Consider the following 230686-nt stretch of genomic DNA (forward strand, 5'->3'; position numbering starts at 1 on the left):
AAATATTTTTATCGGCAAGGAGCCGCGCAAGGCGTTTCGTTTCTTCCTGGACGATAAGGAAATGAATAGGCAAACGGCTTTAATGCTGAAGCAGATGAAGCTTGACATCGAGCCGACGACGCTGATCTCGGAGCTGACGGTTGCCAAGCAGCAAATGGTGGAGATCATTAAAGCGATTTCGTACGAATCACAGGTGCTGATTATGGATGAGCCAACGGCGGCGCTGAGCGATTCCGAGATCGAGGAGCTGTTCCGAATGATCGAGCAGCTTAAGGAAAAAGGAGTCGGCATCGTGTATATTTCCCACCGGATGGCGGAGTTGAAGCGAATCACCGACCGCATTACGGTTATGCGGGACGGTACCTACATCGATACGGTGCAGGCGGCTGATGTAAGCGTTGACCGGATTATCGCAATGATGGTAGGACGGGAAATTTATCAACCCACCAAACCCGACCGCAAGTCGGCGGAGGCGCAGGAAACGGTGCTGGAGGTGCGCGGCATATCGCGAAGAAACGTATTGCGCGATGTAAGCTTCTCGCTGCGCAAAGGGGAAATACTCGGCGTTGCCGGACTCGTCGGCGCGGGCAGAACGGAAACGGCGCGGGCGATTTTCGGAGCTGACCCGATCGACGCCGGGGAGATTTACATTCATGGCCGCAAGGTGAACATCAATGGACCGCATGAGGCGGTTAAGCACGGCATCGGATATTTGTCCGAGGACCGGAAGCATTTTGGCTGCCTGCTGGACATGGACGTCAAGACGAACGTGGCGATGGCATCGCTTGGCGGCTTTACGCAGGCCGGCTTCATGAGCGACAAACGGATGGCTGACGTAGCGACCAAGGCTGTCGAGGACCTGCGCGTCAAGACGCCGAGCATTCATCAAAGGCTTAAATTTCTGTCCGGAGGAAACCAGCAGAAGGTCATCATCGGCAAATGGCTGACGAGAGACTGCGACATTTTAATCTTCGACGAGCCAACGCGGGGCATTGACGTCGGGGCCAAGAGCGAGATATACAAGCTGCTCGAAAGCCTTGCCGCGGATGGGAAGTCGATTATTATGATCAGTTCGGAGCTGCCGGAAATATTGCGGCTAAGTCATAGAATAATCGTGATGTGCGAAGGCAGAATTACGGGAGAGCTCGTCAACGATCAAGATGCTTCGCAAGAACGAATTATGACGTATGCGACAGATCGAATCGGCTAGGTTCGGAACAGGAGGAGAATTTTAAAATGAAGGAATCGACCACAATCGTCGCCATGAAGCCAAAGTTCGCGGTTAAGGCGGGATTACAGCAGTTTTTGGCATTTGGCAGTTTGATTTTGCTAATTATCTTTTTCTCCCTTGCGTCAAGCAACTTTTTCCACTTCTCCAATCTGGTCGGGATTTTGCTCTCGACCGCAGTAATCGGAGTGTTGGCGCTAGGTTCAACGTTCGTTATCGTCACAGGGGGCATCGACCTCTCGGTAGGCACGGTGATGACGCTTAGCTCGGTCATGACAGGTGTATTCATTACGATGTGGGGACTGCCGGTAGGAGTTGGGATTATCGGCGGGCTGCTCACAGGAGCAGTATGCGGATTAATATCGGGTCTAGCCATTGCGCGGCTCGGCATACCTCCTTTCATTGCGACGCTGGCCATGATGATGATCGCCAAGGGCTTGGCGCTGGTCATCTCGGGCACAAAGCCGGTTTATTTTACAGATACGCCAGTATTTATGGAAATTTCGCAGGGCTCGCTCCTAGGAGACTTGATTCCCGGCTTTGAAATTCCGAACGCGGTGCTTATCTTTTTTCTCGCCGCGGTTGTCGGAAGCATCCTGCTTGCCCGTACGATTGTCGGCCGCTATAACTTCGCGATCGGCAGCAACGAAGAAGCTACACGTCTTTCCGGCGTCAACGTCCGCAACTGGAAGGTCGCGATATACACGATTACCGGCCTGTTCACAGGGATTGCCGGCATTCTGATGGCATCGCGCCTCAACTCGGCCCAGCCTTCGCTTGGCATGGGCTACGAGCTGGAAGCGATTGCGGCCGTCGTAATCGGCGGCACTTCGCTTAGCGGAGGCAAGGGCACGATCGTCGGCACTGTCATCGGCGCGCTTATTATGAGCGTACTGACCAATGGCCTGCGTATCTTGTCGGTGCCGCAGGAATGGCAGACGGTTGTTGTAGGCTTCGTCATTTTGCTCGCCGTTTATGCGGATATACTGCGCCGGCGCAAAGCTTAATGCACGGCAAGGCTGCTGCGAAATTGCAAGACAACGGCATTCATTTTTTACAACTCGAAAAAAAGGGGCAGTGAACATGAAAAAGGGATTATTCGTAATGATGGCATCGTTGGCGCTTATCGTCAGCGCATGTGGATCTAACAGCGGCAGTAACAACGGAGGCAACAAGAACGTTCCGGCGGCGACAACGGAAGCGGCAAACGCAGGCGGGGACGTCTCTGCGGAAAAAATGTACGTACCTATTGTCTCCAAAGGCTTCCAGCACCAATTCTGGCAAGCGGTTAAGATCGGCGCAGAGAAAGCGGCTGCTGAATTTAACGTGGAAATTACGTTTGAAGGCCCGGAAACGGAATCGCAAGTGGATAAGCAGCTCGAAATGCTGCAAGTAGCGCTTGATAAGAAACCTAGCGCAATCGGCTTCGCCGCTCTGGACAGCCAAGCGTCGATTCCTTTGCTGCAAAGAGCCAAAGACGAAGGCATTCCGGTTATCGCATTCGACTCCGGCGTAGACAGCGACATCCCGTCGAGCCTTGTAACGACGGACAACGTTGCCGCAGCTGGCATGGCTGCCGACAAAATGGCTGAGCTGATCGGCGGAGAAGGCGAAGTTGCCGTAATCGTTCACGACCAAACGAGCCGCACAGGTATCGACCGTCGGGATGGATTCGTTAATCGTATAAAAGAGCAATACCCTAACATCAAAATCGTTGACATTCAATACGGCGGCGGCGACCACCTGAAATCGACTGACCTTGCAAAAGCGATTATGCAGGCATATCCGAACCTTAAAGGCTTCTTCGGAGCTAACGAGGGTTCCGCAATCGGTATCCTTAATGCAGTAACAGAAACAAAAGCCGTAGGCAAAATTACGGTAATCGGCTATGACTCTGGCAAAGCGCAAATCGACGCGGTAAAAAGCGGTTTGATGGCGGGCGCGATTTCCCAAAACCCAGTCGGCATCGGCTACGAAACCGTCAAAGCGGCAGTGGCTGCGGCTAAAGGCGAAACGGTTGAACCGAAAATCGACAGCGGGTTCGTATGGTACGACAAAAGCAATATCGACAGCGAAGAAGTTAAAGCCGTTATTTACGAGTAATAAGCGGCAAGGCGCTGCAAACAGAGCGAGCGGGGGAGAGCCCCCGCTCGCTTTGTTTTTATATGAGGATGATGCGTTTTTTCTAGTTCGTCAGCTCTAGCTTAAACAGCTTGAAATCAAACATTCATTGGTGCTATAATGCTATGTCGCTGCTTCGGCAAGGACTATGTATCATCTAATTCACTGGAGGCTTCTATGACATCGCAGAGTATTCAAACGCAGCAGGTAAAGATTGTGAACGCAGATCCGAGCGCAATCGGCTTATTCGGATTGGCTATGGTGACGCTTGTGGCTTCATCGCAAAAGCTGGGCATTACGGAGGGCTACAGCTTGATTATTCCTTGGGCTATTTTCTTGGGCGCTTTCGCCCAATTGTTCGCTTGCATTCAAGATTCGAAACGCAACAATACTTTCGGTACGACAGCTTTCGGAGCGTATGCCTTTTTCTGGCTGGCGGTTGCCTGCAGCTGGATGGTCAAGCTTGGCGTATTTGGCCCGATCTTGCAGGGGGATGCGGACGGCAAGCAGCTGGGTTTTGCCTTTCTGGGTTATTTGATTTTCACCCTCTTCATGACGCTTGGCGCTATGGAAACGAATAAAGTATTGTTTATTATATTCGTGCTGATTGACTTCCTATTTCTAGGATTAACTTTAGACGCATTTGGCGTCGCACCGGACATATTTCATGCGATGGCGGCTTATGCCGAGCTCGGAATCGCAATCGTATCCTTTTACGGTAGCGGCGCTTCCGTACTCAATGCTCATTTCGGACGGGCTTTTTTGCCGGTAGGCGCGCCATTCGGCATTTTCAAAAAATAAACGGATATACAGGATCAGAGCTTAACTTGGCCGGGTATGAAAAAGGGTTTCCCAAAAAGGGAAACCAGAGACAGACAATCCTATCATATGCACAAAAGCACCTTCAACACCACTATAAAAAGTGGAGCGGAAGGTGCATTTTTACTTTGTAGGGCTTAATAAGCGTAAAGTAAAAGTTTCAAAGCAGCATCACGCTAACCATATGAATGGTAAGGGGGCAAACCCGCGGTTATCCCGGATGTTCTTGGGATAGCCTATCCATTTCAGGCCTGTTCCTTTACGCCAAAGAAAATAACGGCAGCATCCGCTTTTTTGAACCTAGCTTCAATAATAGCTCTGCTCTGCGCGTCGAAGGACACCTGCACATTCGGGGGGAATGAGACATTTTTGTCCACGGGCCGGGTCGTTACGTAGCGGTATGCAACCGGCCGCGGCTGAACCCAAGGTTTGCCGAAAGCATTGGCGAACAGCGTGACGACACCGCGTCCGGACTCCTTATTCAGCTTCTCGTATATTTCCGGATTTTGGCCAACGCTGCCAAACTGCTTTATGGAGCTCTCGGTTAAATCGTCTCGAATTTGCTTATATTGGCTTAGTAAACCCGACAAATGATTCATTCCTATTTCGGAGATGGCGGGAAGGTCTCCCCATATGCCGTTATGCCCGAGCATAAGAGAGGCTGCAGAAATATTCTGATTCTCAATGGGATCATCAGGCAAGTAATGGACAAGGAATAACACGGATGGAATCCATTTATCATAGCCAAGCGGCGTTCTGCATACCGAAGAGCGCGCCGCGCCGGGATGAAAGAACACATTGGAGTTGTAGAACTCGCCGTCGCTTTCCGCGCGCGGTACATCGAAGTTCGGATAATAAGGCCCGTTATTAATTAGAAAATATTTGCCTGCCTCAAGGAACCCAAGGCCGAAGCAGCGATAGCCTTCGGTTACGTCGAAATCTACGATCGCATCGGGAACCGCAGCCGTCACTTTCCGTACGATGTCTGCCATGCGCAGGCTGAGCTGGAAGTCGAAATTAGAGGCGCATTCCGCGGCGCTATTCTCGGCTGTGCCATGCTGATGAAAAGGGTCTTCACAGCCATACTGGCCGATGCCGTCCCATTTGAAGTAGCGAACGCCAACGGTACGGGCAAGCTCAATCAAGGCATCCGCGAAGTCATCGGCGTAGGAGCTGACGAGGCAAAGCCGGACGCTTTCCTCGGTTTCCCAGATCGGATGGGGCTTGGACTTTTCGCCTTCCCATGAGCATATGTTTACTTGGTTTCTTGCCAGCATCCGGCTCGTAATCGCAGCCGCTCCCGGATCGAACCAGAGTCCGAGCATCATGCCATACTCATCCAGCTTCGCCTTGACCTGAGCGAGCCCATCCGGGAACCTTTCAAGGTTCACTTTCCAATCCCCCGTTTTCTCGAACCAACCCGTGTCAATGACATATACCTCAATGCCTAGCCGATGCGCTGCTTCGATTTCTTCCAGGATGCGTGCCAGATTCATCGAATCCAAATATTTTTTGCGGTTCCAGTGACGGTTGCGTTCCTGATAGTTCCATGTATTGTAAAAGAGATAAGGCTTGCGGGATTGCGCATTTTCGCTGAAATGCTTGAGTACGAAGGTCCGGTAGGCCTCGGCCATCGCATCCCGGTTGCCTTGAACGGCGGCAACCTGCAGCCAGAGAGTGCGATAGCCTGTCTGAAGATCATGGCCGCTGCAATAATTCCCTTTAACGGCTCCCATCGTAATGCCTCGATTCTCCTGAAGCCGGAAGCTCAAATACAGGTCAGGTGCTTGTGATCCATGCTCGTATGCCAGCAGCAGCGTGCGGCCGGCTGATTCCGAGGTTAGAAGCGGACCCATAACCTGCTGGTTATTATCGAATTGTTCCCTTCCGATCAGACGCTCGGCCAAGCAATAAGTATGCGCCATCTCATTATAGTCGGACAGCAAAATTTCGGTAACCTCAGCCTCCTCCTCTACCGTAAATGAGGCATAGGAGATATTGTCATTCCCGAAGGCTTTGGTCAGCTTTTTGGGAGCCGTGCTGTACAGCTCATATGCGAAGCGGACAACGGGATTATGCTCGGGAATTCGGAAATAGATCCGAAGCGTCAGATCAGGATCCTGCGCTGCGGTTCCTTCCCAGATATATTCCGTGGAGCCATTGGCTAGCAGACGAGGATCGGCTGCCTCGCGCATGTTGCTCAAAGCAAGCGTAACGGCTTTGCCGTCTACCTCGAATATGGGAGCAGCGATGCTTATGGCGGATTCATCCTTGCTTGGTTGGTATAACCAGAAATCGGTAGCACCGCCTTCCAATGTCAAGGTGATCAAACTGTTTGCAAACGTTCTTTTCATGAAGTTTCCCCCTCGTGCTATCGTTTTAAATTATGCTATCATGGAGCTATATTCCTTACAATCTCAATAAATTAAGGGAAGGATAGTCATATATTATGAATGAGCAGGTTTTCTCCTTTCGCGACAAAGCACAGGCAGGTCCACTGATGATGCTTGATTATTTAGGATTTTCGCGAGTGGATTCCGTAGCTTATCGGTGGGACGGGCTTCAACGTACCGAATCGGCAGCGATGTTTCAATATACGATATCGGGCAATGGCAGGCTAAGAATAGGCGAAAGCTATTACCAAATTCAAGAAGGCATGGGCTTCTGGCTTACTTTTCCTAGTGATCACTGCTATTCGTTCGAGTATAATGGCGGTCAGCCCTGGGAGTTTCTGTGGGTGCAGGCCGTCGGCAAAGATGCGTTCATGCATTGGGAGCGGCTGATTGGGAGGTTTGGGCATGTGGCGGAAATAACTGAGCATGCTGCACCGATTGCCAAGCTTTTTCGCATGTATGCTGATCTGGAAGCAGGCGTACTGCTCGATCCTTTTGAGGCCTCCGTTCGGCTGTATGATTGGGTCGTTTCCTTGTTGGCGTGGCAAATGAAACCAAAATCGAATAACGTGCCGCGTCATGAGGGAGTCGAAGCTGCAAAACGGATGATTGCAAGCCGTTATGAGACTCCGCTTACATTGGAGGAAATGGCTGCGGAGGCAGGAATGGCCCGAACGTATTTCTGTTCCTTGTTTACCCGCATGGAGGGGATGTCGCCGGGGGCCTACCTTCAGCATCGACGGATAGAGGAAGCGTCGCATATGCTGCGCGGGACAAGTTTAGCCATTCAGGAGATTGCCGCGGCATGCGGATTCATTAATTCCACGTATTTCGGAAAAGTATTTCGCAAACATTTGGGCATTACCCCGAGCATGTACAGAGAGACGTGCTTGCAAGAAATTCCTGATATTATCTATATTGGCGCTGCCGAGAGCGAGTAAAGGCTAACCGGTATGGTTATTCATGCATACGGTCTTGTAGGAAGAATCTGGTGGTTCATCCAGCTTTTTTATTTTGGGAAAAATGCTGGGACGTGTAGCGGACAATTCCATTGGAATACTTCCACATAACGTTATATCTGTTCACTATATCGACTATAAAAGGAATAACAGAAGGAATATACTAGGAGCGAGATAATATGAAAGCGATTACAAATAGGAATCTAGCAAAACAATTCAAACCGGAGGTAAACCGTAAATGGTGCAGCTAAACGAGCGGGTATGGACCGCCCCGGCCACATATCGAGAGGCTGAGTGGGACAAAGGGGAAATAAAGGCGATTTATTACGAGGGTTTGCCGTATTTCGATGAAAAAACGAATGTGTTTGCTTATATCGGTTATCCTCTCCATGCGGATGAAAGGAGCCCGTTTCCTGCTGTCGTATTGGTGCACGGTGGAGACGGCACGGCCTTCGCGGATTGGGTGGCGGAGTGGAACGGCAGAGGTTATGCCGCGATTGCCATCGATCTGGAAGGGAATAGGCCGACAAAGCCGGGAGGCGACGAAAGAGAGCCCCACGGGAATGGCCTTCCTAGGCCCGGCTTCCTGGAAGATACGGATGAGGCAATCGAGAACCAGTGGATGTACCATGCGATTTCCAATGTCATGCTGGCCCATTCGCTGCTCAGATCGGATCCATGCGTGGATGCTTCGCGAATCGGGCTCACCGGTATTTCATGGGGAGGCATCGTATCCAGCATAGTTATGGGGCTGGACAACCGATTCGCCTTTGCCGTTCCTGTCTATGGCTCCGGGTACATGCCAGGGCAGCACAGCTGCTTGAGCCTGGCGTTCCATAGCAATCCCGGCGCGTTATTCTGGGAGCCGTCGCATTGGCTTGGCAATGCCGGGATGCCCGTGTTATGGCTGAATTCGGACAGTGACCGTTTCTTTGCCGCGGAGTCAACCTCGCTTTCTTATTTGCATACCGCCCGCGCCAGCATAGCGTTAATCAATGGCTTTGCGCATGGTCATCGGGAAGGGTGGTCTCGCGAGGAAATTTACGCTTTTGCAAACAGCATTACGAATGGCGATCAACCTCTGATTTCCATTGCTCGGCAGCCGGATCCAACGGTACATGCATTGACCCTTTCGATTCCGCACGGAATCACCGTAGCCGAAGCTACGCTCTTTTACTCGCTGCATGGCGATATTTATTCTGCGGACGGCAATGAATGTTTGGCGGACTGGCTGCGAGAGCAAGCAATTATTGAAGGAGAGGAAGTTCGGTTCCGAGTTCCGGCGCAGACGAAATCATTTTATGTCGCCATGCGTGATTCCAGGGGATTAATCATATCCTCACGGATCGTGAACTTATAAAGGAGGTGATGTCCATATTTGAAAGAGCGATCGATTGTGCCGCGGAGGGTTCCGCGCGTTTGGACGTACGACCAAAGTATTTCATGATTTGAGGGAGGTTTATTTGATGAGAAGAAAAAAAAGAGCGTTTGCAATGATGATGTCCATGATCTTAATCGTAACTTGCGCAATGGTTGTTCCACCTATGAAATCTGCATATGCTTCTGAAAGCACGCCTCTAAAAATCCAAGCGGAAGATTATGACGCGCAAGGGGTTACCAATCCGTTTGCCGTTCCCGTGTCCTTATGGGGCAGCAATGAAATATTTGTTTCCGGCGGTTACACGTGGGTGGCCTACGAGGATGTGAATCTCGCAAGCGGCTACGACACCATCACTCTAGCTTACAAAACGAACTATACGGGGACTGTGGAAATCAGAAGCGGCAGCGAAACCGGAACGCTGCTTGGAACGGTTAATATCGCGGGATCCGACTGGGGAGCGGCTCAAGTAGCGACGGCAACCCTCACCGGAGCTAGCGGTGTGCAGGATATCTATCTTTGCTTTACGAACGGAGCGATCCTGGATTGGATCGAATTCGAATCGGCTCCTCCGCTGAAGATCGAAGCAGAAGATTATGACCATGACGGCATTACGCTTACAGGAGCCGTTCCCGTGTCTTCATGGAGCAGCAGCGAGATATTGGTTTCGGGCGGCCATGCTTGGATCGCCTTTGATGACGTAAATCTGGGCAGCGGCTACAATCGGTTCAAAATATCGTTCAAGTCCGTCTATACGGGCACGGTTGAAATCAGAAGCGGAAGCGAGACCGGCACGCTGCTCGGTACGGCTGAGATATCGGGCTCGAGCTGGAGCGCGGTAAAAACGGCTGGGGCTTCCTTAAGCGGAGCAAGCGGCGTTCAAGATATTTATCTTTATTTCACGAACGGAGCCATCGTAGATTGGATTCAATTCGAGAACGTGGCTGAAAGCAATGACAATCCGGTCATATTCAAAGTATCCGACGCCATCTCCAAAGGCGAAACCTTCACCATTAACGGACATGCGATGAATGCCGACGAGGTTGAGATTGCCATTGAGAAGGATACGACAGGCGCTTCCCCGTCTGCTCCGTCTTCAGGAGCGCTGCTGCCGGCTATCGTTCAAACCGATGCGGAGCATGGGATTTACGTAACGGCCCAGATGCCTTCCGACCTCGTTGCCGGGGTGTACAACCTTTGGGTCAAGAATGACCATGGCTGGAGCGCTCCGGTCAAGCTTAACGCAGCGCGTCCGTTGTTTATTTCGGAATACGAGGCGTTCAGCGGGCTTCATATCGAGCTCGTGGGACGGAATTTCGAGGGCAGCGAGTTCGGCGCCGCGACGGCAACCAAAGTTAGGCTAAAAGGAACGGGCGGCACTTACGAGCAGGATATCGTTAGCTTGAATCCGTACCATGCCGAGTTCGAAATCGGCGATGCCCTGCCACTTGGCAGCTATGACATAGAAATAACCAATGACAATGGTTTGAACTGGATGGCGCTGGATAACGGTCAAAAGCTGGAAATAGTGGCGCCCGGAGACGATCCGCTCGCGCTAGGCGTAGCTTGGGCCAAAGATTTCGACTGGTCGAACCGCATTAATGTCGTTACCGCGCATGGGGCAAACGGTTCTGATACTGCCGACGATACGATAGCGGTTCAGGCGGCAGTTGACGCTGCGGAAGACGATGGCGGCGGCGTTGTCTATTTTCCAAACGGGAATTATTATATCGATACGATTGATGTGGGTACGGGCGTCGTACTCGAAGGGCAAAGCCAGAACGGCACGAAGCTGTATTATACAGGAAGCGGAGAAAATTTCATAAACTCGAAGGACACGGATTCAGAAGGCGGTGTTGCCGAGCTGCAGGGAGTCGCGAAGCTAAGCCTGCTGCTGGCCGATGAGCAAACGAGGCCGGATATGTTCATGTCGCTCGGCCAGCAATGGGGCGATGGACAGCCTTTCTCGAACAAAGCGCTGCGAACCTCGAACCGGCTGTTCGTCAAAAACGTGACGATCGACTACACATGGGAAAATGCGGGAACGATAGGAAGAGGAATCGGCTTGTTTTTCGTCGCAAAAGAAAGAGTGCTGCTGCAAAACAACCACTTTAGCGGCTGGTGGGCCACCAATACGGTTACGGCGTTGAATGAATATTTGACGATGACGGACAACTATCATGAATATTCGGAAGGCTACGTGCACAGCTTGGCATCGTATGCCTTTTATAAGAACAACCATATTGTCATCCATAATGAATATAACCGTGATTCCCATGGCATTTTTGCCAGATCTGATGCTTATGTAGAGAATAACCGGGTCGAAGGACCGGGCGATGCAGGGAACGTGCATAACGACGGTGAAGCGATTGCTTCCGAGAATCCTGACGGAAACTTTAATTTCGGCGATGTGTTGACGGCGGATGAAGATTCGGTCACCGTTGCAGCAATATCGACGCTTGTTAATCCAGTGATAAGCTTCGGGGAGCTTACGCTGCGTATCACGAATGGACGCGGTGTCGGCCAGCAACGCAAGGTATCAAGCATTAATCCGACAACCAATACGATTACGGTAGAAAATGCTTTTGACGTAGTGCCGGATAGCAGCAGCAGATTCAGTCTGCTGAGCGGACTCAATCATTTCACCGTCTACAACAATGACGTGGAGGATTCCGCAAACGGCATCGTGCTATTCGGAAACCAGCATGATGCGGTCGTGGCGAACAACAGCCTAGTGGATTCGCGGGGCATATGGACATGGGGCGTTATTAACAGCTCGACCAATGCGCTCGTTACCGACTATTTCGTTCGAGTAACGCGCAATACGCTAACTGGCGTATCACGCAGAGGCAATACGGTTGGAATCGGCGTGGATACGGGCCGTTTCATAGCCGGAGGCCAGTTCTCCGATAGGATGTCGCTAGGCTTAGAAATTCGCGGCAATTCGATTACTGGCGACAATACGCTGGAAATGGGCACGGATCCGATCAAAATGACCTCACCGCTTAGCGGCATTTGGCTCATGGCTTACGGTCACTCGACCTTATCGGACGGTTCGGGAACGGGCGACGTAACGAATACGATTATTGAAGGCAACCGGCTCTCGAATCTGAAAGTAGGCGTTACGTTGACGAAGAGCACGTACGGAGAAGTGATCAGCAATAACGTATACGATAGCTCGGTGCTTCAATTCATGGACGATCGCGGCAGCGATAACGTTCTGGCCGTGAACAACACATTAGTAGGGTCCATTGCGGCAAGCAATAAAGCTGCGCTTTCCGGCAGCCTAACCACCGCTAAAGGACTGCTAGCAAGCAAAACGATTGGAACGGCTGCTGGAAACGTTTCGCAAACGGCGCATCACGCATTCGAGGAAGCGATCAAAAAAGCGTCAGCCGTAAGAAACGATCCGACGGTCGCTCAGACTGCCGTGGATAATCAGGTAACGGCGCTTGCTGCTGCGACTTCAGCCTTTAATGCGGCGGTCATTTAACCTTGAACTAGAAACGTGCAAGCCCGCGGTTCGGGCTTGGCGTAGACAGCCGCTGTCCAAGGCGTGAGCTGCATATTGGACTAATGGGCACAAAACTGGTATGTTTGCCTGAGAAGCTTTTGTTTCATGAATAGTATTGCCCCAATAGCTGATGCCGAATCTAATTCGGTGTCAGCTTTGTGCATTCAGAGCCAACATTCATTTGAAATACACATGACGTACACAGGTGATCGCTATACTAAGGCTTAAGGAAGCGGCCGGTAATGACCGACAACCTTCCTTTAGTCGCGGACGTCATTGGAGAATAGACTGATCTGTCGTCTGGATACGGAGGAATTACAAGGATGAATCGAAGGATATTGCTCGTCGAGGATGATATGCTGCTGCGTGAGTTAATAACGGACTACTTCGCGAAGGAGCAATGGGAGGTGCATGAGGCCGAAAACGGGAGGCTTGCGCTTGAGATTTTTGAACAGCATGCGTTTGACTTGATCGTTCTCGATATTATGATGCCGGAAATGGATGGATGGTCGGTATGCAGGCGCATCCGGAAGAAATCAGATATCCCGATCATTATGATTACGGCAAGGGCTGAGGATGATGACCAAATGATGGGGTTCGAGCTTGGCGCAGACGAATACGTGACTAAGCCGTTAAGCCCCCGGGTTCTCGTTGCCCGGGCCAACGCCTTGATGAAAAGAAAGGAAGGGACGGTTGGTCGGGAAGGGGCCGTGCTTGCCTATGGGGAATTATCGGTCAACCGCCAATCACACGCGGTAACGGTTGCGGGAAGCGTGATTAACCTCTCGCCGAAAGAATATGAATTGCTGCTCTTTCTGATGAAGCATTGCGGCAAGGTGCTGGACCGCGATTTTATTCTGAACGGGGTGTGGGGCTACGATTATATGGGCGATTTGCGCACGGTGGACACCCATATTAAGAAATTAAGAGCCAAGCTCGGGGACGAGGGACGGTTGATTAGCACCGTTATCCGCGCAGGCTATAAATTCGGGATAGAAGCATGAGAAGACGCGGCGTTGCTTTTAAGCTGTTCGTCGTAACGTCTCTTCTCATCATCGTCGTATTCAGTCTGCTGGTGATTACGGCAGGGTTGTTTTTCGAGCATTTCTATCGCTCATCCAAAATTCATGTCCTGGAACGCAATATGAAGCAATTCGCCGAGCAGCTTGAGCCGGAGGGAAGCGGAAGCAGGCAGGTTTCCAAGCTGCTCGGCGCATTCATGAACGATAACGACGCAAGCACCTCCATCTTGAGCAGCCGCTTCAGACGAATAACGATAGAGCCTTATTACTTCCAGCTTCAAGCCGGAAACAAAACCGTTACGGTCCGAATTCCAACGGATGGAACGACAACGGAGGATCTCCCTAAGGATTTGCTTATCGGGGGAAAGGTTGCAGTCGATGGCATCTTTATGGATGAGAAGGATACGGTCCTTCATCCGTTGGATATTGAGCCAGCTGGCCAAACGCCCGAAGCCGGGCTTGTGAGAGTGGAAGGCGTCATAACGGATCTCCTGCTTCCGGTGGACAGGTCGAACAATCCCTTTTACCAGGACAGCCTGATTGATGCCGCGCTCAGTGACTGGATAACGATGGACGGCAAGCTGGAGATGCATGTAAGCGAGGGATATTCCCAGCAGACGGAATGGAGCGACAAATGGAGCGGTGTCGAATATGCGGTTCTCATTCAACCGCTGCCCGGGGACGGCAATGAGGAACGGTATTTGTTCGCTATGACCTCGCTGCAGCCTGTTGGCGAAGCGGTCGGCATCCTGAAGCGGTATGTGGTCTATATGGTACCTATTATCGTGTTGCTGGCAGTCATTCTCTCGCTGGTTTATTCCAGAATCGTCTCCCGTCCATTGGTTGCGCTCAGCCGGACTGCTGAGCGGCTTGCCGAGCTGGACTTTAGCGAGGCGAAGGAAATAAGCGCAAAGGATGAATTCGGGGATTTGTCGCGCTATATGACGGCATTGTCGCGCAATCTGGATGCTACCTTGAGCGAATTGACGCAAGCGAATCGTCAAATGCAAGAGGATATAGCGGAGAAACAGCGCTTGGAGCAGCTTCGCAAAGAGCTGGTCGCGAATATTTCCCACGAGCTGAAAACCCCGCTAGCGATCGTGAAAGGTTTCGCGGAGGGGCTGCAGGATGGGGTTGCGAGCGAGAAGAGAGAACGTTATCTCTCGCTAATCGTGAAAGAAACGGATCGAATGAATGCGTTAATCATGGATATGCTGGAGCTCTCCAAATTCGAGGTCAGAGCAGTCCGGCTCCAGCTCGAACGCTTTTCCATACATGAGCTTGCCCTAAAGGCGCTGGATTCGTTCACGCAGCAGCTTCAGGCTAAGCATCTGCAATTTCGGCTGGAGAGAGCAGGAGAGGGAGCTGGGCAAGTCATGGCGGACCCAAGGCGGGTCGAGCAAGTCCTGCTTAATTTACTCAGCAACGCGATCCGTCATGCCAATGAGAACAGTGTGATCACGATTAGGATACGCCAATCTTTAGACGGAAAAGTAACGACGGCAATCGAGAACGTTGGCCCGCCAATCGCCGAGGAGGATCTTGGCCGGATTTGGGACCAATTCTACCGGGCGGAGCGTTCACGCGACCGCAAATCCGGAGGAACCGGGCTCGGCCTTGCGATCGTCAAACATATTTTGGAGCTTCACGGAAGCGAGTTTAATGCGGCCAATACGGAGGAAGGCGTCGTCTTTACTTTTACCTTATATGAAAACGGAGGAATTTCCCATGAATAAAATGAAATTAATATATGTATGTGCAAGCATGCTCGTGCTGCTCCTTGCCAGCGCTTGCGGCGTGAAATCAAATGACGGCTATGCCGATAACGCGAACGTACAGCCGGCCGATCCCGCGAAGGACACGAATGCTGTCAATGCTGGCGGCCCGGCCGAAAATGAAGATGATATCCTTATTATTGTTGACCAGACGCCTAAGCCAAGCGAAGGAAACAGCTTTGATTTCGTCGTGAAAAAGCTTCCCGAAGGCTATGCTTTAGCCGAAATGCAATGGAGCTCAGACAAGAGCAAAGTGATCAATACGGTCCAGGAAGCCATAGCGCATGGCGGGAATGGCGAGGATGGCTTTTACATTAGCGGCAATGGGCAATTCTCAGGGTTCTTCTATCCCGACTCCATGAAAGGCGAGGAAGGCAAGGTAACGTTCACATTCCGCAATGAGCAAGGCAAGGAACGAACGTGGCAGAAGTCGATTACGTTGAAATAACCGAAGTGCCTTTGTAACTTTCTTGCAAATTCCGCATGCGGTATTCATAATGGGGGGAAACCTATACAACCGCAAAATGGGGAACTTACATGAAAATGACGATTTACGATGTGGCTAGAGAGGCGGGCGTATCCATTGCTGCGGTATCGCAAGTCATTAACGGAAAAGGCAAAATCAGCGAGCAGCGCAGGCAAGAAATCATGCAGGTCATGGAGCGGCTAAATTACCAGCCGAGTGTCATTGCATCGGCATTAACGGGAAAAAAAACATTTACGCTGGGACTCCTCGTACCGGATATTTCGAATCCGTTTTTTGCCGAGATCGCGCGTGCCGTTGAGGATCAAAGCCATCATCTGGGCTATAGCCTGTTTATATGCAGTACGGACAATAAGAAGGAGCGGGCGGAACGATATTTATCGTTAATGCAGCAGAAGCGCGTGGACGGCATGATTATCGGAACGGGCATTGCCAACAAGAGCACGCTGGCAAGCCTGATGAAGGGCAAAGCGCCTGTTGTCGTCATAGCCCGCGAAGCGAAGCTTGCGGCCAAAACCGTTATTATCGATGATTACTGCGGAGGGGGCCTTGCAGCGAGCCACCTGCTGGAGCAAAACCATGTGCAGGTTGGGTTATTGTCGGAGAATGAGGAGGTTAGCAGCAGCAGGGAACGGATTAGAGGATTTGTAGCCGCATGGAATGAGGCAGGATTGAACATTGGAGCGGACATGATTCGAATTTGCGGCGATGAATTGGTTCAGGACGGCAAATCGCAAGCGGGGGAGCTACTGCGCGGGCCAAACCCGCCAACGGCACTGTTCTGCTGCAATGACCTGCTCGCGATCGGTGCGCTCAAAGCGGCGAAGGAGCTTGGCTTGCGGATACCGGAGGACGTATCGATCATTGGTTTCGATAACACGATATTGGCAGAGCTGACGGATCCTCCGCTTACGACGGTTGCCCAGCCTACGAAGCAGATGGGGCAGCTGGCAGTCGATTCGCTGATAGAAATGCTGGAAACGGGTGTAAAGAATGACGGGCGGATCGTGCTTCAGCCTGAGCTTGTCATTCGCCAATCCACGGCTATTAAACGCTAGAATATGAGGCTTGGTTCATATGAGGATCGGATTGCGGGGAAGCTCCCGCTGTCCGATCCTTTTTATAATGATAAGACTTTATATGTTTTCACGTATAAACGAGTTTATATATCTCCGCGAAACGACTGCTTATGCCATAGAGGACGGCGAAAGCCGTTTACGCTTGATGATCATCAAATAAAAAGATTGCCGGAGTCATCATTTTGGTGTATATTAAGGTCAATTAAGCGCTTAACCTTGTTAAGTTAAGCGCTATACCTGCTATTGGAGGCTGCTATATATGAATAAAATCCGGTTGACGATGGCCCAAGCATTGCTGCGTTTTCTAGATAACCAATATGTGTCCGTAGATGGAACGGAATCGAAATTCGTAAAAGGCGTTATGGGCATCTTCGGCCACGGCAACGTGACCGGGCTCGGCGAAGCGCTTGAGCGCAGCCCTGGAGAACTAAGCTTCATTCAAGGGAAAAACGAGCAAGGCATGGTTCATGCTGCAACCGCTTTCGCCAAGCAAAAAAATAGGCTTCAAATTTACGCATGCACGTCCTCGATTGGCCCAGGAGCCTTGAACATGGTAACGGCAGCTGCCACTGCGACAGTCAACCGTATCCCGGTGCTGCTGCTGCCTGGCGATAATTTCGCGTCCAGACAGCCCGATCCCGTGCTTCAGCAGCTTGAAGTCCAATCGGACTATACGATTTCCGCGGTCGATGCTTTTAAGCCCGTAAGCAAATATTGGGATCGCATCGTGCGTCCTGAGCAGCTGATGCAAGCCGCCATCCAAGCGATGCGCGTTTTGACGGACCCGGCGGAGACCGGAGCAGTCACATTGGCTTTGCCGCAGGACGTGCAGGCGGAAGCGTTCGATTATCCGGAAGCCTTTTTCGATAAAAAGGTTCATTACCTGGATCGTCGCCATCCTGCGCCGGAAGCCCTTCAGCGGGCGGCCCGTTTGATCGCGAAGAAGAAAAGGCCGCTTATCATTGCAGGCGGTGGCGTGCTGTATTCAGGCGCCATGAAGGAGCTGGCAGCATTCGCCGAAGCGTTCGGCATTCCGGTAGCGGAGACGCAGGCGGGAAAAAGCTCGCTGCCATGGAACCATCCGATGAATGCGGGAGCTGTCGGCGTTACGGGCACGCTTGCTGCCAATCGCCTTGCCGCCGAAGCGGACCTCATCATTGGCGTCGGCACGCGGTATTCCGATTTCACGACCTCGTCCAAATCGGCATTCCGCAGCGAAGAGGTTAAATTCGTCAACTTGAACGTCAGCGCCTTTGACTCGCATAAGCTGGGCGGCGTATCGCTTGCCTGCGATGCGCAAGTTGGTTTGAAAGGCCTTCGGAACGCGTTGGCTGAGCTGGACTATCATGCAAGCTACGAGTCATCCGAGGTTGCGGCGCTAAAACAGCAATGGGATACGGAGGTTGACCGGCTGTATGCTGCGGAGCACGAAGACGGGCTTGCGCAGACGAGAGCGATAGGCGTGATCAACGAGAGCTTAGACGATTCCGCCATTATCGTCTGCGCGGCAGGCAGCCTGCCGGGTGACCTTCACCGCGTATGGCGTTCGGTCCTGCCGAAAACCTACCATATGGAATACGGTTTTTCCTGCATGGGCTACGAGGTTAGCGGAGCGTTCGGCGCCGCGCTGGCAGAGCCGGATAAGGACGTCTATGCCATTCTAGGCGACGGCAGCTATTTGATGCTTCATTCGGAGCTCCTCACGAGCATCCAGGAGGGACGGAAAATTACGGTGCTGCTGCTCGACAACCACGGCTACCAATGCATACACAACCTGCAAAGAGGCCATGGCAGCGACGGCTTCGGCAATGAGTTCCGTTACCGTACGGGACAATCCGGCGGCTTAACGGGCAGCTATATGCCGGTCGATTTCTCGGCGCATGCGCGCAGCATGGGGGCTGCTGCCTATAAAGCAACGACGGCGGAAGAACTGAAAGACGCCTTATTGCAAGCCAAGAACGAGCAAGGGACGACATTAATTGAAATTTCGGTCGTACCGGGCACGAACACCGGAGGCTACGAATCATGGTGGAATGTGGGCGTGCCCGAAGTATCCGTTAGCGATAAAGTGACGCAAGCCCATAAGGAAATGAAAGATACGATCGATTCGGTCAAACTCATCTAAACGGGAGCAAAGGAGAAATCACGAATGGGCAATTATCCTTTCAAGCTAGGCATTCACCCGATCAACTGGGTAGGCGAGGATGTCAAGGAGCACGGAGAGCATACGACTTTCGAGCAGATCGTAGATGAAATTCAGCTGCTTGGGTTAACGGGGACGGAGATGGGATGCAGGTTTCCGACTGACCCGGACGTATTGAAGGAGGAGCTCTCGAAGCGCGGCATCCGCTTAACCTCGCAGTGGAAAACGGTTTTGTTCTCAGATCCGATCTACCGCGAGTCGGAGCTGGCCGCTTACCGCGAGCATGCGAAATATTTGCAAGGCATGGGCAGCACGGTGATCAGCACTTGCGAAGGTGGAGGCTCGCTGCATTTCGATGCGCGGCGGACGCCGAATGAGAAGGAAGTACTTCGCCTCGACGAAGCAGGCTGGCAGCATCTAGCCGAAGGACTAAATGCGGCCGGCGCGATCGCGCAGGAATACGGCTTGAAGCTAACCTACCATCATCACGGCGGAACGGTTGTTGAGAGCCCGGATGAAATCGACAGGCTGATGGAGCTGACTGATCCGTCGCTCGTCTATCTGCTGTTCGACACCGGCCACGCCTATTACGGCGGAGCTGACCCGCTGGATGTGCTGCGCAAGCATTATGACCGAATCGCGTATGTCCATCTGAAGGATATTCGGCAGAATGTGCTGGATCGCTCGCGCGCCGAGCAAGCGGACTTCGTAACCTGCATCCGCAACGGAGTGTTCACCGTACCTGGCGACGGTTGCATTGACTTTGAACCGATCATCGGCGAATTAGTAGCCCGCGGCTATGACGGCTGGGCGATGCTGGAAGGCGAGCAGGACCCTGCCGAGCATCCGGCATATGAATATGCGAAGCAAGCATTAAACTACTTGAAGTCGCTTAAAATCACATAAGGAGGATGAGGCATGCAGCATGTGACTTTCGAAGCCGGTAGGACGCTTGACTTTGCGGCCATTGGACGGCTGTGCATAGATTTGAACGCGAATGAAATTAACCGCCCGATGGAAGAGACGATGACCTTTACGAAATACGTTGGAGGCTCGCCCGCGAACATCGCGATTGGAATGTCGAGGCTCGGTCAGAAAACGGCTTTTATCGGCAAAATCGCCAATGATCAAATGGGCCGGTTTATTGCCGGCTACTTGCAGCGCGAAGGCATCGATACGTCAAGCGTATCGGTGGACGACACGGGCGCGGTGACGGGGCTTGCTTTTACCGAAATCAAAAGCCCGTCCGAATGCAGCATTCTTATGTACCGCGACAACGTCGCTGATTTGCTGCTGAAGCCGGAGGAGGTAAGCGAAGAGCTGATCTCGCAAGCCAAGCTGCTGCTGATCTCGGGCACGGCTTTGGCGCAAAGCCCCTCGCGGGAGGCGGTGTTCCAAGCGCTTGAATATGCGAAGAAGCATGGAACGGTTATTGCGTTTGATCTGGATTACCGCCCTTATACATGGAAATCCGCGGAGGAGACGGCCGTTTATTACAATCTGGCGGCGGAGAAATGCGATATTCTCATCGGAACGCGCGAAGAATTCGACCAGATGGAGATGTTCGAATCCAATCCCGAGCATGATGACCGGGTGACGGCTACGAAGTGGTTCAGCCATTCCGCCAAGATTGCGATAATCAAGCATGGCAAGGAAGGCTCGATCGCGTACACGAAGGATGGTTCGGAGCATCGTGCCAAGAGCTATCCAGCGAAGGTTATCAAAACCTTCGGAGCGGGAGATTCGTACGCGGCTGGATTTCTATACGGCGTGATGCAGGGCTGGACGCTGGAAAAAAGCATGGAATACGGCAGCGCGGCGGCTTGCATCGTTATATCGAGCCATAGCTGTTCGGATGCGATGCCAACAACAGACCAGGTAGAAGACTATATCAAGCGCTGCGAGCGCGGTGAAATTACAGCTTCATAAGCCGAGAGGAGAGCGACAAAATGGTGAAAACATTAAAAAACTGGATCGGCGGGGAATGGGTGGAGGCTTCGACCTCCGCAGCGGAGGCGGTTGTTAATCCGGCGACGGAGGAAACGATTGCGAATGTGCCTCTGTCTACGAAAGAAGATGTCGACAAAGCGGTTGCTGCGGCAAAGTCCGCTTTCCAAAGCTGGAGCAAAACACCTGTGCCGAAGCGCGCACGCGTGCTGTTCAAATATCAGCAGCTGCTCGTTGACCATTGGGAGGAGCTGGCTCAGCTCATCACAAGAGAAAACGGGAAAAGCTACAACGAAGCTTATGGCGAGGTGCTGCGCGGCATCGAATGCGTAGAATTCGCCGCGGGTGCTCCGAACCTGATGATGGGCAAGCAGCTGCCGGATATTGCTTCGCATATCGAATCGGGCATGTACCGCTATCCGATCGGCGTGATCGGAGGGATCACCCCGTTCAACTTTCCGATGATGGTGCCTTGCTGGATGTTCCCGCTCGCCATTGCATGCGGCAATACCTTCGTGCTGAAGCCGTCGGAGCGCACGCCGCTGCTTGCGGAACGTCTTGCAGAGCTGTTCGATGAAGCGGGCCTGCCTGCCGGCGTGCTGAATATCGTGCATGGGGCCCGTGATGTCGTGAATGGCATTCTGGAGCATAAGGATGTTGCCGGCGTATCATTCGTTGGCTCGCAGCCGGTCGCGGAGTATGTGTACAAAACCGGAACGGCGAACGGCAAGCGCGTGCAGGCATTGGCTGGCGCGAAAAACCACTCCATCGTGCTCCCTGACGCTGATCTTGAGCTTGCCGTCAAAGAAATCGTCAGCGCCGCTTTCGGCTCGGCGGGCGAACGCTGCATGGCCTGCGCGGTCGTCGTGGCGGTCGGAGAAGTGGGCGACCAGCTTGTAAGCAAGCTGACAGATGCCGCCAACCGCATTACGATCGGCAACGGCATGACAGAAAATGTGTTTCTCGGTCCGGTTATTCGCGGCGCCCATAAAGAAAGAACGCTTCATTATATTGAAACCGGCGAACAGGAAGGTGCTTTGCTCGTTCGCGATGGGCGGAAGGATTCGGCTGCCGATGGGGCGGGCTACTTTGTCGGGCCTACGATTTTTGATAACGTCGCTTGCGGCATGAAAATTTGGCAGGACGAGATATTTGCTCCCGTGCTGGCCGTCGTTCGCGCAGCTACGCTGGAAGAGGCGATTGCGATTGCGAATGAGTCCGATTTCGCCAACGGCGCCTGCTTGTTCACGACAAACGGCAGCAGCGTAAGGCAATTCCGCGAGACCATCGATGCAGGCATGCTCGGCATTAACTTAGGCGTACCGGCGCCAATGGCGTTCTTCCCGTTCTCAGGCTGGAAAAAATCATTCTATGGCGATCTCCACGCGAACGGCACCGATGGCGTTGAATTCTACACGCGCAAAAAAATGGTGACGGCACGTTGGTAGGCTGTCCACTTATACATTCATGCAGGCATAGCGAAGCGGGAGGAATAGCGAGATGACGAAGAAAGTAACGATCGGCATTATCGGAGCAGGGCGCATCGGCAAAATTCATGCCGACAACCTGCTCCGGCTGCCACAAGTACAGATTACAGCGGTAAGCGATCTGTTCGCAGGTCCAGAGCTTATAGAATGGGCGAGCGAACGGGGTATTGCCAAGGTAACGAAGGACAGCTCCGATATTATCAATGACCCGTCGATCGACGCGATATTCATTTGCTCCTCGACGGACACGCATGTTCCATTGATTAAAGAGGCGGCGAAAGCAGGCAAGCATGTGTTCTGCGAGAAGCCGCTCAGCATGGACATTGGCCGGACCCAAGAAGCCGTTCAAGCGGCGGAAGAAGCGGGAATCAAGCTGCAGATCGGTTTTAATCGGAGATTCGATCACAATTTCAAACGGGTGCGCGAGCATGTGCTCCTTGGCTCGGTCGGCACGCCTCATATCGTGAAAATCACCTCGCGCGACCCGAATCCACCGCATGAGGACTATATCCGAGTGTCCGGCGGCATATTTATGGACATGATGATCCATGATTTCGACATGGCGCGGTATCTCACGGGCAGCGAGGTAACGGAGGTATACGCGCAAGGCGGCGTTCTTATCAACCCGGTATTCGGCAAATACGGCGACGTTGATACGGCAATCGTTACGCTTCGCTTCGAGAACGGAGCGCTTGGCGTCATCGACAACAGCCGTCAAGCTGCTTATGGCTACGATCAGCGCGTCGAAGTGTTCGGCTCCAAAGGCAGCGTCGCTGCGGGCAATGACCATCCGAACACGACGGAGGTTAGTTCGGCGGAGGGCGTTACGCGGGACAAACCGCTTCATTTCTTTCTCGAGCGCTATAATGAAGCGTATATCGATGAAACGAGGCAGTTCATAGCGTGCTTGGCAGACGGGCAGCCGCTTCCCGTTACGGGCGAGGATGGCGTTAAAGCGGAGATGATCGCATTGGCTGCCAAGCTGTCGCATCAGCTCGGGCGTCCGGTCAAACTTAGCGAGGCGGCGCAGCTGAAACGGGAAGCGGAAGGGATGGAGAGCCATGTCTAGGTTAATCGTTAGGCCGAATGCACCGGACAGTGACGGCATCGTCCTTGCTGTTTCACCGGAATCCGCAGGCTGGGAATACGTCGGGTTTGAGGTAGCAAAGCTTGAAACAGGCCAGTCGCTGCTGCGCGATACCGGCAGCCTTGAATATTGCCTCGTGTTTTTGTCCGGCATCGCGAATGTAACCACGCAGGAGCAGAGCTGGGATCACGTCGGAGAGCGGATGAGCGTATTCGAGAACAAACCGCCTTACTCGGTATACGTTCCGAATGGAGACAGCTTCGAGGTGACGGCTGAGACTGCGGTGGAGCTTGCGATCTGCAGCGCTCCCGGCAAAGGCAGCTTTAAGGCGCGGCTTATCGAGCCATCGGCTTCCGCTCAAGAAAAGCGGGGCTATGGGAATTTGGAGCGGCAGATTTATAATATTTTGCCAGAGAGCGAGCCTGCAGACAGCCTGCTCGTTGTGGAGGTGATTACGCCGGAGGGACACTGGTCCAGCTACCCGCCCCACAAGCATGACCGTGACGCCATGCCGGAAGAGTCGCTGCTGGAAGAAACGTATTATTACAAAATCCAGCCGGAACAGGGATTTGCCGTGCAGCGGGTCTACACCGATAACCGTTCACTGGACGAGACGTTGATCGTAAAGAACGGTGAAACGGTGCTCGTGCCGGAAGGCTACCATCCCGTATCCGCCCCTCCGGGCTATGAAGTGTATTATTTGAACGTAATGGCGGGGCCTACGCGTGCTTGGAAATTCACTAATGATTCGGAGCATGCTTGGATCATGACGAAGCCGGAAGACCGCAAATAAGGACTGGGAGCAACAGTAGTTCGTACTCATTATTTAGATGCAAGTCGGAGCTGAACGCAATAAAACGGAGGGTCAGCAAGCGATCATCGCTTGCTGACCCTCCGTTTTTCGCGTCTACTGCTTAATCCAATAGTGTAATTGTAGGCTGGAAGCGCGAACGGGCTCCCCTTTCGTGCTGCAATCATGCACCGATGAACGCTTCCTTACCATGCATGCGGAGATGGCCTATCCGGGTAGGCGTTATTCCACTCAGCGACCGCGTCGCGCAGCGCGTCCCTGCCTCTTGGTATAAGCCATGAGGTAGGTGCGATAATATTCCCGGCATCGGAGCCGGCGCTTTTCTTCACATGGAGGTAGTTCGCCGATGTAGGCACCGGATGGTAATGGATTTCGATATTGTATACATTAATCCGCGGCACTCCAGGCGTGGAGTTATCCGGAATTTTTACGGTAGCGTAAATGTATACGGTGTCCTGGCTTACGTGTATTCCGCCTTCCGTAATGGTTGCCGAAGCAGGCTTTGAGGCAATCCAATTTTGGAGGATCGGATTTGTCGCTGCGGTTGTATATTCTACTGCCTGTTGAACGGTTTTTGTCCCGCCGGTGAACAGCAGTGCCGCTAGATTCTCCTTTGGCTCTTTTTTCTTTTTCTCTTTCTTTGGCGCTGGTACGGCCATCTCTTTCGATTCTTCCTTTGCTTTAGGGGCTGGCGGCGGAGCGGCTGCCGCTGCCGCTTCAGAAGCAAGCTTGGCCGTTTTGGCGGTTTCTGCCTTTGCGGCAACCGCTGTGATCCTTGCTTCCAAATCGTCGAGACTGGAAGCTGCTTTAAAGAGGTCGTCAAAAGTCAAATCATTGAATAGATAGAGCTCGGACATGATGCCTAGCTTTTTGCCGAAAAGCTCCCTTAGTTTTTTCAGTTTTGTTTTATCGCTTCTTGACGCTATATCTTCCTCCTCCAAACGCTGAATCGGCATAGAAGAGGATTTGGCTGCCATCAGCTGCCTTGCTGCGCCGTTGCCTGCCGTTCGCTGGAGCTGCATGAGCTGGGAAGAGGAGATCGCTCCGGATGGAGAAGTCATCAGCTGCATGGGCTGGGCGGAGTTGGGAGTACGGGACTGCTGCGATGATGCCGCCGTCTTTGTTGCAGGCTGCTGCGTAACTGAGCTTTTCAAAGGGATGCCTCCTAGTATGCGAAAATATAAGGCTTTATAGGTTTCACGCGATAAAGGGGATTCTTCTATTTCTACGAGAAACGGATCCCCTCCTCTTGCAGAGGACGGCAAAGCCGTTTCTTCTTGATACCGCATGCTTATCATAGATTCACAGTAGCATATATTGGAAAATCGCTCAATGTGGCTCCGGGAGCATTTCGAGCAAAGGCAATTCGTGAAGGTTTTGTTATTTATCTGTTATAATGAATAATCTCAATCAACGAATGAATGGAATTCGGATGCTAGGCGCAGCGGATTCCATGAACAGCGAGGAGCCTTCATTGTATGCCAGCTTTAAGATTGCTGCGAAGCTTTAATTTTCTTTATTTTGCTTTGCTTTCCATGTTTATTACGTTTCTACCCGTCTATTTGGACGAGCAGGGCCTTACGCCGGCCCAAATCGGATTCATCATCGGCACGGGAGGATTTGTCACCATCATCACACAGCCCCTATGGGGAATCATAAGCGACAGAACGAAGACGATCCGTAAAATATTGCTGCTGCTGCTCGTGATCTCCAGCATTACGGGGTATATGCTCTACAGCTCAAGCAGCTTCGTTTTGCTTATCCTGTTTGCGATGCTGCTTTACTTTTTCCTCATGCCGATTGACCCGTTGACGGAAAGCCTTAACTTCTCGATATCCGAAGCAGCAGGCGTCAGCTACGGCTCGATACGTACTTATGGCGCGTTAGGCTACGCGGTAACGTCGCTGCTCACGGGCTACGTGATGTCTTATTTCGGGGCGAACAGTCTCGCTTTGCTGTTCGTTGCGATTGGCGTTATCAGCTTTGCCACCAGCTGGCTGATGCCGGACGTTCCGGTGACAGGCAAGCCTGTCACGTTAAGCAGCCTAAAGCAATTTATTAGCAACAAAGAAACGCTGATGTTCCTTTTGCTCATCTTTATTTGCGCCGTTCCGGCACGGATGAACGATACGTTCCTTGGCATATACATCCGGGAGCTCGGAGGAGCGCCAGAGCTTGTTGGGTTAGCCTTCTTCTTGGCGGCGGGAAGCGAGATTCTCGTGTTTGCATTAAGCTTTTGGTGGCTGCGCAAGGGCAAGGAGATGCTGTTGATCGCCATTTCGGCTGCCTTTTTCTTCATTCGGTTTTTTATCTCGGCATGGATTACCGATCCGCATATGTTGGCGTATTTGCAAATTCTTCAGCTGCTCACGTTCCCGGTCTTCTATTCCGCAGCGATCCAGTATTTGTACCGGATCGTGCCAGTGGAGTGGCGGGCTACCGGCCAGACCGTGCTGGCGCTGCTTTTCTTCGGCGTATCGGGCATAATAGCCTCTTATTTGGGAGGCTCGCTCTACGACCTATTCGGTGCGAAAACGTTATACTTAACGATCGCTGCCATGTCATTTGCCGGCATGCTGTTCGGGTTCGTTCTGTACCGGGTTTATGAAAAGAAGGGGAAATCGGCAGCGGCATAGAGAATGCCGACCGCCTCGATAATGAGGCAATCGAAATATGCAAAAACAACCAACGCGCCGCAATGGCATGTTGGTTGTTTGCTTTAGCTTCTTTATTTCGTTAATCGGAAGGACAATGGCGTCGTCTCTCTGCTATTAGGACCGACAAAGACGGTGAAATCGCCGTTGTCGCTTGAATGGCTAAGGTCGGAGTGGTAGTAACGGAGCTGAGTCTCCGACAGCGTAAATACCATGTCTTGCGACTCGCCTGGCTCTAGCGCCACTTTACGGAAATCTTTCAGCTCCTTAACCGGCCGTACAACCTCGCCCGCCAAGTCACGCACATATAGCTGTACCGTTTCAACGCCTGCGACGCTGCCGATGTTGGTTACTTTCACGCGTACCTCAAGAGGCTGATCAATAACCATCTGCTCCGAGGAGATTCTCACGTCGCTGTATTCAAACGCCGTGTAGCTAAGGCCGAAGCCGAAAGGCAGCAGCGGCTCGTTCGGAATATCGAGGTATTGCGATACGTAGCGCACCTGGGCATCGGCCGCGCCTTGCGGGCGTCCGGTGTTGTAAGCATTGTAATAGACGGGCACCTGACCGACGCTGAATGGGAAGGACATGGTCAAGCGGCCTGACGGGTTAGCATCGCCGAATAGCAAATCCGCAACCGCATTGCCGCCTTCGCTGCCGGGGAACCAAGCTTCCAGAACAGCATCTGCTTCATGATAAACACCATGCAGGTCAAGCGGCCGTCCGTTGAAGAGCACGACGACGATTGGTTTATTAAGCGCACGGAGCTTGCGAATTAATTCGAGCTGAACCGCTGGCAGCTGGATGTTCGCGCGACAGCCCGCTTCACCGCTCATATCCGAATGCTCGCCGAGCGCAAGGACGATGACATCGGAGGCTTCAGCCGCCGCGCGCGCTTCTTCCCACTGCGCATCGGTTGCGGTCTCGATCCCGCAGCCGTCAGCGACGAGAAGCTCGCTTTCCGAGCGTAGCTTGCTTTTCATGCTGTCTGCCAAACGAACGACAGCGTCATGGGAGCCGGTCCATGACCAAGGACCAAGCAGATCGCCGCTGCGTGCGAAGGGACCGATTACCGCAATCCGCTGGCTCGCCTGAAGCGGTAGCGCGCCTTCGTTTTTGAGCAGGACACAGGATTTAACGGCTAGCGCAAGCGATGCTTCCCGGTGAGCGTCGCAGAATACGATTTCTTTCTCGCGCTCAGGATCAGCCGCGCGGTAAGGATTCTCGAACAAACCGAGCTTCTGCTTCAGCGTCAGAATACGCATAACCGCTTCGTCGATTAATGCTTCTTCGATTTCCTTGTTCTCTACCAGCTCGGAGAGATGCTTCGCGTAGCAGGATGTCATCATCTCAATGTCGACTCCGGCTTTCAATGCTTTGGCCGCAGCCTCGGATTCATCGGCTGCGATGCCGTGCGCGATCAGCTCTTTAACGGCTCCCCAGTCGGAGATGAGTATGCCGTCGAAGCCCCATTCCTCGCGGAGCAGCTTGCGCATCAGCTTGGCATTGCCTGTCGCGGCGATGCCATCGACCGTATTGAACGAGGTCATGACCATCTCGCAGCCTTCGTCCAGCGCAGCTTTGTAGCCTGGCAGATAAAACTCGTGAAGCTGGCGTTCCGAGAGGTCGACGGTGTTGTAGTCGCGGCCGCCCTCGGCTGCGCCATAAGCGGCAAAATGCTTGACGCATGCCGCCACTCTGTCCATGTCGCCCGCAAGGTCGGAGCCTTGGAAACCGCGGACGAAAGCCCGCGCGAACTCGGCGTTCAGATAGGGGTCTTCTCCCGTTGATTCCATCACGCGCCCCCAGCGAGGGTCGCGCACAAGGTCAACCATTGGCGCATACGTCACGTGAACGCCGGATACGGCTGCTTCCTTTGCGGCAATCTCGGCGCTAAGCTCTGCAAGCTCCAAATCCCAAGAGCAGCCAATCGCAAGCGGCACGGGGAAGATCGTTTTGAAGCCGTGCACGATATCTGCCATCATAAGCAGCGGAATGCCAAGGCGGTTGTTCTGCAAATGAATGCGCTGGACGTTGATGGTGTCCGCTGCACCGGCCATACCAAGCACGGAGCCGCTATTGCGGACCGTATCCTCCGTAATGCCGAGCGATTCCATAGGACCCGTAATGAGGCCGGCGTCTACTGCCCCTTCGTAGAAAGGGACGGCCAATTGAATCAGCTGGGCAATTTTCTCGTCCAGCGTCATTTGTGCCAGCAAATCAGGCAAAGAAACGGTTGAGCCCGTTTGCCGCTTGATTGGTTGTTTGGCTTGCTGCTCCGTTTGTTTCGTCATGTTGTTCGCAACCTCTCTTGATTATATAAGTGATTTCATTACGTTTGATGGCAGGCTGATGCTATTCCTTCACCGCGCCGATGACGATGCCTTTGACAAAATAACGCTGAAGGATCGGATACACGAGCAGAATAGGCAGCGCGCCGATGAAAATTTGCGAGGCCCGAAGCGTACGCTGCGATTTGTTGGCAACGATTGACGGATCGAACTTGCTCATATCCGCCTGTACGATAACCGTCTGCAGGAAGCTGGCAAGCGGCAGGTCCATCGATTCCTTGATATAGATCAAGCCATCGAAATAAGCATTCCAGTGCATGACCATCGTGAACAGGGAAATGGTGGCAATCGCTGGCATGGAGATCGGCAAATAGATGGATACGAAGCTTCTCAAGTGGCTGGCTCCGTCAATGAAGGCTGCTTCTTCCAGCTCTTTCGGCACGGTGCGGAAGAAGTTGAGCAGCAGGATGACGTTATACACGGATACCGTTACTGGAAGAATAAGGGCCATGAGCGTGTTCATAAGACCCAGCTTGAGTATGAGAATATAGCCTGGGATGAGTCCGCCGCTGAAGAGCATCGTTACCACGAAATACCATAGATAGATGTTTCTTGCCCGGAAGACACGGGTGTCCTTCGATAAGGCATAAGCCGCTACGGCATTGATGATCATGGCGAATGCCGTTCCGAGCACGGTCCGCTGCACCGATACCCAGAGGGAGGACAGGAAGTTCGCGTTCTCGAACGTTTTGGCATACGCCTCAAAGGTGAAGCCGACTGGCCAGAAAGTGACAAGCCCGGCATTCGCCGGAGCGGACGAGCTTAACGACACCATCAGCAAATGGTAGAGCGGCAGCAAACAGACGATCGAGATGACGGTGAGCAGCACATTATTGAAGATGCTGAATAGGCGGTAGGATACGGTTTTGTGGTACATGAGCGTTCACCCTTTCTAGAAGATCCTGTAGCCGGCGAATTTATAGGCTAAACGGTATGAGATTACGATTAGAATTAAACTAATGAATGATTTGAAGAAGCCAACGGCCGTTGCGAAGCTGAATTGTCCGCTTAGCAAGCCCTCGCGGTATACGAAGGTGTCGATAATATCGCCTTGCTGATAGATGAGCGGGCTGTAAAGGTTGAATACTTGGTCGAAATTGGCGTTGAGCACGTTGCCAAGCGCAAGCGTTGCGACAACGATAAGAATCGGGATAAGCGCCGGAATCGTAATATGCATCGTCTGCTTGATCCGGTTTGCCCCATCGACCTCGGCTGCTTCGTACAGAGCCGGATTGATGCCGGCAAGCGCCGCGAGGATGATGATCGTATTGAAGCCGAATTCCTTCCACACATCGCTGAATATAATCGTGAACCGGAACCAGAAGCCGTCTCCGAGGAAGAATATCGGCTTAATGCCGAATACGCCCGATAGAAATTGATTGACTAGGCCGGTCTGGGCAAGCACGTCGATCAGAATGCCGGAGAGCGTAACCCATGAAAGAAAGTGGGGCAAATATACGAGCGTTTGGATGGAGCGTTTGAGTCCCATATTCCGCACCTCGTTAAGCAGCAAGGCAAAGATAAACGGAATGGCCAAATTCATAATGATTTTGGAGCAGGCAAAAAATAGCGTATTCCATGTAATTTGCAGAAAATATTCGTTCTCAAGCATATAGCGGAAATGCTTCAGCCCAACCCAAGGCGAGCCGGATATGCCGAGCCCGGCTTTATAATCCTGAAAGGCCATAAGAAGTCCGGACATGGGAAGATAAGAAAAAACGAAGACCAGCAGAACGGCTGGAAGCACCATTAGATGAAGCATCCAGGGCTGTTTGTAGCCGCTGTCCTTTTTCGATTTCCGAGCAGCTTTAGGGTTTGGTTGCAATAGGGTATTAGAGTCCATAGTTCTCCCTTTCCGTAAAATCATATTTGTGTAACACTTGAAACCCTGATATAAATAGTAACAAAGTGCATCCGCACGAAACTATAAGACAATGTTAGGATTCATAGGTTTTTGTTAGGCAGAATCAGCCGGGGAGGATCGGAATATGGTACTACGCCAAAGCGCAGCGTACGTGAAGAAGAAGATGGGGCCGAGGTACAGCCTTTTCGTGAAAATGAATATTTTGATTCTGGTCCTATTCATTCCGATCATCATCTTGTTCACGTATTCCAATGAGATCGCAACGAATACGATCAGCAAGGAGCTTCGGGGCTCCAACATGAAGCAGCTCTCCTTTCTATCGAGCCAGATCGACTCGCGGATCAATCAAACGATCGATTTCGTCATTACGTTCTCCAAGGACCCGAATGTCGAGAAATTCAACGGCTTAAATATATGGGATGATCTTTACGACCGGATGCAGACGAGGTACGTCGTGCAGGAGAAGATGATGCTGCAGTCGGGGATTACGAACATTTGGCCCGTCACGTATACGGTTTATTCGCAGCAAAACAAAGAAGCGATATCCAACAGCAAGGATACGATCAAATACGACGAGGCGTACCTGAACGACAATATGACGGGAGCATGGACATACGGAGACGGCAGGGATAGCGTCCCGGACGATCAGCAATCATTCCATTGGTTTTATACGGATTCCTTTGGCCATCAAGGCGCGCTTAAAGGCAGCAATCTCGTCGTACAGGCGAGCTTTGGCCATGAGAATATCGAGAATATGCTGGATACGTACAAAGCGGGCGGGCAAGGCGACCCGATCTTTTACCGCCAAGGCGAGGCGCCGATCCTGAATCGGAGCGCTTCGAAGGAGCTGGCAAGCGAGCTGGTCGCCTTTCTGGACGGCAAGCAGCTGGAGGGAACCGAGCAAGAGGTCGTCCGTTTGGGGGATAAGAACTATTTGGTGAGCGCCGTGAAGTCGCCGCAGCTTGGTTGGTATTTGGTTGATAGCGTTCCGCTGGACCAAATGCTCGGACCGATGTCGTTCAGCCGGAACTTATTTTATTTGTCGATGGCCTTGCTGTTCGCCGTTGGCATATCCGCCTCGGTGCTGCTTTACCGCAACGTGCAGCGTCCGATTATTAAGCTGATTCGCGGTTTGCAGAGCGTACAGCGCGGCGATTTCTCCGTGCAGATAAAAGAAAAGGCAAGCAACGAGTTTTCCTTCCTCTTTTACCGGTTCAACGAAATGTCGCGGCAAATCCAGGACCTGGTCGAGAAGGTGCTTGGCGAGAAACTGCGGGCAAGGGAAGCGACGCTGAAGCAGCTGCAGGCGCAGATTAATCCTCATTTTCTCTATAACTGCCTAGGTTATATTATTAACATGGCCCAGATGAAGGAGCAGGAGGCCGTTGTATCGATGGCCTACAACCTGAGCGCATATTACCGCTATACGACGCGGATGGAGCGGCAAACGGGCTCCGTGGAGGAAGAGATTAAGCTCATCGTCAACTACTTGGATATTCAGAAGCTGCGCAACGAGCGGATTTACTACACCATCGATATTCAAGACGAGATGCTGAAGCAGCAGGTGCCGCGCTTGCTGATTCAGCCCGTTGTGGAGAATGCCGTCATTCATGGGGTTGCCAAAACCTATTCGTCGGGCGAGATTCGTATTAAGGGCGAAGTGTCGGAAGGCTTTTGCAAAATTTACATCGATGACGACGGTCCCGGCATGACGCCGGAGCAGCAGGAGGCGCTTAACCGCAAAATGAAAGAGCCGCTGCAGGAGGAAATGGGCTGCGGGCTATGGAATACGAACCAGCGCATCATGCATCAGTTTGGAGACGGCTCCTGCCTGCATTTCACCAAATCGCCGCTGGGAGGCTTCCGGACCGAGATCATCTGGCAGATGCCCGTTCCGGAAGAGCCGCGCCATCCACTTCACATAAAAGGGGAAACACAACATGCAGATGATCATCGTTGATGACGAAGCCCATTGGGTAGACAATTTGTCGATGCACAAGCCTTGGCATACGCTCGGCATTGAGCAGGTTCACAAAGCGTATTCCGCGCGGGAAGCGCTGCAGATTATCGAGACGCAGCCGATTGATATCGTCATTTCGGATATATTAATGCCGGAGATGACCGGGATCGAGCTGATCGAGAAAATTCGGGAAAGCGACAAGCGAATCAAATGCATTATTTTATCCGGCCATTCCGATTTCGAATATGCCAAGGAGGCATTGCGCCACAAGGCGGTAGAATATTTGCTGAAGCCGCCGACAGACGAGGAATTGTTCGGAGCGGTCAAGTCTGCCATCGAGCAATTGAAGGCGGAATGGGAGAGCATCAGCTCTCAGGAGCGTACGGAATATGCGCTGCGGGAAAATTTGCCGCTGCTGCGGGGGCAGCTGCTGCTGGATGCGCTGCGGGGAGCAAAGCTGCCTGCCGATGAATGGAGCCGGAAGCTGGAAAATTATCATTTGCCGATCCGATTCGGGGATTGTGCCTTGCTTCTCGTCCGGCTTGAGGAGGAGTTCGGCCAATACCGGAACAACGGCCAGCAGCTGATGGAATATGCGATTATTAACATTGCGGAAGAAATATTCGGCGAATTCACGGAAGTATGGGGCGTCAGGGAGGAGCACGGATATTTGGCCTTCCTGCTGCAGTTCAAGGACGAGTCGCAGGACATGAAGAAGGAGCAGCTGCTCGAGAAGCTGGCCGTGCAGCTGCAGGCCAAAGTGAAGCAATATTTGAGAGGCTCGCTTTCTATTGTCATTACGGAGCCATTCCGGTTTCCCGAACAGCTTGCCGACATTTACCGGAAAGCCGCATCCTCCTTTCGCCAGATCGTCGGCGATGAACGGGAATTCGTCATGCGGGCCAGCGAATTGGGGCAGCATGTGTCTGAAGGGGCTTTGGATGCGATCCATAGTCCGCCCACGATCAGCAATCTGCTCGAAGCCGGGCGGTGGGATGCGCTTGAGGAGAAGCTTGCGCATGTATTCGAGGAGCTGGACCTCAAATGGCCGGATTCATGGGAGCACTGCATGGAGGCGGGCTTCTTGATTGCTTCATCCTTTACCCATTATGCCCATCGCAACGGCCATAAGCTCGAGCAATTGTTAGGCGAGGACATGGAGCTGCTTCAGAGCGGGGAAGCTTTCGCTACGATCGGCAAGCTGCGCAATTGGTCGATGTCTGGGCTAGGCAAGCTGAAGGTAGGAACCGCGAATGAGGTTAACGATATCCGTTCCCATTACGTGAAGAAGGTGCAGGCTTTTACGGAAAAAAACCTGCATCTGGACGTATCGCTGCGCGCGCTTGCCGATCACGTTAACCTGCATACGACGCATTTGTCCAAAATTTACAAGATCGAAACCGGCGAAGGAATAAGCGATTACGTGTCGCGGCTTCGCATGGAACGCGCATGCCATCTGCTCAAAACGACGGATAAAAAGGTCTATGAGATCAGCACGGAAATCGGATATTTGGAGCCGGCATACTTTATAAAAGTGTTCAAACGCCAGTTCGGCGTGACGCCGCAGGATTACCGGATCGGTTCCTAACAACATGACAGAGTTCTATGGAAACTAACAAAGTCATATAGATGGCATCCCCTGCTGCTTGGTAAAGTAGCTTATGTGATCATCTTACTTCAAAGGGGACTGAAACATGAACAAACTTAGAAAATCATTAGTACTGCTCGTAGCAATGGCTTTCGTCGTCAGCGCATGCAGCGGGAATGCCGGCAAGGATGAGAATAAAGGCTCGGAAAATACCGGCTCGAATACAGGGACCTCGTCGGAAGCCGATGCAGCGTTCGCGAAAGGCAAATATGATCCTCCGATTGACATCAGCACGGTCATCATGCCGCGGAAATACACGAACGGCGACAGCAAGGAAAACAATGTCCACGACCGCTGGATGCTGGAGCAATTCGGCATGAAGCATAAGGATACTTGGTATCCGGCAGGCAACGACCAATACAAGCAAAAGCTTCAGCTTGCAATCGCTTCAGGCGAGAAGCTGCCTGATTTCGTATTCGTGCCGACGGATTCGATCTTAACGAACCAGCTCATCGATTCCGGACAATTCCTGCCGATTGACGAGCTGTTCGACAAGTATGCGAACCAAACGTGGAAAGACCACGCCGAGCAGCATCCCGAGCTTTGGTATCCCTTCACGAAGGACGGCAAGAAATGGAATGTGCCGATTCTTGAATATACGGACAACGATGACACGTTATTGTGGCTGCGCGAGGATTGGATGGAGAAGCTGAACCTTGAGGCGCCTAAGACGATTGCGGACCTCGATAACATTTTGGACAAATTCAAAAACGAGAATCCGGACGGATTAGCTGCTAAGGACGTATATCCGCTTGCGATCTCTTTGAAAAACAACACGAATACGTGGATGGGCTCGCTTGACTGGCTCTTCGGCGCATACGGTGCAGTGGAAGAGCAATGGAACAAGGATGCTGACGGCAACCTGGAGTACGGCTCCGTTAACCCAGGCGCGAAGCAAGCGCTTGCCAAGCTGAAGGAATGGATGGAGAAAGGCTATATTCACCCGGATGCGGCTTTGTGGGATGAAGGCAAGACAGCTGAAATTTGGACAAACGGCAAAGCTGGCGTCCTGCCGGGCGCGAACTGGGTACCGGACTGGCCGGCACCGGATCTGCTTAAGAACGTAGCAGGCTCCAAATACAAAGCGTATCCGATCCCGGCAGGTCCGGATGGCGCAATCGGAACGAAATGGCAAAATTCAGGCGTGAACAGCAGCTTTATGATTAACAAGGATGCCAAGCACCCGGAAGCATTTTTCATCTATTACAACTATTTGCTGGACAACTTGGCTAACCCTAAGGCTGGCGGGGCATACGAGTTCGGCTTCGCGAAAGGCTATGACTGGGATGAGGTAGACGGACAGCCAACGAACAACAAAGACAAAATTAAAGACTACAATAACGAATTTGCGTTTATTACGGGCCCGGCACGCATTCCTGATCTTTATATGAAAACGCTGGTTAAGCTTGCTGACGGCGCAGCGCCAGAAACGCCTTACGAGAAGCAGACTGCCGAATTCCGCAAGCCGGAAAACTGGTATTCCGCGAAAGTCGTGATGTCGCAAATCGATATTCGCAAGCAGAACTACTTTACGGGAGCGGCAACGCCTACCATGATTACCAAGTGGAGCCTTCTTCGCCAGTCGGAGCTGGAAACGTTCAACAAAATCATTTACGGCAAACTGCCGATCGACGCCTTTGATACTTTCGTAACGAATTGGAAAGCAAACGGCGGCGATCAAATTACGACGGAAGTGAACGACTGGTTTAAGTCGGTTTCGAAGTAATAAAGCGATCGTGAAGTGAATGGCCAAGTGCCGGCAAGACCGCAGGAGTGGTCTTGCCGGTTTTCTTATGCAAGCCGGCTTCACATATTCTTCATACTACACGAATATTGCGATAACAATTCACCGTTATAGTCATCCTAACAGCATATTTAGGGTAGAGACCACGAGAAAACCCAAACACGACGTTCTGTCAAAGACAGAACTCCGTGTTTGGGTTTTTTGTTATGCCATTCAACACGCTTGCAGATTATTAATATGGGCGTGACATCTCGCGAACAAAAGAGGTTTACAGTGATAAGCATTAAGGTTGAGGAGGAGAAAACATGGCTGAACATACGATGAACCAGCTTCCTATTATTGCATCAATCACGAAATCCGAACAAATCGGTGCGGTATTGAAAAGCCGTGTGCAGCGAGTAAATCTGATGACTGGCGATATCCTTAAGCTCTCTGGAATCGTTCGCGACCTGCATCAAGCAGGGAAAAAAGTGTACGTGCACATTGAAATGGTTAATGGCATTGGCAGGGATAATTCTGCCGTTCAATATTTGGCTGACACGTTTTCCATTGACGGCATTATTTCAACCAAAACCAATGCGATTGCCGCGGCAAGAAAAGCGGGAATCCGCTCCATCCAACGGATTTTTGCGATCGATACGGCCGCCGTTGAATCTGCGATCAAGATGGTTGGGCAATCGCATCCTGATGAAGTGGAGATTATGCCAGGCTTAATGCCGCGCGTGATTAGAGAGGTGAAGGAGAGGATTCATCACCCATTAATCGTAGGCGGATTGATTCGCAGCGAGGAAGAGATAAGGGAGATGCTCGCCAGCGGAGCTGATTACGTATCCATCGGAGACGCAAGGTTTTGGTAAGAACAGATCATTCCAGAGATGAGAGGTAAATGACCCATGCTCACACAAAAGTTAGGACGTTTTAGCGGATTCTTAAAACCATATGTATATCTAGCGCCTACCGTAGGCTTGCTGCTGCTATTTGTTTATTATCCGTTCCTTAAAACCGTATTGCTCAGCTTCAGCTTAACCTCACCGGCGGGTCAGCTCGTGAAATGGGTGGGATTGGACAACTATTATTCTATTTTCACAGCTCCTCCGTTCTATTCGATGCTTCTGGTCACGTTTAAGTTTTCTGCGGCAGTGATGTTCGCCTCGCTTATTGCCGGATTATTGCTTGCCCTGCTTGCTCAATCGGATGTCAGAGGGGGCTCGATCTTCAAAACCATATACACATTGCCGATGGCTGTTTCCTCCGCAGCCGTTGCCATTGTATTCAACTTCATTCTGCATCCGATGAACGGAATATTGAATCAGCTGCTCGGAACCGATACGAATTGGCTTAATTCCTCTGGCTGGTCTATGGCAGCGGTCATCGTGATTACCGTGTGGCAGAATGCCTCGTTGAACTACATTATTATTTTGGCAGCGATTAAAGGGGTAGACAACAGCCTGTATGAGGCAGCGAACGTCGATGGAGCGGGTTATTGGAAGAAACAGCTCATTGTGACATTGCCAAGCATATCTCCGACTTTGTTTTTTCTCATTATCATCAATGCGATCGTCTCCTTCCAGGCGTTTGCGCAAATTCACGTTTTAACGGCTGGCGGCCCTTATAACAGTACAACAATATTGAGCTACAGCATTTATATGGATGGTTTAAGGAAAAGCCAATACGGGCTCGCTTACGCGCAATCCGTTTTCTTATTCCTCGTTATTATGGTAATCACGCGCGTTCAATTTTATTTTGAGAAGAAGGTCACGTATTGATATGAGAAAGCAACTTCGTTCCTCCATGTGGATTTTGATTCATATCGCTGTCTGTCTCATTGTAGCCTTTCCGATTATTTATGCTTTTTTAATCAGTCTCATGTCACCGGCACAAATGTACGAGGAAGGCATTCAATTGTTCGCTAATCCGATTCATCTGGCAAATTATGCGGATGCTTTCTCTATGGTGCCGCTGCTCCGGTTTTTCTCGAACTCAGTGTTTGTATCGTTGGTGATAACCCTGTTGCAGCTCGCTGTCGGGATATTGGCAGCATTCGCATTTACGTTCTTTGACTTCAAAGGAAAAAGTGTTTTGTTTTACCTGGTTCTATCTACGATGATGATCCCGGCACAATCAATCGTACTTTCGAACTTCACGATCATCAGCCAATTGAATCTGATGGACACGTATACGGCACTCATTATTCCTTCGGCCGCGTCGGCCTTCACTGTTTTTAATTTAAGGCAAAGCTTTATGCGCCAGCCTTCTGAGCTGAGAGAAGCTGCTCAAATGGACGGCTGCTCTGACTTTAGGTTCATGTGCCAGATCGTTGTTCCGATCAATCGCCCGATGATCAGCTCTTGCGCCATTATTGACTTCATCTTTTCATGGAATGATTATTTATGGCCGCTGCTCGTTACGAACGACATTAGTAAACGCACGGTTCAAATTGGAATATCGATGATGAGTGACACGTTCTCGACAACCTACGGTCCGATTATGGCAGCAGTGTCGATCACGTTCCTACCGATGGTCGTTACGGTTTATTTAGGCCAGAAACAGCTCATATCCGGTCTTTCATCGGGTGCCGTTAAAGCATAGAAATTGGGGTTGGTTAGCTGAGGAAAGGAGGTGATGCGCGAGGGCAGAGTGATGAATAATGGGATTTCCGCTTTATTTTATAGATGAAAGGAATGACGAGAGAGGAGATGGACCAGATGACAGCCATTAAAAATATTGCCACGATGGGCTTCAGCGCCGCATATCCTGAGAATACGATGCTTGCCCTTGTACAAGCGCTCAAAGCAGGTGCAGACACATTGGAAGTCGATGTCCAGCTAACCAAAGATGGCGTTGTTGTGGTAAGCCATGATCATCAAGTCGATCGGATGACAGACGGCGCAGGCGCGATCAGCGATTACACATACGAGCAGCTAAGGCGCTTTAATGCAGCCTCGCGCTTTATGGGCCGCAGTGAGTTCCAATCTAGTGGCTATCGCTCCAAAGGCTTCGAGCATTTATCCTTTACTCCAGCCGTAGATGCGAGGATGCTGACGAACATAACGTTTCAACCGATACCTAGGCTAGTGGATGTACTCGCGCTTCTGCAAACGGGCAAAGCCTCTTTGATTATCGAAATAAAAAGCCATGAAGGTGCGAATGCCGGAATCGGCGAGCAGGTTTGCGAGCTCATTAAGCAGCATGGATTAGAGAAACGATGCTATATCTCCTCATTTAATCATGCTTATATTCACGAGCTGAGCGTCAAGGAGCCTAGCATTTCCTATTCCATTATGTTCGTGGGGCAGCTGTTCGAAGCTGGGAAATATGCGAAGGAGCTTGGAGCAGCAGCCCTGCAAAATTGTTTGATTAGCGCAGAGGATACCGCCGTAACCGCTAAGTCCTGCAGAGCAAATGGCATTGAGCTATTTGTGTGGTCGATGGGGCGAACGGATACGCGGGTCTATAATGAGCAGCTTGTGGATTACGGCGTTCATGGCATTATTACGCACAATCCTGAATTGTTAAGCGCGGTACTCAAGAATCAAGCACGCATTTAGAAGTTAATGAGGCAATAAACAACTAATCATTCCTATTTATAATCCCCTATATGAGACAGGAGCATAAAAGATATGAAAAAAGGAATTGCATTATTAATAGCGCTAGGTTTGTTGCTTATGGTTGCTGCTTGCTCGGGTAACAGCGCGAAGGTAGCGAACGAGTCGAATTTAGGCACGGATGCAGGAACGAATTCAGGCACCAATGCGGCTGTACCGGAGAGCAATGGAAAACCGACTGAAATTGTTTTTTGGAATTCGTTCACCGGGGAAATTTATAAGTCGCTTGAAGAAATTATTGCGGACTATAATAATTCGCAAGACAAAGTTCATGTGACAAGCCAGTTCCAAGGGACATACGATGAAACGCTGACGAAGTTCAAATCTTCCATGGCAAGCGGATCGGGTCCCGATGTGCTGCATATGTATGAAGCGGGAACCCGCTATATGATTGACAGCGGCTACGCTTTGCCGGTTGAGGATTTTGCCAAAGAATCAAACTTCGACCTGAATCAACTAAACGACATGGCTAGATCCTATTATACGATTGATAGCAAATTATGGTCCATGCCGTTCAATTACGGACAAGCGTTATTGTTCTACAACAAAACGGCGTTTGAAGAGGCTGGCCTTGATCCAAATGCGCCTCCCCGCACTTACAAAGAGTTTGAGGAATATGCAGATAAATTAATGATTAAAGACGGCAGCAAGGTTACCCGCTATGGCGCAACGATTGCGGTATACGGCTGGTTTATGGAGCAGCTAATTGCTGGACAAGGCAAATTCTACGTAAATAGCGACAATGGTCGTTCTGGTAGGGCAACGGGGCTTGATGCAGATGCGAATGAGGCATTGCTGAACGTGTTCACGAACTGGAAAGCATTCACGGACAAAGAAAGCGTCGTTGACTTTGGGAAAAACTTATCTTCAGGCTATCAATCCTTTACAGCGGGCAAGATTGCAATGCTTCCCTTTGTTTCCGGCTATTACAATTATGCAAAGCAAGCCATTAACGGTGCGTTCGAGCTGGGCGTAGGCTATTTCCCTATGCTGGAGAAAACCGAAAAGGGCGGTTCTTTGCTAGCAGGCGCATCATTCTGGTTAATTGATCATGCGGATGAGGCTAAGAAAAAAGCTTCATGGGACTTTATGCAGTACATGGCTTCGCCAGAGGTACAGGCAAAATGGACGTTAAAAACAGGCGATATTGCGATTAACAAAAAATCGTACGAGCTGGCGGTGGTGAAAGCGTATCTGGAAGGCAATCCGGCCATTCAAGTTGCGTTGGAGCAGGAGTCTGCTTATCCGAACAATTCTTACACGCAGGGTGCCGTATTTGGGGTAATGCCTGAGGCGCGTCTCAGCTTCGAGGAAAATATGGATGCAGTCATTGCTGGCGTTCAGACGCCGCAGCAAGCGGTAGATAAATTCTCGGCTCAGGTTGGCAAATCACTGAAAGATTATAATACGAGCATGGGCAAATAAGAGAAAGGGAGGCACACAATGTTTCGAACTAAAAATATTGCAGCGATGGGCTATAGCGGAATCTATCCAGAAAACACGATGCTGGCTTATCGGAAAGCACTTGGGGCAGGTGCAGACGGCATTGAGGTCGATGCCCATCTTACGAAGGATAATGTCGTTGTCCTCTGTCATGATGAGCAGATCGACCGTACAACGGACGGTACAGGCAAGATAAGGGACTTCACGTATGAAGAACTAAGCCATTACAATGCTTCCCATTCGTATATGAATCCTGAGACTGCTGCCGTAGCACAGCTATTTGTATCCCAGCCAAGGCAGACGGAAAAGGCGGATGAAATAGGCTTTCAGTCGATTCCCAAGCTGGAAGAGCTGCTGGAATTGGCGAAGGAAACAGGTCGCTCTCTTATCGTGGAGATGAAGGGAACGGCGGCATTATATCCGGGCATGGGAGAAGCGATTGCTGAATTGATCATGGAGCATGGATTGGAGCAGCAATGCAGCATCTCAAGCTTCAGCCATCATTATATCTACGAGCTTAGCCAGCAATATCCGAGTGTTTCGTTCGCTGCTGTAACGACAGTCGACCAGCTATACAGACCAGCGGAGTATTTGAAGAAGCTTCAGGCCAAACAAATTCATCCGTATTCAACTGCTGTTACCGAAGAGCTGGTCGAAGCCTGTCATAGGGATGGAATTGAAGTCATTGCTTGGTCCGTAGGTGAGACGGATGAAGAAGCAGGCATTCAGAAGCTAATCGAGCTTGGCGTCGATGGCATTATGACTCATTATCCGCCGCGTATGCATAAAATAGGTCAGGCATGAATCAAAAAACGATCATTATCGCGCATCGTGGCGCATCTGGAGAAGCGCCGGAAAACACGATGGCCGCCTTTCTATTAGCCGAGGAGCAAGGTGCCGAAGGGATGGAGCTCGACATTCACCTGTCAGCCGATGGAGAAATTATCGTGTGCCATGATGCGGCTGTGGATCGAACGACCAACGGATCAGGACGAATTGAAGGCCTGACCGTACCCGAATTGAAAGAACTGGACGCTGGCAGCTGGTTTCATTCTAAATTTCAAGCCGAACAGCTTCCGTTGCTAGAAGAAGTGTTCTCTGTCCTGAAGCCTGAGACGTTCCTTAATATTGAAGTGAAATGTTCGTACAGCGAGCTTCTGGAGAAGCGTTTAATGGAGCTTGTGCGGCAATACCGCCGGCTGGAGCATGTTGTGGTCTCTTCCTTTGAGCACAAAACATTGGTTAAGCTCAAGAAGCAGACCCCCGAGCTGCGAATCGGTTTATTGTACTCTGCAAACTTCCAAAGTCATTCGCTTATGGCTGCATCATCAGGAGTGGCGGTATATTCCTTGCATCCGAATTATGAGTGGTTAGACGCTGAGGATATTGTTGAAGCGATGCAGCAGGGACTTAAGGTTTATCCTTATACCATCAATAGTGAAGCGGACGGAAAGGCTTTATTCGAAGCGAAGGCATCGGGCGTCATCACGGATTATCCTGCGAGGATAAAAGTAGTTCGGGATTCGTTATATTGAATGGATATGAAGATGTTTATTTCAACAGCAGAAGCAGCCTTCCTTGGTTTTAGGGAGGGCTGCTTTGTTGTGTAATCTTGCCTTACTAAAGTAGAAGGAAGGCATATTTTCAAAGTTATTCTAAGCAGCAGCTGAATTGTGTTTTGCATTTATTGTTGCATGTGAAGCTTGCTGGCTTTATCTTGTTCCATCTGTTTGGATGAGACCGCGTATACAGCCTCGACTGCCCCTTTTTTAAAACAAAATTTCCATTCGTGAAATCAGTAAGCTGCTTACGGAGCTTACTGATTTTTACACAGTATACCTACAATTCGGATGATCAGTTAACATCACGGCTTGTGCTGCAAACGGGTGAGAAAGAGGAGTTTCTATATAGCAAAAACGGTCAATTATTTGCAGAAATAAATGATAAGGTTATCGATCGCTACAGCTATACGAATAATGGATACTTGTCTAATCAAACTCGAAATGGCAAACCGTATACGTCCTATCAATATGATCTTGATGGAAATATTACTGCTATTACGGATGCTTACCAATCTACAACTGGCTATGCTTACGATGCTTATGGACGATTATCTAAAGTCAAAGATAATGGAATCGATGTCGCAAGCTATGAATATAACCCGAATGAATCCATTGCTAAGATTAAGCATACGAATGGTATTCAATTGTCTCTGCAATATGATCATGATGGGCAAATTACGGGGGTCATTGGTAAGAATGGCCAAGGGAATATTCTAGAGCAGCATTCATACTCCTATGATAAGAACGGGAATGTATTGACTGATAATGAGAATGGAGAGATTACGTCTTATTCCTATGACAAGCTGCAGCAGCTAGTAAAGGTTCAGAATCCTGATAACAATATTGAGTCCTACCAACATGATCCTGCAGGAAATCGGACAGTTCAAACCTCCAATGGTGTGTCAACATCATATACCTATGACGTTAATAACCGCTTAACGGGTTTTGTGTCAGGAGAGGGGTCAACTAGCTTTTCGTATGATGGAAACGGCAATATGCTACAAGAAATAGGCGTGCAAAGTACGAATCAGTATACGTACAATGGGTTTAATCAGCTCGTTACGTCCGACATGGGTAACGGTGATTGGATGAGTTACACCTATGATCCTGCCGGAGCCAGAATGAGTATTTCCGAAAGTGGCATTCAAATGGATTTTGTCTATGATAACAGTGAAGTGAAACAAGTTATCGCCGAAACGAGCGGTAATGGGAATAAGTTGGCTAGTTATATAAGAGGATATGATCTGGTAGCGACTAAAGATCCGCAAAATCGTTGGTACAGCTACATGAACAATGTTCATGGCGATATTACTAAACTTGTGGATGCTGCAGGATATGTCGTTAATCAATATTCTTATGACGCATTTGGTAATACAACTCAGGATAAGACGCAAGTTCGTAACCGATTTATGTACGCAGGCGAGCAATATGATTCTACTACTGAGGACTATTATTTGCGTGCTAGATACTATTCTCTGGAAATCGGCCGCTTTACGCAAGAAGACACCTATCGCGGTGATGGCTTGAATTTGTATGCTTATGTACAAAACAACCCAGTTAATTTCGTTGATCCAACGGGCTATATGAAATGGTGCCAATTCGATGACCTAGCCGCTGGAATTGCAAAATCGGTAGGGAATAGCATTAAAGATATGTTTGACTTTAATACTTACCTGGGCATGGGTCAATTAGCACTATCGGTTATTAATGGTAAAATAACGATAGGGCAGCTTGCATCTGGAGTAGCGCAGTCCGCATTAGAGCCATACAAGTATGTGTTCAATAATATTAAGTATATTTTCACAAAAAAACCAACAGATGCTGAAGTTAAGAAGTTTGGTGTGAAGCTCGGAGACATTTTGCAATCTGTTGCAGTACCAGGACCGGGCGGGGCATTAGCGACGGTATTGAAATTTGCTCCTAAGTTAAAAAAACTGATGAAGAAATTGGAGAAAGTATCTTGTAATTGCTTTACAGCGGGTACTAAGGTTATGACAGACGAAGGGGGAAAACCTATCGAGGATATCGAGGTAGGGGACAAGGTTCTCGCTAAGTCTGACGAAACCGGAGAAGTGGCATATAAAGAGGTCGTGGGGCTGTTCCAAAAACAAGCTGACGAAATCTATAAGGTTCACGTCGGTGATGAAGTTATAGAAGCTACTGCTGAACATCCATTTTGGCTTGATAGCAAAGGATGGACGTTCGTCAAAGACCTGAAAGTTGGCGATTTGCTTGTTTCAAGTGACGGTACTAAACTGGCAATAGATAAGATTGAAAAAGAGCCACGTGAAGCAACTGTTTATAATTTTGAGGTTGCGGATTTCCATTCTTATTTTGTGTCCAATCTTGGTGTTTGGGTGCATAATTGTGCTGTTAAGGGTGCGGGTAATTCCGTGTGGCAACCAACAGCGAAGAATGCTGATTTATGGAATAAGGGAAAATTAAAAGCACATTTTGACAAACATGGTAGTACGGAGTTTGGAGCAAAATCATCTAAAGAATACTCTGATATGGCTTATGAATTTGGTACTAGAAATTCTGATAGTATTGTACAGACGACTACGAATGGATATGTATATAGATATGAGCCATCCACTCAATCTATATTTGTTGGAACAGAGAAAGGAGGTAAAATTAAATCATTTTATAAATGGGATGGTCGTCCTGATGATATGGTGATTCAGACATTAAAAGAACAGGGGCTAATAAGATGAATAATATAACTAGAGAAAATGCGTTTAAAATAATTGAATCAGTACGTAACATAATAGGAAAAGAGATAGATTTATCCGAGTATTTGGAAGAAGAAACGTCAATCATTAATAAGGAACAAAATGAGGTAGAAATCGATTTTCAAGGTGTTAGTAATGGTTTTTTAGCAGAAATAGTTCATGCTATTTCTGGATATCAAGTAGAAGTCATTGGTGAGGTAGAAGAGTTATATTCTTGTCCTTGTTGTGGGTTTAAAACTTTAACCGAACTTTATGGTGCGTTTGAAGGAGCAGGTTATGATATTTGCCCATATTGCAAGTGGGAAGATGATGGAACTTCGGACATAAATTCTTATAGGTCTATTAATAAAGGGAGCATAGTAGACTATCGCAATGAACTTCGCATAAACTCCAATAAGTACTATACAAACAAATGGCTAGATGGGAAAGTTTAATGTTTATCTAGCAGATGCTTCAAAGTAACCTTTTGCATGTGGAAATACAACTATTAGTTAAATTATTATTGGTGGAGGCTAACCAGTGTCGAATGAACCTATCATTCAACCAATAACACATATAATCCATGTAGTACCCGTATGAAGATTTCTCCATTTCGATTGTACGCACATTAATTACTTTAATTTTATAACCTAAATATCACTATTCCGTTACGTAAAACAGGTTGATTATGGTCAGATACCACCATAATTGACCTGTTTTTTGTTATCTTCTTTTTCTCACGTTTTTTCAATATGTCTCGCAACTGTAGAATAAAAGGGTGAGAAGGTCAGAAGTCGCATCTTCTTATATGGATAGCACGACAATTAATAGTAGGGGCGGCAAACTTGAAGCATTTTGATTCTGACCGCAACTGAACCGGCCTTTACAGCGATTGTTACATTGTAAGAAAGAAATCTGCTGACGAGTAGTTGACAAATACAGGTAAGGATGCGTTTCAGGCTAGCCGCCTTCCTGACTTCATAGCCGCCGTGTGGCAGTGTAATCAAATACGCAGAAGGCAGGGATTTATATGACAACAAGGACTACTGATTTCGTTTTGATTCAAAACCGCCATGCGGCTAACGAGTACATGGACAAGGTAAGTCAAGAAAGCGAGTTCACGTCTCTTCACAAGGGATTTACCAAAGTACCACATAAAATCCATCGTTGTTACGGCTTAAGCCAGTACGAGAAGTTGATACTGGTTGACCTTATCGCTTATATGAGCGACAAGGCTCAGTGTTACCCGACCCATGAGATGATTGCCCGAAATGTCGGGAGTAGTTCCAAGACGATAGAACGCCACATCAAGGAGTTGGCTGATAAGAAGCTGATTCTTGTCAGTCAGGGAAAGAACAAAACCTACTACTTGCCGAACTATCTTCACTGCCATCCGTTATTGGTGATAAGCGAGAAAACGCATGAGTTTATTGGCAGTGTTCGAAAGCAGGTTAATGAAAGGAAAATGACTTTGTGGGTTCAGGAAGTCATCAAGAGTGAGGAGTACAAGGCATTTATCGCTCAACTTCAAAAACTCAATGTACGACGACTGCCATTTGAGAAGTTTGCCGAAAAGGAAATACTGGACAGCTATGTTCAATTCCTGAGAATCGAGTTTGGCAAGCGATTTCCGCCCGATGAGAACGGACAATAATGACGAGTCTGTTCTCTCATCAGACTCTCTGTCCTGACAACCGCCATACAGTCTGTTGATGGCTAGAAAACAGTGGCTGTAGACAAAGTGTCCACGGATTTGACGCAGAGTCGGTTATGCAAGACTGAGAGTCTGAAAGGCAGACATAAAGTCTGTTGCCAACCGTCAGAGAGTCTCACTAATAATAATCATTAACAATACTCAATAAAGAAGAATCAAGCTAAGAATCACATGAAAAAGAAACAGCAGACACGCCGTTGGCGGTCTGCGATTTCGGGGGATTCTTGTTTCTTAGAGGGGATTGGTGAGATGGCGAATAACTCTTTACATGAATGCAGAGATTCTAATGTCGCCGTGGGCGGTATGCTTGCTCAATCAATTTCTATCAGTTCTTCAATTCTGACGTTGGGTGTTTTACAAACGAGTTCCAATGTCTCTAAGTAAACCCTGTCAACATTGTCAGAACAAAGATGGTTGATTGTGCTTGCTAGTAACCCTGTTAATCTTGCCAGTTCCCGTTGAGATATTCCTTTCTGCTCTAACAACTGGCGCAACTTCACTCGAATTGCCATGCTTAGGTCAGGGTCTGTCAAAAAATTTGTTTAGACTCTTTTTAAAGGAAGCCCCCGAGAGAGCTATTCCTCTTAGCGTAAAAGGTGTCCGACTTGATCTGCGAAGAAAACAAAGAGATGGAGAAGCATCTGACTCCAGTTCTGGAGCCAACCTGTCCACTTGCGAATGACGCCCATGGTGGAGAAATAAAGCATTTTGAGAAGTACTTCGTCGGATGGGAAGATGCTTTTCCTTATGTTACTTTCAGAAGCTGACGATGGTAGAGAAGTACTCAAATACCTCGCATATGTATTTGTGAGAAGCAACATAGCTATCCCTGTTGACAGACCTTTGAAATAGTTTTTGATAAGCTTTTTTAAATCAATTTAAAATACTCATATCAAATCATATGCATAAATTGTAATGTTTTGAGCAATGGAAGGCCTTGATTATACCCTGGCACGCAAGTGGATGCAGAGTGTATTGAAGCCGGTTTGCATGGCGACAGGTGTCGAAAGTGACAACAAGAGAAAAAGCAGAACATGTCATCGAAATATATAAGGAAAAATCAGGATTTCAGGAATCTGTGGATGGATTTCATATTGATAAATACGAATTGGATCATAATAATTGGCAAGAAGGCTTTATAACAACCAGCACGTAACCACACAGCAAATAATCAATCAAAAGCAAAATGCAAGTTAATTGATTTAAACTTGTGAAGCAGATATTCAGCTACTTTAACGACGTTTAGATAGCAAACAAAGCCCCGAAATCTTTCTCTAATCGAGAGAGAAGATTTCGAGGCTTTGCTTATTAATCGCTTCAATGCCTATAAACCTACTGAATAAAAACGACGCCTTGCGCGGCTAGTTTCCCATGGAGCTGCGGAATGGAAATGTCAGCCACAGGCACATTGTCGGCGATGGCAAGAGAGGCGGCAACGCCAGCTGCTTGACCGAGCGCATAGCAGGTAGCCTGCACGCGCATGGAAGACATCGCAACGTGAGTGGCGGATATACTGCGCCCAGCGACAATCAAGCCTTCTACATGCTGTGGAAGCATGCAGCGGTAAGGGATGTCATAACCCTCCAGCTTCCGCTCATCCGTGTTCGCTCCGCCGGTTGGATTGTGAATATCGATTTCATAGTTGGTTTGTGCGACTACATCCTCGAAGCGGCGTCCGCTGGTCAGATCGTCCTCTGTCAGCGTGTAGCGGCCTTCAATCTGGTTGGTCTCGCGCACGCCTATCTGGCCAGGCACATGGGACAAAATATGGTTCGGATGGTTGGTCCGCTGCAAGTAGTTGGCGACGGAGAACACCTGCCGCAGCGCCTCCTTTTCCGCAAAGTTAACATCCTCGATCTTTGCGCCATTTCCTCTAACCCTGGTCATGTTCACGAGCAGCGTGCCATCTCCCATGCCGCCCCAATATAAATGACGCCCCTGCGGCAGTTCCTCGATGGATTCATATTTGTAGCAATCCTCCGGCAAGTAAGGCGTTACGGGCTTGCCCGTATCCTGCATCATGAACATCAATGTCATCGGCTGCGTGAGGCCGTCCTCGCTGCGTCCCGAGTGGGTCGGCACGCCTGCTTCGGCGGCAACTCTCGCATCGCCCGTGCAGTCAATGACGACGCTTCCTTCGAAGGCGCGGAGTCCTTCGCGCGTATTGGCGATGACGCCGGTAACCTTGCTGCCTGACATCATCACTGACACGAAGCTGGTGTGGTAATAGACGTCAACGCCCTCTTTCTCCAGCTTCTGATTCAAATAATGACGCAGTTCAAAAGGCGAGTATTGCGGCCAAATCGATTCATGATGGGAGCTCGGAAGCGCGGCTGGCAGAAATTCCGCGATCATTTCGCGGTAAATTCCCGTTACATTGCCTACGCCCATGAAGACGCTCACATTACCAAGCGTGCCCATGCCTCCTAGTTGGCCGGAATGCTCCAGCAGAATCGTTTTGCATCCGCTGCGGGCAGCGCTTATTGCGGCTGCCGTTCCGGCGGGACCTCCTCCAACGACAATAACATCGACTGAGGCGTGTACGGGAACGATGCGCTGCATCGTAATTTCCTTGTTTGACATGCTGATTATCCCCTCTCGATTGGGCGCTGATGACGCTTAATGCATCTCTGGCCGCTTGCATTTGCTTTCAGTGTAGGAGAAAATGGCACTATTTTATAGTTTCATTTTTGTTACAATTAAGATAACTAAACGCGCTAGGGGGCTCTTCCATGCCGAGAAAAAAAACCGTCACTTTACATACGATTGCCGATGAGCTGGGCTTGACGATCCATACGGTTTCAAAAGCGCTCCGTGGTTTGCCGGGCATGTCCGAGTCGACGCGCAAAGCGGTCGCGGATTGTGCGCGCAAGCATGGTTACCGCACGAAGGAGCAGGAATCGGGCATGTTCGCGGAGCGTATAGCCTGGGCGAACACGAATCCGCGGCGCTTTGCGATGCTGCTGATCGGGGATTCGCTGTTTCATCGGATGCAGCTGGAAGGCGTGCAGCTTCGGATGAACGAGCTCGGACACTCCTTATATCCGCTGCTGGTACCAGCCGCATTGACGAATGAAGCGGAACTCGCGGAATGGCTGGAGCAGAACGGTTTGTTTTTTGCAGATGGTCTGTTTCTAACCGCCGCCATACCGGAGTGGATGGAAACGGCGCTCTTAAAGCTGAACATCCCCAAGGTGCTGTTGAATTATCCTTCCGATCTGGCAGAGGTAGACAGCGTGATCTGGGATGTGGAATACGCGACTCATCGGACGATGGACGAGCTATACCGCTGCGGTCATCGCCGAATTCTATACGTGGGAGAAATTGAGCCTCAGCGCGGCTTTCGGTTAAGATGGCAAGCTTTCGAAGCAGCAGCAGACAGGCTGGGGCTGACGGGCTTGGCCGATCCGGTTAACCATATCACCATTTCCACGGCGGATCGCGCCGCGTGGATGTCTTTGCTGCGCGATCGGTTGAGCTCCGGCCAATATACGGCTGTTATTGGCGCAATTCCAGGCGTGGCCGAATGGATTTATGTCGCTGCAGCCTTTCTTCAGTTACAGATTCCTGAGGATTTGTCGCTTGTAGGGATGGAGAACGAGGAGAATACTTATTTTCCAGGGATGACAAGACCTCTCTTGCTTGTAAGGGAGGCTGGAGAACGCGCAGCCGAGCTGATGCTGCGACGTATCGCGAACCCGTTGCTGCCTTATGAGCAGGTTAGGCTCAGAGGATCCTTTTATAAGGGGCATACCCTTCTTGACATCCATTCCTGAGTTCATAACGATCCCGATACGCTAGCATTCTCGGGCTATGTGCTGTCCAGCCAGGTAGAGAGGGGCTTGGCTTAGCAGGAGAAAAGCCGTATAGTGATAGGAGAACCGCCATCATTGAAATAGCTTGCTTTCCGAATAATAAGGAGGAATATAAGATGAAGACGTATGAGTCCGAGGTTATCGAAAAAGAAGAGATCAAGCTGGTTGGTTTCACTATAACGGAAAGCTTAAACCATGTGCTCGACTCGAAAATCGTAGAAGCGCTGCGCAGAGACCTAGAGAAACGAAGTGCTGAAATTGAAAATAGGGTAGGAACAGGGATATATTTGAATCAAATCTATCCTCATGAAGGCGAATGGACGCCGGATGTACCGTTCCAGCACGTAATCGGAGTAGCAGTGAGCGCACCCGATAGCTTGCCAAGCGGTATGACAAGCCACACCATAACAGCCGGCCGATACATCAAAATCGTACATAAGGGCCCAGAATCACAGATTGGCGCTACGTATGAATATATAAACAACAGCTTCGGGACTAGACCCATTGATCTTGAATATTGGCAGGATATAAACGATTTGGACAGCGAAGAGAGCCGAATCGATATTTACATACCAGCACCATAAAAGGATACTTTTCCTCCGCGGCATATATCGATTCTTCAAAAGATGTAGTCCGGCTCATAACATGCAACGATCCAAAAAGGAGGAGCTGCCGCGGCAGCTTCTCCTTTTCCGGTTATGTATGGAATCGCAGTTGGAGGCGTAAGGATTGATCCAACCGGCAATCTCGCTTATACTTTTCAGAAGCTTAAGCTGCGGCTAAACGGTTGCAATACTGCGTTTTATATTAACAAACGGATAATTACATAGGAGGCATATCCATGAGTCAACGCTATCGCATTACTAGATCATTGCAGGAAACGAGCGGTTCGCCGCTCACGATATCATTGGAGGAATGCAAACAGTATTTTGCTTCGAAAGCTGACTTTGAGTATTCATCGGTTTTCACGGTGAAAGGCGAAACTACGATGTCCATTAATGGCGAATTTTTCATGTGGAGCTACGGCGATGCCAAGATCCCGTTCAGGCATTATGACGGAGATATATACGTTTCCGGCACGAACGAGGCTGTCATTCCTAAGCTGATGGAGATCGCAGGCGAGCTAAAGGCAGACGTATTGGAAGGGTAAGCTTCGTTAGCGTATAGCGTTATTTTCAAATAAGGGGAGGAAGAGCCATGCAATTCGTATTGATTTATGGGCCGCAAGCCGTCGGTAAAATGACAGTCGGGTATGAATTAGCCAGCAAAACAGAATTGAAATTGTTTCATAATCACATGACGCTGGAGATGCTCAACCCGATTTTTGGGTTTAGCGCAGAGACATGGAGACTCTCCTCTCTTTTTCGTTTTGAAATATTCGAAGCGGTAGCGAAGAGCGAAATGCAAGGGTTGATATTTACCTATGTGTGGGCGTTTGACCAGCAAGAGGATTGGGATTTTGTTAACGAAACATGCCGTATTTTTGAATCGAACGGTGCCGACGTTTATTTTGTTGAGCTGACAGCGACCCTTGAAGAAAGGCTTGAACGCAACAAAACCCCGCATAGACTCGAGCAAAAGCCATCAAAGCGCAACGTTGAGCATTCAGAAAAAGAATTAAAAGCATCCATGGATAAATATCGGTTGAATTCTCTGGAAGGTGAGATAACTAGAGAGCATTATCTGAGAATCGATAATACAAACTTGACGCCAAGCGAAGTAGCCCAGTTTATAAAAGACGCGTTTAAGCTATAAAAGAGGATCGAAGCATCGTTTAGGAGCAGATTTGCCGCGGCAGCTGCTCCTTCTTTGCATGTTCACGCAGGATTAGGACGCTTTAGAGAGAAACCGCAGAGCGAGCGCTGAAACAAAGCCGAAGGCTATCATTCCTGCTATCCCCATAATGACCCCGATCCAAGTGTTCAATCCCATACCAAGCCCAATAAGCAAAGGAGCTATGACTGCGGATGCTAGGCTATAGGTGCTCCAGCCGCGCTCGGATTGATTGGCAAACCGGCGGGCAAATACGAGACATGCCGCTATAAGGCAAAGAAAAGCCGTGAAAAAAGCAGCCGAATGCAAAGATGCGCCTACGCTCATCGCTGTTGGCATACCCTCAGGCGCACCGGGGGGAAAGGATAGGCCGGGGTCTGGACGGAAAAACCCGGCTGCCGTCATGCCAAGCCCGTATATTCCAATAAGCAACGGTCCCCATATGCTACCTTTTCCGCCTTTAAGACTATCTCGCAGGGCAAAGGCCGTTAATAAGGCAAGCAATCCGGTCACGATGAAGTTTGCGCTCTGTATCCACCCCAATTCACCTAATGTTAACGTGCTGATCGCATGGCGCCTAATATCAAAGCCCGTTCGCGTAAAGGCTTGAGCTATGGCGATGAAGTAGAAAAACGGTGCTGAAACGGCTCCTCCGAGCAGAAATAGATTATTTAGGCTGATTTTATTTGTTTTAACTAAAGATTGCTGCATATAGATTCTTCCTTCCCAATTTCATTTTTTGTATGACGGGCTTATCCATTCCCGAGAAAGAAGGAGGCAAGCTCTTTGGAGATGAGTTTGGCTTGAAGCTTTTTGGTGTGACCGAGGCCTTTTTTGCTTTGCAGCCTCGCATTAGGGAGGGCGACAGCAAGTGCTTGCGCTGCATGGCGCAGGGAAGCCGGGCTTTCTATGCCTTCGAGCACGAGAGTCGGTATCGTAACGCTTCTCCATAAGCTAGATGGCAATGCCTTTCCGGCCATGAATCCATCGAGCAAAGCGGCATCATAGGGAAGCGTATGCGCGACGGCCATAAGATTGGACCAGACACCTGGCATCATGCGCATCATGCTCACAACGAATGAAGGTGCGCCCATACCCTTGGTCATGAAATATTTGATCGTTTCAGCCCGCTCGTTAGCGCGAGTAAGCTCATTCACACGTTGAACAAAATTTTCCGGCGGTTTGGGGTCTGCAGCATCGACGATGAACGGTGGCTCATGAAGAGCTAGCTTTGTTATGCTGGCTCCTCTTGCTGCTGCTTGGAGGGCAAGCACTGCCCCGGATGATAGACCCCACACGTATGCCGAGCCCCCAGCTGCATCGATCATGGCTTGAAGATCTTCATATTCACGTTCAACCGCATAAGGCTGCGTATCGCTGCTATCCCCGCGGCCGCGCCGGTCATAGTTGTAAACGGTGAACTGCCCGGACAGCAGCTTAGCCAGCTGCACCTGTCCAGGGAATTTTCTGTAGCTGAACGCTCCCGCCACGAGAATGAGCGCCGGGCCTTGTCCTGTTTTGTCATAGGCAATCGTCGTACCGTCTTTTGATATAAGGGTGTGCATCATTGTTCTCCTTTGCTGTTGTGACAGCGTGTATTGGTGTTATTTCATGTGAGTAAATCTTAGAATGGATTTGGTCGAGCAGCGATAACGGCATACTCATGTTTCGTTGATCTTATATAGACGACGAACGGCCGATCATCTAATCGACACACCCGTTCCGTTTATTTTAAATTATTTTTAGGGAAGGCAAAATCATTCGTTATCTTGCTGTTTTATTCAAGCGGCGCCATTTGGGGTTTCCGTATTTGGTATAGTAGAGGAACGCATATTATGCTAGAAGTATCGTACAGGGAGGCGAAACGATATGCCGACGGCCACAACGAAATATTTTGAATATGGACAAACGGAAATCGACTATCTGTCTGGTGCAGACCCTGTGCTGGGCGAAGCTATTCGGCGTCTTGGCAGGATCGAACGCGTTACGATGCCCGATCTGTTCACTGCGCTCATCCATGCTATTGTCGGACAGCTTATTTCGGCGAAGGCGGCACATACGATTTGGGAGCGGATGCGGGATCGGCTTGGTCCGATAACGCCGGCGAGCATAGCCGGGCAGCGGACCGAAACGATTCAAAGCTGCGGCATGACGATGAAAAAGGCGGCGTGCATAACCGATATCGCGCAGGCGATTTCGACGGGCGCATTCTCATTGGAGGAGCTGCGGGAGCTCGCGGATGCCGAGGTGATCCAGAGACTGATGACGCTAAAGGGCATTGGCAGATGGACGGCAGAGATGCTGCTGATCCACGCGATGGAGCGGGGCGATATTGTCAGCTGGGGAGATATCGCGATACGGCGGGGCATGATGAAATTGTATGGGCTTCCGTCCCTGACCAAAGAGCAGTTCGATGCTTACCGCCAGTGCTATTCACCGTATGGATCGGTGGCATCCATCTATTTGTGGAGATTATCCTTTGAATAAAGACAAGGAGTAGAAGGATGGAATATAACATAAAAGAACAGCTGCACGCGCTCGCGGAAGAGGATTACCGAAAGTTCTCTTCCTCGCTTATCCCAAACGTAAAAAATATATTAGGGGTTCGTCTTCCTCAGCTGCGTAAGCTAGCCAAACCGATTGCGAAAGGCGATTGGAGAGCGTATCTGAAGCATGCCGAGAGCGAATATTTCGAGGAGGTCATGCTGGAGGGAATGGTCATCGGCTTGATTAAAGCGGAGCCCGAGGAGCTTCTGCAGCGAATTGCCGATTTTGTTCCCAAAATAGATAATTGGTCAGTATGCGACAGCTTCTGTATCGGACTTAAAATGGCCAAAACGAACAAGGCTGCAGTGTGGGACTTCATTCAGCCTTACCTTGCGTCAAGCCAAACGTATGAAATACGGTTTGGCGTCGTGATGCTTTTAAACTTCTATATCGAAGAAGCGTACATGGACCGATTGCTGGCGCTGCTTGACCAGACTGATCGAAGCAGCTATTACGTCCAAATGGCGGTAGCGTGGGCGGTTTCTATTTGCTACATTAAGCTACCGGAATTAACGCAAGCTTACTTGGAGGACAATACGCTTGATGACTTCACCTACAACAAGGCTTTGTCGAAAATAACCGAATCATACCGCGTAGATCCGGAAACGAAAAGCAGAATACGCGGCATGAAACGGAAGAAAAGGTTATAGGTTAAGCCTTATGCTGGGCCAGAAGCTTCAGCAATTGCACGCCTGCATCCGTGAAGAGAACGGATTCGTGCTCCACATAGCCTAGGTAACGTAGACTGAAAATCGCATGCTCATACTCGTTTTTGAAAAACGCTTCTCCAAGCTGCTTAAGGGCTTGACCATCCGATTCCGCTATGCGGTTAGTACCGATTTGCTGAATCAGCACATAAAGGGATAGCATGTCCTTTAAGCCGCCGAACATTAGGTTCCAGCCATGCTCCGAGCTGCTGTTGTATTCGCCAAGCGCTTTCTCGATATCGGCTTCCGTCCAGTTCTCCTCTTGCGCTACGTTGATGACCTGCGTGAACGTCATTTCGCAGCCTTTCGCGAGAGGCTTCAGTTCAACGGTAAGGCGGTCTATGAGCTCGCTGAATTGCGGCATCTGGAAGGTAAACACCAATCGGGTTGGACGCTCAATCTCCAAGTATTCGCCGGTAGCCGTGTATTCAACGCCTTCGCGCTCATCGATAACCGTCCATTTTCCGCCAACGACGGGCTCATTAGCGGCTAATTTATTCGTACCCTCATTCGTCATCAGCCATTTTCTCATCATGACAGGATTGATCCAAGCATCGAATACGCGTTCCGCCGAAACATCGAATTGCCTTACCATAATCAGCGTAGTCTGGGACACATTAGCCATTTGTTAACATCCTTTTCTGCATCGTATTTGTTGTTCTGCATGAAAATAGAGACAGACACGTTAATGCTTTTCCTTTTCTGCTTTGCTCAGCTCGCGCTCAAGCGCATCGAACTGATGATTCCAAAATTGCTCGTAAACATGCAGCCATTTGCTTGCTGAAGCGAGCGCTTGCCGGTCAAGCGAGCAAATATGCGTACGGCCGGCAACCGTTCGATGCAGCAGTCCCGTGTGCTCCAGCACTTTAATATGCTTGGAGGCAGCGGCAAGCGACATGTCAAAGGGGGCGGCCAGCTCCGACACCGTCCGCTCTTGCAGCGACATCAGCCTAACCATCTCTCTTCGCGTCGGATCGGAGAGCGCATGGAAAATGGCATCGAGTTCATCGTCATGTTGTTTAACCATACGGTTAACTATATATGAATACAAAAAGATGTTCAACCAAATGGTTGAACATCTTTTTGTATTCATATATAGGAAAGTATATCATTTTCCAACTTTCTCTATATTTCTACGCGAAACGTAAGCTTAGCAGCCAGAGGACGGATTCACCCGTTTACGCTTGAGCAAAGCTTGTTGTTCGGAAGGAAAATCAGGCTTCATCGACGGATAGCTTAAGGCTCAAAGCCTTTCTGGCTAATATAGATTTGCTCTTCGGAGAATACCTGCTTCATCCGTTCCTGGACGAGCTTATAGGCTGACGGGTCATGCCATTCCTCGAGGCCGAGCTGCTCATACCAACGATGGATTCCGAGCTGCCTGCTCCGTTTTCCGCTGCTGCCATCGCCCATGAAATAATCATCGATGCAGATGCGATCAACGAGCGGCCGCAGTTTATGTGGGAACTCTTCACTGCTCGGTAATATAGGCGCGATAGCGGCTTGGGTGCTAATGCCTGCTTCGGAAAGCAATTGCAGCGTCTTCAGCCTGGCCTGTATCGGAGGAGCATCAGGCGAGAAGAACTTGCGAATGGGTTCGAGGTCCGTCTCTATCGTCATGCTAATGCGCACCTTGTCCCCAAGCTTTAAAAACAGGTCTATATCGCGCCGCACTAGCGGGCTGCGGGTCTGAACGAGCAGGAAATCGGGCGGCTGCTCGACCATAACCTCCAGCAAGGATCTCGTGATCCGTTCCTTATATTCAATCGGCTGGTAGGGATCTGTGCTTGAGGACATGAAGATCGTTACCGGTCCCTTGGAGCGGGCGCGAAGCAGTTCTTTGCGCAAGACAGCCGCGGCATCCTGTTTCACGTCGACCCAGCTTCCCCATTCCTTGCCTCGGAATAGAGAAACCGGCATTTTCCGAACGTAGCAGTAGGAGCAGCCAAACGAGCAGCCTGTATAGGGGTTAAGCGAGTGGCTGTAGCCGGTTAGGAATCCGGTTCCTTTATTGAGAAGCGACTTGGGCTGCTTGTAAGAATATTCTATGTTCATCTATTCACCTGCCTCCTTAAAGAGTAGCATGAACAGCCACGAGAGGAAACGTTAGGTTGCATCATGAAAAATAATGCCTAAGCTGTACCTGGTTCCGGCAGCAATCGTGCTTACGCCATGGCGAAGCGTCGTTCTATAATAGCCGCGGGAACCTGGGACCGGACGGTGTTGCGTGGGGAATAGGAGGCCTTCTCCTTGTCGGAGCGAGATAACATGTCCTCGGCTTTGCGCACGCGGGCGCTGTTCGACGAGCAGGAATTCGCCGCCCGCAAAATCACGATCCTTCTCATTTAGCGCGAATACGGCTTGAAAAGGAAAATATACGTCACCATATAGATCCTGATGAAGGCAGTTGTAGCCGCCTTCCTCATACTTCAATAGTAAAGGCGTTGGGCGCTCTTGTCCCGCAGCATGGCAGCGATCGAGAAACTCACTTAGCGAAGGCGGGTACACGGGGGATTGCCCCAGCAGCCCAAGCCAGCGGTTAGCCACTTCGGCCAATCTAGGATATAGCCCTTCCCGCAGCTGCTGCACGAATGCAGGAAGAGGAGCTTGGTAATATTTGTACTCACCTACGCCGAATCGATATCTAGCCATGTTGACCGTGCTGCGGAAAAGCTCTTCATTTCCATAGCCTTCCATGATTTCTCGGCATTCAGCTTGATTTAGCAAGGCAGGCAGCTTCGCAAAGCCGTGTTCATCCAACGAAAGCCGTATGGCATCGAAGTCAAGCATGGCGATACGCTGGGGAAGGCTGTTAGCCATGCGCGCCGATCCCTTCGCGGCTAATCGCTGCGCTTTCCAACTGCAGCAGCCTTGTTTTCATCTCGATCCCGCCCCGGTAGCCAGTTAAGGCTCCGTTCTTCCCAATTACGCGATGGCAGGGAATGGTGATTAGGATCGGATTGGCGCCAATGGCCGTGCCGACCGCGCGAACCGCGGATGGACGCCGGATGAGATTCGCAATATCCGAGTAGGACTTAGTCTGGCCGTAGGGAATATCCCGCAACGCCTGCCATACTTCAAGCTGGAAAGGCGTTCCCTGGTAATCGAAAGGGATGGTAAAGCCTTCTCTCGCGCCTTGCAAATATTCGATCAGCTCGGACCTAAAAGGCTCAAGCGCAGCATCGTCCCGAACCAAGCGATATCCTGGAAGCTTTTTGCCCATCCATTGCGCCAGCTCCTCGAACGTTTGGTTTTGCGATCCTGCAAAGCACAGCCCTTTCGGGGTAGCTGCAAGATGAATGTTCCAGTCCTCATAAGCGAGCGTTGACCAATACAGCTGAGGCAAATCCTTTGTGTTTGTCATTCGAGCATCTCTCCAGTCGTTATGGGATGGTCTTTCCGGTAGCTTGCCGGTGTTTGATTCGTTTTTTTCTTGAAGAGGGTGATGAAATAAGGCGTATTCGGCAGGCCGACACGCGCTCCGATGTCGGATACCATTAAGTCCGTGTCAAGCAGCAGCCGTTGCGCCGCTTCGATTCGAACCTGCTGAATATACGCCACTGGCGTAAGCTGCTTGATCCTTTTGAATGTTCGGTGGAGATGATAAGGGCTGCCATGAAGCGCTTCCGCCAATGCTTCCAAGGAAAGCACGTTCATATAGTGTAAGTCGACATAAGCAGTCGCGGCGGCAATCCATTCCTCATCGGGCATACGCTCCCTCGTGGGCTTGCAGCGCTTGCAAGGGCGAAAGCCTGCGGATTTCGCTTGGTCAGCGGTGTCGAAGTAAGCGATATTGTCATGGTTAGGCGGTCTGGATTTGCAGGAAGGCCTGCAAAAAATACCTGTCGTTTTTACGGCATAATAGAATTGGTCATTGTAGGAAGCATCGTTGCGAAGAACGGCATTCCATTTCTCCATTTGGCTGCTATCCGTCATAGGGCTTCACCTCTTCCATTAGTATAACCTCGTGAGCATGCGTATGTACGCATATGGGAATGGAATAGCAAGATAGTGAAACGCCATTGAACGGGAGAAAATAATGAACGTGAAAAAATATTGAATGGAAGCAAATAAGGTTTTGATTATTTTAAGATTGACATATCGGAAATTATCGATATAATAAACCGTATGAGACCAATTGACGTATTTAAGGCGCTGTCCAATGAGTCCAGGCTTCAAATCTTGCAATGGCTGAAGGATCCGGAAAACCATTTTGCTCCCCATGAAGGAGTTGACATGAGAGAGATTGGGGTGTGCGTAAGCCAAATTACGCAGAAGCTGAATATGACGCAGTCCACGACCTCGCAGTTTCTCTCCATGCTGCAGCGGGCAGGGTTGATTCAGACCCAGCGGATCGGCAAGTTTACGTATTACAAGAGAGACGAGCACGCTATCGGGGAGATCGCTGATTATTTTAAACAAGAGATATAAGCAGCCCAAGCTGAATGTTAGCTTTCCAGCATTCAGTTTTTATTAGCCTTTACAAATCGACATATCGCGATATGTATTTTAATAAATCATATCGTTAATTAAAAATTTATAGATATGTAAATGCAAGAAGATTATCAATACTCAATTACAAGATTACAAGGAGTGGAATGATTGTGACGAACACATGGAAGATTTACATTTTGGCAATCGTCAGTTTTTTAGTAGGCACCTCGGAGTACATTATCTCGGGCATATTGGATAAAATAGCAGCATCGCTTGATATTACGGTCGGTGCGGCAGGACAGCTCATTACGATATTCTCGCTGGTATACGCGGTAGGAACCCCGATTATGATGGCTGTAACTGCGAAGGTAGATAGACGCAAGCTGCTGCTTTCAGCGCTAGGCTTGTTCACGATCGGGAACCTCTTAGCCTTTATATTGCCCGGTTTCGGATTGTTCGTATTTGCGCGCGTCGTCATGGCGCTTGGGGCTGGAATGGTTGTTGTCACAGCTTTGACAATCGCGGCCCGATTAGCACCCGCGGGTAAGCAAGCAAGCTCGATTGCGACGGTGGTTATGGGCTTCACAGCCTCTTTAATTGTCGGCGTGCCGTTAGGAAGGATAGTCGCCAGCGCCTACGGTTGGAAATCCGTATTCGGAGGGATAGCGCTCATTGCGATTGCGGCCATAGCCGTCATTGCGTTCACGATTCCCAGCATGGCAGGCGACAAGCCAGTACCCCTGCTAAAGCAGCTGTCCTTGCTGAGAAAAAGAAAAGTTCTTTTAGGCTTAGGCATTACGTTTTTCTGGTTAGGCGGATATTCGATCACCTACACGTACATTTCCCCTTATCTCTTGCAGGTAGGCGGGCTTAGCGAGAAGCTGCTGAGTACGCTGCTGTTAGCCTTTGGTGTTGCAAGCTTGGTCGGCTCGAAATTCGGAGGTTACAGCGCGGACAAATGGGGCGTTACCCGAACGTTGGCTGGCGGAATGTCTCTTCATATTATTATGCTGGTCTTGCTATACTTCGTATCCGGCTCGACAGCCGGATTGCTCGCCGTCCTTCTGCTATGGTCGTTTGCGGCATGGTCAAGCGGACCGACCCAGCAATTCAATTTGGTTACGATTGAACCCGACTCCGCAAGCGTCATGCTCGGCCTTAATCAATCGGTCATGCAGCTTGCTATGGCGGCAGGCGCGGGATTCGGCGGTCTGGTGGTTGGTCAGGTTGCTCTATCGGCGATTACGTGGATCGGGGCTTTAGGCGTCGCTATTGCTGCTGTCGCAGCCGTGCTCTTGCCGCGAATCGGGGCGAACGCGAATAATGTGGAGCAAAAAGCTGCAGCGTCCCTTATGAATTCTTAATCATTCAGACAAGACGAATTGAAATCGTGAATGGAAGGATAACGAAGGGAGTATTTAGAGGTTTATCGAACTCAACACATTCGACACACTGAGCAGACTCAGCAGACTGAGCACACTGAGCACACTGAGCAGACTCAGCACACTCAGCACACTCAACATACTCAACATACTCAACACAGCAATCCAAAAGAAACGCCGATGCTTTTGAAGTGCTATAATGGTAACGAATAACCTAATAAATGGATGGAAGGATGATTTGTGAGTGGCAACGCTTAAACCTTTTATAATCTCGGAGGATTCCAGAGCGCAAGCTGATTTCTATATTGGAGCGCTTGGCGGTCAAATCCAATCCATCATGACACATGATCAGGCACCGGAGTCGAATGATGCGATGAAAGATAAAGTGATGCATATGTGCTTTGATGCAGGCGGAGTAAACTTCTTTATGGCAGATGCATTTGGCCCTCTTACGAGAGGGAACGGCTTCAGTCTGAACATGGAGTTTGAGTCGGCAGCAGAGGGAAGGACAGCATTCGATAATCTTGTGGCAGGCGGCAATGTCATTCAACCGCTAGAGCCGGTTTTCTGGGGCGGCATGTACGGACAGCTGGAGGATAAATACGGCGTCTATTGGATGATCAGCTGTGGAGCCGAGTAAGCATTGCATTCGCATTAACTATAAATTCTAGAAATGAGGCAGTCCCGGTAGCATTTACGATAAATTGGAGGAATAGGGCAGTCCCAAAAGCGTTACGATAAATACGACGAATAGGGCAGTCCCAAAAGCGTTACGATAAATACGACGAATAGGGCAGTCTCAGAATCGTTTATATTAAATTCGAGGAATAGGTTATCCCAAAAGCGAGATGCTCCCTTTACGGTAGGCAGGTGAAATGATAAAAACCTGTTGCTGTATTGGGGCATTTTTTATAGGCAAAGGGGCCTGCAGCCTCGGCGAAATTCGCATTCATTCAAGAGATTGAGACGGGCCCTATGGGTGTATAGGCTGCTGTTAAAAAGCATGGCATGATTAAAATAACTCTAACGAAGCAGCAACCTCGTTTTTCTATCGTTTGAACGATTGTAGTCAAATGTAATGGCCGCGTTTCTATGGAATACAGGAAGAAAACCGGTTAAACTCATTTCATTTTTTGTACTTAGGTCAATCGAGTCACACCTGTAGAATCTGAGCTACGCTGCACTTTTTGCAATGTAATGCCCTCATAGCACGACCACCCTCGCGTTCCATTGCAGTTTCTGCAATGGAAACGTCCGACTCTATTGTATTTCACGTGAATTTTTGTTTTTTCATTGTAGTTTATACAACGTAGCTTCTTAAATGCTGTCACCCATAAGAATTCTGTTGCACTTTGTGCAGCGTAGCATCCTAGACAGCGGAGGCCAAGCTAGGTCACTCGAAAAGTACCTGTGATATCTGAGCTACGTTGCACTTTGTGCAGCGTAACTTCCGCGATTGCGGAAACCAAGCTAGGTCACTCGAAAAGTACCTGTAATATCTGAGCTACGCTGCACTTTTTGCAATGTATTGCCTCCATAGCACGACCACCCTCGCGTTCCATTGCAGTTTCTGCAATGGAAACGTCCAACTCTATTGAATTTCACTTGAATTTTTGTTTTTCATTGTAGTTTGTACAACGTAGCTTCTTAAATGCTGTCACCTATAAGAATTCTGTTGCACTATGTGCAGCGTAGCATCCTAGACAGCGGAGGCCAAGCTAGGTCACTCGAAAAGTACCAGAAAAGTACCTGTAATATCTGAGCTACGTTGCACTATGTGCAGCGAAACTTCCACGATTGCGGAGGCCAAGCTAGGTTACTCGAAAAGTACTTGTAATATCTGAGCTACGTTGCACTATGTGCAGCGTAACTTCCACGATTGCGGAAACCAAACGAGGCTAGTCGAAAAGCACCTGTAGTAGCTGAGTTACACTGCAGCTACTACGATCTGTTTGTCGCGTTTTAGTGTGCAGGCAGAAGGGGAGGGGGCCAAAAAAAGGTAACCCCGGTCCGCTAATCCAATAAAATTCGAGAAAAACATCCAACTCCACGATAAAGTTGAGCTGCAGTTTTTTAAGACGATTTGATGCAACATGTGGGAGCTGAAATTCCAGAACGACTTTGAGTCAGCCATCTTCTATCTATCCGACGTAGGAATCGCTGAATTCAAAACGCATTTATAGGTTGCATGTGCACATATATGTATCTTCGAAATTATGAAGCTAAGCTTGCCATACGTAACAAATCCCCCCGCAGCTGCGTCTCTAGTTTACAGATCATGTATATTTGAGGGGGCAAGATGTGAGAAAATTGAAAAGCGGTATCGTGTTGCTAATTGTAATCTTAACTGCACTATCCGGTTGCTCGAAAGCAGAAGTGAAGCCATCAGCTTCAAGCAGTGATTTAGCCGATATTTATTCGTTTCTAGATGCGTTGAAAGCTGATTCTGAATTCGTAGCGGAAATAACGCTGACAGGCGCCTTCAAGGAACTACCGGAATACGAAGGAGCGGGCTTTTCTCTTACGGAGGTTGAAGTGCAAGAAGTCATACAGGGTGATGAACGCTATGACGGTCAGGTTATTTCATTAATAGGCTTTGTACCGCTAGTCACAACCAATAACAGTGACAGGTTCGTTTTGTTTCTTCATCGCTATGAGGGCCCTGTCCTTTCGGAGGAAGCGTTCGTCATTTCCGGCGTATTCCAAGGCAAGTTTCGAATAGACGACAAAGAAAAGATCCATTACGACAATCACGATTATTTGGAGACAGCGGCATTTTATAAGGATTTGAATGGTATGAGTCTTGGCTCGTTTAAGTCGCTGATTAGAGAGTAGTTGAAAGCCGATTTCTTCAGAAACCACTTGGTCCATTAATGGAGGTGGCTGCCTAGCAGTGAGCGGACAAAAGAATGATATTTTTACCTTTTTGCCAGCTAATGCGCTCCAGTGTAGCAGTTGCTTCTACTATAAGGCAGGTTTGAAGGAGGAAGCTGAGCTAACCGCAAGGCGGAATGATTTGGGCTTTTATAAGGATCATAAGCGAATATACGGATACTTGGAGCATTTGACGGTAGACGATTAAAAAAGCAAGGAAACGGTTAGCAGAATTGCTGACTTAACTGAAAGCGTCACGCGTATCGAGCTCTTTGGCGATATGTGCTGGTTTTTTGACCATGAACGCGCCCGAATGTACTACCGTTTAGCCAGGGATAAATTGAAAATAATCAATGAAGTCGATCCATATCAATTGGAATATATGATTAATGTTTATAGTTGGTCATCATCGATGCAGATGTACGTGCCTGCGCTGCGCTATGCTTTAGGCCTCAGCCTCCATGATCTGGATGACGTGGAATTTGCCGCGCGTATCGATGCCAAGGAAGCATCTCTGAAACAAATCAGCTTATAACGAGCAGCATCGTTGATTAGGAACCGAGCGGACAATCGTATAAAATAGACAAGCGGTCACTTAGTGACTGCGGCGATCAACCTATCTCTACAAATAAAGGAGCACGATATGATGACATCACCTTATGCGCCGAAGCTTGATCGGACTTACATATTAGGCCAGCTGGAGACGCTGCTGAGCATTCCTAGCCCGAGCGGCTATTGCATGGAAGCCATGAAGTATATGGAGCAAGAGACAAAGCGGCTGGGCTACGCGCTTGCATTCACGCCGAAGGGAAACGGGATCATTACGGTTCCGGGGCAATCGCCGGAGAAGGTAATCGGTTTGACTGCGCATCTCGATACCCTTGGGGCAATGGTTCGTTCCATCAACTCCAGCGGAACGCTGCGCATCACGCCGATCGGCGGATATGCGATGCATACGGTCGAAGGCGAGTATTGCGTCATTCATACGCGAGATGGCCGGAAATATGAAGGAACGGTGCTTTCAACCAAAGCATCCGTTCACGTATTCAAGGATGCAGGCGAGTGGAAGCGCGAGGAAGCGAATATGGAAATCCGGATCGACGAGCTGGTGAAGAGCAAGGCTGACACGGAGAAGCTAGGCATTTCCGCCGGCGACTTCGTATCATGGGAGCCGCGCACGCGCGTGATCGCGAATGGCTGGGTGAAATCTCGGCATCTCGATGACAAGGCGAGCGTCGCTGCACTGCTTGGCCTTCTGGAATGGCTGAAGCGGGAAGGAAAGACGCCTGCCTGCACGCTCAAGCTTATTTTCTCGACCTATGAGGAGGTTGGGCACGGCAGCTCCTATATTCCGGAGGATATTACGGAAATGATTGCCGTTGATATGGGCGCCATCGGCGATGATCTAGCGACAACCGAGATGGATGTCTCGATCTGCGCGAAGGATTCAAGCGGACCCTATGATTATGCAATGACCTCTCGGCTTATCGAGCTGGCAAAACGTGAAGGCATCGCTTACGCGGTCGATATTTATCCGTATTATGGCTCGGACGCGTCAGCGGCACTTCGAGGAGGCAGCAACATCCGTGCGGCTTTGATTGGCCCGGGCGTCCATGCCTCCCATGGGATGGAGCGCACGCACGCGAACGCAGTCGTTAACACAGCAGCTTTGCTGCTGGCATATGTCATGGAATAGGCTTGCCGGAATGGTCGATCCGGGTAGAGCAAGCCTGAATAGGCCTAACCTCATTAAATGGAGCAAAGAACCTTTAACGTCACTTTAATAAGTGGAGTTAAAGGTTCTTTTTTTCACCCCAGGTTACTTGCGAAATAGCAGCCGGCATTTTCAAAAGGACATCGGGATCCCGCTATATCATGTCTAGGGCTTGTTAAGCTGCGCCATTCTTGCACTCCTCTTTCGTCAAAATCAGCTGAACATAGGCCATTAGGGGAAGCGGGAGCAGTAGTCTTTTGGAGGTAGCCGGCGGGCTGATATTGGTCCGATTTCAGTACTTGCGTAGCTTTATATTTATCCCGAATCGTGGATGCCTAAACACACGGATCGCTCGGGAAACGATTTCATTCCTCGACAATTTTGCTGTTGACCTTGATGAATGTCCGTTTTTAGGGCCAAACTTGCCTGTTTTTAGATTAGAATTTTGTTATTTTTGTTTTTTTGCTGTAAAGATAACGTTCTCATATTAGAAAATATTCATGTAAATGGCCATTGCGAAAAATGTCGACAAGTCATTTTGTCCTGCTTTAGTAGGATGCTGGTCAATAGTCCCTTTTTTTTTCGAGATTTTAACCGATTTTTTGATTGGTTTTAGCGAAACGGCATCGCTAGGAAATGTGATAATCCTTTATTTTACTTGGGATTGAGGCGAATGGCGCTCCTTCGGAAATGAGTCTTGAGTGGGATTCTCTCAGAAAATTCATAAAGCGCTTCCAATTGTCAGAATACTTAATTTCGACATCCTAAATCATCCCTTTTATATCCAACTATTCACATCAATTAGGAGTCCGTACTTAGGAAAAGCAGGACCAAAATGAGCATGAATGTCTAATGGCGACCATGTCTTTATTCCCTCAAGAATTATTTTCATCTGTGTCATACTAGAGTGCAACGAGAGGCAAGAGCAGTTCCAGGAATCAATGGATATGAGCAAGCTGATGAATGGAGGTTTCAGAGATGAATGTTTCAAATCAGGAGCAGAAGCGGGTAAGGCTGAAGCAATTTTTGAAAATATTATCCGAGGACCCTTCTCTACTCAAGCAAGATAGTCAAGCGGAGATGCGAACTTTGCCGGAGCTGCTTACGGCAGTAGGCTGTCGGCTGCGCAATGAACCGATCGATATGGCCGAGCTGGTATCGCAGCTTCTTGGTAAGCTTGGCTTGCAAGCCTGCTCCTCCGATATGATGGAGCATGTTATGAATGGCGGAACCGTAGATGAGTTTATAAACACGTCAAAACAATAATTACGTCCTTATTTGAAGGAGCCCCCGAAAAGGGCTGCTCCTATTTATAAGTGACGCCCAAAAGTTCGCGTTTTGAATAATTAGTAAATTTTAATATTCATTAAGAACAACTTTAAAGGCGTTGAAAACGCAAATGATTTTAATAGTAATGGAGGAACAATTTTGGAATTGAAACAGTATTGGCTCATCGTCAGAAGAAGGCTGTTGATGATAACTTTGATGATTACCGTTAGCTGTCTGGCCATCGGCATATACTCCAGCTACTTTATTAAGCCGCAATATGAGGCATCCGCTAAATTAATCGTCAACGATTACAAGGACAGCAGCTCGCTGCTTTCGAGTATAGACGTTGGCTCGATTAACTCCACGATTGGACTTATCAAAACCTATAAAGAAATTTTGAAGACACCGCGAATGATGAAAAAGGTCGTGAACGAATATCCGAAGCTTGGCGTGACCTACGGCGAGCTGATCGGAAAGGTGAGCGTAAGCTCGGTAAACGAAACGCAGGTTATGTCCATATCCGTAAGGGACGATTCGTACGAGCAAGCAGCCCAAATTGCCAACGCCGTTGCGATTGTGTTCCAGAAGTCGGTTCCCGAGCTGATGAAGGTCGACAATGTATCGGTCCTTGACCAAGCCGATCCCAAGGAATATCGCGGACCGGTAGCGCCTAACGCCAAGATGAACGTAGCCGTCGCATTTATGCTTGCCTTGATGATGGGTGTAGGGCTTGCCTTCCTGCTTGACTACTTGGATGACACCGTGAAAACAGAGGAAGATATCGAGCTGCTGCTGGATGTACCGGTTCTGACCTCTATTCCGAAGTTTGAAGAACGGGATTCCTTGGAGAAGACGAATAGCTCGCCTTTAACGAAGATTGCAGGGAGGGAACAGAATGTCTCGCTTGACTCCTAAATGGAACCTCATTACCGAACTGAATCCCAAATCGCCGATCTCAGAGGGCTACCGGATGCTTCGAACGAACATCGAATTCTCGACGATTAGCCAGAAGCTGCAGGTCATTATGGTCACTTCCTCCAAGCCGAGCGAAGGGAAAAGCACAACCTGCGCGAATATGGCCGTGGCATACGCCCAAGCGAACAAAAAGGTGCTGCTGATCGACGCGGATTTGCGCAAGCCATCGCAGCATCATATTTTCGGCAAATCCAATCGCACCGGCCTGACGACGGCTTTATTCAATCAGCTGGCGCTCGAGGATATCATCCAGTTTACGAATACGGATAATTTATCGATTATCCAAGCGGGCCCAACGCCTCCTAATCCCTCGGAGCTGCTGTCATCGGAGCAGATGGCCGCGCTTCTGAAAACGGCGAGAGAAAGATTCGACGTGATCATCATCGACACCCCGCCGATTATGTCCGTTACGGATGCGCAGATCGTAGCAACGCAGAGCGACGGCGTCGTGCTTGTCATCGATTCCGGAAAAGTGAAGAAGGAAGTGGCCCTCAAAGCGAAGGCTTCAATCGAGCATGTTAAGGCAAGGCTCATCGGTGTTGTACTGAATAAGATCAACCGAAATCATTCTGATATCTATTCCTACTATTACGGGGAAAAAACCGACGCCTAGCATTGGTTAACCCGGCTTAGTCAGCAAGAAATAGATAGGTAATGTCTCCTGCACCTCTATCACCGGAGGCACTCGGTCATGCTGTGGGTCAGCCGACCTTAGACGTTAATCGTCAAGGGTGTGACGTGAGGAGGGGTTCAATGCCCCTGTAAACCAAAAAATATAATAGGATAGGGTGAAATCAAATGAAAAAAGTGAGAAAAGCCATTATCCCCGCAGCAGGACTAGGAACGCGCTTCTTGCCGGCAACGAAAGCGATGCCCAAAGAAATGCTTCCAATCGTCGATAAGCCGACCATTCAATACATTGTTGAAGAAGCAATCGAATCAGGCGTTGAAGACATTATTGTCGTGACCGGTAAAGGTAAACGGGCGATTGAGGATCACTTTGATATCGCCTTTGAGCTTGAGCATATTTTAGAAGAAAAAGGCAAGTACGATATTTTGGAAAAAGTAAGAAAATCATCAAATGTGAATCTCCACTACATAAGGCAAAAAGAGGCGAAGGGGCTCGGGCACGCTGTCTGGTGCGCGCGCAACTTTATCGGCGATGAGCCGTTTGCTGTCCTGCTTGGCGATGATATCGTCGAGGCAGACGTGCCTTGCACGAGGCAGCTTATCGAACAATATGAGAAAACGGGCCGATCCGTAATCGGCGTTCAGACCGTTGGCGTGGATCAAACACATCGTTACGGAATCGTGGATCCGGGGCAGCGGCTGGACAACCTGTACGAGGTTAACCGCTTCGTAGAGAAGCCGCCCCAGGGGCAAGCGCCTTCCAATCTCGCCATAATGGGCCGTTACGTGCTGACGCCGGAAATATTCGAGTATTTGGGACGGCATGAAAAAGGCGCCGGCGGCGAGATCCAATTAACGGATGCGATTCAAAGCCTGAATATGAATCAAGGCGTCTATGCCTTCGATTTCCAAGGCATCCGCTATGATGTCGGCGAGCAGCTTGGCTTTATTATGACGAATATTGATTTCGCCCTTAGAAACAACGAGCTTAAGTTTAAGCTGATGTCTGAGCTTGAGGACCTGATGGAACGGGAGTTAAGCAAACAGCTGCTGGCTGGAAGGAGTGAACGAGTATGACGCCTCCACAATATCAGGATGAAGCGGTAGTCGGCGTAACCGATTATTACGCAAACGCGGTTTCGAGGCAGGATGCCAACCAGGCGATTACGATGTATGCCGTTATGAAGCGGACGATTGACATTGTTGGTTCATTTTTCGGCTTATTGCTGCTTAGCCCGTTGTTCGTCGTCATCGCAATCCTCATTAAGTGGGAGGATCCGAAAGGGTCCGTCTTCTTCTACCAAACGAGGATCGGCAAAGACGAAAAGCCGTTCCGTATGTATAAATTCCGCTCGATGCTGACCGGCGCTGAAGATAAGCTGAAGGAGCTGCTCGACAAGAACGAGATTAGCGGGGCAATGTTCAAGATGAAGGATGATCCGCGGATTACGAAGATCGGCAAATTGATCCGCAAGACGAGCATTGACGAGCTGCCTCAGCTGCTGAACGTGCTGCGGGGCGAAATGTCCTTGGTTGGTCCAAGACCGCCGCTAACGCGGGAGGTTGCCGAGTATACCGAATATGACAAGCAGCGCTTGTCGGTGACGCCGGGCTGCACAGGGCTATGGCAGGTAAGCGGGCGCAATAATTTGTGCTTCAAGCAGATGGTGGAGCTTGACCTTGCTTATATCGAGAAAAGATGCATCTGGTTTGACATCAAGATTATGTTTAGAACGGTGAGAGCGGTCGTGGGCTCCCAGGACGCATATTAGGAGTGAAACACTATGGCGAGAGTGCTGCATATATCGGAGTTTACGAAAGGCGGGATTGAGACGCATCTGAACGAGGTGCTGAGCTATCAATCGGGCCGACATGATATTTATCTGATGGCTTCCGAGCAGAACTCCAGTCCGGATACGCTGCAGATCAGCCGGGATCGGCTGAGCCTTTATCCTTACAAGCGGAAGCCGGCCTATTTTGTCCGAGCGATGAAAGCTATCCATCGTACCGTGAAAGAGTTTAATCCGGATATTGTGCATGTCCACGGAACGTTCGCAGGTGTTTTCCTGCGAACGTTGTTTTTTTTCAAGGGCCGCCGGCCGATCGTCATTTATAACGCGCATGGCTGGGCATTTCTGATGGACATCAAGCCTTGGAAACAGCGCATATTCGCGATGGTCGAGAAGACGCTGGCGCTTCGCACCGATTACATTATTAACATTTCGAAGCATGAATACGATAAGGCGATGCATTACGGGCTGCCTTCCAAGAAGTCCGGCATCGTGTACAACGGCGTATCCGATACAACGCCATCGAATACGCCTCCCTTTGAAACCGAGCCTGACCGGATCAATCTCCTCTATGTTGGCCGCTTTGACCGACAGAAGGGATTCGATCTGCTGCTTGAGGTGTTCAATGAGCACAAGTTCAAGAACGTCAGCTTATATTTGGTAGGCGATACGGTGCTTGAGGCCGTCGACTATCATTTCCCGGAAAATACGGTCAAGCTCGGCTGGGTAGACAATTCGCAAATCGACCGCTACATGAATGCCTGCGACGCAGTGATCATTCCGTCCCGCTGGGAAGGGTTCGGCATCGTTGCCATTGAGGCGCTGCGGAATAAGAAGCCTGTCATAGCGAGCAACAGAGGTGCATTGCCCGAGATTATTAAAGATGGCGTAAACGGCTATGTTTTCGATTTCGAGAATAAGTCAGAGCTTGCGGGGATCATTAACCGCCTGGATAAGGATACGCTTGCGGCAATGGGTCAAGCGGGCCTCGACATCTTTCAGGAAAAGTTTCATTCGAACCAAATGAACAGCCATATCGAGCGCTTGTACGAGGACGCCATGCACAAGCGTAAACGGCTGAAGCCGGTCTTTGGCGGCTAAGCTAACGTTTCGCGTAGAAATATAGAGAAAGTTGGCAGAATAATATACTTTCCTATATTTGAAGAAACGCGGCACGTACGCGGCTGCCGTCAACAAATACGTCTAGATTCACGGGGATGGAGAGAGGATGAGCCACAGCTTGCAAAGCAATCCAATGATTAAGGGGAAATCAGCTAATAGAGTCGAGAAGGAACAGTTATTTCTAGCGATTTATCTTATCGTATTGCTCGTGCTGACCGTCTATCAAGACTTCCCCTTAGTCAATATGATCGGCGAGATCGGCAGGACACCTATTATTATGCTGCTGCCGCTATTTGTTTTTTGTGAAATCGGGCTGCTTGCCAAGCATAAGCGGGTCATGCACGGCTCGATGCTTCAGAAATATATATTCGGTTTCATTTTGTATTTGAGCTTAATCACAATCGTTTATTTGCTCGTTCAATTTTTGCAGGGCAGCTACAGCTTTGGCTCTGAGGGACTTATGGGCAAAGGGGTAAAGGTACTCATTTATTTTGTGCTAATCCTGCTCTACATCAGGCATATGCAGCTCGTTTTCTCCAAAATCAAAAGCTTCAAAATGCTGTATGGCTGCTTTCTGGCGGTCGTTACATTCCTTGTTATCATCATGATACTGGAGCTTATTAGCATGCCGAACGCATTTACCTATCTCCACTCGGGAAACAATCCCTATTGGCGGGTAAGGATGCTGACCTCAGAGAGCAGCACGACAGGCTCGATCGTCGTCGTATATGCGTCCATCATGGTTTATTTGACTAAGTATTTAAGCGGGTTCGCCCGTACGATTTCGATGATTTACGCAGCTAGCTTCTTTCTGTTTTATATGTTCATTACCGGCTCAAAGGGCTTCATGATCATTATTCTGCTGACGCTGGTCGTCACAATGGTTAAGTTTCTCGACTTCCGCAAAAAGAAAAATTTCATTCTGCTGATTGCCGTCGTATTGGCCATGTACATGTTCATTACTAACTTCTCGGCCGGTTTGCTCAGCTCATTCAGCAATGACATCGAAAACTACACATCCTCCTACACGCGTATGGGAACGATCATTATTGCGCTGATAACTGTTTTTCACAACCCGCTCGGGGTTGGAACCGGAGCCTATCTCATGTATTTCGACAAGTATGTGAATGATTCCATCAGCATGATGTCCCATTTCTATTACAGTACGTTTGGCATTAGCCAAATCAATGCGGGGGAGCTGTTGCAATATTCGGGCTCGGACAAAAACCTAGGCGTCAAATCGGGCTTTTTCCAATGGGTCATGTTTGGCGGATTAATTTCAGTTTTGTTCTTCTATCTGATGGCCAAGAACCTGATTATAAAAGTGAAATCGAGCTCCATTTTGTTTTTAGCGCTTATCTTTATCTTGTTTTCCATGCTGCTCGTTTCATTGGAAATCAAATACGAGGTATGGCTGCTGTTCGCTTTCATCAGCCTTTTCCTCGGAAAAAACGAGCTTCACACCACTAACAGGTCGGGGGTAGCCAAATGAAAATGCTTGTCGTTTGCAGTGATTTCCCATATCCCGCCGACCATGGCGGCAGAGTCGATACTTGGGGGCGAATTAAAGTGCTCTCCGAGCTAGGCTGGAAGATTCATCTGCTCGTGTGCGGCAAACAAACGCCGACGAAGGACGAAATGAAAGCCGTATACGAATATGTGGAGGAAATTACGCTCTGTGACCGCCGCAGCAAGCTGGCGGATCTGCTTCACGTCATTCCGATGCAGGTGCAGTCGCGGAGCGAGCTGAAGAATGTCAAGCTGGCCGGCGATTATGATTACGTGCTGCTCGAGGGCGACTATGTGTACCCGATTCTCGACAATCCGAAGATCAGGCACGATACCGCGATTCTAAGGGTGCATAACGATGAAGCGGTGTACTTCAAGGCACTGGCAAGAAGCACGAAAAACATCGTCCACAAAATGTACTATCACATGGAAAGCAGTAAATTTTCGGTGCTGCAAAAAAGAATGCTGGAGAAGGTCGACAAGTATCTCTTTATTTCCAGCAAGGAGTTCGAAAGCTTCCAGAAACAAAATCCGGAGGCCAAAAGCTTGTTCCTGCCGCCTCCGGTTACGAACGGAAGCTTCGAGGCAGGCGACTTCCGGAGCAAGCATGTCGTCTTTATCGGCTCATTGTTCATGCCTAACAACCGTGAGGCCATTCAGTGGTATCTCGAGCATATTCATCCGCTCATGCTGAAGGAGCCGGAATACAAATTCATTATTGCCGGCAACAGCAGAAAGCAGAGCTTAAGCTGGCTGGATGCCTATGATCTGACTAACGTAATCGTTCATGACACGCCTAAGAGCCTGACGGATATTTACCGAAACGGTTACTTGTTTGTCAATCCGATGCAGAACGGCGCTGGCGTCAAGCTGAAAACGATTGAAGCGATCCAGAACGGCTTGCCGGTGATCTCGACCTCCATTGGTTACGAAGGGACGGGCTTAATCGACAATGAGCATATTATGATCGCGGACCGTCCGGAACAATTTTACGGCAAAATCAAGCAGCTGTTCGATAATCCGCAAACCGCCAAGGCGCTGCTCGATTCATCTCAAGCGTTTCTTCGCATGCACTACAACCATAAAGAGGTGCTGAAGGGTTACATTCAGTCCTTGAATACCAGTTATCAAGTAAAGCAGGTGCTATAGATGAGCAATCGCAAAATCAACGTCTTGTTTGTCACGCATGCCGAGAAAAAAGGCGGGGCTGAGCAAAGCCTCATTCATCTCATCAATTATTTGGACAGCGCCAAATACCGCATCTTTTTATTAAGCCCGCAGGATGCTTCCTACCTGAACGAAATAAGAGCCGACTATACGCATTTCCCGCTGCTGCTCAGCAGCATCAAACAGAAATTTGGCTTGGGCTATCTAGAAACGGTTATGAAGATTAAGGCCTTTGTCCGAAAAAACCGCATCGATATCGTTCACGCCAACGGCTGGAGGGCACCGTGGTATACGGCGCCGCTGAAGCTGCTGGCGAAGAGCAAGCTGATCTGGCATCACCGCGATTATACGCATTTGCGCATGTTCAATCAGGTGCTGCCGAGGTTTTTCGACCAGGTCATCTGCATCTCGCATTTCGTCGCGAATTCGATTCAGGGCAGCAACAAGACGATTATTTACAACGGCGTAGACCCGGAGCTTGCGCTCACGAAAAAAAGCCGGACGTTCATGGAGGATGGCACGCTCGTGATCGGGACGTTCGGCCGAATCGTCGAGTGGAAAAGGTATGATCTCATGATCGAGGCCGTGAAGAAGCTTGCGGACAGCAGCCGGATGAATTGGAAGCTGCTAATCGTCGGCGACGCGTCCGTAGACGGATCGGACGGCTACTACAATGAAATGATTGAAAGAGTGCTGTCTTACGGGCTTGAGCATCATGTCGTCTTCTACGGCTACAGCCAAAAACCGCTCGATGTGATGAAGGAATGCGACTTAACGATTAACTTTTCGCTGAATGAGCCTTTTGGCAGAGTTATCATCGAATCGATGCTCGTTGAGACGCCGGTCATCGTAGCGGATTCCGGCGGGGCACCGGAAATCATCCATGAGACGAAAGGCGGCTTTATCGTCAAGGATGGCGATGTCGAGGAGCTTTATCAGGCTATAAGGCGCGTGTATGACGGTGAGACGGATCACCAAGCGATGTCTAATCAAGGCTACGAAAGCGTCATGAAGGATTTCAATATGAGCACGATCGCACGCAAGGTGGAGCATACGTACCGGAAGCTGTTAACGCCAAGCTTGAAGCCGGAAGCAGCAGGGGGTTCCGATGAGTATCTCATCCAGTCAGATTAGCTTCGGCAAGCTGCTTGCCGTATTGAAGGGAGCTGCCGTTCTGTCGGTCAAGACAAGCTCGGTAGGCAGGCTGGGCCGGATAGCAGGCAAGCTTTCCATGAAGAACAAAGGAAGGCTCATCATGGGAAGAAACGTTTCCTTTCATGCGAAGCCCTTTCCGTCCGCGGTGACGGTTGAGCGCAATGCCGAGCTTATCGTAGGGGACAATGTGTTTTTTAATTACGGGCTCGATATCGGCTGTACGCAGTCGATTCGAATCGGCAGCAACACGATCATCGGGCCGATGGTGAACATAATTGATACGAACTTCCATCCCGTCGACCGATCGGACCAGTCGAAGGGCAAAGCGATCGTGATTTCCGATAACGTGTGGGTCGGTCGCGGCGCGGTTATTTTGCCGGGCGTGACGATCGGTGCCAACTCCGTTATTGCGGCGGGCAGCATCGTGACGCGGGATATTCCGTCGAATGTGCTTGCAGGCGGAACGCCGGCCAAAATAATCCGCGAGCTGGACATTTCGAATGAATGGATTCGCAGATATAACTAATGAAACAAGCAGCAATGATTCTGGCGAGGCTAGGGAGCGTAGGGCGATGAAAGTATGGATGTGGCCGAAATCGAGCGAGCTTAATTTCTATAATGATTTATTGACGGATTCGCTCAGCCGTGAAGGCATGGAAGTAAAGGATCTGAGGCATGGCAAGCTGATGCTGCAGGTCGGACAAGCCAAAGCAGGTGACATCGTGCATATTCATTGGATGCATCATGCTTATCAGAACCGCAATCTGCTGCTGTTCCTCGTAAAGTCTTTCATATTCATTATGACGATGCTTTATTTGAAGGTGAGAAGGGTACAGCTCGTATGGACGATCCACAACTTGTATCCGCATCAAGTGGCTTTTCCGGCGCTGGAGCGATTCATGCGGACGCTCATCTGCAAGTTTTGCAGCAAGCTGCTGGTTGCTTCCGAGTCGATCAAGCGCAAGGTGATGAGGGAGTTCGGCGTACCCGCGGGCAAGCTCTTCGTGGTTAAGCACGGCCATTACCTTGGCGTGTACAAGTCGAAAGGGATCGATTGCCGCAAGGCATACGGAATTAGCGAGGACGCGGATGTTTATTTGTTCCTTGGCGCCATCAAGGCGTATAAAGGCGTCGAGGATTTAATCGAAGCCTTTAACGCAATGAAATCGCGGCAATCCTATCTGATCATTGCGGGCAAAGCCGACAAGCAGATGGAATCCTATCTGAAGCATGTCGAGGATAAGGAAAATATTAAGCTGGACCTGCGCTTCATTCCGAATGAAGAGGTGGCGGATTTAATCAGCGCGGTTGATGTGATGGTCATGCCATACAAAGAGATTACGACCTCGGGCTCAGCGATTCTGGGTTTATCGTTCAGGAAGCTGATCGTGATGCCGGATAACGATTTTATCGATGAGTACTTCAAGGAGGATATGGTCGTCCGCTACAACCCAGCCGACTATAACGGCCTCGAAAACGCGATGAAAGCGGCCTTGAACGTGAAGAAGGAACATAAAACGCCGCAGTATGAAGAGGTGCTCAGAGAGCTAGAATGGAGCACGATCGCGCAAAAAATAAAAAAAGTATACCAAGGATGGGGATAAAAGATGAAGGTTACCGTTGCCATCTGTACCCATAACCGGGCCAAGGATACGGGAGAAGCAATCGAGAGCGTGCTCGCGCAAAACTATGAGCCGGAGCAGATTGAGATCGTTGTGATCGACAACCGCTCGACGGACAACACGGCCGAAGTGGTGGGCTCGTTCGCTCAGCTTCACGGCGCAAGGGTTCGTTACGTGCTAGAGAACAAGCTGGGATTGTCGGTTGCGCGCAACCGAGCGATTAAGGAGGCGAAGGGCGAGTACATTCTGTTCCTTGACGATGACGCGCTGGCTTCGCCCGGCTGGGTTCGGCATATCGTGGAGGTGTTCGAGAGCAGCCCGGACATCGGCTGCGTCGGAGGCAGAATCGACCCGATCTGGGAGGTTGCCGAGCCGGACTGGATTCCGGAAGAGCACCGGTCGGTGTTTACGATACTGGATTACGCGGACAAGGTGAAGGAGATGCCGGCTCCCGCCATTCCATATGGCGCGAACGTCGCATTCCGTGCCAGCGTCTTTCGGCATTTCAAGCCCTTCCGCGAGGATCTGGGCCGTGTCGGAACGAATTTGCTGTCGAGCGAGGAGAGCGAGCTGATTGCGCGGATTAGGGAGCGGTATACGGTATTTTATACGCCGCATGCGTCCGTACAGCATAAAATCGCCAAGGAGCGCACGACGAAGAAATGGTTCCTGAAACGGATTTTCTGGCAAGGGGTAAGCGATGCAGTCAAGCGAAAGGATCGCAGCTTCATGATGGTCGCGAAGCATGTGATCCGGATGGTTCAGGCCATCGGTGCCTCGCTGCTGTCCATCTTCCACTTCAAAAGATTCATTCGCCAAGTTGTGAAAATATGTTACCGCAACGGGTCGCTAGTCGGCATCCTGCGTTATAACGGCAGGGGTTGACGTACAGCTATGGCACAGCTCGCCATTACGAAGGCATGGAGAGGCAACGGGCTCGTTCAGACGATTATGCGGACAAGCGCAACGAATTTGCTCGTCATGGTTATTAGCACGCTGACCTCAATCGTGACGGCACGCATGTTCGGCGTAGTAGGAAAAGGCGAGTTCTCGGCTATTCTATTCTGGCCGACATTGCTCGCGGGTCTTGTAGGGTTCGGATTGCCGACCTCTCTCATCTATAACATGAAACAAAATAAAGGCAGCGCGGGCGATTTTGTAAGAGCAGGGTTTTTGTTTCAAATTCCGGTCAGCATCATCGTTGGCGTCATCGCTTGGATATGGATGCCGACTTGGCTCGGGAATTACCCAGCTGACATTATCGCGGTTGCGAGATGGTATGCGGTGCTCATGTTGCCTATATTGCTGGCGATTAACCTCATCTCGGCGCTCGCGCAGAGCACGAGCAGATTCAACGTATACAACGGGTTGCGATTATGCGTGCCATTGTTTAATCTTGCCGGTTTATCGGCGCTATGGGCAATGGGCGACCTGAGCTTGCGGAATGCATCGGTTGTTTTTTTGGTGACCAGCGTGCTCGTCGTGGCTTGGTCCCTATACAGCATCAGGGATGCGCTGCGCATTGAATGGCTGAAGGGCCTCGGCAACCGGCTGGCTGCCAAAGCGCTGTTCGGCTATGGAAGCAAAGTATTCGGTGTCGAGCTGCTTGGCACGCTTTATTCACAGTTTGATAAAATCATCATCCTCTCCATGCTGACCGCAAGGGAGCTAGGGCTGTACACGGTTGTATATGCGCTGTCTCGCGTATTCAACGTCGTGCAGATGGCGATTACGAATGTCGTGTTTCCCAAGGTAACCGGCATGGAAAATGCAGCGATAATCGCAACGGTTGGCCGGGCGTTCAGGCTTTCCATGCTGCTTATGACCATCGTCGTTATTCCGAGCATGTTCATTGGCAGATACTTGATGGGCATTCTGTTCGGAGCGCCGTTCCTGGAAGCGAGCGGAGCGTTCTATCTCCTCTCCTTCGAATGTATTCTTGGCGGCGGGTCATGGATACTGGCTTCTTCCTTTAATGCGATGGGGCGCCCGGGACTCGTGCTTATGCGCCAGCTCATCGCGCTTGCGGTAACCATCGGCTTATTCTTCCTATTCACGCCGATGTACGGACTTAACGGCATCGCGTTAGCCCTATTGATTGGCGCTGTCATTCGTTTAGCGGTGACGATGGCTTCGATGCGGATTATATTCCGGGTAGGACTGCGCGGAATGTTATTTGACCGGAATGATTTCAAGTTTCTTATCGAGCGACTGAAAGACAAAAAACAACGCAAAGGAGCGCGCTGACATGTTAGTAGAATCGAACGTACACCCGATGGAGGGCCTGAAAAAACAGCTGCTTCAAATCCTGAAGGTGATTCCGCCTGGCTCGAGTATTTATTACGTCGATTATCCGGTTTATAACAACGGCGGCGATCTGCTGATCATGAAAGGGGCGGAGGCGTTCTTCAAAGACAATAGAATTCGCGTCACGGCGCGTTACAGCGTTCTTGATTTCCCCGATAAGCTGGCCATACCGATGGATCAGATCATTGTGCTGCAGGGCGGAGGAAACTTCGGCGATCTGTATCCGGTGCATCAGAAACTGCGCGAGAAAATCGTCAAGGATTATCCGAATCACCGCATCGTCCTTCTTCCGCAGACGATCTTCTTCGAGAAGGATGCGGAGTATGACCGGACGGCAGCGATATTCAACGCCCACAAGGACGTGCATCTATTCGTAAGAGACACGTTGTCCTATGGCGTAGCCGCTCAAAAATTCGATAAATGCTGCGTGTATTTATCGCCGGACATGGCACATCAGCTATGGCCAATATTGCCCAAAAGCACACCCGGCAAGGAGCTGCTATGCTTCTTCCGGACTGACATTGAGAAAACAAGCGAGCAGGAGAGCTTTGAATCGGCGGGGAGGGGCGATTACCTGGACTGGGCGTCACTTTACAACCGCGTCGAAAGAAGGTCGATCAAGATGATCGGGCAGATGATGACGAAGAGCGGCGTACCGCTCCCCATGCAGGCGATCTGGGGCAAATATTCGGACTATCTGGTCGATAAGGCAGTCAAACGCTTCAGCGGCTACCGGGTCGTGCAAACCTCAAGACTGCATGGTCATATCCTGTCCTGCTTGATGGACAAGCCGAACACGCTGCTCGATAATTCATACGGCAAAAATTCCAATTACTACAACACATGGACCAGCAGCATCAAATCGGCGCAGCTGGTGATGAAAAAGTAAGCAAGCTGCTCGTTTTATGATATAGGCCGATTATGCTCCATAAAAACCGATTGGGAGGAATCATTATGAAAATTGTTCTTCTATCAGGAGGCTCAGGCAAGCGGCTGTGGCCGTTGTCGAACGAGTCGAGGTCCAAGCAATTCCTGAAGGTGCTCAAAAATGCGGAAGGCGAGCGGGAATCCATGGTTCAGCGAGTATGGGGCCAGCTATCGAGCGCCGGATTGCGCGAGCATTCCTATATCGCAACGAGCAAGCCGCAGGTCGATATGATTCATAGCCAGCTTGGAAGCGAGATTGAGGTTATCGTTGAGCCGGAAAGAAGAGATACCTTCCCGGCTATCGCACTAGCGGCTACTTACTTGTATTCGGTACAAGGCGTGAGCTTGAACGAGACGGTTGTCGTGATGCCGGTCGATCCGTTCGTAGAGGAGTCGTTTTTCCACAAAACGAAGGAGCTTGAGCTTGTACTGAATGAATCAGGCGCGGATTTGGCGCTAATGGGCGTCAAGCCGACCTATCCGTCCGAGAAATACGGCTATATCGTGCCGGAGCCTGCTGCTTCGGAGGATGAAATATTTGTCAATGTTCACAGCTTCAAAGAGAAACCCCGCGAAGATGAAGCGGTAGCGATGATTGAACAGGCTGCGCTTTGGAACTGCGGGGTTTTCGCTTTCAAGCTCGATTTCCTCATTAACATATTGATCGTGAATGAGCTGCCCATTCAGTATGACGAGATGCTGAAGCAGTACGCCAAGCTTCCGAAGAACAGCTTTGACTACGAGATTGTCGAGAAATCCAATCATATCGTAGCGCTGCCGTTTGATGGCGACTGGAAGGATCTTGGTACTTGGAACACGCTGACGGAGGAAATCGAGACACCGTTGATCGGCAGAGGCATTATTACCGGAGACTCGGTCAATACGCATGTCATCAATGAGCTTGATATTCCAATCACGCTGCTGAATGTTTCCAACGTGGTCGTTGCGGCCAGCCCGGACGGGATTTTGGTTTCGGATAAGGCTTCGAGTCCGATGATCAAGGAAGTCATGAAGCATTCCGATCAACGGCCGATGTACGAGGAACGACGCTGGGGCCGTTATCGCGTGCTGGATTACTTGAAATATCCAAATGGCAAGGAAGTATTGACCAAACGGATCTGCGTTGCGCCGGGGCGGAATTTAAGCTATCAATATCACCAGCTTAGGGATGAAGTATGGACAATCGTTGCCGGACATGGAGTGATGGTCCTGAATGGCCAGAGCTTCCAAGTGAGCGAAGGCGACGTTTTAACGATATCAAGGGAAAGCCTGCACAGCCTGCGGGCAGAAACCGAGATGGACATCATTGAGGTGCAGACCGGCACGGAGCTGATTGAAGAGGACATCGTACGGCTAGCTTTTGATTGGAAAGAAATTTTGGGATTGTGCACGGTATAACTAATTGAATGAATGAAGGAGCGATGGGCATGAACATCACGGTTATCGGAACGGGCTATGTTGGGCTTGTATCAGGAATTTGTTATGCGGAGCTGGGCAACCGTGTCATTTGCGTAGACAAGGATCCTCGCAAAATAGACATATTGAATGCAGGCGGCATCCCCATTTACGAGCCTGGCCTGAAAGAGCTGGCTGCATCGAACCGTGAAGCGGGTATGCTGACCTTCACGACCGATCTGCAGGATGCAGTCCGCCAATCGGAAATTATTATCTTGGCTGTTGGGACGCCTCCTTTGCCGAATGGCGAGGCGAATCTCTCTTACATCAACCAAGCCGCTATCGAAATTGCCGAGGCAATGAACGGTTACAAAATCATAGCGGTCAAAAGCACGGTACCGGTCGGCACGAATGAACGGCTTGCAAGCTTAATCGGCGAATACACAAAAGAGCGATTCGACAGCATTTCGCTGCCGGAGTTTTTAAGAGAGGGCTCGGCGATTCAGGATACGCTGAATCCCGACCGCATTATTATCGGAGCGAGCTCGAAATCAGCTGCGGATGTGATGACGCTGCTGCATATTCCGCTTACGGAGCAAATCGTCGTAACGGATATTCGCAGCGCGGAGATGATCAAGTACGCCTCCAACGCCTTCCTTGCAACGAAGATATCATTCATTAACGAAATCGCAAACATCTGCGAGAAGGTTGGCGCCGATGTCACCAAGGTCGCTGAGGGTATGGGCTACGATAGGCGGATCGGCCCATCCTTCCTGAAAGCGGGCATCGGTTATGGCGGCTCCTGCTTTCCGAAGGATACGAGTGCATTGATTCAGATAGCCGGGCATGTCGATTACGAATTCAAGCTGCTTCGTTCGGTTGTTGAAGTCAACCAGGATCAGCGCTTCAACGTTATCCGCAAGCTCGAGACGATTTTCCATCACGAGCTGCATGGCAAGACCATCGCGGTTTGGGGGCTTTCCTTCAAGCCAAACACGGACGACGTCCGCGATTCCCCGGCAGCCGAGATCATTCAGCACTTGGTTGATAATGGCGTGAAGGTAAAAGCCTATGATCCTATCGCAACGGAAAACTTCCGCTCTATTTATGACATTAACGGGGTAGATTGGTGCCTGAGCGCATTGGAGGCGGCACAGGGCGCAGATGCGTTATGCTTGCTGACCGAGTGGGAGGAATTCTCGCGCGTTGATCTCGGGACGCTCCAGAAGGTGCTGAGCAGTCCTATCCTAATCGACGGCCGCAACGTATTTGAAGAGGAAGATTTGCTCGGTACTGAATTCGTGTATTATTCTGTTGGCCGTCCCAGCTTGAATCAAGGCGTCAAGGAGCAAATGCCCGTTCTGCAATTCTAGACCAAAATGATGATCAGAGGTGACGAAATGACGTTTAGAAAAAAGATCACTTTATCCGCGCTTGCGCTGTCGATGCTCACTGCGTCGCTAGGCGGGTTGCCGTTAAGCCAAAAGGGGCTTGCGGAGAAGCTTGGACTTAGCCAAACGGCATATGCCGCTGAGGCGGAATTGCCATCCAGCGTATTTCTGGATCGCATGAAAAACCTGTATGCCGCGCTTGCGGCAGGCGATCCCACGGATATGCAGGAGGTCAGAAATTTCCGCGATGAGATTGCTGGGCTTGATGAGGCGTCAAATGTGCATTTAATCGACCCTATTTGGTCTAAAATCAGCGCTAAGCTGCCTGAGACGGTAGATCAAGCAGCATTAAAGGCCAGCTTATTCCGGATCATCAAGGCGGTCGGCTCCTTCCGCTATGATCCAGCCGCTTCCGATTTGGAGGCTATCCGCACCAACCCTGAATTCCGTGCGACAATCAAGACGATTGCAGCGGCAGGCGGTGATGAAAACATTAGGCTGGATGACTTCCTCGTCTTTCTCTTCGGTGACGGTGCCAGCCGCAAAGGGGTCGAAGGTACAATCGGCAGCTTGCTGGCTAAGAAGTCGCCCGTAGAGCTGATTCAGCTGCTTGGCAACAAGCAAGGGATAACGGCTGTCCTGCTCGAAGCAACCGAAGAGCTGCTTGGAGAAACCGGACAATACAAGTTCAGCGCGATTATGGAAAACCTCGGCATCACGCCGCAGGACGTGAGATCAACGGTGCTGCAGTTCCAGGTTAAGCTGAAAAAGGACGAGCCTGCAATCAGCGCAATGACCGTCGCTTATATCCGTTCGGCAGCGAAGTCGGATGTGAAGGTAACGGATGAGGGCCGCACGCACGCGTATAGCTTGAATGTATTTGGCGTTTCCGTCTATCCGGCTGTGCTGCAGTGGTCAAAGGCATCAGGCGATGCGAACGTGACCGTGAAGCCAACAGGCGTCGTGACGATTCCAGGGGATGCGGCAAGCGGAACGGCAGTGATACAAGCGAAGCTAATCAATCCGTACGGCGGTGCGGCAAAGGTTGTATATGAACAAGAAGTGACGCTGAAAGCAGCAGCAGCGGAAGAAACGGAGTTTCCGGCGGAGACTTTCCTAGCACGCATGAAAAAGGTGCAGGAGGCGCTTGCTGCAGGGGATCCAGCCGATATCCAAGCCATTATTCAATTGCGCAACGAGCTTAGCCAGCTCACCTTTGCCAACGATCAAGCATTAATTGATCCGATCTGGAATAAGCTGTCTGCGAAGCTGCCGGAAGGCGCAGATCAGGCCGCATTGAAGGAAGGCTTATTCAACATATTCAAAGCCGTGATATCGATTCCTTACGATGGGCAGGCTGCCAGCCTGGAGAGCATTCGCAATAATCCTGAATTCCGGGCCACATTGAAGGAGCTCGGCAAAGCGGGCGGTGAGCCAAGCTTTGTCGTGGATGACATCCTCGTCTTCTTCTTTGGTTCAGAAGAAGCGGGTAGCGGATTAGACGGAGCGATCCGGAGCCATCTTGCAGGCTTGTCACCGTCTGGCCTGCTTCAGCTGCTTGGCGATAAGCAAGCATTGCCCGCGCTGCTGCTTCAGAAGGCAGGGCTTCTCTTAAGCGATACGGAAAACTATAAAGTCAGCTCCGCATTGAACGGGCTTGGCGTTACCGCGAAGGAGTTTAACGCAACTTGGGTTAATTTCCAGCAGCAGCTCAAGAAGGACGAGCCGGCGCTTAACGCGTTGACGATTGCTTTGCTGCGGTCAGAAGCGGTAGAGACCGCTAAAGTTAGCGAGAACGGGCGCGAGCAGAAGCTCAGCTTGAAGGTGTTCGGCGTGGATGTGCCGGCGCTTGCGCTTAGATGGAGCAAAGTATCCGGCAGTCAAAGCGTGAAGGTGGATGCGAACGGAACCATTACGCTGAACCGCGACGCGGAGAACGGAAAGGCGATTGTTCGTGCTACCTTCATTAATCCATACGGCGGGACAGCAAAGGTCGTATTCGAGAAGGAAATCACATTAACGGCGGGAGAGGGCGACCACTTCCCTGCTGAAGAGTTTCTTGCCAGAATGAATAAGCTGCATGCGGCGCTGCTTGCAGGCGACCCAGCTGATGTGCAGGATGTCCGCAACCTGCGCGACGAGATGGCAAAGCTGGACTTTGCCAAGGATCAGGCGTTAATCGATCCGATATGGAACCGAATCGCCTCTCATTTGCCTGCCGAGATAGACAAGGCAGAGCTGAAGAAGAGCTTGTTCCAAATGATCAAGGCGGTGGGATCGATTCAATACGATCCTGAAGCAAAGCAGCTGGAAGCCATTCGTACGAATCCGGAGTTCCGCGCAACGCTGAAGACGATTGCCGCAGCAGGCGGCGTCGAAAACCTGACGATGGATGATTTCCTCGTCCTCATGTTCGGTGACGGCGACGAGCGCCTGGGCGTTGAAGGCACGATGCGCGCTATGATTTCAAAAATGAGCGCTAAAGACCTTGCCCAGCTACTCGGCAACAAAGAAAAAATCAATACGGTTTTAACGGAGGCAATGGGCAAGATTCTAGTGGCCAAGGACGATTATGCGCTAAGCAAAGCGTTCTTTAATCTAGGCGTTAGGCCGGTGGATGTGTATGCAACCGTCCTGAAATTCCGAGTAAAGCTGAAATACGAGGAAAAGGCGCTTAACGCGTTAACCGTTGCTTATGTTCGCTCCGAGGTTGTCTCCTCCGTCAAGATTTCGGCAAACGGCACGCAGCATGAATACACGCTGAAGCTGATGGGCAAAGAGCTTCCGACTTCGATCTTGCGATGGAAAAAAGTATCAGGCAGCAAAGATGTCACGGTCGACTCGCGAGGTAAGGTTACGATTCCGAAGAAGGTAGCGGAAGGCAAAGCGGTCATTCAAGCGACGCTGATCAACCCTTACGGAGGCTCGGCCAAAATCGTATTCCAGCAGGAGGTAACGCTGGTTAACGACAAGGTCGTGCTTGATCCGAAGGAAGAGTTCAAGAAAATTGCCGAAGCGCTGGACGAGAAGCTTGATGCTGTCAAAAAGGAGCTGAAGGCTGCCAAGGATGACGAGCAGAAAGCCGAGCTGATCGTCAAGGTTGTTCAAGCCCGCAATGAAGCGCTGAATGCCATCAATAAAGTTGAAACGACCAATGCGCTCAAGAACAAAGCGATCAATGAGACGAAGAGCAAGGTCAACAAGCTTCTAACGACGATTATTACGGAAATTATGCGTTCTTAAAAGGCAGCCAGTTCACCTTCTCCTCCGAGAGGGCGGACTGGCTTCTTTTCAAAATATAGGAAAGTATATCATTTTGCCAACTTTCTCTATATTTCTACGCGAAACGTTAGTTTCGCCGCTAGAGGACGGCTTTAGCCGTTTACGCTTTTTCAAAACGGAAGGTGGTAGTCACTGGCATGAGCCAAGGAAACTCAAGAAAAAAAAGACGCCCGCGTTTCAGTAAACCAGACACCGTTAATGTCATACTGGGATCGCTAGCAGTCATCTTAATACTGGCATGGGGTGGTCTGTATTGGGACAAAACGACGGACCAATCGTTTGTAGTTAACGCAAAAGGAGCGCCGCCCGTTATGATCGCGGAGCTGGATGGCACGATTATCCCGACGGAAGCGCCGCCTACAGCGAAGCCTGCCGTAGTGGCGAAGCCTGGGAAAACGGAGCAAGCAGGCAAACCGAATGAACCGGTCGCAGAGCTCCCTGCTTCAAGCGAGGCTCCTGAGCAAACGCCAGAAACGGAGAGCGTGCAAACAGAACAGCCGGCTGAAACGCCGCGTCCGGTTAAAACGCCAAAGCCTGCAAGCACGGCAAAGCCGGATAAAGGAACGGCTACGAAGCCGGGCACGGTCAGTACGCCAAAGCCAGAGGAAGAGCCAGCAGCCGAGACAGAGCCACCGGTAAACCCTGCTGTGAAATACGAGCAGCAGCTAGCGCAGGTTCAAGCGAAATGCACCCAGGATATGGGCGGGATACTGGCAGGCGCCGAAGCAAGCGTTGCACAGCTTGATATGTCAGATCCGTATGCTTTCCAGGAGCTGAATCAGAAGTGGATGGACGGGCTGTCGAATGCTGAGGCCGATTGTAATGCAAAGTTCCAAGGATTGATTAGCAGTGCGGAAAAGGATGGGGTACAGCAAGGTGATATCGAGGAGTGGGAGCAAACTTACAGCAGTCTGATGCTGCAGCTTCAAAGTGAATTTGAAGCGAAGCTGCTGCTGTTAATGGGAGGCTAACTATTCATCCTTGGGCAGGGTACGGTCGCGGAGAACGCGTTCGAGCAAGCTGCGAATGAGCTCTAGATCGTCCCTCTCCAAAGGTACTCCGTCCCAATGAAGCTGCTCATAATTTAAATATTCCTTTGCATTATGGTTAAGCTCGGCAGGCGGTTCCGGATAATCGGTCAATCCCAGAAGATAATCAGCGGACGTGCGAAGCTTGCGCGAGATCGTCTGGATGGATTCGATGGTTGGCTGTCGATAGCCGGATTCATAGCCCGCGTACGTGCTTTTGGCAACACCTAAGTAATCGGCCAATTCCTGCATCGTCAATTTCCTCGTTTTACGCAGCTGCTTCAATCGCTTCGCGAACATCGTGATCCCCCTCTCCAACGTCTCTATTCTATCAATCTAATTGTTGGGTAAACGCACACATAATTATAGCATGTTTACCATTTGCATGTACAAGTCTGAATGTTGATATCATATGAACGTTTAAAGCCTTTCAAGAGGCTTGAACGGTTTGCGCGCAAGGACACTTCGGTTCTTTTTCTCGGTTTGTTTGCTTATCCTAAAATAGATGGACGTGCAGGCAAACGGCTTCCGCTTGCATCGTTTCATCCCGTTAGGAGGCTTACGGATGAAAGCAAGCATATCGGGAAAAGTCATGCTCATTTACGGAAGCATCGTTCTGCTCATTATCGCGATCACCTTCTGGCTATCCTATCAAGGCACGGTCGGCAGGCTGGAATCTGACCTGACGAAGACGAATCTAGCACTGCTCGGGCAAGTGGATCAGAAGATGGAAGCGGCTTTCCGGCAGACGGAAAAGGATCTGCTCGCGCTAATGGAGGAGCTTGAATTTGTTTATTTCATGCTGGACAGCTATGACGACGATGCCCAGCGCTATAGCAACTACTACGCGCTAACGACCAAATTGAAGCATTTTATTAATACGAATCCGAATTTTTCTTCCATATTCATTTATTCTGCCGTGAACGGGGATATATTGACCGAGAAGGCTTATATGAACGATATCTCGCAAGGCGACAACTGGCTGGATGATTACATAGAGATGCCAGGCTATTCCAAATGGCTGACCACTCATCCCGTGTGGGATGGCACGGCGACGAAAAACGTTGTCACGCTTATACGTTCCTATCCGACGCTCAGCCGCCCTGGTTACCGGAACGGCATAGCGGCCGTGAACATTAGCGAGGATGTCATCTACAGCATGATTCAATCGGTGTATGACAATAACGCAAGCGGTCATTTGTTTGTCTTCGACGCGGAAGGGAATGTCGTCAGCCATGATGACAAGACGATGCTGTACCAGAACCGAAAGCAGCTGCCTTATATGAAAAGCATTTTGGAAGCAGAAGGAAGCGGATCCTTGCGGATAAAGCAAGACGGCGTTCCGCAAACGGTATTCTACAGAACCTCCGCCTATACAGGCTGGAAGGTAGTCAGCATCCTGCCGGAATCACAGATCTATGAGCCGATTAGGCTTACCCGCAATTTGTTGTTCGCTTTAGCGGGCGGCATGATTATCGCTGCGCTAGGCGTGCTGTTCTACATTAACCGCTTGACGTTTAGGCCGCTTGATCGCCTTGTCGGGAGGCTTGCTGGAGCATACCAGCCGGATGCCAAGAAGCAAGGTTTTGACACGGCGGGGGTTGCCTATTTGGAGTCTGTATTCGAGAGGATGCTGCTCGATCGGGAGCATCTGGAGAAGCATGTCAGAGATTCGAAGTCCGTATTGAAATGGCGATTGATCATGGACATGCTGGCTGGCTATCGAACGGATTACCAGGCGCTTCAGCACCATCTGGAATTTACGGGCATCCGCCTTTACCCAGAGCGTTATCTTGTGTGTACGGCGGAAATCGGCAAGCCGGAGGGCGGCATTAGCCCGCGGGACGAGACGCTGTATACGTATGTATTCTGCAACGTAGCGGAGGAGCTCATGGGAAAGGAAAGCAGGGGCGCGGCAATCGACCTGGGCGGCGGACGAGCTGTGCTGCTCTTCAGCTTTGCGGAAGGGGATGCGGAACAGCACCATTTGCGTGCGCTCGCCATGGTAGAGCTGCTGCTTGAAATCATTAAAAAGCAATTCGGATTAGTCGTTACTGCCGGCGTAGGCAGGGGCGTCAGGGCGCTCAAGGACATTCAAAGCTCCTATACCGAATCACGGAAGGCGCTTCGGTATAAGCTGCTGTTCGGCCAGCATGCCGTCATCTCGATTGAGGATATTCAGCCTTCCGACAGCCAGCAATACTATCGCCTAAGCCGGAAAACGGCCCGAATTATGGAGATGCTTAAGCTGGCTGATATAGCCAAGCTGGGGGTTGAGGTCCGCCAAGCATTCGAGCAGGCGGTGGAGCAGGGCCTAGCTCCGGATTTCATTCGCCAGTTCTCCTTTGACTTGATCGTCAAAGCGCTTCAGACCGCTGACTCGCTCGGAATTGGACCGGAGGAGTCGATGGGAAATCTCGATAGCATCTACGAGAAAATCGAGCAGACGGAGGACTGGAAGCACGCGGAGCAGCTCGTTCTCGTCGTTCTGAATGAGCTGGCAGGCAAGCTTGCGAGCAAGCGCAGCCAGCGGGGAAAGAGCGATACCATTGACCGGATGGTGGGCTACATTCAGAGCCATTATCATGAAAGCGACTTCTCGCTGGATCGGTTAGCCGAGCATTTCCAGCTAAGTCCTACGTACATAAGCAAGCAATTCAAAGAATACACCGAGCGAAATTTCATCGATTACCTCATCGAGGCTCGCATCGATGCGTCCAAAGCCTTGCTTGCAGCTACCAACCTTAAAGTAAACGAGGTGTCCGAGGCAGTAGGGTATATGAATACGCGAAGCTTTCTGCGGACCTTCAAAAAATATACGGGAAAGACACCGACCGAATACCGGGAGCTGTCACCGGGCGATCGCCCGTGAATGCTTGCAGGGAGCAGGATTCCACGCAAGCGGCAGCGGAAGAATGCACCTGTTCAAAAAAAGAGACCCGCCTTTTCGCAGCAAAAGACACTAGGCACAGAACATGTCTATTTTCAACCTTCCCCATCTCGGATACGATCGAAGCGTAAACGGAGGATAAGGGGGGAATGACGATCTGGATCCGGCTTAAACGGGATAGGCATCTGTACTTCATGCTCCTGCCGATTATCTTGTTTTATGTTCTGTTTAAATATGCTCCGATGGCGGGGGAAATCATTGCGTTCAAAAATTACCGGTTTGCGGACGGGATCTGGGGAAGCGATTGGGTAGGCTTTCGGCATTTCCGCATGCTGTTTCAAAGCGTGGATTTCTGGAGGGTGCTGCGGAATACGCTCCTGCTGAACGCGTACAGCCTTGTTTTTGGATTTCCGGTGCCCATCCTGCTTGCCCTGCTGCTTAATGAGGTACGCAAGGAATGGTACAAAAGAACGGTGCAGAACCTGCTGTATTTGCCGCATTTCATCTCTTGGGTCGTACTTGGCGGCATCGTCATTGCCGTTTTATCGCCGAGCACAGGTGTCGTGAATTTGATTCTAAGGCAGGCTTTCGGCATAGAGCCGGTTTATTTTATGGCGGACTCGGCGTGGTGGCCAGTCGTTTACACGCTGTCCGGCATTTGGCGCGAGGCAGGGTGGGGCACTATTTTGTATTTGGCAGCGATGGCGTCTATTGACCCACTGCTGTATGAGGCAGCCAAAATCGACGGGGCGAGCAAGTGGCGGCAGATCTGGCATATTACGCTGCCAGGCATACGCAGCACGATCGCTATATTATTGATTCTCCGAATGGGGCATATGATGGATGTCGGCTTGGAGCAGACTTTGGTGCTCCAGAACCAGTCGGTTCTTGATGTCGCGGACGTAATCAGCACCTATGTGTACCGTGTCGGGCTGCAAAACATGAACTACAGCTATACGACTGCGCTGGGGCTGTTCCAATCCTTAATTGGCTTCCTTCTCGTTGTCTCTGTCAATCAACTAATCCGCAGATTCGGCGAGAGGGGGCTGTGGTGACAATGAAAAGGACATCGCGGGCATATTGGATCGCCGAAGGAATGGGGAGAGGGTTGCTTTACATGTTTTTAGGCCTCTCCTCACTGCTCGCTCTTTTCCCGTTGTGGTATGAGCTCGCAGCTTCTTTTAGCAGCAGCAGAGCGATAACGGCAGGCGAGGTGCTGCTGTGGCCGGTCGAATTCAATCTGCATGCTTATAATCGCCTGTTCGAAGACGGGCAGATCCTGGTTGCCATGCGCAATACGGTTGTGATCACGCTTATTGGCACATCGCTAAATATGCTCATGACGATTCTTGCGGCTTATCCGCTCTCCAAGCGCAGGCTTATGGGACGCAGCGGACTGCTTCTGTTCATCACGTTCACGATGCTGTTCGTATCCGGCATCATTCCTAGCTTTATTCTAGTGAAGTCACTCGGTTTGGTGGACACATATTGGTCACTGTGGCTTCCTGCCTTAATTAGCACCTATAACCTATTTGTGATGAAAACCTTCATGGAGGGCTTGCCGGAGGAGATTGAGGAGTCGGCAGCAATGGACGGTGCCGGCGACTGGCGGATTCTGACGCAGGTTATGCTGCCGCTGTGCAAGCCGATTATCGCGTCTCTTTCCTTGTTCTATGCGGTAGGCTGGTGGAATTCCTATTTTCAGGTCCTGCTGTACATTACCAAAAGCTCGCATCAATCGCTGATGGTGAAGCTGTATCAGATGATCAACCAGGTGGATGCCAGCCTGCTTAACCATGCAGGAGGCAGCGAAGGCGCAGAGCAGATTTTATTGACGCCGGAAGGGATCAAAGCAGCGGCAATCATCATTGCCGTTACGCCGATTCTGTGCGTATATCCGTTCCTGCAGAAGCATTTCGTCAAAGGCGTTTTAATCGGATCGGTGAAAGGCTAAAGGGGCAAAGGGGATGGGCATGGTATGAGAAAAAAGAAGATCGGCACAACGGTAATCGCCATTAGCTTGCTGCTGGCATTGCTCGCTGGCTGCACGGGCGGCTCGGAGAAAGCGGAGCCGTCAAGTACGCAGAAGGCTGGACAGGACACCGCAGCCGAAGCTAAAAAAGAAATTAGCGTGTCCATACTGGACCGGGGCGAAGTAGAGGCGGAGGAAGGCAGTTACGAGAATAACCGCTGGACGAGGTGGATAAACGACAACGCGCCAGCCAAGGTCAACTGGATTCCGGTGCCGCGCACGCAAGTCCAGCAGAAGCTGAACACGCTAATCGCATCCGGGGCGGCGCCGGACCTGATCTGGGAATATGATCGGAGCTACATTAGCCAGCTGGCGGCGCAGGGCGCCATTCAGCCCGTAGACGGCTATATCGAGAAATACAGCACGACCTATAAAGCTTATTTGGAGAAGCACCCGGAGCTGAAGCCTTTCCTCACGATTAACGGGAAAATGTATGCGCTCGCCAGCGTACGCGGGCAGGAAACGGTAGCCAATCACGGCATTATGATCCGTCAGGATTGGCTGGATAAGCTGGGCCTGAAGGCGCCTACGACGGTTGAGGAGCTGCTTGACGTTGCACGCAAGTTCAAGGAAGGCGACCCGGATGGCAATGGCAGCGCGGATACGGTACCGATTACGTTTAACTATAACGGTGTACAAATAATGAGAGCCTTCTTTTTCAACAATGAGAACCAATGGTATTTAGAGGACGGGAAGCTCTCCTTTGGCCGCATACTGGATCGCTATACGGATTCGCTGGCTCTTCAGAAGCAGCTGTTCGACGAAGGCTTGATTGACAAAGAATATATTACGGACACTAATTTCCAGCGCTCGCTTCAGCTGTGGACGACTGGCAAATCAGGCATTTATCTTGGCTCATGGACGATGGGCTCGGAATTCGTGGACCTGAAGAAAAATGTGCCGGATGCCAAGGTGGTTCCGCTTGAGCCTGTCGCTTCCTCCTATGGCCGGAACGGTCTTTACCAGGAAGTACCTGCCAATATGTACATCGCATTTAACGCGAGCATGAAAGAAGACAAAGCAGAGGCTGCCATCCAATTTCTGGACTGGATGCTGGAAGCGGGCTGGGAGCCGCTGCGGATCGGCGAGCCGGATGTCCACTATAAGCTTGTGGGAGAAGTGCCGCAGAAGACGGATGCCGACCTATTCCGGAAGGAAGTTTTTTATGCAAGAGAGTATGCGATTCTGAACGAATGGGATCCAAAGCCGGAATGGTTCTCGGTGATGGCGGCTCAGGATCCGATTTCCCAGGAGCAGGCGAAGCTTAAGGCGGATGGGCTCGTGACAGCCATGAAAAATAACTATCGGAGGGATATCGCCTACAATCCCGATTTGCCCGAGGTAAGCCAGCTGATTGCAACGTTCGCGCCGATTGCCCAGCAGATTGAAGCCAAAATCGTAACTGGCGGGGGCGCATTGTCGCCGCAGGACGGCATGGCGGATATGAGAAAGGAATGGAAGCGGCTTGGCGGAGAGAACGTGGAGAAGCTCGTGCAGGAATGGTATGAGAGCAACGAACAAAACTTGAAGTAGAGGGGGAGGCTCTTCCCGCATGCGTTAATTTGTCATGCTTGCGGGAAGGGTTAGTCGCCGATCTGAATCGCAAAGGATGGATGGAAAATGAATGTTAGAAAAGCGATCTCATTATTCCTCGTCTTTGCATTAACCATGACGGCATCCGGCGCGCTGGGCGGCCTTAGGTCGACAGCTGGCGCGGAAGGGGCATTAGTGGAGCTTCAGGCAGGAGATTATGAAAGCACGGACGAAGTATGGGATTTCCTGCTCGGTGCAGAGTTTCCAGGCGCGCAGGGCAGCTTCACCAGGGACGGCGCGATTGCCAAAAAAGGCAGCTCATCGGCCAAGGTGACCGGCGATTTCAACGGCGGCGGCTCTTACGTTGCCTTGGAGCGGTATTTGACCAAGCGGATTATTCCGGCTGACGCAACCAGCTTGTCGTTCTGGGTGAAGACGGCTGATGCGGCATCCATCTATCTCGTATTGATGGACGGCTCCAATCAGAACCACTCGCAGAAGCTCACGCTGCAGCCAACGGCAGACTGGCAGCTGGTAACGGTGAATGCATTCAACACCGGAGCGGAATATTCACACTGGGGCGGAGCCAATGACGGCTCATGGCATCCATCCTTGAAGAAGATGACATTGAAGGTTGCGAGGGCGGGTCTGCGTTCGGGCTTAAAGAGCGGTTCCGTGTGGTTTGACGATGTGCGAGTGAAGGCGGCGGCTCCGGAGCTTGCGATTGCGCAAACGCAAGTAGGCAATGTCTTTCCGGGGTCAGATAGAGGAATATTCGAGGTACTGACGACCGGCGATACGATTGCCTGGGAGGCGTTTGATGCCTGGGGGGAACCGGCCGCTTCTGGAAGCACGCCGGTGACAGGCGGCAAGCTGCGGCTTGAGGTACCTGTACCTGCGAATGGCTATTACCGGCTGAAGCTTACTTCTTATGAAGATGGGGCCATGCGGAAAACAACCGAAACGACCTTTGCCACGCTGCCCTCCTTTGACCTGGCTGCCGTGGCACAATCTCCATTTGGCGTACAGACCCATTTCGCCCATAGCTGGAACCGCGAGATGATTCCTCTAGTTAAGTATGCCGGTGCCAAAAGCGTACGGGATGCGATGTTCTGGTCTGAGATTGAGCTGAAGAAAGGCGTCTACAGCTACAATCCCAAATTTACGTTGTATATGGAGGGGCTGCTGGAAAACAGCATCGATCCGCTCATGACGTTCGCGTTCTCCAACCAATTTTATGATAATTTCCAAACGCCTTATTCCCCGGAGGCACATGCTGCATACGCGAATTATACGAAATCACTGCTGAACCGCTTCGGGAGCCAAATCAAATGGGGAGAAATGTGGAATGAGTTCAATCTAGCCAGCTTTGGCGGGAACGGCCCGGCAGCCTCTCGTGCGGAAGTATACTACGAGCTGCTGAAAGCAGGCTATGAGGCTGCCAAGGAGGTACGTCCGGATTTGAACGTTCTTGGCGGCGCAACCGCGGGCATTCCGAGCGAATGGCTGGAGGACTTATTCGAGCTAGGGGGTCTTCAGTACATGGACACTTTATCCGTCCACCCCTATCGGTATCCGGATAAGCCCGAAGGCTTGCTGGCGGAGGTCGCCTCGCTCAATCAGCTCGTGCGGGAGCACAACAACGGGCAGACGAAGCCCCTTTGGTTTTCGGAGATTGGCTGGCCGACGCAGCTTGATCCACGAGGAGTCGATGAGAATACGCAAGCGGCCTATTTAATCCGAACCTATGTGCTCGGCATGGCTGCCGGCGTAGAAAAAATATTTTGGTACGATCTGATGGACGACGGTACGGACAAAAAATACAATGAGCATAATTTCGGCATCATTCACAATGGAGGAGATCCGCTTGGTGCCTATACGCCTAAGCCGGGTTATGTCGCCTTTGCCACTGCGGCAAGGCAGCTTACGGGAGCGGCGCTTGCGAGCCAAGAGGTTGCGAACGATATTTACCGCTATACCTTTCAGAAGAGCGGCCAGTCCATTCATGTTTTATGGTCAGGGGCGGATGAGGAAACCCATATTACTTTAAAAACGCAGCAGCCGCTCACCGTATCGGACATGATGGGCCGATCTTCAACGTATACCCCGAAGGACGGCGAAGTGTACGTCACGGCATCGAAAGAGCCTTTATTCATTAAAGGTAAAATCAATAAGGTCATAAAGAGCAGCAAGTATATGCTTGCAAGCGCGCCGTTCTTTACCGACGATGCGGTAAGCGTAACGATGTCCGTGTACAAAGCGTCTGCCGCAAAACCGCTTAGCGCCCGTATTCAGCTGCAAGGAGCCGTTCAGCAATTGCAGGTTGCAGCACCGGGCACCTACACGGTTGTTTTCCCAGGCATCGGAATACCGGGAACCTATACGGCTACGGCGGAGCTTGCCGTTGGAGGCAAAAAGATAGGCGCCTTGAAAAACACGGTTGTGATCCGGCAATCAGAAGATCTTAAAGCCAAGCATGTGTGGAAGGACGGCAGCAACTTTTTAAGGGTAAGCATCGATAATACGAAGCCGCTGGAACGCCGCTTGACGCAGATCGATTGGCAGGTTGGCGATGCTTCGCAAGTGCTCACCTATGATACGGCTCTGCCCGGACTCTCGCAGCATGTGCTGGATTTGCCGCTGCCTGCTTTGCCGGAGCGTACGATGACGCCGCATCAGCTTACCGCTTATTTGGATGATGGTACCGAGATGACCGTTGCAGGCACTCTTCAGCTTATCGCTGCGGCAGATATGAATCCAATCGTGCGCCGCACGCTAGAGGTTGACGGCTCGCTCGAAGACGTAGAGGACCTCACGGGCATTAATCTTTTTGAGGAGGGACATTCCAGAGTCGTGCCCCATAACGGCATCGAGGATCTTAGCGGCATGTTATGGTTGACGCATGACAGCGACAATCTGTATCTCTCCGCGCGAATCCATGATGATGTATTCTCGCAGACGAAGTCTGGGGATGCGATGTGGAGCGGAGACAGCATGCAGTTCGCTGTTTCCTTAGGGACACCGGGCGAGGCGCCTGAGTGGTACGAATACGGGATGGCGCTAACGCCAAGCGGGCCAGAGCTGTATCGATGGATGGCGATGACCGGCGTGCTAGCGGGAACGACGCTGACCAATCGCGAGCTGCAAATTACGAGAGACGAGACCGGCAAGGACACCATCTATCAACTAGCGCTTCCTTGGACGGAGCTGGCTCCGATCATGCCAAGCGACGGCATACTCAGCCTGTCGTTGCTTATTAACGAAAATGACGGAAACGGGCGCAAGGGTTGGCTGGAATGGGGCGGAGGCATAGGCTCCAATAAGCGTTCAAGCCTATTCAAGCCTATGGTCATATCGGCAGAAGCACCCATAATCGAACCATCGGCATCTTCCGTTAAGCCAACGCCGACTTTGACGCCAATGCCAACAGAGACGCCAACCCCAACCGCGACGCCAATATCGACTGAGGAGCCAATGCCAAGCCCAACATCATCTGCCACGCAAACGCCATCAGAGACAATCCGAAGTGCGGCAGCAACGCCAATAGAGTAGACAACGTTAGCTGCGTAACCAGCGCCGACAGTAAGCCGCTTGAGCGGGGTCTCTGACATTACCCCAACGACTACGATTGCTCCGGTACCAGTCCCTGAACCAACGCCGGAGCAACCGAGGTCATCAAGCCATGAATCCTTATGGTCATATGAGAGCGTAAAGACTGACACGCTGGCACGTTTGCCAAGCAAAAGGGACCGCTGCTCGCTTTATGCGGAGCAGCGGTCCCTTTCATATCGTTATTAACTGTCAAGAAGGAGCGACTTAAGCGGCACCATCGTGTCTTCGGGTACGTAATATTTGAATTTGTTGTCGCTGATTTGCCCGAGCAATTGCCGGCGTATGGGGCTGGCATCCTTCAGTAGGCTCTCATCGGCTTGATGATAGTCGATTGGCCGCATCCAGATCGGGCTGTAGCCAAGAAACAGCTGCCTTCTCGTAAACGCCGATTGGTTTGCAGAGCCGGCATGCCATAGGTTTTGGGCGAAAACAAACACATCCCCCGGCTTTCCGCACACTTGAACCTCTCCGTCGAGCTGCTGCCGCACATCCTTGTTGTTCGGGTTATAAGGCTTCTTATGGCTGCCCGGAATAACCTTGGTATTCCCTCGGTTTGGCTGAGACATATCGCTCAGAATATAGCAAACCTTTATATAATAAGTGGCTGTCAGTCCAGCGATGGCTGGAAACTTAGGATGAGGACCGTCTTGATGCCAATCGATGAAGCTATGGGAGGCGGTCTGAACATCGTTCGGGTTTGGCTGCCTCACCGTTAAGTGGGAAATGTGAAGCTGAATATTATAACCGAGCAGATTGACGATTAAGGGAAGGATGGTTTCATGATCGATGAGAGAGGCAAGCTCGTCATGACGGGCTATGCTGTTGTAGATGTTATGGGCGAGTGACTCCGGTTCTTCCGCGATAATTTCATCGATGGCCGCATTCAAGCGGTTTACTTTTTCCTGCGGCAATACATTCGGTAAAACCAAGTACCCCTGTTCATGGAATTGCTCCATTAGCTCCTTCAGTTCAAGCGCTGCAATCGTCATTGTTCATTCCTCCTACTTGTAATTAATTTAATTATAACTGACTCTTAATTCGCTTATAATGTATGTAACTCTCATCTTTCTTGTATATAATTTCATTCTGTGGAAGTGATGGTGATGACAAGCATGCGTTTAAGCGAGCCGGAACTGCTCTACCATGTTTATGTAAAGGACGCCAAGCATTTTCAGAAGACGGAGGATACCTACGACCATTGGGCGTTATTTATCGTTGAGGAAGGCAGTTTTACTTATCGAATGGGAGGCGCGAGCGAGAGAGCGACAAAGGGGGACATGGTATTGTGTCCGCCGGAGCTTACCTTCTATCGACAGACGAACAGATTGTCCTTTCATCTTGCGGGCTTTCGCTGGAAAACAGCGCGAGAGGCAGAAGGCGGCGCAGCAACAGCGTCCGTTCCGCAAGGGATACTGAGACTGCTTAACCATAAAAGATTGCTGTCCACCCTTTCATTGCTTCGGGAGGCGCGATTCATAAACGCTAGTGCCGCGCACGAATACAAGAGCCATTTGCTGCGAGATTTGCTCTACGCTTACCAGGTCGAAAGCTTCAATTCTGAATCCGGCTTATTGCATAGCGAGAATCCGCTGCTGCAGCTCGCCATACATAAGCTTCGGCAGCAGGCAGAGTCGGGGGCGGGAGGATCGCTCAAGTCGATTGCGGGAGAATTGGGGATCAGCCAGGTGCAGCTGACCAGATTGTTTAAGGGAGAATTCAAGCTCACTCCGAGTACGTATTCAGCCAATCTTAGAATGGATAAGGTAAAGCAGCTGCTCGCCCATTCCTCTTTAACGCTTGCGCAAATAGCGGAGCAATGCGGTTTTACCGATGAGCATCATTTAAGTAAAAGCTTTAAGAAATGGAACGGAATCAATCCTTCCGCCTATAGGAAAGCATACGCGGTATAAAAACGGCGGCCCTGAGAGCTTGGCTATCCGGGGCTGCCGTTCATTGAGGCGGACGGCTATCAGCTGACGGCTGCTAACCTACCAAGACTAAACTACATTTGTCCGAAGCAAATAAAGTGTTAGACTAGGAAAATAAAGATGTACACTGACTGGACAGCCATCCTGCAGGCTGCGCGCCGAGCTGCTTGATGCCATGTGAGTCAAAGGTATCCCGGCAACCAAGCAGAGGAACAGAAGAAACGGATCAGCGTCTCGTAGCAACGGCGATGCAAGGTGATATCCCGAATCGTAAAAGTCACTATGATGACAACGAACCGCTCGAAGGCTGATTACATGTTAAGGAGCGTGAACAATAGATGACCTATGAAGAAATCATGCAGGCATTGGCAGGCATGGGCAGTGAGCAGACGAAAAGCACTTATATTCGCCATGGCGCGAAAGAGCCGTTCTTTGGCGTCAAAATCGGAGACATGAAGAAGCTCGTTAAGTATGTGAGAAAAGACCAAGCTCTCGCTTTGCAGCTGTATGAATCCGGCAACTACGATGCGATGTACCTGGCAGGGCTTAGCGTTGATCCGAAGATGATCACCAAAGAACAGTTGCAGCATTGGGTGGCAGAGGCCACTTGGCATTCGCCCGCGGAGTATACGGTAGCGAGAGTGGCCGCGGAAAGTCCGCATGCGCATGAATTGGCGGTGGAGTGGATTGATTCGCCTGAGGAATTGGTCGCAGTAAGCGGGTGGAGCACTTATGCCAATTATATATCGGTTGCGCCGGACGAAGCGCTCGACAAGGAGGAGATACGCAGTTATTTAACAAGAGTGCGCGAAACCATCCATGGCGAGCGCAACTGGGTCCGCTATGTTATGAATACTTTCGTTATTTCGGTCGGCGCATATGTTGAGGCACTAACGGAGGAAGCGAAGGCAGTCGCCGAGGCGGTCGGCAAAGTGCATGTGGATGTCGGCCATACGGCATGCAAAGTGCCGCTTGCATCGGAATATATCGGCAAGATCGAGGCAATGGGCCGAATCGGCAGCAAGAAAAAGACCTGCATTTGTTAATTGCAATAGCGGAAAAAGGGACGGATGCGCGATCCAGGCTGCAGAATTCCCCCTAATGGGGCTAAAGTTTGAATAGCCGTACGATTTCCGTCATTCCTCGCTGCGGCAGCGAGCTCGCGGCACCCGACACCCGACCCCCGATGGAGCAAGAATGACAGGAATTGAGTAATCCCCCTAGCATAGGAACAGCCGAGTTGATCGGCTGCTCCTTGCTAGGGGGATTTTTTGCTTACGGCTGCTCGTTCACCTCTTGGATGTACCACGGCGATTGGGAGGAGGCGCGCCTGAAATGGAAAATATAGCTGCCGTTGCGGCGTTGGCCGCTGACCGTATGAATCGTGATTGGCAGCTTCATTTCGGCAGACAGGGCACTGCCAAAGCTGCTGCTCTCCGGCAAGCGTACCTGTTTTCCTTTATCAGGCAGCTGCACCCTGATTGAAACCCATTGGTGCATTTGCTGGATAAAGGCCGCATGCTTTTCTTCCGGAAGCTGATCCGTAAGCAGCTGGATGATGGGCTCGTCCTTATGGTACAACGCTTCAACGAAAGTGAGCGCGAGCAGCTGCGGGTCGGCTGAATCGAAATAAGGCTGCAGGAGACCGGCTGCTTTATGTACCATCATTTGATGGGCAGGGTCAGGACGGTCGGATTTGTGCGTGGAGCTGCCGAGAAAATGAATGCAGAAATGCCCGGAGAAGCCGTTCTCCGGAATGCCGTCACCGCCGTGAGGCATGCCGTTCATGGAGGCGGCAATCCAAGTGCCATTCGCCCGGACAAGCACCGCTTTTCTTTTCCAGCTCCATTTTCCGTCGTAAATTTGCTTCATAATGCGTGAATCATCCTTCGTTACGGGCTGAACGTCTGCATGGTCGCTGCCTGCGCGCCGCTGCACGCGGAACGTCAAACCGGATTCGAGCTCTGTCACAGAAAAAATCGCTTTATTAGGAAGGATGCCGGTGGACTGCTGCCATGTCAGAAGCTTGCCGTAATGCTGCTTCCGCAGCCCTTCTGCAAGTTCAATCAGCTGCTTGGCAAGCTTGGGGGGCAGCTCCAAGCTTGCCGCTTGTGCTTCATCCCAGAGCTGACCGCTGCGCTCAAGCCGGTATTTTGCTTTTGCCGGAGTCAGATGGGTGATATAAATATCGGGATAAAAGTCCGCTTGATCGGACGGCTTACGCTTGGCTTGGCGGATTGCCTGATCGAGCCCGGGGCGCTCCATGAAGAGCTCGCTTATGAAGGGTGCTTGACGCGAGGAGCCCACCGTCATGATGAGGCTGCTTACATCGTGCAGCTGATCTGTTTTTTTAGGCTTGTGGTGAAGCACTACGCTGGGTTCCTGCGCATGCCCTTTCTCCGAGAGCGGCAGCAATAGCATTGCGATTAGGAAAATGACCATAAAGCTAGTTCTTGCCTGTTTCATAGGCTGCCTCCGATTTCATTTAGATTTTTATTATTTTTGGCTAGATGCCGCTTGATTATGTAAGAAAACTCTTTACTTATCATGGAGTCATCCTCTTCGGCATGTATGCAGGGTCACGAAATGAATCATACTACCACGAATACTGCGGTTTGGGGGAGATTATCGACAATGGGTCTGCACTGGATTATAGCGATTATGATGATGCTTCAACAGGGAGGCTATGCCGATTCGCTTGTAATCGAGCAAGGCGGACAAGTAGTAACCGAGCTGAGACGCGCGGCGTACAGCGACTCGTCAGCAGGCATACCGCTAATCGATCATATCAAGCTGGAGAAGGGCATAGCTGACATCGATAAACGGGTGCAAAAACCGGCATTGAATGCTGTGCTTGACGGAGCGGGAAGAATTATTCCCGAGCATGCAGGCAGCAAGCTGGATCGGCGTGCGCTGCAGATACAGTTTTACCGTTTTATCTTTGAGGGCGGGTTTTCGCAGCTGGAGGCGCCAATGGAGGTTGTTTATCCGAGAGTCGACAGCGAGCTGCTCTCCGCAATTAAAGTGAAAAAAATCGGATACTATGCGACCTACTACAATCCGAATAACAAAAACCGCACTCATAATGTTCATTTAGCGGCCCAAGCGATCAATAACTATGTGGTTTTCCCCAATGAACGCTTTTCGTTCAACAAGGTCGTCGGCCAGCGGACCAAAGAAAGCGGATATTTGCGTGCCCCCGTCATTGTGAGAGGGGAGATGTCGGAGGATATCGGCGGAGGCATCTGCCAAATCTCTTCCACGCTTTTTAATGCGGCAGACCGGGCGGGACTGCGGATCGTCGAGCGGTATTCCCACAGCCGTAACGTCAAATATGTGCCATCCGGGCGGGATGCCACCGTTAGCTGGGATGGGCCGGACTTTGTTTTCCAGAACAAATACGATCATCCGGTTCTGATTAGGGCCTACGCGCATGGCGGGCAAGTCAGCATCGTCATTTGCTCATCCGATGATATCAAGCTGAAGCCACGCCAGGTTCCTAGCGCATCCAAAAGGCTGCCGGAGGAAGTTCATCCCGAGGTGGGCGCAGGCAGCACGGAAAGGAAACGGAAATAGAACATATCTGTCTATAGGCAGACCGATCAGGCAAATGAATGGAACAGAACTATACATTTTGCATATTTGCAGCGCGCTCCCAAAACTCTGGTGCTATAATGAGTGCAAAAGGGGGGCGCGCCTATGTGGAAGGTTTTACTCGTAGAGGATGAGGTATTTGTTCGCGAATCCATTCGCGAAATCATTCGTTGGGAAGAAATGGGCTTTACGTTGACAGGCGAAGCCGGAGACGGATTGGAAGCGCTCTCCCTGATCAAAGAAAATCCCCCTGATCTCGTACTGACTGATATCATCATGCCGCGCATGGACGGAATCGAGCTTCTGAAGGAAGCACGAATGGCCGGCTGCACGTCCAAGTTCGTCATGCTGACCTGTATGGGCGACTTCGAATACATGCGCCAAGCGATGGAGTACGGGGCATCCAACTATATATTGAAGCTGTCGATGAGCGTCAAGGACCTGCGGGAAACGTTGCTTAAGATCAACGCAGAGCTGGAGAAGGCGAAGGCAGCGGAACCGCCCGTTGTCACCGCGGCCATTCCTTTCGATAAAACGCCTCATCCTGAGGTGCGCAAAATACTTCTCTATATCGAAGAAAACTATGCAAAGGATATTTCGGTCAAGTCGTTATCGCAATATGTCATGATGGGCGAGAACTACGTAAGCGCGCTGTTCAAGAAGAAAACGGGCCAGACGCTGATTAGCTACTTGCATGGGTATAGAATCGTAAAGGCAACGGAGTATTTGATGCAAACCGACCTGACCGTGACGGATATCGGTGAGCGGGTAGGCTTTATGAACGATAACTATTTCATCAAAATATTTAAAAGAATCACGGGCACGACGCCCAGCCAGTATCGCAAGAGATAGAACAAAACCGTCATGGCAACCTTTATTACCGGAAACCGTTATGCATATTTCTGTTCCATGAATCCAATCGATTTGTTCCTTAAAAGAAGAACCTCCGGCTTGCTATTCTGGATATGCAACCAAATCGAATGAACAATCGGGGGGTCAACGCATTGAAAACAATGAAATGGATAACGCTTTCACTTACATTCGTCATGCTGGTCGGAATGCTGGGCGCTTGCGCTGGCGGAAGCAATGAAAAGGAAGGCAATCCGCAGAATGACGGCGGAACGAAAGAGAACGGAAGCGCTGCTGCGCCGGTCAAGCTCATGATGTGGGGCGGCGTGCCGCCGGAGTCAGGACCGCAGGCAGTCGTTGACGCTTGGAACAAAGAGCATCCCGAGGTACAGGTTGAATACGTGCGTTTCGTTAATGACGATGACGGAAACCTGAAGCTTGATACGGCATTGCTCACTGGCCAGAACGTCGATTTATTCGTGAATTACACGCTGACGCAAACCCAGAAGCGCATTGACGCGGGGGTTGCGCTCGATTTGAGCGGGTTCACCGATTACGACATATTAGAGAAGATGGGCAGCAATGCGGAAGGCTGGCAGGTGAACGGAAAGTTTTATGGCATGCCTACGACGAGAAGCGCGTTTTTTGTAGCTTTGAACAAGGATGCGCTCGATGCGGCTAATCTTCCTGTACCGAAAGACTGGACATGGGATCAAGCGAGAGAGTATGCCAAAACGCTTAAGCCTGCGAATGGCTATGGGCTCGTTCAGCATATGGAGCCGTTTATCGATCCAATCGACGCTGCCCTAACCAAGGAAGGGTACACCAAAGCGGATGGGACGTCGAATCTGGACTCGCCTAGCGTAACGAAATGGCTGGAGACGCTGAACGGCATGATGACGGCTGATCAGACGACTCCCCCGCTTGGCGAGCAAATCACATCCAAGATTCCGGTCGAAAACGTGTTTCTTGCAGGCGAATCGCCTATGCTCAATATCGGGGCTTGGCTGCTGAGAAGCTCGAATAATTTCACCGATTTCCCGCGTGACTTCAAGATCGCTTTCGCACCGGTTCCTCGTTTGGTAGAAAATCAAGCCGATTACATCCCTCGCGGCGGGTTGGGCGATTATATATCAATTAATGCCAAATCCTCCTATACGAAGGAAGCATGGGAATTTCTGAAATGGTACGCAGACGGCGGGATGGCGCCGATGGCTTCAGGAGGCAGGCTGCCAGCGTCCAAGGATGCCGATCAAGCGGAAATGCTCACTAATTTACTTGGCGATAAAGCGGATACGTATGACAAGGAATCGCTGATGTACGTATTGTTCGAGGATAAGACGCCTACGCATGTTCGCGAGCTTCCCCAAGAGGTAACGGATCTGATTACGCAAGAATACGAGAAGTATTTCTTGGGCAACCAGGATGTCTCGCAGACGACGGGCAATATGGTCAAGCGGCATAATGACTATTTGAAACAAACCAAATAAGCATCAAGCTCGTAATAGCTGTCCCTAATCGCCGAACGGTGCTTGGGGACGGTTTTTTGCAAAAGGAGGCATAAGGCAGTATGGGAGAATGGATACGAAAGTTAATACCGCATAAGCTGAAATACCGTTTGTTTGCTGCTTTTTTTCTGCTGATCCTGCTGCCGTTCGGCATATTGAATGTGTACAACTTCCAACGCATAGAGTCGGTCATTCAAGAAAAAATTAGCGACCAAAGCCATGAGCAGCTTAAGAACCTGCAGCGCACGCTTCAGGATCAGATAAGCATCGCTTTCAAAGCGCTTATCTTTTTGGAACAGGATACGGTCGTCCGGAATTTGCTCAAGTCGCCTGACGCTGACCGCCTGCTGGAGAATAAGGATGTGATGGAGGAAAAATTCAAAGGCATCAACAACAGCTTTTTCCTATATAACCCGTCCGTGTATTTCACGCTGCTTGATCTTCATGGCCATGTATATACCTCGTATCAGCCCAATGCGACGCTCGATTACGAGGCGCTGCGGCAAAGCCGCTGGTTCGACGAAACGCTGCAGAAGGGCACGCCTTACCAATGGGTGCCGAATGACGACAATTATTTGTTCTCGGATCTCTCGAGAAGCGCAACCTTGCTGTCGCTCTATGGCGTATTGAGAGATTCGCAGCATAAGCCCTATGGGCTCGCTCGGGTCAGCATTGATTATTCGTATTGGTTCAAGTCGATCCTGAACAATTCCTCCGGCGGGCAGGAATATTTTCTTATGACTGGCAGCGGCGAGCCAGTTGCGCAAGGGGCTGACGGCGAGCAGCTGTCTGCGAAAGTGATGGCGCAAATCGTTGCGAGCAAGGAGCCTGAAGGCTACCTCATCGACTCCAGCTCGGAGGCGCTGATCAATTATAGCTATATGGAATCGCTTGATTGGTACATCGCCAACCGAATTCCTTCTGCGATTTTGTTTGACGATCTATATACGCTCAAGCAGCAATACTTTTTAACCTTTTTCCTGTTTATCATCGCATTTATATTAATTGCCTTTATGATTGCCTATGGCTTTACGAGGCCATTATCGCATATGCAGAAAAAAATGCGGGAAGCGGTTCGCATGGATTTGAACATTCGGCTGCCGGAGAAGCGCTATAAAGGCGAGGTGCTTGAGCTCGCAACCACCTTTAATACGATGCTGGCTGATATGAACGGCTTGATCCGGCGGTTGAAAGCCGAAGAGCGGGAGAAGGACGCGGTTCACTTCCAAATGCTTCTCGCGCAGCTCAATCCGCATTTCCTGTTGAACACGCTGAACACGATGAAATGGCTTGCCCTGCGCAACGAACAGGATGAAATTGCCGAGATGAGCATGTCGCTCGGAAAACTGCTGGAAACGAGCTTGAATGCCGATGTCGATTTGATTCATTTGCGTGATGAAATGGAGCTTATTCGCGCGTACATCTATATTCAACAGATGCGTTACAACCATCGTTTCTCCATTCAGTACGAATACGATGAAACGATTGAATACGTGCTCGTTCCGAAGCTGGCTCTGCAGCCTTTAATTGAGAATGCGATACAGCACGGCATTGCCCACATGACCGAGGGAGGCAACATCCTGATTCGAATCTATAAGCATGAGGAGCAAAGCTTAATTATTGAGGTACAGGATAACGGAGTTGGCTGCGAGCAGTCTTCAGCTTTGCAAAACGGAAGGAAACGAAAAGGCATTGGGCTGAAAAACATCAAGGAGAGATTGAGGCTCTTGTTCAAGGATAAAGGCAGCCTGTACATCGAATCTTCGGAGAACGGTACGCTGGTTAGGCTTCAACTTCCGTTTTTGCTGTCTAGGCCATTCCAAGCAGAAGATAAGGAGCTATAGGCATATGATGCTTACAGCTCTTTTTTCATGCGGTATGGGATGGCGTGGCGTGGCGTGGCGTTTACGAGGACCGCTAGAGCTGGTTCTGCGCAAATAAGGCTAGCCGCTTAGAGTTGAAACACATCCCTCTTTGTGTTATTATACAAAACGAACGTTCAGTATAAATAAAAGATGGAGCAGGAGCACACCTATGAATGATCAACATTCCCTTAACCCGTTAGATTACCAATCCGTTGGCAGATCATTTCTGAAGTATTTGATTCCCTCTATGCTTGGCATGCTGCTCGTTGCGCTGAATATAACGATCGACGGCATTATGGTCGGGAATAAGCTCGGTTCTACGGCGCTAGCCGGCATTGGGATCGCAAGCCCAGTCTACACGCTATTTGTGGCGATGTCGCTTTGGGTAGGACTAGGAGGCGCAACCTTGTATTCGCAAAATATGGGGGCAAAGGATACGCAGCAAGCACGCACGGCCTTTTCCTATTCGCTTACGATTATTTTTATTGCAACGCTTGCCATTGGCGTCACTGCCTTTGTCTTTCGAGACGCGTTGGTATACGCTCTTGGCGCAAACGCGGAGACGTATCCTTTTGCTTCGGACTATTTGAACGTCATGCTGTTGTTTGGCTTTGTGTTTACGATAGAGAATGCTTTGAGCGTATTTGTTCGCAACGACGGCAACCCTAATCTGGCCATGATGGCGCAGATCACATTCGCTTTGTCCAATGTGGTTATTAATTTCTTCGTTCTTTATGTGCTTGACCTGGGCGTGTCCGGAGTGGCTTACGGTACGATCCTTGCCGCGTTTCTGGGCCTATTGGTGCTGCTTTCGCATTTCTTCAGCAAATCGAATCGGTTAAAGCTAATCCGTATCCGGTGGAATAAAAAAATCATGCTGGCTATTATCATTATTGGTTTTCCAAGCTTCCTGTCCGAGGTGGGCTTGTCGGTATTTACGATATCGCATAACCGGACATTGGAATCGATAGCAGGCACGGATGGGGTATCGGCATTCGCGCTGCTGAATTACGTCCACAGCACAGTGCTGCTGACCTTTCTAGGGATGGGCTCGGCGATCCAGCCGCTCATCAGCTATTATCACGGTGCAAAGCAGGAAGAGAAGAAGCGTCGTACGATTCGGATTGCCACTGCGACTGCTCTCGGAGCGGGAGCCGTATTGCTGTTAATCATGCAGCTGGCAGCCATGCCGATCATAAGCCTGTTTGGCAATTTCAGCGAAAGCGTAACGGTCCATGCGGAGAATGGCTTGCGGATATTCGTAATGGCGTACCTATTCATGGGCATCAATTTCGTGATGATGACGTATTACCAATCCATTGGAAATGTGAAGATGGCGGTATGGATAACGGCAGCGCGCGAAATGATTCTGATGCTGGTTTTCATCGTCGTGCTTCCTGGATTTTTAGGGGTAAATGGGGTTTGGCTGTCCGTTCCGCTTGCAGAATGCATTGTGCTGATTACGATTGTTATTTATTATAAGAAGCAAGCAATGCGGGAGCGTGTGCTGCCCATGAACAGCTGATGGAGGAAGGAACCGTGTCAATGAACAAAAAGCAGCTGCAAACTGAACAGACCAAAAAACGAGTAGCCGATGCGGCAAGGGCGTTGTTTTCGCAAAAAGGCTATGCGGCTACCTCGATCGAGGATATCGTCGCGGCAACCGGAAGCAGTAAAGGCAATATTTATTATCACTTTCAAAGCAAGGAAGGCTTATTCCTTTATCTGCTCGAAGAATGGAGCCGCGAATGGGAAAGCCAGTGGCTGGAGCAGGAGAAAAACTATGCGACGTTCGAGGAGAAGCTGAACGGCTATGCGGAGCATCTCGATGCCAATGACTTGAATCATCCGCTTACGAAAGCGATGGATGAATTTTTCTCCAGCGAGTGGGGACGGAGTGAGGTTCAAGAGGAGGTTAGCCGCTATTACGCGGAGCATCTGCAGTTCAATGAGAGAATTTTGAAGGAAGCGATGGACTCGGGCGAGCTAAATCCAGATGATGCCCGCATGCTGAGTTTTATTCTGGAGGGCCTCTTTATCGGCATTGGTGAAATATCAAAACGCGCGCCTATCCACGAATCGACGCTTGCGATTTATCGGAAAGCGGTTAACGTGTTTCTCTACGGCACTACTGCCGCCAACCCAAATAAAGAGCATTGACCGCTGCCATGCGGTAGATGCATAAGAATGCCATATGAATGCGATAAGAGGATCAAAAGAACGTATGAACGCAAGAACGCAAGAACGTAAAGATGTAAGGCGTCAATACCTCAAGACCTCAAGACCTCAAGACCACCAGACCACCAGACCACCAGACCACCAGACCACATGAAAACAGGCACGTCTGAAGGGGGCAGACTCAAGAGGGGTTCGCTCACTGAAGAAACAGTTCACACGATCAAAGAAAGAAGAAAATCCCATGAAAAAGCGGTGCAGAGGGCTATCCCTGTACCGCTTTTTCATGGGATTTTGGTCTCTTGCTGCGCTCTTCAGCAAATAGTGGGCAAGCGAATGTAATGAACTGGTTGGTGGTAAACGGAGCATTTAAATGATTCTGAAGAAGCGTTAGCGGTCGTTTTTGTGAAGGGATTCCAACCATACCTCGTTGATTCAAAGGAATCCCTGAGCAATGGCGATCGGAAGAACATTTAAATGTGCAGTTTATATCTGGTTTATGTCTGATTTATATCTGGTTTATGTCTGATTTATATCTGGTTTATGTCTGGTTTATGTGTAGTTTATGTACAGTTTGCCGTTTAGCCTAAATACCGTAATAGAACATTTCTACGATAACAGCCGGGCGAGAGCTTCTGGATTGAGTGGATTTGTGGGATGAAGTCGGTTGTTCTGTTACCTCAATTTCGAATGGCCAGCTGGTAGACTGAACCTATCAACCGACTGTGAGGTGTAACCATGAAACGGAATTGGATGAAGCGTCAGCAGCTTCTCGGCTATTTATTTATCGGTCCCAATATGCTCGGCGTCGTCTTGTTTTTTATTCTGCCAGCCATTTATTCGCTTTACCTTGTATTTACGGATTATAAATTTATGGCGCCCAAAATGAGCTTCATCGGGCTGGATAACATCAAGAGATTGTTTCATGACGATATTTTTTACGTGTCGCTCCAGAACACGGTCGTATTCTTGCTTGCGGTGCCCGTTTCTATCGGGCTCGCGTTTCTTGTCGCGCTAGCCTTGAACCGAAAGCTCTTTTTCAAAAAAACGCTCAGAGCGCTCTACTTCATGCCGTATATTACGAGCGGTGTCGCAGTTGCGTTCGTATGGATGCTGCTGTTCCATCCGAAGCAAGGGCCGATTAATGCGGTACTGTTGGCAATCGGCGTCAACAATCCGCCCGGCTGGCTGTCCACGACGGAGTATTCCATGCTGGCAATCGACATTATCTGGATATGGTTTATGCTCGGCTACAACATGATCATCTATCTGGCTGCTTTGCAGGAAATCTCGGGCGAGCTGCTCGAAGCGGCGAAGATCGACGGAGCGAAGTCTTATCAAATCATTTATAAGATCGTATGGCCTTTGGTCAGCCCGACGACCTTCCTGCTGATGATTACGGGGCTGATCATGACGATAAAGACGTTTGGAATCATTCAGGCGATTACGCAAGGCGGGCCTGGCAACAGTACGATGATCCTCTCGCTATTCGTTTACAAAAACGCGTTCCGCTATTACGAGATGGGCTACGCTGCGACGATATCATGGGCATTGTTCTTTATTATCATGCTGATAACCCTTGTGCAATGGTGGGGGCAAAAACGCTGGGTTCACTACTGAGGAGGCTAACGCATGCAATTATTAACGAAGACAAGCCGCTGGTGGCTGACGGTGCTCATGGCGTTTTTTGCAATTATTATGATACTGCCTTTTGTTTGGATGTTCAGCACCTCGTTCAAAACGGCTGCCCAGGTGTTCGAGTATCCGATTCGCTGGATTCCGTCGCAATGGATATGGGATCACCATATCAAGGTATGGACGGGTCCGAAAAGCTTTGCCACGTATTATTTGAACTCCCTAAAGGTGTCCTTGATCAGTACGGTAGGCGCAACATTCCTCTCCGCACTCGCGGCTTACGGCTTCTCAAGAGTCGCATTCAAAGGCAGAAACGCGTTGTTTGTCGTATACCTGTCCATGATGATGGTTCCCCCTCAGGTGCTGTTCGTTCCGAAGTTTCTCATGTTCGACAGCTGGGGCATTTACAACACGCATTGGGCGCTTATATTGCCGGGAATGTTCACGATTTTCGGGGTATTCATGATGCGGCAGTTTTTCATGTCGATCCCGCTGGAAATTACGGAGTCGGCGTTTATTGACGGAGCGGGACATATTCGGATCTTTTTCCGGCTTATCCTTCCGCTTGCCAAGCCCGCGCTTGCTACCCTCGCCATTATCGACTTTTCGTGGCACTGGAATGATTATGAGAACGCGCTCGTCTTTCTAATTGACGAGAGCTTGTACACAGTCCCGCTCGGCCTGCAAAATTTCATTCTGGAGAATAACGTGGACTACAACGGGATGATGGCTGCGGCTTCGGCGGGAATCGTTCCGATGCTTCTCGTTTTCATTATCGGCGAGCGGTTTATCGTGCAAGGGATTACGAACTCAGCGGTGAAGGGATGATGGGAAGCATGAAAGAAGAAACGGTTTATTCGGATGTCACCGTCGTAGGAGGAGGATTAGCGGGCGTATGCGCGGCTGTATCGGCGGCAAGACTGGGCAGCAAAGTCGCGCTAATCAACAACCGCGGCGTACTCGGGGGCAACTCCAGCAGCGAGGTGCGCGTATGGGTATGCGGGGCAACCGCCCACGGAACGAACCGCTATGCCAGGGAGACGGGCATTATGGGTGAATTGTTTTTGGAGAATCAATATCAGAACCCTGCTGGCAACCCTTACCTATGGGACCTGGTCGTGCTGGAGCTGGTAAAGGCAGAGCCGAACATCCAATTGTTTCTGCATACCGATGTGCATGAAGCAGAGGCAGATGGACCGGAGGAAGACCGGCTTATTAAGAGCGTAACCGGCTGGATGATGGGCTCGGAGCGTAAAATCCGGTTCGAAAGCCCGATTTATCTCGATTGTACGGGAGACGGTCTCGTTGGATTTCTAGCTGGCGCGAAATACCGCATTGGCAGGGAAGCAAGGCATGAGCATGATGAGGAATGGGCACCAGAAATCGCGGATGACATAACGCTTGGCAGTACGCTGCTGTTCTATACGAAGGATGCGGGGCATCCAGTGAAGTTCGTGCGGCCGAGCTTTGCCAAAGATATCACGAAGACGCTCATTCCGGTTAAACGCGTTATTCGAAGCGGGGATTCTGGCTGCCATTATTGGTGGATTGAATGGGGCGGGGAGCTTGATACGGTTCATGCGAACGAACAAATTCGCGATGAGCTGTGGTCGGTCATTTACGGCATCTGGGATTATATCAAAAACTCGGGAGAGTTCGATGCGGAATCGATGACGCTGGAGTGGGTCGGCTCGCTGCCGGGGAAAAGGGAATATCGCCGATTTACCGGCGATTATGTGCTGAACCAGAACGATATTATCGCTCAAACGCCGTTTGAGGATCGGATTGCTTTCGGTGGCTGGTCCATCGATCTTCATCCCCCTCAAGGGATGTATGCGGCGGAAAGCGGCTCGAAGCATATGCATGCGGATGGTATTTACCATATCCCTTACCGTTCCCTCTATTCGGCCAACGTACGAAACATGCTGTTCGCGGGGCGCAATGTCAGCGCAAGCCATGTTGCCTTCGGTACAACGCGCGTGATGGCAACCTGCGCGGTTATGGGAGAAGCAGCAGGAACTGCCGCCGCTTTATGCGCTCGGAGCAGCCTGACGCCGCGGCAACTGCATGCTGAACGGCTGGCAGAGCTTCAGCAAACGCTGCTTAAGCAGGATGCCTCGATAATCGGTCTCCCGATTGCGGATAGCTTGGATATCGCACGGCAAGCGACTGTGTCGGCATCGTCCTATTTCCGGCATATCGCCGCAGTCCAGGCAAGCGGTACCAAGTATGCGCTGATTAATGACGTAGGCATGCTGCTTCCCGTTGACGGAGGCTTGGAGAGCGTCGAACTTCTAGTAGACGCTATGCAGGATACGGAGCTTCATGTAGAAGTGTGGGATACGGGCCGGATGGAGAACTATGTGCCTGCGAGCAAGCAGGTGGAGGCGCGGGTAGCCTTGAGCAAAGGAGAGAAGCAATGGGCAAGCTTTGAACTTGGATGGCTGCCGGAGCTGCCGCAAAACGCTTTTCTCGTCATCTTGCATAATGAAGCGGTTAAGCTGTACATCGCACAGCAGACGATACCAGGCGTGCTTGCCTTCGAGCGGAAAGCGGCTCCGAACGCAAGCAAGGATCTGGAGGATCATGACGAGGGGCAGCCTGTCATCGAGTGGAGCATGAAGCATATGGCGGGTCGTTTGTTTAGCTTCAAAGCGGAGGCGGAAACGGGCGCTTATGCGCCAGCCAAAGCCGTTGACAGCATCGTGCGGCCATATGGCGGTCCGCATTTATGGATGTCGAAGGATATAACGGAATCCGGGGAACAGTGGCTGAGACTCGATTGGGAACGGGAACAGCGAATTGCGGAGCTGCGGCTTACCTGGAATGCTGACGTTAATGAGGATTTGATCAATCTGCATCATCACCGCACGCCGTACGAGGTTTTGCCGGATTTGGTTAAGGCGTACCGGATTGAGGCGATGGTGGCGGGACAATGGGTGGTTGTTGCTTCGGAGTGGGGCAACCGGAAGCGGATGAACGTGCTGAGGCTGGAGCAGGAATTGTGCGCGAAGGCATTGCGAGTCGTCATTGCGGAAACGAACGGCTCCAGCTTTGCCCAGCTTGTAAGAATAAGCGTATATAGCTAATATTGTTTGCAAGAAGGAACAAGCAATCTGACGAAAAGACGCCGCAATACGGAACAGGCATCCTAAGCAAAAGGTTGACACCGCCCTGCATATTCGCAATGATGGAATAGAGTAAGCAGTGGAGGGAGATGACCGCGATGAAATTACAGGTAGAGGATGCAGCGGGCGGCTTTTATAAAGAGGCGATGGGGCTTGTCGACGGTGAGGCGATTCGCATTTACGTGAGGCTGGGCGGATGCGGCAGCGTTCATCCGGGGTTATCGCTTGGCGTGACAAAGGATGAGCCCATTCAGATCGGGCTTCAAACCGTCGTAGACGGCATTACGTATTATATGGAACAAGACAATCTATGGTATTTGGAGAATAAGTCGCTCCGGATTTCGTTTGACGAGCAGAATGAAGAAATTAAAATGACCGTGGAATAATAAATAGCGGGTGCCTCTGAGCCAAGTCGGCGAAGAGGCATTTTTTGCGTCTATCATATGAAACCTTCCGAGCAGTTTGTCGTGTAAAGGGTGCTCAGGGAGGTTCCCTATCGCTCAAGCAGAGATTACGGATAAACCCTGAGCAATAGTTCAGGGAGAACCCCGACATACAAATGATGGAGAAACTCCTACAATAAAAGTATGGAAAGAGCAGCCAAGTACAGCAGAAAGCAACGGAAGCGGGAGGGCTGAATGATGGAGCATATTCCTTTGAGAAGGGTTGAGCAGCTCGCTTTGAAGAAACAAAAAGTATTTCTTCAAAGCAAGCTGAGATATATATTGCGAGCCATGCTTGCCAGCATGTTTATCGGGTTCGGGGTTATCGTGGCTTTCAAAACGGGCAGCTTCTTTTACGTCACGCACAGTCCGTTAACGTACCCGATGGCAGCCATTACGTTCGGCGCGGCCATCATCCTCATTGCATATGGCGGAGGAGATTTGTTCACTGGAAATACGTTCTATTACACGTTTACGGCGCTGCGGGGCAAGATGCGTTGGACAAATGTAGTGAAGCTATGGTGCGCCAGCTACGCTGGCAATTTCTTGGGCGCAGTCGCGTTTGCGCTTCTCATCTGGTCGACGGGTTTGTTCAAGGATGCGTCGGTCAATGGGTTTCTGCTCAGCGTAGTGGAAAAAAAGCTTCATGCACCGGTTCTGGAATTGTTTTTCCGTGGCGTGCTCTGCAACTGGCTCGTATGCCTAGCGTTTTTTGTACCGATGTCGCTGCGCGGAGACGGTCCTAAGCTGTTCGCCATGATGCTGTTCGTCTTCTGTTTCTTTATCTCGGGCTATGAGCACAGCATTGCCAATCTTTGCACCTTCGCCATTGCGCTCGTCCTCCATCACCCGGGGACGATATCGCTCGGAGGCATGATTCATAACTTGGTACCGGTGACGCTTGGGAATCTGCTCGGCGGCTCGGTCCTCATGGGTGTTATGTATTATTTCGTAAACAAACCATTTGAAGAGGTGGAGTAAACATGAAAAAAACGAAGGTAGTCGTTATAGGAGTAGGCGCGGTTGGTTCTACGACAGCATATACGCTGCTGCTGCGCAGCCGGATGGATGAGCTGGTACTGATCGACGCAAACGCGGGCAAGGCAGTCGGGGATGCGCTCGACATGAATCATGGCATGCCGTTTCTAGGCCATACGAAGGTATGGGCCGGCAGCTACGAGGATTGCAAGGACGCCGACATTGTCATTATTACCGCAGGAGCCGCGCAGAAGCCTGGCGAGCCGAGGCTCAATCTGCTCAAGCGCAATGTCGCGATCTATGAAAGCATCGTATCCGAAGTGCTGAAATACAACGACGACGGAATCCTGCTTATTGCCACGAATCCGGTCGATATTATGAGCTACTTCTGCTGGAAAAAGTCGGGCTGGCCGACCAATCGCGTTATTGGCTCCGGCACGCTGCTCGACAGCGCCCGGTTCCGTTATTTAATTGGCGAGAAGCTGCAGCTCGATCCGCGCAGCGTTCATGCCCATATTATCGGGGAGCATGGCGATTCGGAGCTTCCTGTGTGGAGCTTAGCGAATGTTGCAGGCTCGTCAATCGCACTGAGCGAGGAAGAAAAATCGGATATATTTATTCATACGAGAGATGCGGCTTATGAAATCATAGAAGCAAAAGGCGCCACCTATTATGCAATCGCACTTGCTCTTGACCGCATTGTAACGGCCATTCTGCGCAATGAGTCGGCTGTGCTCAACGTATCTACGCTGGTAGAAAACTACCACGGCTTGTCCGACGTTTACATGGGGGTGCCTTGCGTAGTAGATCGGCAGGGCGTAAGAGAGGTGCTGGATATCAAGGTTACGGAGGAAGAGAAAGCGCTGCTGCATCGTTCGGCAGGCAAGCTGAAGGATCTAATTGAAACGATTTCGGTGTAGACAAATAAAAAGGAGCTGATCGTCATGGTAATCAAATGGCTAAGCGAAAACAAGTATGCTGCAGGTTTAATGCTGGTGCTGCGCGTATATCTTGGCTGGCAGTGGCTAAGCGCCGGCTGGCATAAGCTGGGAGGCTTCGACGCCAGCGGATTCCTGAAAGGCGCCATTGGCAATCCCGTAGTAGACAAAGGCACGAATGAACTCATCTATCCGACGTTTACCGCGTTTCTGGAGCATGTCGCATTGCCCAATGCCAAAATCATCAATGTTTTGATTCCAATCGGCGAGTGTCTGGTAGGACTTGGACTTATTGTCGGAGCACTCACGGCAGCCGCTGCTTTCTTCGGGCTTCTCATGAACTTCATGTTCATGTTTGCTGGAACGGTATCGACTAATCCATGGCTGCTGCTGATCGGAGTGCTCGTATTCGCGGCTGGAGCGAACGCCGGCAAGTTCGGTTTGGATTTCTGGGTAATCCCGTACATGAGAACGCTGGTACGGAAATTAAGGAAAGACGGTAATGCGCCCGAGATCGGCCGCAGCGGGTTTCCGCGTTAAGCGGAAGCTGGCGGCAAGGACTTGGGTAATCAATAACAAGGACTAACCATAAGAAAGCCGGTACGTGAACGCAGTTCATGACCGGCTTTTGTATTGCTATTTGACAGGCGACCCTATCATTTGTTATTTTAAATTAATATATTCTTATTGGATTAGTCGGTTTAAAAGGACGGGGAGGTGTACGAAATCAACATTGAAAATATTGAGGCATTCGTCTACGTCATTCATTGCGGAAGCTTTAACAAAGCTGCCGATGCGTTGTATTTGTCACAGCCTTCCGTAACTGCCCGGATCAAGTCGCTTGAGCAGGAGCTCGACTGCAAGCTTTTTGACCGGCAAGGCAAGCAGATCCAAATTACGGAGGATGGCAAACGCTTCTTACCCTATGCGCAGCAGCTGCTGCTTATTTATCAAAAAGGCAAGCTGCACATCAATCAGAAAAAGTCGCTGCCGAACGAATTCCGAATCGGTTGTACCGTATCCGTCTCCAATTATATCATTCCTGATCTATTGCCCCGTTTGAAGCAGCGATTCCCGAATACGCATTACAAGATCGTAACCGGCACGACGGATGAAATCATGAATAAGGTGCTCGGCAAGGACGTCGATATCGGTTTCGTCCGCAATGTGAACCATCCAAGCCTGCAGTCAAGCAAGTTTTATGAGGACCCGATTAGGCTATATGCCTATGACGGCCATCCATTTCTAACGACAGGCAATTTAACGATTGAAGCGATAGCGGAGCAGCCGCTCGTGTTCTTTGAATGCGGCTCATTGGATTGGCTGCGCATACACCGTATATTCGAGCATCTTGATTTGCCGCCCAATATCCAAATTCAGACGGACAACTCCGAAATGGCCAAAAAACTGGTCATTCAAAAAGCAGGCATAGGCTTTCTACCTGACCTGTGCGCCCAGCAGGAGATCCATGACGGCAAGCTTTATCAAATCCGGGTGCCGGAAACCGAAGGCATTTCTCTACAGACCAATCTGATCTCCCATCACGGCGAGCACCTTCCTTTCGTAGAAGCCATTACAGAAATAGGCAAGCAGCTTGAAGCTGCCAAGCTCCGCTTATCGGCAATTTAAAAGCATATATAGAAAAGCTCTATTATCCGGACGGCTGCTGACATGGTAAAGTTATATTGTCAGAAAAGCCGATTGAAATAGTGTGATTAAACATACTTTGTCCGCTGCTTCTGCTGAAGCAGCGGTTTTTTGTTAGCTGAAGGGCCGATCGGACAAATCAATTTACTTATAGAAGATCTCTATAAGAAATGGGATTGACGGAAACGACAGTCAGGTGGTAAAGTGAATTCAACGCTAATCCTTACTTAACAGGTAGGAATTATAAGGATTTATAAAAAACGACTTTATTGGGGGAAATGAACATGAAAAAAGCATTCTTTTTATCCATTGCCATTATATTGACGCTAACGCTGGCAGGCTGCGGCAGCAACAAAAATAATGCAGGCTCGGAAGCGGCAAGCGGGAACGAATCGAAGGCAGTAACGAAGATCGTCGTGGGCACGGGAACACAATTTCCTAACGTATGCTTTATTGACGAGAACGGCAAGCTGACCGGATTCGACGTAGAGCTGGTAAGAGAAATCGACAAGCGTCTTGCTGATTATGAATTCGATATTCAGACGCTTGAGTTCACGAACCTGCTGCTTAGCCTGGAAACGAAAAAAATCGATCTCGTTGCTCACGAAATGGAGAAAAATCCGGAGCGTGAAGAGAAGTACCTGTTCAATACGGAGCCTTACGCACACTGGAGAAACAAAATTATCGTAGCGAAAGATAATGATACCGTTCAAACGCTTGATGACTTGAAGGGCAAAAAAGTACTGACGACAGCAACAAGCGCACAATCGACAATTTTGGAAAACTACAACAAAGAAAACAACAACGCGATTGAAATCGTGTACCAAAACGGCGGTGCCAACGATACCGTTGCGCAAGTAACCTCAGGACGCGTAGACGCTTTCCTTGCAGCAGATTTCACGCTATCGCTAGTGGATACGAAGCAAGAGCTGAAAGCGGTAGGGCCAGCGCTTAGCGAAGCGGACATTCTCTTCATGTTCCGCAAGAATGACCCGGACCAGCAGAAATTATCCGATGCAGTTGACGGCGCGATTAAAGAGCTGAAGGCGGATGGTACCTTGGCGAAGCTTAGCTCCGAATGGCTGGGCAATGACTTTACTTCCGAAGAAAAATAAGCTTGCGCAAGAAAGGTGAGATGGCTGGATGGGAGAACCATTTGATATCAGTTATGTGTTCGAGTATCTAGTAAAGCTGCTTCCTACCTTGAAAGTCACTCTTCTTATCGTGGTGAGTTCCATCGTAATCGGGCTGGGCGTCGGGTTTATCGTCGCCCTTCCCCAGCTTTATAAGATTCCGATTCTAAGGCGATTGTCGCAGGTGTATCTCTCCTTTTTCAGGGGAACGCCGATTTTGATCCAGCTTTTTTTGTTTTATTACGGTTTGCCTGAGATTTTGAAGCTCGTTAACGTAGATGTCGCCAAGCTGCCCGCCTTGTATTTCGTTATTTTAACCTATGCGCTTCACAGCGGCGCTTACTTGGCGGAAATGATCCGTGCAGCCGTTGGAGCGGTTGACCGAGGTCAGGTTGAAGCGGCTTACTCGGTCGGCATGACCGGTTTCCAGGCATTCACCCGAATCGTCCTGCCGCAAGCGATGGCCATATCGATTCCGGTATTCTCCAATTTGGTTATCGCGAATCTGAAGGATACCTCCCTTGCCTTCTCGCTCGGCATTATGGAGTTAACCGGCAAGTCGCAGACACTCGCTGTTATGTCCAGGCATTTCGTCGAAACCTACATTTCGCTCGCATTGATCTATTTCGTCATAAGCTTTGGACTCGAGAAGCTGTTCCACCTTATTGAGAATAAGCTGCTCAGGCATGAACGCCGCTTAGCGGCCGAGGATAAGGAGCCGCGCTTGCGCAAAGGAATAACGAAACGATTCAGGTTCATAGCAGGACCGGGCTTTGGCAGAGGAGGAAGGGAAAATGAAGCTTGATTTTGCATTCATATGGACGGCATTCCTGCAGCTCTTGACCGCTATCCCGACGGCGCTGGCGATCACGGCGGTGTCCGTGCTTTGCGGCCTCGTCATCGGTACTGTCGTTGCCATTGTCAGGCTATACAAGATTCCTGTCTTGTACCAAATTGCAGCCTCCTACGTCACTTTTATCCGTGGAACGCCAATGCTGACGCATTTGCTGCTCATCTACTTTGGACTTCCGATCATCGTTGACGGAATTGCCGAAGCGCTTGGATTATCGTTCCGATCGGTCTCCATTCCAATGATCGGGTTCGCTTACTTGTCATTCTCCATTACCGCGGGAGCATATATGTCAGAGGTAGTGCGGTCGGGCTTGCTGGCTGTAAATCGCGGACAAATCGAAGCGGCTTACTCTATCGGCATGACGACCTCGCAGGCGATGCGCAGAATTATTTTGCCGCAAGCTTTCTCGGCGAGCCTGCCGAACCTATCGAACATGGTTATTGGAATGCTGCACGGGTCGACGCTTGCTTTTACCGTTTCGGTCGTGGAGATCAACGCGAAGGCGCAGATCGTCGCCACGACGAACTGGAAGTTTTTTGAGGCGTATTTGGCGGCTGCCATTATATTCTGGGGTTTGACCTTTATTATCGAGCGGCTTACCGCATTAGCGGAGAAGCGGTTTAACCTTTATAACAGAGGCGGTGTCTCATGATTAAGCTGACGCAGATCAAGAAGAGCTTTGGACGCAACGAGGTGCTTAAAGGGATCGATCTTACCGTGAAGAAGGGCGAAGTCGTAGCCATACTCGGGCCGAGCGGCTCGGGGAAAACGACGCTGCTGCGCTGCCTCAACTATTTGGAGAAGCCGAATGACGGCCAGATTACGATCGATGATTTCACCGTCAATTGCAAGCGTCCGGACAAGAAGGATATCCATACGCTCCGTCAGAAGAGCGCGATGGTGTTCCAGCAATACAACCTATTCAAGCATAAGACAGCCGTTGAGAACGTAATGGAAGGTCTCGTCATCGTGAAGAAGCTTCCGAAGGAGGAGGCGCGAAAGAAAAGCGCGGAGCTGCTGGAGAAGGTTGGGCTTGGCAACAAGCTGGATGCCTATCCGAGCGAGCTGTCGGGCGGACAGCAGCAGCGCGTTGGCATTGCGCGCGCACTCGCTTTGAATCCGGAGGTCATCTTGTTCGATGAGCCGACCTCTGCGCTGGATCCGGAGCTTGTCGGCGAGGTGCTTAGCGTGATCCGCAAAATCGCCAAGGAAGGCATTACGATGATTATCGTCACGCATGAAATGGGCTTCGCCCAGGATGTCGCGAATCATGTCGTGTTCATGGATGGCGGGGTTATCGTGGAAGAAGGCAAGCCAAACGAGATATTCAACTACCCGAAGGAAGAACGCACGAAGCAATTTTTGAAGCGAATCACGCCAGAGGGTGTTTATTCTATTTAACGCATAGAGGAGCGGATCAATATGTCACTGAAATTCGGCATTCTAGATCAAAGCATTATATTTCCCGGCCAGACGGCTGCGGAAGCGCTCGGAAATACCGTCAAGCTGGCGCAGCTCGCGGAGACGCTGGGCTTCGAACGCTTCTGGGTATCCGAGCATCATGATTCCCCGGGCATGGCAGGCTCATCGCCGGAGGTGCTTATTTCTTATTTGCTGGCTCAAACGAAGACGATCCGTATCGGCTCGGGCGGCGTCATGCTCCAGCATTACAGTCCATATAAAGTAGCGGAAAATTTCAATGTGCTGGCTTCCTTGGCACCTGGACGGGTGGAGCTTGGCATCGGTCGCGCACCGGGAGGGTTGCCTCGTTCGACTAAAGCTTTGCAAAAAGGCGTAGCGGAGGCTGCGACCTTGGCGGAGAAGCTGACGGAGCTGGAGCAGCTGCTGCATGATAAGACGGGCGAAGACCATCCGCTTGCGGGACTGGAAGCAAGTCCGCTGCCGGTTCAACCAGCTGACATCTATTTGCTGGGCACGAGCATATCCAGCGCGGAGCTCGCTGCCGAGAAGGGTTATCCATATGCATTTGCGCTATTTATTAACAATGACCCGGAAACGGCACGCAAGGCGATAGAAACGTACCGAAACAACTTTAACCGCTCGCTTGGGAGAGAGCCCAAAACGATTCTGGCGTTGTCCGTTATTGCTTCGGATTCGGAGGAGGAAGCGAATGCGCTGGCAGGCCACTTCAAGAGCGTCCGTGTTACGCTTGCGAGCGGTAAAACCGTCAACGTTGGCTCGCTTGACCAGGCGAAGGAATTCGCCCGCCAAGCGGGTGAGACCTTCACAGCGGAAGAGAGAGACGCCGACATTACGCGAGGAACCAAGGAGACGGTTCGCAAGCGCCTGCTCGAAATTCAAGCGCAATACGGCGTGGATGAATTCGTCTTTACGACGATTATCCCTGATTTCGCGAAACGAATCCGTTCATTCGAGCTGCTGAAGGAAGCGTTCGAAGGGGAATTGGTATGAGCGGCTTCTCGGCTGGAGCAATCGAGGCGAAGCTGGTAGGGATCCGTAGGCAGCTGCACGAGCACCCGGAGCTCTCCCATGAGGAATTCGAGACAACGGCTGCCATACGCGACTGGTTGTCCGATGCAGGGATCCGAATTGTCGATTACGGGCTAAAGACCGGCGTTATTGCGGAGGTTGGCGGACTGCACGGAGGACCACTCGTTGCGGTGAGGGCGGATATAGACGCACTGCCGATTCAGGAGGAAACGGGACTAGCTTTTGCGTCCAAGATCCCCGGGAAAATGCATGCCTGCGGCCACGATTTCCATACCGCCTCGATTCTTGGAACGGCCTTTCTGCTCAAGGAGCGCGAGCAGGAGCTTCGCGGCACCGTACGGTTTCTATTCCAGCCTGCAGAGGAAAAAGCAAAGGGTGCAGGCCAGATTATTGCGAGCGGCGCGTTCGAAGGCGTAGAGGCTGTGTTCGGCATGCACAATAAGCCTGACCTGCCGGTCGGGACGATAGGCATCAAGGATGGCCCGCTCATGGCGGCCGCAGACGGTTTCGTTGTCGAAGTAGAAGGACGCGGAACCCATGCTGCTGTACCGGAAGCAGGCCTCGATCCCATTGTGACGGCAGCGCATATCATTACGGCTCTGCAATCGATCGTGAGCCGCAGCGTAAGCGCGCTGGACAGTGCGGTCATTAGCGTAACCAGGCTCCATGCCGGTTCGGCATGGAACGTTATTTCGGATAAAGCGGTATTTGATGGAACGCTAAGGACGTTCGACGAGCAGGTACGCCTTACCGTGCGGGAGCGATTCGAGCAGGTTGTGAACGGAGTTGCCTCTGCTTTCGCGACGAAGGCGAGCGTGAAATGGATAGAGGGACCGCCGGCGGTCGTCAATGACGAGAGTTGGGCGGAGCAGGCAGCCGTAACGGCAGAAGCGTTGGGACTTACCGTCGTGAAGCCAAAGCCGTCTCCGGCTGGCGAGGATTTTGCATTCTATTTGAAGGAAACCGCTGGGGTCTTCGTGTTTCTCGGTACGGCGGGACCGCAGGAATGGCATCATCCGGCCTTTGATCTGGATGAGGCAGCATTGCCGATCGCAGCGTCATTCTTCGCAGCACTTGCTTCGGACGCTTTGCGCAAGCTGGCGGATGAACGCTTGCCGGGAGGACGAGAGCATCTCGAAATCATATGATGTCATCGTGGTAGGAGCGGGCTCCATGGGGATGAGTGCCGGTTATGAGCTTGCGGCCCGCGGAGCGAAGACGCTGCTCATCGATGCTTTCAATCCGCCGCATAACATGGGAAGCCATCATGGGGAGCCGCGCTTAATCCGGCATGCTTACCATGGAGGAGACACTTATGTGAAGATGGCGCTTAGGGCGGACGAGAAGTGGCTGGCACTGGAGCGGGCCACCGGAGAGAAGCTGCTGGAGCGATCAGGTGTGCTGAACATGGCAGAAACGAGCTTTTACAATTATGAGGGCAGGCTTGGCGATGCAATTGGGAATGGCGTACAGGTGGAGCTGCTGCAAGCGGATGAAATCAATCGCCGGTTTCCGGGCATTCGGCTGGACGATTCGTTTCAAGGGATGTATGAGCCGAACGCCGGCTACTTATACAGCGAGAAATGCGTAACGGCACATAAGCAGCAGGCGCTGCTCGCCGGGGCGGAGCTGCTCGTCAATACCTTTGTTACAGATATCAAGGCCGATGAAGGCGACGTTACTGTATATACGAAGGAAGCGGCCTATACGGCTTCACAGGTTGTCATTACCGTAGGGGCATGGTTCCATATGCTGTCCAATCACGTGAAGCTTCCGATCCGCGCCGTACGCAAGGTCGTCGGATGGTTTGAAACAAGCTCGACCGCATTCGACGCGGGTTCATTCCCTGGTTTCACTTGGGGAGGAGCTTTAGGCGGGTATTACGGCTTCCCAAGCATTAACGGCGCGGGAATTAAGATCGGCAGACATGATACGGGCGTAGAATGGTTGCCCGGCGAGCCGATCGCGCCGTTCGGCGCTTATCCGGAAGACGAGGATGACTTGCGCAGGGCATTGCAGGCTTTTGTGCCAGGCGCGGCAGGCAAGCTCCTTCAGAGCGCAGTGTGCAAATACGAGTTTACGCCAGATGAGGATTTCATTATCGATGTACATCCGGAGCATCCGAATGTGCTGCTTGCCGGAGGCTTCTCCGGACATGGCTTTAAGTTTGCCAGCGTGGTCGGTGAGATACTGGCTAATAAACTAGAAAAAAAACAAACGGGCTATGATTTGCGCATATTCGAGCTTAGCCGGTTCAGCAATCAATAACGAGGAGCTATTTGGCCCCATTCACAAGGAGGAGCTTACATGAGCCAGTCAACTGTCAATGTTCAAGCGTATGTACAGGCGTATGATCAAATCGAGCAAGAAATAGAGGGACTAACGGAGCAGCAGCTCAAATGGAAGGCTGCGCCGGAATCCTGGAGCGTAACCGAAGTTCTTGCTCATCTCGTGGATCACAGCATCGTCGTATCCTTCCGCGTTCGTGAAATATTGTCGGGCTCAGAAGCGAGACTGCCCCTCTTCAATCAGGATGCATGGGTGAGCGGTCAGAAGGCGAACGAGGGCGATGCGAAAGATATTCTGACAGCTGCCCGTGCGCTTGTACAATATAACAGTCTGTTGTTTAACCGTCTTACTGATGAGGAATGGAGCAAAACAGGCGTTAACTTCAAAGGCGAGCATGTCGCGATTGCGGCTATCGTTCCGGCGTTCGTTACGCATGTTCAAGGTCATTTGGGGCAAATTCGTCGGGTGAAGCAGAGCGAAGCAGAGTCGGCAAAAGCAAACAACGCCATTTAAACGGCTGCCGCTTGCAATCATAGTAAAAGGAAGCAGGTGAGATGCATGTCGGACAATGCAGTTGTGATAAGGGACTCCGCGCCTGCGGATCGCGAGGCAATCCGGGAGGTGCTGCTGGATGCTTACGGGCAATATGAGCAGGTGCTGCCTGAGGAAGCGTGGAGCCGCTACAAAGAAAGCATTCTCGAAGCGATCGACGGAGCAGCAACAAAGGCCAGGCTGGCAGCCGTGCTGAACGGTGAGGTAGTCGGCAGCGTATTTTTGTTTGATTCATCAGAAGCAGCGTACGGGTTGCCCGCTCTGAATATTCATTCACCGATTATTCGCCTCCTTGCCGTGTCGAAAAAAGCACGCGGTTACGGCGTCGCGACCGAGCTAATTCGCGCAAGCGCCAAGCTTGCGACGGAATGGGGTGCCGAAACGCTGCATCTCCATACGTCGGATATGATGGATTCTGCCGTTAGGCTTTATGAGCGGCTTGGCTTTGAGCGGGCGTTCGATAAGGATCTCCAGAACGGGGATACACTCGTAAAGAGCTACCGTCTTTCATTAAAAGAAACGTCGCTGCTGCAGGTGCAATAGCGTGAACTGGAACAATAAATCGATGTGAATAGGGAGGACGTTTATTATGGCGAATCGCAAACAAATTAAGTTCGGTGCATTGATTCATGGGGTGGGTGGCAATGTGTCGGCATGGCGGCATCCTGAGGTTCCGGCCGACGCGAGCGTTAATTTCAAATTTTACACCCAGCAAGCCCAGACAGCCGAAGCAGGCAAATTCGATTTGGTATTCATAGCAGACGGTCTTTATATCAATGAGAAATCGATTCCTCACTTCCTCAATCGTTTCGAGCCCATTACGATATTGTCGGCGCTTGCTGCCGTTACGTCCAAAATCGGGCTGGTCGGCACGTTGTCGAGCTCCTACAGCGAGCCGTTTACGGTTGCGCGCCAATTCGGTTCGCTTGACCATATTAGCGGCGGGCGCGCAGGCTGGAACGTAGTGACGTCACCGCTCGAAGGCTCGGCAAGCAATTTCAGCAAAACCGACCACCCGACGCATGACGAGCGCTACAAAATCGCCGAGGAATACTTGCAGGTCACACGCGGCTTATGGGATTCATGGGAGGATGACGCTTTCGTAAGAGATAAAGAATCGGGCGTATTCTTTGATCCTGCCAAGCTTCATACGCTTAACCATAAAGGCGAGTATTTCGCTGTGCAAGGTCCGCTTAATATTGCGCGCTCGAAGCAGGGCCATCCGGTTATATTCCAAGCGGGTTCGTCGGAGAGCGGCAAGAAGCTGGCCGGCAAAGCTGCAGATGCGGTATTCACGGGACATGAGAACATCGAGGACGCAAAGGCGTTCTATAAGGATGTGAAGGATCGCGCGGTTGCAGAAGGACGCTCGGCTGACGATATCGTCATTCTCCCAGGCATCGGACCGATTATCGGCCGAACGGAAGAAGAAGCCGAGGCTAAGTACCAGGAGCTTGCGGGTCTCGTAACGATCGAGAATGCGTTGAACTATCTGGGACGCTTCTTCGAGCATCATGATTTCAGCCAATATCCGCTAGATGAGCCGTTTCCTGAGCTCGGCGATCTCGGGCACAACAGCTTCCGCAGCGGTACGGACAAAATAAAACAAACGGCCAAAGAGCAAAATTTAACGCTGCGCCAGGTTGCACTGCAATCGGCTACGCCGCGAGGCCAATTCATCGGCACGCCGGAGAAGGTAGCGGATCTGATCCAGCAGTGGCATGAAGAAGGAGCAGCGGATGGATTCATTATTCATTCCTCCATTCCAAGCGGCTTGAATGACTTCGTTGAGCTGGTCGTTCCTATTCTTCAGGAGAGAGGCGTGTATCGTACGGAGTACGAAGCGGATACGCTCCGCGGCAATTTAGGTTTGCCGATTCCTGCCAACCGGTACGCGAAGGAAGCCGAGAAAGTTAACAGCTGATCCCATGGATACGAGTCCGATTTATACGCTGCTTGACGAAAGGGAAGAGGACTGGATTGCGCTAAGAAGAGAATTCCATCGCCAGCCTGAGCTGTTGTATAGCGTTGAGCGAACCTCCGAACGAGTCGCAGAGCTTCTGGAGCAATATGGCCTGGAAGTTCAGCGCAATGTCGGCAACCATTTCGGAAAAGGCGTCATTGGAGAGCTGCGAGGCCGTTTACCGGGAAAAAGCCTGCTGCTGCGCGCCGATATGGATGCTCTTCCTATCCAAGAGCGGAATGATGTGGAATATCGTTCACGCATGGAAGGGAAGATGCATGCCTGCGGCCATGATGCCCATATGACGATGCTGCTGGCTGCGGCTTTCGGCTTAAGCCGGCATCGCGACCAGCTTGCCGGAACGGTGCGTTTCGTATTTCAGCCTGCAGAGGAGGGAGCGGTTGAAAGCCCGCTTGACGGAAGATTGTTAAGCGGGGGCCGCGATATGGTAGAGAGCGGAGCGGCGGATGATATGTCCGCCGTCTTTGCGTTCCATGTATGGCCGGAGCTGGCTGCCGGGCAAATCGCAGTTCACCGTCATTATGCCATGGCTGCATCGACGCATTTCCGAGTATCGTTCCAAGGCCGTTCAGGCCATCACGGCGAGCAGCATCTTGCCGCGGACGCATTGCTGATGGCTGCACACTTTGCCGTGGAGTCGCGCGCCGCGGTAGCCAGTGCCGTTAATCCATTCGAGCCGACCGCATTTGTTTTTGGCAGGCTGCAGGCCGGCACCGTTATTAACGCTATCGCCGAAACGAGTGAAATAGAAGGAACGTATCGCGCTTTCGAGCCACTGACGGTCGAACGAATAAAGGGCATCATTGAAAGCTGTGCGGCGGCATGCGCCGCAAGGTTTGGAGGGGAATGCGAGGTAAGGCTTCGCATGGGGAAAGCATTGATTAACGATGCTAAGGCTGTCGAGCTGGCATGGCATGCCGGCGAAAAGATAGTCGGCAAGGGCAGATCCATTCTGCTGGACAAGCCTAGCCTTGCCGGTGAGGATTTCAGCTACTATTTGGACCATGCGCCTGGAGCGATGGTATTGATCGGCGTAGGCAGCAAGGAGAAGGGGATTATACATCCGCTTCATCACCCTAAGTTTGATCTGGATGAGAGTACGCTTGTCATAGGCGCGAAGCTGTTCGTGCAAATCGTGGCGGATACGCTTGCCGGCGGCTTAGAGGGTTAATGGCTGGATACTGACAGCCCTTATTCGGTCCAAAGTTTCAAAGCCATATAGCTCCAAAGCTCCAAAGCTTGACCCATCTCTATCGCTTCCATTTCTGGCGCTGTCTGCGCACTAGGCCCGCAGCCGTGCTCCTGCGCCTGCTCCGCTTCTTTTTCTTCAACTGCTTCCCTGTTAGAATAGCCGTATCAACGTCTTCTTCGCTTGATACGGTTTCTTCACCTCCGGATGCGGTTTCCTCCGCTTGCTCTTCTACGTTCGTCTCCAAAATTCTAGCATTGCCAAAATTAACGCTACCTTCGTTTTTTATAATAATGACATACCCGATGCAGCAGCCCATAGTTGCCTCAGCTTCCCTTCATAGCGATAAACCGGTACATCTATTTATATGATTGGCTTGTTTCCTATGCATCGGCGCTTTCAGGGGGAACAACCGCCTTTTTCTATTTTTTGATAGATAGGAGAAAGGGAGAGAACATCTACGTGCGCAGGTTACTGTAACTGAGCCATGCCTTTATTGATCGCTGCCCAACGGGCAGGATCCAGACCGCTATTCTCGAGGTCAAGCGTTCCCATATGCTCCATGTATTCCGTGCCCCAGCCAAGCAGGAGCTGGAGAATCGGCATTAATTTGCCACCGATCGGGGTGAGCGAATATTCAACCTTCGGCGGTACTTGGCGATAAACCTCACGATGAACCAATCCATCTTTCTCCAGATCGCGTAGCGTATTAGTAAGCATCGATTGGGTTACCTCCGGAAGAAGCCTCTGCATTTCGCTAAACCGTTTAGGACCGTCATGCAGCGCCCATAAAAGAAAGACCTTCCATTTCCCGCCGATCAGGCTTTGCGCGGTGAACATAGGGCATTTCATGAAATCTTCTCCATACTTCGCCATGTGTGAGTAATCCTCCAATAGTATGTTTTTTAGTACTATATACGAAAAATAAGCGTACTTGTTAATATCGTAAGTATCTAATATATTTAGAGTCTAGCAAATAACTGCCGAGCCGTATATCTTTTTTGTGCTTGGCTTTCCAATCTATACATGAAGGGATGATTCAGCAATGTCAATTGTTATCACGGGTGCTACTGGACAGCTTGGAGGTCTCGTTATCAAGCATTTGCTTAACCGCCAGGTTCCTGCAAGCCAAATTATAGCCGTTGCAAGAAACGTGGAGAAAGCTTCGGCCCTAGCCGGGCTTGGAGTAGAGGTTCGCTATGGCGATTTCAACGACCGCCAATCGCTTGAGAAGGCTTTTGCGGGCGCGTCCAAGCTGCTATTCGTACCGAGCCCGGATGCTCATGACGAAACCCTTCGAATTCTTCAGCATGCGAATGTGGCCAAAGCGGCAAAGGACGCTCGCGTTGGCCATATTGCGTATTATGGTTATGCATTCGCGGAGACTTCAAAGCTTTCGCTGGCTGCGACCCATTTGCTTACGGAGGGCATCATCCGCACGATGGGCGTTCCGTTTACGTTCCTGAGAAATCCGCTTTACACAGATGTTTTCGTAAGTCCGCAAAGCGTCGGTGCAGCGGTTCAATTCGGAGCGTTAGTTGCGAATGCTGGAGCTGGACGCGTGCATACGGCAAGCCGTGACGATTTAGCGCTTGCTGGTGCCGTCGTGTTGACGGAAGAAGGACATGAGAACCAAATCTATAACCTTGCAACGGATTCGACATGGAGCTTTGAAGAGCTTGCTGCAGCAATCGCTAAGGTATCCGGCAAGGCTGTCGCATACAATCCGATTTCATTCGATGAGCAGAAAGCCCTACTTCTTCAGGCAGGTTTGCCGGAGGGCGTAGCCATCATGGTGGCGGCAATCAACCAAAGCGTAGCGGATGGGGAGACGTCACAAACCTCGGATGACTTAAGGGAGCTTGTCGGCACATTAACCCCGCTTGAGGATATCGTGAGACAATCGCTTCAGTCTTAATCCGAATCGGATTGCAGAAGCTTGCATGAACCAATAAAACAAGGGCTCAACTCCAATTGGAGCTGGGTCCTTGTTTTATTTGGATGATTATGTAAGCATATTGTTAGAAGCTTGGCTTAGGCATAAATCATTCAGCGACAGCCTGTGAGAGCACAGCTACAAATACGGCTGTCGCAGTGACATGATTGCTAGTGCAGCTTCATGTATTTAGCGCCCGAGCAGCTGCTCGGCGATCCAATCTGCCGCAGCTGCTGTAGAAATGCCTTGCGCGTCCGACGTATGGAACACATGCGTAAGGGTATCGCCAATCCGCTCAACGTGCTTTTGCGCTGCAGACGCATTGCCGCCTTCGAGCTCAACGGAGGTCACGATTATGCCTCCCGCGTTAATGACATAATCGGGCGCATACAATATATCCATTTCATGCAGGAGCTTGCCGTGCCGGGCTTCCAGCAGTTGATTGTTGGCAGCGCCTGCAATGATCGTGCAGTTAAGCTTACTGATAGTAGCATCATTTAAAATCCCGCCGAGCGCGCAAGGGGAGAACACATCGCAGGGCACGGATAGGATGTCGCCGGGCTTGCGCGGATCTGCGCCGAACTCTTCGACGGCTTTACGCAACCGAGCTGGATTAATATCCGAGACAACCAGCTTAGCCCCGGCATGCTTCAAAAAGCGGCAAAGCTGGAAGCCTACTTTCCCTAGACCTTGGACGGCAATGATTTTGTGTTGAATGGATTCACTGCCATAAGCTCGCTTAAGGGATGCTTGTATGCCTAGGAATACGCCATAAGCAGTCATTTTGGCGGTAAGCTCGTTCACTGCGCCGAGTGAGCCGGATGTATCCGTAACGAACGACGTTTCAAAACGAACCCAATCCATGTCGGAGACGGTCGTTCCCAAATCCATGCCCGTAATGTAAGTGCCCTGCAGCTCATCGATTTTGTGGCCTAATGCTCGAAACAGCAATTGCCGCGGCCCCTGATCGGGATGGGAGAGAATGACTGCCTTTCCGCCACCGTAAGGAATGCCGGATACGGCAGATTTATACGTCATGCCCTGCGCAAGCCGAAGCGCATCCAAGACAGCGGCCTCGTCACTTGCGTATTGCCACATCCGGCAGCCGCCAAGAGCGGGGCCAAGCTTCGTATTGTCAATCGCTATAATGGCTTTAAAGCCAATTGAACGGTCTTGGAGGAAGATGAGCTGCTCATAATTTTGGTTCATTAGGTTCAAGTTGACTCCTCCTTTGAAGCAGGTTTGCCGTGCTTCCTGCTCTCAGCATATTCAAGCCTAGCGGTCGATGGCACATGGGAGACATGCCGCGTTATCTTAGGCTACCAGGAGGAGCACGAATTCTGAAAGGGGGCAACGAATAAGGTTAAAGGAGGACTCCCGGGCAAAGGAATGCCGGCCGAGGTGTTTGGATGGTGAGAGGGGCAGGTTCTGAAGTTCTGTTATGATTGGTTCCAGTTGGAGTAGGCCGAGGAAGGCATAATTGAAGAAAGGCTGCAAGGCAGCAGCTGAAAACGAGCAGCGTGAGGGGAGCGTTTAAATGGAGTACTTGAGGGATTATGCTATGTATGCGGCGATCTTTGGCATGTTTGGATTTTGTTGGTTTGGTTGGGCACAGGAGAATCCACGGAGCAGCTGGCGCAAGTATATTGGAATGGCATCCGCATTGCCTTTATTGGTCAGCCTTGTGGGTATCTATTTAAGCGTGACAAATTGGCAGGAGGCTACGGCGTTATCCGATTCCGGCACATTCACGAGCTATTTAATATTCGTATTCATCGAGTTCTTTTTAGCTGCAGTCGGTGCGTTTCTTTTCATTAAATTCAAAAAAACCGATTATGTAGCACCATGGATTCTGTTTATCGTGGGCATTCATTTTTTCTGGTTAAAGGATATATTCAAGGATTCAAGCCTATATGCGTTGGGTACCTTGCTTGTCATCATTTCTATCCTTTCCATATGGCTGGCCAAAAGGCTTGGCGTGGCTACGAGTGCCATAACGGGAATCGGCGGGGGTACCGTGCTTTTCGGATTTGCGATTCTAGGTCTCGTTCGTTTTTTTTTGATATAATCGCTCGGTTAATAAGCCAAGAAAAACCCGATGCTAATCCGCATCGGGTTTTACGGTATCGCTGGCGTTCCCATATTGCTGCACGGAGCTCCACGCATCGGCTTCATCGAAGTGGCCAGCCGCCTTCTGCCTTCCCGCCCCGGCACCGGCTGGCGGCGGGGTCATGACTTGTTCTTCCACCGGCCTAGCATCTGCAATTCCAGCATGTTCGGCATGCTCTATACAGCGCGTCGTGGTAGGAACGGCTTGCAGCCGCTCGAAGGGAATAGGTGCTTCGCAAATGTCGCAGCTGCCATATTGCCCCTCTTCTATCCGCTCGAGTGCACTGTTCACCTCGTCAAGCTGTCCGCTCAGCGTTTCATCAATGGCCATATCCCTGCTTTTCTCGAACGTCTCTGTTCCAAGATCGGCGGGGTGATTATCATACGAGGAAAGCTCGCCCGTATCAGCGGCAGGCAGGCCGTTGATGCTGCGCTTGGCTTCCTCGCTCCCTACGAAATGAGCGGATAGCTCGTTTTGTTCCTCCATGAGCATATGCTTCAAATCTCTCAATTGCGTATCAGTCAACTGTTCCATTGCATTCGCTCCCTTCAAGTTTCATTCTCTTACTTACCACGAACGCCGGGAAATGAAGCATATCATTCGCCAACTCATATAGGAAAGGATGTGTTTTGAAAGAGTTAGATGTATAATTGTGTGAAAATAAGCAGCTCTTGGGGATAATATGCTGCTGCTTAGATCTAATAACGAGGAGGGATCTTATGAAAGTCACGAAGCTTCGGCCATTTATCCCATCAGGCGAAGATTATAAACGAGCACAGCGTTTCTTTGAAGATATCGGTTTTGAGAAAATCTACTCTGACGATGGGTTGAGCATCTATCGAGCGGGGGATCAGGAGTTCTTTCTGCAAAATTTCCACAATAAGCAATTCCAAGAAAATTACATGGTAGAGCTGGTCGTTGAGGATTTAGATGGTTGGTGGGAACATATACAAACCGTTATTGTTGAGAAAAACTATCCCGTTAAGGCAAATGAACCGGCAATGCGCCCTTGGGGAACGCGTGAGATCATTCTAATAGATCTCGCAGGCGTGTGCTGGCATATATCCGAAGCAAAGAAATGAAGGTTGCGCAAACGAGTTAAAACGGCTATTCGTTGAGGTACAGCCGATTGGGAACTACGGGTTCAGCCAGAGGTTTGGCTGGGTCACGGATCAGTTCGGTATTGGAAAGAATGCAGGACAAGCTTTACAACTCCAGTCACCTTTAATGTGATGGGAATATATGTTCTTGTTAAGGGGGAGGCAATATGCTGCTTAAAGGCAGAGAGGATATTATTCGGCTTATTCTTGCTGATGAATGGATGATGGACATCCTGAGGGCGTCCCAATCGTTGAACCTCCCTGACTGGTGGGTTTGTGCAGGTTTTGTGCGTTCTAAGATATGGGATACGCTTCATGGGTTTACGGAACGCACGCCTCTTTCGGATGTGGATTTCATTTATTACGATGCGTCGAATAAAGACGAGGGTGCCGAGAAACAACATGAATGCCAATTGAAACAATGGATGCCATACGTGCCTTGGTCCGTCAAAAATCAGGCGCGAATGCATCTAGCGAACAACATTCCGCCTTATTTGTCTTCTGTTGACGCCATTTCAAAGTTTCCAGAAACCGCGACCGCTTTAGGCCTAAAGCTAGACGACCAAGGCGATCTTGTACTGGTTGCTCCGTGTGGAATAGACGACGTCCTTCAAATGATCGTTAAACCGACCCCTTTTTTCTCGGCTTGCAGGGACCGTATAGCTATTTATGAAAAACGAATCATTCAAAAGAAGTTGAAGGAAAAATGGAATAAGGTAACGGTCATCTAGCTCCAGGTTACAAACGATTCAGGCGAATGGCGAATAGCTGCGCTTAAGCGCTCCATTGTTCCAACGCTGACTTGGGTGAAGCGTATATAGGCAGACTCGAAGTAAATACGAAGATCAGTGTCCGTTTCCAGGTCAGCACGGGATATATCGGTAATGTCAGCCAGAAGAATAGGATGGTTGCGGGTGCGAAGCATCGTTTCAACGTCTTGTAAAAGTGATAATAATTCAGCATCTCCTAGCCCCAGTATCTTCTCGTTAAGCGCAGTCCATCTCGCCCCGTTAGCCAGAAAATAAGCGCTCCACCAGTATAGCTCCTGTACCGACTCTATAACATGACTATAATAGGTTTTGAAAATAAATAAGGTTTGTTGACCGGAGGTCAACTTGTCATAAAAACCGGCTATATTCTCGTTTTTGCTGCTTACCTCTTTATATGTTTGGATCAGTGGCGTGAAGCAGGCAGATAGTAAAGATTGATCATCCATCGTTTCAAAAACCTTGCGTTGCATGGTTGCCAACATGATCCAACCGCTCCTTTATTCTGATTGTAGACATCCATCTTAAAGGATTCCGAAAAGGATTGATACGATGAGGACTATTGATGCTTATTGCTCCATAACTCAAATAAAGGACCGACCGTTCCGTATACGGGGTCACGGTCAGGAAGCGGCACCTTTGCGATTTCGATTCGATCAGCGGAGAGTTCTGCTAGACTTCCGCGCCTCGTATTGTAACTCATCCCATTCGGGTAAGCGCCAATGACCTTAAAGTTATTGCTCGCTTTCAATCTCTTATGGCCAGTCCCGGCAGGAAGCAGAATCGCGTCTCCTGCTTGCACGGCAAAGGTCCGGCCTTGCTCGCCGCCTATGAGAAGATCTGCAAAGCCGCTATATATGCCGAGCACTTCATGGCTGTTGCTATGATAGTGGTGGAAATCGTACACGCCATTGATCCAGCTGTTACTCCAATTGTTCCTGTTGAAAACAGCTTCTATTTCATCGGTATGATCGGATAGAGCGCCTCTATAAACGATAAGCGGATAGCTCGGATGGTTCGGAATGCGTCCGTCATCTTCGAAATAATACGCGGCATGGCTTGTTTCAGGCAAAGCGATTCCTCCTCTTCCTCATTGCGATAATCAAAGAGCTTAAAGCAGATAAAGCAGCATCCCGTAGCCTTTGCTCGCTGCGCTTCTATAGTAGTCAGCGACTGCTGCGTAGTAGCTGAGCACGTACTCTTTGTCATCCTCATCATTCCAGTCCGAGCCGGACGGATAAACCGATTCGGCGCTAAGCCCGGCGGGATCAAAACGTGCTTTAAGCTCGTCGCTGCTTAGCTGTACGAGAGCTTCCGAGACGTCCTTCACTTGCTCTGCCGTTAAAAACCGCGCTGGCCCGAAGCCCTCGTCCGCTCCGATAGGAGTGCCTCCGAGTATGACATTCACGTAAGGCTCTTCTCCCCCAAAGGAGCTGCCATTAAGCAGAAAATGAATGCCATGCCAAGCTTTGTCGATGTCGAGCACCTCTTCCTCGAACGGCTCGTGTATGATTACGCCGCCAAGCTCGTCAACGCGAGCAATAAGCGAATCGAGCTGTGTGATTGGAAGCTGCTGCAAGTATCCGATCATTCCCATTTCTAATACCTCTCCTTCTATGAATGTCCCATATATTAATATCCGAATTATACCATATTGAATCTGATCGCTTATCGTATAATAGACCTAAATGAAGGAGGGATAGCTGGAAATGAAGCTAACGGATGTTGAAATAGAGGAAGGCTTGTCAGCAAACGAAGGATGGAAGCGTGAGGATGGCAAATGGATAACGAAGAAATATCGGTTTGATGCTTTTACGGACGCCATTGCGTTCGTAGACCGGGTAGCGAAAGCATCCGAGCTGCTCAATCATCACCCCTTTATTGCTATCGATTATAAAATAGTTACGCTTCGTCTGACGACATGGCGGGGAGGCGGGCTTACAGCGCTGGATTTTCAGGCTGCTGAAGCTTTCAACAACGAATACGCTTTGGAATAGGCATGGGGAAAAGGCGCGGTAGCGAATAGGAATAGTGCCCCTTAAACAGATCAATGAGCTGCTTAAGGGGCACTATTTTTCTAAATGTGAAAAGCTGAATATATAATGAACATCCATGTCGAAGCGGTTATCATCCATTATGTACCTGAATATTTGTTCGGCAGCTTATTTCAAATTCCTGAGCAGCAGCGGAGCGATGAAATCACGGAATACATGGGATGGATGCCGATCCTTTTTCCGTTTATCGTCGGTGAGAACGACAACGATATCCATGCTGGGGACATTATAAATGAACTGACCGGCATATCCTCTGGCGTAATAGCAGTCAAAAGAGTTCGACGGTGCGGAGCCGGCCATTTTTTCGCCTATATCCGCAATGAAGGTTTCTGTCCACCAATGCCAGGCGTAAAAACAGGGGTTCGGCGAGCTTACGAGTATGTATGGCTGTACGGAACGAACCACACGGGAACTGGAAATCAGCTGGCGCTGTCCCCAACGTCCCTGCTGAAGGTATAATTGTCCGAAGCTGAGCATATCCGCCGGACGCAGCCGTAAGCCGTATCCGCCTGTATGAATGCCTTGGGGATCGGTTTCCCACTTATAATCTACGATGCCCAGCGGGGAAAATAGATGCTCCTCGGCAAAACGGGCAGTAGGCATGCCAGATCGCTGCACTAGGATGGCAGATAGCAGCTGGGATACGCCGGAGCTATACTCCATGCGCGTTCCGGGAGAGTCGGCCATAGGCTGCTGTAATACAAAATCAACCCAATCATCGGATCTTGTCATTCGCGGAAACGACTTTTGCCCGCCGAACTCGGTCCAACTAATGCCGGCTGTCATCGTCAAAAGATGCTCCAGCGTGATTTCCCGTTTCCGGAGATCGGGATCCCCGAGAAGCTGCGGGAAAAAATCGCTAACCTTTGTATGCGGATCGGGTATGATCCCATGATCCATGGCAATGCAAATCAGAGCTGACAGAATGCTTTTGGTGCAGGAGTTAATTTTAGCGGTTTCTGCCGAAATGGATGGAGTTCGGTAATGCTCAAACAGCATCCGGCCGTTATGGGTAATCAGACAGCTTCTTAAGTCTATAGGTTCAAGCGCAGATGATAGTTCAGATAGGTTCATGCCATCCATTCCTTTAAACTCGTTTATGTACAAAAGTAAATTAAGAATAGCTCAAAGAAAGGAGGGGATCAAGTTCTTCGGAGTAGGAACCATTCGGAGTATCAGCTAAAAAAACCTTGTAGATGCACATGAAGCATATAGGATAAGCAAAACAAACATGCTATTAAACAGCAGCAGCCGAAGATTTGAAATCCAACTCTTCGGCTGCTGCTGTCGTAATGTTTAAACGCCGGAATAGGCAAGAAACCCGCCGTCGACGGGAATGGTTGTCCCCGTTACGAATCCAGCCGTCGTTTCGTCTGCGAGCCATAGCAAAGCGCCAAGAAGGTCCTCGGGCTTGCCGAAGCGGCGCATAGGCGTATGGGAAATGATTTTACCCGAACGCTCGGTCAAAGAGCCGTCCTCGTTCAAGAGCAGCTTGCGGTTCTGCTCCGTTAGAAAGAAGCCTGGTGCAATGGCATTGACCCGAATGCCAGACTCCGCGAGATGCACGGACAGCCACTGGGTAAAATTGACGATGGCTGCTTTGGCAGCGCTATAAGCCGGCACTTTGGTCATTGGAGAAGGAGCGCTCATGGAAGAGATGTTGATGACGGCGGCGCCTTGGCGACCCAGCATCTGCTCTGCGAATACTTGGGTAGGGATAAGCGTGCCGACGAAGTTAAGATCCATGACGCTGCGGAATCCTTCCACGCTAAGATTAAAAAAAGTAGTCGTATCCGGCGCATGAAGATGCTCGGGCTTGAAGGTCTCATTCGTCGTATTCGCGCTCGGATGGTTACCGCCGGCGCCATTAATCAAGATATCGCAAGGGCCAAGCTCGCCCAACACGGCAGCACCGGCCGCTTGGGTGCTTTCTGCGCTCGTAACATCGCAAGCCACAGCGATCGCGATGCCGCCGGCTGCTTTAATTTCCTCGGCAACCGCGCTCCCTTTCTCGAGCGTACGGTTTAATATTGCAATGCTTGCGCCTTGACGGGCAAGCTCAAGCGCCATAACCCGGCATAACACGCCTGCACCGCCGGTAATGACAACAACTTTTCCATGGAGTGACTCATGCTTCGGAAATAGGGTCATGGCTTTGCCTCCGTAACTTTGCTCGATGCGGCTGCATGCACATAACCGTCCCATAGTCCCCACAAATACATGATTCCTAGCGCGCGGTCATAAAGACCGTAGCCAGGCCGGCATTGCTCATCCCATATATGTCGGCCATGATCAGGCCGGGCATAACCGGTAAATCCGATGTCGTGATAAGCCTTTACGATGCCGGCGATGTCGACTGTGCCGTCCTGCGTTCGATGCGAGGTTTCGATAAAATCGCCATTTTCATATACACGCACGTTGCGGATATGGGCAAAGGGGATGCGATCCCCGAACTCATGAATCATCGAGATAATATCGTTGCTCGGATTGGCGCCAAGCGACCCGCTGCAAAGCGTAATCCCGTTGTAGGGGCTGTCATAAAGCTTCAAAAAGGTTCTGAAGTTTTCTTGGCAGGTCATGATTCGCGGCAAGCCGAACACGGGCCAAGGCGGATCATCCGGATGAATGGCCATTCGAATGCCGCTGCGTGCAGCGACGGGTATAATTTCATTCAGGAAATAACGAAGATTTTCCCACAAATGCGTCTCCGTGACGCCTTTATACGCTTCGAATAGACTAGTCAGATGCTGCAGCCGCTCGGGCTCCCAGCCAGGCATCGTAAGGGCGGAGTTCGCATTGATTTCCTCGACTAATTGAAAGGGGTCGGCGTTAGCAATTCGGCTGTTCTCGTAAAACAAAGCGGTAGCTCCGTTGCCCATCGCCTTATGAAGATCGGTTCGCAGCCAATCGAAAATCGGCATGAAGTTGTAGCAGATCACTTTGACTCCGACGCTTCCGAGCTTCTCGATCGTCCGTTTATAGTTCTCGATGTACAAGTCGCGGGAGGGAAGCCCGAGCTTAATATCCTCATGTACGTTAACGCTTTCAACGACATCGATATGCAAACCGGCTTGCTCCGCTTGCTGCTTTACTTCCATAATTCGCTCAATCGGCCATTCCTCGCCTGCCGGTACATCATGCAGCGACCAGACGATGCCGTCCGTGCCGGGAATTTGTTTAATGTAGCTTAGAGGTACGGTATCATTGCCTTCTCCAAACCATCTGAATGTCATTTGCATGCTGGGTGATCCTCCTAGTGGTTACTTATAATAGTCCGGATATTTCTCTTTCAGCAGTGCTTGATCGGCGATGTTCAAACTGAGATGCTCGACCATTAATTGCTGCGCGCGTGTGCCGTCCTGCTTCTTAATGGCTTCGGCCATTCGGACATGCTGCTCGAAGAGATCCTTCCAATCATGGTCGTCAACGAGCCTTAGCATGCGGCTGCGGTTCAAATGCGCGTTCATTTGCTGCATAATCGACCAAATATTCATTTTGCTGCATCCATCAAACAAAATGCGGTGGAAAGCCTCATCAAGCTCGAACATGCTCTTATCATCCTTGCTGCTGACGCATGCTTGCTGCTCAAGCAGGTTTTGTTCAAGGGCATCCAGCGAAGCCTGGGGAAAATGGCTGCAGGCAAGCAGGATAACTGCCTTCTCCAGCTGTTCTCTCATAAAGCGCGCTTCCTCTACGAGTGCGGTATCGATCAAGGAGACGAAGGTACCGCGCTGGGGCAGCACCTGTACGAGGCCTTCTTGGGCAAGCCTAAGAAAGCTTTCCCGGACAGGCGTGCGGCTGACCTTGAACAAAAGCGAGGTTTCGTTCTCCGAAAGCGGCGTGCCAGGGGGCAGCTGAAGCTTTAATATTTGCTCTTTGAGCTCCATATAGACAGCATCTCTAGTAGTAACCGGCTGCGGGCGATGATTGAAATTCATGCACTCATTCCTTTCGGATTTACACTACCATACTACCATACAAGTTGAGGGCTAGGAAATAGGAAATACACAAAACGACGGAAGGGCTGCCCTGAAAGTAGAATTTCTACTCTCGGGGCAGCCCTTCGATATGATTCATTTCCGTTATTTTACGCTAATCGGCATTACTCCAATTTGTTTCATTACCGCTAATAGGACAAGCAGGGAATCTTTCTCCCTCTTGCAGCTTATTTTCCTTGCCTGATTCTGAAATGTAAGTCCCAGCATGCTTTACAATTTCTCCCGTTCGATAAGAAGTATCCGTACTATTCTTTGTCTGGCTCATAGTAGCTAGCACCTCCAGTTATTTGGTAGCGGATAGATAGGGGGTTATCCGCACATTGTTATTTACCCGTTAGTTGTGATTATGAAACAGGTCAGCACTTTTATTTCCTTTATTTCTCCGTTTGCAGCTCTTTTTTTCCTTCGGTTCTCGTCTTCTCACGCTCATCCAATGTTTTCAAATAAGTGGACATGACCCGGGCAAGCTGATCGGATACCTCGACTAAGCTCATATGCGCCACATCCTCGAAGGTTGTTTCGAGAATATGGGGATATTTGTAGGTGGTTTCGGGCTGGTCAAGGCTCGTCACGGTGAACGTGTCGTCCGGCTTGATGACGGCATCTTCGGCACCTGCGACAAGCAGTACCGGGTATTTAGCCTCTGCCAGCACATGGCTGCGGTCAGGGCGCTGCATCATGCCTTCTAATGTTGCAATGACGGCGCGGGCTTCCATCTCTTGGCCTACGCCTATGAGATCGTTGACCTCGCTGCGCAGTTCGGCAAGCTTGTCGTCCGTAAAAAGGTTCGGGATGATGCCATAAAGGTATTTGGAAATCCCTTTCTCGCGAATCGCTTCGATATCGGTCAAGCGCTTTTCTTTCGTTTCCTCGGAATCCGGCATGACGGTTGAATGAATAAGGCCGAAGCCGGACAGCATGTCTGGATATTTCTCAGCAAAGGCAGCCGTAACATAACCGCCTAAGGAGTGGCCGAACATGACAACTTTTTCAATATGAAGCGCTGCCAAGAGCTCTGCGATGTCATCAGCCATTACATCCATGGTGTACGTTCCTTCGGGGGCCGAGGAACCACCGTGACCGCGAAGGTCTGGCATAATGACGCGATATTGCTCGCTAAGCAAAGGACATATTTTTGACCAGTACCCCGATGAGCCGCAAAAGCCGTGGAGCAATATTATCGCTTTCCCATTACTACTTCCACATTCTTCATAGACTAAATCGATGCCGTTAACGTGAACACGTTGCTTTTCCATCGATCATCACCAGCCTTTTCTATTTTCGATTTGTTTGGTGTACTCTCTTAACCTCATCCATGGCATCTGAAACACAAGAAAAAAGCTTATATTTATTTCTTCATTAATAGCTGCGTATGAGCATGTGAAGCCTGAAATTCGGCTGTTTCAAAGGTACTGGCACTGGTTAATAACATGACAAGTTAGCAAAACAAGCAATCAAAAACAGAATGAAGAGGGAAGGATGATTCCAATGTTAGGATGGGCATTATTATTTTTCATCTTTGCAATTGTCGCTGGCATATTCGGCTTTCTCGGAATTGCTTCCGCGTTAGCTGGTATAGCGAAAATATTGTTCGTCGTGTTTATCGTACTCTTTATCGTATCGCTTATCGTAGGCAGAAGACGGGTCAGTTAACGAGGCCCCTGCAATGAAGATCATGCAAAACGAATATGAAAATAATAGGAGGAATTAACATGAATAATCTATCGAATACTAAGGTGCACACGGTCAATAATGTCGTTGAGGTACAGGAACAGGTCTATAAATTCCAAACCGAAGGATACCATAAGGACAAAATCTTCGTTCTCACTCATGACAAGGATCGGACGAAACGGATCGTGGAAAACACGGATGCCGAAAAAATCGGGGTAGCCGAGGAAGGCTTCGGTTCGGCGATTGCGAATATTTTCCGCTCCAACGGGGATGAGCTCCGCGCTAAGATGAGGTCGCTTGGCATATCCGAGCAAGAATCTCAGCGGCTTGAACGCGAGCTGGACCAAGATAAAATTCTCGTTATCGCATGGGGCGGCAAGGAGTATACGGGCGAAGAATTCGACCCGGCCGTTTACTACTATCCTCATTACGTTGTTTAAGAGCCAGAGACGCTGCTTGAATAACGACAATTCAAGACCTATCCGCGAGGGTAGGTCTTTATTGGTCTATTTTCCTATAAAAAGTTGACTCTCCTTGCGGTTACGCTCAAAATATGAGTAGAAGGTATTGGAGTTAAAGGAGCCTAGATATGAGTATTATAATCGTAGACGATAACGCTACAAACCAGATTATTATTAAAGCCATATTGAACAAAGAAGGCTATGAGGATTTGAAAATAGCCTCCTCGGCAATGGAACTGTACAATATGCTGGACATCGAGAGCGATTGCACGGCAGAGACGAACGTCGATCTTATTCTCATGGATATGATGATGCCTGAGATCGACGGGCTGGAGGCATGCAAGCGCATATTGCAGGTAGAGAGATATAAGGATGTACCCATTATATTTGTTACGGCGCTAGGCGATTCGAACAAGATGGCAGAAGCGCTCGATGCCGGGGCGAGCGATTATGTCATGAAACCGATCAATAAGATGGAGCTACTAGCCCGCATTCGTTCCTCTCTCCGATTGAAGAGGGAAATTGATTGGCACAAAGAGAGAGACATGCAGATGAAGACGAAGCTGGAGCTTGCCAAAAAAGTTCAGCGGAACGTATTAAGCCAGCCTATCAATGACGACCATATAACGGTAAGCGCGGTCTACCAGCCCTCCTCGGAGCTGGCCGGCGATTTTTATGCATGGTACCGCATAGATGAGAGCCGTTATGGCGTCATTCTTCTCGATATGATGGGCCATGGCATTTCTTCCTCGCTTGTATGCATGTACATATCGTCGGTACTGAAAGATACGATTATGCGCATTACGGAGCCCGATCTAGTCATGCATGAGCTGAATCGCTACATGAACCAGCTGTATAAGAAGGAAGAGCTGCTGAACTATTATTTCACGGCTATTTATATGGTAATCGATACAGATAAGAAAGTAGTCGAGTACGTAAATGCGGGACACCCGCCAGGAAAAGTAATTACGGGCGGCGATGAGCTTTTGCTGACGGAGGGATGTTGTGCGATTGGCTTATTCCAAAATATCGACATCAGAAAAGGCAGCTTTGCGTACGAAAAGCAAATGAAGCTATTTCTATACACGGATGGATTAAGCGAAGCGCTTGGCGAGAATGAAGATATTAAGCTGAATTTGCTCGTTGAACGGTTGCGCGGTGAGGAAGTATGCGAGCACACGGCGATAGTGAGTGATTTTGTTTCGGAATTTAACAATGAAAGCCAGAAGGATGATATTTGCGTAGTCATGATTACGACCAAATAAAGATGAACCCGCTGAGCGGGTTCATCTTTCTATTTAAATAAATATCATTTGCCTGTTTCAAACCCTTCGGATTGGTTTATACATAAATAAGTGAAACAATAAGGACATTCCCGCATAGGAGGGAGACCATATGAAGAATTTTATTTTAATTGGCTGTTTGATTGGAGGAATCGTTGCTTATTCCGGTGGCTTGGCTCCGATTGCTACGAGTTATAAGCAATCGCTGGTTGAAAGCACCGTTGAAGCGCCCTCGCCTGTTCGGCCAGTCCATGAAATAGAAACAGCTTCTATGCCTCCCGCAACCGTAGCGAATACGACCTATTCGGTAGAAGCAACGAAGGTAAAGGAACCCGTAAAACCAAGCTTTAAGCTTCAAAGCGTGAACGAAATTACTCTCTTCGATGACCCGAGCGCCGTAATCAAGAAGCTTGGGGAGCCTGAGCAAATCGTCGAGGATCCTTATCTCAAGGAGTTGTACACGTACCAGTATCCGAATATGGCGATTGTCTTCAGCGACGGAATGCTGTATTCGCTAGAAATTCCGGGAGATGCCCAGACGATAATCATTGACGGTATTCAGCTAGCTGCAACGGTTAAAGCGTTAGAAGAGGCACTGGGACAACCGGACTATGAGACAGAGGATGGAATCGTATTTGAACGAGGCGATGCATTGTTGAAGCTATTCATCGATGTCGATTCGAATAAGCTGACGTCCATACATTATTTCCATAGTGCCTCGATGTAGGCATTCGTTTGTACAGCTTGTACAATCAGCAGGAACTTGATAAGCTATTTATTAAACAAACGCGAGCGGAGTGAATGAAATGAAGGCTGAGCAATTTCAAGTAGTTCAAGAAGAAACACTAGACCAATTTATTCTTCATGTCAGCGGTGAGTTGGATTTGTCCATGGTTCCCCAGCTGCGAACGGCTTTGGAACCGGTTATGAACCGCACGGACAAAGCATTGATCCTAAATCTCAAACAATTAAAATATATCGACAGTACCGGTATCGGCATCATCGTTTCGGTGCTGAAGCTGCGCGACGAGCTGAAGGCTCCTTTTTTCGTACGCGAAATACCGCCTGCCGTCAAACGGTTATTTGATCTGACAGGGATTTCACGATATCTAATAGAGGGGACAGAGGCTCAAGCATGAATGCCATTCGCTTACAAATACCGGCCCATGCGGACTATATCGATATGGTCAGAATCTGTCTTTTTGGCATCGCATCAAAAATGAACTATGCATATGAGGAAATGGAAGATATGAAGGTTGCCGTGTCGGAAGCCTGCAACAATGCAGTCATTCACGGGGAACACCATGAAACCGACAACGTCATCGACATTAGCTTCGAGCCTATGGATTCCGGCCTGACCATTAAAGTGAAAAACAACGGTGGCTCTGCGTTTGCCGGCGAAGCGCTTGAGAAAGCATCGCCTCTTCCAGAGGTGGATGTCAGCGGGCTCCGCGTTGGCGGGTTAGGCATCTACCTTATGCAGGCGCTGATGGATGAGGTGGAGGTAAACGCCTCCGAGAGCGGTACCGAGGTCGTTCTAACCAAATATTTGGATGTTGCGGCAGAGCATTAGACCATGCTTTGCTGCTTAAACAACAAAAGGGAAATGACGCTATTACGTCATTTCCCTTTTGTTGTTTAAGCATTCATGCGGTCAAACTTTCATTTTCCTGAAAATGCGTTCTGGTGCGTTAATATCCTCATACTGCGCTTTGTGTAGGGAGATGATCGATTCCATATTGCCTAAAGCCAAGAAGCCCTGGGCAGCTAAGCTCTCAAAAAATAAATCGTGAACGCGGCTTTGCAATTGCGAATCAAAATAAATAAGCACGTTGCGGCATAAAATAACATGGAATTCGTTAAACGAACGATCCGTAGCCAAATTATGCTGTGCGAACATCATGTTCTGTTTAATAGATGGGTGGAACATCGCATGCTCGGCATCCGTCGTATAGTAGGATGAAAACTCCTTGTTGCCTCCAGCCTGCAAATAGTTTTTCGTAAAGGCTTGCATGCGTTTAAGCGGGAACTTGCCAGTCTTTGCACTCTGAATGACCTGCTCGTTCATGTCGGTTGCGTAAATTTTTGTCTTATCCAGCAAGCCTTCTTCCAGCAGCAGGATGGCCATCGAATAAACCTCTTCTCCGGTTGCGCAGCCGGCATGCCAGATACGGATTTCAGGCAGCTCGCGTAGAAAAGGGACAATCTGGCTTCGAAAAGCGGAAAAGAAACTCGGATCCCGGAACATCTCCGTCACTTTAATGGAGAAATCATTTTGCAATTTTTCGATAAAGCCCGGCACGTGGAGCACCTTCTCCAGCAAGGAGGTAATCGTACTTAGGCCTTCTAGGTTCATTCGGTGCTGTATGCGCCGGCGAAGCGAGGAACGCAAGTAATTCCTGAAATCAAAGCCATACACTTGATATACGCCATCGAGGAGCAGACCGATTTCGATTTGCTCCAATTCGCTGAATGATAATTCATCTATTTCTTCTGTATCCTCGCGTGATGCTGGATTCAATGTCCCACCTGCTTTGTCAGCCAGACCCGCATAAGCGAGAAGAGCTGGTCCATATTTAGCGGTTTGCTAATATAATCGGATGCGCCGGCATCCAGGCATTTCTCGCGGTCGCTCTTCATGGCTTTGGCTGTCAGCGCGATAATAGGCGTATGTTTGATGGCTGAGTCAAGGCGAATCGCCTTCATGGTCTCATAACCATCCATGATCGGCATCATGATATCCATAAGAACCAAATCGAAATCGGTCTGCCTGCTAATTACATCCAAGCATTGCTTGCCGTTATTGGCTACGGTTACGATCATGCCTTTGTTCTCGAGTGCCTTTACAAGCGCGAATATATTGCGTGAGTCATCCTCAACGAGCAGTATTTTTTTGCCTTTGAATAAAGGGCCTTCGTACTCATTAGCATCCGTTACGGCATAATCTACGATATCCGGTGCGGAAACAACCGCGGGAGGTTCAAGCTTGGTCTCCACAGTCGATGCAACCTCTTGATTAAGAGTGACGAGCTGCTCTTTCTCCATATCGGGAAGACTTGGGACAAAAAGCGTAAAGACGCTTCCCTTGTTCGGGGTGCTGTCCAGAATAATGCGTCCGCGTAGAAGCTTCGTGAACTCGTTGCAGATGGACAAGCCGAGACCGGTGCCGCCATACTGGCGATTCGTTTCGCCGTCTACCTGCTGGAAGGCTTCGAATATAAGCTGCTGCTTGTCTTGCGGAATGCCTATTCCCGTATCGGAAACGGAAATAGCTAATACATGCTTGTCGATCTGGTCTGGGATATACTTCTGTACGTCCTTCGGGTCAGCGTTTTGAATATTCATGGCTACCGATCCGGATTCCGTAAATTTAATAGCGTTGGACAACAGGTTCTTCAGAATCTGCTGGAGCCGCTGACCGTCTGTATAAAGAACTTGTGGCACGCGGGCTCCAAGCTGGATATCAAAATTCAAGCTTTTATTCTCGGCAACGGGATTGAAGAGAAGGCGCATATGCTCAGGTATTTCACTGACATTCACTTCGTCCATCGTCAATATAATCTTACCTGCCTCAACCTTGGATAAATCAAGAATATCGTCGATGAGCGCTAATAAGTCATTGCCTGAAGTATGGATCACATTAGCATACCCAGCTTCATCCGAATTAAGCGTGTTGTTCCCATTCTCGGCAAGCATTTGGGAAAGGATAAGAATACTGTTCAAAGGCGTACGAAGCTCATGCGACATATTGGCAAGGAAGTTTGATTTGTATTGCGAGCTGCGCCGCAGCTGCTCCGAATACGTTTCAAGCTCTTCTTTCGCTTTTTCCAATTCCTTTGTTTTCTGCTCGGCGAACAGGTTCTGCTCTTCCAAATGTTCGGTTGTCATGCGCATTTCCTCTTGTTGCATCTGAAGTTCCTCGGATTGCGTTTGGAGCTCCTCCGTTTGGGTTTGAAGCTCTTCCGTAAGTACTTGTGACTCGCTTAGCAGCCGCTCGACCTCCATGCGGCCTTGTACGTTGTTGATCGCAACGCCGAAATGGCTTTCGAGCTGTTCAAGCAGCTTCAGATGCTGAGAGGTGAACGATTCCACAGATGCAAACTCAACAACCGCTGCTACCTTTCCTTCGAATTCGAAAGGGATGATTAGAATGCTTTTTGGCTCTACTTTGCCGAGCCCCGATTGCAGGCTTACTTTATGCTCAGGAGCAGAATTTAATAAAAATGTCCGTTTCTCAAGCGCTGCTTGCCCGATTAAGCCTTCACCCAGCCGGAAGCTTGCATGTCCTGCCTCGTCGCCGTACGCGGCGTAGGAGGCGGATTTCACAAGCCGCTGCTGATCGCCCGTACCTGTGCGGATGTAAAACACGCCATAGGCCGCGTCAAGCATAGGAGCAAGCTTGGCAAGGAAGGACTTCGCTAATGTTGGAATATCATTGATGCCTTGGTTCATCGTGGCCACTTCAGCCACCTTTTCCTGAATCCAATATTGGCCGTTTAGATTGCTAAGCAGCTGGTTGGTTGCTTCGGCAAGATCTTTAATTTCATCGCGCGTATTGACCTTTATCCTTGTTGACAGATCCCCGCTTGAGGATGCAATCTCGGAAATGGTCTTTACGACATCCTTTATTGTTTTGACAATCGTGCCGGATACGTAAGATACGATAATAAACGAAACAATCGATACGATAATCAACATCAGATATAAGCTAATAATTAATATGTCATTGCGGTTCTTTAGATCGAGAATATGATTTTTGGTGGATGCGATTTCCTTTTGGCGCAGAGTCTCCAATTGGATACGGAGGTCATCAATTTGCTGTTTGCCCGTGTCTTCATTGAAAAAGTCGATGATGCCCTGCGTATTGTTCGCTTTGCGCATGGCAATCGTCGGCTCACCGGCTTCGGAAATCCAATTTTGGATCGTAATTTTGATTTCCTCCAAGCTTTTGCTAGAGCTCGGGTCATCTGAAAGGTATTGGTAGAGCGTATTATAGTTGGCTTCCCATTCTGATTTCCCTCGGGTATAAGGTTCGAGGTAATTCTCGGTTCCGGTGATGACAAACCCGCGCTGGCTAGTCTCCATGCTCACCGCATTGTATCTGAGGGTAGTAATCAGATTGTGTACTTCTATGTCCCGGCTGGTAATGCTCTCAATCTCGAGCTGCAACGAAGTTATTCGGTTACTGACGACTAGGATAGAAGCGCCAACGCAGCAGATGATCAAGAAATAGCCGATTAATATTTTCCACCTAATATTTAACCGTAGATTACGCAATTTAATAGGCTCCTTTTATATGAATGAATATCTATTTACTGTTTCTATCATTATACCACGAATAAGAGAAAGGACAATTTCCGTCCCATTGGAACGGCAATCGAGTTGGTTGTTTCAAACAGCCCAGGAGCGGGTAACTAATGAAAAAAGAAAGTAAGGAAGTGATGAGAATGGATTTGTTAATGCAAATCAGTATTGCAGTCATAGCAGTCGCGTTTCTAGTTCTTCTGTACTCTCTCATTCAAACGTTGAAGGTTCTTCGGGGAGCATTGGATGAGATGCGTCAAACCGTTGGTTCGCTCCGGACAGAAGTAACGCAAATAAGCGTTGAAGTAAAGGAGGCTATTCATAATACGAATGCAATGACGCTGGATGTGCGGACAAAGCTAAGCTCGTTGGATATATTGTTTGCTTCGGTTAACGATTTGGGACATGCCCTACATTCGTTTACGGGCGCGGCGAAAGAATCGGCTGCAAGCGTAGTAGCTACCATCAAGGGACATGGCAAAAAACCGGCAGGCGAGCCCAGCATGATTAGTTCATTGTATGATGGCGTCATATCAACGATTAGGGTGTGGAATAAAGTTAAAAAGATATGAGGTATAATAGGAACATACAAGAGAGGACAGAATAAACCATGAACTCATTTATTCATTTGACGATACCGGCAAGAGCCGAATTTATCGATATTGTCAGACTTACATTGTTTGGCATCGCGAACAAAGCAGGGTTCTCCTACGAGGAGATCGAAGATATGAAGGTAGCGGTAACGGAGGCGTGCACGAATGTCGTGCTTCATGCCTACAGCAATGCACAGCCCGGTATTATCGATTTGAGCTTTGAGATTGAGGAAAACGGAATTTCTATCCGCATCAAGGATGAGGGAAGCAGCTTTAAATACGAGCCTGCCGACAACAAATCCGTTACGCTCCATGACAAGGAATTAAGCGAAATAACCGCTGGCGGACTCGGCCTTTTCATGATGCACGCATTGATGGACAAGGTGGAAGTGTTTTCCGAGAGAGGTACAGAGGTGATTCTCACCAAGCTATTTGGTAGGAAAGAGGAGATGGCATGAACGCGAATTCATCCTTCCTGGATCCGAAAGAAACAATTGCAAAGATGAAAATATATCAGGAAACGAATTGCAATGATATCGCAACGGAGCTGCTGCAGCATTATGAGCCAATCGTAAAGATGGCAGCTTCCAAAATGTCACGCAGCCGTCCCGATCTGTACGAGGACTTGTATCAGGTCGGCCAGCTGTCCATGCTCCGCTTATTCAGGCAGTTTGACAGCTCGCGGGAGATCCCGTTTGAGGGCTATGCGATGAAAAGTATCATTGGGCATCTGAAAAACTATTTGCGAGATAAATCTTGGTATATCCAGGTACCTAGACGCATCAAAGAAAAGGGCCTGCTCATCCAGCAGGCTATCGATCACCTAACCGTCGAACTTGGGCATTCGCCTAAGATGGAAGAGATAGCGGCCCATTTAGGGCTTTCGGTGGAAGAGACGATTGAAGTGCTCTCTTGCCGTGAATCCTATCACTATGTTTCGCTTGATACGCCGCTGTCGAGCGAAGGGGAAAGCGCCGCTACGATAGGCGATCTTATCGGCTCAGACAAAGACGATTATCAGAACGTTGATAATCGTCTTGATCTGGAGGAGGCGCTTGACCAATTGAAATCGGAAGAGAAGACGGTGCTGCTGCTTGCCTATCACAATGGCAAGTCGCAGCGTGACATCGCTGACCAGCTGGGGGTATCGCAGATGAGCGTTTCTCGCATCCAGAAGCGCGCAATCGAGAAGCTTAAACTTCTGCTGGCCGATCATCAGCCGGAATTCGGTACGTAAACGTTCTTTCGTTCTAAATAGGTTTCAAAAAATCACCCTCTCCATCTTGATGATGGAGAGGGTGATTTACTGTGTATTTATTGGGCCGGGTCGGGAACCAAGCCTTTCTCGATAACCTCAGCGTTCGTGTCCATGTTTTCCATATCCTCGCCGAGCTTAACCATTTCTTCCTCGGTGGGGGCCATCGAGTTTGTCGTTACATCAAGATCGGCTTTCATATCATTACCTCCCAGTGGTGGCAAGCTCGTCCTTGACATCTTCCTTCTTAGAGGAAAAGTTGTCCATGATCGTTTGATTTGATTTTTTGGCATGGTCGATTAGATCGCCTGCCTCGTCCTTAATGTTGGTCGCCAGATCCTTCGTATTCTGACCGACAGTCGTAGCCAGATCTTTGGTGGTATGACCGACCGTAGTGGCGATATCCCTTGTTTTTTCGCTGATAGCCTTAAACTTGCTTGCCAGATCCTCGCGAAGGTCCGTACCTGTTTTTGGTGCAAAAAGCAGAGCCGAAATGGCACCGATTGCACCTCCTACAATTGCGCCTACCAATACGCCGTTACTAGAGTTTTCTCGTGACATTTGTCATCTCTCCTCAATTTTTATTTGTCGATCTGAATGATCAACGTTTATGGATTTCTTAGTTATATATAAACGGAAGGTCGAATTTTGAAACAAAGTAAACAGGGAATTATTGACAACTAACAAGCGGGGATGTTACGATCTGTTTCAAATTCTCATTTTTGCACTAGGAATAATAAGGGGAGCTCCATATGTTATTTCTGTGAAAATGGTAAATTATTGCGTACAGTATTCCGATAAAAAGTTTGCCTACATCTAATTTAACTTCAAAGAAACCTGCGAGAAATTAGAGAGATAAAGGAGAAAAATCATGTTTAAAAAAGTGGAGAACGAGCTGGAGTTGGCTATGTTTAACGGCATCTGGACTACGGTCTGGATGGAGAAGGGCTTTGAACTTGAATTTTCCGAACAGACTCTTGAGAAATTCATCGTTGTGACGGCAGAAGGACATTATGTAGGGACGTCCGAGATTAAGCCATACAGCTTAACCTCGAGCGTTATTAATGAAGCATGGCCATTTCAAAAGAACCAAAAAGTTATCGATGCCGGCAGTGCCGTCGCGGAAATCGACAAAATGGCGCTGCTGAGACCGTACCGCGGGCATTATCTTTCCGATTTGCTTTCTTCGGCCGTTTATATCGCCGAGAAGCTGCAGCTGAAATATTTCGTCTCGCTGCTCGAGCCGATATTTCTGCGGGCGCTTCGCATTTCATACCAGGTTCCTTTGGAGAAGGTGGGAGAGAAAATATTTTATAAGGGCGATGACGTAGTTCCGGTTTTATTCGACATGGAGCAGATGTATCGCAACAAGCAACGCTACGAGTGGCTTGTTTATCCGCAAGAGGCCGTTCTTGTTGCAAACGGGAGCGGGAGGGGCAGGGTACAGGTAGGCGGTTAAGCTTGCGCAATCAATAGTTTAATCAGAAAAGGCGGAAATGTCGTGATTAGAGAATTGACAGAACTAGACAAACGCAATCGATTGTTAATCAAAATTCTATGGAGCCTTCTGGCACTTGGAATCGCTACGGATCTTGCTATCGGGCTTGGGGCAAACATGGTTCTCTTGCTTGCCGGAGTCGGTACATTTTTGTGCGGGGCAGCCACGTTCATGACATACCGGGGCATTCTCACGGCCTATATCAAGTATTTCGTGCCTATTATTCTAACCATTATCGTCAGTCTATTAATTTTGTCTGATCCGAACCCGATCGTAAGCACTTATTTCTTAGTTTATGTGAATCTAGCCATTATTACGTTATATGCCGATCATAGGCCAATCATTTTTACGGGGGTACTCGGAGCAGCGCTAAGCACCTACTTATTTCTAGATCCGGTGCTTCAACCGAAGCTGTTCCCTAACGAATCACTTGTTTATTTATTTTTGTATTTGATTTTTGCTACGGTGGCGCTTGCATTCTCCGCCGGCTTCAGCGGAAAGCTCCAGCGGCAGGTAACAGATAAGCAGCGTGAGGCATTGGCTTCGAAAGACATGGCGGAGGCTTTGCTCGCTAAGCTTAATTCCTCGATTGCCGTATTATCGGAGTTCAGCAGCAGCCAACAATCGACCGTTCGCTCCACAGGCGAGATTTCCAAGGAAGTTACGGTAACGTTCTCCGAGATGTCTGCTGCGATTGAGAAGCAAACCGGAACCATACTGAACATTAGCGAATCCTCTCAAATTATTGATGCTTCCGTCAAGCAGCTTCTAGAAGGCACCGAGCTGCTGCAGCAATACTCGGCTGACAACGCTGGGTTGACCGTGCAAAACCGTGAGCAGATGTCAACGCTGTCCAAAGAGGTGGAAAGCGTTCGCTCGATCATTACCCATACCGTCGAGATGATGAAGCAGCTAAACGAGCAAAATGACAAGGTTAGCTCCATCGTGAGCACAATAAGCGATATTGCGGAGCAAACCAACCTGCTTGCGCTCAACGCGGCTATTGAAGCCGCTCGCGCAGGCGAGCATGGCCGCGGGTTCGCAGTCGTATCCGGCGAGGTTCGGAAGCTGGCGGACAATTCGAGAATCGCCACTAAGGAGATCACGGATATATTAACCGATATCCGTTACCAAATCAGCGCCGTGCATGAGCAAGTAGAGAATGGACAAGCAGCCGTCACGACAAGCCGTGACGTATCGAATCAAGTGGAGCAGCTCATTGACCGCATCAATGAAAACACCGAGCTTGTGAAACGCCACTCCGATGCGGTAGGCAGCTCAGCAAGCGAGCTTCACAGCCGTTACTCCAGCATGGCGGACGAAATGGTCAATATAGCTGCTACGACCGAGCAAAACATGGCTTCCGTACAAGAGGTGCATGCGAGCATGGAGACGCAGGATATCAAAATTCATACGATGGTGGAAGAGTATGAGCAGCTTGATCAATTGCTGGTAGAGCTTAAGCAGCTGGCGGGCACCAAATCATAGAGGCATGAAGAAAAGCGCCAGCGGCGAAGCGGGACTGCTCAAGAATGAAGCAGCTTCACTTCGCGGCACTGGCGCTTTTTTGTTTTGTTTTACGGAAATGGCTGCTAAAAAAGTTGGATAAGTGTTGACGAATGAAAAACATCATGTTAAATTTAATTTATCCTATTGAATTAGTCGGAAATAAATAATGTTGCTTGCTTCAGCCTTTATGGCATAACGAACGCTATAGGCTCTGCAAGTTGCGCCCGCTAGAAAACTGGAGGCGCATGCCAATCGAAGCTACATTCGTTTGACGTGCGCCTCCTTTATTTTCTATAAGCTACACCCATTACTTTAGAGAGGATGTTGATTATGTCCCGAACGGTTGAGGTTGCTGATGAATGGTTGCAACGGATTAAAGAGCAATTGGTAGGCGTTCAGTATGGCGTTGTTCAGATCACGATTCACAATGGTCAAATCGTGCAAATCGATCGGACCGAGCGCAGCCGCTTTGATACGGAGAAATCCCCCTCCTCCGTTAAACGGCAAAAATCCTAATCATCGGTTCCCATTTCCCGGAAAAACGAGAGGTAGCGTATGAAGGATAACCTGAGTATGAGCTTGTATGAATGGCCTGATCTAGCATTTCATCATTATTGCTTGCAGATGTATCGCCTGAACCGCGGCACTTATAATACGATCGATCAGTGGCTGTTTGATAACGGCCATCCTGAAATTAAACGCAGGCGGAGAATGATTATCCGTTTCCTCGATGTGATGGCTGCCGAGCAGGCGAAGGGAGAAAGCAAATTTCTATCCTTCGGCAGGGGAAACCTCGTTGCGGAGCTAAGCCGTTTCGTTGCCCAGTATGACAAAGAAGCAAGAGCCGTATTGGCAGCTTACTAATTGTATATGGCTATATTCTAGATCGACCGGATAACCGGAGACATGCTTAGAGAGATGTCTCTGTTTTTTTTTGCCAATAAACCAAACTATCGGAGGTAATCGCTATGAAATATCGCAAACTAGGAAGAACCGGGCTTCAAGTATCGGAGGTAAGCTTAGGCACGATGGCATTTGGCCGCTGGATTGATGAAGAATCATCCGCAACGATACTGGATTTGGCTTTGGACAGCGGAATCAATCTGGTGGATACGGCAAACGTATACGGAGCCGGCGAGTCGGAGCGAATTCTTGGCAATTTGCTGAAAGAGAGACGCCAGCAGATCGTGCTCGCTACGAAGGTGCACGGCCGGGTAGGAGAAGGAATTAACGATGCGGGCCAAAGCCGCTACCATATTTTCAAAGCGGTTGAAGACAGCTTGAAGCGTTTGAAAACAGATTATTTGGATCTGTATCAGGTACATCGTTTTGATCCGAATACGCCGCTCGACGAAACGCTCCGCGCTCTCGATGATTTAGTAACGCAAGGCAAAGTCAGATACATAGGGGCATCCAATTTCGCAGCATGGCAGCTGGCTAAGGCGCATGGCATCAGCGCTTTGCACGGCCTACACCGCTTTGAGAGCTTGCAGCCGGAATACAGCATCATATCGAGGGAGATTGAAAAGGAGATCATTCCGTTCGTGCAATCGGAGAATGTTGGCGTGATCGTCTACAGTCCGCTTGGAAGAGGCGTTCTATCTGGCAAATACCGTGCGGGAGAAGCGCCGCCGGAGGGCTCCCGTCTTGCGGCAGGCGAGCCAAGACTGGAGGAGCTGCTGAAGAAAAACGCGATTCAGCTGGCTGAAGCCATTAGGCCGTTAGCGGAGGAGCGCGGTTTATCGCAGGCACAATACGCGCTTGCTTGGGTGCTTAGCCGACCAGGCATCACATCGGCAATTCTTGGCGCATCCAAGCCGGAGCATATTACGGAAGCCGCGCGAAGCTGGCATGAGCGCTTGAGCGCGGAGGAGCTGGCGAAGGTCGATGCAGCAACCTCGAGCCTGTTAACGACGAGAGAACCGGTGCTAAGCTAAAGCGACAACTTCATACATTCTACCGTATCAATGGAGGATATCAGAGCAGCACATGATATCCTCGTTTTTTTTTACGCAGGTCAAGACGGGAGGTTATTTTGTGGCAGCAGTAACCATTAACCATTTGTATAAACGGTACGGCAAAGATAAGCACGCGGTCGTGCAAGACTTCCAGCTGGAAATCAAGGATAAGGAATTTATCGTGTTCGTTGGCCCCTCCGGCTGCGGCAAATCGACCACGCTGCGAATGATTGCCGGACTTGAGGACATATCGGAGGGTGAGATCTATATCGGGGATCAATTGGTCAATAAGCTTCCTCCCAAGGATCGGGATATTTCCATGGTGTTTCAAAACTATGCGCTGTACCCGAATTTGAGCGTGTATGAGAATATTGCCTTCGGGCTCCGCATGCGGAAGCTGCCCAAGCATGAGATTGATCTGGCGGTCAAGAATGCAAGCCGCATCCTGGAGATCGAGCCATATTTGAACCGGAAGCCGAAGGAGCTCTCAGGCGGCCAACGTCAGCGGGTAGCTCTCGGAAGGGCAATCGTACGCGATCCGAAACTATTCTTGATGGATGAGCCGTTATCGAATCTAGACGCGAAGCTTCGGGTGACGATGCGGATGGAAATTACGAAGCTGCATAAAAAGCTCGGCACGACTTTTATTTTCGTGACGCATGATCAAGTGGAAGCGATGACGATGGCTGATCGCATCGTCGTTATGAAAGGCGGCGTCATTCAGCAATGCGATACGCCTGAGTTGATTTACTCCAAGCCTGCGAATACGTTCGTAGCAAGCTTTATCGGCTCACCGCAAATTAACTTCATCCATGGCCGGATTGAGGAAAATCCTCAGGGCAGGCTGGCGTTCCATACGAATCGCTTTAGTCTGAAGATTAATGAGGCGACGGAGGATATTTTGCGCGTAAATAACCAAGTAAACAAGTCGGTTATATTAGGTATAAGGCCGGAAAACGTGAAGCTGGAGGGATTGTTCTCCGAAACCATTATTACCGGCACCTATAAGGACAATGAGCTGATGGGAGCGGATCGCTTCTTGTATTTGGACATTGGTCAGGAAAAGCCGCTTATTGCGCGTGTTGATCCTGATAACCGGTTTGCGGAGAATGAGAAGGTTAAAGTAGAGCTGGACATTTCGAAGGCCCATTTCTTTCATAAGGATACAGGCGTGCGATTTGCTGAATAACGAAATATGCGAGAAGGAGGGAGACGGCTGCTCGTTATGAAAAAGAAACAAAAATGGTTTGTTTACAGCAGCAGTGTCGTAGTCGCTGCATGGCTGCTCTCTTCGGGCACAGCGGTCACTTCCGTATCGGGAGAAGAAACGGCTGCCGTGGGCTATGCGGATCTGATTGCTACGTTCGATTACGAGGTTGATCCTTATTTCAGCGAGGCGTTAGCGGAATGGCAGGAGCAGGGGATTGGAAATGCCTCTTCGGCCATACAGGTAAATGGAGCGAAGCCAACCCATGTATCGGATGCAGCAGCGATTCGGAGCGGTGATTATGAAGGAAAAGAGGATGTGCTGCTTTGGAAGTCCGGCAGCTCGGGCTGGGTTGAGTACGAGGTTGACGTTGCAGAGAGTGCGCTGTATGAGATCTATGTTTCCTACAATCCGCTGAAGGAGGAAGGAAGCAAAGGACCGATCAGGTGGGCAGTAACCATAGACGGCGAAAGGCCTTTCAGAGAGGCATCCTCTATCGCGCTTTACCGTACTTGGGAGGACGCCCGGCCTATACTGAACAATTCGGATGGCGATGAAATCCGTCCTCGGTCTATAGATGTATCAGGTTGGAGCGAGCAGCCGCTGATTGATTCAGGAGGGGCATATGCGCAGCCTTTGCAATGGCATTTCGCGAGAGGTAGGCACAAGATCCGGCTCGAAGGCTACGATCCGGTTGCGCTGGAGCGTATCGAGCTTCGCCCTAGCAAGAAGATTCCGGCGTACGAGGAAACGGTTGTAAAGAATAGCAGCGTGGCCGAAATAGAAGGCGATACGCTGACGCTTCAGGCGGAGGATTTCGCAACGAAAAACGATACGGCGATCAAGCTGTTCTCGGACAAAAACTCCCGGACGCTTCCGCGTTACAAAGGCAGAATTATATACAATACGGTGGGCGGGCTGCGCTGGCTAGAGCAAAATCAGGAAATTACCTGGTCATTTGACGTGCCGGAGACCGGTCTTTACAAAATCGGTTTCCGTGCTTTGCAGAATACGATTGCTCAGAAAACCTCGTACCGTACGGTACGGTTAGACGGCGAGGTGCCTTTTCAAGAGCTGCTTGCATACGGCTTCCCTTATTCAACGGGCTGGAACGGCATGATCCTGCAAAATAAAAGCAAGGAGCCGTATTTGCTCAAGCTGGAGAAGGGGGCGCATACGTTATCGCTGGCTGTGACGCAGTCGCCGGTCAAGCCGATTATCGTCGACCTAGAGAAGCTGATTGCCCACCTCGACGCGATTGATTGGGATCTGCGTACGATTACCGGAGCCAGCACCAAAAAAATGATCGACCGCAACCGCACCTGGAACATGGATCGGGACTTCCCGGGACTTACAGAACAGATGGAGCTGGCGGCAGCAGTTATGAAGGATTTGTCCAAACGGGTCGTTCAGGCTAATGGGAGCAAGGACTCCATCAGTCAAGGATTGGATACGTCCGCAAAGGATTTGCGGTCGCTGCTCCGCAAGCCGGAGGAGATTCCATACCAGGTAGAGGAAATCGCTTCAATGAGAGAAAAGTTCGCGACATTTATTGACACGCTCGTAAAGCAGTCGCTGCAGCTCGACGAGGTTTACATCATTCCGGAGAAATCGGATGCTCCCGATATGGAGGCTGGGTTTTTCAATCGCGTATGGGGCGGAGCGCAAAACTTTGTGTATTCGTTCGACGCAAGAGACAGCCTGAAGGAGCTCGATGACAAGAAGCTGAACATCTGGGTGCAGCGGGGGCGGGATTACGTGGATCAGCTCCAGCAGCTTGCCGATGAGTCTTTCACGCCCGATACGGGCATTGAGGTGAAAGTAAACCTGCTGCCGAATCCGGAGCTTCTGCTTATGTCCAACGCCGCGGGCGTTCAGCCGGATATTGCGCTTGGGTTAACCCAGGATCTTCCCGTTGATTACGCGATTCGCGGGTCGCTGCAAAATTTGAGTGAATTCGAAGATTTCAAACAGCTCTATCCGCAGTTCAGCCCAGGCTCGTGGCTTCCGCTTCATTATAATGGCGGTTATTATGGCGTACCGGAAACGCAGTCGTTTCAAGTGCTTTATTATAGAAAGGATATTTTGGATCGCCTCGGAATCGGCATTCCGCAAACGTGGGATGAGGTGTATCAGCTTCTGCCGACGCTGCAGCAGAACTTCATGAACTTCTATGTGAATCCGAAGGAGTTCACCCATTACTTCTATCAGAACGGCGTGGATTTCTATGAGCCTGGCGGCATGAAGTCCGGACTGGATACACCGGAAGCGTATCAGGCTTTCAAGCAATGGACGGATTTGTTCAATACGTACGCCGTTGAGCGGGAGGTTCCTAGCTTCTACCAGCATTTCCGTACGGGAACGATGCCGATCGGCATCTCGGATTACAATATGTACGTGCAGCTTTCGGCAGCGGCTCCCGAGCTTAACGGGCGGTGGGGCATTGCGCTCATTCCGGGTACGAAGCAAGCCGACGGCACGATCAGCCGCTGGGCTGGCGGGGGCCAGCGTACTGGCGTTATTTTTGAGAAGTCGAACAAAAAGGAGGAAGCGTGGCAATTTCTAAAATGGTGGCTGTCAACCGAAACGCAGGCGCAGTATGGCTCCGATCTCGAAGCCATTAACGGAGTCGCCTTCCGCTGGAATACGTCCAATGTGGAGGCATTCACGCAGCTCCCTTGGAAAACCGAAGACGCGGCTACCATTTTGAATCAATGGAAGTGGTACAAGGACATTCCGAATGTGCCGGGAGGTTATTTCCTCGAGCGAGAAATTAATAATGCATGGGTCCGTTCCGTGGTCAAGACGACGAATTACATGTCCTCGCTTGAACAGGCCGTAAGGGATATTAACCGCGAGCTGCTCAGAAAGCAGCAGGAATTCGGTTTCATTGACGAGCAGGGGAAACTGGTTCGGAAATTGGAGATTCCAGTTGTGGATCAGCCTTGGGAAGGGATTGACCGCTATGTGGACTAAAATCTGGGCTTTTCGAATTTCGTACTTATTCATCGCGCCATTCCTGATATGCTTTGCGCTGTTTATCGTCATCCCGATTATATCTGCGGTCGGACTAAGCTTTACTTACTTCAACGGGATTGAGCCGCCGCGCTTTATCGGCTGGAGCAACTTTCAATATTTGATCGCACAGGATTTGCTTTTCTTGAAATATGCGCTGCCGAATACATTCAAATTTGCCGTTATCGTAGGTCCGGGCGGTTATGCCGCGGCATTTCTGCTGGCATGGCTAATCTCCCGGCTGCGGGGCGGCTACCGCAAATGGGTAGCGCTTGCGATGTATACGCCGTCGCTAACGGTAGGAATCGCAATGACGATTATATGGCTGCCGCTGCTATCGGGTGACCGAATCGGCTATTTGAACAGCTTTCTTCTAAAGCTGGGGTTAATCGACATTCCGAAGCTGTGGGTGACCAGTCCGGACTATCTGATGAATGCGATGATCGCCGTTACGCTCTGGTCGAGCATGGGAGTAGGCTTCCTAGCGATGCTTGCCGGCATACTTAATGTGGATACCACTTTATATGAAGCAGGGAAAATAGACGGCATCAAAAACAATTTGCAGGAGCTATGGTTCATTACGATTCCTTCCATGAAGCCGCAAATGCTGTTCGGCGCCGTGATGGCAATTGTCACGACCTTCAAAACGGGCTCAATCGGCGTGGAGCTCTCGGGGCAGAATCCGACACCGGAATATGCGGGCCATTTGATCGTGAACCATATTAACGACTATGGCCTTATCCGTTTCGAAATGGGATACGCGGCGACGGTTTCCGTGTTTCTTCTAATACTAATGTATTTCGCGAACAAGCTTAGCTGGGGATTGTTCGGGACGAAGGAGGAATAACACCTGAAACAATCAAGTTTTGCTGTGAGAATCAGCTTTAACGTGTTCATGCTCGCGCTGTCTATTATCATGGTGCTTCCAATCATTTATATTTTCAACCATGCCTTTAAGCCTTACCATGAGCTGTTCATTTATCCGCCGAGGTTTTTCGTTCAAGAGCCTAATGTCCAAAACTTCGTTGAGCTGTTCTGGGTAACCTCGAACTCTATCGTTCCGGTGTCCCGCTATTTGTTCAACAGCTTGTTCATCTCGGCCGTAAGCGTGGCAGGCGTTACGATTGTGAGCGCGCTTTGCGCCTATCCGTTGTCGAAGCATCCGTTCCCGGGCCGCAAGCTCATATTCGCGACGATTATTCTAATGCTGATGTTCACGCCGGAAGTCATTCAAATTCCAAGGTATTTGGTCGTCAGCCAGCTTGGCATTATGAACACGTATTGGGGGCATTTGCTCCCGGTGCTTGCGCTGCCTGTCGGCGTATTCCTGCTTAAGCAATTCGTCGACCAAATTCCGGATTCGCTGCTTGAGGCATCAAGAATGGATGGCGCGAATGAATTTATAGTGTTTGCCAGGATTGTTATTCCGATGTGCATGCCTGCGATCGCGACAGTAGCGATTCTATCCTTCCAGAACTCATGGAGCAATACGGAAACCTCCATGCTGTTCATGCAGGACGATGAGATGAAGAACTTTCCGTTTTTCCTCTCCACGCTGACTAGCAATCTGGCGAATAACGTCGCGCGTCAAGGCGCTGCTGCCGTAGCGGCGCTTATTATGCTCGTCCCTAATTTGATTTTCTTTATTATTCTTCAAAGCAAGGTTATTTCTACAATGGCGCATTCGGGTATCAAATAAGGAAGGGGGGAGACGTTTGAAGAACAGGAGGCCGCGGATTGTTCCGATCATCACAGTTCTGATTACGGCGATTTACATCGCGTGGCCCAGCATGCAGGCTGCAGCCTCGCAGCTTCCGTACGAGACCTATTACAAGGATGGATTCGGACAGCTGGTCAAAACGCAGGCGGCGTATATTCCTTCCGGCGTTATCGGCACGAACGTGCGTATTCCCGAGGATGGCCTAGCGTCTGCCACGGAAAATCCGGAGAAGCTGCAGCTTAATCAGCCTAAGGATATTTTTGTTGACGGCAAGGATCACATCTACATTGCCGATACGGGCAATAACCGTATCGTCCATTTGGATCAGGAAGGTCAATACGTCCGCGAAATAAAGGTGGAGGAAAGCCCGCTTAAGAAGCCGAGCGGCTTGTACGTGGATGCTGCGGGCGAGATCTATGTTGCGGATACGGGTAACAATCGCGTTGTGCGGCTGGATAAGGAAGGCAAGCTGCTAAAAGCCTTTGCCCGCCCCGAATCCAGCTATTTGCCTGCGGATTTCAAATACGATCCTGTTAATCTTATCGTAGATAAGCGGGGGTTCATCTATGTTACGACGCTAGGGGCGTTCCAAGGCTTGGTCCAGCTTGATCCCGAAGGAAAGTTCATAAGCTTCTTCGGCCCTAACCGCGTCGCGTTCTCTTTATTTGATTCGTTCAAGCGGTTCGTCTATACGAGGGAAATGTATCAAAGGGAGCTGAAGAAGCTTCCCGGAGCGATTGCGAACTCGACGATCGACAGGAACGGTTTTATTTATACCGTTACGAAGGAGATACAGTCGGATCAAGTCAAGAAGCTCAACATTGCCGGTCTGGACCAGCTAAAGGGCAAAGGAGAATTTGCGGCGCTGCAGCCCGTTAAATCATACGGCGAGCTGTTCCATTACTCGCAGCAGGGCATAAGCCCCCAGCTGAATGACATAACGGTGGACGCCGCGGGCAATATCACCATCATTGATTCGGTATCGAATATAATCAGCCAATATGATTTAAATGGGAATTTACTGTTCTTCTGGGGCGGAGACGTGATAACGGCCACCTCAAAGACGGGCGTCGTGAAGACGCCCGCAGCCATCGCGAATAATTCGAAGGGCGACCTGCTCGTGCTCGATAGCGTCAACAACTTCATTCAGGTGCTTAGGCTGTCAGAGTTCGGAGGCTTGGTTCATGAAGCAAACCAGTTAACGCAGGAAGGCAGATATGAACAAAGCGAGCCGCTTTGGAGCGAGGTTCACCGCTTGAATGCGCAGTATACGCCGGCCATTATCGGACTGGCAAAGGCCGCGTACAAGAACGAGGATTACGAGAGAGCGGAGGAACTTTTCTATCAGGCAGGGGTCGTAAACGGCTATTCGGAATCCTTCTGGCAGAATAGGCTGAAATGGTTCCAATCCCACTTCGGCTTAATTATGAATATCGCGCTTGCTGCCGGCATCGTTTATCTGCTATGGAATAGTTTGGCGAAGAGGCTCAGGCGTGGCGGAGCGCACCGCGTGAAGCGAATGCCGAAGCATGTGCTGCTTGAGCAGCTCGGGCATGTTTGGTATTTGATCAAGCATCCGGTCGACGGCTTCTACGCGATCAGGTACGAGTATAAAGCGGGATGGCTAAGCAGTTTAATTGTACTCGCAGCTGCGCTGGCATCCTTTGCTTACATGCAAGCGGGCACGAGCTTTATATTTAATCCATCCGTGCTTATCGGCATCGACTTGTTTCCGATTACGATTCAATTTATCGGCATATGGCTCGGCTGGGTCGTTGCCAACTATTTGATCAGCTCGCTGCTCAGAGGGGAAGGACGCTTCCGTGACGTTTTTTATGGCAGCTCCTACGCCTTATTTCCGATTATCCTTATTGGAATACCGGTAACTCTTCTATCACATGCATTGACGCTGAACGAGCTGGCCATTTTTAATTTTTTAAAGCTGTTGATTTTGGTTTGGGCCGCCTTGCTGTTCGTTTGGATGGTTCAAGGCATACATAACTACACGTTTATTGAAGCGTTATTTATTATCGTTCTGTCATTAATCGCGCTGGCCATCATTATTGTATTAATTTTCATTCTGATCAGCCTGAGCATTGAGCTCATTAACTTTATCAATTCCTTGTATCAGGAGGTGATCATCCGATGACGGTCCTTTTACGCAATAAAAAGCTCCTAGCCAAACTCGTATTTTTCGTGGTATTGCTGGCGGGGCTCGGATGGATCGCGCTGTTGATCGGGGGGGCCATTGGAAGTCCGCCGCCTAATTCGACAGCTGTCTCCACACTGTTCGAGCCAAGCGGCAAGACGCTTTACAAAGCTGGCTTGCCAACGGATGAAGGCTTCGAGCAGGTTGCAGATTCGGGCGCGCTCAAGCTGCTGGTTGACAAAACGACCGCACACTTCCAGGTGGTAGACAAAACGACCGGCAAGGTGTGGCGCTCGTATCCCGAACCGAAGTATTGGCAGGAGGAAACCGTTCCGAGTACATGGAAAAATAATTTGTCATCGCCGCTCATGGTGGAGTACGTGAATGCCAAAAACTACAAATCCTCCTCCGTAACGGCGGGACTGATTGAAAACCAAGGTTATCTGGAAAACTTTCAACCGGTCGACGGTGGCTTCAACGTGACCTTTGCGCTGCCAAAGGTGGAATTCAAAATACCGATCGAGGTGAGGCTGCACGAAAATTACGTGGAGACCCGGATCGTGGATTCGGGCATCATCGAGGGCGCGTTAAGCTTGCTTAATATCAAGCTGTATCCGTTGTTCGGGGCGCAGCCTTCTGCCGGGCAGGATGGCTATATTCTCTTGCCGGATGGATCGGGGTCGCTCATCCGCTTTGAGTCAGATAGAACGATGCAGCAGCTTACTTATAACGAGAGCGTATACGGCCAGGACCTTTCCTATTACAACGAGAATACGGGCAGGCAAAGAATCGCTATGCCTGTATATGGTATCAAGTCGGGCGATCAAGGCTTTCTTGCGATCATCTCGGAAGGCGAGCCGTTCGCGAATGTGTATGCGGCGCCATCTGGCGCAGTTGGCCGCTCGAACTGGGCGACGACGGAGTGGCAGTACCGCAAGCGTTTTTTTCAAAGCGTAAGCAAGAGCACGGGGGAAGGCTTCTATACCTACAGCGGCGAGAAGTTTCTTACGGATGCGCGCGCAACCCGCTATTATCCGCTGCTGGCGGAAGAAAGCGACTATGCGGGGATGGCTAAGGTGTACCGCGATTATTTGATTCATGAGCAGGGCGTTAAGCCGCTGGAGACAGCGGGCAAGGATGTGCCGCTGTTCGTGGATATCGTCGGTGCGGATATCGAGAAGGGGCTATTTGCCGACTCTTACCTCACAGCGACGACGACTTCGGAGGCGGAGAAGCTCGTTCGTGGGCTATATGATCAGGGCATCCACCAATTGCAGGTCCATTACTCAGGGTGGCAGCAGGATGGATTCAGTACGCACGGGGGCTATTTCCCGGTGGACAAACGCCTTGGCGGCAACGGCGGCATGAAGAGGTTTATCGCTTTTGCCCATAGCCTGGACATTCCCGTCTACTTGACGGCCAAATACACGCTGAACACGAACGGAGATGACCGCTTCTGGTGGAGAAGGGACGGCCTGCGCAATTTGGCGGGAACGGTGCTCGAGGAACAGAAGAATGACGATCAGGATGCTGCCTCCTTCGTAAGCCCAAGGTTCTATGAGAAGGTTGTGGCAAGCGACTTGCGGGATTACAAAAGCTTGGGAGCGGACGGTATTTATTTCGAAGACGGCATCGGGCAGCAGGTAAATACCGATTTTAACGGCCGCTACGAAGCGAGCCGGAACGACGTTGTCGACATTCAGTCCCGCATATTGGAGCAAGCGAAAACGGAGCTTGGATCTGCCGCTGCGAACAACGTCAATTTTTACGCGCTGAACCGAATTGATCATGTTCACCGCTTAACCGATGACTATTCGTACGATGTATTCATCAGCGAGGCAATACCCTTTGCACAGATCGTATTGCACGGCCTGCGCACCTACACGCTCGATTGGTCCAATCTGCGCGATGAATTCGGCGATGAATGGCTGCGGAGCATTGAATATGGCGCATACCCGGCATATGTGCTCGGCAGCGACAAGTCGGACAATTTGAAGCGATCGTATTCGTTATGGTACTACAGCTTGAATTACAAGGATTGGCTAAGCGACATACGCGAGGAATATGCGAGAAGCAACGAAGCGCTTGCCCCCGTGCAGCAGCAATATATTACGGGGCACCGGACGATCGCGCCAAACGTGAAGGAAACGACCTATGGCAACGATTATCGAATTGTTGTCAACTATAACGAGACGGATTACAACAAGGATGGTATTTTCGTTCCAGCCAAAGACTTTGTCGTCATTAAAGGGGGAACGAAGCCATGAAGCTGAGGAGGAAGCTTGAGAGTACGACAATACGCAAGCTAGAGGGCTCGCTCTTTATTGCGCCGTGGGTGTTTGGTTTTCTTGTTTTCGTAGCGTTTCCGCTTGGCTACTCGCTCTATATGAGCTTTCATCAGGTCAAAATCACGGTGAACAGCGTCAATTATACGTTTATCGGACTTAACCATTACCGGGAAATACTGGTCGCGAACGGCAGCCTGCTTTATGAGGAGCTGTTTCCGTTTCTGCGGGAGTCCGCGATGATGATTCCGATTATACTGGTTTTTTCCTTGCTTGTAGCCATCCTGCTCAATTTACGGTTTCCTGGGAGAACGCTGTTCAGGGTTATCTTTTTTCTTCCGGTTATTTTCTCCTCAGGGCAAATCGTGCAGGAGTTTATCGCGCAGGGAGAGGGCTCGCTCAGCATTATGGAGACGCTGCGCATCGACTATTATTTGCGGGAATACGTGCCGGGAGCGTGGGTGACTCCGATCCAAAAGGTAATGAGCTCATTCGTGCTCGTGCTCTGGTACTCAGGCGTTCAAATTCTCATATTTCTTGCGGGCAGGCAGACGCTGCCAGCCTCCGTCTATGAGGCGTCCCGCATCGACGGTTCCGGACCATGGAACACCTTCTGGAAAATTACGCTGCCGGGCCTTGTTCCCTATATCTTCTTGAATCTCATGTATACGGTCGTCGATTTGTTCACTTTCCCGTCCAATCCGATTATAAGCCGGGTGAATACGAGCAACTACGGCAGCTCCAGCGCGTTAGCCTGGATTTATTTTTCGATTATATTAACTTTTGTGCTCCTGACCTTGTTTATTTACAGCAGAGTCGACAAATCGCTTTCAGGCAAACGATAACCATAGTGAGGAGGATGCCGTAATGAAGTTGGCCAAAAGAGGCACCGATGCCGTTGCTAGAGCTTATTCGGATGACCGGGTACGGAAGAGCCTGCTCGCGCTGAAATACCGGCTGCTGGGAGCAGAAATAGACAAGGGCTTGGTGTTTAAGCTGTTTGTTTACGTCATCCTGATCAATGTCGCATTTATTTATATAAAACCGATCCTGTATATGGTGACGACGATGGTCAAGGATGCTAGGAACATTCTAGACCCGACGGTCATTTGGGTACCGAAAACGCTGTTCTGGGGTCATCTGCAGCAAGCGAGCGAAATGCTGAACTATGGTAAAAGCTTTCTGATCAGCGTATCGATCGCTTCCTCAGTGGCGGTGCTGCAGGTGTTTTCCTGCGCAATTGCGGGCTATGCGTTCGCGAGGCTAGATTTCCCGTTCAAGAAGGTCTGGGGAGCGCTGCTGCTGTTCACGTTTATTATGCCGCCGCAAATTACGATTCTTCCTTCGATCATGCTATTTAAGGAGTTCGGCTGGCTGAATACGTTTCTGCCGATGGTCGTGCCCGCGATATTTGGCCATGGCCTGAAGGGGGCCATGTTCGTCATTATTTACCGATCCTTCTACTCGACGCTGCCGAAGGAATTGGATGAGGCAGCACGAATGGACGGAGCTGGCCCTTTCCGGATGTTCTTCCGCGTTATGTTCCCCATTTCCCGCTCAGCTACGGTCGTGGTCGTGCTGTTCTCGTTCGTGTGGAACTGGAATGATTTCTACTTCCCGTCGCTGTTCATGTTCACGGCGGAGAATGTACCGTTATCCATCACGCTTGCTAGAATGGCAGGCGAGATGAAGCTTGCCGAGGGCGCGGGAGAAATTACCGTGTATGCGGAGGCTATCAAAATGGCGGCATCCTTCCTCATCATTATGCCGCTGCTGGCTGTATACCTGTTCGCCCAGCGCTGGTTTATCGAAGGGGTCGAGCGCACCGGCTTGGTGGAATAGGCAGAAAAATGAATTGACAGATGAAATAGATGATGATAAATTCATGAAACAGTAATTATATAATTATAAACCAATAAGAATACTTGGTTATTATCGACCGGATAGCCGGAGATTGCCTTAGGGCAGCTCCGGCTATTTTTTATGTCTCGATTGTGCTGCGGCAAGCAGCGGAGACGGAGCGCTGAACGAAACCGTAAAGGAGCTTGGCGATGAGCGTAACGGAACGAAAACTGAATCTTAATGCATTTTTGGCAGCATCAGGGCATCACGAGGCATCTTGGCGGCATGCGGACACGAGTCCGGAACGGGGAGTCGATATTAAGCATTATTTGAAGCTTGCCCAGATTGCCGAGCGCGGCTTGCTCGATTCCGTGTTTCTGGCAGACGGGTATTGGGCGCATTCCGGTTCACTCGAGCCGTTTACCTTGCTGTCCGCGCTGGCTGCGGCAACGAAGAGAATCGGGCTTATCGCAACGGTGGAGACGACCTATAACGAGCCTTACCATGTCGCACGGAAGTTCGCTTCCCTCGACCATATCAGCAAAGGGAGGGCAGGCTGGAATATCGTGACTGGGGCGGGGCCTGCCGCTGAGCAGTTCAGCCGCACGAAGCATCCTGAGCATCACGAGCGGTATGAATCGGCAGAGGAGTTCGTTGCCGTCGTGAAGCGGCTTTGGGACAGCTGGGAGGATGACGCGGTTCGGAGCGACAAGGAAGGCGGCGTGCTCGTTGATGCCTCCAAGGTTCGCGAGATTGCTTTCATAGGGAAGCACTACGCGGTTAAAGGTCCTTTGAACATTGCAAGGCCGCCTCAGGGCTATCCGGTGCTGGTGCAGGCGGGCTCGTCAGAGACCGGCAAGGCGTTTGCCGCGAAATTAGCAGAGGTGATCTTCACCGCGCAGCTGACATTCGAAGAAGCGAGGGCGTTCTACGCGGATGTAAAGTCACGGCTCCCGCAGTATGGCAGGGAAGCCAATGAGCTGAAGATACTGCCGGGATTAAGCCCGGTGCTGGCAGATACGGTGGCCGAAGCCAAAGAAATAGAGGAAGAGCTATTCCAGCTAATCGACCATCAAGGCGCAATTAACCGGCTATCCTCTCGGCTCGGCATCGACTTATCCAGCCATGGGCTGGATGATTTCGTCAGCCTGGACGGAGCTCAAACTACGGATCAGGTCAGCGGAATGAAAAGCCGCCATCAGCTGATACTCGACCTGATTGAAAGGGAGCGGCCGACGGTTAGGCAGTTAATTAACCGTCTGGCAGGAGCCAGAGGGCATTTTACCTTTACGGGAACGCCGCTGCAGCTGGCGGATGTCATTGAGAAGTGGTTTTTAAACGGCGCTGCCGATGGCTTTAACATCATGCCGCAAATTTATCCGAGCGGCTTGGAACGGTTCGTCGACAAGGTGATTCCCGAGCTGCAAAACCGAGGCTTGTTCCGCACCTCCTACGAGGAGCAGACGCTGCGCGGCAATCTGGGGCTGGCTCGCCCAGGGAATGCATTAATCAACCCATATCCAGAAAAAGAGGTGCATATTTCATGAGCGAAGCTGATCGCAAGGTTCATCTAAACGTATTTCTACGCGCTACGGGGCATCATGCAGGCGCATGGCGGCATGCGGATTCGCATCCGGAGCTTGAGCTCGATATCGAGTATTTAGGCAAGCTGGCTCAGATTGCGGAGCGCGGCAAGCTGGATTCCATTTTCCTAGCCGATGGGTACGCTGGCGGTGGGAGCAAGCTGGAGCCGTTCACGCTGCTGTCGGCACTTGCGTCCCTTACGGAGCATATCGGCTTGATCGCGACGGTGGGGACCGTGTACAACGACCCGTTTCACGTTGCAAGGCAATTCGCGTCGCTTGACCACATAAGCGGAGGCAGAGCAGGCTGGAACATCGTAACAGGCGCTGGCTCTGCAGCCCATAATTTCAGCAGGGATGAGCATCCAGAGCATGCCGAGCGCTATGAGACGGGCGAGGAATTCGTGGAGGTCGTGAAGCAGCTGTGGGACAGTTGGGAGGATGACGCGCTCATCTTCGATAAAGCAGCTGGCAAGCTCGTCGATACGAGCAAGGTGCACGAGATTAATTTCAAAGGACATACGTATTCGGTAAAAGGGCCGCTCAATATCCCGCGTCCGCCGCAGGGCTATCCGGTGCTCGTTCAAGCAGGCTCCTCCGAGCAAGGGAAGGAGCTGGCAGCAAAAACCGCCGAGGTCATCTTCACGGCCCAGCAGACATTCGATGCCGGACGCGAATTTTACAGCGATGTGAAGGGCCGACTAGCGAAGTACGGCAGAACGGCCGATCAGCTTGTTATCCTTCCAGGGCTTGCGCCTATCGTAGCTGACACGGAGGCGGAAGCGCGGGAGCTAGAAGCGGAGCTTCATGCCTTTGTCGACACGAAACGCGCGCTAGACGGCTTATCCGATAGATTCACCGTGAATTTGAATGATTATGATCTGGATGCTCCGGTTCCGCTTGACAAAGCGAAGCCTTCTGAGCAGTTTAACGGCATTCGCAGCAGGCAGGAGGTCGTGCTGGACGCGGCTCGCCGCGAAGGCTTTACGATTCGCCAGCTGCTGTACCGCAGCAACGGGGGACATGGCCATATTACATTTACGGGATCTGTGCTGCAGACGGCGGACCTCATCGAGAAATGGTTCAGGAACCATGCGGCTGACGGATTCAACGTATTGCCGCAGCTCTTCCCGACAGGTCTTGAAATCTTTGTCGACAAGGTGATTCCTGAATTGCAGAACCGCGGCTTGTTCCGCACCGAGTATGAAGGCAGCACGCTGCGAGAAAGCTTGGGCCTTGCGCGGCCGGCCAACACACGCCAATTCCTAAAGATCTAAGGGCGGATCTGAGCCAACTATAAAGAGAAATGAGAGGGAATGATATGAAAAAGCTGGAGTCTACCGTTATTATCCTATTCATCGTTTTGCTCGTTACTGCCTGCGGAAGCGGGAACAACGCGCCGGCAGCAGAGTCTGCTTCATCCAATACGCCCGCTAAGACGGATAGCGCATCGGAGCAGGCAAGCTTCAAGAAGCTTGGCGACGAGCCGCTTAAGCTCAGCTTCTACTCTACTGGGGCAACCTTTACCGACGTAGAGTTCGAGGCGATGATTGCAGGTCCGATCCATGCCAAATATCCGAATGTCACGATTGAGCGCATTACGCCGGCTGCTACGACAACCCCTGAAGAGGTGCTGTCCACGCATGTGCCCGATATTATTTTCGGCAGCGTGCAGCAGCGAGTCATCCGCACCGGCGTCTATCAGGATTTAAGAGAGCTGATTAAACGCCATCAATTCGACGAGAGCCGCCTGAAGCCGATCGGCTACGATTATATTAAGGATATTACGAAAGGCAAAGGGGATGCCGTCCTCGCCCTGCCGTTTAATATCAATCAGCATGTACTCTATTATAACAAGGATATTTTCGATAAATTCGGTGTTCCTTACCCGGACGAGAAGCAGCTGACGTGGGATGAAGCGTTAGAGCTGGGAGCGAAGCTGACTCGTACGGAAAACGGCGTAAACTATATTGGTCTTGTCGTTGACAACCTGACCGGCTTATCCAAATCACTGGGCTTGCCGTATTTGGACAGGGAAAGCGGCCAAGCCGCGCTGGATTCGCCGGAATGGCTGCGCGTGTTCGAGCTGCAGAAGAAAATTTATGAAATACCGGGTTATATTACGCCTGACGGTACTTGGAACTGGACACGGGATCACTTTATGAAGGACCAGAACGTTGCGATCCGCGTCTCTTGGCTTGCGAACATGGTCGGGCCGCTTGAAGAGCTGCGCCAGCAGGGCGTGGAATTCAATTGGGACATTGCGCCCGCACCGAACTTTAGCGACAGACTAGGCAACACGCGTGAGGCACAGATCCATTCGATTGCGATCAACAGCCAAAGCCCTCATCAGGACGAGGCATTCCAGGTTATTGCGGAAATTTTATCGGATGAAGGACAGCGCATTATTGCTAAAAACGGGCGCGTCCCTTCGATTATCAACCCGGAGCTGGAGAAGGATTACGGTGCGGAGATCCCTGTATTGCAAGGGAAAACCGTACAGAACGTTTTTATCGGGGATCCCATTCAAGAGCACTACATCCACCCATATGAATCAAGCATTTCAATTAGGCTGACCGAGGCTGCCGAGGACCTGGCGATTCATGGCCTGGATGTGAATTCCGCTATCCGCAAAGCGACAGATGCAATCAATAAGGATGTCGAGACTTTAAAAACGACGATCGGTGAATAACGGGCCGAAAGGAGAGGGGATATAAGATGAGCCATTCTCAGCGTAAATTGAACCTGAATGCCTTTTTATTCGGGACCGGCCACCATGAGGCATCATGGCGGCTCCCTGAGGCTAAGCCGGAGCGCAATCTCGATTTCCGGCATGTGCTCGAGATCGTTCAGACTGCGGAGCGCGGGCTGATGGATTCCGTGTTTTTGGCGGATGGCTACTCGGGGCGCTCGAACAAGCTGGAGCCGTTCACGGAGCTGGCTGCGCTGGCAAGCCGAACCAAGCATATTGGGCTTATCGCGACGGTCGGCACGACCTATAACGAGCCGTTCCACATTGCCCGCAAATTCGCGTCTCTCGACCATATCAGCAAGGGGAGGGCCGGCTGGAATATCGTGACGGGAGCGGGATCGGCCGCACATAATTTCGGCCGCGAGGAGCACCCGGACCATGCTCTTCGCTATGAAGAAGCGGATGAGTTCGTGGAGGTCGTCAAGCAGCTGTGGGACAGCTGGGAGGACGGCGCTGTTCTCAGCGATAAAACGGCAGGTGTCCTTATCGATAAAGCGAAGATGCACGAAATTGATTTCAAAGGGAACTATTACACCGTAAAAGGACCGCTTAACATTGCCCGTCCGCCGCAGGGCTACCCGGTACTCGTGCAGGCAGGGTCTTCGGAGAGCGGCAAGGAATTTGCCGCCAAGGTAGCGGAGGTGATATTCACTGCGCATCAAAGCATTGAAAGCGCTCAGGCTTTCTACAAGGATGTTAAATCGAGACTGCCGAAATACGGAAGGGGCGCCGAGCAGTTGAAAATCTTGCCAGGAATTAGCCCCATTCTTGCCGATACGCTTGCGGAAGCGCAGGAAATCGAGAATGAGCTGTTCGAATACGTCAATCACGAGGGTGCGGTTAGACGGCTTTCGGAGCGGCTTGGCATTGATTTATCGGAGCATCCGCTTGACCAGCCGCTCCTTCTTGACGGGGCAAAAGAAACCGCCGAGGTGAACGGCAACAAAAGCCGGCACCAGCTTATACTGGACCTTATCCGCCATGAGCATTTGACGCTAAAGCAGCTGATTAACCGATTGGCGGGAGCCAGAGGGCATTTTACCTTTACAGGCACGCCGCTGCAGCTTGCAGATACGATTGGGGAATGGTTCCATGGGGGAGCAGCCGACGGGTTTAATGTGATGCCCCAAATTTATCCGAGCGGACTCGAAGCCTTCGTGAACAAGGTCATACCGGAGCTGCAAAATCGAGGTTTGTTCCGCACGGAGTATGAGGGCAGCACGCTGCGTGAGAACCTAGGATTAAAGCGGCCTGCGAATGTCCGCCATGAGGCGAATGCCGTTTTGTAAAAGGCTGGAATGCATGCAGGCGCTTCAACCACGATATGACATAGGCTGTCTATAGCCCACAAAGGGAGAGAAAAGAACAATGAGAAAGATAAGTTTGGGCATAGTCGTATTCACCGTATTTACATTATTGACTGCATGCGCGAGCGCGGGCAATAAACAGGCTGACAATCAGGCTGGCGCAAATCAGGAGGCAGCAGCCAACGTTAAGGCGGATAACGCGCAGCCGGAATTTAAGAAGCTGGGCGATGAGCCGCTTACGCTCACCTTCTTCAGTACGAGCGGCACGTTCCCGGACGTCGAGTTCAATACGCTGATCGCGGATCCGATTAAGAAGAAATATCCGAATGTAACGATTGAACGCATTACGCCGGCTGCCACGACGACCAACGAGGAAGTGCTGTCCACTCATGTGCCAGACATCATTTACTCGTCCTCTTCCTCCCATCAGCGAATTATTCGAACAGGCGCGTATGAGGACCTAAGGGAGCTGATTAAGCGCCATAACTTCGACGAGAGCCGCATTAAACCGATACTATACGATTATATCAAAGACATAACGAAGGATAAGAACGGAGAGATCTATGCAATTCCTTTCAACGCCAATCAACACGTTCTCTATTACAATAAGGATATCTTCGATAAGTTCGGCGTTCCTTATCCGACAGAGAAGCAATTGACGTGGGATGAGACGCTGGAAATCGCGGCGAAGCTGACACGAACCGAAAACGGCGTGAATTATATCGGCCTGTCCGTTGATAATCTTACCGGCTTGGCGAAAGGACTTGGCCTGCCGTACGTAGATCGCGAAACCGGCAATGCCGCGCTCGATACGCCGGATTGGCTGCGCGTGTTCGAGTTGAACAAGCGGATCTTTGAGATTCCTGGCTATGTGACGCCGGAAAATACGTGGAACTGGGGACGTGATCAGTTCATGAAGGATCAAGTCATCGGCATGCGCGTCACATGGCTGGCGAACATGGTCGGACCGCTCGAGGAGCTGCGCCAGCAGGGCGTGGAGTTTAACTGGGACATCGCGCCGGCGCCGAACTTCAGTGACCTGCTGGGCAAAACAAGGGAAGCGCAGATCCATTCTCTATCCGTCAATAGTCAAAGTAAGCATAAGGATGAGGCTTTTCAGGTTATCGCGGAAATTCTGTCCGATGAGGGACAGAAGATACTAGCCCGCAACGGACGGGTACCTGCCGTTATCAACCCCGAGCTGGAGAAGGAATACGGGCTTGATATTCCGGTGCTGCAGGGCAAGTCGGTTCAGAACGTGTTCATTGGCGAGCCGCTGCAGGAGCACTATATACATCCGTACGAGCTGGAAATTACGACTAGGCTGACGGAGGCAGCCGAGGATTTGGCCGTTAACGGTCTTGACGTGAATTCCGCGATTCGCAAAGCGACGGAGGCCATTAATAAAGATGTCGAAACGCTGAGAACGACGATCGGCGATAAATAAGCGCGGGAGAAGGCGGCGGCTGGGTTCGCTGCCGCTTTCTTATGCAAGCAGAGCAAGCAGAGCAAGCAAAGCAAGCAAAGCAAGCAGAGCAAGCAAAGCAAGCAAAGCAAGCAAAGCAAGCAAGCAGAGCAAAGGTGCAGCAGCCCACGCGGCCCCTTTGCTTTGTGCTGCGCGCTTTTCTTTTGAATCGAAGACAAACGGGAGCAGGGGACTAATATATCCCCTGCTCCTGTTTGTTGCGTTTATTTTGCATAACGTCCGGGATGGTCATTCTGCAAGCTTGGCGAATGCCTGCAACAAAACCAAAGGCGGGTCCGTGCGAATGCGAAGCCAATGGCCCAGCGAAATAAAGCCCGGGAACGCTGCTTTCGAATTGAGGGCCAAGGAGAGGAAAACCATCAAACGGAGCTTGCTCTCGCTTGAGGGCTGAAAGTAATGGAGGAGGAAGGAACGGAACCTTCTCCAGAGCGATCCGGTAGCCCGTTGCCGAAATGATATGATCAACGAGCCGTATTTGCTTATTCGTCAAGGTGAGTTTAGCTTTCCCATCTTCGGTGGGCTCGGCCCGTTCGATGACCGAATTCCCGGTTGCGGTTACCTTGCCCTCTACGTACGGCCTTAAAAATGCGGCGACGCTGCCTTGACGCGGCGTGTTCCACCTCTCCAGCTTGAGCTCGACCGGCTGGGAATAAAATTGCTCCGAGGAGTCGATGAGTCTTTGGCCAGAGGCGGTATTGTCTTCACCCGCGAACGAGACGGATTCCCGCCTATAGAGGAGCTCGGGCTTGCTGCCAGCCAAATGAAGCAGCGCCGCCGCTTCCCATGCGCTTTGGCCGCTGCCGATAACAGCGACTTGCTTGCCTGCGAAACGGTGAAAATCGGATTGCCCGAAGGTATGCGTGACTAGCTCAGGCGAGAGCTTACTGAGTACGGGGGGAATGTAGCTGTAATGCTGCAAGCCCGTTGCGACAATGGCATACTTGGCTGAATAACGTTTGTTATGATCCGTGGTTGCGAGGAAACAGCCATTTGCTTGGTCAAGCCGGACCACAAGCTCAGGCGTGAAGGAAACGGAGGCTTGCTCGGCGAACCAAAGTGCGTAATCGACGAAAGCCGGCCTAGGAAAAGGCGACGTCAACGGCGTACCCGATTCACTGCCGTATCGTTCAATCGTGTATCGATCCTCTGGATCTGAGAGACTGATATAACGCGGATTCGTTCGAATGAACATGTTCTGAGGCATTTGAGCCTTCCAGAAATTCATGGGATTGCCCAGAAGCACGTAGGACAGCCCGCTGGCAGCCGCATGGGCGGCGAGCGAAATACCGTAAGGCCCAGCGCCGACAATGAGAAGATCAACCAATGAAATAACCTCCCTGCGTAAACTGTGAATTATACCGAGCATTATACTGGGAAAAATAGGTATTGCAAATCTAAGTTTAATGGAATGACATTCGGGAAGAACTTCGGATCAATCGGTTGTTGACAAATAAAAAATTACATGATAAATTTTCAGTGATCTTTTACTCACTAAGCTTCTTGGAATAGTATGAATTAATTCTACCGGACGACCGGAGACAACAGCCTGCTGTGTCTCCGGTTTTTTTATGCCCTAAAAAGAACGAAGGAGATGATAGAGATGAACGACGTGATTGATTTATTGAAAAAGCATCGCTCTATTCGCAAATACAAAGAGGATGCTGTACCGGACGCGCACCTGGAGCAAATTATTTTATCCGCGCAAGCTGCGCCGACCTCCTCGAATATTCAGGCTTACAGCGTCGTAGCGATTACTGATCCCGAGCGCAAGCGCAAATTCGCCGAGCTGGCCGGCAACCAGCAGCATATCGCGGAAAGCCCGGTATTTCTCGTTTGGTGCGCGGATCTCAATAAAATTACGCTCGCAACTAACCTGCACGAGAAGACGGAGCTGCAGCAGAACGTTGAGCTGTTTCTGCTTGGTACGATTGATGCGACCTTGGCAGCCCAGAATGCGACGATTGCCGCGGAATCGCTCGGCTACGGAACGGTCTATATCGGCGGCATTCGCAACAATCCGCAAGGCGTTACCGACCTGTTGGAGCTGCCTCCCCTCGTTTACCCGGTATTCGGCCTCTGTGTCGGCGTTCCGGATCAGGAGCCCGATATCCGTCCTCGCCTGCCGATCGGTGCTGTCTACCACAAAGAGGTATACAGGGGAGATGGCTTGGTAGACGAAATAAAAGCCTATGACGACATTACCCGCGTTTACTATGCTGTTCGGAAGGGTGGAGGAAAAGGCGGCGAGCAGGAAACAAAGTGGTCTCGCGAAATGCTTAGAAGATTCAGCTCGGGCCGGCTGCGCGGGCATTTGCATGATTTTCTTACTTCGCAGGGCTTTCGGTTGAAATAATTTCGTTCAAGGCGTGCACGGGGAAAAGCAAGGCATTCGAAACGCGCAGGAGGGAATGGGATGAGCCAGCGAGGGGAGATAGAGCCGGAGTTCGGCTGGTATATGCCAACTAGGGGAGACGGGCCCTATGTAGGCGTCAAATCGGAAAGAGTCGTCGATATGGCCTATAATATTAAAGTAGCCCAGGCGGTAGAGGCAGCAGGCTATACGTTTGCGTTAATTCCGACCGGGGGAAACTGCTCGGATGCATGGATTGTCGGCGCTACGCTGGCAGCCCATACCAAGGTATTCAAGCCTCTGGTTGCGATGCGCCCAGGCTTGATCGCGCCTGCACTGGCGGCTCGAATGGGAGCGACGCTGGATGAGGTAACCGGCGGCAGAGCGCTAATCAATATCGTATCCGGAAGCTCGCCGGCTGATATGAAAGCGATGGGGGACGAGCTGGCTTTTGACAAGGATGCACGTTATGAACGGACGCTCGAGTATATTAAAATCGTCAAGCAGCTGTGGATCAACTCTGCAGCGGAGCCGGGAGAGAAGCTGCTCGCCGCGCATGATGCGTTCAAGCATATAGAGCCGTACGACCATAACGGTAAATACTTTCAGCTTGAGGGGGGCATAAGTTATCCGCCGCCGGTACAGCGCCCGCATCCGCCCTTCTACTTCGGCGGCAGCTCTCCCGCAGCCAAGAAGACAGCCGCGGAAATCGCGGATGTCTATCTGATGTGGGCAGAGCCGATCGATTGGATCAAGGAGCAGATCGAAGAGGTTGAATGCCATCGGCGCGAGCTGCTGCTAGCGAAGGGCATTAACCGCAGCATTCGTTATGGATTGCGTGCGCAGGTCGTGATTCGGGACACGGAAGAAGAAGCGTGGGCGGCTGCCAGATTGATCGTCAGCCGGATAGATCCCGAAATCAAGAAAGGGCTTGAGGGGCAAGCGTTCTACAACCTCTCGGCAGGCCAGCAGCGGCAGAACGAGCTGAAGAAACTGGCCGAAGCGAATGATTATGTGATTGGCCCGAATTTCTGGGCGGGACTTGCCCAGGTGAGAGGCGGCGGTGCGATGGCATTCGTTGGCACGCCAGCTCAGGTTGCGGATCGTTTGCTTGAATACGCCGATGTCGGGGTTACGTCGTTTATTCTATCCGGCTATCCGAATTTGGAGGAAGCCACCACATCGGGCAAAGCGCTGCTGCCAGTTTTTCGCGCGAAGTGGGAGCAACGGAGAAATGCGGCAGCCGTTGAAATCTGATTGTACGGATTGACATAGGCTAATGTCCGTATTAGTATTAATTCATAGTAAACAACTGAAAATAATTGGTATTATACGACCGGACCACCGGAGATTTAGCGCAATTTAGCTAAGTCTCCTTTTTTTATGGGCAAATATGAAGCAGGAGGGAAAGCGATGAGCGGTACGAGAGAGGACAAGAAGGCGCATTTCAACGTATTCCTGCGCGGAGCGGGGCATCATGCTGCGGCATGGAAGCATCCGTCCTCGGCACCCAAAGAGGATCTGGATCTTGATTATTATGCGAACATTGCAAGAATCGCAGAAAGAGGGCTATTCGACTCCTTATTCACCGCGGACAATTATTCTGGACTTGGCAGAAGGCTGGAGCCGTTCACGCTGCTTGCAGGGCTTGCCGCGCTGACGAAGCATGTCGGACTCATTGCGACGGTCAGCACAACCTATAACGACCCCTATCATGTCGCGCGCAAATTCGCTTCGCTCGACCATATTAGCAAGGGCAGAGCCGCATGGAATATCGTAACCGGGCATTCCAAGGCAGATGCGGAAAACTTTAATAAAAATGAGCATCCCGAAGTAACCAAGCGATATGAAATCGGTGACGAGTTCGTTGAAGTGACGAAGCAACTTTGGGACAGCTGGGAAGAGGATGCGCTCATTTACGATAGGACCTCCGAAGTGACGCTGGATACGAGCAAAGTCTACGAAATTAATTTCAAGGGTAAATTTCATTCGGTGAAAGGACCGCTTAACATTCCCCGTCCGCCGCAGGGCTACCCTGTTTTGGTTCAGGCAGGCTCCTCGGAGAGCGGGAAGGAGCTCGCTGCCAAATCGGCAGACGTGATCTTCACCGCGCAGCAGACGCTTGCGGCGGCTCAAGCCTTTTATGCGGATGTGAAGGGACGCTTGCATAAGTATAGCCGATCGCCGGAGCAACTGCTGATCATGCCGGGACTAAGCCCGATCGTTGCGGATACGGAAGCAGAGGCGAGGGATATCGAGGATGAATTCAATGCGCTGCTGAACACAAAGCAGTCGCTAAAGCGGCTGTCGAATTATTTTACGGTCGATTTATCCGAATATCCGCTCGATGGCCCCGTACCGATCGACAAGGCTAAGCCTTACGGTACGATAACGACCGGCATTACGAGCAGGCAGGAGGTTGTCGTTGACGCGGCGATACGCGACAAAATGACGATTAGGCAGTTTCTAGCCCGCAGCGCAGCCGGCCACGGTCATGTATCCTTTACCGGCTCGGTGCTGCAAACGGCGGATTTCATTGAGAGCTGGATCCGGAATAACGGCGCGGACGGCTTTAATATATTGCCGCACATTTATTACAGCGGTTTTGAGACATTCGTCGATAAAGTCATTCCCGAGCTGCAGAACCGCGGTTTATTCCGTACCGCATACGAGGGGAAGACGCTACGCGAGAACCTTGGGCTTGTTAGGCCGGAGAACCAGCATAAAGCAATATGGGCGCTCAGAAGCGAGGAAACCGATAACCTAAAGGCGCAAAACAGTTAGCGCTATACGCAAGGCATGCTAGCAAGCAATCTTAGCAAGCCATGTTATCAACCCATGCTAGCAAGCAATGTTAGCAGCCCTTGCAACATGCATTCGTTTTTACCATACAGAGGAGGTTTTTGATATGTCCGTTCAATATCGGAATTTAGGTGCCAGCGGGTTAAAGGTCAGCGAGATCAGCTTAGGCAGCTGGCTTACTTACGGAGGCTACGTCGAGCGGGAAAACGCGGTGAAGTCCATTCAAACGGCCTATGACCTAGGCATAAACTTTTTTGACACGGCTAACGTGTATGCGAAGGGTGAAGCGGAGAAGGTAGTCGGCGAGACGCTGCGCGCTTATCCGCGAGAATCGTACGTGCTCGCGACAAAGGTGTACGGCAAGATCGGCGACGGGCCGAATGACCGAGGTTTGTCCCGCAAGCATGTCATTGAATCTGCGAACGCGAGCTTGAAGCGACTGGGGCTCGAATATGTCGACGTTTTTTACAGCCATCGCTTTGATACGGAGACGCCGCTAGAAGAAACGCTGCGCGCCTTCGAGGACTTAGTCCGGCAAGGCAAAGTACATTATATTGGCGTCAGCGAATGGACGGCTGCACAGATTACGGAGGCCTTTGCGATTGCGGACAAATATTTACTCGATAGAATCGTAGTCAACCAACCCATCTACAACCTGTTCGAGCGCTACATAGAGAAGGAAATCATCCCGCTTGGCCTCAAGAAAGGATTCGGACAGGTCGTGTTCTCGCCGCTTGCACAAGGGCTGCTAACGGGTAAATATGCAGCAAACAACGAAGTGCCGGGCGAATCGCGCGCGGCTAAGCACGAGAACTTCAAAAACAAAATTACGGAAGATAAGCTCGCTAAAGTGGAGCAGTTGAAGGGAATAGCCGCAGAACTAGGCATTACCGTCGGGCAGCTCTCTCTAGCATGGATATTGCGGCAAAATAATGTATCAAGCGCCTTGGTTGGTGCAAGCCGGCCTGAGCAGGTGGAAGAAAACGTCAAGGCTTCGGGCATTAAGCTGGAGGAAGAAACGTTGACCCGAATCGCCGCCGTTATTGATAATGATCCCGCAGCTGTCAAAGGCAGGTTCTAGGCAAAACTCAGCCAAAGCAAGCAGAATCCAGTAAAGTACGATTATTTACTGGATTTTGCCATGGGTAAATGACGGGACTCGCCGGGTTTTCCGCCTTTCATGAAAATAGGAATTGGTTTCTTCTGTAAGTCGATATTGCAAGTTAACGATATATCGTATAGAATTTAAATCAATACGATATATCGTTAACGAAGGAGATTTCACAATGACGGATGAATGGCAGCAAGAGGAACGATTATTTCTACATCATGGCCATGGAAGAGAGGCAAACGGCTCCGGCAGACGTTTTTTTAGCCGCGGCGGGGTGAAATATGCGCTGCTGGAGCTGCTTGAGCAGGAGAGCATGCACGGCTACCAGATGATGAAGGCGCTGGAGGAGCAGTCGGGAGGAACCTATAAGCCAAGCGCTGGCTCGATTTATCCGACGCTTCAGATGCTGCGGGATCAAGGGCTGGTGGAATCCTCGAAGCAGGACGGCAAGAAAATATTCGAAATTACCGATAATGGCCGAGATTATTTGCTTGAGGAGAAGGAAAGCGTTATCCCGTCCCCGGATCGGCGCGAGCACATGTTTCCGGATGAGGACGGCGTTCCATGCGAGCAGCGCAAACCGAACCGCCGGCTAACGCCAGCAGGCAAAGAATTGCTGCATTTGCTGAAGGCGGCGGAGCGCGCTGTCGTCAGCGACAGCAGAAAGGCAGCCCAGCTCCGTACGGTGCTAGACCATTTGCGCGTATCGCTTCGGCAAATCGCGGTTGACACGGAAGGTGACAGCGTAGAAGGTGACGGCTCATGAGCGATCCATATACCCCCGCACCTACCTTTAGGCCAGGAGGCGGAGCAAGAAGATTCGGAACCGGGGAAAAGGCAAAGCCGGCCAGCATTTACAATATGTTCGCCCGGATATATACGCATGCAAGGACGCAGCTTCCGCTGCTCATCGGCGCAGTCCTTTGCGTAATCGCCATCTCGCTCCTTGAGTTCATCGTCCCGCAATTAACGCGTTATACGATTGACCATATCATACCGAATCGGCTGTTTAACAAGCTGCTGCTTATCGGCGGCGGCGTATTGGGTGCTGCGGTTGCGCTTGGCGCTCTCCGTTATGCAAGCACCTCGCTGATGGCCTCCATCGGCCAGCGCGTGCTTTATAATCTTCGCAATGATTTATACCGTCATATGCAAAGTCTGGACGTCTCCTTCTTCGACCGCAACCGAACGGGAGATCTCATGTCGCGCGTTACGAACGACGTTAGCATACTTCAGCAGATGATTTCCTCAAGCATGATGCAATTGTTTACTGACTTCTTCACCTTTACCGCCATTGCCGTATACATGCTGTGGATTGATTGGAAGCTCACGCTGATGCTGCTAGCAACCTTTCCCTTCATGCTGCTCACAACCAAGGTGTTTGGCAAAAGGATGCGCTCCTCCTTCCGTACGGTACAGGAGTCAGTGGCAGACGTGAGCGATCATCTCCAGAATACGTTGACCGGTATCCGGCTCATTAAAGCTTTTACTGCCGAAGAGTACGAATCGGAACGTTTCACGGAGCGGACCCAAAAGAATATGGATGCGAACATTCAAGTGACCCGCTTGCGGGCAGCTTATGAGCCTATTATTGATTTTTTAAACTTTCTCGGACTTGCGATCGTGCTCGTATTCGGCGCGTGGCTCGCAATGAAGGATCAAATGACAGTCGGTACAATCGTTGCGTTTATCGCGTATTTGCGCCTGCTACAAAATCCGATCCGCCATTTCAGCCGCATCATGAATACGGTCCAGCAATCGGCAGCCGCTTATGAGCGAATAATGGAGGTCATGAACACCAAGGCGGAAATCGTGGAGAAGCAGCAAGCGGCTATCCTCCCGCCGGTGAACGGGCATATCGTTTTCGATCATGTCGACTTCGCTTATTCGAGTGATTCAACCTTGCTTGAGCGTTTTAACTTGGAGCTCGAAGCTGGTAAAGTAACGGCGCTTGTCGGCTCGTCGGGTTCAGGCAAAACGACAATCGCGCATCTTATCGCTAGATTCTATGATCCGCAGAACGGAGAAATAACGATTGACGGCTATCCGATCAAAGATATTACCTTGGCTTCATTAAGGGAACAGATCGGGATCGTCTCGCAGGATATCGTGCTGTTCAACGGTACCATCGCGGAGAACATCCGTTATGGCAGCCTGCAGTCGACGGACGAGGAGGTCATGGCAGCGGCAGAAGCGGCGAATGCCGCAAGCTTTATCGAGAGCTTCCCCCGCGGCTATGAGACGCAGATCGGCGAGCGGGGAGTAAAGCTGTCCGGCGGGCAGAAGCAGCGCCTCTCGATAGCCAGGGCCATTTTGAAAAATCCGCGCATCATCATTCTGGATGAAGCGACCGCCTCGCTGGATACGGAATCGGAGCAGCATATACAAGACGCTTTGGCCATGCTGCTTAAAGGGCGTACCTGCCTCGTTATTGCCCATCGTTTGTCTACGATTCAGAAGGCGGACCGGATCTATGTGCTGGAGAAGGGGCAAATCGTTGAGTTTGGCGCGCATGACGAACTGCTGCGGCTGGAAGGACGCTACAGCCAGCTGTATGAGCTGCAGTTCCCGCAAACGGATGTATCTTAAGACAAATCCTTCATTGTAGGAAGTGATCGTTTTTTGAAACCAAAACGGATACTGGCAGATTTTTTTCGGAAAACGTGGCCGATTTACTTGATCTCTACTTCGTTTCACTTGCTTTCAAATTTAATCAACGTTTTTTATCCGAAGGTATTGGGACAGTTTACGGATAAGCTGCAGATGAACGGACTGACAAGCAGCCTGATCGTTGACTATAGCTTGCTGCTGCTTGTCATCGGGATAGGCCATGTGCTGTTCAACGGCATTGCGATGTATTTGATCATGTATGTCGGCAGAAAGTTCGAGTTTCTTGTACGCAGGGGCCTATTCAAGCATTTCACTGAAATGGGTGAGCGGTTCTATTCGAAGAACGGTGTCGGCAAGCTGCTGAGCTACTTTATGAATGACGTAACAGCGGTCCGAGAGTCGATCTCCATGGGCTTTAACGCAACCGCGAATGCGACCATGCTGCTTATCGCGGCAGTCACGATGATGCTGCTGAGCCATATTCCTTATTATCTGATATTGGCATCGGTATTTCCGCTGCTCCTCATTCCGATCATCGTCGTGTACCTAGGACCGGTTATCCGCAGAAGATCGCTGGAGGTGCAGGAGGCGCTTGGCAAAATGACCGAAACCGCCGAGGAGCAATTCGGCGGCATTCGGGTTACCAAAAAGTTCGCGGTAGAAACGATTATGAACGAGCGGTTCGGCAAAACGGTCGATCAAATCAGGCATCATCAATTACGGCTGGTGCGGGTCTCTTCCTTTTTCCAAGCGTTAATTCCGTTTCTTGGCGCGATAGCGTTGGTCGTAGCGCTTGCATTCGGCGGTTATTTAACGATTACGAAGCAAATCACGCTAGGGAACTTCGTTGCTTTGACGCTATATATTCGCATGCTGATGAATCCGCTGCAGCAAATTGGCAACGTAATCAATACGATCCAGCGCTCGCGGGCTTCTCTTGAACGACTGAATGGATTGCTTTCGCAGCAATCGGATATTGCTGAGCTGGAGAATGCCAAGGAAATCGATTTGAATCAAGCCGGCATTTCGATTCAAGGTCTTACGTTTGCATATGAGCAAGACTCGAATCCGGTATTGAAGGATATTAACCTAAGCGTCAAAGCAGGCGCTACGCTCGGAATCATCGGACGGACGGGCAGCGGGAAAACGACCTTGATGAAGCTGCTGCTGCGCACGATCGACCCTCCGCCAGGAGCAATTCGGTATGGAAACACAGACGTAAGAGAGCTTACGCTTGCGAGCTTGCGCAGCCAGCTTGCCTATGTTCCGCAGGATGGGTTCCTGTTCAGTACGACGATAAGGGAAAATATCGCTTTTTCCAATCGGGAGCTTCCGCTGGGAACTGTCGAGGCAGCCGCGAAGCATGCTCAAATCTATGACAATATCGCCGAATTGCCGAATCAATTCGAAACGAGGCTCGGCGAGCGAGGATTAACGCTGTCAGGCGGCCAACGCCAGCGAACGAGCCTTGCGAGGGGGATTATCAAGGATGCTCCGATTATGATTTTGGATGATAGCGTCAGTGCGGTAGATGCGGTGACCGAAAAGGATATCATCGATGCGCTCCAAAAGCAGCGGAAGGGCAAAACGACGCTTATCATTGCCCATCGCATTAGCGCGATCAAGCATGCGGATGAAATCGTCGTGCTCGATGACGGCGTTATCGTGCAGCGCGGCACGCATGCCCAGCTGCTCGCGCAGCAGGGACTCTATGCGACACTTCATGCGATACAGGAGGAGGGGAGTCAACATGCGACCGGCACAAGCCATTCATAACTGGCAGGCGGATCAGAAGGGCGATCCGGGCCTGCCTGAACAGAAACCGGAATACGTATCGGCGTTTCGTACGCTTTACGGTTACGCGAAGCCTCATATGTGGGGATTTATCGGCGTGTTCTGCTGTACGTTGATTGCGATTCTTTCTGATTTGCTTCAGCCTTTTTTAATGAAAATCGCGATTGACGACAATCTATTATCCGGTAAAAACGATTATAAAGGGCTGCTTACGATTTGCGCGGTTTACTTGGGGCTATCGCTGTCGAGCCTGCTCTTCACTTATTTACAAAGCAATATGCTGCAAAATATAGGGCAAAGCATCGTATCACGGATTCGCAAGCAGCTTTTCGGACACATATTGAAACAATCGATGCGCTATTTCGACCGCATGTCGAGCGGAAGCTTGATCACCCATGTCTCAAGCGACACCGAGGCGCTGAATCAGTTTTTCAATCAAGTGCTGCTCAGCCTGTTCCGGGACGGCTTGACACTGATCTTTATCATCGTCTTGATGTTCCAGCTGGATACGCAGCTTGCCTTGTACTGCTTGATTCTGCTGCCAATCATCTGGGCCATAGCGATTGCCTTCCGTTCCTTCATGCGCACGACCTATCAACTAGCGAGAACGAGGCTGTCGCGTTTGGTCGCCTTCGTAGCAGAAAATCTGTCAGGCATGAACTTGGTGCAGGTGTTCCATCAGCAGAAGGAGCAGGAGAAGCAGTTCAATGAGCGCAATAGCCAATACTTTCAAGCGAATCTTAGAGAAATTCGCACGAATGTCGTGTTTGGCCGAACGTTTGATATTTTGAGCAATTTATCGATTGCTTTCGTGACCTGGATCGGCGGGAACGCGGTGCTGGGCCAGCATCTGGAGTTCGGGGTGCTGTATGCGTTCATTACGTATATCCGCCAGTTTTTCCAGCCGATCAATACGATTACGCAGCAATGGAATACGTTGCAATCCGCCACGGTGGCGATAACGAGAATATGGAGCGTATTCGCCAACAAGCCCGATGTAACGGATCGCGAGCTTGCGCATGTCGAGCTTCGCAAGGAAGAGCTGAACGAAGACGAGGATGAACGCCAAGCCTCGCTGTCCAGCTTCAGCCTGGAGCAAGTTAAGGGCCGAATCGACTTCAACCGCATTTCCTTCTCCTATGAAGAGGGAATTCCGATTATTCGCGATTTGGACCTGCATATTGATTCCGGCGAGCTGATCGGCGTCGTGGGGACGACCGGGGCAGGCAAAAGCTCGCTGATCAGCCTGCTATGTCGATTCTACGATGTGAAAGCAGGCAGCATTCTGATTGACGAGACGGACGTGAGAGATATCCCGCAAGCGACGCTGCACCGGCTTGTGGGGCTGGTGCAGCAGGAGCCTTATCTCTATTCGGGCAGCATTATCGAAAACATTAGGATGTTCGACAAGTCGATATCCCGCGAGGATGTAATTCGTGCATGCGAGTTCGTCGGGGCGGATACGATTATCAACAAGCTGAAGGACGGCTACGATACAAAGCTGTCGGAGCGCGGCAGCGGCCTTTCGGCAGGAGAGCGCCAGCTCATATCCTTCGCCAGAATTATCGTATTTAAGCCTAAGGTGCTCATCTTGGATGAAGCGAGCGCGAATTTGGATTCGCATACGGAGCAGCTGATACAGAATGCGCTGCAGGTCGTCTCGCAGGACCGGACAACGATAGTCATCGCGCATCGGCTGTCCACCATTATGCAAGCCGACCGCATCATCGTCATGAGCCACGGCGAGATCGTGGAGCAAGGCAACCATCAAGAGCTGCTGGAGCATGACGGGCATTACAAAGAGCTGTATGAGCATTCCCAGGGCAACGTCGCAGTTTAGATCGAAGGATCAGCTGCATCTTAATCGATCGGCACGAGCCGCAAGGCCATTATAATAGCAGGAGGTAGATCGTTATGAGTCTAGTGGTGAGCAACATTACCGATCTGATAGGAAGTACGCCGCTTGTACGCCTGAATAAGGTCGTGCCGGAGGGCAGCGCGGAAATTTATTTGAAGCTGGAGTTTTTCAATCCTGGCAGCAGCGTAAAGGACCGGATTGCAATAAGCATCATTGAAGAGGCGGAGCGGGAAGGCAAGCTGAAGCCAGGCGATACGATCATTGAAGCAACCAGCGGCAATACGGGCATCGGTATTGCGCTTGTCGCGGCGGCGAGAGGGTATAAGGCGATTCTTGTCATGCCGGAAACGATGAGCCTCGAGCGCCGCAACCTGCTGCGGGCATACGGTGCCGAGCTGGTGCTGACGCCAGGTCCGGAAGGAATGAAAGGCGCCATTCGGACAGCCAAGGAGCTTCAGGAGAAGCACCCGGAATATTTTCCTGCTTTGCAATTCGATAACCCCGCTAACGTAAAGATTCACCGCGAAACAACGGGGCCCGAGATCGTAAGAGCGGTTGAATCGCTGGATGGCAAGCTGGACGGCTTCGTAGCAGGCGTGGGCACGGGCGGCACCATTACGGGAGCAGGCGAAATATTGCGCGAGCGCTTCCCCGGCATCCATATCGCGGCAGTGGAGCCTACTTCTTCGCCCGTACTCTCGGGAGGGCAGCCTGGGCTTCACAAAATTCAAGGTATCGGAGCAGGTTTCGTGCCATCGATTTTGGATACGCGTGTTTATGACGAAATTATCCAGGTGACCAATGAGGATGCGTTCGAAACGGCAAGAAGAGTGGCCAAGGAGGAAGGTATCCTAGGCGGAATCTCATCAGGAGCTGCGGTATTCGCCGCGATCCAATTAGCCAAGAAGCTAGGCACAGGCAAACGCGTCGTTGCGGTCATTCCGAGCAACGGGGAGCGCTATCTCTCTACTGTGCTATACCAACAGGAGCAGCAGCTCTAGTGAAAGCGAAAAACGAACAGCCTCCCGGGAGATGATACCGCGAGCTGTTCGTTTTTGCTTTTGCTGCTTCTCCAAAGCAAGCATGCCATGCGAAAGAGATCAATGCGCGCTTGCTTAATGAATCCATAACCTATTAAAATGGGTGAAGCGATAGTAGGAGGCGTTCTCCTATGTTCTCACTATATAATAGAAAGAAGCAGATGCAGCGATGAGTATTTTCCTTCATATCCTCATGACTAACGTACTGCCGATGGTCATTATGATCGGTCTCGGCATTCTTATTCAAAGGGCGTTCAAGCTTGATATCAAAACGTTGTCGAAGCTCAACTTTTATTTGTTTTCACCGGCCATCATGTTCGATTTGCTTTATAAAACCGATATTTCGGCTTCCGTAATCGGCAAGATTTTATTTTTCTTCGTGTTGTTCATGGTTACCCAATATATAATCGTCGAGGTCGTTATTCGCATCAGAGGCTACGGTCCCAGCATGAAGAGCGCGATGCGCAACAGCGTCCTATTCTATAACAGCGCGAATTACGGCATTCCCCTCAATCAGCTTGCTTTTGCAGGAAATGAGAAGACGCTCGCCATTCAGGTATTGATTATGATGGTGCAATCGCTCGTGCCTAATACATACGGTATTTATAACGTCAATGCGCATAAGGCTGATATGCGCGCCATCTGGCGGACGATATTGTCGATGCCGATCATCTATGTCATACCGATTGCCTTTCTGTTAAGAGGCTTTGAGGTTTCGATCCCGCAGCCGCTCGCTACCCCGCTTGAGTACTTGTCCTCTGCCTTTATTGGAACGGCGCTCATTACGCTCGGCGTTCAGCTTGGAAACATGGAGTGGAAGATTAAGCGCTCGCTGCTTATAGACGTTAGCTTATCGGGTATGCTGCGGCTTGTCGCAGGACCGCTGCTCGCCTGGCTGATTGTGTGGCTGATGGGTTACGCAATGCCGATCGATAGGCTGACAGCCGCCGCGCTGATCGTTTCCTCGGCCGTTCCGACCTCGCTAAGCAGCGTCCTGCTCGCTGTCGAGTTCGATAACGAGGCGGAGTTTGCCTCGCAATCGGTGTTCGTTTCTACCATCTTGAGCATTATTACCGTAACAGCTGTAATCTTCTTCTTGCAGCTGGAAATAGGATAGAGGAGAAAGCCTATTAGATTAGCTGATCTGATAGGCTTATTTTCCGCTTGTACATCAACTGGAGCAAGGTTAAAATGGAAAAAGACATACGTGTAAGCGGTTTATATGGAAATGGTTGAATGGAAATGGAGGTTTGCTTTAACATGCTGCCAACGACGCATGATATGATTCATGCAAGCGCTTTAAAAAGGACGTTTGGCCGGGGAAGCGGCGCAGTCACTGTTTTAAAGGGAGTAGACCTGTCCATTCCCTCTGGGAAGCTGATCGCGTTTAAAGGAAGGTCTGGTTCCGGGAAAACGACGTTAATCAATCTGCTCAGCGCGCTAGACCGGCCGACCGAGGGGAAAATCACGTTTGCCGGACGCGATCTGACAGCCATGTCGAATCAGGAGAGAGACCAAGTACGCCGAATGGAAATGGGGCTTATTTTCCAATCCTTCGCGCTTATCCCTCTTATGTCCGCCTATGAGAATGTGGAATTCATATTGCGCGTTTCCGGCATGCCGGCGAGCGGCCGCAAAGAGGCAGCCATTCAAGCCTTGGAGCAGGTCGGATTGAAAGGTCGCATGCATCATCGGCCATTCGAGCTCTCAGGCGGAGAGCAGCAAAGAACCGCCATCGCAAGAGCGATTGCCCATAAGCCGAAGCTGCTGCTTGCGGATGAGCCGACTGCCGAGCTAGATACCCGCACAGGCTTGCAAATTATGAAAGTATTTCGCGATTTGGTAGAAACGGCTGGCATGACCATCATTATGACGACGCATGATCCCGCTATTATGGAAATCGTTGACCATGTTTATGAATTGGAGGATGGACAAATTGCCGCAAAAGCTTAAGCCGCTGCTCGGCTGGTCATTCGCGCTGCTCCTTGGCGCTTCACTTACAGGCTGCTCGCTGCTTCCCGCGGAGGAGGAGGCGCTCAAGCCCCCGCTCGTCAAGCCCGCGCAAGAGAATTATCGAACGGTAACGGTAGAGAAGGGAACGATAACGCAAGAGATTAAAGGCAGCGGAAGCCTTGAATCAACGAAAACGGAAATCGCACAGTTTACGGGCCAAGGCGGACGGATCGCGAAGATGCTAGTAGCTTCCGGGGCGAAGGTGAAAAAAGGCGATGTGCTCGTTCAACTGAACGTGGACGGACTGGATATTCAATTAAAGGAGCAGCAGTTGTCGGTAGCGCGGGCAAAGCTGGCGCTGAAGCAAGCGAAGTCTGGCGCTGACGACGATGCGATCCAAATTGGAAAGCTTCAGATGGAGATTGAGGATTTAAAGCTGGCCAGGCTGATGGAAACCTTCAACAGCAAACAGCTGGTGGCGGGAATGGACGGGCAGGTAACCTTTGTCGAGGATTTGGAGGAAGGCGATTTCGTAGAAGCCTATCAGACTCTCGTCATTATCTCGGATCCTTCGAAGCTCCGCGTTGCGCTTAGGGTCGAGTCAGGTTCGGAAATTAGCGGTGTAGACGTTGGCTATCCGGCTTTCGTTTCCTTTGGCTCGCAGGAGGTGCAAGGGAAGGTTGTGCAGACGCCTTCTTCGGCACCGTCCACTTTAAATGAGCAGTTGAAGGAGCGATATTCCAAAACATTGTTTATCGAAGTGGCTAAATTGCCAAGCGATGCAGCAATCGGCGCGTTTACCGATGTCAAAATCATTTTGCAGCAGCGTGACGATATTTTGAAAATACCGCGCAGCGGCGTGCGCAGCTTCTTAGGCAGAACGTTCGTCAGAACGCTTGAGAATGGCAACAAAATCCGTGAAATCGACGTAGAGACGGGAATTAAAGGCTCGACCGAAATGGAAATAACAAAGGGCCTAGAGGAAGGCGCAATCGTCGTGCTTCAATAATGATAACGGATTTTGCCGATTGCTTATCTTCAGCCGTCAAGCTTGGGAGGTTGTGAAGTGGCTTTGTTTGTCATGATTATTCGTAAAATGATTCAAAACAAGTGGTTAGTGACAAGCTTGTTCATCGGCTTGGTTCTCTCCGTGGCGCTCGTCAGCAGCATGCCGATTTATTCGGAAGCCATTTTATCGCGGATGCTGGTGAAGGACCTGGAGACCATGCAGGCAAAAAGGAACGTCTATCCTGGCAGCCATTACAATAAATTGTTTTACACGAAAGAAACGCCGGAGAAAATGAATGCCATCTACTCGAAGGTGGATCGCTACATTCACGATCAGGCGCAAGCCAGCTTTCAAATTCCCGTACAGGAGCTTGTCGTTGATTTTCAATCAAAGACGATGAAGATCAGGCCTGAGAACGATCCTGAGCCCGATACCAAAAAATCGCTTAAAACGATGTCGCTTCGTTCATTCTCCGGACTGGAGGAGCATATTAAGCTCATTGACGGAAGAATGCCCGCGGAGCAGCAGCCTGTTGACGGTGTGTACGAGGTGCTCGTAACGGAGCGCGGATTGATTCAGTTCAAAACGGTGCTGGACTTGGCGTTTGCTGTCGACGACGATAAAATTGCCGGGGAAATAAAATTCAAGCCGGTCGGGGTGTTCCAAAAGGCGCTGGATGATGATCCCTATTTCAGGGATACGGACTTAAGCGAGCTAAGCGGCAGCTTCATCATTAGTGACAAGGTTGCGAAACAGCAGCTTATGCAGGAGGCTCGTCTGCCTATTGCGTCGGTCGGTTGGTTTTTCGTATTGGATTACTCGAAGATGGAGCTTAGGTTTGTTGATGATTTCGTCCAGACGACGAATAAAATCCGAAATGTGCTGCTGAACAATGTGTCCATGTATCAAACCGTGTCAGAAACGCCGGCACTGGATACGATCTCCAACTATTTGGAGCGAGCCGATCAGCTTCGTACGCTCATGTGGTCGCTTAACGTTCCGGTGCTGATCATGCTGGGCTTCTACATGTTCATGGTATCGAATCTGATTGCCGACAGGCAGAAGAATGAGATTGCGGTACTGCGGAGCAGAGGGGCGGCACGCTGGCAGGTCATTACCTCCTATGCGGTGGAAGGCCTCATTCTATGCGGCATCGCCTTCAGCATCGGGCCGCTGCTAGGGGTAGCCCTGACAGGTATGCTTGGCGCTTCGAACGGCTTCCTTGAATTCGTGCAGCGCGTCCGTCTGCCGATTAGGCTAACCGAGGAAGCCTACCGCTACGGTGCCATTTCATCGGCCGCATGCTTTGTCATCATGCTTATTCCGATTATAATGGCGACACGCGTCTCCATTGTCGGCCATAAGCAGCAGCTAGCACGTCTATTGAAGTCACCGCTATGGCACAAAATGTTTCTGGATGTCATAGCGCTTGCGCTTGCCATCTATGGTCTCTATACGTTCAAGAAAAGATTGGCTGACCTGCAAAGCTTGGGGCTTAACGCGGGCGATCTAAATATTGATCCGCTGCAGTTCGTCGTGCCGGCCTTGTTTATTATGGGTGCGGGCTTGCTGCTGCTCCGCCTGTATCCATGGGTACTGCGGCTGGTCTACTGGCTCGGCAAGAAGTGGTGGCCGCCATCCGTCTATGCGACACTGATACAGGTCGGAAGGTCCAGCACGCAATATCAATTCCTGATGATCTTTCTTATTATGACGATTGCGACAGGCGTATTCAGCGCTTCCGCGGCCCGAACGATCAACAATAATACGGAGGACCGCATTCGATACGGCAACGGGGCCGAGATCGTATTGACATCGCAGTGGATGAACGATGCCCCGCCGCCGGCAGGACCTGGACAGCCGCAGGCGGAGACGCCGGCCGTGCAAGCGCCGGTACATTATTTGGAGCCTGCATTCGAGCCTTTCCGTACGATTGAGGGAGTCGAGCAAGCGGCTAAAGTGTTCACAAAGGATACGACGTTCAGCGTGAACGAAAGCACGGGGGCAGCAACGCTCATTGGCATTGATACCGATGAATTCGGCGAAACGACTTGGTTCCGTGACAGCTTGCTGGATTATCCGATCAATGATTACTTGAATCTGCTTGCCGCAGACTCGCAGGCGGTTCTCATCTCCAAAACGCTTGCCGAGCAGAATAAGGTGAAGCCGGGAGATACGATCTGGGTCGGCTGGAGCGACGTTCCGCAGCAGCCGTTCAAAGTATACGGCATTATTGAATATTTCCCCACCTTTAATCCGAACCCGGCGATAGGGAGCGTGGACGTAAGCGACGAGTCCTCCAAGGGAAATGCGCCGATGCTGATCGTGGGGCACTTGCCCCGCATTCAGGTACAGCTGGCTTTGGAGCCGTACGATGTATGGATAAAGCTGAAGCCGGAGGCGACGACGGCTGCATTCTACGAATCGCTTAAGCAGTCCAAGCTTCCCGTTACGAACATCGTAAATACGAGAGAAGCGCTTGTGGCAGCCAAAAATGATCCGTTTCTTATGGCGCTTAACGGCATTCTTACTTTAGGATTCGTCCTATCGATTCTAGTAAGTTTTATTGGGTTTTTATTGTATTGGGTTTTGTCGCTGCGGGGTAGGACACTGCAGAACGGCATTTTGCGTGCCATTGGCTTATCGCTTAAGCAGCTCATCGGAATGCTTGCCGTTGAACAGCTCCTGACTTCGGGCGTTGCGGTTCTAATTGGCATTGCCGTCGGCAACATAGCAAGCCGGCTGTATGTACCCAACTTCCAGATTGCCTTCAACCCAAGCAGCCTTGTACCGCCGTTCAAAGTCATGTTCGATGCTTCCGATCTCATGCGGATTTATGTGCTTGTAGGTTTCATGCTTGTCGTTGGACTTGGCATACTCGCTTACATGCTGTCGCGTCTGCGCATTCATCAAGCGATTAAGCTAGGGGAGGATTGACGGATGATTCATTGCGAAGGGCTTGTCAAGATATATAAAACTGCCGATCTGGAAGTATTCGCTCTGCAAGGTCTCGATCTCCAAATTGAGAACGGCGAGCTGATGGCGATCATTGGCAATAGCGGAAGCGGCAAATCGACGCTGCTGAATATGCTGGGCGGCTTGGACCGTCCGACAGCCGGCAAGCTGACGGTTGACGGTCGGGATATGCTGAAGTTCAAGGAACGTGATTTCGTACGCTACAAGCGGGAGAGCGTTGGATTCGTATGGCAAAATAATGCTCGGAATCTGATTCCGTATTTGACGGCGCTTGAAAATGTCGAGCTTCCCATCCTGCTTACAGGCAGCCGCAAGCGGTGGCGCGCCAAGGAGCTGCTCGATGCCGTGGGTCTTAGCCACCGGGCATCCAATAAGCTGTATGAGCTGTCGGGAGGGGAGCAGCAGCGCGTTGCGATCGCGATTGCGCTCGCTAACCATCCCAAGCTGCTGCTGGCGGATGAGCCGACAGGTTCCGTCGATTCGCGAATGGCTAATCAAATTCTCGATTTGTTTCGCGAGCTGAACCGAACGATAGGCATTACGGTCGTGATCGTCACGCATGATCCGGAGCTTGCGAAGAAGGTGGACCGGGTAGCTGCAATTCGAGACGGCAAAATCTCGTCCGAGATGCTGAGGAAGCGTTCGTACGCCGAGGAGCTGGCTGCGCTGGAGGAAGAGAACGCGGAAGAAGGGACGCATGTGGAGTATGCCGTACTGGATAAAGCAGGCCGCTTGCAGGTGCCCGCGAATTATTTGGAATCGATTGGCGTAAAGAACTCGAATAAATTGCGGGTTGAGCTGGGGGACGGGAAAATCGTGCTGCTGCCTCCCGAGGAGAAAGCCGAATAAAGGTTAATAAAAGCTGTACAAGGTTAAAAATGACCTTGCTCCAGCTTTTTTTATGCCGTTTTCAGGTGGCGGATGCGATTGTTTTCATTAAAGGACTGGGAATAGACGGAAATACATGATATGATATACAGGCATATAACTGTAACTAAAAAGTATACCGAATATAAAGGAGGAGTCCATATGTCAAGTGCAAAAAGCGAAGCATCGGTTGAAGCGTTATTCAAGCCCTTTAAGTCTAAAAATCTAGAGGTGGCCAATCGCATTGTGATGGCGCCAATGACAAGAGGATTCTCTCCGAACGGCGTGCCGACAGAGGATGTCGCTGCTTATTATCGACGCAGAGCCGAAAACGGGGTTGGGCTTATCGTTACGGAAGGAACGCTGATTAATCACCCTGCTGCGGGAGGCAACCCCAATATTCCGAATTTCCATGGCGAGGCAGCGCTTCAGCACTGGGCCAATGTGGCGAAAGCCGTGCATGAGGGAGGCGGGAAGATCATTCCTCAGCTATGGCATATCGGGCTGACGCGCAAGATTGGAGATCTCCCCAATCCCGAGGCTTTGCCAATCGGCCCATCGGGTCTCAATTTGACTGGCGAGAAAATAACGGAGCCATTGACTGAGAATGAGATCGCTGACCTGATCTCTGCCTTTGCGCAGGCGGCATCCGATGCAGCTAGGATCGGATTTGACGGTATTGAGCTTCACGGGGCGCACGGCTATTTGATCGACCAGTTTTTCTGGGACAAAACCAATAAGCGAACGGATCGCTACGGCGGCGATCTGGCTTCACGCACCCGTTTCGCTGTAGAGATTATCGAAGCTTGCCGCAAAGCGGTAGGTCCGGATTTTCCAATCGTGCTGCGTTTCTCGCAGTGGAAGGCTGGCCAGTACGAGGCGAAATTAGCGGAGACGCCAGAGCAGCTTTCTTCGTTTTTGGCCCCGCTCGTTGATGCGGGCGTCGATGTGTTCCATAGCTCGACAAGGCGTTATTGGGAGCCGGAATTCGCGGGCTCAGAGCTGAATCTGGCAGGCTGGACGAAGCAGCTGACCGGTAAGCCGACCATTACGGTCGGCTCCATCGGTCTAGATAACGAGTTCCGAAGCAGCACGGGCGATTCCGCGCAGCCCGCTTCGCTTGCTGGCGTGCTCGAAAGACTGGAAAACGGAGAGTTCGATTTTGTGGCGGTGGGAAGAGCGCTGCTTGCGGACTATGAATGGGCGGCCAAGGTTCGTGACGGACGATCCGATGAGCTGAGAAATTACGATACGGCAGTTTTGAAAGCTTTGAACTAATACCGTTTGGGAGAAAGCGTGATGCTTCAGGGCATCGCGCTTTTTTCGTTTGTTCCTCCGCTTGACGGGCCGAATGGTTAATTTTTGAATACGCTTTATAAAATGTTGTTTTTTTGGTAGCATAATTATATGGAAATGATCTAACAAATCTCTCTCAATCAGAAGGGTGAATCGGACTATGCAAATCGATCTATCGAATAAAACAGCGTTAATTACAGGAGCTACCGGTGATTTGGGTCGCGTTATGGCCCGTACGCTTGCCGGCTGCGGCGCTAACATCGTACTTCATTACAATAATAACGAAGCGAAGGCCAGAGAGCTGATGCAGGAAATAACGGATATCGGCAGGCGCGCCATGATCGTTCAAGCGGACGTGACTGACGAGCAGCAAATGAACCAGATGAAGGCGGCGGTTGCGCAAGAGCTGGGTCACGTAGACATCGTAGTCGCGAACGCGGTCATTCAATACCAATGGACAAGCATTCTTGAGCAGCCGATCGCGGATTACGTCAGCCAATTCGAGTCCTGCGTGCTGCAAAGCGTCTTTTTGGCCAAGGCGTTCGTGCCTGCGATGATTGAACGGAAAGCGGGACGGGTCATAGGCATTAATACGGAATGCGCAATGCAGAACTTTCCGAACCAATCTGCTTATACGGCAGGCAAACGCGGAATGGACGGTCTTTACCGCGTACTCGCGAAGGAAGCGGGAGAGCATCAAATTACGGTGAACCAGGTTGCGCCGGGTTGGACGATCAGCGATCGCGACCGTGCAAGCGGAATAGACGAGAACAACCCCTATGCACAGAGCGTGCCGCTTAAACGAAGAGGAACCGACCAGGAAATTGCGAATACGGTTGCGTTTCTGGCATCCGATCTTGCGAGCTTTATTACAGGGGCATATATTCCGGTGAACGGCGGAAATGTCATGCCTGCCATCTAGATTAGGGGAGTACGAGGATGAGTCCAAAAAAACGATTGTGGCGCATATGGGCGGCTATTGGCGGCATGAGAATGGAACGGAAGCTGTTTATCGTTTTTCTGCTTCTGATTACGCTGCCGTTATCGTTTATCGGCTACATCTCCTATAGCAACTATTCACGCTCGATCGAAGAGAAAACGATCGTTTATTCGACCAAGATGCTTGAGAACATGATGGTTCGCGTCGACGATTATATCGAGGATATGGTACGCATATCCTCGATTCCCGCTTATCAAGACGATATTAAGCAAAATTTGATGCGTTCCAATGCGTATTACGAGCAGCGGCAGCAGGCGGCGGGCGATAACGGCAGCCAGCTGCCCGATGATTTTGACCAGCTGCTCGTTATTCAACGCGGAATTGAGGGAAATATCTCTTTTATCAATACGATAAAGCGCGGCGCCAATTCCGTTTATATATTTGACCATTTCGGAAATGGCTATTTTTCGACGGCCGGCGGCGGTATTCGGCTGAACGTGAAGGAAAGTTATGAGAACTGGCGCGAGAACGTGGAAAGCTCGGGAGGCGAAGCGCTGTTATTCAGCACGCAGAAATATACGAGCAACTTGCAAAGCACTAAATATGCGTTTACGGTCGTTCGCAAAGTCATCGACAAATCGTTGAAGACGCTCGGCCTAATTGCCGTGGATGCGAATATTAGCGTCATTGAGGATCAGATGAGCGAGCTTGACAAGGTAACGAATGGAGATTCTGTCATTATTGACGAAGCTGGCAATGTCGTGTATGACAGCGACAAGTCGCGGATGGCGACGAATATTGCGAATGATCCGACTGTCGCGCTCGCCAAGGGGACGAAGGGCAGCTTCTATTACGAACGAGACGGCGCGAAACGGTTATATATTTATACGACGTCGCCGAATACGAAATGGAAGGTTATGACGTCCATCGCGAACAGCGAGCTGACGAAGGACGCGGTCGTAATCCGGCGGGTGACGTGGATTGCTACGATAGTTACGATTATCGTGGCGCTCTTTATTTCGTTTATCTTCTCGTTCGCGCTCACGAATCCGCTTCGCAAAATGATGCGTTTGATGCGAAACGTACAAGAGGGCGATTTCAACGTGCAGTTTCAGGTGAAATACCGGGATGAGGTTGGGCAGCTGGGTACCCAGTTCAACCGCATGATTGTACGGATCGACCATCTTATCCAAGATATTTATGTCATTGAGAAGAAGAAGAAGGAAGCCGAGCTGCATGCGCTTCAGAGCCAGATTAATCCTCATTTCATGTATAACACGCTCGAATCGATCCGCATGGCTGCAGAGCTGAATGACGACCAAATCGCGGCAGACATGATCGCCATTCTAGGAAAGCTGCTGCGTTACAGCATTAGCGACCTGCACGAGGAGGTCACCTTAGAGAACGAGCTGCTGCATATGAGAAATTATGTGGAAATGCTTAATTACCGTTATCCGGGCCGCTTCCAGCTGGACATCCAGGTAGCCGAAGCTTTGCACCGTTATCCGATTATTAAGCTCGTGCTTCAGCCTATCGTCGAGAACGCCATCTATCATGGTATGGATGACAGCAAGCCTTTCATGCGGATTAATATTAGCAGCGAGCAAACCTCGCAAATCTTCTGGCTGCGTATCGAGGATGATGGCGTAGGCATGGATGAAGAGACTTTGGAACGGCTTAACCGTTCGCTCGCTGGAGCGGAAGAATCTGGCGTAAAGCGGAAGTCAGGCGGAATCGGCCTGAAAAATGTAAACGAGCGCATCAAGCTTCATTACGGGAATGCTTATGGGCTGAAGGTAACCAGTGAACGGGGAACGGGCACCGTGGTGATGTTACAGCTTCCAATCGAATTAGGGAGAGAAGCGGAATGAATAAATACAAGTCCATTGTCATGTTCGTTATTCTTGTATTGGGCTTATGCATAGCGGGCTGCGACAATGGTTTGCCGGGCGGCGGGGCGGAGAGCGAGCCTACGGACAATTCGGAGCAAACGGAGCGGGCTGCGACGTTGACTGTCTTGACCAATCGCGTTGATCTTGTGGAGAATGGCGTATTCCAAACGTATGCCGATCGATTCGCTGAGCTGCATCCCGGCGTAACGGTCAAATTCGAAGGCGTGCCTAATTATGCCAGCGATATTATGGTTCGTTTGTCTACACGCAATTTGGGAGACGTGCTGCTGCTGCCCAACAATATAAAAAACGAGAATCTGCCTGAGTATTTCGAGCCGCTCAATGACAGTCTTTTCGAAAATGTTCGTTTTGCCGATTTCAAAGCTTTCGGAGGGGCTCGTTATGGCATTGCGACGGGTGCGTCTACAACGGGCATCGTGTATAACAAAGAGGCTTTCGCAAAAGCTGGAATCAAGGATGTACCGACGACGCTCGACGAATTCTATGAAGCCTGCGAAAAGCTTAAGGCAGCAGGCATTGTTCCGGTTTATTTGAATTATGGCGCCCAGTGGCCGTTGATGACTTGGGGCGAGGATTTGGTCAGCTATATAACGGGAGATGCCAATTATTTGAATAATATGGTAAATGAAGACAGCCCGTGGCAAATCGACAATCCATGGGGACAAGCCATCTCAATCGCAAAAACGTTGATCGATCGGGATTACGTGGAGAAGCAGCTGCTCACCAATCAGTGGGAAATTTCCAAGACAGAGCTGGCAAGCGGTAGAGCAGGCATGTATTTGATGGGAAATTGGGTCATTAATCAAGTGATCGCCGCCGGCGCCAAGACGGAGGATATCGGTTTTTTTCCATTCCCGTACGATAATGGCGAGAAGAGGTACGCTCCTTTAAGTCCGGATTGGTTTGTAGGCGTAAGCAAGTTTAGCGAGAATAAACAGCTTGCAGAAGCGTGGGTAAAGTTTTTTGTCAATGATTCCGGTTATATCGATGATTCCGGATTCCTGCCTGTCAATGAAGCGAAAACACCGTCCTTGCCGCAGTTCCAGCAGTTTTTGTCCTTCAACAGCGAGTTTCTAGAGCGCCGCGTTCCCAATGACCTGCTGCTTGAAATCTCAAATACGGCACAAATCGCATTCTGGTCGGGTGATTTCATACAGGATTGGATAGCTGCTCCCGATTTGCAGGAAGTGTTCGACAAATATAACGAGCGGTGGAAAGCAGCACGAACCATTACCGAAAGCTAAGGTGGAGTTTTTCAATGTCAAAGAAGGTTACCATGCAGCAGATTGCCGATTATTTAGGCGTCTCTAAGTTTGTTGTCTCCAAGGCGCTTTCCGGCAAGGGCGGAGTTAGCGAAGCAACGCAGGAGCGCGTCATACAGGCCGCATCACAGCTGGGTTATTTCTCTCAAAAAAACGCGTACGTCAAAACGATGAAGCTCGAGCAGCTTCCTAAGGCGCCTGCCGCAGGCAAGCAATCGGTGCTTGTGCTCATGCCGAACATTCGTTTCCAAACGAAGGAGTCGCTTTATTGGGGACGGATTCTGGATGGCATTGCGGCCAGGCTGGAAGAGGGCGGCTATGGCATGGTCATCGTCTCCGAGCAAAGCGTCGATCATTTCTTGCATTTCCTCAACCCGAACGGCATTCTCGGTATAATTGGCGTTGGGGAAATATCGACGCCGCTGCTGCTTGAGGTGCACCGAATCGGCCTGCCGATGGTATTGGTGGATCATGAAGATATGCTCATTCCTAGCGATACGGTTTTTACGAACAACTATGAATCCATGTACCGCCTGACCAAGCATTTGATCGGCAAAGGCCATGCGCAGCTTTGTTTTGTTGGAGATATTCATTATTCCCGGAGCTTTAAGGACCGTTTTCTCGGCTTCCGAAGCGCGATTGAGGAGCATATGGAGGAAGCATCGCGCTTCTCGATAAGCGGAGATTATTATTTGTCTGTTGAGGGCTTCGAGCATGAGCAATTTCAAGAGCCGATAAAGCAATGGGCGATCAAAAAAATAAAGGCAAAGACGCTTCCAACGGCGCTGCTTTGCGCAAATGACATGATCGGAATCGGTGCGGTAAAAGCGCTGCAAGAGCTTGGCATCAAGGTGCCGGATGAGGTGTCGGTTACCGGCTACGATAATATCGACGATTCATTCAGAATGTCGCCTGCGCTTACGACCGTGCATGTGCCTAAGGAGGCGCTTGGCAAACGTGCCGTCGACCGTCTAATTGCTCGTATCGAGAGCAAGCAGGAGCCTATGGAAAAGCTATTGGTTGCAGGAGAGCTGCTTTACCGGGAATCGACGGGGCAGGCGAGCGCAGCAATTATAGGGAGCTGAGGCATTCATGTTATTTAAGAATCTGTTCTCGAAATGGAAGTCAGTAAGCCCAGTATCTGCCCCCATAGAGAAAACGCCGCTCGTAGTTGACAGCACGCCTGATTTGCCTCAGGAATTCGGCTATAAGTGTCAATGGTTTGCTGTTAATACAACGGATACAGAGCGCGTTGCGGCTTTTCTGAAGGGGAAAGGCATTATTGCAGCGAATTGGAAAACAGGCATGGCAGGTGCGTATAGCGGCAGCTGTTTTGTAACGCCTCAAGTGAATGGTTGGACGTTTATCATCCAACCGTTTATGCGGGAAATAGACGATAGCTCGAGTGAAGGAGCAAGAAATAAAGCCCAGGCGCTAAGCGGTTTTTTCGGGGAAGCCTATTATTTCGGAAATTATAGGGTTTCCAGCTATTATGCTTGGTGCAAGGCGATAAATGGTCAAGTTGTCCGGGCTTTCGGCTATGGCGATGGAGAAGTTCTTATAGATGAAGGCGATTTGACGGAGGAAGAGCATCAAATCGCCTTTTTTACAGCCGATGATGAGGAAGAATGGCTAGGCGAGGAGGATGTGTTGACACTCGCCCAACTATGGACAACGTCAACCGTTAGCTTTGATGGCGATTTCGAGCCGGGAACCGGGTTTTTACTTGCGTTTGATTAATTCGGGTTGGTTGTTTGAAAGGAGGGAGAATGCGATTGGGAAGAATGGGATCATTCATAATAGTGATATGGTGAAGGGGAACGCATCATAGGCAATGATTGAAAAAGGAGTGTCCATTAGATGCCGTAGCACCTAATGGACACTCCTTTTGCATATATGGATTAACCTTGAAGCTGCAGATTGCGGTCGATCAACGCGATGCGCTGCTCTACGCAAGCATATGAGCGCAGCGGGTCCTCCGGCGTGTTCAGGCAATAATCAAGCAATTGGTCAACCGTTGTGGCAGCTACATGGCAGCGAGTGTCCGAAGAAGCGTAATAGATGTAAACGTCGCCGTTGTCCCGGGCAATGACGCCGTTGCAGAACGCAACGTTCGATACGTCGCCGACGCGCTCTATGCCTTCCGGCGCAAGCAAGTGGCCGCCTGGGCGATGGGTTACTTTACTTGGCTCCTGCAGATCGGATAGGAATGCGTAAAGGACGTAGCGCAGGCCAGCCGCCGTATTGCGAACGCCATGAGCGATATGAATCCAGCCTTTATCGGTCTTGATCGGAGCAGGACCCTGACCGTTCTTCACTTCTTTAATCGTATGGTAGTGGCGCTCGTCTATAATAACCTCGCGCTCAACAACCGCATTCTCGATCGTATCCGAAAGTCCCCAGCCGATGCCGCCGCCTGAGCCCGTATCGATGAAGCCATCCTGCGGGCGTGTGTAAAAGGCATATTTGCCGTCTACAAACTCTGGATGCAGCACGACATTACGCTGCTGATTCGATGCCGTTTTGAGATCGGCAAGGCGTTCCCATTGCTTCAGATCCTTCGTTCTTACAATGCCGCATTGTGCGATTGCGCTGGACAGATCGCCTTTTGGGGCAGCGGGATCCTTTCTCTCGGTACAGAACAAGCCGTAAATCCAGCCATCCTCATGCTGAACAAGGCGCATATCGTACACATTTACGTCTGGATTGCTCGTCTCTGGCAGAAGAATCGGATGCTCCCAGAAGCGGAAGCCGTCTACCGGGCTGTCGCTCTCGGCAATCGCGAAAAAAGACTTCCGGTCATTGCCTTCAACGCGGGCAACCAGATGGTATTTGCCGTTTAAGAATATCGCGCCGGGATTAAAAACGCAGTGAATGCCAAGGCGTTCCATGAAAAAAGGATTCGTCTCGGGGTTGAAGTCATATTTCCAAGCGAGCGGTGCGTGTGCCGCCGTTAGGACAGGATGCACATAACGGTCGAATACGCCGTTGCCCAGTGCTTCAGGCTCGTTCTTTTGCGTGACAAGAGCCTCGTACCGCTCTGTCAGCAACTGCTTGCGTTCAGTGAATTTACTCATGTATATCATCCTCCATTAAAGTTGAATTAGTGTGCCGCGGCTGTGCCGCTTAGGCGTTCAATCATTTCAAAGCAAGCGCGTCCATTGTGATACGGACATTTCCAAGGGCTGACCTTCTCGGCATTGTCGCTCGGAGAACCGTCCCGGTTAACGCTCCAATGCCATTCGCCATAGGTTTCATCGACAATAAACCGTTCAATAAACGACCAGGAGCTTAGAGCTGCGTCACGGTATTTCTCTTCTCCGGTCATTTGGAAGGCGTTGTAGAACCCAACGACGGCTTCGGCCTGCGGCCACCAATCCTTGCGCGTATCAATCAAGCCGTGGGGACCAGCCTCGTTCAGTAATCCGCCATCGCTGTCTACGCCTTCGTTCAACGTAGCTTCAGCCATGCGGATTGCAATTTTTTTCGCTTCCGCAAGCAATTCCTCGTCGCCAAGTACCTCTGCTGCTTCTACAAGCAGCCAGCTGCCTTCAATATCGTGACCGTAGGAAATATGCTCGGATTTATAGTTCCATTGCTCGTCGAAAAATAAAATGAAGTGCGCATTCACCGGGTTAATGATGTGCTTAATGGTCATTTCAATGAGCGATTTCAGCTTGGCGTGCAGCTCATCGGATTTCCAAATGCGGTATAGGTTCGTATAACCCTCCATCACGTGCAGATGCGTGTTCATGGATTTTTTCTCATTCAAATCCTTTTCGCTCAGGCTGTTATCATCGGTTTCCCGCCATTCGCGCGTAAGTGCCTCGAAATAACCTTCATATTGCTCGTCAAAGCTGTAACGCTCAAGCGTATGGAAAAGCTCAATCGCTTGCTTCAGCGATTCCTCGTTACCGGTAGCCCGGTAATACTCGGAGTAGGCATAGATGGCAAAGGCTTGGCCGTAAACCTGTTTTTTGGTTTCGAGTGGCTGTCCCGCCGAATCTACCATCCAATATAGCCCGCCGTATTCAGAGTCGACAAAGTGCTCGTTGACGTAGCGGTAAGCACGGTCGGCAATCTGCAGGTAGGCTTGGTTCCCGGTCAAGCGGTATGCGGAAGCAAAGGTCCACAATATACGGGTGTTAAGCACCAAGCTTTTGCTAGCCTCAGGGTTAACGGTAAGATCACGGCTCATATAGCCAAAGAAACCTCCGTTTTTCTCATCGACCGTATGTTTCATCCAGAAACCGAGAATGTTGGATTCAAGCTCCTGTTGAATGCGGTTTAGCCACTGCTGGTTGCTTTCATTCATGAAATCGTTCCTCCTACCTTTGACTCGCTGATCTTCTTTGCGTAATAATCGTGAACGGTTTTTTCGGCCTGCTTGCCATACATGCAGTAATCATCGTTAGCTGCCGCATCGCTTTCCTCATAAAGCCGAGCCGGCCAATCCCAGAGCATGAAGCCCCCGACCCAGTCCCGCTTATCGGACGCACCGAACATCGTTTCGTAGAATTGCCGCTGGACTTCTTCGCTTGGCGCACCTTGCAGGCCCCAATCATTCGGAATATGCTGCGAGCCTTCGCGGCTAGGGCAGCCTGCTTCCATGAAGAAAAATGGCTTGTCGTAGGCAGAGACAACCTTCTCAATGCGATTCAGCTGCTCCTCCCAATCCCCAATCGGATAGTAGCCGCTGGAGGAGATTACGTCGACAGCATCCCACCATTTCACTTGGCCCTCTTGGTATTTGTCGCAGTTGTACGTAACAACTCCGGAATAAACCTTGCGGACCTCCGCAATCAGCTGGCGCCACTCCGTTTCCCGGCGATCCGTTTGAACCATCTCGCAGCCGATACAAAACATTTCGCATCCCGTTTCCTCCGCGATTCGCGCATAGTGCAAAATGAACGCGGTGTAGGAAGCGAACCAATCCGACCATTTGGGCTCGCAAGGAACATCGAGATCGAAGAAATTAATATGAGCGCGCCATGTTCCATCCGCACAGTTGACAACGGGCTTTAAGCAAACCTTTAGATCAAGTGCCTTGGCTTGCTGGATCGCAGTAAGCACCTCGTCATCCGTAACGGTAGGGGCTTCGCCAAATTTGATTTCAGTTGCCTGTGCATGGTCTTGAAGAGCGCCCAGCGCTATTGCCGTCCAGTTCACATGCAATCGCTCGGCCATAAGCGCCATGGATTGCTCCGCTTTTGGCCCGGTCCATGTACCGCGTACGCCCGTCCAGCCCCAAGTCATGCCGCCGATATAGGCCGTTTGCTTCGTCATTCGTGTCGCCTCGCTTTATGAATTATTTTTGTTATTGCTAATAAATGTTTTTGTTATATAACAAGTAAACATGATTTAAGGAATGTTTGCAATACCTTTCTTAGCTATCCGGAGGTTTGGCAGCTTTGCTTCATTTAATAGCGCAAAACAGGACCGGTTTTTGTAAATATTTCAGCTTTTAAGCGAAAGATAGCGTTTTCATGCAATGTCAGTTGAAGACTAGAAATCATATTTTAAACCATTTTAGATCCGCCTGTTATGCGGTATTATCAATTTGTAAGCGGAATCAAAACGAACTAAGGGGGATTTTAAAAATGAAAAAAACTGTTTCGTTAGCACTTGCTTCTGTAGTTATGCTAACAAGTCTTGCTGCTTGTGGTGGGAATAATACTAACACAAATGAGAATACGGCAACAAACAAGCCAAGCACGAATGATGCTGCAACAAACAAGCCGGAAAACGGCGGTACCGAGGAAGCAGCTAAAATTACGGGAGATGTCGTTTTCTTAACGAATCGTACAGATATGATCGACAAGCAATACGTGGATTACGAAAAACGTTTTGAAGAGAAATATCCTGGCGTTGACCTGAAGTTCGAAGCGATTACCGACTACGACAAAACGTTGAAAATTCGTATCGCTTCCGGCGATTTCCCTGATGTTGTATTCACGCCTACGATTCCGAATGCCGAGCTTCCGAATTATTTCGCTCCGCTCGACGATATCACATTCTCAGGCGACATACACTTCAAGGATTTGAAGGCGCAGGAAGGCAAGATGTACGGCATTTCCTCCGGCGGTTCGACGGTAGGTATCGTGTATAACAAGAAAGCATTCGAGAAAGCTGGCATTACCGCTCTTCCGAAAACATACGACGAGTTCCTTGCAGCATCCCAGAAGCTGAAGGATGCAGGCATCGTGCCGCTCGCTTCCAACTTTAAAGACAAATGGCCGTTAGACGTTTGGGTGTACGATATGCCAACCCTGCTAGCTGGCGCTTCTGACCACCAGAATAAACGCGCTGAGAGCGACACGCCTTACACAATGGATAACGCATACGGCAAATCATGGAGCATTATCCGTGAGATGCATACCAAAGGGTTCCTTGAAGCAGACGTGAACTCGACGAACTGGGAGCAATCGAAAAAAGACGTAGCATCCGGTAAATTCGGCATGTATCTCCTTGGCAACTGGGTCATCAACCAAGTTATCGAGAATGGCGCAGCTGCAGAAGACGTTGGGTTCTTCCCATTCCCTGTCGACAACTCCGGCGAAGCAAAAGCGCCGCTTAATCCGGATTTCTTCTACGCAGTCAACAAAAACGGCAACGTAGAAGCAGGAAAAGCATTCGTGCAATGGATGATCGAGGAATCAGGCTACGATGATTTCGCGGGCTTCATCCCAACGCTGAAGGATAAAGAATCCAAGCTTCCGCAGCTTTCTGAGTTCAATACGTTCAGCCCTAAATTTTTCGAGCCGGCAGCTCCAGTCGACGCTGCAACGGAGATTCAGAACAAAGCGCAGCTTGACCAAGCCGCAGTCGTTCAAGAATTCGTATTGTCGAAGGATCCGCAAAAGGTACTCGATAAAGTGAACACGGCGTGGGCGAAAGCGAAAAAAGATCTAGGTCTGTAAAGGGTGCAGGCAGGATGGATATTCCGGATTCTGGTTATCCATCCTGCCCATTCCGATTAGAAAGAAGCAGGGAGGATGGGGTTGTCTCATGTTTAGCAGATTGCCTTTCAAAACACAGAAAAATTACGTAGTCATTGGATTCGTCGCATTGCCGCTGCTGCTGCTGCTGACATTCGCCTATTATCCGGCGCTCGAACTCATTCGGTTAAGTTTCACAAGCTGGGACGGACTAAGCTCCAACAAACCATGGATCGGATGGTCCAATTACAAAGAAGTTTTTGCCAATCCGGCTATCTTCGGCGTATTCAAACATAACTTTGCCTATTTCGCTGTCGGAATCGTACAGAACATCGCGGCCATCTATTTTGCAGTCGTGCTGAACAGCAAGCTTAAAGGGAAAAACTTTTTTAGGCTGCTGCTATTTTTACCGTACATCCTAAACGGCGTTGCTGTAGCATACTTATTCGGTTACGTATTCGATACGACTAACGGTTCCTTGAACTACCTGCTCGGACAGCTCGGTTTCGATGCTCTGTCCAAGACGAGCTGGCTCGGCAGCGGCTCATTTGTCAATTACACGCTCGCTTCCATCGGCTTTTGGCGGTTCATGGGTTTTAACATGGTTATCTATTTAGCGGCGCTTCAATCGATCCCGAACGACATTTATGAGGCTGCGTCGATTGACGGGGCGAACGGCTGGCAGAAATTCAAAAGCATTACGCTTCCGAACATTTATAAAATCATTGAGCTTAATTTGTTCCTCACGGTTACCGGTGCATTGGAGGTCTTCGATCTCCCGTATATTTTGACTAAAGGCGGACCTGCTGGTTCAAGCGAAACGTTCGTTATGAAAATCGTCGAGACAGCCTTCCAGTTCAACAATTACGGTCTTGCATCCGCGATGAGCGTCGTCTTATTGCTCTTTGTTGTCATCGTTTTATCGATTCAGCGCTTTTTGTTGAAAGGAAAGGGGGAATAATCGATGAATAAATCCAATAAGCTTTGGGACACAGTGAAATATTTCAGCCTAGTATTGGCGGCATTTGCGATTTTATTCCCGCCTTATATTATCGTGGTCAACGCTTTCAAGACGAAGGATGAATTCCATACCAAGTCAACGATTGATATGCCGGATAGCTTTCTTTACTTGAAAAACTTCGCCCAAGCGTTCAAGCAGGCGGATATGCTGCATGCATTCGGAAACACGCTATTCATCATTGCGGTTACGCTGATTTTGAATATTTTGATCGGATCGGCCTTCTGTTATGCAGTCGGACGCTTCGATTTCAAATTCAAGGGAGCGATTGTCGGCCTGTTCCTGTTCGCAACGATCATCCCGGCGATTACGACGCAGGTGGTCAACTACAAAACGATCCAAACGCTTGGGCTAACGAACAATCTGATGGGTCCCGTTCTAATTTATGTAGGGGCGGACATCCTTCAAATCTACATTTACCTGCAATTCATTCGCAACATTCCGAACGAGCTGGATGAAAGCGCGATGCTGGAGGGTGCTTCCCTGATCCGGATCTTCCGCTCTATCATTTTCCCGCTGCTCGCTCCGGCCACGGCGACGATTGTTATCCTGAAGACGATCAGCATCTACAATGATATGTTCATCCCGCTGCTTTATCTGCCGCGAGCCGAGCATGTCGTGGTTTCCACCTCGCTCATGCGGTTTTTCGGTGTGAACAGCGGAGACTGGCAAATGATTTCCTCAGCGATACTCATCATTATGATTCCGACGGCCATCCTTTATCTTTTCTTGCAGAAATATATATTCGCGGGTGTGACAAGCGGTGCGGTGAAATAACCGCCCGCTTTCTTTCCGTTGCGGTCATGCGTATTTTAGCGCAAACTAGAGGAGGATCACGCGAAGGGAGCGAGCATGAATGAACATTATTATCGCGGACGATGAGGAATTCATTAGGCTTGGCCTGCAAAAAATTTTGACGAAAATGGACTTGGATATCCAAGTAATCGGTTCTTACAGCAATGGGATGGATGCGTGGGCTCATATATCCAAGCTGGGTGACGGTGAGCTAGACGTGCTTATAACAGATATCAAAATGCCGATGATGGACGGCTTGAGGCTTATCGAGCATCTGCGGGACAAGAAGGTAGCAACGATTGTGCTAAGCGGATTCAGCGAATTCGAATACGCGCGCAAGGCGCTTCGCCACGGCGTTCGCGATTATTTGCTCAAGCCCGTCGACAAGTCGAATTTGTATGATCTGCTTATCAAAATCAAGCAAGAACGCGGCGAGCAGGCGCAGCCTGGGGAAACGAACGATACCCCGCAGCCAGCTGAAGCGATCTCTAAGGAAAAGGAGCATCATGTCATCGAGCAGATGAAATCCATCCTGGAGCAGGAATACGGCAAAAACTTCGAAATGGAACGCATGGCTGAAACGGTCGGCATGAGCGCCAATTATTTGAGCCGCCTGTTTAAGCAGGAGACGGGGATGACGCTAACCGAATATTTGATCGACATTCGGATTGAGAAAGCGAAACAATTTCTGACCGATCATCCGAATTTGAAAAACTATGAGATATCGCAGCTGGTTGGCTATAGCGACCCCGTTTATTTCAATAAGCTGTTTAAGAAAATGACAGGCGAGACGCCAAAGGATTATAAAGGCAAGCATCGGTAGGCCTTCAGCCAAAAAGAATACAAGAAGTGCAAGAATACATCTTTACAGCTGCACAATATGAGCGTAATATTGTGCCGTAGCGCTTAGAATAAACACGCGTTTATTAACGAACGGAGCTACAGAGGGATGGGTAGAGCAATGTCAGAGAGAGTGGAAAAAGCCCGCTTAAGCGCAGCAGCGAAAGGGCTAGCCAGCACGTTCGAAAACGCATCGCTGGAGCAGGATGCGAGTCCGTTGAAGTTTTTGTTTTCCCTATACAAAGGAAATTTCGCCAACTTGTTCGTTTCATTGTTTTTTCTGCTGATCAAGAGCGCGCCGATTTATGTGCTGCCAATCGTAACAGCGAACATCATCAATATCGCGACAAACCCGGCGAAGCATTCGATCAGCGGGATATGGATTAATTTCTTCATCATCCTGATTGTCATTTTGCAAAACATACCGACGCATGCCGCTTACATATCCTTTCTAAGCCGCGCGGTGAGATACGTGGAAGCGGGACTTCGCAGCGCGCTTGTCCGGAAGCTGCAGCAGCTTTCGATCAACCAGCACCGCGAGCTGCCGGCAGGCAAGCTTCAGTCCAAGGTGCTTAGGGACGTTGAAGCGGTTGAGATGATGTCGAAGCAATTCATGATCGCGCTCGCTCCGGCTGTCGTGAATATTATCGTTTCCTTTGTCATTACGCTGAACAGCAGCTGGATCGTTTCTTTGTTCTTTGTCCTTACGATTCCAATGTCGATCACGATTGTGACGATCTTCCGCCGCAAGATCAGAAAGTCGAACAAGGAGTTCCGCAAGGAAATCGAACAAATGTCCTCGCGCGTGTCGGAGATGGTAGAGATGATTCCAATAACGCGGGCACATGGATTGGAAAAGGTAGAAATCGAGCGGATCGATTCGACCCTGCGTAATATCCAAGGCAAGGGCTACCGACTCGATTTGGTAGAAGCCTATTTCGGGTCGACGAACTGGGTTACGTTCCAAATCTTTCAGGTGCTTTGTCTGATCTTTACCGCTTATCTGGCTTATAACGGTGAAATACAGGTCGGCGACGTTGTCATGTACCAAGGCTTTTTCGCTATGATCTTAGGGTCCGTTACCGGACTAATCAATATTTATCCGCAAATTGCAAAAGGGCTCGAGTCCATTCATTCGATCAAGGAAATATTGGTATCGACCGATATCGAGAATAACAGCGGCAAAAGAAAGCTGGCTGGCGTGCGCGGCGAATTTTCGTTCCGCGGCGTCGAGCTTTCTTATCCGGGCAGCGAGCATCATGTGCTTGAGGACGTGACGCTTGACGTCGGTGCGGGAGAGTGTATCGCATTCGTTGGTGCATCCGGCGCGGGCAAATCGACGGTTCTTAATCTCGTCATTGGTTTCTTGCAGCCCACTGGCGGGAAAGTGATGATGGATGGCATTGATCTAGCGGATATCGATTTGCGCAGTTATCGCAAGCATCTGGCTGTCGTGCCGCAGACGAATATTTTGTTCTCGGGAACGATTCGCGACAACATTACTTACGGACTGCGCGATATTACGGATGAGCAGGTACAGCGCGTAGTTGATATGGCCAATCTCTCCGAGTTTATCGGACAACTGCCCAACGGTCTGGAAACGATGGTTGGCGAGCACGGCGGCAAGCTCTCCGGCGGCCAGCGCCAGCGGATAGCGATCGCTCGCGCGCTCGTGCGCCAGCCGAGCATTATCATACTGGATGAGGCGACATCCGCCCTCGACAATGAGTCGGAGTTTCATGTGCAGAAGGCGATGCAGGAGCTTATCAAGGGCCGTACGACTTTCATTGTCGCACACCGCCTGTCAACGATTCGCGATGCAGACCGCATTGTCGTTATGAAGCACGGACGGATTGCCGAGGTTGGTACCTTCGAGGAGCTAATGGCAAGCAAAGGGGAATTTTATAACCTCAAGCAGCTTCAACTGTAAAGAGAGAAGAAAGGTCGATCAGGCGAAAAAGCCGGATCGACCTTTTTGATCGTTTGGCAGCTTATAGCGACCACCATTTAAGCATGAGGTAGGGATCAACCGAGTGGTAGCTTGGAGAACTTTTATAAATACCGAAGTGGAGGTGCGGGACAAATTTTCCCTCGGTGCCTTCAGGTCCATAGCCGGTGCTGCCCACATTGCCGAGCAATTGCCCGGCTGACACTTTGGCGCCTTCCTTGATGCCTGCCGCGTATTTGGACAAATGCGCGTAATAAAACGTGGTTGCGGCATCGACGCGGACGGTTACCCGCCAGCCTCCATACTCATTCCAGCCTGCGTTAACGATCGTACCGGGAAGAGCGCTGTAAACGGCAGTGCCTTTGGGAGCCAGAATATCGACGCCTTCATGGCTTCGGGCTTCGGAGCCGTCCGTCGACCAGGTACGAGAATCCGCATAGGTGTTGGAGAATGGCGTATAGGTGCCTTTGGGCAGCGGAAACACGCCGTTTGCATATTGGCCGGGCAGCTTTGGAATACGGATATCAAGGCCGGACCATACGTTATTCGGGTCCGGGAGCTGCGGGTTGGCTGCGATCAGCTTCGGAAGCGGGATGGCTGAACGTTGGGCAATCTTCCACAGGGTATCGCCTTGCAGTACGGTTGCGGCAACAAATTCCGGCGGATCCGGAACGAGCAGCTTTTGTCCGATGGCAAGCGAGTCAGAGGTCAATCCGTTTAGTTTTTTCAATTGCTGAACGGTCGTGCTGTGCTTGGCGCCAATGATCCATAGAGTGTCGCTCGGCTGTACGGTGTAGGATGCGGCGGAGCTGAACGAAGGAGCTGCGGTTAAAAGAGCGAAGACAGCCGCGCTGTAAAGCAGACGTTTCATGCCTTTTTTCATGTGGTCTCTTCCCTTCTATGTATAAAGATGGCTTGCTCTTCCATTCTAATGGAGTAAGCGCTTTATTTTTAGCGGTAAATGCTGGGTAGAACGATGGGAGTCAATGGGAGTTGGATATTTAAAGATATTCATAAATTTATATATAATATTAAAATTCTTTTATTAAACGCACAATCCTAATGGATTATAATGTGAATATCATTTAATTCTAACGTAATGAGGTGCTTGGATTTATGCGAAAAAAGCTCGTTTACTCACCGCCTGCAAACGGTTACCCGGAGTGGAATAATAACCCTGAAATTTTTCGGATCGACCGAATGGATGCTCATGCTTCATTAATGCCGTTTGATACGGTTGAAGAGGCACTCGAAGGAAGCCATAACAAGTCCGCCAACTATTTCACGTTGAACGGCGAGTGGAAATTCGCGTTTGCGGCCAATGCCGATGCACGTATTGCCAACTTCTATGAGGCGGACTTCGACCATAGCGCTTGGGATAGCATTAAGGTTCCTGCCCATTGGCAGCTGCAAGGCTATGATTATCCGCAATATACGAATATTAGATACCCATGGGACGGCAACGAGGATATTAAATCGCCGTTCGCTCCGACGGCGTACAACCCGGTTGGCTCATATGCACGTACGTTTACCGTGCCTGCCGGCTGGAGCGGGAAACCGGTGTTTATCAGCTTCCAAGGCGTAGAGTCGGCATTCTACGTTTGGTTGAACGGGGAGCTTGTCGGCTTCAGCCAGGATACGTTTACGCCGTCTGAATTCGATCTAACGCCGTACCTCGCCGAGGGAGAGAACAAGCTTGCAGTTGAGGTATACCGCTGGAGCGATGCGAGCTGGCTGGAGGATCAGGATTTCTGGAGGATGAGCGGTATTTTCCGTGACGTGTATTTGTATACGACGCCGGAAGCGCATATCTACGATTATTTTGTCAAAACAGAGCTGGATGAGCAGTACCGTAATGCGGAGCTCATTATTGACGCAAAGCTGCTCAACTATTTCGTGAAGCCGCTCGGAAGCCTCACCTTGGAAGCTGCGCTGTATGACGCGAATGGCAACGCCGTGTTCGAATCACCGTTGACCGTGCAGTCGCCGGTTGAAGGCGAAGGACTGACAGCGGTCCAGATGAACAGAACGGTAGACAACCCGCTTAAGTGGAGCGCTGAGCATCCGAATTTATATACGTTGGTGCTTAGCCTGAAAGCAGAAGACGGAACGTTATACGAGGCGATCAGCTGCAAGGTGGGGTTCCGCAAGTTCGAAATCAAAGACGGTCTTATGCAAATCAACGGACGGCGCATTATGTTCAAAGGCGTTAACCGCCATGAGTTTTCCTGCGATACGGGCAGGGCGATTAATGAGGCGGACATGCTGAAGGATATCCTGCTTATGAAGCAGTACAATATAAATGCGGTGCGCACCTCCCATTATCCGAACGATTCGCTTTGGTATAGGCTTTGCGATGAATACGGCTTGTACGTTATCGATGAAACGAATCTGGAGACGCATGGCGCATGGTCCTATGACCAGAAAGAGCTGGGAGCGGCTGTGCCGGGAAGCTTGCCGGAATGGACGGGTGCTGTGCTGGATCGCTGCAACTCGATGTTCCAGCGCGATAAGAACCATGCCTCGATCGTCATCTGGTCGCTTGGCAACGAGTCCTTCGGCGGCGACAACTTTATCAAGATGCATGACTTCCTTCGGGATGCGGACCCGTCTCGCGTCGTTCATTACGAGGGCGTCTTCCACTGGCGCGCTTCGGAAGCGGCGTCGGATATCGAAAGCCATATGTATACGAGTCCTCAGGGCGTGGAGCAGTATGCGCGCAGCAATCCGAAGAAGCCGTTCATTCTGTGCGAATACAGCCATGCGATGGGCAATTCCTGTGGAGGCCTGCATGTTTATTGGGAAGTATTCGAGAAATATCCGATTCTGCAGGGCGGCTTCATCTGGGATTGGATTGATCAGGCGATTCGCGTTACGGATGAGAACGGACAGTCCAAAATGCTGTACGGAGGAGACTTCGGCGAGTCGCCGCATGACGGCAACTTCTGCGGGAACGGCATTATTTTTGCGGACCGGTCGGTATCGCCGAAGCTTCAAGAGGTTAAAAAGGTTTACCAGAACGCGAAGTTCGAAGCGGTTGACCTGAAGAACGGGGTAATCCAAATAACCAATCGCCATTTATTCAGCTCGCTTGATGAATTCACGCTTGCATGGCAGGTTACCGTTAACGGAGAGGTTGTTCAATCGGGTACTGCGCTAGCCGGGGCTGCGGCTGAACAAGCAGAGTCGCTTGCGATTCCGTATGAGCTGCCTGAGCTTGCAGGAGCTGAAGATGAAGCGGTGCTTACCGCTTCGCTTCTCTTGAAGGAGAAGACGCTTTGGGCGGAGGCAGGCCACGAAATCGCGTTTGAACAGTTCGTATTGCCAGCGCCGGTTAAGCTGTTGATTGGCGCGGCAGCGGCCAAGCCAACCGTTCAAGTGGAACAAACCTCCGAAGCGCTTATCTTAAGCGGAGGGAGCTTCAAAGCGCAATTTGAGCTGGCAAGCGGAAATTTGAGTTCTTACCAATGGAGAGGCAAGGAGCGTCTGACCAAGGAGCTTGCGCCAAACTTCTGGCGCGCCTACACGGATAATGACCGCGGCAATCAGCAGCATGAGCGCTGCGCAACGTGGCGTGAAGCGGGAGCAGAGCGCGAGCTGCGCGCGATGACATGGGATGCCGGTTCCAGCAGCGTTACGATACGCGTGCAATACGGCTTGCCGACGACCGCTGTATCCTTGTTGTCTTTCATTTATACGGTGAGCGGAGACGGTGAAATCAGCGTGTATGAAGAGCTGCAGCCGGGAGCGAATTTGCCGGAAATTCCAGAGGTCGGCGTTCTGTTCCACATGCCTGCCGAGTATAACCAAATCAGCTGGTACGGCAAAGGTCCTGACGAAACCTATTGGGACCGTCAGACAGGCGGGAAGCTTGGAATTTACAGCGGCGAGGTCCGCGATCAGTTCGTGCCTTACATCCGTCCTCAGGAATGCGGGAACAAGATGGAGGTGCGCCACGCGTCGATTACGAATGCGGCAGGCGAAGGACTTGTCCTGAAAGGCGCGCCGCACTTTGAGCTGAACGTGCTCCCTTACACGCCTTCCGAGCTTGAAGCGCATGATCATATCCATCTGCTGCCGGAGAGCGACAAAACGGTCGTTCGCGTCAACCATAAGCAAACGGGCGTAGGCGGGCATGACAGCTGGGGTCAGCGGCCGGAGAAAGAATATACGTTGTATGCGAATCAGGCATACGCGCATCGGTTCACGCTGCAAGGCATTTAATTGAAATAGAGGCTGTCCGCTCGTCTGATGACGTGCGGACAGCCTTTTTTTATTTGATATAAATACCGCCAAATGGAAGCACCTCGCGAAGGATTCTTCGGATGAAGCCGCCATTCTGCAGCTGCTCCTCCAGCTCGGTATCGCGTGAGCCCGTTTGAATAAGCACCGGGCCTGAACCGCGAATTTCCCACTGGACGTTCATATGCTGGCTTGCCAGCTTATTGCCATAGACCGAAAGCTGAATGGATGCATTCTCGGGGTAAGCGACAAGAGCGCCCGTCTCAACGTATAGCGGACGATCGGGCTGGAGCTGTATCGATTTCACGTCACCGGCCGTTATAAGGCCAAGCTGGCCGGGACCGGAGAAACGCATTCGGACGAACTCCTTGGTAATCCAAGCGTTCTTGAGCTTCTGGATGACCGATTTCAGCTTCATCCCGTCAGAGAAGAAGATCACATGCCGGAAATCGAACAGCAGGTCGCTTTTCTCCTCGATATGGACCGTTTCAAGGGAGCAGCCTGCCGGCAATCCGATAATAAATTCGGATGGACCGGACAGGATCGAACGAATCCAACGTTTCTTGCGATACATGCCGGCGAGGTCCATGAAACGGTCCTCCCGGCTCTGCGGATCCCCTTGGTAGGCGATAATGGACTTGGGGTGGAGGACATGAAGCTTGTCCGGTTCGGAGAGCTGGATATGGACATGGCCGGTCTGGGCGGGAACGGTTATGTTCATCCGCTGATGCCTCTGCCGCGCGTGCCCCGCTGCTTGCGCCATACCAGGTAACGCCAGATTCGTATGGAGATGATATAAGCGGCAAATACGGCTGCTATGATGACGACAGTATAAATCAGCTTGCTCACAAAGGATTGGCGCTCCTGCTTCATACGCGCCATCTCGGCCTGCATATCGGCATTCTGAGCGATGAGCTGCTCGTTCTGCTGTCGGAACTGCTCATTCTGTTCGAGCAGCTGTTGCTGCTTCAGAGCATATTCCTCTGCGGCTTTGGCAGACTCCGCAAGCTTCTGCTGCTGCGCTGCCAGCTCTTCTTTCGCTTCGATATACTGCTGCTCGAGCTCACTGATTTTCTCAGGCGTGTTGTATATGTCTTTAATCCTGTCAAAGAAGCCTGCATGGACGGCAGGTTGAGGCGCTGCTATTAGGATTACGGATATGAGGCATGCAAATATGAGAATCTTCCATATGGATGATCGCATGATGGTCTCCCTTCAAATTTCGACATAGAGGGGGTGATTCTTACATTTTACAATCTTTCCGGGCAATAGTCACTGTCGTCCTTTGGCGTAAAAAAAGGATAGCAGCGAGGGTCGCTGCTATCCTTGGCATTTGGTTTATTATTTCACGTACAAACGGCTCGTTTCTTCCCAAATACCGCCTGCCTCAAGGGAAACAAGTCCGATTTGTTCAGCAGCCAGATCAACGTTCGGAGCGTTGACCAGATTAAGCTGCGGTTCTGGGCAGAAGAAACCCGGCGTTGCTTTGTTGTTCCAGATCATCCACTGTTTATAGGCCGTACCGATATCGTAAACAAGCTTGACTCCCGTGCGCGTATCGGTCAGCTCCATGAGATTGCGGCCGTTCTGCGGCTCAGCAGTGTAATGGTTGTCCATAGACGCCCAGAAAGGCGAAATGCCCGTCGTTTTCATCGCTTCCTCGTCATCCAGAAGCGGTTGGTAGCTGCCAGTTGGAAGCATGCGCTCGCTAAGCTCCCAGCGCTTGCCGGTTGTAAGCGTAAAGCGATAGTCGTCGGCTGTGCTGCCTGGAGCGAACGGCGCATTGATAGTCGTATGGAAGCCGATCAAGCAAGGCATGGCTTCGGTTCCTTCATTATGTACCGATACATGCTGAAGCAGTCCTCTTTCGTTCAAGGAGTAGCGGAGCCTCACGGAGAAGCGGTGCGGCAAGTAAGCATAGATCGGATGCGTTTCGTCGATAGCAATTTTGAGCGAAACGTAGCTTTCCGTCTTATTTGTGCCGAAATCCTCGACGCTCCACGCGGCAGTATGCAGAAACCCATGCAAGTGATTGCCGGTTGCTGCTTCATTCACTGGGAAGGTGTAGGTTCTGCCATTCCAAGTGAAGGTACCGTCCTCGTAGCGGTTAGGAGGGAATAGGACCGGAATGCCATGAACGCCTGGACTCGCGCGGAAGCTGTCCATTTCCTCAAGAGAGGGCTCACGCAGAAATGTATATTGGTTTACTTTATCGCGGAAGGCGATCAGATTGGCACCTACCGCAGGCAAAACGGCCGCTTCGTAAGCACCCCATTGCAGCCAAACGGCTTGCTCGTCATGAAATAATTGTTCGAAAGCTTGTCCTTGCGCAGACATGGAAATCCTCCTAAAAAGTATTTGAATAAAAGCTTAACGCGTCACCGCATAAATGCAAAAAACGTATCCAACCTTAGAATAGCAGGACGGAGCCAAACAAACAACCGCCCTACGCCGCTTACTGCGGATTAGGGCGGCTGCTTAGCCTGCTATTGCGTTATTCGTAAATCTTTGTTCGTCGCGCGCTGCGAGAAGAGCTGCTGAATGACGAATTGCTTGCGGCGGTTGACAGGAAGCTGCTTGGAATCGGTAATCTCTGAATCGAAGAAAATGGACCCGCCCTCGATCATTTTGATTTTACCGATATTAATGTAACAATTGGAGCTTACCGGATAGAAGCTGCGCTCGCTGGTAAGCTGTGCAATCTGCTCGACAGTCATTCTTTTCTTTATATTGTAGTTTCTGCCGTGAAAGCTTACGAGCCCCTGCGTACCAAGCTTGAAGTAAAGCACATCCGACTCCAGCTCGAAATCCTCATACACGTTCCGTTCTCTCAGTACAACATTCATCATCTCAATTCCCCCTTTAGAAATGTGAACCACTGATTGTTAGCGCTTACATTGTAACATGTCACAATAGTATTTGTGAAGTCTTTTATAAAAAAAAGACATTGTTTGCTGAAGCGGCATGTGCTATGGTCACTGTAATGCCAAAAAGCCAGAAAGGTTGGATATCAATGAGCAATGAAAATGGACAACCGACAAGCGTGCAAACGCTATATATCGGATCATACGGATCGGCTGAGGAGCATACCATTCATGTTTGTTCTTTCAACGAAAAGAACGGCGAGCTTGCTATTATTCAAGAAGTGAGCGGTCTGGAGAATGCCTCGTATTTGGCGCTGCATCCAAACGGAAAAGTCTTATACGCGGCAAGCGAAACAGAAGCGACAGCGGACGCGAGCGGCGGCTCGGTTGCTGCTTTCGAGATTGACACAGAGGCTGGGACGCTCACTAAAACGGAAAACCGGGTACTTACTTACGGAGCGCATCCTTGTTACATTAGCTCGGATTCCGCAGGGAAGGTACTTTACGCAGCCAATTATACGGGCGGGAATGTTGCGCTCCTTCCGATTGCTGCAGATGGAAAGCTGGAAGCGGCAGCATCGGTTCGGCAGCATGCGGGTGAGCTTGGACCTAATGGGGCAAGACAGGATGCTCCGCACGCGCATTGCATCGTGCCGCTGAATGGATCGCCTTTCGTCTGCGCAGTTGATCTGGGCATCGATGCAATCGTTCTCTATCGCTATGATGAAGAGAAGCGTTCGCTATCGCCTCACGGCATCAGCAAAGTACATCGCGGAGCGGGTCCGCGCCATTTGATTTTCCATCCTTCCTTGCAAACGGGTTATGTGATGAATGAGCTGGATTCTACGATTACCGTATTGAACGTGGATGCTGATCAAGGCATTCTTACGGCAGGAAAAGCAATCTCGGCGCTTCCGGCAGGTTACAGCGGTTACAACGATGCGGCTGATATTCATTTGGGCGCTTCCGGCCGTTATTTGTACAGCTCGAACCGCGGGCATAACAGCATAGCCGTATTTTCCGTGGATCAAGAAACAGGCGAGCTGAGCTTGATCCAGCATGTGGATTGCGGCGGCGAATCGCCGAGAAACTTTGCGCTTACGCCTGACGGCGGCCATCTGCTGGTAGCGCACCAGAAATCAGGCAACATTGCCGTATTTGCGGTCGATGCGGAGACTGGAACGTTAACGAAGACGGCAGCCTCGCTACAATTGCAAAGCCCGGTATGCATCAAATTTGCAAAATAGGTTAGGCCCAGCATGATCCGAACACGGAAATGAGGGCTTTTCGACAAGAAAGGAAGGTCCTGCGATAATGTCAGCACCGCTTGCCTCACAAAATAGCAGCAAAGAGGCGGTTAAATCCGCAACGGTTTATGCCATTTTAATTTGCATCAGCTCCGTCCATCTCATGAACGATATGATGCAATCAGTCGTTTCCGCTTTATTCCCAGTACTCGAGGAATCGCTCAAGCTTAGCATGGCGCAGATCGGCTGGATTGCGTTTACTCTAAATATGACCTCTTCGGTCATGCAGCCCGTGGTTGGATTGATTTCGGACAAAAAGCCGAACCCCTGGATGCTTCCGATCGGAATGCTCTCCAGCATGGCGGGCATGGTCGGCTTGGCCTTTGCTCCGAACTTTTATTTGGTGCTCTTGGCCGTTGTATTCGTGGGGCTTGGCTCAGCCGTATTCCATCCGGAAGGCTCGCGCGTTGTGCATTTAGCTGCCGGGTCACGCAGAGCCTTCTCGCAATCCATTTATCAGGTCGGCGGAAATTTTGGCCAAATGCTCGGTCCGTTAATGACGCTTTGGATTTTTATCCCCCTTGGTCAAAAAGGCGCGGTATGGGGAACGCTGCTGGCCGCTGCTGCCATCATTATATTGATGAAGGTCGTGCCATGGTATAAGTCACAGCTGGCATTGCAGGCGGCGAGGATCGAGCAGCGGAAGGCAAGCGGCGTTGCCGCGAGAGCTGCTCTGGCGCCCCGAGTTGTCGGCTTTGCGCTTGCGATCCTGTTTTTTATCGTGTTCGCCCGTTCGTGGTATGCCGCTGCTATCGGCAATTTCTATCAGTTCTTTTTAGTCGAATCCTATGGCATTACGATCAAGCAAGCACAGATTCCGCTGTTTTTGTTTATGGCGGCCGGCGTAGCGGGCACTTTTTTAGGGGGAATCCTGGCAGACCGGATTGGGCGCAAAAAAATGATGCTGCTGTCTATTCTCGGAGCTGCGCCTTTCGCTTTGGCGCTCCCTCATTTGCCGCTTCCGCTCGTTTATCCATTGATTGTGCTGCTCGGCTTCATCCTGCAATCAGGCTTTTCCGTCAGCGTCGTCTATGCACAGGAGCTTATGCCGGGCAAGGTGGGGACTGCATCGGGCCTTATTACGGGATTAGCGTTCGGCATGGGCGGTCTAGGCGCAGTTGTGCTGGGACACTTAGCGGACAGCCGCTCGCTTAGCTTTGTTATGATGGCATGCAGCGTGCTGCCGCTTATCGGCATGTTAGCGATGCTGCTTCCGAAGGACAGGAAAGAGGCTTAGCGACCGAACGGAGGAGTTTGAACATGCTGCTGTCATGGACGATAACGTATCGTTCGTGGCAGCGGCATTTTTATTCAATATGTTTATCGGATATTGTTATAGTTCATTAGGCAGGCTGTGAAGATACATCGTTTTGCAGTCCGTATTTTGCCGTAATGCCTCGATTGTCTTCAGGTTTGGCAGTGTGAAAATAGTAGGATAATCGACCTCGCCATATTCGGATCGAATCGGAAATGCGAGCTGCTCCGCATCTATTGAAAATTCGGCATGCACCCCTTTCTTATTACCCCTGGCGTCGAGGCGTATCCATTGGTCGTACTTGGCGAGATAGACCCCATTCATTGCATGAATGCAATAACCGCTCTCCGGAGTGTCTCCTAACGTTAGTCGCTGATAACAAAAGCCAGCGGGTATACCTGCCTTTCTCAATAGCGCACTCAGCAGGTTCGCTTTTGCATAGCAGATGCCCTCTTTGTAAAGCAATGCCTCTGAGGCAGTACAAGTAACTCTTGAGCTCTGGATATCCCAAGAATGATCAATTTCGTCACGGACATACTCGTAGCTATTTTTTACGAAGTCAATTGGATCTTTTGATAATGTGGCCAATGTAGCGGATAACTCAACGATTAATGGATGGTTATAATTCACTTCGGCTGTTTCGGTTAGGTAATCGTCTAGGTTACCTGATTCACATGCAAGCTTTATTGCCCCCGCCTCCTTCATCAAGTTCAACCTCTTTTTCTAATATGAAAATAATGCTCCAAAATAAATGCGTCAGAATAATTATGCATCATTGTGTAAAATTATTCAACGGAACTTGAAGTTCTGCTTTTTGGCGTCTATATGGCTAATGACTTAGGGGTGTTAGAAAAAGAAGGGAGTTTGAAATGTGTTGATATAAAACAAACAAAATTATATAATGTCTATAAATTAAACAAACGAAATGATGAGGTGTTTGTATATGAAGTCGGAGGAACGGTTTTGGGATGCTTCGATCGATGAGCTGAAGCAGGGGTATGTCTATGAGGAAACGGAGGGGTATTATTATTGCCTCATATGCGGAGAAGGCTTCGAGGATGGAGAGATTTTTCGGGAGGAGCCATCGGGGAGATGGTTTGAGGCGAGAAAGTACGCCGGACATCATGTGAAGCAGTCGCATGGCTCCATGCTTGATTATTTGCTCGAGCTCGACAAGCGGCATACCGGCTTGACCGATTTGCAGAAGGAGCTCATCCGCGGTTTTGCCAATCAGCTGTCGGACCAAGAACTCATGAGCCTTAGCGGCGCGGGCAGTACCTCAACCATTCGCAATCATCGCTTTGTCCTGAAAGAGAAGGCGAAGCAAGCGAAGCTGCTGCTCGCCATAATGGAGATGATGGAGCAAGGCGCAGCTGCTCCGCGATTCGTACCCGTTCATCGTACTGCCACGCAGGTGGATGAGCGTTACGCCATTACAGAAGATGAGAATGCAGCGTTGCTGAAGCAATATTTGCCGAAGGGACTGAACGGGCCGCTGGCTTCTTTTCCGCGCAAAGAGAAGAGGAAGATTGCCGTCTTGCGCCATATCGCTTCCTTTTTCAAGAATGGAACCAAATATAACGAGAAGGCGGTCAACGAAAAGCTGGTTGCGTTCTGGGAAGAGGATTACGTAACGCTAAGGCGCTATCTCATTGAATACGGCTTTCTTGACCGGAGCGACGATGGGCGTGCTTATTGGGTGAAAGGTGCGGCTGCCAGCAGCGCTGAAGATGCATCGCCAAAGAAACAAGACTCGGAAGCACGAGGCGCAGCACTGAAGCAGGAAACGAAGGCTAAGCAAGGAAAGCTGGGCAAACAGAAATCGCAGGTGAAGACGGAGCAGCAAGAAGACAGTCGAAAGGATGAAGCGAAGATGGATAAAGCGAAGCGCAAGCAATTAACGGCTGAGTATCAGGAGCGCGAACGTGTGATGGGTGTATTTCAAATTAAAAATAATGCCAATGGCAAGCTGTATATCGGAGGCTCGACCAACCTGGATGCACTGTGGGGGAAAGAGCAATTTATTCTGAATATGGATACCCATGCGAATAAGGAGTTACAGAAGGAATGGAAGCAATTCGGCAGTGAAAACTTTTCTTTTCTCGTTCTTGAGACCGTTAAATTGGATCAAAAGATTCGCTATGATTATAAAGACGTTTTGGATCCGGAGGGCCGTCAGCCCGTTGATATGGTGCGTCAATACAACCGGGAGGTCGGTGCATTGAAGGAGCAGTGGCTGGAGAAGCTGCAGCCATTCGGCGAGAAGGGTTACCATGCCGGGGAAGAGAGCGGTAACACGGAATAATTTCGAATGAATAAGGGAGTGTGTTTCGAACAATGTCTGCAAAAGGAGTAAATGGAGCTGGCGGTAGCTTGCTCCGCAACACATTTTTTCAAACGATTTTGCTATCTAACGTTTTGCTGCAAATCGGGATTTGGGTAAGAAATTTTGCCATTCTTATGTATGTGACTGACAAAACGAACGAGGATCCTTTTGCAATAAGCTTAATGGGCTTTGTAGAATTTTTGCCGATCTTCGTCTTCTCGTTCATTGGCGGAACGTTCGCTGACCGATGGAAGCCGAGGCTTACGATGATATGGTGCGATTTCTTATCCGCGATATCCGTGCTGATCGTGCTGATAACGCTGCTTTACGGCTCGTGGCATATGGTCTATTTCGCCACTTTCGTATCCGCGATATTGTCGCAGTTCTCGCAGCCATCTGCGATGAAGCTGTTTAAGCAGCATATTCCGGCCGAGCAATTGCAGTCAGCCATGGCGATGTTCCAGTCGTTAATCGCGATTTTTATGGTACTCGGACCGTCGCTCGGAGTTATGTCGTATCAAAAATTCGGCATAGAGGTTTCGATTGGTGTCATGGGCGTTGCATTTCTTCTATCAGCAGTCGTCTTGTTCCGAATTCCGCGTGACCGCGAGGTCGAGCGTACGGAAACGGCTGTCGAACGGCACTTCTGGCAGGAGTTGAAGGATGGTTTCGCCTATGTATGGCGCAGTCCCGTGTTGAAAGCACTAGGAGGTACCTTTGCGCTGGCTGGTATAGCAGTCGGTATCGCGAACACGCTCGGCTTATTCATCGTGCTGGAGCGTCTCGGCCAGCCAAAAGAATTTTTGCAATATATGCTCATGGTTAACGGGGTAGCGATGCTTGTCGGCGGCGGTTTCGTAATGGTGGTGGCGAAGAAGGTCGCACCGCAGAAGCTGCTTGCGCTGGGCATGTTAATCAGCTCGCTGACCATGCTTGGCATTGGCTGGTCGACGAATATACCTCTTACGCTGGTGCTGCAGTTTATCGGAGGCTTGGGTTTCCCTATGATTCAAATCGGGATTAGCACCATGATTCTGCAATGGTCGGAAGAATCCTATACCGGAAGAGTCAACGGTGTTCTTACGCCTATGTTCATGGGGATGATGGTGATTATGACTCTGGTTGCTGGACAGCTTAAGCTGGTTTTTCCGCTCGTCGGTATTTATACGGCAGCCGGTACGGCAATGTTTTTGGGGATGCTGCTCTTGGTTCCGTTATTCAAGCACAAGCCGCTGATCGCGCAAACGAGCGCGTAGTGAAATGGCGGATATTGACAGATCGCATGACCTGAAGTAACATTTGTTGTAGTTGATACAAGGTATAGCGAAGCACGCTTACACCCTCGTTAGAGGGAGGGGCGTGCTTTTTTTGCGTGGATTCGGCTATGTCCTTGGGAGAGTGGCATACCGAGTGGGGGAAAGGATAGCCATGCGATCTTTGTGAAAAGGATGGGGAGCGTAGAGGAAGAAAAGGAGGAAATTGGTGGGTTAGCAAGAATTGGATAAGGAGCGAATGTAAATAATTGTGTGATTATAGCGAAAAAAGCAAATGAATGACGGATATAAACAAAAAAAGAGGAGTGGTTGAATATGCAAAAAATAAAAAGAATGATGGTAGCTTTAACATTGGCAGCAGCGCTGCTGACAGGGATGCAAGAGGCAAAGGCGGCGGCTGCCTTCACCGATACGAAAACGCACTGGGCGAAATCTCAAATCGATTCGGCGGTTAGCCAGGGCTGGATTAATGGATACGATGCGAATATTTTTAAGCCGAATGCCAATATGACGCGCGCGGAGTTTTTGAAATCTTTGGTTGTTTCATTGAAGTTGAAAGCGGAGGATGCAGATACGCCTTTTGCTGATGACAAAGGTTGGTTTCGTGCTTATATCGCGATCGGTTTGAAGCAATCGATAATTAAAGTTGGCGATTACAAAGAGAGTAATTTCGAGCCTAATAAACTGATTACGCGCGAGGAGATTGCTCGTATGACGATACGTGCGCTTGGTAAGGATGCTGAAGGCGTGAAGATCGGGTACTTAGCCGTGGCCAAGAAGCTGGAGATTATGAAGGGTTATCCGGATGGCACGATGGGCGGCCAGAAAAACGCGACTCGGGCAGAGGCCGTGGTGATGGTTTTGAACACGTTGAAAGCGAAGAATCCTCCGGCGGCGGTGGTTGCTTATCCGAAGACGAAAGAAGAGTTAAATACGATGGTTCAATCATTACCAAATTTTAAAGGAACGACAATGTATAGTCGTGAAGAAGTGGGTGTTAATTTAAAAGGAACAGATGTGTTTGATGACTACGTATTATGGATTGGCTATAGTACAACTTACAAAATTATTTCAATTGATATCTATTCTTCATCAAATGAAGTGAAGTCTTTAGTTAAAAATATATTGAAACAATATTATCCAAATTCATACTCAAAAGCTTTTGACAATTATATCTCAGTAGATGGAAAAAAGAGCACAGATACAGGGAGTAACATTGAAACAAAATATGATGGAAGAGCTTTCATTGTCTATAAAGGGAGCAATAACAGTGGAGTTTCAATCAAGATAGGAGGTTAAGAATTGAAGTATTCATTTAAAATTATATCTCCATTAATCATTACATTTATTCTCTTATTGAGTTTTATTCCGATGTATGGCCAAGCAGTCGCCGCAACAAATTGCGCTGCTCCAACAAGTTATAGCTCTGAAGCGAATGAATACATCGAATATTATAATATACCTTTGTTGAGTAGTAATGGTAAGCCACTAAGTCAGAAATTTCTATTAAATCAAGCTGGTATTGGTGCAAGTGTTATTGTTTATGGTTGTCCTTCTGATCTGACCAACAATGATTTTGATCAAGGACAATATCGATATCTTGGTTGGGATGCAGAAGGTAATCTTTATAGGAACTGGATGTTTCGTAGTGACTCAAGAGCCACGTTACATGTCGCTAAGAATTGGGTAATTGAGCCATGGAACACCTCGATTGGTAGTCAGAAAGATATACAAAAAACAAACTTATCTCGCGATCCACAAGCAGCATCATGGCTTGAAATAATTACAGATCCATACAAAGAATCGAAAACATTCCTTCAGAGTTATAATAAGCGGACTAATAAAGGCTGGACAGGGAGCACATTATTAGATTATGCCGTTATTCAGCAAGAGCCTACTAAATTTTCTCCCGGTGTCATCCAAATGTGGAACATCTGGGAGCCTGACGGTTCATGGTGGTACGAGGTCTTTACAATACCAGCGGAACCTCTTCCGCCTCCGCCATCTAAGCCAGATCTCATTATCAATGAGTTAATAGCTCCTGCAGATGCTTGGGTGGGGAATACCGTATCAATTAAGATTACTACAAAGAACCAAGGGAAAACGAATAGCGGAGCCTTTACTATTGGGATCAATAATACAAACACCAAATCAGAAGTCATTTCTAATGTACCTCCCGGACAAATCAAAACAGTCACTTTAAATGTTTCCTCTGCCACAAGCGGCATTAAGTCTTTCGCCGCCAAAACTGACTTCGGACAAGCTGTAGCCGAATCAAACGAGAGCAACAATACAAAGGATTTTAAAATCGCATTCAATAAAAAGAATGAACCCACAACACCTATCGCCATTATCTCTCACCTTGAGGGAGAACATCGAACAACCCCCGAATTAACGATTAAGCCTGCGGGAAATCCCCAGCTTGATGACAAACTCTCCTACTCACCAGGCAAGGAAGCCATCACCATTCGAGAATGGAAATACAAAATACCGTCAGGTACAACCCTGCAAAAAAAACCGACAGCGAAGGATTTCGCTCTAGAAGGGAAATATCAGGTTGAGCTGCGCGTAACCAATAGCGCCAAAAAGGTATCTGAGTGGGCACAGCTAACGATCAATGTCGGGGAGCATGCAACACCTTCCCCAAGCGTCGAGCCTACGCCAACTCTGAGGCCTGAGCTGAAGGCGGCTATCCGCTTTGAACCCACTAGAATCTTAGCTGGTGAAACTTCATCCTTGCTCAACAGTTCAGACGGTTTTGATACCCATCAATGGACGTTTTCTTCTAACCTAGATCCACTTTTTACGGATAAAAGCAAATACGAGTATTACGATCAAACATTTGCGCAACCAGGTACTTACCGCGCGGCAATTAGAGTGAGTGATAGCATTGGATCGGCAACGGCGGATGCTACTTTAACGGTCATTGATCCTAAACCGGTTGCCATTGTTGCAGGCGCATCAAAGGTCATAGAGGGAAGGCCGTTTCCATTCCCTTACCACTTGAATCATTCGTATACCCCTTTAGCCGATCGCGGCGTTAATATCGACCATAGCAAATCAGAAAAAAGGTTCAAAAAAGTTAATGAGTCTGGTTATACGATAGACTTTCCGACAACCAACAACCTCGATCTAGGGGAATATCTATTAGAAGGAAAGGTTTATGACACAACAGGCAGGGTAAGTGACTGGGCTGATCTTCTCGTAGAAGTCGTTCCTGATTTGCCTCCAACTATCGAGATTGCGGCGCCTGAAGAAGCTTATCGGAGCAATGGTTTTATGCTCTACATGGAAGCCGAAAGCCCTGATTATGACAAGTTGGAGCACTTGAAGCTCGAAGAGAGATATGATGCAAATGGGAATGGGAATTTTGACGAGGAAGTTTGGAACATCATTTATGACGGTGCCTATAAGACCACTCATTCCCTGAACTATCCTACTGTGGGGGAAAGGCAATATCGAGCTACCGTGACCGAGGATTACAGGAAATTTGGCATATCAGGCATAGCAACAACGGATATTCTAAACTTTGCACCTTCAGTAAACTTCAATGCTTTTGGGGTCACGCAGCAGCCCGGACAAGGTGAAGATAGCGGCCCACCCGTAACGAACTACACCGCACAATCGATTTTCCGATCATGGGTAGCAAAGCGGCCTTACTTGGGTGGAAATGCTGACAAAGTAGCTTGGAAAGCCGATAGTTCCACCAT

General features: G+C 50.3%; 203 protein-coding genes and 2 pseudogenes (2 of these 205 cut by a window edge). 159 read left to right on the forward strand and 46 right to left on the reverse strand.

What is annotated here, in order from left to right; translation table 11 throughout:
- The 4 genes from AC0YN3_RS07365 to AC0YN3_RS07380 all read left to right on the forward strand — a co-directional run.
- Window positions 1-1210, forward strand: the 3' portion of a protein-coding gene (locus AC0YN3_RS07365; protein WP_475774470.1) for a sugar ABC transporter ATP-binding protein. Its footprint begins 296 nt before the window's first position; 1210 of the gene's 1506 nt are visible here — the last part of the coding sequence; its start codon lies beyond the left edge, outside the window; the stop codon is at window positions 1208-1210.
- A 26-nt stretch (window positions 1211-1236) separates the two neighbouring features.
- The gene (locus tag AC0YN3_RS07370) at window positions 1237-2235 is read left to right on the forward strand and encodes an ABC transporter permease (RefSeq protein ID WP_475774471.1); all 999 of its coding nucleotides are present in this window, start codon (window positions 1237-1239) and stop codon (window positions 2233-2235) included.
- 76 nt (window positions 2236-2311) lie between these two features.
- Entirely contained in the window at window positions 2312-3331 is a 1020-nt protein-coding gene (locus tag AC0YN3_RS07375; protein ID WP_475774472.1) for a substrate-binding domain-containing protein, read from the forward strand.
- A 195-nt stretch (window positions 3332-3526) separates the two neighbouring features.
- Window positions 3527-4150 (forward strand): acetate uptake transporter, encoded by a 624-nt coding sequence (locus AC0YN3_RS07380; protein ID WP_475774473.1) that lies wholly within the window; start codon window positions 3527-3529, stop codon window positions 4148-4150.
- A 263-nt stretch (window positions 4151-4413) separates the two neighbouring features.
- Here the strand turns inward: AC0YN3_RS07380 and AC0YN3_RS07385 are convergent, their stop codons facing one another.
- On the reverse strand, window positions 4414-6522 hold the full coding sequence (locus AC0YN3_RS07385; protein WP_475774474.1) for an alpha-galactosidase: 2109 nt from the start codon (window positions 6520-6522) through the stop codon (window positions 4414-4416).
- A gap of 95 nt (window positions 6523-6617) precedes the next feature.
- On the opposite strand from AC0YN3_RS07385, the gene AC0YN3_RS07390 reads away from it, so the two are divergent.
- From AC0YN3_RS07390 to iolB, 13 genes are all read left to right on the forward strand, one after another.
- Window positions 6618-7502 (forward strand): helix-turn-helix domain-containing protein, encoded by an 885-nt coding sequence (locus tag AC0YN3_RS07390; protein ID WP_475774475.1) that lies wholly within the window; start codon window positions 6618-6620, stop codon window positions 7500-7502.
- Window positions 7503-7758: 256 nt separating this feature from the next.
- Window positions 7759-8880: a dienelactone hydrolase family protein gene (locus tag AC0YN3_RS07395; protein WP_475774476.1), complete on the forward strand. Its 1122-nt coding sequence runs from the start codon at window positions 7759-7761 to the stop codon at window positions 8878-8880.
- Window positions 8881-8986: 106 nt separating this feature from the next.
- Entirely contained in the window at window positions 8987-12391 is a 3405-nt protein-coding gene (locus tag AC0YN3_RS07400) for a carbohydrate-binding protein (RefSeq protein ID WP_475774477.1), read from the forward strand.
- A 344-nt stretch (window positions 12392-12735) separates the two neighbouring features.
- Complete coding sequence (locus AC0YN3_RS07405) at window positions 12736-13416, forward strand: response regulator transcription factor (protein ID WP_475774478.1); 681 nt, start codon at window positions 12736-12738, stop codon at window positions 13414-13416.
- Window positions 13413-15170 carry a sensor histidine kinase gene (locus AC0YN3_RS07410; RefSeq protein WP_475774479.1) on the forward strand — a complete coding sequence of 586 codons (1758 nt, stop codon included), beginning with the start codon at window positions 13413-13415 and terminating at the stop codon, window positions 15168-15170. The genes AC0YN3_RS07405 and AC0YN3_RS07410 overlap by 4 nt, the downstream gene beginning before the upstream one ends.
- Window positions 15163-15657, forward strand: coding sequence for a hypothetical protein (locus AC0YN3_RS07415; RefSeq protein WP_475774480.1), 495 nt, complete (start codon window positions 15163-15165; stop codon window positions 15655-15657). Before AC0YN3_RS07410 ends, AC0YN3_RS07415 begins: the two co-directional genes overlap by 8 nt.
- A gap of 89 nt (window positions 15658-15746) precedes the next feature.
- Window positions 15747-16751, forward strand: a complete 1005-nt coding sequence (locus AC0YN3_RS07420; protein WP_475774481.1) for a LacI family DNA-binding transcriptional regulator — start codon at window positions 15747-15749, stop codon at window positions 16749-16751.
- Between the two features lie 280 nt (window positions 16752-17031).
- Window positions 17032-18897: a 3D-(3,5/4)-trihydroxycyclohexane-1,2-dione acylhydrolase (decyclizing) gene (iolD, locus tag AC0YN3_RS07425; protein ID WP_475774482.1), complete on the forward strand. Its 1866-nt coding sequence runs from the start codon at window positions 17032-17034 to the stop codon at window positions 18895-18897.
- Window positions 18898-18921: 24 nt separating this feature from the next.
- Window positions 18922-19821 carry a myo-inosose-2 dehydratase gene (iolE, locus tag AC0YN3_RS07430; RefSeq protein ID WP_475774483.1) on the forward strand — a complete coding sequence of 300 codons (900 nt, stop codon included), beginning with the start codon at window positions 18922-18924 and terminating at the stop codon, window positions 19819-19821.
- 12 nt (window positions 19822-19833) lie between these two features.
- Window positions 19834-20844 carry a 5-dehydro-2-deoxygluconokinase gene (gene iolC / locus AC0YN3_RS07435; protein WP_475774484.1) on the forward strand — a complete coding sequence of 337 codons (1011 nt, stop codon included), beginning with the start codon at window positions 19834-19836 and terminating at the stop codon, window positions 20842-20844.
- 20 nt (window positions 20845-20864) lie between these two features.
- Window positions 20865-22310, forward strand: a complete 1446-nt coding sequence (locus tag AC0YN3_RS07440) for a CoA-acylating methylmalonate-semialdehyde dehydrogenase (RefSeq protein ID WP_475774485.1) — start codon at window positions 20865-20867, stop codon at window positions 22308-22310.
- A gap of 52 nt (window positions 22311-22362) precedes the next feature.
- On the forward strand, window positions 22363-23418 hold the full coding sequence (gene iolG, locus AC0YN3_RS07445; RefSeq protein WP_475774486.1) for an inositol 2-dehydrogenase: 1056 nt from the start codon (window positions 22363-22365) through the stop codon (window positions 23416-23418).
- A complete protein-coding gene (gene iolB, locus AC0YN3_RS07450; protein ID WP_475774487.1) occupies window positions 23411-24229 on the forward strand; it encodes a 5-deoxy-glucuronate isomerase in 819 nt (272 codons plus the stop codon). The genes iolG and iolB overlap by 8 nt, the downstream gene beginning before the upstream one ends.
- A gap of 203 nt (window positions 24230-24432) precedes the next feature.
- Here the strand turns inward: iolB and AC0YN3_RS07455 are convergent, their stop codons facing one another.
- Window positions 24433-25401, reverse strand: a complete 969-nt coding sequence (locus tag AC0YN3_RS07455) for a hypothetical protein (RefSeq protein WP_475774488.1) — start codon at window positions 25399-25401, stop codon at window positions 24433-24435.
- A 324-nt stretch (window positions 25402-25725) separates the two neighbouring features.
- Between AC0YN3_RS07455 and AC0YN3_RS07460 the strand changes: the two genes are divergently transcribed.
- Window positions 25726-26883, forward strand: coding sequence for an MFS transporter (locus AC0YN3_RS07460; RefSeq protein WP_475774489.1), 1158 nt, complete (start codon window positions 25726-25728; stop codon window positions 26881-26883).
- Between the two features lie 92 nt (window positions 26884-26975).
- Here AC0YN3_RS07460 and AC0YN3_RS07465 read toward each other — a convergent pair whose 3' ends face one another.
- The 3 genes from AC0YN3_RS07465 to AC0YN3_RS07475 form a co-directional block, all read right to left on the reverse strand.
- On the reverse strand, window positions 26976-29108 hold the full coding sequence (locus tag AC0YN3_RS07465; protein ID WP_475775096.1) for a glycoside hydrolase family 3 N-terminal domain-containing protein: 2133 nt from the start codon (window positions 29106-29108) through the stop codon (window positions 26976-26978).
- Window positions 29109-29256: 148 nt separating this feature from the next.
- Window positions 29257-30129: a carbohydrate ABC transporter permease gene (locus AC0YN3_RS07470; RefSeq protein WP_475774490.1), complete on the reverse strand. Its 873-nt coding sequence runs from the start codon at window positions 30127-30129 to the stop codon at window positions 29257-29259.
- Window positions 30130-30144: 15 nt separating this feature from the next.
- Complete coding sequence (locus AC0YN3_RS07475) at window positions 30145-31095, reverse strand: ABC transporter permease (protein ID WP_475774491.1); 951 nt, start codon at window positions 31093-31095, stop codon at window positions 30145-30147.
- A gap of 145 nt (window positions 31096-31240) precedes the next feature.
- Between AC0YN3_RS07475 and AC0YN3_RS07480 the strand changes: the two genes are divergently transcribed.
- From AC0YN3_RS07480 to AC0YN3_RS07540, 13 genes and pseudogenes are all read left to right on the forward strand, one after another.
- A complete protein-coding gene (locus AC0YN3_RS07480) occupies window positions 31241-33076 on the forward strand; it encodes a sensor histidine kinase (protein WP_475774492.1) in 1836 nt (611 codons plus the stop codon).
- Window positions 33057-34664, forward strand: coding sequence for a response regulator (locus AC0YN3_RS07485; RefSeq protein ID WP_475774493.1), 1608 nt, complete (start codon window positions 33057-33059; stop codon window positions 34662-34664). Before AC0YN3_RS07480 ends, AC0YN3_RS07485 begins: the two co-directional genes overlap by 20 nt.
- A 106-nt stretch (window positions 34665-34770) precedes the next feature.
- Window positions 34771-36450 carry a type 2 periplasmic-binding domain-containing protein gene (locus AC0YN3_RS07490; RefSeq protein ID WP_475774494.1) on the forward strand — a complete coding sequence of 560 codons (1680 nt, stop codon included), beginning with the start codon at window positions 34771-34773 and terminating at the stop codon, window positions 36448-36450.
- A 323-nt stretch (window positions 36451-36773) separates the two neighbouring features.
- A complete protein-coding gene (locus tag AC0YN3_RS07495) occupies window positions 36774-37325 on the forward strand; it encodes a glycerol-3-phosphate responsive antiterminator (protein ID WP_475774495.1) in 552 nt (183 codons plus the stop codon).
- A gap of 36 nt (window positions 37326-37361) precedes the next feature.
- Window positions 37362-38234: a carbohydrate ABC transporter permease gene (locus tag AC0YN3_RS07500; protein ID WP_475774496.1), complete on the forward strand. Its 873-nt coding sequence runs from the start codon at window positions 37362-37364 to the stop codon at window positions 38232-38234.
- 1 nt (window position 38235) lies between these two features.
- A complete protein-coding gene (locus AC0YN3_RS07505) occupies window positions 38236-39057 on the forward strand; it encodes a carbohydrate ABC transporter permease (protein WP_475774497.1) in 822 nt (273 codons plus the stop codon).
- 116 nt (window positions 39058-39173) lie between these two features.
- Window positions 39174-40016 carry a glycerophosphodiester phosphodiesterase gene (locus AC0YN3_RS07510; RefSeq protein ID WP_475774498.1) on the forward strand — a complete coding sequence of 281 codons (843 nt, stop codon included), beginning with the start codon at window positions 39174-39176 and terminating at the stop codon, window positions 40014-40016.
- Window positions 40017-40088: 72 nt separating this feature from the next.
- Window positions 40089-41498 (forward strand): ABC transporter substrate-binding protein, encoded by a 1410-nt coding sequence (locus tag AC0YN3_RS07515; RefSeq protein WP_475774499.1) that lies wholly within the window; start codon window positions 40089-40091, stop codon window positions 41496-41498.
- Between the two features lie 18 nt (window positions 41499-41516).
- Window positions 41517-42320 carry a glycerophosphodiester phosphodiesterase gene (locus AC0YN3_RS07520; protein ID WP_475774500.1) on the forward strand — a complete coding sequence of 268 codons (804 nt, stop codon included), beginning with the start codon at window positions 41517-41519 and terminating at the stop codon, window positions 42318-42320.
- A complete protein-coding gene (locus tag AC0YN3_RS07525) occupies window positions 42317-43051 on the forward strand; it encodes a glycerophosphodiester phosphodiesterase (RefSeq protein WP_475774501.1) in 735 nt (244 codons plus the stop codon). The genes AC0YN3_RS07520 and AC0YN3_RS07525 overlap by 4 nt, the downstream gene beginning before the upstream one ends.
- 338 nt (window positions 43052-43389) lie before the next feature.
- Window positions 43390-45792, forward strand: a complete 2403-nt coding sequence (locus tag AC0YN3_RS07530; protein WP_475774502.1) for a polymorphic toxin-type HINT domain-containing protein — start codon at window positions 43390-43392, stop codon at window positions 45790-45792.
- 206 nt (window positions 45793-45998) lie between these two features.
- A pseudogene (locus tag AC0YN3_RS07535) lies at window positions 45999-46121 on the forward strand (CPCC family cysteine-rich protein); the annotation flags it as partial.
- A 698-nt stretch (window positions 46122-46819) separates the two neighbouring features.
- Window positions 46820-47443 carry a helix-turn-helix domain-containing protein gene (locus tag AC0YN3_RS07540; protein ID WP_475774503.1) on the forward strand — a complete coding sequence of 208 codons (624 nt, stop codon included), beginning with the start codon at window positions 46820-46822 and terminating at the stop codon, window positions 47441-47443.
- A gap of 371 nt (window positions 47444-47814) precedes the next feature.
- Here AC0YN3_RS07540 and AC0YN3_RS07545 read toward each other — a convergent pair whose 3' ends face one another.
- On the reverse strand, window positions 47815-48015 hold the full coding sequence (locus tag AC0YN3_RS07545) for a helix-turn-helix domain-containing protein (RefSeq protein WP_475775097.1): 201 nt from the start codon (window positions 48013-48015) through the stop codon (window positions 47815-47817).
- Between the two features lie 72 nt (window positions 48016-48087).
- Window positions 48088-48278: pseudogene (locus tag AC0YN3_RS07550) on the reverse strand (IS256 family transposase); the annotation flags it as partial.
- Window positions 48279-48512: 234 nt separating this feature from the next.
- Between AC0YN3_RS07550 and AC0YN3_RS07555 the strand changes: the two are divergent.
- Complete coding sequence (locus AC0YN3_RS07555) at window positions 48513-48659, forward strand: DUF7336 domain-containing protein (protein WP_475774504.1); 147 nt, start codon at window positions 48513-48515, stop codon at window positions 48657-48659.
- A gap of 176 nt (window positions 48660-48835) precedes the next feature.
- Here AC0YN3_RS07555 and AC0YN3_RS07560 read toward each other — a convergent pair whose 3' ends face one another.
- Window positions 48836-50086, reverse strand: a complete 1251-nt coding sequence (locus AC0YN3_RS07560) for an FAD-dependent oxidoreductase (RefSeq protein WP_475774505.1) — start codon at window positions 50084-50086, stop codon at window positions 48836-48838.
- A gap of 149 nt (window positions 50087-50235) precedes the next feature.
- On the opposite strand from AC0YN3_RS07560, the gene AC0YN3_RS07565 reads away from it, so the two are divergent.
- The 4 genes from AC0YN3_RS07565 (at window position 50236) to AC0YN3_RS07580 (ending at window position 53073) form a co-directional block, all read left to right on the forward strand.
- Complete coding sequence (locus tag AC0YN3_RS07565; RefSeq protein WP_475774506.1) at window positions 50236-51279, forward strand: LacI family DNA-binding transcriptional regulator; 1044 nt, start codon at window positions 50236-50238, stop codon at window positions 51277-51279.
- A gap of 155 nt (window positions 51280-51434) precedes the next feature.
- Window positions 51435-51902, forward strand: a complete 468-nt coding sequence (locus tag AC0YN3_RS07570) for a GyrI-like domain-containing protein (RefSeq protein ID WP_475774507.1) — start codon at window positions 51435-51437, stop codon at window positions 51900-51902.
- Between the two features lie 257 nt (window positions 51903-52159).
- Complete coding sequence (locus AC0YN3_RS07575; RefSeq protein WP_475774508.1) at window positions 52160-52468, forward strand: hypothetical protein; 309 nt, start codon at window positions 52160-52162, stop codon at window positions 52466-52468.
- A gap of 47 nt (window positions 52469-52515) precedes the next feature.
- Entirely contained in the window at window positions 52516-53073 is a 558-nt protein-coding gene (locus AC0YN3_RS07580; protein ID WP_475774509.1) for an AAA family ATPase, read from the forward strand.
- 72 nt (window positions 53074-53145) lie between these two features.
- On the opposite strand, the gene AC0YN3_RS07585 is transcribed toward AC0YN3_RS07580, so the two are convergent.
- Together AC0YN3_RS07585 and AC0YN3_RS07590 are read right to left on the reverse strand one after the other, a co-directional pair.
- Entirely contained in the window at window positions 53146-53802 is a 657-nt protein-coding gene (locus AC0YN3_RS07585) for a DUF998 domain-containing protein (RefSeq protein ID WP_475774510.1), read from the reverse strand.
- A 41-nt stretch (window positions 53803-53843) separates the two neighbouring features.
- Window positions 53844-54656, reverse strand: a complete 813-nt coding sequence (locus AC0YN3_RS07590; protein WP_475775098.1) for an alpha/beta fold hydrolase — start codon at window positions 54654-54656, stop codon at window positions 53844-53846.
- A gap of 304 nt (window positions 54657-54960) precedes the next feature.
- Between AC0YN3_RS07590 and AC0YN3_RS07595 the strand changes: the two genes are divergently transcribed.
- A complete protein-coding gene (locus AC0YN3_RS07595; RefSeq protein ID WP_475774511.1) occupies window positions 54961-55578 on the forward strand; it encodes a DNA-3-methyladenine glycosylase family protein in 618 nt (205 codons plus the stop codon).
- A 17-nt stretch (window positions 55579-55595) separates the two neighbouring features.
- Entirely contained in the window at window positions 55596-56288 is a 693-nt protein-coding gene (locus AC0YN3_RS07600; protein ID WP_475774512.1) for a DNA alkylation repair protein, read from the forward strand.
- 1 nt (window position 56289) lies between these two features.
- Here AC0YN3_RS07600 and AC0YN3_RS07605 read toward each other — a convergent pair whose 3' ends face one another.
- The 6 genes from AC0YN3_RS07605 to AC0YN3_RS07630 form a co-directional block, all read right to left on the reverse strand.
- Window positions 56290-56970, reverse strand: a complete 681-nt coding sequence (locus tag AC0YN3_RS07605; RefSeq protein WP_475774513.1) for an SRPBCC family protein — start codon at window positions 56968-56970, stop codon at window positions 56290-56292.
- 60 nt (window positions 56971-57030) lie between these two features.
- The gene (locus AC0YN3_RS07610; protein WP_183569636.1) at window positions 57031-57372 is read right to left on the reverse strand and encodes an ArsR/SmtB family transcription factor; all 342 of its coding nucleotides are present in this window, start codon (window positions 57370-57372) and stop codon (window positions 57031-57033) included.
- Window positions 57373-57581: 209 nt separating this feature from the next.
- Window positions 57582-58400: an SPL family radical SAM protein gene (locus tag AC0YN3_RS07615; RefSeq protein ID WP_475774514.1), complete on the reverse strand. Its 819-nt coding sequence runs from the start codon at window positions 58398-58400 to the stop codon at window positions 57582-57584.
- A gap of 51 nt (window positions 58401-58451) precedes the next feature.
- The gene (locus tag AC0YN3_RS07620) at window positions 58452-59165 is read right to left on the reverse strand and encodes a 2OG-Fe(II) oxygenase (RefSeq protein ID WP_475774515.1); all 714 of its coding nucleotides are present in this window, start codon (window positions 59163-59165) and stop codon (window positions 58452-58454) included.
- Window positions 59158-59709, reverse strand: a complete 552-nt coding sequence (locus AC0YN3_RS07625) for a methylated-DNA--[protein]-cysteine S-methyltransferase (protein ID WP_475774516.1) — start codon at window positions 59707-59709, stop codon at window positions 59158-59160. The genes AC0YN3_RS07620 and AC0YN3_RS07625 overlap by 8 nt, the downstream gene beginning before the upstream one ends.
- On the reverse strand, window positions 59706-60281 hold the full coding sequence (locus AC0YN3_RS07630) for a bifunctional transcriptional activator/DNA repair enzyme AdaA (protein WP_475774517.1): 576 nt from the start codon (window positions 60279-60281) through the stop codon (window positions 59706-59708). The genes AC0YN3_RS07625 and AC0YN3_RS07630 overlap by 4 nt, the downstream gene beginning before the upstream one ends.
- Before the next feature lie 192 nt (window positions 60282-60473).
- Here AC0YN3_RS07630 and AC0YN3_RS07635 point away from each other — a divergent pair, with 192 nt between their 5' ends.
- The 25 genes from AC0YN3_RS07635 to AC0YN3_RS07755 all read left to right on the forward strand — a co-directional run bounded on the left by AC0YN3_RS07635 (window position 60474) and on the right by AC0YN3_RS07755 (window position 88261).
- A complete protein-coding gene (locus tag AC0YN3_RS07635) occupies window positions 60474-60776 on the forward strand; it encodes an ArsR/SmtB family transcription factor (RefSeq protein ID WP_475774518.1) in 303 nt (100 codons plus the stop codon).
- A gap of 173 nt (window positions 60777-60949) precedes the next feature.
- Window positions 60950-62143: an MFS transporter gene (locus tag AC0YN3_RS07640; protein ID WP_475774519.1), complete on the forward strand. Its 1194-nt coding sequence runs from the start codon at window positions 60950-60952 to the stop codon at window positions 62141-62143.
- Window positions 62144-62405: 262 nt separating this feature from the next.
- A complete protein-coding gene (locus tag AC0YN3_RS07645) occupies window positions 62406-62801 on the forward strand; it encodes a VOC family protein (protein ID WP_475774520.1) in 396 nt (131 codons plus the stop codon).
- Window positions 62802-64462: 1661 nt separating this feature from the next.
- Window positions 64463-64996, forward strand: coding sequence for a hypothetical protein (locus AC0YN3_RS07650; RefSeq protein ID WP_475774521.1), 534 nt, complete (start codon window positions 64463-64465; stop codon window positions 64994-64996).
- 58 nt (window positions 64997-65054) lie between these two features.
- A complete protein-coding gene (locus tag AC0YN3_RS07655) occupies window positions 65055-65243 on the forward strand; it encodes a hypothetical protein (RefSeq protein WP_475774522.1) in 189 nt (62 codons plus the stop codon).
- A 105-nt stretch (window positions 65244-65348) separates the two neighbouring features.
- The gene (locus AC0YN3_RS07660) at window positions 65349-65570 is read left to right on the forward strand and encodes a hypothetical protein (RefSeq protein ID WP_475774523.1); all 222 of its coding nucleotides are present in this window, start codon (window positions 65349-65351) and stop codon (window positions 65568-65570) included.
- 108 nt (window positions 65571-65678) lie between these two features.
- Complete coding sequence (locus AC0YN3_RS07665) at window positions 65679-66731, forward strand: M42 family metallopeptidase (RefSeq protein ID WP_475774524.1); 1053 nt, start codon at window positions 65679-65681, stop codon at window positions 66729-66731.
- Window positions 66732-67727: 996 nt separating this feature from the next.
- Window positions 67728-68015, forward strand: coding sequence for a hypothetical protein (locus AC0YN3_RS07670; RefSeq protein ID WP_475774525.1), 288 nt, complete (start codon window positions 67728-67730; stop codon window positions 68013-68015).
- A gap of 162 nt (window positions 68016-68177) precedes the next feature.
- The gene (locus AC0YN3_RS07675) at window positions 68178-68933 is read left to right on the forward strand and encodes a YveK family protein (protein WP_475774526.1); all 756 of its coding nucleotides are present in this window, start codon (window positions 68178-68180) and stop codon (window positions 68931-68933) included.
- On the forward strand, window positions 68914-69606 hold the full coding sequence (locus AC0YN3_RS07680) for a CpsD/CapB family tyrosine-protein kinase (RefSeq protein ID WP_475774527.1): 693 nt from the start codon (window positions 68914-68916) through the stop codon (window positions 69604-69606). The genes AC0YN3_RS07675 and AC0YN3_RS07680 overlap by 20 nt, the downstream gene beginning before the upstream one ends.
- Before the next feature lie 185 nt (window positions 69607-69791).
- Entirely contained in the window at window positions 69792-70700 is a 909-nt protein-coding gene (gene galU, locus AC0YN3_RS07685) for a UTP--glucose-1-phosphate uridylyltransferase GalU (RefSeq protein ID WP_183569658.1), read from the forward strand.
- Entirely contained in the window at window positions 70697-71395 is a 699-nt protein-coding gene (locus AC0YN3_RS07690) for a sugar transferase (RefSeq protein WP_475774528.1), read from the forward strand. The genes galU and AC0YN3_RS07690 overlap by 4 nt, the downstream gene beginning before the upstream one ends.
- Window positions 71396-71407: 12 nt before the next feature.
- A complete protein-coding gene (locus tag AC0YN3_RS07695) occupies window positions 71408-72514 on the forward strand; it encodes a glycosyltransferase (RefSeq protein ID WP_475774529.1) in 1107 nt (368 codons plus the stop codon).
- Between the two features lie 127 nt (window positions 72515-72641).
- Window positions 72642-74027: a hypothetical protein gene (locus AC0YN3_RS07700; protein WP_475774530.1), complete on the forward strand. Its 1386-nt coding sequence runs from the start codon at window positions 72642-72644 to the stop codon at window positions 74025-74027.
- Complete coding sequence (locus AC0YN3_RS07705; RefSeq protein ID WP_475774531.1) at window positions 74024-75193, forward strand: glycosyltransferase family 4 protein; 1170 nt, start codon at window positions 74024-74026, stop codon at window positions 75191-75193. The genes AC0YN3_RS07700 and AC0YN3_RS07705 overlap by 4 nt, the downstream gene beginning before the upstream one ends.
- Window positions 75194-76345 carry a glycosyltransferase gene (locus tag AC0YN3_RS07710; protein WP_475774532.1) on the forward strand — a complete coding sequence of 384 codons (1152 nt, stop codon included), beginning with the start codon at window positions 75194-75196 and terminating at the stop codon, window positions 76343-76345.
- The gene (locus AC0YN3_RS07715) at window positions 76320-76892 is read left to right on the forward strand and encodes an LbetaH domain-containing protein (protein WP_475774533.1); all 573 of its coding nucleotides are present in this window, start codon (window positions 76320-76322) and stop codon (window positions 76890-76892) included. Before AC0YN3_RS07710 ends, AC0YN3_RS07715 begins: the two co-directional genes overlap by 26 nt.
- A gap of 46 nt (window positions 76893-76938) precedes the next feature.
- On the forward strand, window positions 76939-77970 hold the full coding sequence (locus AC0YN3_RS07720; RefSeq protein WP_475774534.1) for a glycosyltransferase family 4 protein: 1032 nt from the start codon (window positions 76939-76941) through the stop codon (window positions 77968-77970).
- A 3-nt stretch (window positions 77971-77973) separates the two neighbouring features.
- On the forward strand, window positions 77974-78873 hold the full coding sequence (locus AC0YN3_RS07725; RefSeq protein WP_475774535.1) for a glycosyltransferase: 900 nt from the start codon (window positions 77974-77976) through the stop codon (window positions 78871-78873).
- A gap of 9 nt (window positions 78874-78882) precedes the next feature.
- Window positions 78883-80235: an oligosaccharide flippase family protein gene (locus AC0YN3_RS07730; protein ID WP_475774536.1), complete on the forward strand. Its 1353-nt coding sequence runs from the start codon at window positions 78883-78885 to the stop codon at window positions 80233-80235.
- Between the two features lies 1 nt (window position 80236).
- Window positions 80237-81184: a polysaccharide pyruvyl transferase family protein gene (locus tag AC0YN3_RS07735; protein ID WP_475774537.1), complete on the forward strand. Its 948-nt coding sequence runs from the start codon at window positions 80237-80239 to the stop codon at window positions 81182-81184.
- A gap of 65 nt (window positions 81185-81249) precedes the next feature.
- The gene (locus AC0YN3_RS07740; RefSeq protein WP_475774538.1) at window positions 81250-82620 is read left to right on the forward strand and encodes a sugar phosphate nucleotidyltransferase; all 1371 of its coding nucleotides are present in this window, start codon (window positions 81250-81252) and stop codon (window positions 82618-82620) included.
- 29 nt (window positions 82621-82649) lie between these two features.
- The gene (locus tag AC0YN3_RS07745) at window positions 82650-83990 is read left to right on the forward strand and encodes a UDP-glucose dehydrogenase family protein (protein WP_475774539.1); all 1341 of its coding nucleotides are present in this window, start codon (window positions 82650-82652) and stop codon (window positions 83988-83990) included.
- A gap of 27 nt (window positions 83991-84017) precedes the next feature.
- Complete coding sequence (locus AC0YN3_RS07750) at window positions 84018-87251, forward strand: DUF1542 domain-containing protein (RefSeq protein WP_475774540.1); 3234 nt, start codon at window positions 84018-84020, stop codon at window positions 87249-87251.
- Window positions 87252-87427: 176 nt separating this feature from the next.
- Window positions 87428-88261: a hypothetical protein gene (locus AC0YN3_RS07755; RefSeq protein WP_475774541.1), complete on the forward strand. Its 834-nt coding sequence runs from the start codon at window positions 87428-87430 to the stop codon at window positions 88259-88261.
- On the opposite strand, the gene AC0YN3_RS07760 is transcribed toward AC0YN3_RS07755, so the two are convergent.
- Window positions 88262-88618, reverse strand: coding sequence for a helix-turn-helix domain-containing protein (locus tag AC0YN3_RS07760; RefSeq protein WP_183569684.1), 357 nt, complete (start codon window positions 88616-88618; stop codon window positions 88262-88264).
- Window positions 88619-88883: 265 nt separating this feature from the next.
- Here AC0YN3_RS07760 and AC0YN3_RS07765 point away from each other — a divergent pair, with 265 nt between their 5' ends.
- The 5 genes from AC0YN3_RS07765 (at window position 88884) to AC0YN3_RS07785 (ending at window position 98325) form a co-directional block, all read left to right on the forward strand.
- A complete protein-coding gene (locus AC0YN3_RS07765; RefSeq protein ID WP_475774542.1) occupies window positions 88884-91190 on the forward strand; it encodes a helix-turn-helix domain-containing protein in 2307 nt (768 codons plus the stop codon).
- 167 nt (window positions 91191-91357) lie between these two features.
- Window positions 91358-92263, forward strand: a complete 906-nt coding sequence (locus tag AC0YN3_RS07770; protein ID WP_475774543.1) for an ABC transporter permease — start codon at window positions 91358-91360, stop codon at window positions 92261-92263.
- A gap of 2 nt (window positions 92264-92265) precedes the next feature.
- Entirely contained in the window at window positions 92266-93162 is an 897-nt protein-coding gene (locus AC0YN3_RS07775) for a carbohydrate ABC transporter permease (protein WP_475774544.1), read from the forward strand.
- Between the two features lie 24 nt (window positions 93163-93186).
- On the forward strand, window positions 93187-94773 hold the full coding sequence (locus AC0YN3_RS07780) for an extracellular solute-binding protein (RefSeq protein ID WP_475774545.1): 1587 nt from the start codon (window positions 93187-93189) through the stop codon (window positions 94771-94773).
- A gap of 87 nt (window positions 94774-94860) precedes the next feature.
- Window positions 94861-98325 (forward strand): hypothetical protein, encoded by a 3465-nt coding sequence (locus AC0YN3_RS07785; protein WP_475774546.1) that lies wholly within the window; start codon window positions 94861-94863, stop codon window positions 98323-98325.
- 242 nt (window positions 98326-98567) lie between these two features.
- Here AC0YN3_RS07785 and AC0YN3_RS07790 read toward each other — a convergent pair whose 3' ends face one another.
- Window positions 98568-99374, reverse strand: a complete 807-nt coding sequence (locus AC0YN3_RS07790; protein WP_475774547.1) for a phytanoyl-CoA dioxygenase family protein — start codon at window positions 99372-99374, stop codon at window positions 98568-98570.
- Window positions 99375-99488: 114 nt separating this feature from the next.
- On the opposite strand from AC0YN3_RS07790, the gene AC0YN3_RS07795 reads away from it, so the two are divergent.
- Entirely contained in the window at window positions 99489-100295 is an 807-nt protein-coding gene (locus AC0YN3_RS07795) for a helix-turn-helix domain-containing protein (RefSeq protein ID WP_475774548.1), read from the forward strand.
- A 356-nt stretch (window positions 100296-100651) separates the two neighbouring features.
- Entirely contained in the window at window positions 100652-101359 is a 708-nt protein-coding gene (locus AC0YN3_RS07800; RefSeq protein ID WP_475774549.1) for a DNA alkylation repair protein, read from the forward strand.
- Between the two features lie 229 nt (window positions 101360-101588).
- Here the strand turns inward: AC0YN3_RS07800 and AC0YN3_RS07805 are convergent, their stop codons facing one another.
- Window positions 101589-102779, reverse strand: a complete 1191-nt coding sequence (locus tag AC0YN3_RS07805) for a hypothetical protein (RefSeq protein WP_475774550.1) — start codon at window positions 102777-102779, stop codon at window positions 101589-101591.
- Window positions 102780-102899: 120 nt separating this feature from the next.
- On the opposite strand from AC0YN3_RS07805, the gene AC0YN3_RS07810 reads away from it, so the two are divergent.
- From AC0YN3_RS07810 to AC0YN3_RS07930, 25 genes are all read left to right on the forward strand, one after another.
- Window positions 102900-103889 carry a VanW family protein gene (locus AC0YN3_RS07810; protein ID WP_475774551.1) on the forward strand — a complete coding sequence of 330 codons (990 nt, stop codon included), beginning with the start codon at window positions 102900-102902 and terminating at the stop codon, window positions 103887-103889.
- A 123-nt stretch (window positions 103890-104012) separates the two neighbouring features.
- Window positions 104013-104759, forward strand: a complete 747-nt coding sequence (locus AC0YN3_RS07815) for a response regulator (protein ID WP_475774552.1) — start codon at window positions 104013-104015, stop codon at window positions 104757-104759.
- Between the two features lie 161 nt (window positions 104760-104920).
- Window positions 104921-106246 carry an ABC transporter substrate-binding protein gene (locus AC0YN3_RS07820; protein ID WP_475775099.1) on the forward strand — a complete coding sequence of 442 codons (1326 nt, stop codon included), beginning with the start codon at window positions 104921-104923 and terminating at the stop codon, window positions 106244-106246.
- A gap of 80 nt (window positions 106247-106326) precedes the next feature.
- On the forward strand, window positions 106327-108108 hold the full coding sequence (locus AC0YN3_RS07825; RefSeq protein ID WP_475774553.1) for a cache domain-containing sensor histidine kinase: 1782 nt from the start codon (window positions 106327-106329) through the stop codon (window positions 108106-108108).
- 190 nt (window positions 108109-108298) lie between these two features.
- Window positions 108299-109654: an MATE family efflux transporter gene (locus tag AC0YN3_RS07830; protein WP_475774554.1), complete on the forward strand. Its 1356-nt coding sequence runs from the start codon at window positions 108299-108301 to the stop codon at window positions 109652-109654.
- A 20-nt stretch (window positions 109655-109674) separates the two neighbouring features.
- Complete coding sequence (locus AC0YN3_RS07835) at window positions 109675-110289, forward strand: TetR/AcrR family transcriptional regulator (RefSeq protein WP_475775100.1); 615 nt, start codon at window positions 109675-109677, stop codon at window positions 110287-110289.
- 753 nt (window positions 110290-111042) lie between these two features.
- Complete coding sequence (locus AC0YN3_RS07840; RefSeq protein ID WP_475774555.1) at window positions 111043-111924, forward strand: carbohydrate ABC transporter permease; 882 nt, start codon at window positions 111043-111045, stop codon at window positions 111922-111924.
- A gap of 12 nt (window positions 111925-111936) precedes the next feature.
- The gene (locus AC0YN3_RS07845; RefSeq protein ID WP_183559574.1) at window positions 111937-112767 is read left to right on the forward strand and encodes a carbohydrate ABC transporter permease; all 831 of its coding nucleotides are present in this window, start codon (window positions 111937-111939) and stop codon (window positions 112765-112767) included.
- 8 nt (window positions 112768-112775) lie between these two features.
- The gene (locus AC0YN3_RS07850) at window positions 112776-115028 is read left to right on the forward strand and encodes an FAD-dependent oxidoreductase (protein ID WP_475774556.1); all 2253 of its coding nucleotides are present in this window, start codon (window positions 112776-112778) and stop codon (window positions 115026-115028) included.
- A gap of 137 nt (window positions 115029-115165) precedes the next feature.
- On the forward strand, window positions 115166-115453 hold the full coding sequence (locus AC0YN3_RS07855; protein WP_475774557.1) for a HesB/YadR/YfhF family protein: 288 nt from the start codon (window positions 115166-115168) through the stop codon (window positions 115451-115453).
- A gap of 255 nt (window positions 115454-115708) precedes the next feature.
- Window positions 115709-116491 (forward strand): formate/nitrite transporter family protein, encoded by a 783-nt coding sequence (locus tag AC0YN3_RS07860; protein WP_475775101.1) that lies wholly within the window; start codon window positions 115709-115711, stop codon window positions 116489-116491.
- Between the two features lie 2 nt (window positions 116492-116493).
- Entirely contained in the window at window positions 116494-117408 is a 915-nt protein-coding gene (locus AC0YN3_RS07865; protein ID WP_475774558.1) for an L-lactate dehydrogenase, read from the forward strand.
- A gap of 24 nt (window positions 117409-117432) precedes the next feature.
- Window positions 117433-117966, forward strand: coding sequence for a DoxX family protein (locus AC0YN3_RS07870; protein WP_475774559.1), 534 nt, complete (start codon window positions 117433-117435; stop codon window positions 117964-117966).
- Window positions 117967-118152: 186 nt separating this feature from the next.
- Window positions 118153-119055, forward strand: coding sequence for a LysR family transcriptional regulator (locus AC0YN3_RS07875; RefSeq protein ID WP_475775102.1), 903 nt, complete (start codon window positions 118153-118155; stop codon window positions 119053-119055).
- Between the two features lie 302 nt (window positions 119056-119357).
- On the forward strand, window positions 119358-120188 hold the full coding sequence (locus AC0YN3_RS07880; RefSeq protein WP_475774560.1) for a transporter substrate-binding domain-containing protein: 831 nt from the start codon (window positions 119358-119360) through the stop codon (window positions 120186-120188).
- 28 nt (window positions 120189-120216) lie between these two features.
- The gene (locus AC0YN3_RS07885; RefSeq protein WP_475774561.1) at window positions 120217-121011 is read left to right on the forward strand and encodes an amino acid ABC transporter permease; all 795 of its coding nucleotides are present in this window, start codon (window positions 120217-120219) and stop codon (window positions 121009-121011) included.
- Window positions 121001-121711, forward strand: a complete 711-nt coding sequence (locus AC0YN3_RS07890; protein ID WP_475774562.1) for an amino acid ABC transporter permease — start codon at window positions 121001-121003, stop codon at window positions 121709-121711. The genes AC0YN3_RS07885 and AC0YN3_RS07890 overlap by 11 nt, the downstream gene beginning before the upstream one ends.
- Window positions 121708-122460, forward strand: a complete 753-nt coding sequence (locus AC0YN3_RS07895) for an amino acid ABC transporter ATP-binding protein (RefSeq protein ID WP_475774563.1) — start codon at window positions 121708-121710, stop codon at window positions 122458-122460. Before AC0YN3_RS07890 ends, AC0YN3_RS07895 begins: the two co-directional genes overlap by 4 nt.
- Window positions 122461-122481: 21 nt before the next feature.
- Complete coding sequence (locus AC0YN3_RS07900; RefSeq protein ID WP_475774564.1) at window positions 122482-123492, forward strand: LLM class flavin-dependent oxidoreductase; 1011 nt, start codon at window positions 122482-122484, stop codon at window positions 123490-123492.
- Window positions 123489-124679, forward strand: a complete 1191-nt coding sequence (locus tag AC0YN3_RS07905) for an amidohydrolase (protein WP_475774565.1) — start codon at window positions 123489-123491, stop codon at window positions 124677-124679. Before AC0YN3_RS07900 ends, AC0YN3_RS07905 begins: the two co-directional genes overlap by 4 nt.
- Window positions 124636-125799 (forward strand): N-methyl-L-tryptophan oxidase, encoded by a 1164-nt coding sequence (gene solA / locus AC0YN3_RS07910; RefSeq protein WP_475774566.1) that lies wholly within the window; start codon window positions 124636-124638, stop codon window positions 125797-125799. Before AC0YN3_RS07905 ends, solA begins: the two co-directional genes overlap by 44 nt.
- Window positions 125800-125838: 39 nt before the next feature.
- Window positions 125839-126333, forward strand: a complete 495-nt coding sequence (locus tag AC0YN3_RS07915; RefSeq protein ID WP_475774567.1) for a DinB family protein — start codon at window positions 125839-125841, stop codon at window positions 126331-126333.
- Between the two features lie 45 nt (window positions 126334-126378).
- A complete protein-coding gene (locus AC0YN3_RS07920) occupies window positions 126379-126915 on the forward strand; it encodes a GNAT family N-acetyltransferase (RefSeq protein ID WP_475774568.1) in 537 nt (178 codons plus the stop codon).
- A 46-nt stretch (window positions 126916-126961) separates the two neighbouring features.
- Window positions 126962-128296 (forward strand): LLM class flavin-dependent oxidoreductase, encoded by a 1335-nt coding sequence (locus tag AC0YN3_RS07925; RefSeq protein WP_475774569.1) that lies wholly within the window; start codon window positions 126962-126964, stop codon window positions 128294-128296.
- A gap of 4 nt (window positions 128297-128300) precedes the next feature.
- Window positions 128301-129527, forward strand: a complete 1227-nt coding sequence (locus tag AC0YN3_RS07930) for a M20 metallopeptidase family protein (RefSeq protein ID WP_475774570.1) — start codon at window positions 128301-128303, stop codon at window positions 129525-129527.
- A 79-nt stretch (window positions 129528-129606) separates the two neighbouring features.
- Here the strand turns inward: AC0YN3_RS07930 and AC0YN3_RS07935 are convergent, their stop codons facing one another.
- Together AC0YN3_RS07935 and AC0YN3_RS07940 are read right to left on the reverse strand one after the other, a co-directional pair.
- Window positions 129607-129864: a hypothetical protein gene (locus tag AC0YN3_RS07935; protein WP_475774571.1), complete on the reverse strand. Its 258-nt coding sequence runs from the start codon at window positions 129862-129864 to the stop codon at window positions 129607-129609.
- Window positions 129865-130016: 152 nt separating this feature from the next.
- The gene (locus AC0YN3_RS07940) at window positions 130017-130421 is read right to left on the reverse strand and encodes a winged helix-turn-helix transcriptional regulator (RefSeq protein ID WP_475774572.1); all 405 of its coding nucleotides are present in this window, start codon (window positions 130419-130421) and stop codon (window positions 130017-130019) included.
- Between the two features lie 169 nt (window positions 130422-130590).
- Here AC0YN3_RS07940 and AC0YN3_RS07945 point away from each other — a divergent pair, with 169 nt between their 5' ends.
- The gene (locus tag AC0YN3_RS07945) at window positions 130591-131463 is read left to right on the forward strand and encodes an SDR family oxidoreductase (protein ID WP_475774573.1); all 873 of its coding nucleotides are present in this window, start codon (window positions 130591-130593) and stop codon (window positions 131461-131463) included.
- A 207-nt stretch (window positions 131464-131670) separates the two neighbouring features.
- Here AC0YN3_RS07945 and AC0YN3_RS07950 read toward each other — a convergent pair whose 3' ends face one another.
- Complete coding sequence (locus AC0YN3_RS07950) at window positions 131671-132690, reverse strand: Leu/Phe/Val dehydrogenase (protein WP_475775103.1); 1020 nt, start codon at window positions 132688-132690, stop codon at window positions 131671-131673.
- A 328-nt stretch (window positions 132691-133018) separates the two neighbouring features.
- Here AC0YN3_RS07950 and AC0YN3_RS07955 point away from each other — a divergent pair, with 328 nt between their 5' ends.
- The gene (locus AC0YN3_RS07955) at window positions 133019-133549 is read left to right on the forward strand and encodes a hypothetical protein (protein ID WP_475774574.1); all 531 of its coding nucleotides are present in this window, start codon (window positions 133019-133021) and stop codon (window positions 133547-133549) included.
- 33 nt (window positions 133550-133582) lie between these two features.
- Here AC0YN3_RS07955 and AC0YN3_RS07960 read toward each other — a convergent pair whose 3' ends face one another.
- Window positions 133583-134125 (reverse strand): TraR/DksA C4-type zinc finger protein, encoded by a 543-nt coding sequence (locus AC0YN3_RS07960; RefSeq protein WP_475774575.1) that lies wholly within the window; start codon window positions 134123-134125, stop codon window positions 133583-133585.
- A 185-nt stretch (window positions 134126-134310) separates the two neighbouring features.
- Here AC0YN3_RS07960 and AC0YN3_RS07965 point away from each other — a divergent pair, with 185 nt between their 5' ends.
- Window positions 134311-134673, forward strand: a complete 363-nt coding sequence (locus tag AC0YN3_RS07965; protein ID WP_475774576.1) for a VOC family protein — start codon at window positions 134311-134313, stop codon at window positions 134671-134673.
- A 185-nt stretch (window positions 134674-134858) separates the two neighbouring features.
- Window positions 134859-135422 carry a nucleotidyltransferase family protein gene (locus AC0YN3_RS07970; protein WP_475774577.1) on the forward strand — a complete coding sequence of 188 codons (564 nt, stop codon included), beginning with the start codon at window positions 134859-134861 and terminating at the stop codon, window positions 135420-135422.
- Here AC0YN3_RS07970 and AC0YN3_RS07975 read toward each other — a convergent pair.
- The 3 genes from AC0YN3_RS07975 to AC0YN3_RS07985 all read right to left on the reverse strand — a co-directional run bounded on the left by AC0YN3_RS07975 (window position 135419) and on the right by AC0YN3_RS07985 (window position 137055).
- A complete protein-coding gene (locus AC0YN3_RS07975) occupies window positions 135419-135943 on the reverse strand; it encodes a hypothetical protein (protein ID WP_475774578.1) in 525 nt (174 codons plus the stop codon). The two genes, AC0YN3_RS07970 and AC0YN3_RS07975, sit on opposite strands and share 4 nt — an antisense overlap.
- Window positions 135944-136017: 74 nt before the next feature.
- Complete coding sequence (locus tag AC0YN3_RS07980; protein WP_475774579.1) at window positions 136018-136530, reverse strand: hypothetical protein; 513 nt, start codon at window positions 136528-136530, stop codon at window positions 136018-136020.
- 39 nt (window positions 136531-136569) lie between these two features.
- On the reverse strand, window positions 136570-137055 hold the full coding sequence (locus AC0YN3_RS07985) for a YfbM family protein (RefSeq protein ID WP_475774580.1): 486 nt from the start codon (window positions 137053-137055) through the stop codon (window positions 136570-136572).
- Between the two features lie 112 nt (window positions 137056-137167).
- Here AC0YN3_RS07985 and AC0YN3_RS07990 point away from each other — a divergent pair, with 112 nt between their 5' ends.
- Window positions 137168-137455: a 4a-hydroxytetrahydrobiopterin dehydratase gene (locus AC0YN3_RS07990; protein ID WP_475774581.1), complete on the forward strand. Its 288-nt coding sequence runs from the start codon at window positions 137168-137170 to the stop codon at window positions 137453-137455.
- Between the two features lie 165 nt (window positions 137456-137620).
- Here AC0YN3_RS07990 and AC0YN3_RS07995 read toward each other — a convergent pair whose 3' ends face one another.
- The 6 genes from AC0YN3_RS07995 to AC0YN3_RS08020 form a co-directional block, all read right to left on the reverse strand.
- The gene (locus AC0YN3_RS07995) at window positions 137621-138586 is read right to left on the reverse strand and encodes a serine hydrolase domain-containing protein (protein ID WP_475774582.1); all 966 of its coding nucleotides are present in this window, start codon (window positions 138584-138586) and stop codon (window positions 137621-137623) included.
- Between the two features lie 222 nt (window positions 138587-138808).
- A complete protein-coding gene (locus tag AC0YN3_RS08000; protein WP_475774583.1) occupies window positions 138809-139663 on the reverse strand; it encodes an SDR family oxidoreductase in 855 nt (284 codons plus the stop codon).
- Complete coding sequence (gene uxuA, locus AC0YN3_RS08005) at window positions 139660-140751, reverse strand: mannonate dehydratase (RefSeq protein WP_475774584.1); 1092 nt, start codon at window positions 140749-140751, stop codon at window positions 139660-139662. The genes AC0YN3_RS08000 and uxuA overlap by 4 nt, the downstream gene beginning before the upstream one ends.
- Window positions 140752-140772: 21 nt before the next feature.
- Entirely contained in the window at window positions 140773-141450 is a 678-nt protein-coding gene (locus tag AC0YN3_RS08010) for a GntR family transcriptional regulator (protein ID WP_475774585.1), read from the reverse strand.
- A gap of 154 nt (window positions 141451-141604) precedes the next feature.
- Window positions 141605-141775, reverse strand: a complete 171-nt coding sequence (locus AC0YN3_RS08015) for a hypothetical protein (RefSeq protein WP_183559492.1) — start codon at window positions 141773-141775, stop codon at window positions 141605-141607.
- A 109-nt stretch (window positions 141776-141884) separates the two neighbouring features.
- On the reverse strand, window positions 141885-142766 hold the full coding sequence (locus AC0YN3_RS08020) for an alpha/beta fold hydrolase (RefSeq protein WP_475774586.1): 882 nt from the start codon (window positions 142764-142766) through the stop codon (window positions 141885-141887).
- A 232-nt stretch (window positions 142767-142998) separates the two neighbouring features.
- Between AC0YN3_RS08020 and AC0YN3_RS08025 the strand changes: the two genes are divergently transcribed.
- From AC0YN3_RS08025 to AC0YN3_RS08050, 6 genes are all read left to right on the forward strand, one after another.
- Window positions 142999-143163 carry a DUF1328 domain-containing protein gene (locus AC0YN3_RS08025; RefSeq protein WP_138755342.1) on the forward strand — a complete coding sequence of 55 codons (165 nt, stop codon included), beginning with the start codon at window positions 142999-143001 and terminating at the stop codon, window positions 143161-143163.
- Window positions 143164-143222: 59 nt separating this feature from the next.
- Window positions 143223-143621 (forward strand): YflT domain-containing protein, encoded by a 399-nt coding sequence (locus AC0YN3_RS08030; protein ID WP_183559488.1) that lies wholly within the window; start codon window positions 143223-143225, stop codon window positions 143619-143621.
- A gap of 149 nt (window positions 143622-143770) precedes the next feature.
- Window positions 143771-144907: a SpoIIE family protein phosphatase gene (locus tag AC0YN3_RS08035; RefSeq protein WP_475774587.1), complete on the forward strand. Its 1137-nt coding sequence runs from the start codon at window positions 143771-143773 to the stop codon at window positions 144905-144907.
- 130 nt (window positions 144908-145037) lie between these two features.
- Window positions 145038-145652 carry a hypothetical protein gene (locus AC0YN3_RS08040; protein ID WP_475774588.1) on the forward strand — a complete coding sequence of 205 codons (615 nt, stop codon included), beginning with the start codon at window positions 145038-145040 and terminating at the stop codon, window positions 145650-145652.
- Between the two features lie 79 nt (window positions 145653-145731).
- Window positions 145732-146064, forward strand: coding sequence for an STAS domain-containing protein (locus AC0YN3_RS08045; RefSeq protein ID WP_475774589.1), 333 nt, complete (start codon window positions 145732-145734; stop codon window positions 146062-146064).
- Window positions 146061-146498: an ATP-binding protein gene (locus AC0YN3_RS08050; RefSeq protein ID WP_475774590.1), complete on the forward strand. Its 438-nt coding sequence runs from the start codon at window positions 146061-146063 to the stop codon at window positions 146496-146498. Before AC0YN3_RS08045 ends, AC0YN3_RS08050 begins: the two co-directional genes overlap by 4 nt.
- A gap of 81 nt (window positions 146499-146579) precedes the next feature.
- On the opposite strand, the gene AC0YN3_RS08055 is transcribed toward AC0YN3_RS08050, so the two are convergent.
- Entirely contained in the window at window positions 146580-147446 is an 867-nt protein-coding gene (locus AC0YN3_RS08055) for a CheR family methyltransferase (RefSeq protein ID WP_475774591.1), read from the reverse strand.
- On the reverse strand, window positions 147443-150202 hold the full coding sequence (locus AC0YN3_RS08060; protein WP_475774592.1) for a response regulator: 2760 nt from the start codon (window positions 150200-150202) through the stop codon (window positions 147443-147445). The genes AC0YN3_RS08055 and AC0YN3_RS08060 overlap by 4 nt, the downstream gene beginning before the upstream one ends.
- Window positions 150203-150342: 140 nt before the next feature.
- Between AC0YN3_RS08060 and AC0YN3_RS08065 the strand changes: the two genes are divergently transcribed.
- From AC0YN3_RS08065 to AC0YN3_RS08075, 3 genes are read left to right on the forward strand one after another with little or no spacing between them, the layout of a single operon-like run.
- Window positions 150343-150801 (forward strand): DUF948 domain-containing protein, encoded by a 459-nt coding sequence (locus AC0YN3_RS08065; protein WP_475774593.1) that lies wholly within the window; start codon window positions 150343-150345, stop codon window positions 150799-150801.
- A 38-nt stretch (window positions 150802-150839) separates the two neighbouring features.
- Window positions 150840-151280, forward strand: a complete 441-nt coding sequence (rsbW, locus tag AC0YN3_RS08070; RefSeq protein WP_475774594.1) for an anti-sigma B factor RsbW — start codon at window positions 150840-150842, stop codon at window positions 151278-151280.
- The gene (locus AC0YN3_RS08075; RefSeq protein ID WP_183559469.1) at window positions 151277-152059 is read left to right on the forward strand and encodes a sigma-70 family RNA polymerase sigma factor; all 783 of its coding nucleotides are present in this window, start codon (window positions 151277-151279) and stop codon (window positions 152057-152059) included. Before rsbW ends, AC0YN3_RS08075 begins: the two co-directional genes overlap by 4 nt.
- 77 nt (window positions 152060-152136) lie before the next feature.
- On the opposite strand, the gene AC0YN3_RS08080 is transcribed toward AC0YN3_RS08075, so the two are convergent.
- Together AC0YN3_RS08080 and AC0YN3_RS08085 are read right to left on the reverse strand one after the other, a co-directional pair.
- On the reverse strand, window positions 152137-152277 hold the full coding sequence (locus AC0YN3_RS08080; protein WP_475774595.1) for a hypothetical protein: 141 nt from the start codon (window positions 152275-152277) through the stop codon (window positions 152137-152139).
- A gap of 4 nt (window positions 152278-152281) precedes the next feature.
- Complete coding sequence (locus tag AC0YN3_RS08085; RefSeq protein WP_475774596.1) at window positions 152282-152638, reverse strand: YtxH domain-containing protein; 357 nt, start codon at window positions 152636-152638, stop codon at window positions 152282-152284.
- Window positions 152639-152948: 310 nt separating this feature from the next.
- Here AC0YN3_RS08085 and AC0YN3_RS08090 point away from each other — a divergent pair, with 310 nt between their 5' ends.
- The 18 genes from AC0YN3_RS08090 to AC0YN3_RS08175 all read left to right on the forward strand — a co-directional run bounded on the left by AC0YN3_RS08090 (window position 152949) and on the right by AC0YN3_RS08175 (window position 176349).
- Window positions 152949-153536 carry a GNAT family N-acetyltransferase gene (locus tag AC0YN3_RS08090; RefSeq protein ID WP_475774597.1) on the forward strand — a complete coding sequence of 196 codons (588 nt, stop codon included), beginning with the start codon at window positions 152949-152951 and terminating at the stop codon, window positions 153534-153536.
- Between the two features lie 42 nt (window positions 153537-153578).
- A complete protein-coding gene (locus tag AC0YN3_RS08095; protein WP_475774598.1) occupies window positions 153579-155063 on the forward strand; it encodes a methyl-accepting chemotaxis protein in 1485 nt (494 codons plus the stop codon).
- A 351-nt stretch (window positions 155064-155414) separates the two neighbouring features.
- Window positions 155415-155600, forward strand: a complete 186-nt coding sequence (locus AC0YN3_RS08100) for a YezD family protein (protein WP_183559459.1) — start codon at window positions 155415-155417, stop codon at window positions 155598-155600.
- A gap of 39 nt (window positions 155601-155639) precedes the next feature.
- Complete coding sequence (locus AC0YN3_RS08105) at window positions 155640-155948, forward strand: hypothetical protein (RefSeq protein WP_475774599.1); 309 nt, start codon at window positions 155640-155642, stop codon at window positions 155946-155948.
- A gap of 104 nt (window positions 155949-156052) precedes the next feature.
- Window positions 156053-157021: an aldo/keto reductase gene (locus AC0YN3_RS08110; RefSeq protein WP_475774600.1), complete on the forward strand. Its 969-nt coding sequence runs from the start codon at window positions 156053-156055 to the stop codon at window positions 157019-157021.
- A gap of 100 nt (window positions 157022-157121) precedes the next feature.
- Complete coding sequence (locus AC0YN3_RS08115) at window positions 157122-158231, forward strand: ABC transporter ATP-binding protein (RefSeq protein ID WP_475774601.1); 1110 nt, start codon at window positions 157122-157124, stop codon at window positions 158229-158231.
- A 36-nt stretch (window positions 158232-158267) separates the two neighbouring features.
- Window positions 158268-161225, forward strand: a complete 2958-nt coding sequence (locus AC0YN3_RS08120) for an extracellular solute-binding protein (RefSeq protein WP_475774602.1) — start codon at window positions 158268-158270, stop codon at window positions 161223-161225.
- Window positions 161215-162111, forward strand: a complete 897-nt coding sequence (locus AC0YN3_RS08125) for a carbohydrate ABC transporter permease (RefSeq protein ID WP_475774603.1) — start codon at window positions 161215-161217, stop codon at window positions 162109-162111. The genes AC0YN3_RS08120 and AC0YN3_RS08125 overlap by 11 nt, the downstream gene beginning before the upstream one ends.
- A gap of 48 nt (window positions 162112-162159) precedes the next feature.
- Complete coding sequence (locus AC0YN3_RS08130; protein ID WP_475775104.1) at window positions 162160-162963, forward strand: carbohydrate ABC transporter permease; 804 nt, start codon at window positions 162160-162162, stop codon at window positions 162961-162963.
- A 16-nt stretch (window positions 162964-162979) separates the two neighbouring features.
- Window positions 162980-165133, forward strand: coding sequence for a YIP1 family protein (locus AC0YN3_RS08135; protein ID WP_475774604.1), 2154 nt, complete (start codon window positions 162980-162982; stop codon window positions 165131-165133).
- Complete coding sequence (locus AC0YN3_RS08140; protein WP_475774605.1) at window positions 165130-167400, forward strand: DUF5696 domain-containing protein; 2271 nt, start codon at window positions 165130-165132, stop codon at window positions 167398-167400. The genes AC0YN3_RS08135 and AC0YN3_RS08140 overlap by 4 nt, the downstream gene beginning before the upstream one ends.
- Window positions 167397-168263, forward strand: a complete 867-nt coding sequence (locus tag AC0YN3_RS08145) for a carbohydrate ABC transporter permease (protein ID WP_475774606.1) — start codon at window positions 167397-167399, stop codon at window positions 168261-168263. Before AC0YN3_RS08140 ends, AC0YN3_RS08145 begins: the two co-directional genes overlap by 4 nt.
- Before the next feature lie 22 nt (window positions 168264-168285).
- Window positions 168286-169260, forward strand: a complete 975-nt coding sequence (locus tag AC0YN3_RS08150) for a carbohydrate ABC transporter permease (protein WP_475774607.1) — start codon at window positions 168286-168288, stop codon at window positions 169258-169260.
- A gap of 209 nt (window positions 169261-169469) precedes the next feature.
- Window positions 169470-170807 (forward strand): LLM class flavin-dependent oxidoreductase, encoded by a 1338-nt coding sequence (locus AC0YN3_RS08155; RefSeq protein ID WP_475774608.1) that lies wholly within the window; start codon window positions 169470-169472, stop codon window positions 170805-170807.
- Complete coding sequence (locus tag AC0YN3_RS08160; RefSeq protein ID WP_475774609.1) at window positions 170804-172120, forward strand: LLM class flavin-dependent oxidoreductase; 1317 nt, start codon at window positions 170804-170806, stop codon at window positions 172118-172120. The genes AC0YN3_RS08155 and AC0YN3_RS08160 overlap by 4 nt, the downstream gene beginning before the upstream one ends.
- A gap of 44 nt (window positions 172121-172164) precedes the next feature.
- Window positions 172165-173535: an ABC transporter substrate-binding protein gene (locus AC0YN3_RS08165; RefSeq protein WP_475774610.1), complete on the forward strand. Its 1371-nt coding sequence runs from the start codon at window positions 172165-172167 to the stop codon at window positions 173533-173535.
- Window positions 173536-173561: 26 nt separating this feature from the next.
- Window positions 173562-174884, forward strand: a complete 1323-nt coding sequence (locus tag AC0YN3_RS08170) for an LLM class flavin-dependent oxidoreductase (RefSeq protein ID WP_475774611.1) — start codon at window positions 173562-173564, stop codon at window positions 174882-174884.
- A 79-nt stretch (window positions 174885-174963) separates the two neighbouring features.
- Window positions 174964-176349, forward strand: coding sequence for an ABC transporter substrate-binding protein (locus tag AC0YN3_RS08175; RefSeq protein ID WP_475774612.1), 1386 nt, complete (start codon window positions 174964-174966; stop codon window positions 176347-176349).
- Between the two features lie 211 nt (window positions 176350-176560).
- On the opposite strand, the gene AC0YN3_RS08180 is transcribed toward AC0YN3_RS08175, so the two are convergent.
- The gene (locus AC0YN3_RS08180; protein ID WP_475774613.1) at window positions 176561-177712 is read right to left on the reverse strand and encodes an NAD(P)-binding domain-containing protein; all 1152 of its coding nucleotides are present in this window, start codon (window positions 177710-177712) and stop codon (window positions 176561-176563) included.
- Window positions 177713-177988: 276 nt separating this feature from the next.
- Here AC0YN3_RS08180 and nfsA point away from each other — a divergent pair, with 276 nt between their 5' ends.
- The 20 genes from nfsA to AC0YN3_RS08280 all read left to right on the forward strand — a co-directional run bounded on the left by nfsA (window position 177989) and on the right by AC0YN3_RS08280 (window position 203909).
- The gene (gene nfsA / locus AC0YN3_RS08185) at window positions 177989-178741 is read left to right on the forward strand and encodes an oxygen-insensitive NADPH nitroreductase (RefSeq protein WP_475774614.1); all 753 of its coding nucleotides are present in this window, start codon (window positions 177989-177991) and stop codon (window positions 178739-178741) included.
- A gap of 60 nt (window positions 178742-178801) precedes the next feature.
- Window positions 178802-179995, forward strand: coding sequence for an LLM class flavin-dependent oxidoreductase (locus tag AC0YN3_RS08190; RefSeq protein ID WP_475774615.1), 1194 nt, complete (start codon window positions 178802-178804; stop codon window positions 179993-179995).
- A gap of 156 nt (window positions 179996-180151) precedes the next feature.
- Window positions 180152-181522 carry an LLM class flavin-dependent oxidoreductase gene (locus AC0YN3_RS08195; protein ID WP_475774616.1) on the forward strand — a complete coding sequence of 457 codons (1371 nt, stop codon included), beginning with the start codon at window positions 180152-180154 and terminating at the stop codon, window positions 181520-181522.
- Window positions 181523-181646: 124 nt separating this feature from the next.
- Window positions 181647-182621 carry an aldo/keto reductase family protein gene (locus tag AC0YN3_RS08200; protein ID WP_475774617.1) on the forward strand — a complete coding sequence of 325 codons (975 nt, stop codon included), beginning with the start codon at window positions 181647-181649 and terminating at the stop codon, window positions 182619-182621.
- Window positions 182622-182826: 205 nt separating this feature from the next.
- On the forward strand, window positions 182827-183417 hold the full coding sequence (locus tag AC0YN3_RS08205; RefSeq protein WP_475774618.1) for a PadR family transcriptional regulator: 591 nt from the start codon (window positions 182827-182829) through the stop codon (window positions 183415-183417).
- Entirely contained in the window at window positions 183414-185240 is a 1827-nt protein-coding gene (locus AC0YN3_RS08210; RefSeq protein ID WP_475774619.1) for an ABC transporter ATP-binding protein, read from the forward strand. The genes AC0YN3_RS08205 and AC0YN3_RS08210 overlap by 4 nt, the downstream gene beginning before the upstream one ends.
- A gap of 33 nt (window positions 185241-185273) precedes the next feature.
- Window positions 185274-187037 (forward strand): ABC transporter ATP-binding protein, encoded by a 1764-nt coding sequence (locus tag AC0YN3_RS08215; RefSeq protein WP_475774620.1) that lies wholly within the window; start codon window positions 185274-185276, stop codon window positions 187035-187037.
- Window positions 187012-188895 carry an ABC transporter ATP-binding protein gene (locus AC0YN3_RS08220; RefSeq protein WP_475774621.1) on the forward strand — a complete coding sequence of 628 codons (1884 nt, stop codon included), beginning with the start codon at window positions 187012-187014 and terminating at the stop codon, window positions 188893-188895. The genes AC0YN3_RS08215 and AC0YN3_RS08220 overlap by 26 nt, the downstream gene beginning before the upstream one ends.
- A 74-nt stretch (window positions 188896-188969) precedes the next feature.
- On the forward strand, window positions 188970-189914 hold the full coding sequence (gene cysK, locus AC0YN3_RS08225) for a cysteine synthase A (protein WP_475774622.1): 945 nt from the start codon (window positions 188970-188972) through the stop codon (window positions 189912-189914).
- A gap of 208 nt (window positions 189915-190122) precedes the next feature.
- A complete protein-coding gene (locus AC0YN3_RS08230) occupies window positions 190123-191070 on the forward strand; it encodes an AEC family transporter (protein WP_475774623.1) in 948 nt (315 codons plus the stop codon).
- A gap of 143 nt (window positions 191071-191213) precedes the next feature.
- A complete protein-coding gene (locus AC0YN3_RS08235; RefSeq protein ID WP_475774624.1) occupies window positions 191214-191906 on the forward strand; it encodes an ABC transporter ATP-binding protein in 693 nt (230 codons plus the stop codon).
- A complete protein-coding gene (locus AC0YN3_RS08240) occupies window positions 191881-192915 on the forward strand; it encodes an efflux RND transporter periplasmic adaptor subunit (RefSeq protein ID WP_475774625.1) in 1035 nt (344 codons plus the stop codon). The genes AC0YN3_RS08235 and AC0YN3_RS08240 overlap by 26 nt, the downstream gene beginning before the upstream one ends.
- Window positions 192916-192972: 57 nt before the next feature.
- The gene (locus tag AC0YN3_RS08245) at window positions 192973-195852 is read left to right on the forward strand and encodes an ABC transporter permease (RefSeq protein WP_475774626.1); all 2880 of its coding nucleotides are present in this window, start codon (window positions 192973-192975) and stop codon (window positions 195850-195852) included.
- Window positions 195853-195855: 3 nt separating this feature from the next.
- Window positions 195856-196740: an ABC transporter ATP-binding protein gene (locus AC0YN3_RS08250; protein ID WP_183559442.1), complete on the forward strand. Its 885-nt coding sequence runs from the start codon at window positions 195856-195858 to the stop codon at window positions 196738-196740.
- Window positions 196741-196920: 180 nt separating this feature from the next.
- Window positions 196921-198036 carry an NADH:flavin oxidoreductase gene (locus tag AC0YN3_RS08255; RefSeq protein WP_475774627.1) on the forward strand — a complete coding sequence of 372 codons (1116 nt, stop codon included), beginning with the start codon at window positions 196921-196923 and terminating at the stop codon, window positions 198034-198036.
- A gap of 178 nt (window positions 198037-198214) precedes the next feature.
- On the forward strand, window positions 198215-198976 hold the full coding sequence (locus AC0YN3_RS08260) for an SDR family NAD(P)-dependent oxidoreductase (protein WP_475774628.1): 762 nt from the start codon (window positions 198215-198217) through the stop codon (window positions 198974-198976).
- 17 nt (window positions 198977-198993) lie between these two features.
- The gene (locus tag AC0YN3_RS08265) at window positions 198994-200865 is read left to right on the forward strand and encodes a sensor histidine kinase (protein WP_475774629.1); all 1872 of its coding nucleotides are present in this window, start codon (window positions 198994-198996) and stop codon (window positions 200863-200865) included.
- Entirely contained in the window at window positions 200862-202151 is a 1290-nt protein-coding gene (locus AC0YN3_RS08270; RefSeq protein WP_475774630.1) for an ABC transporter substrate-binding protein, read from the forward strand. Before AC0YN3_RS08265 ends, AC0YN3_RS08270 begins: the two co-directional genes overlap by 4 nt.
- 14 nt (window positions 202152-202165) lie before the next feature.
- Complete coding sequence (locus AC0YN3_RS08275) at window positions 202166-203254, forward strand: LacI family DNA-binding transcriptional regulator (RefSeq protein ID WP_475774631.1); 1089 nt, start codon at window positions 202166-202168, stop codon at window positions 203252-203254.
- 7 nt (window positions 203255-203261) lie between these two features.
- A complete protein-coding gene (locus AC0YN3_RS08280) occupies window positions 203262-203909 on the forward strand; it encodes a hypothetical protein (RefSeq protein WP_475774632.1) in 648 nt (215 codons plus the stop codon).
- 161 nt (window positions 203910-204070) lie between these two features.
- Here the strand turns inward: AC0YN3_RS08280 and AC0YN3_RS08285 are convergent, their stop codons facing one another.
- From AC0YN3_RS08285 to AC0YN3_RS08295, 3 genes are read right to left on the reverse strand one after another with little or no spacing between them, the layout of a single operon-like run.
- Window positions 204071-205246 (reverse strand): glycoside hydrolase family 130 protein, encoded by a 1176-nt coding sequence (locus AC0YN3_RS08285; protein ID WP_475774633.1) that lies wholly within the window; start codon window positions 205244-205246, stop codon window positions 204071-204073.
- A 26-nt stretch (window positions 205247-205272) separates the two neighbouring features.
- Window positions 205273-206484 (reverse strand): AGE family epimerase/isomerase, encoded by a 1212-nt coding sequence (locus tag AC0YN3_RS08290; RefSeq protein WP_475774634.1) that lies wholly within the window; start codon window positions 206482-206484, stop codon window positions 205273-205275.
- A complete protein-coding gene (locus AC0YN3_RS08295; protein WP_475774635.1) occupies window positions 206481-207455 on the reverse strand; it encodes a glycoside hydrolase family 113 in 975 nt (324 codons plus the stop codon). The genes AC0YN3_RS08290 and AC0YN3_RS08295 overlap by 4 nt, the downstream gene beginning before the upstream one ends.
- A gap of 314 nt (window positions 207456-207769) precedes the next feature.
- Here AC0YN3_RS08295 and AC0YN3_RS08300 point away from each other — a divergent pair, with 314 nt between their 5' ends.
- The 5 genes from AC0YN3_RS08300 (at window position 207770) to AC0YN3_RS08320 (ending at window position 213690) form a co-directional block, all read left to right on the forward strand.
- A complete protein-coding gene (locus AC0YN3_RS08300) occupies window positions 207770-209089 on the forward strand; it encodes an ABC transporter substrate-binding protein (RefSeq protein ID WP_475774636.1) in 1320 nt (439 codons plus the stop codon).
- Window positions 209090-209177: 88 nt separating this feature from the next.
- Window positions 209178-210068, forward strand: a complete 891-nt coding sequence (locus AC0YN3_RS08305; protein ID WP_183559420.1) for a carbohydrate ABC transporter permease — start codon at window positions 209178-209180, stop codon at window positions 210066-210068.
- 3 nt (window positions 210069-210071) lie between these two features.
- Window positions 210072-210902, forward strand: a complete 831-nt coding sequence (locus tag AC0YN3_RS08310; RefSeq protein WP_183559418.1) for a carbohydrate ABC transporter permease — start codon at window positions 210072-210074, stop codon at window positions 210900-210902.
- Window positions 210903-210981: 79 nt separating this feature from the next.
- Window positions 210982-211743, forward strand: a complete 762-nt coding sequence (locus AC0YN3_RS08315; protein ID WP_475774637.1) for a response regulator transcription factor — start codon at window positions 210982-210984, stop codon at window positions 211741-211743.
- 138 nt (window positions 211744-211881) lie between these two features.
- Window positions 211882-213690: an ABC transporter ATP-binding protein gene (locus AC0YN3_RS08320; protein ID WP_475774638.1), complete on the forward strand. Its 1809-nt coding sequence runs from the start codon at window positions 211882-211884 to the stop codon at window positions 213688-213690.
- Window positions 213691-213751: 61 nt separating this feature from the next.
- On the opposite strand, the gene AC0YN3_RS08325 is transcribed toward AC0YN3_RS08320, so the two are convergent.
- A complete protein-coding gene (locus AC0YN3_RS08325) occupies window positions 213752-214591 on the reverse strand; it encodes a LysM peptidoglycan-binding domain-containing protein (RefSeq protein WP_475774639.1) in 840 nt (279 codons plus the stop codon).
- 233 nt (window positions 214592-214824) lie between these two features.
- Here AC0YN3_RS08325 and lacZ point away from each other — a divergent pair, with 233 nt between their 5' ends.
- Window positions 214825-217932 (forward strand): beta-galactosidase, LacZ type, encoded by a 3108-nt coding sequence (lacZ, locus tag AC0YN3_RS08330; protein WP_475774640.1) that lies wholly within the window; start codon window positions 214825-214827, stop codon window positions 217930-217932.
- Between the two features lie 49 nt (window positions 217933-217981).
- Here lacZ and AC0YN3_RS08335 read toward each other — a convergent pair whose 3' ends face one another.
- The 4 genes from AC0YN3_RS08335 to AC0YN3_RS08350 all read right to left on the reverse strand — a co-directional run bounded on the left by AC0YN3_RS08335 (window position 217982) and on the right by AC0YN3_RS08350 (window position 220799).
- Window positions 217982-218671, reverse strand: coding sequence for an AIM24 family protein (locus tag AC0YN3_RS08335; RefSeq protein ID WP_183559407.1), 690 nt, complete (start codon window positions 218669-218671; stop codon window positions 217982-217984).
- Window positions 218668-219153: a hypothetical protein gene (locus AC0YN3_RS08340; RefSeq protein ID WP_475774641.1), complete on the reverse strand. Its 486-nt coding sequence runs from the start codon at window positions 219151-219153 to the stop codon at window positions 218668-218670. Before AC0YN3_RS08340 ends, AC0YN3_RS08335 begins: the two co-directional genes overlap by 4 nt.
- A gap of 138 nt (window positions 219154-219291) precedes the next feature.
- Window positions 219292-220287: an aldose epimerase family protein gene (locus AC0YN3_RS08345; RefSeq protein WP_475774642.1), complete on the reverse strand. Its 996-nt coding sequence runs from the start codon at window positions 220285-220287 to the stop codon at window positions 219292-219294.
- A gap of 149 nt (window positions 220288-220436) precedes the next feature.
- Window positions 220437-220799, reverse strand: coding sequence for a LytTR family transcriptional regulator DNA-binding domain-containing protein (locus AC0YN3_RS08350; RefSeq protein ID WP_475774643.1), 363 nt, complete (start codon window positions 220797-220799; stop codon window positions 220437-220439).
- A 164-nt stretch (window positions 220800-220963) separates the two neighbouring features.
- On the opposite strand from AC0YN3_RS08350, the gene AC0YN3_RS08355 reads away from it, so the two are divergent.
- Window positions 220964-222061, forward strand: coding sequence for a lactonase family protein (locus AC0YN3_RS08355; protein WP_475774644.1), 1098 nt, complete (start codon window positions 220964-220966; stop codon window positions 222059-222061).
- Window positions 222062-222128: 67 nt separating this feature from the next.
- Entirely contained in the window at window positions 222129-223358 is a 1230-nt protein-coding gene (locus tag AC0YN3_RS08360; RefSeq protein ID WP_475774645.1) for an MFS transporter, read from the forward strand.
- A gap of 96 nt (window positions 223359-223454) precedes the next feature.
- Here the strand turns inward: AC0YN3_RS08360 and AC0YN3_RS08365 are convergent, their stop codons facing one another.
- Window positions 223455-224063, reverse strand: coding sequence for a transglutaminase-like domain-containing protein (locus AC0YN3_RS08365; protein ID WP_475775105.1), 609 nt, complete (start codon window positions 224061-224063; stop codon window positions 223455-223457).
- 256 nt (window positions 224064-224319) lie between these two features.
- Here AC0YN3_RS08365 and AC0YN3_RS08370 point away from each other — a divergent pair, with 256 nt between their 5' ends.
- The 4 genes from AC0YN3_RS08370 to AC0YN3_RS08385 all read left to right on the forward strand — a co-directional run.
- Window positions 224320-225681 carry a DUF2087 domain-containing protein gene (locus AC0YN3_RS08370; RefSeq protein ID WP_475774646.1) on the forward strand — a complete coding sequence of 454 codons (1362 nt, stop codon included), beginning with the start codon at window positions 224320-224322 and terminating at the stop codon, window positions 225679-225681.
- Between the two features lie 32 nt (window positions 225682-225713).
- Window positions 225714-226958 carry an MFS transporter gene (locus AC0YN3_RS08375; protein ID WP_475774647.1) on the forward strand — a complete coding sequence of 415 codons (1245 nt, stop codon included), beginning with the start codon at window positions 225714-225716 and terminating at the stop codon, window positions 226956-226958.
- 333 nt (window positions 226959-227291) lie between these two features.
- Window positions 227292-228275: an S-layer homology domain-containing protein gene (locus AC0YN3_RS08380; protein WP_475774648.1), complete on the forward strand. Its 984-nt coding sequence runs from the start codon at window positions 227292-227294 to the stop codon at window positions 228273-228275.
- 3 nt (window positions 228276-228278) lie between these two features.
- A protein-coding gene (locus AC0YN3_RS08385; protein WP_475774649.1) for an Athe_2463 domain-containing protein crosses the window boundary here: on the forward strand, window positions 228279-230686 show its 5' end (the start). 4057 nt of this gene lie beyond the right edge of the window; only the first 2408 of its 6465 coding nucleotides appear in the window; its start codon is at window positions 228279-228281; the stop codon falls past the right edge of the window.

The sequence above is a fragment of the Paenibacillus sp. J22R232 genome (assembly GCF_056269165.1).

Excerpts from the sequence above, each read along its gene's own strand:
- AC0YN3_RS07775 (WP_475774544.1), top strand. The coding sequence starts at position 92,266 with ATGAAAAGGACATCGCGGGCATATTGGATCGCCGAAGGAATGGGGAGA.
- AC0YN3_RS07955 (WP_475774574.1), top strand. The coding sequence starts at position 133,019 with ATGGAGTACTTGAGGGATTATGCTATGTATGCGGCGATCTTTGGCATG.
- AC0YN3_RS08015 (WP_183559492.1), bottom strand. The coding sequence starts at position 141,775 with ATGAGCCAGACAAAGAATAGTACGGATACTTCTTATCGAACGGGAGAA.
- AC0YN3_RS08045 (WP_475774589.1), top strand. The coding sequence starts at position 145,732 with ATGAAGGCTGAGCAATTTCAAGTAGTTCAAGAAGAAACACTAGACCAA.
- AC0YN3_RS07940 (WP_475774572.1), bottom strand. The coding sequence starts at position 130,421 with ATGGCGAAGTATGGAGAAGATTTCATGAAATGCCCTATGTTCACCGCG.
- AC0YN3_RS07665 (WP_475774524.1), top strand. The coding sequence starts at position 65,679 with ATGATGACATCACCTTATGCGCCGAAGCTTGATCGGACTTACATATTA.
- AC0YN3_RS08155 (WP_475774608.1), top strand. The coding sequence starts at position 169,470 with ATGAGCGTAACGGAACGAAAACTGAATCTTAATGCATTTTTGGCAGCA.
- iolE (WP_475774483.1), top strand. The coding sequence starts at position 18,922 with ATGGGCAATTATCCTTTCAAGCTAGGCATTCACCCGATCAACTGGGTA.
- AC0YN3_RS08265 (WP_475774629.1), top strand. The coding sequence starts at position 198,994 with ATGAGTCCAAAAAAACGATTGTGGCGCATATGGGCGGCTATTGGCGGC.
- AC0YN3_RS08200 (WP_475774617.1), top strand. The coding sequence starts at position 181,647 with ATGTCCGTTCAATATCGGAATTTAGGTGCCAGCGGGTTAAAGGTCAGC.
- iolD (WP_475774482.1), top strand. The coding sequence starts at position 17,032 with ATGAATAAAATCCGGTTGACGATGGCCCAAGCATTGCTGCGTTTTCTA.
- iolG (WP_475774486.1), top strand. The coding sequence starts at position 22,363 with ATGACGAAGAAAGTAACGATCGGCATTATCGGAGCAGGGCGCATCGGC.
- AC0YN3_RS07810 (WP_475774551.1), top strand. The coding sequence starts at position 102,900 with ATGAATCATACTACCACGAATACTGCGGTTTGGGGGAGATTATCGACA.
- AC0YN3_RS07805 (WP_475774550.1), bottom strand. The coding sequence starts at position 102,779 with ATGAAACAGGCAAGAACTAGCTTTATGGTCATTTTCCTAATCGCAATG.
- AC0YN3_RS08100 (WP_183559459.1), top strand. The coding sequence starts at position 155,415 with ATGTCCCGAACGGTTGAGGTTGCTGATGAATGGTTGCAACGGATTAAA.
- AC0YN3_RS07690 (WP_475774528.1), top strand. The coding sequence starts at position 70,697 with ATGACGCCTCCACAATATCAGGATGAAGCGGTAGTCGGCGTAACCGAT.
- AC0YN3_RS07525 (WP_475774501.1), top strand. The coding sequence starts at position 42,317 with ATGAATCAAAAAACGATCATTATCGCGCATCGTGGCGCATCTGGAGAA.
- AC0YN3_RS08125 (WP_475774603.1), top strand. The coding sequence starts at position 161,215 with ATGTGGACTAAAATCTGGGCTTTTCGAATTTCGTACTTATTCATCGCG.
- iolB (WP_475774487.1), top strand. The coding sequence starts at position 23,411 with ATGTCTAGGTTAATCGTTAGGCCGAATGCACCGGACAGTGACGGCATC.
- AC0YN3_RS08275 (WP_475774631.1), top strand. The coding sequence starts at position 202,166 with ATGTCAAAGAAGGTTACCATGCAGCAGATTGCCGATTATTTAGGCGTC.
- uxuA (WP_475774584.1), bottom strand. The coding sequence starts at position 140,751 with ATGCAAATGACATTCAGATGGTTTGGAGAAGGCAATGATACCGTACCT.
- AC0YN3_RS08050 (WP_475774590.1), top strand. The coding sequence starts at position 146,061 with ATGAATGCCATTCGCTTACAAATACCGGCCCATGCGGACTATATCGAT.
- AC0YN3_RS07905 (WP_475774565.1), top strand. The coding sequence starts at position 123,489 with ATGAGCGGCTTCTCGGCTGGAGCAATCGAGGCGAAGCTGGTAGGGATC.
- AC0YN3_RS08105 (WP_475774599.1), top strand. The coding sequence starts at position 155,640 with ATGAAGGATAACCTGAGTATGAGCTTGTATGAATGGCCTGATCTAGCA.
- AC0YN3_RS08325 (WP_475774639.1), bottom strand. The coding sequence starts at position 214,591 with ATGAAAAAAGGCATGAAACGTCTGCTTTACAGCGCGGCTGTCTTCGCT.
- AC0YN3_RS07605 (WP_475774513.1), bottom strand. The coding sequence starts at position 56,970 with ATGGCTAATGTGTCCCAGACTACGCTGATTATGGTAAGGCAATTCGAT.
- AC0YN3_RS07765 (WP_475774542.1), top strand. The coding sequence starts at position 88,884 with ATGAAAGCAAGCATATCGGGAAAAGTCATGCTCATTTACGGAAGCATC.
- AC0YN3_RS08205 (WP_475774618.1), top strand. The coding sequence starts at position 182,827 with ATGACGGATGAATGGCAGCAAGAGGAACGATTATTTCTACATCATGGC.
- AC0YN3_RS08370 (WP_475774646.1), top strand. The coding sequence starts at position 224,320 with ATGAAGTCGGAGGAACGGTTTTGGGATGCTTCGATCGATGAGCTGAAG.
- AC0YN3_RS07540 (WP_475774503.1), top strand. The coding sequence starts at position 46,820 with ATGACAACAAGGACTACTGATTTCGTTTTGATTCAAAACCGCCATGCG.
- AC0YN3_RS08145 (WP_475774606.1), top strand. The coding sequence starts at position 167,397 with ATGAAGCTGAGGAGGAAGCTTGAGAGTACGACAATACGCAAGCTAGAG.
- AC0YN3_RS07375 (WP_475774472.1), top strand. The coding sequence starts at position 2,312 with ATGAAAAAGGGATTATTCGTAATGATGGCATCGTTGGCGCTTATCGTC.
- AC0YN3_RS07880 (WP_475774560.1), top strand. The coding sequence starts at position 119,358 with ATGAAAAAAGCATTCTTTTTATCCATTGCCATTATATTGACGCTAACG.
- AC0YN3_RS07405 (WP_475774478.1), top strand. The coding sequence starts at position 12,736 with ATGAATCGAAGGATATTGCTCGTCGAGGATGATATGCTGCTGCGTGAG.
- AC0YN3_RS08255 (WP_475774627.1), top strand. The coding sequence starts at position 196,921 with ATGTCAAGTGCAAAAAGCGAAGCATCGGTTGAAGCGTTATTCAAGCCC.
- AC0YN3_RS07945 (WP_475774573.1), top strand. The coding sequence starts at position 130,591 with ATGTCAATTGTTATCACGGGTGCTACTGGACAGCTTGGAGGTCTCGTT.
- AC0YN3_RS07695 (WP_475774529.1), top strand. The coding sequence starts at position 71,408 with ATGGCGAGAGTGCTGCATATATCGGAGTTTACGAAAGGCGGGATTGAG.
- cysK (WP_475774622.1), top strand. The coding sequence starts at position 188,970 with ATGAGTCTAGTGGTGAGCAACATTACCGATCTGATAGGAAGTACGCCG.
- AC0YN3_RS07680 (WP_475774527.1), top strand. The coding sequence starts at position 68,914 with ATGTCTCGCTTGACTCCTAAATGGAACCTCATTACCGAACTGAATCCC.
- AC0YN3_RS07385 (WP_475774474.1), bottom strand. The coding sequence starts at position 6,522 with ATGAAAAGAACGTTTGCAAACAGTTTGATCACCTTGACATTGGAAGGC.
- AC0YN3_RS07470 (WP_475774490.1), bottom strand. The coding sequence starts at position 30,129 with ATGTACCACAAAACCGTATCCTACCGCCTATTCAGCATCTTCAATAAT.
- AC0YN3_RS07400 (WP_475774477.1), top strand. The coding sequence starts at position 8,987 with ATGAGAAGAAAAAAAAGAGCGTTTGCAATGATGATGTCCATGATCTTA.
- AC0YN3_RS07960 (WP_475774575.1), bottom strand. The coding sequence starts at position 134,125 with ATGGAACAGTTGACTGATACGCAATTGAGAGATTTGAAGCATATGCTC.
- AC0YN3_RS08140 (WP_475774605.1), top strand. The coding sequence starts at position 165,130 with ATGACGGTCCTTTTACGCAATAAAAAGCTCCTAGCCAAACTCGTATTT.
- AC0YN3_RS07565 (WP_475774506.1), top strand. The coding sequence starts at position 50,236 with ATGCCGAGAAAAAAAACCGTCACTTTACATACGATTGCCGATGAGCTG.
- AC0YN3_RS08350 (WP_475774643.1), bottom strand. The coding sequence starts at position 220,799 with ATGATGAATGTTGTACTGAGAGAACGGAACGTGTATGAGGATTTCGAG.
- AC0YN3_RS07725 (WP_475774535.1), top strand. The coding sequence starts at position 77,974 with ATGAAGGTTACCGTTGCCATCTGTACCCATAACCGGGCCAAGGATACG.
- AC0YN3_RS07800 (WP_475774549.1), top strand. The coding sequence starts at position 100,652 with ATGACCTATGAAGAAATCATGCAGGCATTGGCAGGCATGGGCAGTGAG.
- AC0YN3_RS07850 (WP_475774556.1), top strand. The coding sequence starts at position 112,776 with ATGAAAGAAGAAACGGTTTATTCGGATGTCACCGTCGTAGGAGGAGGA.
- AC0YN3_RS08280 (WP_475774632.1), top strand. The coding sequence starts at position 203,262 with ATGTTATTTAAGAATCTGTTCTCGAAATGGAAGTCAGTAAGCCCAGTA.
- AC0YN3_RS07515 (WP_475774499.1), top strand. The coding sequence starts at position 40,089 with ATGAAAAAAGGAATTGCATTATTAATAGCGCTAGGTTTGTTGCTTATG.
- AC0YN3_RS08150 (WP_475774607.1), top strand. The coding sequence starts at position 168,286 with ATGAAGTTGGCCAAAAGAGGCACCGATGCCGTTGCTAGAGCTTATTCG.
- AC0YN3_RS08270 (WP_475774630.1), top strand. The coding sequence starts at position 200,862 with ATGAATAAATACAAGTCCATTGTCATGTTCGTTATTCTTGTATTGGGC.
- AC0YN3_RS07865 (WP_475774558.1), top strand. The coding sequence starts at position 116,494 with ATGAAAAAAACGAAGGTAGTCGTTATAGGAGTAGGCGCGGTTGGTTCT.
- AC0YN3_RS08110 (WP_475774600.1), top strand. The coding sequence starts at position 156,053 with ATGAAATATCGCAAACTAGGAAGAACCGGGCTTCAAGTATCGGAGGTA.
- AC0YN3_RS07495 (WP_475774495.1), top strand. The coding sequence starts at position 36,774 with ATGGCTGAACATACGATGAACCAGCTTCCTATTATTGCATCAATCACG.
- AC0YN3_RS08295 (WP_475774635.1), bottom strand. The coding sequence starts at position 207,455 with ATGACGAAGCAAACGGCCTATATCGGCGGCATGACTTGGGGCTGGACG.
- AC0YN3_RS07710 (WP_475774532.1), top strand. The coding sequence starts at position 75,194 with ATGAGCAATCGCAAAATCAACGTCTTGTTTGTCACGCATGCCGAGAAA.
- AC0YN3_RS07505 (WP_475774497.1), top strand. The coding sequence starts at position 38,236 with ATGAGAAAGCAACTTCGTTCCTCCATGTGGATTTTGATTCATATCGCT.
- AC0YN3_RS07630 (WP_475774517.1), bottom strand. The coding sequence starts at position 60,281 with ATGACGGATAGCAGCCAAATGGAGAAATGGAATGCCGTTCTTCGCAAC.
- AC0YN3_RS08030 (WP_183559488.1), top strand. The coding sequence starts at position 143,223 with ATGAATAATCTATCGAATACTAAGGTGCACACGGTCAATAATGTCGTT.
- AC0YN3_RS07720 (WP_475774534.1), top strand. The coding sequence starts at position 76,939 with ATGAAAGTATGGATGTGGCCGAAATCGAGCGAGCTTAATTTCTATAAT.
- AC0YN3_RS07790 (WP_475774547.1), bottom strand. The coding sequence starts at position 99,374 with ATGACGATTGCAGCGCTTGAACTGAAGGAGCTAATGGAGCAATTCCAT.
- AC0YN3_RS08340 (WP_475774641.1), bottom strand. The coding sequence starts at position 219,153 with ATGCGATCATCCATATGGAAGATTCTCATATTTGCATGCCTCATATCC.
- AC0YN3_RS07545 (WP_475775097.1), bottom strand. The coding sequence starts at position 48,015 with ATGGCAATTCGAGTGAAGTTGCGCCAGTTGTTAGAGCAGAAAGGAATA.
- AC0YN3_RS08065 (WP_475774593.1), top strand. The coding sequence starts at position 150,343 with ATGAAAAAAGAAAGTAAGGAAGTGATGAGAATGGATTTGTTAATGCAA.
- AC0YN3_RS07920 (WP_475774568.1), top strand. The coding sequence starts at position 126,379 with ATGTCGGACAATGCAGTTGTGATAAGGGACTCCGCGCCTGCGGATCGC.
- iolC (WP_475774484.1), top strand. The coding sequence starts at position 19,834 with ATGCAGCATGTGACTTTCGAAGCCGGTAGGACGCTTGACTTTGCGGCC.
- AC0YN3_RS08355 (WP_475774644.1), top strand. The coding sequence starts at position 220,964 with ATGAGCAATGAAAATGGACAACCGACAAGCGTGCAAACGCTATATATC.
- AC0YN3_RS08165 (WP_475774610.1), top strand. The coding sequence starts at position 172,165 with ATGAAAAAGCTGGAGTCTACCGTTATTATCCTATTCATCGTTTTGCTC.
- AC0YN3_RS07670 (WP_475774525.1), top strand. The coding sequence starts at position 67,728 with ATGAATGTTTCAAATCAGGAGCAGAAGCGGGTAAGGCTGAAGCAATTT.
- AC0YN3_RS07440 (WP_475774485.1), top strand. The coding sequence starts at position 20,865 with ATGGTGAAAACATTAAAAAACTGGATCGGCGGGGAATGGGTGGAGGCT.
- AC0YN3_RS08210 (WP_475774619.1), top strand. The coding sequence starts at position 183,414 with ATGAGCGATCCATATACCCCCGCACCTACCTTTAGGCCAGGAGGCGGA.
- AC0YN3_RS08035 (WP_475774587.1), top strand. The coding sequence starts at position 143,771 with ATGAGTATTATAATCGTAGACGATAACGCTACAAACCAGATTATTATT.
- AC0YN3_RS07735 (WP_475774537.1), top strand. The coding sequence starts at position 80,237 with ATGTTAGTAGAATCGAACGTACACCCGATGGAGGGCCTGAAAAAACAG.
- galU (WP_183569658.1), top strand. The coding sequence starts at position 69,792 with ATGAAAAAAGTGAGAAAAGCCATTATCCCCGCAGCAGGACTAGGAACG.
- AC0YN3_RS07730 (WP_475774536.1), top strand. The coding sequence starts at position 78,883 with ATGGCACAGCTCGCCATTACGAAGGCATGGAGAGGCAACGGGCTCGTT.
- AC0YN3_RS07610 (WP_183569636.1), bottom strand. The coding sequence starts at position 57,372 with ATGGTTAAACAACATGACGATGAACTCGATGCCATTTTCCATGCGCTC.
- AC0YN3_RS07990 (WP_475774581.1), top strand. The coding sequence starts at position 137,168 with ATGAAGCTAACGGATGTTGAAATAGAGGAAGGCTTGTCAGCAAACGAA.
- AC0YN3_RS07840 (WP_475774555.1), top strand. The coding sequence starts at position 111,043 with ATGAAACGGAATTGGATGAAGCGTCAGCAGCTTCTCGGCTATTTATTT.
- AC0YN3_RS07950 (WP_475775103.1), bottom strand. The coding sequence starts at position 132,690 with ATGAACCAAAATTATGAGCAGCTCATCTTCCTCCAAGACCGTTCAATT.
- AC0YN3_RS08300 (WP_475774636.1), top strand. The coding sequence starts at position 207,770 with ATGAAAAAAACTGTTTCGTTAGCACTTGCTTCTGTAGTTATGCTAACA.
- AC0YN3_RS08085 (WP_475774596.1), bottom strand. The coding sequence starts at position 152,638 with ATGTCACGAGAAAACTCTAGTAACGGCGTATTGGTAGGCGCAATTGTA.
- AC0YN3_RS07780 (WP_475774545.1), top strand. The coding sequence starts at position 93,187 with ATGAGAAAAAAGAAGATCGGCACAACGGTAATCGCCATTAGCTTGCTG.
- AC0YN3_RS07390 (WP_475774475.1), top strand. The coding sequence starts at position 6,618 with ATGAATGAGCAGGTTTTCTCCTTTCGCGACAAAGCACAGGCAGGTCCA.
- AC0YN3_RS07415 (WP_475774480.1), top strand. The coding sequence starts at position 15,163 with ATGAATAAAATGAAATTAATATATGTATGTGCAAGCATGCTCGTGCTG.
- AC0YN3_RS07625 (WP_475774516.1), bottom strand. The coding sequence starts at position 59,709 with ATGACAAACACAAAGGATTTGCCTCAGCTGTATTGGTCAACGCTCGCT.
- AC0YN3_RS07580 (WP_475774509.1), top strand. The coding sequence starts at position 52,516 with ATGCAATTCGTATTGATTTATGGGCCGCAAGCCGTCGGTAAAATGACA.
- AC0YN3_RS08305 (WP_183559420.1), top strand. The coding sequence starts at position 209,178 with ATGTTTAGCAGATTGCCTTTCAAAACACAGAAAAATTACGTAGTCATT.
- rsbW (WP_475774594.1), top strand. The coding sequence starts at position 150,840 with ATGAACTCATTTATTCATTTGACGATACCGGCAAGAGCCGAATTTATC.
- AC0YN3_RS07795 (WP_475774548.1), top strand. The coding sequence starts at position 99,489 with ATGACAAGCATGCGTTTAAGCGAGCCGGAACTGCTCTACCATGTTTAT.
- AC0YN3_RS07590 (WP_475775098.1), bottom strand. The coding sequence starts at position 54,656 with ATGCACACCCTTATATCAAAAGACGGTACGACGATTGCCTATGACAAA.
- AC0YN3_RS07975 (WP_475774578.1), bottom strand. The coding sequence starts at position 135,943 with ATGTTGGCAACCATGCAACGCAAGGTTTTTGAAACGATGGATGATCAA.
- AC0YN3_RS08130 (WP_475775104.1), top strand. The coding sequence starts at position 162,160 with ATGCTCGCGCTGTCTATTATCATGGTGCTTCCAATCATTTATATTTTC.
- AC0YN3_RS08375 (WP_475774647.1), top strand. The coding sequence starts at position 225,714 with ATGTCTGCAAAAGGAGTAAATGGAGCTGGCGGTAGCTTGCTCCGCAAC.
- AC0YN3_RS08345 (WP_475774642.1), bottom strand. The coding sequence starts at position 220,287 with ATGTCTGCGCAAGGACAAGCTTTCGAACAATTATTTCATGACGAGCAA.
- AC0YN3_RS08320 (WP_475774638.1), top strand. The coding sequence starts at position 211,882 with ATGTCAGAGAGAGTGGAAAAAGCCCGCTTAAGCGCAGCAGCGAAAGGG.
- AC0YN3_RS07500 (WP_475774496.1), top strand. The coding sequence starts at position 37,362 with ATGCTCACACAAAAGTTAGGACGTTTTAGCGGATTCTTAAAACCATAT.
- AC0YN3_RS08040 (WP_475774588.1), top strand. The coding sequence starts at position 145,038 with ATGAAGAATTTTATTTTAATTGGCTGTTTGATTGGAGGAATCGTTGCT.
- AC0YN3_RS07410 (WP_475774479.1), top strand. The coding sequence starts at position 13,413 with ATGAGAAGACGCGGCGTTGCTTTTAAGCTGTTCGTCGTAACGTCTCTT.
- AC0YN3_RS08090 (WP_475774597.1), top strand. The coding sequence starts at position 152,949 with ATGTTTAAAAAAGTGGAGAACGAGCTGGAGTTGGCTATGTTTAACGGC.
- AC0YN3_RS08195 (WP_475774616.1), top strand. The coding sequence starts at position 180,152 with ATGAGCGGTACGAGAGAGGACAAGAAGGCGCATTTCAACGTATTCCTG.
- AC0YN3_RS07520 (WP_475774500.1), top strand. The coding sequence starts at position 41,517 with ATGTTTCGAACTAAAAATATTGCAGCGATGGGCTATAGCGGAATCTAT.
- AC0YN3_RS08360 (WP_475774645.1), top strand. The coding sequence starts at position 222,129 with ATGTCAGCACCGCTTGCCTCACAAAATAGCAGCAAAGAGGCGGTTAAA.
- AC0YN3_RS07480 (WP_475774492.1), top strand. The coding sequence starts at position 31,241 with ATGGTACTACGCCAAAGCGCAGCGTACGTGAAGAAGAAGATGGGGCCG.
- AC0YN3_RS07770 (WP_475774543.1), top strand. The coding sequence starts at position 91,358 with ATGACGATCTGGATCCGGCTTAAACGGGATAGGCATCTGTACTTCATG.
- AC0YN3_RS07620 (WP_475774515.1), bottom strand. The coding sequence starts at position 59,165 with ATGGCTAACAGCCTTCCCCAGCGTATCGCCATGCTTGACTTCGATGCC.
- AC0YN3_RS08190 (WP_475774615.1), top strand. The coding sequence starts at position 178,802 with ATGAGCCAGCGAGGGGAGATAGAGCCGGAGTTCGGCTGGTATATGCCA.
- AC0YN3_RS07485 (WP_475774493.1), top strand. The coding sequence starts at position 33,057 with ATGCAGATGATCATCGTTGATGACGAAGCCCATTGGGTAGACAATTTG.
- AC0YN3_RS07460 (WP_475774489.1), top strand. The coding sequence starts at position 25,726 with ATGCCAGCTTTAAGATTGCTGCGAAGCTTTAATTTTCTTTATTTTGCT.
- AC0YN3_RS07890 (WP_475774562.1), top strand. The coding sequence starts at position 121,001 with ATGAAGCTTGATTTTGCATTCATATGGACGGCATTCCTGCAGCTCTTG.
- AC0YN3_RS07970 (WP_475774577.1), top strand. The coding sequence starts at position 134,859 with ATGCTGCTTAAAGGCAGAGAGGATATTATTCGGCTTATTCTTGCTGAT.
- AC0YN3_RS07600 (WP_475774512.1), top strand. The coding sequence starts at position 55,596 with ATGGAATATAACATAAAAGAACAGCTGCACGCGCTCGCGGAAGAGGAT.
- AC0YN3_RS07965 (WP_475774576.1), top strand. The coding sequence starts at position 134,311 with ATGAAAGTCACGAAGCTTCGGCCATTTATCCCATCAGGCGAAGATTAT.
- AC0YN3_RS08000 (WP_475774583.1), bottom strand. The coding sequence starts at position 139,663 with ATGACCCTATTTCCGAAGCATGAGTCACTCCATGGAAAAGTTGTTGTC.
- AC0YN3_RS08310 (WP_183559418.1), top strand. The coding sequence starts at position 210,072 with ATGAATAAATCCAATAAGCTTTGGGACACAGTGAAATATTTCAGCCTA.
- AC0YN3_RS08285 (WP_475774633.1), bottom strand. The coding sequence starts at position 205,246 with ATGAGTAAATTCACTGAACGCAAGCAGTTGCTGACAGAGCGGTACGAG.
- AC0YN3_RS07915 (WP_475774567.1), top strand. The coding sequence starts at position 125,839 with ATGAGCCAGTCAACTGTCAATGTTCAAGCGTATGTACAGGCGTATGAT.
- AC0YN3_RS07860 (WP_475775101.1), top strand. The coding sequence starts at position 115,709 with ATGGAGCATATTCCTTTGAGAAGGGTTGAGCAGCTCGCTTTGAAGAAA.
- AC0YN3_RS07420 (WP_475774481.1), top strand. The coding sequence starts at position 15,747 with ATGAAAATGACGATTTACGATGTGGCTAGAGAGGCGGGCGTATCCATT.
- AC0YN3_RS07985 (WP_475774580.1), bottom strand. The coding sequence starts at position 137,055 with ATGGGAATGATCGGATACTTGCAGCAGCTTCCAATCACACAGCTCGAT.
- AC0YN3_RS07510 (WP_475774498.1), top strand. The coding sequence starts at position 39,174 with ATGACAGCCATTAAAAATATTGCCACGATGGGCTTCAGCGCCGCATAT.
- AC0YN3_RS07560 (WP_475774505.1), bottom strand. The coding sequence starts at position 50,086 with ATGTCAAACAAGGAAATTACGATGCAGCGCATCGTTCCCGTACACGCC.
- AC0YN3_RS07785 (WP_475774546.1), top strand. The coding sequence starts at position 94,861 with ATGAATGTTAGAAAAGCGATCTCATTATTCCTCGTCTTTGCATTAACC.
- AC0YN3_RS07760 (WP_183569684.1), bottom strand. The coding sequence starts at position 88,618 with ATGTTCGCGAAGCGATTGAAGCAGCTGCGTAAAACGAGGAAATTGACG.
- AC0YN3_RS07615 (WP_475774514.1), bottom strand. The coding sequence starts at position 58,400 with ATGAACATAGAATATTCTTACAAGCAGCCCAAGTCGCTTCTCAATAAA.
- AC0YN3_RS07820 (WP_475775099.1), top strand. The coding sequence starts at position 104,921 with ATGAAATGGATAACGCTTTCACTTACATTCGTCATGCTGGTCGGAATG.
- AC0YN3_RS07925 (WP_475774569.1), top strand. The coding sequence starts at position 126,962 with ATGGCGAATCGCAAACAAATTAAGTTCGGTGCATTGATTCATGGGGTG.
- AC0YN3_RS08250 (WP_183559442.1), top strand. The coding sequence starts at position 195,856 with ATGATTCATTGCGAAGGGCTTGTCAAGATATATAAAACTGCCGATCTG.
- AC0YN3_RS08335 (WP_183559407.1), bottom strand. The coding sequence starts at position 218,671 with ATGAACATAACCGTTCCCGCCCAGACCGGCCATGTCCATATCCAGCTC.
- AC0YN3_RS08075 (WP_183559469.1), top strand. The coding sequence starts at position 151,277 with ATGAACGCGAATTCATCCTTCCTGGATCCGAAAGAAACAATTGCAAAG.
- AC0YN3_RS08230 (WP_475774623.1), top strand. The coding sequence starts at position 190,123 with ATGAGTATTTTCCTTCATATCCTCATGACTAACGTACTGCCGATGGTC.
- AC0YN3_RS08170 (WP_475774611.1), top strand. The coding sequence starts at position 173,562 with ATGAGCCATTCTCAGCGTAAATTGAACCTGAATGCCTTTTTATTCGGG.
- lacZ (WP_475774640.1), top strand. The coding sequence starts at position 214,825 with ATGCGAAAAAAGCTCGTTTACTCACCGCCTGCAAACGGTTACCCGGAG.
- AC0YN3_RS07585 (WP_475774510.1), bottom strand. The coding sequence starts at position 53,802 with ATGCAGCAATCTTTAGTTAAAACAAATAAAATCAGCCTAAATAATCTA.
- AC0YN3_RS08160 (WP_475774609.1), top strand. The coding sequence starts at position 170,804 with ATGAGCGAAGCTGATCGCAAGGTTCATCTAAACGTATTTCTACGCGCT.
- AC0YN3_RS07370 (WP_475774471.1), top strand. The coding sequence starts at position 1,237 with ATGAAGGAATCGACCACAATCGTCGCCATGAAGCCAAAGTTCGCGGTT.
- solA (WP_475774566.1), top strand. The coding sequence starts at position 124,636 with ATGAACGCTTGCCGGGAGGACGAGAGCATCTCGAAATCATATGATGTC.
- AC0YN3_RS07570 (WP_475774507.1), top strand. The coding sequence starts at position 51,435 with ATGAAGACGTATGAGTCCGAGGTTATCGAAAAAGAAGAGATCAAGCTG.
- AC0YN3_RS08260 (WP_475774628.1), top strand. The coding sequence starts at position 198,215 with ATGCAAATCGATCTATCGAATAAAACAGCGTTAATTACAGGAGCTACC.
- AC0YN3_RS07660 (WP_475774523.1), top strand. The coding sequence starts at position 65,349 with ATGTACTACCGTTTAGCCAGGGATAAATTGAAAATAATCAATGAAGTC.
- AC0YN3_RS07755 (WP_475774541.1), top strand. The coding sequence starts at position 87,428 with ATGAGCCAAGGAAACTCAAGAAAAAAAAGACGCCCGCGTTTCAGTAAA.
- AC0YN3_RS08175 (WP_475774612.1), top strand. The coding sequence starts at position 174,964 with ATGAGAAAGATAAGTTTGGGCATAGTCGTATTCACCGTATTTACATTA.
- AC0YN3_RS07830 (WP_475774554.1), top strand. The coding sequence starts at position 108,299 with ATGAATGATCAACATTCCCTTAACCCGTTAGATTACCAATCCGTTGGC.
- AC0YN3_RS07895 (WP_475774563.1), top strand. The coding sequence starts at position 121,708 with ATGATTAAGCTGACGCAGATCAAGAAGAGCTTTGGACGCAACGAGGTG.
- AC0YN3_RS07825 (WP_475774553.1), top strand. The coding sequence starts at position 106,327 with ATGGGAGAATGGATACGAAAGTTAATACCGCATAAGCTGAAATACCGT.
- AC0YN3_RS08235 (WP_475774624.1), top strand. The coding sequence starts at position 191,214 with ATGCTGCCAACGACGCATGATATGATTCATGCAAGCGCTTTAAAAAGG.
- AC0YN3_RS08315 (WP_475774637.1), top strand. The coding sequence starts at position 210,982 with ATGAACATTATTATCGCGGACGATGAGGAATTCATTAGGCTTGGCCTG.
- AC0YN3_RS07995 (WP_475774582.1), bottom strand. The coding sequence starts at position 138,586 with ATGAACCTATCTGAACTATCATCTGCGCTTGAACCTATAGACTTAAGA.
- AC0YN3_RS07715 (WP_475774533.1), top strand. The coding sequence starts at position 76,320 with ATGAGTATCTCATCCAGTCAGATTAGCTTCGGCAAGCTGCTTGCCGTA.
- AC0YN3_RS08080 (WP_475774595.1), bottom strand. The coding sequence starts at position 152,277 with ATGAAAGCCGATCTTGATGTAACGACAAACTCGATGGCCCCCACCGAG.
- AC0YN3_RS08380 (WP_475774648.1), top strand. The coding sequence starts at position 227,292 with ATGCAAAAAATAAAAAGAATGATGGTAGCTTTAACATTGGCAGCAGCG.
- AC0YN3_RS07395 (WP_475774476.1), top strand. The coding sequence starts at position 7,759 with ATGGTGCAGCTAAACGAGCGGGTATGGACCGCCCCGGCCACATATCGA.
- AC0YN3_RS07575 (WP_475774508.1), top strand. The coding sequence starts at position 52,160 with ATGAGTCAACGCTATCGCATTACTAGATCATTGCAGGAAACGAGCGGT.
- AC0YN3_RS07845 (WP_183559574.1), top strand. The coding sequence starts at position 111,937 with ATGCAATTATTAACGAAGACAAGCCGCTGGTGGCTGACGGTGCTCATG.
- AC0YN3_RS07740 (WP_475774538.1), top strand. The coding sequence starts at position 81,250 with ATGAAAATTGTTCTTCTATCAGGAGGCTCAGGCAAGCGGCTGTGGCCG.
- AC0YN3_RS07635 (WP_475774518.1), top strand. The coding sequence starts at position 60,474 with ATGAGACCAATTGACGTATTTAAGGCGCTGTCCAATGAGTCCAGGCTT.
- AC0YN3_RS07870 (WP_475774559.1), top strand. The coding sequence starts at position 117,433 with ATGGTAATCAAATGGCTAAGCGAAAACAAGTATGCTGCAGGTTTAATG.
- AC0YN3_RS07745 (WP_475774539.1), top strand. The coding sequence starts at position 82,650 with ATGAACATCACGGTTATCGGAACGGGCTATGTTGGGCTTGTATCAGGA.
- AC0YN3_RS07900 (WP_475774564.1), top strand. The coding sequence starts at position 122,482 with ATGTCACTGAAATTCGGCATTCTAGATCAAAGCATTATATTTCCCGGC.
- AC0YN3_RS07750 (WP_475774540.1), top strand. The coding sequence starts at position 84,018 with ATGACGTTTAGAAAAAAGATCACTTTATCCGCGCTTGCGCTGTCGATG.
- AC0YN3_RS08025 (WP_138755342.1), top strand. The coding sequence starts at position 142,999 with ATGTTAGGATGGGCATTATTATTTTTCATCTTTGCAATTGTCGCTGGC.
- AC0YN3_RS07380 (WP_475774473.1), top strand. The coding sequence starts at position 3,527 with ATGACATCGCAGAGTATTCAAACGCAGCAGGTAAAGATTGTGAACGCA.
- AC0YN3_RS08220 (WP_475774621.1), top strand. The coding sequence starts at position 187,012 with ATGCGACCGGCACAAGCCATTCATAACTGGCAGGCGGATCAGAAGGGC.
- AC0YN3_RS07490 (WP_475774494.1), top strand. The coding sequence starts at position 34,771 with ATGAACAAACTTAGAAAATCATTAGTACTGCTCGTAGCAATGGCTTTC.
- AC0YN3_RS07935 (WP_475774571.1), bottom strand. The coding sequence starts at position 129,864 with ATGGGCTGCTGCATCGGGTATGTCATTATTATAAAAAACGAAGGTAGC.
- nfsA (WP_475774614.1), top strand. The coding sequence starts at position 177,989 with ATGAACGACGTGATTGATTTATTGAAAAAGCATCGCTCTATTCGCAAA.
- AC0YN3_RS08010 (WP_475774585.1), bottom strand. The coding sequence starts at position 141,450 with ATGAATTTCAATCATCGCCCGCAGCCGGTTACTACTAGAGATGCTGTC.
- AC0YN3_RS07835 (WP_475775100.1), top strand. The coding sequence starts at position 109,675 with ATGAACAAAAAGCAGCTGCAAACTGAACAGACCAAAAAACGAGTAGCC.
- AC0YN3_RS08290 (WP_475774634.1), bottom strand. The coding sequence starts at position 206,484 with ATGAATGAAAGCAACCAGCAGTGGCTAAACCGCATTCAACAGGAGCTT.
- AC0YN3_RS07885 (WP_475774561.1), top strand. The coding sequence starts at position 120,217 with ATGGGAGAACCATTTGATATCAGTTATGTGTTCGAGTATCTAGTAAAG.
- AC0YN3_RS07705 (WP_475774531.1), top strand. The coding sequence starts at position 74,024 with ATGAAAATGCTTGTCGTTTGCAGTGATTTCCCATATCCCGCCGACCAT.
- AC0YN3_RS07465 (WP_475775096.1), bottom strand. The coding sequence starts at position 29,108 with ATGACGCTGGACGAGAAAATTGCCCAGCTGATTCAATTGGCCGTCCCT.
- AC0YN3_RS08120 (WP_475774602.1), top strand. The coding sequence starts at position 158,268 with ATGAAAAAGAAACAAAAATGGTTTGTTTACAGCAGCAGTGTCGTAGTC.
- AC0YN3_RS07855 (WP_475774557.1), top strand. The coding sequence starts at position 115,166 with ATGAAATTACAGGTAGAGGATGCAGCGGGCGGCTTTTATAAAGAGGCG.
- AC0YN3_RS08020 (WP_475774586.1), bottom strand. The coding sequence starts at position 142,766 with ATGGAAAAGCAACGTGTTCACGTTAACGGCATCGATTTAGTCTATGAA.
- AC0YN3_RS07930 (WP_475774570.1), top strand. The coding sequence starts at position 128,301 with ATGGATACGAGTCCGATTTATACGCTGCTTGACGAAAGGGAAGAGGAC.
- AC0YN3_RS07475 (WP_475774491.1), bottom strand. The coding sequence starts at position 31,095 with ATGGACTCTAATACCCTATTGCAACCAAACCCTAAAGCTGCTCGGAAA.
- AC0YN3_RS08240 (WP_475774625.1), top strand. The coding sequence starts at position 191,881 with ATGGACAAATTGCCGCAAAAGCTTAAGCCGCTGCTCGGCTGGTCATTC.
- AC0YN3_RS07815 (WP_475774552.1), top strand. The coding sequence starts at position 104,013 with ATGTGGAAGGTTTTACTCGTAGAGGATGAGGTATTTGTTCGCGAATCC.
- AC0YN3_RS07595 (WP_475774511.1), top strand. The coding sequence starts at position 54,961 with ATGCCGACGGCCACAACGAAATATTTTGAATATGGACAAACGGAAATC.
- AC0YN3_RS07700 (WP_475774530.1), top strand. The coding sequence starts at position 72,642 with ATGAGCCACAGCTTGCAAAGCAATCCAATGATTAAGGGGAAATCAGCT.